Below are 230,686 nucleotides of genomic sequence, written 5' to 3' on the forward strand. Positions count from 1 at the left end.
GCAGACAGATCCGCGAACTAAACACCCTATACGATGGAATAGTCTGTGGTTTTTGCCTGCCCTTTCTTTCACCGGCAGATTGTACTCAATTAATTGCCGATTCCCAAAGATTGTTATCGAACAATGGATTACTCTATTTAAGTTTTGTAGAGGGTGACCCCAATAAATCGGACTTTAAAGTGGGTAGCAATGGAGACAGGGTCTATTTCCATTTCCACAAATTGGACACATTAAAAAAAAATCTTACTCTATATTCATTTGAAGAACCTGAGGTTTACTACATAAATTACGAGGGAACGGCCTCCCCAATAGAGAAACATACGGTCCTCATAAGTAGAAAAAATCCACACCAAAGGGACTAATTAAAAGAAAAAAGTAAAAATCATTGGTTAGAATAAATATTCATCGTAATATTGCGATATACAAATTAAAGAATTATGGGGTTAGCTAAAACAGAAATATTTTCAGATCAACAAAACCAAATTGCCATTTTTGCCAAAGCTTTTGGGCATCCGGCCCGAGTGGCTATTCTACAGCATCTTTTTAAAATAGATACCTGTGTATGTGGTGATCTTGTGAATGAAATTGGATTGGCCCAACCTACCATTTCACAACATTTAAAAGAATTGAAACTCTTGGGACTCATCAAGGGTAGTGTTGAGGGAACCAGCGTCTGCTATTGTATAAACACTGAAAAATGGCTGGAAATGAAAGAGATTATAAAACAATTTCTAAATCTGGACATAACCAAACTCGGAGATTGCTGCTAAAAAATTTGAATTCATTAATCGCATAATCGCAATAAACATATAACAAAATGAAACTATCACAAGTAAAAACAATTTTAGGAACTTTGGATACCATTGCATTCCAATTGCCAAATGGTAAACTAGTGCCCAATCATTTTCACGTTACTGAAGTAGGTAAAATCACCAAGAACTTTATAGACTGTGGCGGAACGGTTCGTAAAGAGGAAGTTGTAAATTTTCAGTTATGGGATTCCATTGACTATGACCACCGACTACATCCAGAGAAATTGGTCCATATCATAGAACTATCGGAAAAGGTATTGGAAATTGGAGATTTGGAAATTGAAGTAGAATACCAAGGAGAAACCATTCAAAAATTTGGATTGGACTTTGACGGCACCAACTTTCTTTTGGCCACCAGGCATACAGATTGTTTGGCCAAGGACAACTGTGGGATTCCGACAGAAAAACCAAGAATAAAATTATCCCAATTACAAGAGACTTCGGCAGATAGTTGCACTCCCAACTCCGGATGCTGTTAAACCATATAACCGCACTATAAATCTTATACAATGACACCCGTAAAAACTAAGATCTTTGACCAAATAGATCAGGCTATCGCTAAACTAAGTATTGATAATATAAGCGAGGAACGTAAAGAAATTTTGCAGCCCCTTGCCGAATATATACAGGCCAAAACAGATACCCAAGAACTCATAAGAATTAATTTTATTTGCACCCATAACTCCAGAAGGAGTCACTTATCCCAAGTTTGGGGGCAAACAATGGCGTTCTATTTTAACGTAAAGAATGTACAGTGCTACTCGGGCGGAACAGAATCCACTGCCTTATTTCCAATGGTGGCAGAAACCCTAAAAAATACTGGATTCCAAATAGAAACAATTTCGGAAGGGAAAAATCCTATTTACAGCATAAAATATGCCGAGAATGAACCCGCCGTAATCGGTTTTTCAAAGAAGTTGGATGCTGACTTTAACCCTAAATCGGAATTTGCAGCGGTTATGACCTGTTCACAGGCCGATGGGGGTTGTCCGTTCATAGCTGGTGCCGAAAAGCGTATCCCAATAACTTTTGAGGATCCTAAGGTGTATGACAATACCCCGCAGCAGACTGAAAAATATCGGGAAAGAAGCCTTCAAATTGCAACAGAATTACGATACGTATTTGCCCAAATAAAATCATAATTTATGGCCCAAATCAAAAAATTAAGCTTCCTGGACAGTTATCTTACCTTATGGATTTTTTTGGCAATGGCTTTGGGCGTTGGTATAGGCTATTTTGTACCTGCCTTTCCCAAAATCATCGATGGTTTTAGTAGTGGAGCAACCAACATACCCATTGCCATTGGACTCATCCTAATGATGTATCCCCCTTTGGCAAAGGTAGACTACTCACTTTTGCCCAAGGTTTTTAAAAACACCAAGATTTTATCCATTTCCCTAATACTGAATTGGATTGTTGGACCAATTTTAATGTTTGCCCTGGCCATTACTTTTCTAAGGGACTATCCGGAATATATGGTTGGATTAATCCTAATTGGTTTGGCACGATGCATTGCCATGGTACTTGTTTGGAACGACCTAGCGGAAGGAAACAGCGAGTACGGTGCCGGTCTGGTAGCCCTGAACAGCATTTTTCAGGTATTTGCCTACAGTTTTTATGCCTGGATCTTTATAACTATACTTCCACCTTATTTCGGATTTGACGGTGCCATCGTAGATATTTCTATTGCCACCATTGCGGAAAGTGTAGCCATTTATTTGGGAATACCGTTTGCATTGGGATTTTTAAGTAGATTGATTTTGGTGCAGCTAAAAGGGGAAGAATGGTACTCCAACACATTTATCCCGTACATATCGCCCATAACTTTGATTGCGCTTTTGTTTACGATAGTAGTCATGTTTTCCTTAAAAGGCGAATTGATAGTGGAGATACCAATGGACGTATTAATTATAGCAGTTCCCTTGTTGATCTATTTTACACTGATGTTTATCATAGGTTTTTTCCTTACCAGAGCCATGGGAGCGGAATACGACAAAACGGCTTCCGTTGCATTTACGGCTGCAGGAAACAATTTTGAATTGGCCATAGCGGTAGCCATTGCTGTTTTTGGTTTGGATTCTGGTCAGGCATTTGCCGGAGTCATTGGGCCCTTAGTGGAAGTACCTGCCTTAATTCTATTGGTACGCGTAGCCTTTGGGTTACGTAAAAAATATTATCCAATGGCCAAAGTTCAATAGAGGCACCAAAGGTTTGGGAAATTCTGTATTTAATTGCTAATGATGCTTAGGCTGAAGATTAAGCCAATTTCGCTTTATTCAATTTGGTAGTGAAAGACAATTCTTTGGTTACCTTAGAATTTTTGAACATGTACAAACGGGCAACAGCGTTGTTACCTTTAAAAGCAACTTCTTGTTTTGCCGTAGCAGTTACAATACTCATGGTAACAGTTTCAACCTTAACTTCGGCAGCATCGTTTTGAGCTTGTGCAGCTACTCCGATAAAAAGAACAAAGATTAAAGTTAAAATGGTTTTCATGACTTGCGTTTTGTTATATATATAACTGGGACAAGTGTATTTTTCTAGGTTCTGTTTCGACGAAAAGCACTGTTTCTCGTTAAGCGGAGAAAATCCGGATAAAGTGCAAAAAAATCTCGACGAACGTAACGGGCTCCAAAATCACTTTGACGATAAAAAATTGCATTTCATCGATTGACGTAAGTATATACTTACAGTTCCAAGTGCTCCCATTTTTAATTATAGGCCTTTAAAATAAGAAATTGATCTTATTCGGTAATCCAAAATTGGAGTATATCACCCTTCCTTTTGTCCAATATTCGGAATTTTATAATTATTTGGGTTTAACATTGCCGCCCAATTTCTAGGACTATGAAAAGTGAATTAGGCCGATCCGCAGTTGGATATATTTTAAAAGTATTTTTTCATTCTTACTTTTGTAATATGAAAAAAGCCATGGACCGTTTTTCCATTCAATCAAAAACTTATAAAGACTTTAGGCCAAGCTACCCAGAGGCTTTGTATAAGTATATATATTCCTTCTGTGATGCCATGCATAGTTGTTGGGACTGTGGCACAGGTAACGGCCAGGTGGCGGCGGTGCTATCCAAATCCTTCGATCAGGTTTTTGCCACCGACATAAGCCAGCAACAAATAAAAAATGCCATTCTTAAACCAAACATACAGTATAGTGTTCAAAGAGCCGAACGGACTACATTTCCAGAACAGTATTTTGATTTGATCACAGTGGCCCAAGCTGCACATTGGTTTGATCTTCCCAGCTTCAATATGGAAGTTAACCGAGTCTTAAGGCCCAATGGTATTATCGCTATTTGGGGCTATGGACTTCTAAAAATAAATCCAGAAATAGATGCCCTTGTGAATCATTTTTATCAACACATCATAGGGACATATTGGGACAAGGAAAGGGGTCACATAGATAACAACTACAGTACCATACTATTTAATTTTAATGAAGTGGACATCAAGGAAAACTTTAAAATAGAAGCCAAATGGACAATTGACCAGTTAAAGGGTTATTTTAATTCCTGGTCAAGTGTACAAAATTATAAAGACAAGAATAAAGGCGACAATCCTGTAGAACAACTTATCATGGATTTAGCTCCTATATGGAATACAACAAGGCAACAAATAACTTTCCCCATCTTTATACGCATGGGCACCCTAAAAAGTAATCAAATTTGAATATTGCTTTTTTATAATTGCCTGTAATAAGTAAACCGTCCACCATTATTCAGTTTATCCAACCATAGATACTAAACGGAAGCCATAACCATCCTTCTTCTCATCAACATCAAAATACCAAGTGAAATACATCCACAAACCGAAAACCCCACAAAAAGTGGAAGTGTTGTTCCATGAATAAAACTACCCACATATGTTGCTATGGGTATGGCAATCATTGTAGATATAAATCCGGTAATGGCAGCCCCTATTCCGGCTATGTGGCCGATAGGCTCCATTGCAATGGCCCTAAGGTTTCCAAATATAAAACCTATTGTAAAAAATTGCAGGGCCAGGAAGGTAATCAACACAGACAAACTCGGATTTTGGGCGTTCCAGAACAAGGCTACATAGACAATTGAATTTGTACAAAACAATGTTAAAGCAATCCAAGCCAATCTTCTCATTCCCAATTTAACCACCAAGGTACCATTTAGCAAGGTGGACAATCCTACAGAAATAGCCAATCCGGCAAAAATATAGGGGAAATTGTCAGCCAATCCATACTGAACTTCAAATATTTCCTGTGCCGCGCTCAAATACACCATAAAAGCTCCTGTAATTAATCCAGACACTATTGTAAAAGCCATGGTTTCGCGGTGAAGAATCAATTCTCTAAATCCATTTGCGAAAACCTGACTGGAAAATTTAATCTTATATTCCGGTTTTAAGGTTTCGGGTTGCCTTCTCCAAAACCAGACTCCCACCATTATAGTTGCAATCAATTGCATGTAAAAAATGGCCTCCCAACCGTAATGATCCAGGAAAAACTTTCCCAAAGCGGGGGCTACAATGGGCACCAAAATAAAAAATGCCGTAACGAAGGACATGATCTTTGCCATATAATCTCCCTTATAGGAATCCCTTATCATGGATATACTAATGGTCCTAGGAGCTGAAAGTCCTATCCCTTGTAGTATTCTGCCAAATATCATCCATTCCAAAGAAGGAGCAAGAACGCATATAACGCTGGCCACACTAAATACTATAAAGCCAATATAGACAATTGGTTTCCTGCCAAAACTATCCGACAAAGGCCCAAAAACCAATTGACCCAAGCCCAAGCCCAAAAAAATCATAGTGATAAACTTCTGATTTTCGGTAGGATCCAAGCTATGGATATCTACCCCAATTGTGGACATTGCCGGCAAAAGGGCATCAATGGCCAAGGCTACAATGGACATTAAGGACGCCATTATGGCAACAAATTCGAACTGTGGTCGCTGCTGATTTTTTTGCATTCGGCAAAATTAAACATATGGAATAAGATTAGCCCACTTATTACAGGAAATATCCAAACCATAACATTTTATAAAATTATACAATGCATTGACCCTTCGCCAATTATAAAATCATTTAACCATATTATCAGAACCCAATTCGTGATTATACTTACTATTAACGAAAAATTAATTTCAAGGCAGCCTTCCTAAAGTATAATTCTTATACTTTTGAAGGTATAACCACTAATTATTTATTTATGAAAATTTATTTAATCATTGCTCTAGTATTTTTGTCAACCTTATTCTGTTTTGGCCAAAAGCTAAAAGTAAAACAAGGAGATTTTAATTTTATCAAGGGTCAGAAGGAAATAAACGTAGAATTTGTCTATGACAATATGAAACTGTTGAAGAAGAATCTTTCAAATGACGAATACGTAAAAGAGCATTCTGCAGAATTGGAAGACAAAACACGTGGAAAAGGTACATCTTGGGAAAAAAGCTGGTATGCGAGTAGGGAATTGATCTATGCCCCAAAATTTTTGGAATTAATGAATAGATACCTCTATGAGGACCACAATGTTTTCTTTAACGAGAATTTATCAGAGGCCCAATATACCCTTATTGTGGAAACGGTATGGGTTTATCCAGGTTGGGATGCCGGTGTCATGAAGCAACCGGCAAAGGTTAGCACCTTATTAAAGTTCGTTGAAACCAATAATAAAGCTAATATATTGTTGGAGGTTTCCAGTGAAAATGCACCTGGAGACCAATGGGGAAGTTCATTTAGTAATGAAGATCGATTGGGCGAAGGTTATGCCAAAACCGGAAAATCATTTGCTAAATTAATTCTGAAAAAAGGATTCTAGGCCAACCTTTAAGGAGTGCTACAAAAAAGTGAATGACAATATCATTCACTTTTTTGTTTTTCAAGTTCAATAATATGTGCTACCGTTCTTATAAGTCTATTGTGCTTTGTTACAAAGGGATTGGTCTTATCCCAAACATAACCCGCCAAAACAGAACAAATTTGACTTTTTACTTCAGGATTTTCTGGTTGGTGGAAAAATAAGGTCTGTAGATTACCGCTATACCACTCCTTAACATAGGAAGAAAATACGTTTACCCCTTCCTTAATATAATCGGAATATTCTGTCTCCCAATCTACTGGTTCTTCATTAAGCTTCTTGGCAATCAGTTTTGCTCCCAACAAGGCCGATTCCGTAGCAAAAGTTACTCCAGAAGAAAAAACAGGGTCCAAAAATTCGGCACTATTGCCTGTTAGGACATACCCTTTTCCATAAAGTTGTTTTACCGATTTGGAATAGTTCTTTATCAAAACAGGTTCAAACAAATATTTCACTCCTTTAAAACGTTCATAATAATAGGTGGACAATTCCAACAATTGAGTCAATTTTTCGGCATTACTTCCTTCAAAGGATTCTAAAAATTCAGTAGGACCTACATAACCAATACTTGTTTTTCCATTTGAAAATGGAATGACCCATAACCAAACCTCGGTCTCCACCACATCAAAAGTAATTAGGGTTCCTTCCCTACCCTCTGGGCGATTTACATCCACTACATGGGTAAAAATAGAAGAATGATTGGGCAGTACAGAGGGCTTGTCGAGATCCAACAATCTTGGCAATACCCTCCCATATCCACTGGAATCTATAATATATTTGGCTTTAACCTGGTATGGTACACCGTTTTCATCCTTTATGGTGGTCACCGATTCCCCATTTTCTTCTATTGAAACATCCACAACCTCATGTCCAAAGGAGACATCCGCTCCCTTCTTGGTCAACTCATCTACCAATACCTTGTCAAAATCCGCTCGCGGCACTTGCCATGTCCAATCCCAACCTTCAGTATGTTTCTTACTAAAATCAAATTCACAAATTTTATCCCCTTTTATAAATCGGGCTCCAAACTTTTTTTCAAAACCAAAGGCATTCAATCCTTCCAATAGTCCCACTTCTTCAAAATGATCCATACATCGCGGCAAAAGACTTTCTCCAATTACAAACCTCGGGAAAACACTTTTTTCAACCACCTGGACCTTAATTCCCTGATTGTGTAAATAAGCCGCTGCAACGCAACCAGACGGCCCTGCACCTATTACTAAGACTTCGACAAAACGCTGATTCATTATTTTTAAAATATTGATTGGTTAAATATCATACATTTGCAATCCAAAATAACTATTTTTATTAATTGTTATTCAATTTACTTTTTAAATATTGAATTTATATACATGTTGACTCTTAAAGGAAAGTTGGGAATAGAAGATTTCTATCAAATAATTTTTAAGGAAGAATCTATTCTAATTAATAAAGACGTTTTAGCAACCGTTGAAAACAGTTTTAATTTTTTAAGCCAATTCTCCCAAAACAAAATTATTTACGGTGTAAATACAGGTTTTGGACCAATGGCACAGTACAAGATAAAAGATTCCGACCGTATTCAATTACAGTACAATCTAATAAGGAGTCACGCTTCAGGGACAGGCAATTTAATCCCTACCAAATACGTGAAGGCCGCCATGTTGGCGAGATTAAACACCTTGAGCCTAGGCCATTCAGGGGTGCATATTTCAGTAATCGAGTTAATGACTTCCCTCATCAATAAGAATATTACCCCTATAATTTTTGAGCATGGTGGTGTTGGGGCCAGTGGGGATTTAGTCCAATTGGCTCATATTGCCCTAGTTCTTATTGGGGAAGGTGAAGTTTTTTACGAAGGAGAAAGAAGACCTACAGAGGAAGTTTTTAAAATTGAAAACCTAAAGCCCATTACCGTTTCCTTAAGAGAGGGCTTGGCGCTTATCAATGGCACATCTGTAATGACCGGAATCGGCCTGATCAATACCATTAATACCAGAAAATTACTGGATTGGATGATATGCTGTTCTTCTGCCATCAATGAAATTGTAGAGGCCTATGATGATCATTTATCATTGGAGCTTAATCAATCCAAGAAACATAAAGGTCAACAGCAGATTGCCAAATCCATGAGAAATCATTTAAAGGATAGTACGCTTACCCGAAAAAGGGAGCACCATTTGTACAACGGCAATAATGAAGTGTCAATTTTTGAAGAAAAGGTTCAGGAATACTATTCCTTGAGATGCGTACCACAGATTTTAGGGCCAGTCCTTGACACTTTGAACAACGTGGAAAAAATCCTTATCGAAGAGGTCAATTCCGCCAACGATAATCCCATTGTGGATGTTGAAAAAGGACATGTCTACCACGGAGGAAATTTTCATGGAGATTACGTTTCCCTTGAAATGGACAAGCTAAAATTAATTGTCACCAAAATGAGCATGCTCGCTGAAAGACAATTAAACTACCTATTAAACCCCAATCTTAATAATATTCTTCCCCCATTTGTAAATCTTGGTCAACTTGGTTTAAATTTTGGAATGCAGGGTGTACAGTTTACCGCTACCTCTACCACTGCGGAAAACCAAATGTTGTCCAATTCCATGTACGTGCATAGTATCCCGAACAACAACGACAATCAGGATATTGTTAGTATGGGTACCAATGCTGCCAACATTACCAAAAAAGTCATTGAAAATACTTTTGAAGTCATTGCCATTGAGACTATAACCATAGTACAGGCGATTGAGTATCTTAAGGTGCAGGATAAAGTATCATCGAGAACAAGAAAATTGTACGACGATATTAGAAATTTGGTTCCTGTAATTTCCGACAAAGACGTTCCCATGTATCCTTATGTAAATAGTGTTAAAAGCTTTATTCAGAACGTTGAAGTAGAAACTTACGCTTGTAAGCAACTTAATTAAAATTTTGAGTTAGAGAAGTTATATATGTAAAATAATCGCTAAATTAATAGTGGTCTAGGATTATTTTAAACTTACCAAGTCCTAGCTTGGCAATTAATGATATTGAACGTTTTAATTTAAAAAAAATCTCAGATGAAAACAAAAATTACATTTTCAGTTGCACTTTTTTTAATGTTCGGCAATTTTTATGCCCAGGAATATGCACTAGTTAGGGAAAATGGCATGTTTGGGTATATTAACACCTCTGGCGAGTATGCGATTAAGCCACAATTTAAGAAAGCGGACAACTTTACCAATGAGCGCGCGGCTGCATCAACGGGCGACAAATGGGGTTATATAAATACTGCAGGGGAATGGGCAATTCAACCTGAATACGAACATGTAAAGGAATTTAATTCCGGGCTGGCCTTGGTAAACAAAGGCGATCAATGGAACTATATCAATGTTTCGGGTGAAGTGGTGGAAACGCCGGTTTCTGATAAATATTACGATTTTGACAACGGGGTAGCTTTTTTTAAAAGTGGTGAAAAGATAGGTCTTCTGGGCACAGATGGAAAACTGATAGCGGAACCGGATTTTGATGAAATAAAACCCTTTATAGATGGATATGCCAAGGCTCGAAAAGGTGAACTTTGGGGTATGATCAACCAAAAGGGCGAGATTTATATCCCCATTGAAAACCAGGAAATTGGTGATTATAATAGTAAAGGGGTCTGGGTAAAAAAACAGGAATCTTTTGGTATAGTTTCCAATGGCAGCTTTAAACAGGTAAAAAATGCCGATAAGATTTGGGAATTCACGGACAAATCCGATCTAACATACGCCAGGAGCAATAAATTAATGGGCTTCATCAACAACCAGGGAGAGTGGATCATTGCTCCTACTTATGAAAAAGCAAGGGATTTTAGCCAAGGGTTGGCACCGGTCTTTATGAACAAAAACTGGGGATACATCAACGAGAAAGGAGAAAAGGTCATAGAATTCAGCTTTAAGGATGCAGAAGTTTTTTCGGCCAACGGATTAGCTCCTGCAAAAGATAAGAAATGGGGTTTTATAGATAAGAGTGGAAAGTGGGTAATTCAACCTGAATATGATATCACGGCAGGCTTATCATTTTCCATCTTTAAAAAGAATTTGGAAAAGGGGTTCATTAACGGACTCGCCAGAGTAAAATACAACAAAGAATGGGGATTTTTAAATGCTAAAGGAGAAGTTCTAGGCAATAAATGGTACGAGAATGCCGAGATATTCGATGACGTAAAGAATTAAATCACACTAATTAGATAAATGAGCGAAAAAAAGAAATTTGCACTGGTAACCGGAGGATCAAGAGGAATTGGAAAAGCCATATGCCTACAGCTAGCACTAGATACCGAGTATAAGATTCTTATTAATTACCAGTCCAATGAATCCGCAGCACAGGAAACCTTAAATGAAATAGAAAAAACCGGAGGGAGTGCGGAACTTATACAATTTAATGTTGGCGATTCGGAAGATGTAAAAGGTAAATTGGATAAATGGCATGAGGACAACAAGGAGGCTATTATAGAAGTAATTGTAAACAATGCCGGTATTACCAAAGACGGCCTGTTCATGTGGATGAAACCAGAAGAATGGAACAATGTCATCAACACAAGTCTAAATGGTTTTTTCAATGTCACCAATTATTTGATCCAAAAATTATTGGTGCATAAATACGGGAGGATCATTAATATGGTTTCCGTATCAGGCCTTAAAGGGACTCCTGGGCAAACCAATTATTCCGCTGCAAAAGGGGGGATAATAGCGGCTACCAAAGCCTTGGCTCAGGAAATAGCAAAAAGAAACATTACGGTCAATGCCGTGGCACCAGGTTTTATAAGTACAGATATGACGGGCGAATTGGATGAGAAAGAGCTTAAAAAAATGATCCCTCTGAACCGCTTTGGCAAAGCAGAGGAAGTGGCCCATTTAGTTTCATTTTTGGCATCTAAAAAAGCATCTTATATTACGGGGGAGGTCATTAATATTAACGGAGGAATTTATTCTTAAAATAGAACGAGGAAAGATGAGCAGGGTGGTAATTACAGGTATGGGAATATATTCTTGTTTGGGCAAAAACCTGGATGAAGTCAAAGAGTCTCTGTACAATGGAAAGTCAGGAATTGTTTTTGATGAAAAGAGAAAGGAATTTGGATATCGTTCCTGTTTAACTGGAATGGTGGAAGAACCAGACCTTAAGGATCTATTGTCCAGAAGACAACGCTTAAGTATGGGGGAGGAAGGTGCATACGCATACGTGGCTACATTGGAGGCTCTAAAAAATGCAGGATTAACCCAAGAATATATTGACCAAAATGAAGTAGGTGTACTATATGGAAACGATAGTACGGCTAAATCCGTGGTAGAATCCATAGATAAATTAAGGGAGAAAAAAGATACAACTTTGGTTGGTTCAGGTGCCATATTTAAGGCCATGAATTCGTCTGTTACAATGAACCTTTCCACCATTTTCAAATTAAGAGGCATCAATTTCACAGTTAGTGCAGCTTGCGCAAGCGGATCACATGCCATTGGCATAGCCTATCAATTGATCAAGAGTGGACTTCAAGATTGTATTATATGTGGCGGCACCCAAGAAATCAATGAATTGGCAATGGGCAGTTTTGATGGCCTTGGCGTATTTTCGGTCAACGATGTTAAGCCAGAGACCGCCTCACGCCCCTTTGACCAAAGTAGGGACGGACTTGTCCCAAGTGGTGGTGCAGCATCACTTATAGTTGAAAGCTATGAATCCGCTAAAAAAAGGAATGCTCCTATTTTAGGCGAAATTATAGGGTACGGATTTTCCTCCAACGGAGACCATATCTCTACACCAAATGTAGATGGCCCAACAATAGCTATGAAAAAAGCCATTGACCAAGCCAATATTAAACCCAGTGAAATAGATTATGTAAATGCCCATGCCACATCTACTCCGGTAGGTGATTCCAATGAAGCTAAGGCCATATTTGCTGTATTTGGAAAAGAAGGCCCCTGTGTTAGTTCTACAAAATCCATGACAGGACACGAATGTTGGATGGCAGGTGCCAGTGAAATTGTCTATTCCATGTTAATGATGGAGCATTCCTTTATTGCTCCCAATATAAATCTTGAAAACCCTGACGCGGATGCCGCCAAATTAAATCTGGTAAGAAAAACACTGGATAAAAAAATTGATGTATTTTTGTCGAATTCTTTTGGATTTGGAGGTACAAATTCAGCATTGCTAATAAAAAAAGTGAAAGATTAAAAATGAATAAAGAAGTAATTATTGATAAAATAAACAACTTTCTTATAGATGAATTTGAAGTTGATGCAGATGATATTACCCCATTGGCCAATTTAAAGAAAACACTTGAATTGGACAGCTTGGATTTTGTTGATTTAGTAGTGGCCATCGAATCAAACTTTAGTGTGAAATTGATGGGAGAAGATTTCATAAATGTAATTACATTACAAGATTTTTACGACCTTATTGAGCAAAAATTAAACTAAAATATAGTCGCAAAACTGGTATATTCCTTTAAAACCTTGCGTATTGGATAAGCAAATATCAAATCAATGGAAAGGAAAGTCCAGGGGTTCTGTTTTAGGATATAAGATTTTTGTATTTTGTATAAAAAGGCTAGGGTTGAGATCCGCCTATTTTATACTTTATTTTGTGGCGTTCTATTTTTGTTTTTTTGCGGCCTCAAGTACTAGGGCAAGCTATTATTACTTCAACAAAAGACTTAAATACAGTACCTTAAAAAGTATTTTTGCCATTTACAAAAGCTACTATGTATTTGGGCAGACCATTTTGGACAAAGTGGCCATTTCTTCGGGACTTAGAAATAAGTTTACCTATCATTTTGATGGAATAGAAAATTTGAACCAAACCTTGGCAAATAAAAAAGGGGGGATATTGATCAGTGCCCATTTGGGAAACTTCGAAATAGCCGAATTTTTCCTGGACGAATTGGAAGGAAATGCTACAATTAATCTATTGACAACAGATGTGGAGCACAAGGCCATAAAGGAATACCTTGATCAGTATATTAAAAAATCCAAAACCAAATTTATTATCCTTAAGGAAGATCTTTCCCACATCTTCGAAATGAATGCCGCTTTGGCCAAAAATGAAATTATTTGCATGACCGGGGATAGATATGCTACATCGGCCAAGTTAATGTCCGCAACTATTTTAGGTGAAAAGGCACAATTTCCATCAGGTCCTTTTTTATTGGGATCTAGATTAAACGTGCCGGTCCTTTTTGTATATGTAATGAAGGAGACCAACAAGCACTATCATCTTTACGCTAGAAAAGCAAACTTTAAGAAGCGCGATGCCCAAGGATTATTGGCCAATTATATTGAAAGTATGGAATGGATCATAAAACAATATCCATTCCAGTGGTTTAACTATTTTGATTTTTGGAATTCAAAAAACTAAGGTAGTTAAGACCTAAATTTTAGATCCAATATTTAGATTTAAATTAAACCCGGGCCTAAACAAATAAAAGCAAAATATAGATTATATTCAAAGTCCAGGAAATAGTCCTTTGGCTTTTGGTCAAGTGGCAATCCTGACGGCATTAATAAAAAGAGTAATAGATTACCCATGAAAGAAGTTCTTATAATTTATTATTCCCAATCCGGGCAATTATTGGATATTGTACAAAATTTAGCATCTTCCCTAGACAGCGAAAAGGTCAACATCACCTATTACAGGATACATCCCGAAAACGATTATAAATTTCCTTGGAAACAGGATGAGTTCTATGATGCGTTTCCTGAATCCTTTTTGCAGATACCCTGTAAACTTCATCCTCCAAAGTCAGATATACTTGAAAAGAAATATGACCTCGTAATTCTAGGATACCAGGTCTGGTACTTAACTCCTTCCATACCAATAAACTCCTTTCTAAAATCCGATTATGCAAAAAAAATCCTTGACAAAACACCTGTAGTTACGTTAATAGCATGCAGGAATATGTGGTTAATGGCACAGGAAAAAATGAAACGTTTGCTAGTTGCATGCAATGCACAACTGGTGGGTAATATAGCCTTAGTGGACCGCCATATAAATCATATCAGCGTAATAACCATAGTACATTGGATGTTAGGAGGGAAAAAAACCAAATATTTGGGGATTTTCCCAAAACCAGGGGTGTCCGACGAGGATATTAAATCCTCTAAAAAATTTGGTAATCCTATCAACAAATCATTAATAAGCAATGATTATACCAACTTACAGAACGATTTATTAAAGTTGGATGCAGTTAAGGTAAAACCCTTGTTGATCCAGACCGATATAAGGGGGAATGTTTTATTTACCAAATGGGCCAACCTCATAATTAAGAAAGGACCTACAGGTAATCCGAAACGGAAAAAATTACTGGTATTGTTCAAATATTATTTGTTATTTGCAATCTGGGCGATAGCTCCAATAGTTTTTATTGTATTTTTGGCGACTTACATTCCCAGGTACAGTAAAATTAAAAGGGATAAAGCATACTATTCATCCGTTAGTTTAAAGAACAATTAATGAAAGACGTTTATATTACCAGAATAGCCAAGTTCTTACCAAATAATCCTATTGACAATGAACAAATGGAGGAGAAATTGGGTGTCATTAATGGTAAGAACTCTAAAGCTAGACGAATCGTCTTACGCAACAATCAAATTAAGACCAGATATTACGCTATAGACGATCATGGCAACATTACCCATAATAATGCCCAACTGACCAAAGAGGCCATTGAGCTTTTATGTGACGACACTTTTACAACCAAGGATATTGAACTTCTTTCTTGTGGCACTAGTAGTCCCGACCAAATTTTGCCATCACATGCTTCAATGGTTCACGGCTTTTTGAAAAATGTAAATTTAGAGGTAAATTCCCCTTCAGGAGCCTGCTGCTCTGGAATGAATGCCTTAAAATATGGCTTCTTGGCCATTAAGGCTGGGCAAGTATCCAATGCAGTATGCACCGGATCTGAAAGAACCTCGACTTGGATGAAATCGGATATTTTTGAAAATGAGGTGGAACACTTAAAAGAGCTGGAAGACAACCCTATATTGGCCTTTAATAAGGAATTTTTGCGTTGGATGCTATCCGATGGATCTGGAGCTGTATTGCTGGAAAGTGAGCCAAAGGGCGCAGCACTAAAAATTGAGTGGATGGAAGGATATTCCTATGCACATGAAATGGAAACATGTATGTATGCCGGTGCCGATAAATTGGAAAATGGCCATTTAAAACCTTGGAGCGAATACCCCGCTTCGGAATGGGCAAAGAAATCCCTTTTTGCCATGAAACAGGACGTTAAATTATTGGGTGAAAACATATTGGGAAAAGGTGTCGATAGTCTCAAATTGGCCATGGAAAAACACCAAATCACAACGGCCGATTTTGACTATTATTTGCCCCATATCTCCTCATATTACTTTAAGGAAAATTTATACGAGGAATTAAAACGACAAGGAGTAGAAGTGCCTTGGGAGAAATGGTTCATGAATTTGACCAAGGTAGGCAATGTTGGTGCAGCTTCAATTTTTGTAATGTTAGAGGAATTGGTAAGCTCCGGAAAACTAAAAAAAGGCGATAAAATATTGTTACACGTACCGGAAAGCGCTAGGTTTTCCTACGCATATGCATACCTAACGGTCTCTTAAATGAACCTATTAAAACAAACGATAATCGATAGAGGGTTAATTGAAAATCTTATTCCCCAAAAGGCACCCTTTATTATGGTAGATAAGCTCTTTCACTATTCCTGCGAAAAAGTAATTACTGGTTTTACCCCACCCAGGACAAATTTGTTTGTGGACAATAATAGATTTATGGCTGCCGGACTTATTGAACACATGGCACAGTCCGTTGCCCTTCATACTGGATACCAATATTTTCTAAGAAATGAGCAGGCCCCAACAGGCTATATCGGAGCCATTAAATTGGCCGAAATACTGGAATTGCCAAACCCAGATCAGGAACTTGTTACAACGGTCACAATTCTACATGAAATTATGGGTGTTACATTAGTACAGATCCAAGTTACCTGCAATGACAAAATTATAGCAAACAGTGAAATGAAAACCGTATTGGCAAACTAATTGAATACAACACCTTCACATATAGATATACATAAGTTTTTGCCCCACAGAGCACCTATGCTCATGGTCACAAAAATAATTAACCTAGATAAGGAAAGGGTGACTACCGAATTTAAAGTTACCGAAGATTGTATCTTTGTAAAAAACAATAGGTTTACAGAATCGGGGATTATTGAAAATGCGGCCCAATCATGTTCCGCAATAGTTGGCCAGGATTTTTTTGCCGCGGATGACCTTGAAGGGGAAGGCAATAGCGTTATTGGTTATATAAGCGGTATTAAAAAGGCCAACATTCTTTTATTACCCAAGCTGGGGGACACCCTAATAACCAAAGCCAAACTAGTATCCAATTACAGTTCGGGAAATTTTAGCATTTGCACTATGGATTGCAAAATTTATACAGACGAAGTATTAGTGGCAGATTGTATTTTAAATTTTCTTATTCAGGAAGTTTAAGTTGATGTATCGATCAAATAGAAAATTGTAAAAATTACTTTGTAAGCCAATAATTTTAGGCCTATAAATTATAAAGACCTAGGGGATGAAAAAAAATGAGGTACCACAGGACAAAAGCAATCTAGAGTCGGCCAATTTCAAGGAACTGTGTTATGCCGTTGATGAAAATGGGGAATACACCACTGAATTAAGTACCGGGTGGGACCCAAAGACCATTGCGTTGAACAATGCAATCGAAGCTATAAATGAGCGCATTTCCGATTCAAAACAACGGGTAAAAGATCAAAAAGTGAGCCCCTTGGAATACTATATGGAACTCCATAAAATGGACCTCCCAATCCTAGCTAGTTATGTTGGGATCTGGAAGTGGAGGGTTAAAAGACATTTTCGACCTGCCATATTTAAAAAACTAAATAAAAAAACATTGCAAAAATATGCTGAAGTCTTCGATATCACGATCGATGAGCTACAACGCACCGACCTCTAAACAATGGAAATAGATTTTAAACACAAGCAAGCCGCACATTGCGAAAATGGTGTAGTAGCCAACCTAATGACACATAATGGATTTACGGTAAGTGAACCTATGGTCTTTGGAATAGGATCTGGGCTTTTGTTCAGCTATATCCCTTTTTTAAAAGTAAATCATGCACCTGTAGTTTCATACAGGGCAATGCCCGGAATTATCTTTACAAGATTTGCCAAACGTGTAGGAATTAAAATTAAGCGCGAAAAATTTAGTAATGCTCAAACAGCTAAGACCAGATTGGATGAAAACTTGGAAAGAAACAATCCGGTAGGACTGCAGGTTGGCGTTTTTAACCTACCCTACTTTCCCGATGAATATCGCTTTCATTTTAACGCCCACAACATGGTCGTCTACGGCAAAAGGGATGGTATTTATTTAATAAGTGACCCCGTAATGGAAACCGTTACCTCACTTACCGAAAAAGAACTGGAAAAAGTAAGATTTGCAAAAGGAACCTTTGCCCCCAAGGGACACATATACTACCCTACCGCCTTCCCTAAAAAGCTAAAGCTTGAAGAAGCAATCATCAAAGGTATAAAGCACACCTGTAGGGATATGCTGGCGCCGGTCCCAATTGTTGGGGTAAAAGGAATACGGAAAATTGCCAAACTAATTCGTAAATGGCCAAAGTCCAAAGGAATTAAAACCGCCAATCATTATTTGGGACAAATAGTACGTATGCAGGAAGAAATAGGCACCGGAGGTGGCGGGTTTCGATATATTTACGCTGCATTTTTGCAAGAAGCCGGGAAATTACTTGAAAATAATAAACTTTTGGAGCTTTCCAAAGAAATGACCTTGATCGGAGACCAATGGCGCGATTTTGCTGTGGAGGCATCGCGTATATACAAAAATAGAAGCAATTCAGGAGCTGTAGACCATTACGACCATGTGGCTACACTTCTGGAAAACCTTGCCAACAAAGAGGAAGTATTTTTCAAAAAACTAAAAAAGGCTATATAAGGTAACAATGATCCTAATATCCCAACTCTCCAAAAAATATAAAAATGCCGAAGAATATTCGGTATTGGACCTTAACCTAAAGATAAACGAGGGTGAGATTTATGGGCTTTTAGGACCAAACGGGGCAGGGAAAACAACACTAATTTCCATGTTAAGTTCCTTGATAAAACCCACAGCGGGCCATTTTTCCATTAATGGATTTACCTATCAAAAGAATGGAAACCAACTTAGACAACTAATTGGCATCGTACCCCAGGAATATGCGCTCTACCCTACCCTAACCGCTTATGAAAATTTGTATTACCTAGGTAGTATGTATGGTCTAAAGGGGGAGCAATTAAAAGAAAAGATCAATTTTCATTTGGAGGTTTTGGGTCTTGAGAAATTTTCACGCAAAAAATTGGACACCTTTTCTGGCGGAATGAAACGCCGTATTAACTTAATTGCCAGTATCCTACATGATCCCAAGGTTTTATTCTTGGACGAACCCACAGTTGGTGTGGACGTACAATCCAAAAATGTAATAATAGATCATCTAAAAAAATTGAACACCCTTGGCACCACAATTGTTTACACATCCCATCATTTGAACGAAGCAGAACAATTTTGTACCAAGGTGGCTATAATAGACCACGGAAAGATTATTGTGGAAGGGGCTCCTAAAGATCTCATTTCCCGGTACCCGGAATCACATAATCTTGAAGATGTTTTTTTGACCCTAACCGGAAAAGCCCTAAGAGACCATGCATAAACTATGGGCCTCCACATATAAGGAATTACTGCTCCTATCCAGAGATCTTGGGGGGTTGGCCATCTTATTTGTGATGCCATTGATATTGGTCGTCACCATCACCTTAATCCAGGACAGTACCTTTAGGTCCATCAATGACAACAAAATACCCATCCTTTGGGTAGATTATGATAAAGGGGAGGTTTCCAAAAATATTTACGATGGTCTGGCCGAGTCCAATTCCTTTAATATTATTGGGAAAGAAACAGACAATGAAGCCAAAGAACTTGTGTTCAAGGGAAAGTACCAATTGGCTATTGTAATTCCACCCAACCTTAGTTCGGAACTGGAAAAAAAAGTAAATTTAAATGTGGAAGGGTTGCTGTCCAAATTTGGTTTGGACGAAGATATGCCGGAGTCAGAAAAGATGGATTTGAAAAAAAAGGAGGTGATACTTTACTTTGACCCAGCAACCCAGATGGCCTTTAAAAATTCCATAAAGAATGGGATAGACAAGATGATCTTTAAAATAGAGACCCAGACTATTTACAAGGCCTTTCAATCCCAAATTACAGATGATGAAACCGAAGCAATATTTGATACCGAAAGTTTTATCACCTTTAAAGAAATAACTCCTAGAATTGGGGAAAATGAAATAATTCCCAATTCTGTGCAACACAATGTACCGGCCTGGACATTATTCGCCATATTTTTTATCATTGTCCCCTTGTCCATCAATATGGTCAAGGAAAAAAGCCAAGGCACCTTTGTTCGCTTAAGGACCAATCCTGTTTCTTATTTAACCGTATTGGGAGGAAAAACCTTGGTTTACCTGTCCGTATGTCTTATTCAATTTGGACTTATGTTGGGGATAGGGGTTTATCTTTTCCCAATCCTAGGTCTTCCAAGCCTCGATGTTTCAGGGAAAATACCACAATTGTTCCTAGTCGCTATTTTTGCAGGACTTGCGGCCATTGGACTTGGTTTGCTTTTGGGAACGGTAGCAAAGACCCAAGAGCAATCCGCTCCCTTCGGAGCCACTTTTGTAGTTATATTGGCTGCTTTGGGAGGTGTTTGGGTTCCTGTCTTTATTATGCCTAAGTTTATGCAGACATTATCAAATTTATCTCCCATGAATTGGGGATTAAATGCCTTTTATGATGTTTTTTTAAGAGATGTGGGCATAATTGATCTTGTACCTGAACTAAGCTTATTATTTTTATTCTTTGTCGTAACCACCGCAATTTCTATTTTTTATAATGAAAGAAAAAATGCTGTCTAATAACAAATCGGAAATTAGCTTTACCAGTGAAATTAGGGTTCGCTTTGCGGAAACAGACCCTTTGGGCATTGTATGGCATGGAAATTATATCCAATATTTTGAGGACGGCAGGGAGGCCTTTGGTCGCCATCATGGAATTTCTTATCTCGATCAAAAAGCAGCGGGCTATTCCACCCCCATTGTTAAATCCCGCTGTGAGCACAAACTTCCTTTGCGCTATGGTGATGTTGCCACTATTAAAACCATTTTTGTAGATTCCCCAGCCGCAAAAATGATATTTAAATACGAAATCTACGATCCTCAAAATAAATTGGTATGCACTGGGGAAACGGTACAGGTTTTTGTGGAAGACGAAGGCGGATTATACCTGACAATGCCTGCATTTTTTCTGGAATGGAAACTTAAAGTTGGATTATTGAATGAATAAGATCTATCTCTCATATAACAATATTGTTTCATCCTTGGGGTTCAATAGTCCAACCGTAGTCGAAAATATCCGTAAGGGGGTTTCGGGGATCACATTAATTGAGGATGAAAACTTATTCCCTACCCCTTTTTACGCTTCAGTTATCAATTCCAATTTAATAAAAGAGGCCTTTGAATCATTGGGGTCCAATGATGATTATACGCGCTTGGAGCAAATAATGATTATTTCCTTGGACAAAACACTTAAAGAATCCGGGGTAAAATTAACAGATAGGGTTGGCTTAATATTATCCACTACCAAAGGAAATATAGATACCTTGGACCCAAAGCACCCTATGCCCCCGGAAAGAGCCTATTTGGGAACTTTAGGACATATTGTCAAAAACTATTTTGGATTTACCACTGAACCTATTGTGCTTTCCAATGCCTGTGTTTCAGGAGTATTGGCCGTTTCAATTGCTAAGAGGTTTATTGCCCAGGGGACATTTGATCAAGTTTTTATTATTGCTAGTGATGTGGTTTCCAATTTTATTCTTTCCGGTTTTAATTCCTTCCAAGCCATGAGTTCCTTACCCTGCAAACCCTATTGCAAGCAAAGGTCCGGAATTAATATTGGGGAAGTGGCCGTCAGTGTACTGGTTAGCAAAGATCATGACAATTTAGTGCCTGAGGCCGTAGAGGTATTGGGCGAAGCCTCCTGTAATGACGCCAATCATATTTCCGGCCCCTCTAGAACCGGGGAAGGGCTATATCGCAGCATTCAATCAGCCTTTAAAGAAGCAAAGGTAGGCCCTCAGGACATGGATTATATATCTGCCCATGGCACCGCAACCACTTTCAATGATGAAATGGAGGCAATAGCCTTGAACAGATTAGGTCTGGATACCGTTCCATTAAATAGTCTTAAAGGTTATTTTGGACATACACTGGGAGGGTCCGGTCTTTTGGAAACCATTATTGGCATGCATTCCCTTTATCACAGTACCCTGTATTCCTCTTTGGGGTTTACTGAGTTGGGAGTATCCCAGCCCATCAACGTTATTACAGAAACTACCACCAAGAATTTAGATTACTTTTTAAAGACTGCCTCCGGTTTTGGGGGCTGCAATACTGCTGCCGTATTTAAAAAAGTACAATCATGAAAGTCGAACAACTTAAAATAAAGGAATATTGCAGTATTTTCAACAACAAGGTAATGTTGAACGAGCAGTTGATCTTTGAAAACCAGGAGACCGATTTTAGCTCGTTTATAAAACTGGCCTATAAAAAGTTGGATACCAACTATCCAAAGTTTTTTAAAATGGACGACCTGAGTAAACTTGGTTTTTTGGCTGCTGATATTTTACTCAAACCAATATCCTCAGATTCAGAAAGACCAAAGAATATTGCCTTGGCATTTTCCAATAGTGCGTCTAGTCTGGAAACAGATAGGAAGCACCAAAATTCTATAGTTGACAAAGAGAACTATTTCCCGAGTCCCGCCATTTTCGTCTATACCTTGCCCAATATATGCCTTGGAGAGATTAGTATTAGACACAAGCTATATTCTGAAAATAGTTTTTTTATCTTTAACCACTTTAATGCGGGATATCTGTATGACTATGCAACATGTTTGATTAAAACTGGAAAAGCGGATGAAGTATTGTGCGGATGGATAAACCGTGACGCAGATGACTACGAAGCATTTTTATATTTAGTTTCTACTGAAGGAAGCATTGCACATAATAAAGAAGAAATAATAAAATTGTACACAAGAAAATGAGCGATTTAAAACAAGAACTAAAGGAAAAAATTATAACCCAATTAAACTTGGAGGATATTGCAATTGATGAAATTGCAGATAACGATTCTTTGTTTGGTGACGGCCTGGGTCTGGATTCCATTGATGCATTGGAACTCATAGTAATGTTGGATAAGGATTATGGAATTAAACTTACCGACCCCAAAGAGGGTAAAAAAATATTTGAGTCCATTGAAGTTATGGCAAATTATATTACCAAGCATCGTACTAAATGATTAAGTTGTTTTAACCATATGAAACCTAGGTGTTCATTCACTTATTAAAGAAAATGGTTACATCCAAAGAAATCTAGACCCTAAAATATAATAATTACATGTCCAAAGGAGTAGCTATAACGGGAATGGGAATAATATCTGCCATTGGAAACAATGTGGCCGAAAATTACCGTTCACTTATAGATGGCAGAACTGGAATTTCCCAAATTTCCAAAATAAACACTCTTCACAAGAACAGTATTATGGTAGGTGAAATTGAATTCACCAACGGTGAATTAGAAGCAAAATTGGGATTAAGCGCTCCAAACAATTACTCCAGAACCGCCTTATTGGGGGCTATAGCAGCCAAGGAAGCTATTGCCAATGCCAAAATAACCGACATAAAAGCCCACAGAACAGGTCTTATTTCCTCCACCAGTGTAGGAGGCATGGATATGACGGAAAAATATTATTACGATTACTTGGAAAGTGAGGACAATAGGCGATATATAGAAGGACACCACGCTGGGGATTCTACGGAAAAGATAGCGGAACAATTGGGCATAGATCAGAGTTTGGTCACTACCATAAGTACAGCTTGTTCCTCAGCTGCGAATGCGATAATGTTTGGGGCCAGGTTAATAAAAACAGGACAATTGGATAGGGTAATTGTTGGAGGGACCGATTGTTTGTCCAAATTCACCATTAACGGTTTTAAAACCTTAATGATCTTGTCCGATACTCATAATACACCTTTTGACGAAAATAGAAAAGGCCTTAATTTAGGGGAAGCGGCCGCTTATTTAGTACTGGAATCGGAAATGCTGGTGAAAAAAGAAAAGAAAAAAGTATTGGGATATGTGGCAGGATATGGCAATGCCAATGATGCGTTTCACCAAACTGCATCTTCCGAAAATGGTGATGGCGCAACCCTATCTATGGAGAAAGCGCTTACCGTTGCAGGACTGGAACCTAAGGACATTGATTATATAAATGCCCATGGGACCGCCACTGGAAACAACGACTTGTCCGAAGGTCGTGCCATTATCCGTGTTTTTGGGGAAGAAGTTCCCGAATTCAGTTCAACAAAAGCCTATACCGGACATACCTTGGCCGCGGCAGGGGCAATAGAAGCTGTATATGCGATACTATCGCTCCAAAACAACATTATTTATCCCAATTTGAATTTTAAAACTCCAATGAAAGAGTTTGCCCTAATCCCTCAAACTAAGTTAAAAGAAAAAGTATTGAACGTCGTTCTTTCCAATTCCCTAGGGTTTGGTGGAAATTGTTCCACACTTATTTTTTCAAAACGGCCCTAAAAGGGAATTGTTATATTTACATTTAGACCACTCGATCTTTTTAGATATTATAATATAAATCGGCATTTTCAACCAAGAATGGAAAAAGTTTTTATTAACAGTATCGGTTCCATATCTACCCAAAGAACATTTGATAACAATGATTTTTTGGAGGAAATTACCACCTATGAAGACAATATTATTCCTGCAATAGAACCCAACTATAAGGATTTTATCCCGCCAGCGGCTGCAAGGAGAATGGCTAAGGGAATAAAAATGGGCGTAGTTGCTGCCAAAATAGCTATGGAGGAAGCCAAACTATTGAATGTAGATGCCATTATTACCGGAACAGGAATGGGATGTGTTCGGGATTCTGAAAAATTTGTCACAGCCATTTTGGACAACAATGAGCAGTTTCTTACCCCTACCTCCTTTATACAGTCTACCCACAATACGGTTGCGGGTCAAATAGCCCTGGGTATCGGGTGTAAAGGATATAATTTTACCTATGTCCATAGCAGCATATCTTTTGAATCCGCCCTTATAGATGCCTTAATGCAATTGAAGTTAAAGGAAGCGAAGAACATACTTGTAGGTGGTGTTGATGAATCGGGTGAACACACCAATGCCATTCACGAACTAATACGGCATATAAAACCTGAAAAAATTAACACTAACAAGCTGTTGCAGTCCAACACCGAAGGAGCTGTTTTTGGGGAGGGAGCCAATTTTTTTGTATTGTCCAACAACAAACAAAATTCCAGCTATGCCCAGTTATTGGATGTAAAAACCTTTAATACCCTACCTAAATCAGAGCTGACGACCAATCTAGTGGAATTTTTAAATAACAATAATCTTTCCGCAGACGATATAGATGTCTTGATTAGTGGAAATAATGGAGACGTAAACTTCGACAATTATTATTTGGAACTCACTGAAGGGCCTTTTAAAAACACCCAACAGGTTTATTACAAACATCTTAGTGGAGAATTCAACACGGCATCCTCTTTCGGATTTTGGTTGGGTGCCAAAATTCTTAAAACTCAGTACCTACCAAGTGAGATTAGCCTGAACACTATTAAATCCAAAGGGTTTGGAATTGTTTTACTGTACAATCAATACAGGGGTAAAAACCATAGTTTCACCCTTCTGCGCCAATGTTGAAGTTTCCAGTTATAAATGGCCTTTTTACCTTCGCTTTTGCCGCCCTGCTTATATTGGATTTTTTTTGGGCCATTAGGTGGTGGGCATATGGACCAATAGTCATAATTTGGGCGACTCTTACAATTATTGGCTCCTTCCATATCCGTTGGAATTATCATCTACCAGCCCTTCATTTCAATAAGGAAATCCAAATGAATTGGGTTGCCATTACCTTTGATGACGGTCCCCATCCCGATTTTACACCAAAAATATTGGAGCTGTTACAAAAATATAATGCAAAGGCATCCTTTTTTTGTGTGGGTCAGCTTGTAGGACAGTATGGTAGCGTTGCAAAGGATATCATTGAAAGAGGTCATACCATAGGGAACCACACTTATACACATTCCAATGGCTTTGGATTCTTAAGCACGAATAAAGTATTGTTGGAACTTCAGAAAACCAATGAAACTATACATGAACTAACGGGGCTCAATACAAAATTATATAGACCCGCCTTTGGGGTAACAAACCCTAATATAAATAGAGCAGTAAAAAAAATGAACCTTGAAACAATTGGCTGGAGCATTCGATCTTTGGACACCACCAAAAGATCAAAAAAGGCCATTCTGGAACGTGTTACCAGCAAATTAAAGAAAGGCGACATCATCCTACTTCATGACACAAGTGAAAAAACAGTTGAAGTATTGGAACAGTTATTGCTATTTTTACATCAGAACAATATGCAATCGGTTTCTGTAGACCAATTGCTAGATATTGAAGCCTATGCGTAACGTACTATTTCTAATTGTCCTATTTGGCCATGTTTCCACTTTAATAGCCCAGGAAAGCAACATGGATAATACAGAAATTGCTAGGTTTAAGACCATGATCAATGGAACTTCAAAGGCAACGAACACTATCCAAAGTAATTTTACACAATATAAGCACCTGGATTTTTTATCCAGTGATATCATATCACAGGGAAAAATGGCGTTTAAAGCTCCAAACATGGTAAAATGGGAGTATATAAAACCATTCGAATACAGTGTTATTTTCAAGGACGATAAATTATCAATAAACGATTCCGGAACCAAAAGCAATGTGGACCTGGGAAATAGTGCTCTTTTCAAAAAACTTAATGAACTTATCATCAATAGTGTAAAAGGCAACCTGTTCCAAGATTCGGATTTTAGCATGGATTACTTTAAAAGCCCAGATTATTATAAGGTCATCTTCATCCCTAGGGACGAGAAAATAAAAAGCTATATCGCCTCTTTTATTTTATTTTTCGAGAAGGAAAATGCCAATGTCCTAGAGGTTAAAATGGTAGAACCATCAAAGGATTTCACTAGAATAGTCTTTACTGACCGACTGATCAACAAACCATTGGACAATGAAGTATTTACTAACTAGCTTAACAGCATTGTTATTGGCTTGTGCTTCCTATCCAAAAAAGAATAATTTAGAAAGGAAAATTGGGGTAACCCCCACCATATCCAATCCTTATTTTTCCGATATGGCCAAGGATTATGTCTATAAGGCTAAAATAAATTTTGTTACGAAATCCTTTGGCGGAATTTTTGTAGTAAAAAAACTTGGCGAAGAGCACCATAGGGTAGTCTTTACAACAGAAATGGGTAATAAGATATTTGATTTTTCGTTTAACAAAAACGAATTCAAAATTAATTTTATTCTAGATGAAATGAATAAAAAGATTCTCATTGATCTTCTTAAACGGGACTTTCATGTTTTGACCAATGAAAATCCCAAAATTTTGAACCAATACGAAAAACCTGGGGATACCATTTTCCTGGAGACCCAGATAAAGAATAACACTTACTTTTACCTTACAGCAGACCAGCAATTGCATCAAATACTGGAATCTCGAGGGAGAAAAGAAAAATCGGACTATATTTTTACAGAAGTAGAAAACAATCATGCCAGGAAAATTAATATTAGGCATAAAAACATTAAGTTAACTATTGATTTAAAAGCGATTTAAAGATGAATAAACTACTCTTATTAAGCCTTTTCTTCATTATTTCCTCCAGCGTATTTGCCCAAAGTAAATCCCAATTAGGCATAAGAATGGGAGCAAACAGTGCTAGGGTACTAAATTCGGAACTGGACACCAAAACGGGAATATATGCGGGATTATTTTTAGCTGTCCGTTTTTCGGATAGTTATACGATGCAACCAGAAATTGCCTATTCCAATCAGGGAGGTAATGCCAGCTTCAGAAATGGGGAAGACTTAAATATAAATTATGTATCCATTGGTCTGGCCAATAAATTTTTTGTAAGTAAGAATCAGGGGTTCCACCTTAATTTAGGTCCGAGTCTAGACATTAATTTTGATGATAATTTCATCAATCTAATAAATGACAATGGCGATAATCTAGAAATTACTCCTATAGACATAGCCGTGTTCGGAGGAATTGGATATGAGTTTGATTTTGGTTTGGCATTGGAATTGAGGTTTAAGCAAGGATTGATCGATCTGGATTTCAATGACTCTGGGGAGTATGGAGGCAATTCTGAGGAAAATCAATTAAACAGGGTCATCCAAATTGGGCTGGCCTATAAATTTAATATGTAACCTAAATGTTAATACAAGGACTATATACAACCGAAGCTTTTAATAAAAGCGAAGAAGGCTTATCCGCCCAAATCAAATTAAATCCCAAGCACGAAATATTTAAAGGCCATTTTCCAGGAAAGCCTATTATGCCGGGGGTTTGTATGATACAAATCATAAAGGAACTAACAGAAAGGAGTCTTGGAAAGGATTTGTTTCTATCCGTAGCCTCCAATGTGAAGTTTATGGCGATTATTAATCCGGAAACCGACCCATTACTTATTATAGACATCCACATTTCCGAATTGGACGGTTTACTAAAAATAAAAAGTACTACCACCTTTGGGGAAACAGTTGCCCTTAAACTTAGTGCAACCTTTAAAAGTATGGCCTAAATGAAATACCTTTGTTTTCTCTCATTACTGATGTCCTCGTCGTTTTTCACTCCCGATCTTGCCCAGATACGAAAGGATTTTAAATTGGCCACCAATAACCGTGAATCAGCCCTTGCCTTAAGGGATAAATTAGAGCCTATAACCAAGGAGGACAACAAACTTCTGGTAGCCTACAAAGGTGCGGTTATGGCATTATCGGCAAAATACACCAAGGAAAATGTAGAAAGAAAAAACCTCTTTAAAAACGGCGTAACATTATTGGAGTACGCGGTATCGCAAAAACCCGACAATATAGAAATAAGGTGTCTTAGATTAAGTATTCAGGAAAATTCTCCCAAGTTTCTGAAATATAAATCCAACATTCAAGAGGACAGGACATTCATTTTAAACCACTACGAAAAGACCAATTCACAAGCGGTCAAGGATTTTGTTAGTTCGTTTATATTACAATCAACAGAATTTAATACTGAAGAAAAGCAACGGTTTTAACTATAGTAATTCCTATTTTTGCGAACCATATCTTGTTTTTTCCTTTAAGGAAGAACAACCAAATTGCAAAAAACCGTGTCGCAACAAACCACATCCACAACTGAAGCTATGGATCAGCTAAAATGCTGTGTGGTCATACCTACATTCAACAATCACAAAACCCTAAAAAAAGTTATTGAAGGGGTGTTGCAATACACCAATGATATTATAGTCGTAAATGATGGGTCAACGGATAACACTTCCGATATTTTAACTCATTTCTCCCAAATTCACACTATTCCTCTAGCTCAAAACAAAGGCAAGGGATTCGCCTTGAGAAAAGGTTTTGAGTTGGCCTTGGAACTAGGTTTTCAATTTGCAATCACAATAGATTCCGATGGTCAGCACTTTCCGGATGACATCCCCATACTTATTGACAGCTTAGACAAAGAAACGTCTAAAAACGTTCTTTATATTGGGGCTAGAAATATGGGGCAAAAAGACGTGCCTAAAAAAAGTAGTTTTGGCAACAAATTTTCCAATTTTTGGTTTTGGGTAGAAACTGGGATAAGACTACAGGATACCCAATCCGGTTATAGACTTTATCCCATAAAGGCCCTAAAGGATATCAAGTTCTTTACTAGAAAATTTGAGTTTGAAATTGAGGCCATTGTCAAGGCGGCATGGAACGGAATACAAGTGAAGAATATTCCGGTAAAAGTAACCTATGATGTTACGGAAAGGGTATCCCATTTTAGGCCATTTATAGATTTTTCTCGAATTAGCCTGTTAAATACCTATTTGGTAATACTCACATTTCTTTATATTTTTCCACGTGATATAATCGAAAAAATAAAAAAAAAAGGAATTAAAAGGTTCTTCTATGAAGACTTTCTAGGCAGTAATGATTCCCATGAAAAAAAAGCAATTTCAATAGCATTGGGAGTCTTTATTGGATTATCCCCTCTTTGGGGATTCCAAACCCTGATAGTTATTTTCTTGGCAGTACTATTTAAACTGAACAAGACCATTGCCTTTGCCTTTTCCAACGTAAGCTTCCCTCCTTTTATACCTTTTGTACTATTTATTAGCCTTAAAATAGGGCATTGGGTCTTGGGCACCGAATTTGATTTCACTTTTGAGGAAGCTGGAGCAAATTTCGAAGTAATAAAACATTTAAAATCCTATATAATCGGAAGCATAACCCTTTCCTTTGTTGGAGCTTTAACCACAGGAATCTGTGGATATATTATATTGAACATTTTTGACAGAAAAAAAATTGCACTTAAAAATGGGTAGTTTTTTGTATACGTTTTATGAATATGTTGCCAAAAGAAAGCTGACTAGCGTCATTGGCCTAGTAGTCCTTTTTTTAATCCTTATATTTTTTGCTTTCAAAATTGAATTCGAAGAGGACATTACCAAGCTCATACCCAATAATAGCAAGACTGAAGAAGTTCAAAAAGTATTAAAATCAGTAAATTTTTCGGATAAGATCATCGTCAATATTGTTAGACAACCAGGGTCAACCATTGAAGAATTAACTGGGTATGCAACTGTATTCCTTGATAGTATATCCAAAAAATCTTCTTCACATATAAAGAAAATCCAAGGCAAGATAGATGATAGTGACCTCGGCAACACCATGAGTTTTGTCTATGAAAATGCTCCCTTGTTCTTGGATAAGGAAGACTATAATGTTATTTCAAAAAAACTAGAAAAGGACAGTATTTCCGAAATCACAAAAAAGAACTACAGAACATTAATTTCCCCATCAGGAATTGTTGCCAAGGAAATGATCCTAAAAGACCCCCTCGGAATTTCCTTTATAGCCCTAAAAAAATTAAGGCAACTGGGAATCGGAGAGCAATTTACCCTTAAAGACGGCTTTCTCCTGAGTAAGGACCTACAGAATATATTACTTTTTATTACTCCGGTCCACCCTTCCAGTGAGACCGTGGAAAATACCAAATTCGTAGCCGATCTATATGAAACCCAGGAAGAGCTTGACCATTTGTTTAAGGACAAAGTAAAAAGTGAATACTTTGGTGCCACTTTAATAGCGGTCGCCAATGCAAAACAGATAAAAAAAGATATTCAATTAACGGTCAGTATAGCACTATCCATCTTAATTGGCATCCTGATTCTATTTTATAGAAAAATAACCATTCCCATTATACTCTTTGCCCCTACCCTTTTCGGTGCCGTATTATCCGTAGCAGTACTTTATTGGACCAGAGGGAAGATTTCTGCCATTTCCCTAGGTATAGGCTCGGTGCTTCTTGGCGTTACTTTGGACTATTCATTACATATCCTAACCCAAATAAGAAATAATCCGTCCATTAAAACACTTTATTCGGATGTGTCCAAGCCCGTTATTATGAGCAGTATTACCACTGCCTTAGCCTTTTTATGTCTACTTTTCCTGGACTCTCAAGCGCTACAGGACCTTGGCATTTTTGCTGCCGTAAGCGTAATTGGCTCCTGTATTTTCGCCCTACTATTTATACCCCACGTTTATCGGAATAATGATAAAATTAAAATTAGGAACACCCTTTTAGATAAAATAGCTTCCTACAATTTTCATAAAAACAAATGGGGCATTGTGGTTCTTGTAGGCTTGTTGACCGCCAGTATCTTTTTTCACGATAAAGTAATATTCAATAAGGATATTTCCAAACTCAACTATGAACCTACCGCCCTATTGCAAGCTAGGGAAAGACTGGATGCACTTACCAATATGTCCTCCAAATCTATTTATTTGGCCATATATGGGGAAGATAGCGAAGTGGCGTTTCAAACCAACGATACCATTTACCAAGAATTGATCCGCTTAAAGAACAACGGAGAAATTCTTAGTTTTGGATCTATTGGCACCTTAGTTCTTTCACAGCAAAAACAGCAAGAAAAAATTGCCCTTTGGAAGGATTTTTGGGATGCTGAAACTATTGCAAATACAAAAGAAAATCTTGTAGAAAGCAGCGCACAATTGGGATTTAAGCCAAACTCTTTTGATAAATTCTATTCCTTTCTCAACAAGGATTTCAACTTGCTGAACGTTTTGGATTACAGTAGTGCCGCAGCTTTACCTATTGACGACTACATTGTTACCAATAATGGTTTTACAACTATTACATCACTGATGAAATTAAAGGAGGGAAACGGAGAAAGGATAAAGCAAATTTTTAAAGGCTACCCCAAAACCCTGGTAATAGATAGACAAGAAATGAATGAGATGTTTTTAGGCAATCTCAAAAATGATTTCAATAAGCTAATTGGTTACTCATTGGGAATAGTAGTCTTGATCCTGTTCCTGTTTTTTAGGAGTTTTTCCCTCGTCTTGGTAACCAGTATTCCTATTTTATTGACCTGGTGGTTGACCATTGGCATTATGGGTATGTTTAATATAGAATTCAACATCTTTAATATCATCATCTCCACCTTTATCTTTGGGTTGGGAATAGATTACAGTATATTCATAACCACAGGGCTGCTTAAGGAATACGGAAAAGGAGAAAAAGTTCTTACTACACATAGAACCTCGATTCTACTATCCGCCATAACCACCATTTTGGGTATTGGCGTGCTTATTTTTGCAAAACACCCAGCTTTACATTCCATTAGCCTGGTATCTCTCATTGGAATCCTATCGGCTGTTTTTGTTGCCTTTACCCTTCAGCCATTATTGTTTTTACTCTTTATTGGGAGTAAGGAAAAACGCCCTATTAGCCTGCGATTACTAATTCATTCCGTCCTTTCATTTGGTTATTATGGTTCCGGCGGACTATTGTTGTCTATATGGAGTGTTACCTTTATGAAAATACTGCCCTTTAACAAAAAGTTTAAAATGAAATGGTTTCATAGAACGATTTCAAAATTCATGAAATCGGTCCTGTACACCAATCCCTTTGTACGCAAAAAAATCATCAACTTATCGGGAGAAGATTTTAGCAAACCAGCTATTATTATAGCAAACCACACCTCATTTTTAGATATATTGGCTGTTGGCATGTTACATCCAAAGATTATTTATTTGGTGAACGACTGGGTGTACAAATCTCCAATTTTTGGAAAAGCCGTACAATTGGCCGGATTTTATCCCGTGTCCGAAGGAATTGAAAACGGCTTGGAACATTTAAAAAACAAGGTAGCTCAAGGATACTCTTTAATGGCATTCCCAGAGGGCACAAGGTCCAAAACCAATAAAATAAGACGATTCCATAAAGGGGCCTTTTATTTGGCGGAACAGTTTAACATGGATATTGTTCCGGTTTTAATACATGGAAATTCTGAAGTGCTCCCTAAAGGAAGTTTTGTGATAAAAAACGGCAGTATCACTGTAAAGATTTTAGATAGAATTGCGCCGGAAGACGATGACTACGGTAAAACATACCGTGAGCGCAATAAAAATATTGCTGCACATTTTAGGTCCGAATTTCAGAAACTCAGAAATGAAATGGAAGGGGATTCCTATTTTTTAAGGACAATTCTTGAGGATTACAGGTACAAGGGGGATTCCATTTACAATACGGTAAGCAAAGATTTAAAAAATAACTCCAAAATATATTCTGAAATCTCAAGATATATTGCATCTTCAGATACCATAGTTCATCTTTCAAAAGGATACGGACAGCTAGATTTTCTATTATCTTTAAATGCCGTTGATCGCAAAATTTTTACTTACTTAATGGATGAGGAGGTCAGACCTATTGTAAGAAACAGTTTTATTGCCCAGCAAATAGCAAAATTAACCGTGGTAGAATCAATTAATGAGGCGGTGGAACATCCTGCGGATATAATGATTATCGATTTAGAAATAAAAGATCTTGAAATGCTAGATCATATAATAAAAAACAATATTAGATTACTGATTTTAATAAAAGACGGTATAAAATTGCCTTCGAAAATTATGAAGGCAAGTGGTTTTAAAACTGTTTTGGAATATGAAAACCTTATTATCTTTGAAAGGATAAAGGATCAAGATAACCTTTAGGTATAAGGATCCAAAAATATCCTTGCCATTCAACATGGAAGGATAATAATTATAGTACAGTTAGGCAATACATACCTAAACACTTTATTGAGTATTGGTTTTGGTAATTGCAAAGAATTCAGCATATGAAAGAACATTACGATATTGTAATTGTCGGAAGCGGATTAGGGGGATTGGTTTCTGCCTTAATTATGGCCAAGGAAGGTTATAGTGTCTGTGTTTTGGAAAAAAACAATCAATTTGGGGGCAACCTACAAACCTTTGTCCGGGATAAAACCATTTTTGATACAGGTGTACATTATATTGGCGGACTTTCAGAGGGCCAAAACCTAAACCAGTATTTTACATATTTGGGTATAATGGATCAATTAAAACTCAAAAAACTGGATGATGATGGCTTTGACATCGTAACGTTTGACGGGGATCCAAAAGAGTACAAACACGCTCAAGGGTATGAGCGTTTTGAAAACAGTTTGATAGCACAGTTTCCAGAAGAGGAAAAAGCCATAAAAATTTATAGTGATAAGCTAAGGGATACCTGTTCCAAGTTTCCTTTGTACAATTTAAACAAAGGCAAGCCTTCCTATGAGAGTGATGAAGTATTTAAATTAAATGCCAAAATTTATATCAATTCCCTTACAGATAATAAAAAGCTACAGGCAGTTTTTGCAGGAACCAATTTTCTTTATGCCGGTGATGGGGAACGCTCACCATTCTATGTTCACGCGCTTTCCGTTAATTCCTATATAGAAAGTGCTTACCGATGTGTAAACGGGGGAAGTCAGATCACCAAGGTACTTATTAGACAAATAAAAAAATATGGAGGCGACACCTACAAACATCATGAAGTATCCAAATTCCATGTAAAGAATGGGGAAGTTACTTCGGTTGAAACTAAAAATGGAAAGCAAATAAATGGCGATATCTTTATATCCAATGTTGAACCTAAGCTTACCCTAAAAATGGTAGGTGAGGAAAACTTTAGAAAATCCTATACCAATAGGATCAATAAGATAGAAAGTATTATTTCCGCCTTTAGTCTATACATTGTCTTAAAACCTAATTCATTTAAATACCACAATAAGAATTTTTATCATTTCAAATATGAAGATCGTGTTTGGGATGCCCAAGATTACACCCAAGAAAGTTGGCCTGAAGGATATATGGTCTCTATGGGTATTAATAAAAAAGATGATGGTTGGGGAGATAGTTTAATAGCTATGACCTATATGAATTTTAATGAGGTTAAACACTGGCAAAATACATTTAACACAGTTGCCTCTAAAAATGATAGAGGACAGACTTATGAGGAGTTCAAGAATTACAAGACAGAAATTTTTATTGCGGAATTGGAGAAAAAGTTCCCAAACCTACGTGATTGCATTCAAACCGTTTATGCCTCCACGCCACTATCCTATAGGGATTATATTGGATCACATAATGGATCCATGTATGGCTATGTCAAGGACGTAAACAATCCTCTTCATTCATTTGTCTCTCCCAGAACAAAAATAAAAAACCTTTTATTTACCGGTCAAAGTTTAAATATGCACGGAATATTAGGAGTAACGATAGGAGCAATTATTACCTGTTCCGAATTGCTTGGAAAAGACTATTTACTGGAAAAAATTTTGGAGGTCAATAAAACTCAAGAGGTGTAAAAATTTTAATATGGGACAAATTAAAACGATTCCGATTACCAGGGTAAGCAATATTAGTAAAGAGGATTTTATTAATAAATTTTATAAAACCCAACGTCCCGTTTTAATTGAAAACCTCACTAATGATTGGCCGGCCCGTAAATATTGGAATATAGAGTATATTCAGGAACGGGCGGGAGACCAGATTGTTCCACTGTACAATAATGAACCTACCAAAGGGAAACAAAACTCTGCCGCCCCAGCAATGGAAATGAAACTGTACGACTACCTTGAAATCCTTAAAAAACAACCTACGGACCTTCGTATATTTTTTTATAACATTCTGGATAAAATGCCGGAATTAATTAAGGATATAAGGTACCCCGATATAGGTTTAAAATTTTTCAAACGCCTTCCGGTCATGTTTTTCGGTGGCAAAGGTTCGGTAGTGCTGCCCCACTATGACATGGATTTATCAGACCTACTTCACTTTCATTTTCACGGTCACAAAAGTGTACTTTTGTTTCCCCCGAACCAGACCAAGTACCTGTACAAGGTACCCTTTTCAGTACACAATTTGGAATCCATAAACATGGACGAACCAGATTTTGAAACCTATCCCGCCTTAAAAAAGGCAGAAGGACTATATATTGAAATGAAGCACGGAGATGCCTTGTATATGCCAAGCGGATACTGGCACTATATTAAATATTTGGATGGTGGCTTCTCCATTACCTTAAGGGCATTGCCCAAACGCCCCATATTGTTGTCCAAAATGTTTGGGAATCTATTTTTTATGAGACCATTTGAAAATACTATGCGAAAACTATGGGGGCAAAAATGGGTAGATCTTAAAGAGAAAAGGATGTTATTAAAAACCAATAAAAAGTTGAAAAAACAATAATTAGGTATTTAGGATGCACCGGATAAAATGGATTTTATGTCTTTCTGCCCTACTTGGCCTTTTGGGCTCTTGTGGAATTACGAAATCCCTTAAGGACAGGCCCAATATAAGTACCTACAGTCCCAAAATTCCAGAAATAACAAAAACATCCGATACTTCCTTCATTTATTCCAATAACCACTTGACCAAAAACAAACAAGGCCTATGGGAACTCTATGTATCTGGAGACCCCTTGCAAAGGGGGTTAATTACAGGAGCACTTACAGAAGAGCTATTTCAGCACCAGGAGGCAATATTTTTATCCAAGGTAAAACAATTGGTGCCTTCTAAGACAAAAAGGTACTTTCTGAAAAAATTCCTGGCCTGGTACAATAGGAAAATGCATAAGAACATTCCTGAGGAAATTAAGGTAGAAATTTTGGGACTATCCAAATACGCCTCTGACGACTTTGACTACATAGCGGAACCCTATTCGAGGGTACTTTACCTTCATGGTGCCCATGATATTGGCCATGCCTTACAAGATTTGGCCCTTGTAGGATGTTCGTCCTTTGCAGCCTGGGGCGATAAATCTGAAGATGGGAGTTTGATCATTGGTAGGAATTTTGACTTTTATGCGGGGGATGATTTTGCCAAAAACAAAATAATTTCATTTGTAGACCCTACCGAAGGCCATAAATTTATGTCCGTGACATGGGGCGGGATGATGGGAGTGGTCTCCGGAATGAACGAGCATGGATTAACAGTTACGATCAACGCTGGAAAGTCTAAAATTCCAATGGTGGCCAAAACACCCATCAGTATCGTTACCAGAGAAATTTTACAATATGCAGCTACCCTGGAGGAGGCCGTGGCCATTGCCAAAAAACGCCAAGTTTTTGTTTCGGAATCTATTCTAGTGGGCAGTGCCAGAGACAAAAAAGCCTTAGTAATCGAAGTCTCACCACATAATTTTGGAGTATATGAGGTTCCCAATTCCAATCAATTGATCTGCTCCAACCACTTTCAAAGTGAGGCCTATGCAGAAGATAAAAACAACAAAAAACATATTTTCGAAAGTCATTCCAACTACAGATATGAGCGTTTGGAAGAACTCTTGGGAAACCACGAAAAAATAACTCCCAAAATTGCAGTGGACATACTTAGAAACAAAGAAGGTCTTAGGGATTTGGATATTGGTTATGGCAATGAAAAGGCATTGAACCAGTTATTGGCGCATCACGGAATTGTATTTAAACCAGAACAAGGTTTGGTTTGGATTTCTTCAAATCCCTACCAATTGGGAGAATTTGTAGCCTATGACTTAAACAAAATTTTCAAGGACAGTTTAAATCACAGGACCAAAACTACCCTTTCCATCGCTGATCAAAACATTGAAAAAGATAGTTTCCTGTATACCGAAGCGTATCAAAACTATGAGGAGTACAGGTCAATGCACGACCAAATTAAGGAAGCAGTGGAAGACGAAAAACACTTAACTCCTGAATTCCTAGAAGAATTTAAAACATTGAATCCTGAATATTGGGAAACCCACTATTGGGCAGGACGCTATTATTACAATAGAAAATATTACTTAGCTGCCTTGAATGCTTTTAAGGAGGCAAGTACAAAAGAAATCACTACAGTTCCCAAGGAAGCTATGGTACATTCGTATATTCGAAGATTAAAACGTAAATTAAAATAATGATTCCTGATATAGAAAAAGCAACCGAGGAAGAAATACAACTGTTACAAGAACAGCGTTTACGGGAATTAATTTACTATACTACCCAAAATTCGGCCTATTATAAAAGAATTTTTAAAGAAAATAATCTAGAGGCCAGCGATATACATACCTTGGCAGACTTGACCAAACTACCCACGACTTCCAAAGAAGACCTTCAAAAATATAATGATGATTTTTTGTGCGTAGATAGAAACAAGATTATTGACTACGTAACTACTTCTGGCACATTGGGCGAACCTGTCACATTTGCGCTAACAGACAATGACCTGAACCGATTGGCCTATAACGAGGCCATTTCCTTTGACTGTGCCGGTGTTACGGCAGACGATATTCTGCAATTAACAACCACTATAGACAGACGATTTATGGCGGGATTGGCTTATTTTCTGGGAGCTAGGGAGCTGGGGGCGGGAATTATTCGAGTAGGCGCCGGTATTCCCGAGCTTCAATGGGATTCTATCATTAAATTTAAACCAACCTACCTCATTGTTGTCCCGTCATTTTTATTGAAATTAATAGAATATGCGCATCAGCATGGAATAGATCCGAACAAAGCTGGGGTAAAAGGCGCCATTTGTATTGGGGAATCTCTGAGAAATGAAGACTTTTCATTGAACACCCTCGCTGCCAAAATAAAGAAAGATTGGAACATCCCCCTTTATTCCACCTATGCCTCCACAGAAATGAGCACTGCCTTTACCGAATGCAAGGCCCAACAAGGTGGCCACCATCATCCGGAATTGATCATCATTGAAATTTTGGACGATGAAGAAAAACCTGTTCCAGATGGCATGCCGGGAGAACTGACCATTACAACCTTAGGTGTTGAAGGCATGCCTTTACTGAGATTTAAAACTGGAGATATTGTTAAAGCACATACCTCCAAATGCTCCTGTGAAAGAAATACCCAACGCCTAGGCCCCGTCATTGGCAGAAAAAAACAAATGATAAAGTACAAGGGTACCACACTGTATCCCCCAGCAATGTACAACGTACTCAATTATTTTAATGAAATAGAAGCCTTTGTAATCGAAATTGCCCATAACGATATAGGAACAGATGAAATTTGTATTAAAATAGCCACTCCGAATCCTACAGATGCATTATTACAAACAATCAAAGATCACTTTCGGGCAAAGTTAAGGGTACTCCCTAAAATTGAATTCCATGATTTTACAACCCTTCAGGAATTGAGATTTCCCAAAATGAGTAGAAAACCAGTTATGGTAATAGACCATCGACTTTAATTTTGAAGCCTAGACTTGGCTCATCCGAAACATTAAATTTGTAACTCTTACGCTAATTTCTTACATTATAAAGCCATACAGCCAATATTCCGATCCTTTAACCATTTTCAACCTTTGTACCTAGTTTATTTTGGGTTTGGCCAACGAAACTAATAGTCAAATTTATTATTGCATTAAAATTGGTATTACATTTGATTAATCATTGGCAATTCCAGTGTATCACTATGAAAAAACAAATATTTATCTGCATTCTACTATTTTGTATTCCCTTTATGGGAATAGGCCAAAAATTGGGCAATCAGGAAATAAAAGATTTAATCGACTCCTATAAGAAGGACATCCGAGGGCCCTATAAGGAAATTCGCTGGTTCTGCACGGATGGCAGTATACGCCAGCCCAAAGACCCATGTCCGGATAATATTGGCCCAGGGGTTCAGCACGCCACCTATAAAAACTCGATAACCGATCTTGGAAAGAGCAACCACCTCTTCTTTGGGCAAATTTTAGCCTATACGAGCAAAGAGGAATTTTGGGATTTAGATCATAATAACTCCAGACTTAAGCAGTATCAAGTGGACAAGTATTTAAGAGCTGTTGATAACGGCTGGATTCTACAAAAGGGTCAGTTTTATCGCGGTGCCCTACAAGCGGAGGACGAAGAGGCCTGGGGCGTGGATTTTTATAAATGGCTATTATCAAACACCGAAAATTTAACCAAAAACTTTTTTCTCATTCGACAGTCCTTAAAGGATATTCCACATAATGGTGATGATAATCTGTCCCAAATTATCAGGAGCGATTCCAAGGTAATATCAGATTTAATCCCAGAATTTATGGACTTAAGGGTTAAGATCCATAGTCAACCCGATGCTGGGGATATTAATAGCGTTATGGACTTTAAAGTTAAAAATAGCAACAAGCTATCTAACGAAAATAAAGCCAAAATTGATGCTTTGGTGTCCACCATGGCCAATTTCTACAAACCAATAGATATTGCGCAGATACAAAAAAACACACCTCTTGTCAAGGATAGTCCCATCGGGGTTTCAATAAAAACCTTTGCGACAAGCTACAGCGGTGAACAAAATGCCGCAGTGCTTATTCCGGCTACGGCCGAGTTGCTTTTAGATATAAGAAAGGCCGTTTTAATGGAAGAAAATGCTGTAGCCCGTCTTCAGTTATTGGAAGCCTCTTTAAAATTGGAAGAAATAATATTCAAAAATTCTCCCCAATGGCAGCCAGTTGACCTAAACGGGTTGTTGGATAAAGTATGCTATTTGGGTATGGCCAATGCAGGGGCAGGTTATATAGAACTTGCGGAATGGGAACAACTTAATTTATCCGTTAAAGGGTCCAACACAAGCTCCATGTCCCTTGGGCAACTTACCACAGTATTGGAAAATGCACGTAGGGAAGTGGAATGGAGTTCTTCCATGGTAAAGGCAAATTATCAGGAAATCGTAGATATATTTACTGCTTTTGAACCAAAGGCCTACGGTTTTATAGACGATAAAATAAGAGGATCCATTGCGCTGCATTTAGGCCAGACCGTAGGGGAATTGGGCGATATCATTGCACAGGAATCCGCTTTGACCAATAAGGCCTTTGATATAGACAACCAAAGTGGCCTGCGCGGTCTCAATCCAGGATATGCCATGGGCGAATTGGTAGTGGTCAGCGGTTCTCCCGATGAGATCGAGGTGTCCTCGGACAAAATTTATGTTTTTCAACGTCCGCCGTCCGATCTTAAACCAATTGCAGGTATTGCCACGGTTTCAGAGGGCAATATGGTTTCCCATGTACAGCTATTGGCGCGGAATATGGGCATCCCCAATACCGCCCTTGGAGATGATAATCTAAAAAGCCTTCAAAAATTTAGCGGAGAAATAATATTTTATGCGGTATCCAATAAGGGCAATGTTATTATGAAGTTGGAAAAGGATATGTCCGAAGAGGAACGCAATTTGTTTGTCAAGTTGGAACGTAAGGAAGAAAGAATTGAAGTACCCATAGAGAATATAAGGTTGGACGAAACCGCAATACTAAACCTGAGATCGGTGGATGCAGAGGATTCGGGTAAACTTTGCGGACCAAAGGCAGCCAATTTGGGACAGTTAAAAAAAATGTTCCCGGAAAAGGTGGTGGAAGGCTTGGTTATTCCCTTCGGAATATTTCGGGACCATATGAACCAACCTATGCCCAATCAATCAGGCAGCTATTGGGAGTATCTCAGCTCCACCTTTAAGCAGGCTGAAAACATGCGTTCCGACGGCATTCCGGAAGGGGAGGTAGAAAACTATCAATTACGGCAATTGGAAAGCCTAAGGGAGGCCATAAAGGTAATGCCAATGAAAGCCGAATTCATTTCCCAATTGGAACGCGACTTTAAAGAGGTGCTTGGCAAGGCTATTGGTGAAATCCCAGTTTTTCTGAGAAGCGACACCAACATGGAGGATTTGAAGAATTTTACCGGAGCGGGATTAAACCTCACCATTTTCAATGTTGCAGCAAAAGAAAAAATAATTTCGGGAATTAAGGACGTTTGGGCTTCCCCTTATTCTGAACGCAGTTTTAAATGGAGACAAAAATACCTCCTAAACCCTGAAAATGTATTCCCTTCCATTTTGGTCATCCCAAGTGTGGACGTGGATTATTCCGGTGTACTGATTACTAAAGGGATAAGTTCTGGCAATCCTGAGGATTTGACCATTGCTTTTAGCAGGGGGGCCGGTGGTGCAGTCGATGGCCAATCGGCAGAAACTTACTTAATAAAGGATATTGGCGGCACCCAATTACTGGCACCAGCTAGGGAAATGTACCATAACAGACTTCCTGCAACAGGAGGAACTGAAAAACGAATGTCCACTTTTGAAAATTTCATCCTTAGCCACGAAAATATTAAGGAAATAAGGGATTTTGCCAAGACTATTCGTATCACTATGCCCAGGGAAACACAATCGGATTATGAAGGGGCCTATGATGTGGAGTTGGGATTCCAAAACAATAAACTTTGGTTGTTCCAAATTCGCCCTTTTGTAGAAAATAAAAAGGCATTAAGTTCCAATTATTTGGAATCTATCACCCCAAATATTGATTTGAATAAAAGCATACCACTTTCTAAAAAGATATAAGATGCGCAAGTATATTAATTATATTGTTTTACTACTGATCTGTTCTGCATTTACTACTGCGAGCTATTACCCTATTGACGGTTATTTGCACACAGGAATCAAGCGATTGAAGTATTTGGAACTCGTAAAAAGTGGGGAACTCAAGTCTACCACGGTAATTCCTCCCGGGGCTCAAAAGTCCTATATGGATATTGAACTGAACCTGCTTTCCAAAAAGGAGGATAGTGTGGGAGCCTTTCTAATGGTGGATGAGCAATTCCAAAAAGACATCAATTCCCTATTTAGGGGATTGGACAAAAGTTATTCCATTGCCGTTTTGGATATTTCCGATATAGACAGTGTTCGATTTGCCAAGCGAAATGAAACTGCAGGCTATCAACCTGGAAGTGTTGGTAAATTGGCCGTAATGGTTGCATTGTTTAACCAATTGGAGAAAATATATCCGGATTCTTTTGAAAAACGACTGGAACTTTTACGTTCCAAATCCGTAAAATCGGGCGTTTGGGGATTGACCGATGAGCATACCGTACCCATTTTTAATATGGAAACGAATAAACTTCTAAAAAGACAGGTGATCGCCAGTGATGTATTTACATTGTTCGAATGGGCAGACCATATGCTTTCAGTTAGCAACAACGGAGCTGCCAGTATTGTATGGCGGGAAGCTTTGTTAATGGCCGCCTTCTGTGAATCCTATCCCGCCCTGACCCAGGAGGAAGCGGATACCTACTTTACGACTACGCCAAAAAAGGAATTGACAGATTTGGCCAATGACGTGGTAAACCTACCTTTAAGGGAACTGGGAATTACCACGGATGAATGGAGGTTAGGAAGCTTTTTTACGTCAGGGCCCAATCGCTACGTAGGTGACAAAGGGGGCAGTATTGGTTCTCCTGTGGGTTTGATGAAATTTTTGATTCAGTTGGAGCAGGGAAAGGTGGTGGACGAAGCATCCAGCTTGGAGATGAAGCGTCTAATGTACATGACGGACCGAAGAATTAGATATGCCCAATCCCCGGCCTTAAAGCCTGCCGCCGTTTATTTTAAATCGGGCAGTTTATATAAATGCGACAGAAGTAAAGGCGAAGCCTGTGGAAAATACATGGGCAATGTAACCAATTATATGAATTCAGTGGCCATTATAGAACATCCGGACAATTGCAAATATATGGTGGTACTGATGACCAACGTATTGCGAAAGAATTCTGCTACGGACCATATGACCTTGGCCAGTAGTGTCGACAAAATTATTAAACGCTAATTTTTTTAAAGATAGTCAGAATCTTGGCGGCCTTTTTTCTTGCCTTTTCATTGGAATCCTCCAAAACCATTTCCAATATGGGATTAAATTTGGGATCTCGGGTTTTTTCAATTAGAAAAAGCACCGCTAGTTTTAGCTTTATGTCCTTTCGCTTTAAAAGGGACAAATAACTTTCGGATTCGCTAAGGACCTTTATATTGAGATTCTTTAAATTTTCTTCGGAAATTTCACCTGCCTGTATGATGGATTCCGCCACAGGTATTAATTCCTTTTTAAGCTGTATATCCAGGATATTGTCCAAAAACTCAATAGCATGTATCCGCTGTTCCTCCTTCCCTTTTAATATGGCATTAAGAATTGGATCCACGTCCTGTGGAGGATATTTTATACCCAAAAATTGAAAGATCCGCTGTAATTGCCGGTCCAACCGTAGTTCCAGCAAATGTATAAGGCCGTTCCTAGCTTCATTTTCCTCTTTTGACTCCAGTTTTTCCGGGTTCTTTTTATACTGTAATACTATTTGGGTATGAATTACGGACAGTGTACTTTGGTACAGATGGCACTCGTCCAAAATCTTATCTACAATAAAACGATCCTTTATTTTAAGATGCGGATACTTCCATTTTAGGTGTTTTAAAGCTTCAATAGCCTCAATTTTCACGGTATGCTCCGTATCTTCTGTAAGTTTTATTAAGGTATTGATGGCCTTTTGGGAAGCGAACTTCCCAATAACTCTAACTACGTAGGCGGTATCATCCGGATCAATGATTTCTTTTCTTAATCCCTCAAACAAGATATCAATGATAGGCTCCCCGTAAAAGAAGAGGGCTTCCATAGCCGATTTTCTAGTTTCCTTACTCGATAATTTGGATATAATAACATCAATAAACTGCTTGTCCAAGGTTTTTGATGCCGAAAGGATTGCAGTGTTGATAGTCTGATCGTCCTCCAAATTAAGCTGGCTATGTAATACCTCGTAAAACTTTTCAACTTTGGCATTACCAATGGTTTCCAAAATGGCAATAATTTTATTGGTCCTCTCCAGTTCGGAAGTGTTTTGCGATAGCTGGGATAAGGCATTTTCAATTCTTTGTTCCAAACTAAATCGGTCCTGCATTACCCTATTATTACGCAGCTCCATGGATAAACCAATTAGTGCCGCATTGGCTATGGTATTGTCTTCTACTGAAAGGTACCTATCCAAAAGATCCACAGGGTTTAGTTGATAATGCTTTAACAGGTATCTAAAGGCAGAGGTGGTCACTTGTTGATCCTTATCCAAGACCATAGCCTCTAATGCCGGACATAAATTTTCAGTATTTAAAAAATAAAGATTTTCAATGGCCAAAGCCCTTACCTTGGCAGACGGATTGTTTAATAGGCCTTTAATAGCCATAAAAAAACGTTCATCCTTAACTTCCAACGTCTTATTCAACATGTGCAATATCTGATTCTCGGTCCCTGTTTCAAATACCCTGATTACCGTTTCTATAATGGAAGTAACTTTTATTTCCGATTTGTTCGCCTTCTCTTTTTTAAGGGGACTATATTCCAAGAGACTCTTAAAGGAAATTATATATTCATTCCTTAAATGATAAATAAAATACAACCAGATTAATATTAGCCCAATAATAATTATACTGATGTAGGTAGAAGATATTTCCAGACCGTTTATAAAGAAAATTAGAATAAAGCCCGCCATCCCAGTAGCTATACTATCTACAACAACGTCTGTAAATGTTTTGGTCTTCTTTTTAATTTCTATGGGAATGGGTATCGAAAGCAATTCAGTTGCTGCCTTATTAACAGATTGTTTTAAGCTTCCGTCCACAATTTTAATAAACACCACTACCCAGAGTTGAGGCACAACAAGCAGCAGAAAAGAGCCCAACAATATTCCCGAAGGCAACCACAATAAAGATTTACCAACGCCAAAAGTCCCCACTATACGCTTGGTAAGGAATAACTGTATCAAAAGGGAAATAACGCTCAAGGTAGAAAACCAAAATCCAAAAAAGGAGGTTAATTCATCTTGGTCCTGAATAAACCTGGAGGCATAATCACTATACTGATAATCTACCAACTTGGCAACCAAAACACTAATTCCAATGACCACAGCGATTAAACTCAGCAGCTTGGATTGCTTGATCAACTGAAAAGGGGATTCGGCCTTGGGATTGGAACGACTGGACACCTGAAAAGGATTCAGTTTCAATACCTCATTTTTCCAAATATAACGGGTTATGGGCAAGCAACACATTAGGAGGACGGCGGCGACAAACAATAAATCCTCGGTGTATAGAATATTGGTCAAAAGAGAGGTTAAATAACCTCCAAATATACCCCCGGCAATAGCACCTGCACCAATAAAGCCAAAAACCCGTTTGGCCTCCCTAACATTATATACCAAATTGGCCATGACCCAAAACTGTGAAGCGGTCAACAATCCAAAAATAGCCACCCAAACATAAGGGATATATAGGATCAATCCATCACCTAGATTAAAATTTAGGGCAAGGCCGAATATCACCAAGGATATAACTGAGCCAATCAATGTGCGATCTACAATAACGTTCAAAGAGTACTTTTCCAAAGCCCTATCATAAAAAAAGGACCCCACAACAGCCATTATAGCTGTTAAAACATAGCCCAATGGCAGGGCCTCGGAAGTAAGTTCGGATAGAAAAAGGGAATTTATTGTAGGTTTTACGATCAATAAAACCGTAATGATGAGGAATATATTTAATTGAAGGAGAAATGTTTTGGTCAGTTCCTCCTCTTTTAAATCAAATGCCTTTAGAATGTAAGTTTTAAACGTTTTAATAAATGAAATTAGGTAGTTCAATTTTTATGCGTTTTAAAAAAAAATTCAACAGCACTCCTATCTAAAATAGATCTATAGAAGATTAAAGCCAAAATTACTTTATTGGCCAACATTATGCGAATTAATTAAGGGAATTATAATAAGAGACTTAGTTAACGGCCAAATGCACGCGCTCTGCCTTCAATACTTTTTCAACAGGCCTAACCAGATCCCTAATGATTTGCTCACCTCCGGCATCGTCTATTAAGGCTACCAAAATATAACGGCGATTGGGATTATTTCCCCAAACCAGAATGGAATCGGAATGAAAGGTTCTCCAAGAGCCCGATTTTCTATATAGTCTGGCGTCAGGAGCAATATTGTCCAGTGTATTTACAAATTTATGATGCAGTTCTGGGTCGCCCATAATATCCAACATTTGTTTGGAGCGGCCCTTGCTAACCAGTTTGCCATTGGCCAATAGATAATAATACCTGCAAACTTGGTTTACTGTTGCCGCATGCGACAAATTCTTTAGGGGTTCCCTATTGGTATCACCACCGCTTCCGTACCTTTTACCTACCCATAGTCCACCACCTTGGCTCTCATCATAGAACATATATTTTGGATCGGTCATTACGGACTCTATTTTATCATATCCCAATCGATCGATCATTCTAGTGGTTGCTTCGTTATTGGATTTGCTGATCATTGATCGCATATCCTTCCTTATTTCCTGAGTTTCCTTTAATTCCCCCTTTTCCAGGGCATCCATAGAGGACAGCAATACCGCTATTTTTGGCAAGCTGGCAGCATACATCATGTAATTGCCATTAATGCTCGCATATTTTGCATTTTCCGGATTGGATAAGTCTACTATGCCAACTGCCATCTTATTGTTGTTCATTAATGATTTCCAGGTAGGATTGGACATTAGTTCCTTTTCCAAACTTGCTTGCAAGGCACTATTAGTTAAACTGGGCAAGGGCTTAACCTTGGCATCGCCTATATTAATGGGCAGGTCTTTTTGCGCCAAAGCCAAACCTGAACATACAAATACGCACAAAATTCCAATTACGCGCATTTTCAAATGAAAATAAGATTTACCCATAATATAAACAGTATAATACTGATTGTTAAGAATTAAATATGAACCTCAATTTTATAGAAACACTGCAAAACCGATCAAAGATATTCTATAATCGTGTTCGACATCTGTTAAATTTTATACTTCAACAAAAAACAAAGAACCTAATTAATATAACGCTTAATTAGTCATATTCTGATTTTACCCTGTTAAAATTTATTACCACTGCACCTAAAAAGGTTCCACTACCTTATTGAAACAATAAGGTCCATGTAGGCCGTCTTTATATATACGAAGTAATTGGATAAAAAGTTTAGGTGTTTATAGGATAGGCATCCATTTTAATCATGACAGTTTGATTGCAAATTGTTATTTTTGGAACAAATTAGGGATACATGTTGGTAATTGGTATTGCGGGTGGTACGGGTTGTGGAAAAACTACGGTTGTAAATCAAATTATAAATGAATTACCTTATGAGGAAGTTGGGGTTATTTCACAAGATTCTTACTATTGCGACCTGTCGCACCTATCATATGACGAACGCTCACAAGTAAATTTTGACCATCCACGTGCCATAGATTTTGAATTATTGGGCAAGCATTTAGAGGATTTAAAAAAAGGAATTCCAATTCAGCAACCCGTATATTCTTTTGTAAAACACAACCGCACCAGTGATACTATTCTTACACACCCGAGAAAGGTGATGATCGTAGAAGGTATCCTAATAATGACAAATCCTACTATAAGGGAGATGTTCGACATTAAAATATTTGTTCATGCCGATTCGGATGAGCGATTGATAAGGCGTTTAAAAAGGGATATCACTGAACGCGGCAGGGATTTGGATGAAGTTTTAACACGGTATCAAAATACCCTTAAGCCCATGCACAATCAATTTATAGAGCCTACAAAGGAATATGCGGATATAATTATTCCGAACAATAAATACAATACCGTAGCTGTAGATATCGTAAGGACCATAATCAACGAAAAATTAAGTTAAACACCTATGGGAATCAAAGGGATAAGAAAGAAAAAATGGTTTGGCCTGGTCACCAATATGTATGTTTTGGTCCTAACGGTTTTTGTTGTTTGGATGGTTTTTTTCGATACCAACTCCCTTCTAATACATTGGGAACTAAAAAAGCAAATAAACAATCTGGAAAAACAGAAAGATTTTCTTCATGAAGAGATAGCAAGGGACAAAAAAATAATAGAAAAATTATCCGATCCCGAGGAGCTGGAAAAATTTGCCAGGGAACACTACTATTTGAAAAGAAAGAATGAAGAGATATATCTAATTGAATACGAGGATAGTCTAAAAACAAAGGATGATGAATAAGCCTGAACTCTTTAACGATTTTCCGGAGATTTCTTCCAAGGCTTGGAAGCAAAAAATCCAGTTCGAGTTGCGAGGTGAGGATTACAATGAAAAGTTAGTATGGGAATCCTCTGAGGGCATTAAAGTAAAACCCTTTTATAACACAGAGGACCTAAAGGGGCTCAATATAACGGGAGCCAAAAAAAATTCTGGCTGGAACATTGGACAGGGAATATTCTCGGGAAATGCCAAATTAGCCAACAAAAAGGCCTTGGACGCCATTGCAAGGGGAGCTGAGAGTATCCTATTTACCATTCCATCCGAAAAAATCAAGATTCAGGAGCTTCTTAAAGAAGTTGACCCAGGGCAAACAACTATTTATTTTAACCTTCAATTCCTATCATCCTCCTATATCATATCTATATTGGAGGCCACCAAGAACCAAATCAACAAGGTTTATCTCAATGTAGATATTATTGGTCATTTGGCCAGAAATGGCAACTGGCAATACAACCTCAATCAAGATCATAAAATATTAGGGGATATTCTAAATCTACATCACACCCATACCTTGAGTGTAGATGTTGCCCTCTATGGAAATGCCGGGGCCAATCCAATGCAGCAACTGGCCTACGCCATAGCCCATGCCAATGAATACTTAAACCATTTAAACGAGCACCATAAGGATGCACTTAAAACAACTGTAATTACCTTTAAGGTTTCAGTTGGCAGTAATTATTTCTTTGAAATTGCAAAACTTAGGGCCCTAAGGATATTGTTTGGGACACTTGCACAAGAATTCGGGGCTTTGGAGCAGTGCCATATAATAGCCACTCCTACCTTTAGAAATAAAACACTGTACCATTACAACAGTAATATGTTACGAACCACCACCGAATGTATGTCAGCTATTTTAGGGGAGGCAGATACGGTAATAAATACACCATATGATGCCCACTATCACAAGGATAATGAATTTGGTGAACGAATGGCAAGAAATCAATTGCTGATTTTGAAAAACGAGAGCTATCTTGACAAAGTGGACAATGCGGCGGATGGATCATATTATATAGAATCCATCACGCATCAACTTGCATCCAAAGCACTCGAATTATTTAAACAAATCGAAACTGGGGGAGGGTTTTTGGCACAATTGAAAGAGCACATCATTCAAAAAAAATTAAAGGAAAGCGCAGCCAAAGAACAAGAAAATTTCAATAAGCTAGACAAAATCCTCGTAGGCACCAATAAGTATGCTTCCAAGTTGGATAAAATGAAAGATAATTTAGAAATATATCCCTTTGTAAAAACGCATGCCCGGAAAACCTTGATCGAGCCGATAATTGAAAAACGCTTGTCCGAGGATTGGGAACAAAAGCGATTAAAAACTGAATAACAGCTTGGTCCGAACTGTTTAAAAAAGTTGTGAAATTTCTAAAAGGTCCAATTGATACATTAGGATAAGACGATTCAAAATAATGGCAAGAAAAAATCTTCAACAAATTCAACTGAGGGCGGTTCCCGAAACGAACTCAAAAGAGCATGCCCAACAATTGCCATTTGAGACAGCGGAAGGAATTCTCCTAAAAAAAACATATTCCCTAGCGGATATTGAAGATTTGGAACATTTGAATTTTGCTGCGGGCACACCTCCCTTTCTCCGAGGACCTTATAGCACCATGTATGTCAGTAGACCTTGGACTATAAGGCAGTACGCCGGATTCTCCACGGCTGAAGAGAGCAATGAATTTTACAAAAAAAATCTAAGCGCCGGACAAAAGGGTCTTTCCGTTGCCTTTGACCTTCCTACGCATAGAGGATATGACAGTGATCATCCACGTGTGGTCGGTGATGTTGGAAAAGCTGGGGTAGCCATTGATTCCGTAGAGGATATGAAGATTTTGTTCCAGGATATTCCATTGGATAAAATGTCGGTCTCCATGACCATGAACGGTGCAGTGTTGCCCATACTGGCATTTTATATTGTAGCGGCAGAGGAACAGGGTGTTTTACCCAAAGAACTCTCAGGTACCATTCAAAATGACATCCTTAAGGAATTCATGGTCAGAAACACCTATATCTACCCTCCTGGACCATCTATGCAGATCGTTGCAGATATTTTTGAATTTACCAGCAAGTTTATGCCCCAGTTTAATAGTATAAGCATTTCTGGCTATCATATGCACGAGGCAGGAGCAACTGCCGATATTGAATTGGCCTATACCTTGGCAGACGGACTGGAATATATTAGGACTGGATTAAAAGCTGGATTGAATATAGACGATTTTGCCCCCAGATTGTCCTTCTTTTGGGGAATTGGGATGAATCATTTCATGGAAATTGCAAAAATGCGGGCCGGCAGAATGCTATGGGCCAAATTGGTAAAACAATTTAATCCTAAAAATGAAAAATCGCTTACTTTAAGGACGCATTGCCAAACCAGTGGATGGAGCCTTACGGAGCAGGACCCATTCAATAATATTACCAGAACAACCATAGAAGCTGCTGCGGCAGTTTTTGGCGGCACCCAGAGTTTACACACCAATGCCTTGGATGAGGCAATAGCACTACCAACGGATTTTTCTGCACGAATTGCCCGTAACACCCAATTATATTTACAGCATGAGACCGAAATCACAAAAACGGTAGACCCCTGGGCCGGCAGTTATTATCTAGAAAAACTAACGGACGAAATAGTACATAAAGCTTGGGCCCTAATGGAAGAAGTGGAAGCATTGGGCGGCATGACCAAGGCCATTGACGCTGGCATCCCAAAATTAAGGATTGAGGAAGCGTCTGCAAAAAAACAAGCAAGAATAGACAGTGGAAGGGATATCATTGTGGGCATCAATAAATATAGGACCAAGGAAGAGGATACCCTTCATATATTGGAAGTGGATAATGCCGAGGTAAGAAGGCAACAACTGGCACGCCTACATCTAGTAAAGGAAAATAGAAATGAGGTTGTTGTTAGGCAATCACTACAGAAACTTACCGAGGTTGCAAAACATAGAATTACCTCTCAAGCGCCTAAAACAGCCAACAAATCTGATGTAGATGGGGAAAATTTATTAGCTTTAGCTATCAAGGCCGCCAGGGCACGAGCTACATTGGGCGAGATCAGCGCCGCATTGGAAAATGCTTTTGGCCGGCACAAGGCAACTATAAATTCATTTACCGGAGTGTATTCAAAAGAAATTAAAGGAGATGACAGCTTTGGCAAGGCTAGGGAAATGGCAGACAAGTTTGCCGAAATGGAAGGCCGTAGACCTAGGATTATGATTGCCAAAATGGGTCAGGATGGTCACGACCGCGGTTCCAAAGTGGTGGCAACAGCATATGCCGATCTAGGTTTTGATGTTGATATTGGACCACTGTTCCAAACTCCGGCCGAAGTAGCCAAACAAGCCGTGGAAAACGATGTGCATGTATTGGGTATTTCTTCCTTGGCGGGCGGACATAAGACCTTGGTACCACAAGTTCTACAGGAATTAAAATCCTATGGGCGGGAAGATATTATGGTAATCGTAGGCGGAGTAATCCCTAAACAGGATTATGACTTTTTGTACGATGCCGGAACAGTAGCTATTTTTGGTCCCGGTACAAAAATAAGCGATACGGCCATCCAACTTCTAGAAATCCTGAGCGCATAATATACGTAGTTCGTGAACAGGAAGTTATGATATGGGTTATATTGATTTTAAATTGTTAACAACTGTTTAGGACAATATTACCCGGCAGACCCTGTCTGGTCGCAGACGGACACATCCCGATGATTTACCGGGAAGAACCTTACTTTAAAAATATAATTGCCAAAATCTCTCAACTACACTTTAGGAGACAGAAACATATACATTAATTGATAATCAGGTATTTGAGTCTATTTATAAAATGAAACTCATATTAATCGGGTTTAAACTTCAAAGTAAGCCTTGAACCACAATTGGGAAATAAGTCCATGTACAAGTACATTTAATCAATGACCCCTCTTTTTTTGGATTCGTTCTACTTTTTTCCTACAATCTGGTTGAGGCTTTTAATAATTGGGTCCCATTAATAAGTTGTGTATAAGTGATTCACTAAAAAACAATAAACCTATAATAGCCTGACAACAAATCCCATACAACTTTAACTCACTTTAACGTTAAAGACTACAGTTATTCACCCAGTGTTAACAAAATACATTTTATAACAACTTAAATAATCGTATTTTTACCCCCTAACTTACTATGATAATGGGCAAAATAATTGCTATTGCTAATCAAAAAGGTGGCGTAGGAAAAACTACTACTTCGGTAAATTTGGCCGCCTCTTTGGGTGTATTGGAAAAAAAGGTATTACTAATAGACGCTGACCCCCAGGCTAATGCAACTTCAGGATTAGGTTTGGATGTGGATAGTATCGAATTTGGAACCTACCAAGTATTGGAGCATTCCAAAACAGCCGAAGAAACCATCATTAAGACCTCCTCCCCAAATGTAGATCTTATCCCGGCACATATTGATCTTGTAGCCATCGAAATCGAATTGGTGGATAAGGACGACAGGGAGTATATGATGAAAAAAGCCATTCGAGGCCTAAAGGACAAATACGACTATATTCTTATAGATTGTGCACCTTCACTTGGCCTTTTAACTTTGAACGCCCTAACTGCGGCCGATTCTGTTATGATCCCCATACAATGCGAATATTTTGCATTGGAAGGACTGGGCAAATTACTGAATACCATTAAGAGTGTTCAAAAAATACATAATCCGGATTTGGATATTGAAGGTATGGTACTTACCATGTACGATTCCAGGTTAAGGCTATCCAACCAAGTTGTGGAAGAGGTAAAGAAGCACTTTTCCGAAATGGTGTTCGATACGATCATCCAAAGAAATGTTAGGCTAAGTGAAGCCCCAAGTTATGGTGAAAGTATTATTAAATATGATGCCAGTAGTAAAGGAGCCGCCAATTATTTAAATTTGGCACATGAAGTAGTAGTGAAAAACAAGGAGACAGTATAATGGCGAAAGCAATAAAAAAACAAGCGTTGGGCCGTGGTTTATCAGCCCTATTAAAAGATCCGGAAAACGATATTCAGTCGGCTACGGACAAGAATGCCGATAAAGTAGTGGGCAACATTGTAGAATTGGATTTGGACGCAATAGACGTAAATCCGTTTCAACCGCGTTCCAATTTTAATGATGAAGCCTTACAGGAACTGGCCTCTTCCATAAAGGAATTGGGAGTTATACAGCCAATAACCGTAAGAAAACTAGATTTTAACAAATATCAATTAGTTTCTGGTGAACGCAGGTACAGGGCATCAAAATTAATTGGACTGGAGACCATTCCGGCCTATATCCGCATTGCCAATGACCAGGAATCCCTTGAAATGGCCTTGGTCGAAAATATACAGCGACAGGATCTGGACCCCATAGAAATTGCACTTTCCTACCAAAGATTGATTGATGAAATTCAGTTGACCCAGGAAAAAATGAGTGAGAGGGTGGGAAAAAAACGCTCTACGATAACCAACTACTTACGATTACTGCGCTTAGATCCCATTATTCAGACGGGAATAAGGGATGGTTTTGTAACTATGGGCCACGGAAGGGCCTTGGTAAATGTGGATAAAAAGCAAGATCAAATTGCCCTTTACGAAAAAATAGTAGGTGAAAATCTTTCGGTCAGGGACACGGAAAAAGCAGTTAAGGATTATCAAGATGGCAATTCCGACGCCGACCCAATTAATTCCATTGTGGCAAAAGGGCAAAAGAAATTGGCCATAAACCCAGATTTCATTGACAAAAACCTTGGTCACCTTTCAGATTTTTTATCTGTAAAAGTAGATATTAAAGCCTCTGAAAAAGGGAAAGGAAAAATCACCATACCCTTTCATTCCAAGGAGGAATTCAATAGGTTAAAAAAATTGATTACGGGTGAGTAAATATCTTGTTTCTCTGGCTGTATTTTTTCTTTTTATAACTTTCGGACTTGCCCAAGAGGAAGAGAAGACTACCCAGGCATCAGATTCTATTAAAACCACTCTTAAAAAACAGGGGATTTCAGTAGTAGACACCCTAAAAGTCAAAAGGAAAGCCATAAATCCTTTGGCACCAAGTAAGGCAGCCTTCTATTCCGCCGTATTTCCCGGACTTGGTCAAATATACAATAGACGTTATTGGAAAGCTCCCATTGTTTATGCCATAATGGGTGGTGGAATATATGGCTACATATACAATGACGACCTCTATGACCGCTTTAGAACGGCATTTAAACGCAGACAAGCAGGATTTACAGATGATGAATTTTATGACCTGGGAACGCCCAATGCCCCTGGGGCAGATCCGGACTTTTCCGAAGCGGCCTTGGAAAGTGCACAGGAACGATATCAAGAAGATAGAGATTTATGGCTCCTGGTCACAATTGCCATGTACGCCCTAAATATTGTAGATGCAAATGTTGATGCACATTTAAAACAATTCAATGTGGACGATGACCTAAGTATGGATTTAAAACCGTATTTGGACATGGACGCCATTACCGCCAAACCAGTTTATGGCTTGGCCTTAACCATTAAGTTTTAATTTATGAATATTGCCTTGTTTGGATATGGTAAAATGGGTAAAATGATCGAACAGATCGCCCTTAAAAGAAACCATAATATAGTAGCAAAAATTGACTTGGATGCAACAGATATAGATTTTTCGGAAATCGATGTTGCCATTGATTTTAGTATGCCAAACGCTGCTTTTGGAAACATAAAAAACTGTCTAGAACACAACGTTCCCATCATTTCAGGAACTACCGGCTGGTTGGAAGATTACCAAAAGGCGGTGGACCTTTGCAATGTGAACCAAGGTGCATTTATCTACGCCTCCAACTTTAGTTTGGGCGTCAACCTTTTTTTTGAGCTAAATTCCTATTTGGCAAAAATGATAGGCTCCCAAAAACAATACCGAGTTTCCATGGAAGAAATCCACCATACCCAAAAATTGGATGCACCCAGCGGAACAGCAATTACTTTGGCCGAAGGCGTTATTAACGAAACCGATTACACCAAATGGAAATTGGACAATGCAGGGGACAGTGAAATTCCTATTACAGCAAAGCGAATCGCCGATACCCCAGGTACCCATACAGTTTCCTATGAAAGCGAAGTAGACAGCATTGAAATTAAACATACTGCCCATAACAGGGAAGGCTTTGCACTAGGGGCTGTAATAGCAGCAGAATGGATTGTGGGAAAAACAGGTGTCTTCACCATGAAAGACGTGTTAAACCTTAGTTAAAGAACGTAACAAAGATCAACATAAAATGACTTAAAGATTGAAGAGTTACTAAAAGCCCATCAATCATTAAATAATAATTACCAATATGAACGGCACACAGTGGATTATTTTTATTTTAATTATTCAGGTGATACATTTTTTAGGCACCTGGAAATTATATGTAAAAGCAGGTAGAAAACCTTGGGAAGCAGCAATCCCTGTTTATAATGCCATAGTGCTGATGCAAATTATCAACAGGCCTAAATGGTGGGTAATTTTGCTTTTTATTCCAATAATTAATTTATTGATGTTTCCGGTTGTCTGGGTTGAAACCCTTAGAAGTTTTGGAAAAAACAGCTTATTGGATACCTGGTTGGCCATATTGACCTTAGGGCTTTATATTTACTATGTCAACTATTTTGAAGACGTAAAATATATTGAAAACAGGGATATACACCCTAAAAGTGCCTTGGGCGAGTGGGTTAGTTCCATTGTATTTGCCATAGTCGCCGCTACTTTGGTCCATACCTATCTGATCCAACCCTTTGTTATTCCTACAAGTTCTTTGGAAAAAACCTTGCTGGTTGGGGATTTCCTTTTCGTAAGCAAATTTCACTATGGAGCGAGGATACCAATGACTACAGTGGCCGCACCTATGGTTCACGATACGCTGCCCGTATTGAAAACAAGATCCTACGTTGCCGATGTTGATCCCGCAACCTATAGGACTTCAATTTGGAACAAATTACAGTTACCCTATCTTAGATTTCCTGGATTTAAAAAAGTGAAAAGAAACGACATTGTTGTTTTTAGCTGGCCGGCCGATACGGTTTACCAGTTCTTTAAAAAACAGAAGGGAGTACGCAAGCCTATAGACAAAAAATCGAACTATGTAAAACGCTGTGTTGGGGTACCGGGCGATTCCCTGACCATTAAAGATGGATATGTTTACATTAATGGTGAAAAAACCGTTTTACCATATAGGGCAAAGCCGGAATTCTTGCACACCGTTGCTGTAGACGGACAGTTTTCCAATGCCGCCATTGAACTATTGGGTCGGGAGAACCTATCCGGTAACGTAATTAGGGTACCCAACAGCTCGCTACAGCAGGAACGGGCTTCGGAGGTAATAACTGCTATGAATTTGGAACAGATAAAATCAGATTCATCTTATACTTATTACGCCGGCAATGTGGGCAACCAAAAGGTTAAGGAATATCTAAAGTCTGAGGACATGAAGAACATGGCGCTCTTTAACCTAACCGAAGAGGAAGCCAGGAATTATACTGGGAAAGACGGTATTACCTCCATTAATAAATTTGCCTATAAAAATGCAGACACCTCTATATTCCCACAAAATGCCGCACATTCCGGTACCGTGGACAATATGGCCTCCATCTACATTCCGGAAAAAGGAAAAACGGTACCACTTAACCTCGAAGTCCTCCCCATTTATGAAAAAATAATTAAGGAATATGAAGGAAATGAACTTGACGTAAATGGAAATCAGATCATCATTAATGGCGAAGTGACCAACTCCTACACCTTTAATCAAAATTACTATTGGATGATGGGTGATAACAGACATCGATCGGAAGATAGCCGTTTCTGGGGATATGTCCCTGAGGACCATATTGTAGGAACTCCAATTTTTATATGGATGAGTATAGATGGCATCAATGATGGCATGAGCAATTGGAAAGTAAGGTGGGACAGGGTTTTTACAACGGTAAACGGCGAAGGTGAACCTACCTCCTATTTTAAGTATTTTCTAATCTTATTGGCCGCCTGGTTTATTTTTGATTTCTTCAGGAAAAAGAAAACAGTAGCCAAGAAATAATTATTGCTACAACAATTTTCGAAACCATGAAACTTTTGCTTCATCCGGGCTATTTCCCCAATATTGCCAATTTTGCTGCGATAGCTCAGAATGATGTATGCTGGGAGGTGATGGACAATTATCAAAAACAGACCTTTCGCAACAGGTGCTATATCTGTACGGACCTTGGAATGCACATGCTTAATATCCCCATAAAACATGTTGGAAACAAAAAGGGGAAACAACGGTATGGTGACGTAAAAGTTGACAATGATTATCCTTGGCAGAGACAGCACTGGCGCACCTTGGAAACGGCGTACAGAACCTCTCCCTTCTTCGAGTTTTACGAAGATGATATTGCCCCATTATACCATACAACATTTAATTCTTTAATGGATTTTAACCTCAAAAGTATTGAGACTATCTGTGAATGTTTTCAAATAGAAATGCCTATAGGGACAACTGAGAGCTATGAAGTTGATGTTACGGACAAAATAGACGGAAGGTTCTTAATAAATTCCAAATCAAAGTTTGCATTTGAACAGCCACAATACGTTCAGGTTTTCGATGACAGAAATGACTTTATTCCCAACTTAAGTGTTTTGGATCTTTTATTTAATGAAGGCACCAATGCACTTACCTATCTTAAAGACATCAAAATAAACCTTCGCAATGCTTAGGTTTTGTGTACACTACGGCATTCATTTTTTACTTCCAATTATTATTGGACTGTATTTTTACAAAGAACACCGACTAAAAATAATTTTAATCCTATTGGCCGGAATATTTATTGATTTGGACCATTTATGGGCAAATCCAATTTTTGACCCCAACCGATGTAGCATCAACTTTCATTTTCTACACACCTATTGGGCCATTGCCGGCTATTTCCTATTGTTATTTATCCAAAAAACAAGAGTTTTTGGAATAGCCTTTTTAATACATATTTTGGCGGACTCCGCAGATTGTTATTTAATGTAATTCCAGCCCTGGCCCAACTTGGCCATCTACCTAAATTTGCCTGTCTGTGATTGCCATTATTCCAAGAACCTCAGCACCTACTTTAAGTGGGCATTGGACCATTTTGAATATCTAATTCCCTCCTCCAACTTTATCTTTAAACCAGAACTACAAGAATGACACAAACACTATTTAAGCATCCTATGTACTATAAAAATTTATCACTATTTTGTATGTCCCTTTGCTTAAGGATAAATCTAATTCATAACTAAAAAAAATGAAAAACCATACATCTAATAACTCACCTACCCCTGGACGTAGGGAATTTATAAAGAAATCAGGAATAGCCCTTATAGGGAGTTCATTGGCATACCCATCTGTTTCATTTGGTGCTGCCAATCTTTATAAGGATTCCCCACTTAAGATAGGCCTGATTGGTTGCGGCGGGCGCGGAACTGGCGCTGCAGCTCAGGCATTGGAGGCCGACCCCAACGTGGTTCTATACGCCATGGGGGATGTTTTTGAAGATCGATTGGAAGAAGCTCATGCGGCACTGGTCAAGATTGCGGGCGACAAAATAAAAGTGGAAAAGCATAACAAGTTTATTGGTTTCGATGCCTATCTAAAAGTAATTGAATCTGGCGTAGATGTGGTATTGTTAACTACACCACCTGCATTTAGACCAGACCATTTAACTGCAGCGGTAAATGCCGGAAAACATGTTTTTTGCGAAAAACCCGTAGCGGTGGACGCTCCTGGAGTCCACAAAGTTCTGGCTGCAGCAAAAAAGGCCAAAGAGAAAAACCTCTCCTTGGTTTCCGGTTTCTGTTTCAGGTATGATTATCCCAATAGGGCCATTTACGGCCGTGTTCTGGATGGGGAAATAGGGGACATTAGGACGGTAACCACATTTCGCCACGGAGGTGAGGCCTGGTACAAGGACCGCCAACCGAATTGGACCGATATGACCTATAACATGCGTAACTGGTATTATTACAACTGGCTGTCGGGAGACTTTATTGTAGAACAGGCTGTTCATAGTTTGGACATGATGTCTTGGGTGATGGGAGATAAAATGCCGGTAAGTGCAACTGGAACTGGAGGGCGACAGGTAAGGGTAGACAAAAAATACGGCAATATCTTTGATCACTTTGCCGTAGAATTTGAATACGCCGATGGAGCAAAAGGCTATCATTTTACAAGGCAACAAAGCGATACCTCCCATAAAAATAGCGTTGAAGTATTTGGTAGCGTTGGCAGCGCCATTGTACATATTGGGCGAAAGTATGAAATTACGGGTAAAAACAAATGGACATACGAGGGCGAAAGAAACAATATGTTCCAGACCGAACACGATGAACTTTTCGCATCTATCAGAAATGGAAACCCGATTAACAATGGTGAATGGATGGCAACCAGTACCATGTTGGCCATTTGGGCCAGAATGGTGGGTTATACCGGACAGACCATTAGCTGGGAACAGGCCTTCAACTCCCAGGAGTCCCTGGGACCAAAAGTGGATGAATATCATTGGGATTTAAAATGGCCCACACCCCCCATAGCCGTGCCCGGTAAAACTAAATTTCTATAGCATTCCAAATCATGATCAAATACTATTTAAGTGCCAAGCGTATAATGTCCTCAGAACAAATACAAACAATCAAATGAAACTATTCCTAAAACTAAGTCTACCAATTTTCCTGTTGGTCAGTGCATCCGTATTGGCCCAGATCAAACCAATAAGCTTCGGCACAGAGACCACTTTGGAGCAATTGTTCTCCATGGGAAAGGAAAAACCTATTAATTGGATCAATGTGAATACAGATCCGGATACATGGCGCAAGGAAAAAGATATTCTTGTCTGTTCTGGTCTTCCCATTGGTGTTATGCGTTCTGAAAAACAATATGAGAACTTTATACTAATGGTTGAATGGCGACATATGGAAGCCAGAGGCAATTCTGGGGTCTTTGTATGGAGCGATGCCAAACCTGGGGAAAAAGATCGTTTGCCGGGTGGTGTCGAAGTCCAAATGCTGGAGCTAGACTGGGTAAATCAGAATATACGTGACGGGGTAAAGCCCCCAATAGCCTAAGTACACGGTGAGCTTTTTGGCGTCGGTGGAGTTAAAACCATACCTGATAACCCTAGGGGCACCAGAAGCAAATCTATCGAAAATAGGGCGCTGGGCAAAGAACAATGGAACAGTTACAAAATGGTTTGTGTTGATGGAACCATAAAACTTTCGGTAAACGGTAAATTTGTCAATGGTATTAGTCAATCATCCATAAAAAAAGGTTACTTATGTTTGGAGTCCGAAGGTGCTGAAATCCAATTCAAAAATTTTAGTATAATAGAATTGCCCCCAGGAGTAACCTCTGAGGAACAGACCGCCAAGAAAGTAATTTAGGCCTTGGCTGACAATTACAGGGAGTCTGCGACAGTGGAATTAACAGGTACCTTAATGGTCCACAAATTTGGCATTGTTCCTTTAATGGAGACCACTATTTGGAGTCAATTTTAATGGATGCCATTACGGGAAAGTGATCGGACAATTTGAGGTCGTAATTTTTATGGGCCATAACCTCTAAAGCTGGGTCCGCCAAAATAAAATCTATTCTTACAGGATAATATCTAAAATTAAAGGTACGCCCATATCCGGTGCCCTGCTTAGTGAAGGAATCGTTCATATCCCCTCTGATCACTTTATAGACATTGGAAAATTGGGTGTTGTTAAAATCTCCACAGACAATTTTCTTATAAGGCGTAGCATTCCTATGTTTATCAAATAGTTCAGCCTGCTCTCCCTGTTTGGCAAATGACCTGCTAACGCGCTTAAACAACCTTCCCTTGGGTTCGTTGGAGATACGGCTAACGCTGGGTGTTACCCTATGAGATTCCAGATGGAGATTATAGACCCTTACCGTATCCCTATTTACCACGATATCTGCAAAAAGGGCATTATTTCCACTTAAAGGAAAGTCCAAGGAACCCTTATTGATAATTGGGAATTTTGAATATATAGCTTGAATGGATTTTTTTTCGCTCAATTTATAATCCGTAATATATTTAAAGGGATAGATTTTCTTTAGTTGCCTATCCTTGATCCGACTGAACTCCTGAATACATAATACATCAGGGTCTTCCGAGACAATAAAATCCATTATACGCACCTCTACCGATGCATCATGAATCCATTCAAACTTATTAAACCCCCTAACATTGTAGCTCATGATGCTTAAGTCCTCTTTCTTTATTTCCTCTTCGGACAGTTTAAACCTAAAAAAATTCCCCAAACATATATAACCAAGCAACAGCACAAAAGCTGATAGCCATAATTGTCTTTTCCTCTTAAAGAGCCAATACGCCAAAAAAAGTAAATTAAAAAGAACCAAAAGGGGTACCGCTAGACTAAGAATGGAGAAATAGGCGAAATGGACCACTGAAATCAGCGGCACAAAACAGGAAACAAATAACAACAAGGCCAAAACCCCATTAATGAAGAATATAATTTTATCAATGAAATAGAGGTTTTTCACTTTTTATTCTTTTCCTGCCTTAAATAAAAAATCCTTTTCAGCTTTGGAAAGACTTTCGTATCCAGACTTGCTAATCTTATCCAAGATAGCATCTATTTTACGCTGGCGACTTTCCTTATCATAATTATCTGTAGTTACTTTACCTCTATTTTCTTTTCTATATACCGTTTTTAGAGGCGCCTTTTTCTCACCCCTCTTAAATAAATTGCCAATGGCATCCAAAAACTTGGCAAAACCGCTTCCAATATCGTGACCTTTAAGGAGTTGTCGTGCATAAAAATAACCTAAGGCAGCACCGCCTATATGTGCCAAACGTCCGCCTACATTGCCCCCAATTGAGATTTGAATAAGATCCAACAAAACCACAAAGACTCCAATTTGCCATAGTTTTACATTAAAAAATACAATGCGGACTTCTTGATTTGGCAAATAGGCACAAACAAAAATTAGCACAGCAGTAACTCCGGCCGAAGCCCCGATCAGAGCAGTATTTATACCCAATAAGGCTGGGAATATATTATAGCTCAATAAAAATATCAATCCTCCAAGGATAACCCCTAAAAAATAAACATTGAGAAACCTCTTATTATCGAAAAGGTTTAGAAATATTCTACCTGCGAAATACAGCATCAACATATTCCAAAAGATATGCCCCAAGCCCGAATGAAAAAAAGAATAGGTAACTATTGACCACGGCTGGGTAAGGAAATTAAAAAAATCCTTTGGAAGTTCGAACCAACGAATTATACTATCCCCAGAAAATCCAAATAGTATCTTCAGCAATCCACTCAGAATAAATACAGCCACATTAATGACTATTAGCCTTTCGGCAATATTTAACCTGTTGTAATAATATCTAATATTTTGATTGCCCATTACCTATCCCAGCGATTGTTGTTAAACTGATTATTTTTCCAATACCACATCATAATAAACCCAAATAACGCACCGCCTACATGAGCAAAATGAGCTATTCCATTGCCAAATATAGAATACCCCGTTACCCCTGAAAATAAATCCAATCCAATTAGGACCGGAATAAAATATTTGGCCTTAACAGGTACAGGAATAAACATTAAAAAGAGTTCACTATTGGGATACGACATTCCAAAAGCCACCAAAACACCATAGATGGCACCAGAGGCCCCGACTGCTGGAGTATTAAAAGCTCCCAAAAAATTATCGATTGTACTCTTGGAAGCCACATCGTACCAACTAGGACTATATTTACCTCCTGAAATAATTTCCATGATCTGTTCCTTAGGAATTCCTGAATTCACTAAGGCATCCAGCCCCTGATTAAAATAGTAGTAATTGACCCCGGTATGGATCAAGGCCGCCCCAATTCCTGCCGAAAAATAAAAGAAGAAAAATTTATTCCTTCCCCACATTTGCTCCAATGGCGACCCAAAGGCCCACAACGCGTACATATTGAATAAAATATGCATAAACCCGCCATGCATAAACATATGGGATATCATTTGCCAGACTTCGAAATTTTCATTTTTGGGAAACCAAAGTGAAAACCACTGGTACATTTGATCCCCGTATAATTGTGTTGCCACAAAAAACAGCACATTAATAATTATCAAATGCTTTACTGCGTCCGTAATTCTACCCATTTATATAAATTTTTTATCAATTTCATCCTCACTAATAGTGACAAATATTGGCTTATTAAAAGGACTTACCCCAGATTCCTTACAGGCAAATAAATCGTTGACCAAACCCAACTGGGAATCACTATCCAATACCTCCCCTGTTTTTACAGAAAGGGATTTGGCCAAGGTTTTGGCCAGAATATCGGTCTGTGAAAAACCATCCCCAACAAAGTCCTGTTGATAGTCCGATATCAACTGGTCCAAAATAATTCCTACCTCACTCTCGGGAACGGAGAATGGGACCCCGGTGACCTTCACCTTTTCCACATCAATGCTATCAAAAATAAATCCCACTGTGGTTAAACTATCTTGAATTTCTTCAATAATTGCGCAATCGGATTTTGAAAATGTCAAAGATAAAGGAAATAACAGTTGTTGACTTACCGCCTCCTTTATGGTGATGTTCTTTAAAAATTTTTCATAAAGCACCCGTTGATGCGCCCTACTTTGATCAATGACCACCATTCCGGATTTTATGGTAGTCACAATATACTTGCGCCTTAATTGAAAAGTGGTTGCACCTGTATCAATGGTTTCTTTTCTGTTCTCAAAAATAGAACCAGTAATTGTATCGGATTCGAAGCTTACACTACTAAAACCGGCATTCTTGCCTATATTGGACTCCATGCCAACATATAAACTTTCCCAGTCTTTTGTACTCGGTTTCTGGAAACCCGACTTTTGTGCAGATCCTGCCAAAGAGTCCTCCTTAAAAGGATTAAAGCCGGCATCGACAATAACTTTGGGCAGCTCCGCCGATCTATTTTTATAGTTATACGGAGTTTCCAAATTTTGATCCTGCTCAAAATCCAGGGATGGCATTACATTGAATTGTCCTAAACTATGCTTCACGGTTGACCTTAAAATGGCATACAGGGTATGCTCATCATCAAACTTAATTTCCGTTTTGGTGGGATGAATATTAATATCGATAGAACCTGGATCAACGGTTAAATACAGGAAATAGCCAGGATGATTTTCCTTTTTTATAAGTCCGTCAAATGCTCCTAAAATGGCATGATGGAGATATGGGCTCTTTATAAACCTATTGTTTACAAAGAAGAACTGTTCACCCCTACTCTTTTTGGCAAATTCCGGCTTACTGATGTAGCCACTTATTTTAACTACCTGGGTATCTTCCTTTACCGGTACTAATTTTTCATTGGTTTTGGCACCAAATATATTTACAATACGCTGTCTACTGTTCGAGCTAGGCAAATTAAACAGTTCACTTCCATTATTATAAAAATGAAAACTAATCGAGGAATGTGCCAAGGCCACTCTATGAAATTCGTCCATTATATGCCGTAGCTCTACATGGTTCGATTTAAGAAAATTTCGTCTTGCAGGAATATTAAAGAATAAATTCTTTACCATCATGGATGTCCCTTTGGGTGCCACAGCCACTTCTTGGGCGATAATCTTGCTACCCTCAATTTTTATATGCGTTGCCACTTCATCTTCCTCTGTCCTCGTCTGCATTTCCACATGGGCAATAGCAGCGATGGAGGCCAAAGCCTCTCCTCTAAAACCTTTGGTACTCAATTGAAAAAGGTCCTCCGCTTTTTGAATCTTTGATGTGGCGTGACGTTCAAAACTTAGTCGCGCATCGGTAACACTCATCCCTAAACCATCATCAATTACTTGAATTAGTGTTTTTCCTCCCTCCTTTACAACCAATTTTATAGTGGACGCCCCTGCATCGATAGCGTTTTCCATGAGCTCCTTCACAACCGAAGCAGGCCGTTGAACTACTTCCCCCGCGGCAATTTGATTGGCAACATGGTCTGGCAAAAGCTTAATAATATCTGCCATTATTGCTGTATAAAGATAGATAGATCGAAATCTATGATGTATAGAAAAATAAGAATAAGGATGGCAATAATGATTAGGGTCCTAATTTTTTGATTTCGGCTTCCAGATTGTTTTAAATCGTCCATAGCCCTACTGAACTTCCCTTTAAATCCCGAACGACCGTCCATGGTGGGTCTAAATTTGTCCAATTTGTGTTCTATTTTAAACGGACTTCCTTCACCTTTATCATCGAAGTAACGAGGTGTATAACCAAACTTTTTGTTTTTGCGTAATTTTGAAAACTTTCCCATAATCCTTATTGTTTCAAAGTTACTTAAAATCAAAAAATATGCCTTATATCCCTTGCCAAAAAATGTTAACAATTACGGCAGTATCACCTATTGGGCATGCAAAGCCGGAAGAATAGGAAAAGTAAATTATAAAGGCTACTTTCCTAGGCTGGCCATTTTTATGGCAGCTATTGCGGCCTCAGCTCCCTTATTGCCATGTTTGCCGCCACTTCGGTCAATGGCCTGTTGCATATTGTTGTCCGTTAAAACGCAAAAAATAACCGGCACTTCCGTTCTTACGTTTAGGTCCATTATTCCTTGGGCCGTAGCGCTACAAACAAAATCGAAATGTTTGGTTTCCCCCTGGATTACGCTACCGATCGCGATAACTGCATCCACTTTCAGGGTTTCTATCATTTTTTTGGCACCAAAAGTAAGCTCAAAACTCCCAGGAACATTCCAGCGAATAATATTCCCCTCCTTGGCACCACAATCCAAAAGGGCGCTCAAAGCTCCGTTGTAAAGTCCTTCGGTAATGTCCTCATTCCACTCTGAAACAACAATCCCAAACCGAAAATCATTCGCGCTTGGGATTGCAGTTTTATCGTAAGCCGATAAATTTTTATTAGCCGTAGCCATACTATTAGTTTTTTGCCTTGCCTATAAATGCATCAATAGTCCTAGCCTCATCAGAGCTTGGGTATTCATCCTTTATACTTTGAAAATATTTTAATGCCTTACCATTTTCCTTCAATTCCAAAGCGGTAACACCAGCTTTATACAAAAATTTTGGAGTAGTAAAGTCATTGGCACTATGGGCAAAAGCCTGCTCATAATATCCCAAGGCATCACTAGGCTGGTTCAATTGAAGAAAAGCATCACCCAAACCACCTTTTGCCAAGGCACCCAAAATTAAATCATCGGATGAAAATCCTTCCAAGTACTTAATGGCTTCATCGTATTTCTGCATATTCAAAAAAGCCATCCCAGCCGAATATTTGGCTAAATTGGCAGCGGGAGTACCATTGTACTCTTCAATAATATCCAAAAAACCATATTTACCTTCTGCCCCGTTCAAGGCTAGGGTAAACAAGGAATCCTTTTCAGTAGTCGCGGTTAAGGCTTGATCAAAATATTGCTGAGGATATAGCATCTCGTTGGCAGCACTTTCTTCCTTTGGCTTTTCTACAAATTGAAAGTAGGCCATATATCCTAAAACGGTTACGGCAATTACCCCAATTACTCCAAGAATATAATTTTGATTCCGGGAGACCCATTCTTCCGATCTGGACGCTCCTTCATCCAACGAACTAAATACCTCTGCAGTTGTACTTTCCTGCTCATCCAACAAATTCTCCTCCTCTTTATTTTTTGGTTTAAAACCTCTTTTCTTGTAAGTTGCCATTTTTGAATTTTATTAATCGCGCAAAAATAAAGTTTTTATCCAAAACCGAACGGGTATTTATTCGTTATTTTTGGATATTTTATAGATTCCGAGAGGAATAGAAAATAAATATTTTAAGACCCAGAATGTTTCTAAAGAAATTATCACTTATAAATTATAAAAACTTTGCCTCCGAAAATTTCGAATTCGATGCCAAAATCAATTGTTTTGTGGGCGATAATGGCGTGGGAAAAACGAACGTTCTAGATGCCATTTACCACCTTTCCTTTGGAAAAAGCTATTTCAATCCAGTTGCGACCCAAAATATAAAACACGATGAGGATTTTTTCGTAATCGATGGGGAATTCCATAAAAACGACAGGGAGGAAAAGATTCTGTGCAGCCTTAAAAAGGGGTTGAAAAAAATCATAAAACGCAACGGCAAGGCCTACGAAAAATTCTCTGACCATATTGGCTTCCTACCCTTGGTTATTATTTCCCCAGCTGATCGCGATTTAATAATAGAAGGTAGTGAAACCCGTAGAAAATTTATGGATGGGGTCATTTCCCAATCCGACAAGGAATACCTGCAAAATCTGATCAAGTACAACAAAACCCTTAGCCAGAGAAATTCCCTACTAAAGTATTTTGCCGTCAACCAAACTTTTGACAGGACAAGCTTGGAGGTTTACAATGAGCAACTGCAGGAATACGGCAGCAGAATTTTCACCAAAAGGGCTGAATTTCTGGAAGCGTTCATACCCATATTCAAGGAACAATACCTCGCAATATCCGGGGGTAAGGAACCTGTAGATTTAACATATGATAGTAAGCTATTGGACAATGATCTATTAACTTTATTGGAAAGGAATCTAGAAAAGGATAAAGCGCTCCAATATACCAGTGTGGGCACGCATAAAGACGACCTTAACTTTGAAATAGACGGGCATCCCATAAAAAAATTTGGAAGTCAGGGGCAACAAAAATCTTTTTTGATCGCCTTGAAATTGGCTCAGTTCTACTTTATAAAAAAACAGGCCGGGACAACCCCCTTATTACTACTGGATGATATTTTTGACAAATTGGATGAAAGCCGGGTGGCCCATATCATTCATTTGGTAGACGAAGATAATTTTGGACAGATATTCCTTAGCGATACCCATGCGGATAGAACCGAAGAGATTATAAAGAAGATACACCAATCCTATAAGATATTTAAGCTGTAGTATGCGATATATTTATTTTTTTATAGCACTAAATAGCCTAATTGGCTGTCAAGACAAAATAAACCAAATAGACCTGCCTTATTTGAACGGCTATTGGGAGATTGAAAAAGTTTCTTTTCCAGATGGCACCGATAAGGAATATACCGTCAACACAAGTGTGGACTACATTGAAATTAACGCCCTTAAAGGATATCGAAAAAAGGTACAACCAAAATTTAATGGAACCTACGATACCTCCAATGATGCAGAAATGTTTACTATTCATGAAAAAGATGGTGTTTTCACCATAAACTATACCACTGGACTGAGCGAATGGCATGAAAAAATCATTAGTCTATCTGAAAATAGCTTTACGGTGCTAAGTGAGGATAATTTAAAATACCACTACAAAAGATTTGAACCCATTAATATCAAATAAGAATGGCCAAGAGAAAAAATGACAACCTTCGCCTAGGTGAAGCCTTACAGGAATTTATTTCTGAAAATAAATTACAAAAGGGAATGGACCGGGTAAATGCACGTGAAGCATGGATAAATCTAATGGGCAATGGCGTAAATAATTATACTACGGCCATAGAATTACGGAACGACACCCTTTTTGTATCACTTTCCTCCTCGGTGCTAAGAGAGGAGCTAAGCCATGGCAAATCCAAAATCATAAAGTTATTGAACGAGGAATTGGGGAAAAATCTAATCACAAAAATTGTTCTGAGATAAACTTCCGGCATGGACAAACAAAAAAACCACGCTTAAAGGCGTGGTTTTTTTGTCAGGAATATGGATTATTAAAAAATTTCCCTTCCTGCAAAATGAAATGCACCTTCGATAGCTGCATTTTCGTCACTATCAGAACCGTGAACCGCATTTTCCGCTATTGAAGTTGCAAACAATTTACGAATAGTACCTTCAGCTGCATCAGCAGGATTTGTTGCACCGATCAAGGCACGAAAATCTTCAACGGCGTTATCCTTTTCCAATATAGCGGATACAATTGGTCCTCTGGTCATAAAGTCTACCAATTCTCCGAAAAAAGGACGCTCTTTATGTATTGCATAAAACGCTTGGGCATCCCTTTTGCTCAATTGCGTATATTTCATTGCCACAATCTTAAATCCGGCCGATGTTATTTTGTCCAAAATTCCACCAATATGCCCATTCTCAACGGCATCTGGCTTTAACATGGTAAATGTTCTATTTGTACTCATTACTTTAAAATTTTGCGCAAAAATACGTTTTATTCTACAAATCGCAATATTTAGGGAATATCTTGTGGTAATTACCACATTTCATCGTCAACTATTTCCTTTCCCCGGCAAACCGAGCGATAAGTCAATATTTTGAAATCCTTTTTCCACATAGAAACTGTTTATAATATGTTTTTAGAATCTACTTTGAAGTTTTTTTACAAAATCTAGGCCTTTTGAGGCGTATCACAAAGGCTAAGTGACGAGAAAATAACAAGCAGCTGGCAAAAAAAGGCAAAAATAGAACTGAAGGATAAAATTTAAATAGTTTCTTAGTCCCTATATTTGCACCTATTACAAATTGGACAGGCAACTAATTTTGGTACTTACCCATTAAAATATCAATAAAGGATGAAAAAGGCTTTCTTTAAATTTTTGGCAAAAATGAATAAGTTGTTATTGCCATCCTATTCGAAACAACAGTTGGACCTTTCCAAGGCCACAAAAATTCAAATGGTAATTATTGGATGGCGGTACTTAGTAACCACTAATGCCCTGGATTAATACTGTATAAGGGAAGCTACAGGGTATCCGGACAATTTTTCCCTACCCTTTAAAAAATAAAGTTCCATTAAAAAATTGCACTGAACCACTTCTCCACCCAACTTTTCTACTAGTTTACAAACAGCTTTTGCCGTTCCTCCTGTGGCTAGGACATCATCATGAATAAGTACCCTCTCCCCTTTTAAAATACTATCTACGTGAATTTCAAGCACATCTGAACCATATTCCAACTCATATGATTCACTAATTATTTGATGGGGTAATTTTCCGCGTTTTCTTACAGGAACAAATCCGGCATTGAGGCGTGTAGCCAACATAGGGGCAAAGATAAACCCCCGACTTTCCATGCCCACCACCTTATCTATCTCCATATTTTCAATCAAATGAAATAAGGCGTCCCCCGCTCCAGCCAAGGCCTCTGCATTCTGCAATAGGGGGGTTATATCTTTAAAAGTAATTCCATCCCCAGGGAAATTCGGGATATCGCGTACAAATTTTTTAAAATCCATTTATTTTGGCTGTTGTAATTTTGTGGTAAATTTAAAAAGAAATATATTTGCAGCCCGTTAAACGGGAAGAATGAATTTTTATATTGGCCTCGTGGCGCAACTGAATAGCGCATCTGATTACGGCTCAGAAGGTTACTGGTTTGAATCCAGTCGAGGTCACCACAAGCAAGAAACCACGTCCTTTTAGACGTGGTTCTTTTTTTTTATGAAAAAATGGAGCTTGCTCAAAATTTTGGAATGAAAAAAATTGTATAAAACCCTGGGAGAAGTTTTAATCACTTTTAAGGAACCAACCCAAGTGTCGAGATATTAAACCGGAGACCCCGCCAAAAAGGCGGACTTCGTTCGACTATCGCATTTCAATGAGCCTACGGCTATTAAAATACGTGTCTCACAAATAAGTCAACAAAAAGTTGAAAACAGAGCAAGCTAAATAACATAGCTTGCTTTTGTTTTTTTTGATTGAAAATTTTTCTTTAGTTGGTACTTTACGCATTGACCAACGTTCGCTTGTTAGACCATGTTATTACATTCACTTCGTCACACCAACAACCTTACATAGGATCAAGGTTATTCTTAATTCTGAGTTTTAATAAAAGAATATTTTTATTTTTTATTATGATATTTATCATTTTATACAGGAGGTGGAACTCCTAACTTTTCCGGTTCAAAATTACTTTTGAACTAATGGATTTAAAAGAAAGAATTAACACGTTAAGGCAAGAAAAGAACGCCGTAATTCTTGCGCATTACTACCAGCGGGACGAAATACAAGAAATTGCCGATTATGTTGGCGATAGTTTGGGGTTATCACAAATGGCTGCTGAGACCGATGCATCAATAATCGTATTTGCCGGGGTACACTTTATGGCAGAGACCGCAAAAATCCTAAATCCAACGAAAAAAGTGCTGTTGCCCGACTTAAGTGCAGGTTGTTCGTTGGCAGATTCTTGTCCGCCAGAGGCATTTTCAAAATTCATAAAAGCACACCCCGAGCATCTGGTAATTACATATGTTAATTGTTCAGCAGAAATTAAAGCAATGAGCGACATTGTATGTACCTCCTCCAATGCCTTAAAAATAGTGGAGTCAGTGCCTAAGGAAAGACCGATTATTTTTGCGCCCGACAAAAATTTGGGTCGCTACATAAGCAAAAAAACGGAAAGAGACCTATTGCTATGGGATGGTTCCTGTATAGTTCACGAAGCCTTTTCCCTGGATAAATTGTTGGCACTCTACAAGATATATCCCGAATCCAAAATAATAGCCCATCCCGAATCAGAGGAGCACATCTTAGATCTAGCTACCTATATTGGTTCCACTGCCGGTATGATCAATTATGTAAAAACCCATCCCAAAGAACAGTTTATTGTTGCTACGGAAGCCGGTATATTACACAAAATGCAGCTAGAGGTCCCGACTACCGTTCTTATTCCGGCCCCAGCAGAGGAAGATAACACCTGCGCCTGTAGCGAATGTGCCTTTATGAAAGTCAATACCCTTCAAAAAATTTATGATTGTCTTTTAAATGAAACACCACAAATAGAAGTCGAAGAGGACATAAGGTTACGGGCACTACAACCTATTCAAAGAATGTTGGAATTATCGAAATAAAATGGTGCATGCAAATTTTCTTGTAATAGGCTCGGGAGTGGCAGGATTGACTTACGCCGTAAAGATTGCCCAGAGATTCCCCGATAAGACCGTAATTATAGTCACTAAGGCAGATGAGCATGAATCCAATACAAAATACGCCCAAGGTGGTGTTGCCGTTGTATTGGATTTAGAGGAAGATTCTTTTCAAAAACACATACAAGACACCTTGGTTGCGGGAGACGGTTTGTGTGATGAGGCCGTGGTTGAAATGGTCATAAAGGAAGGTCCCCAACGGCTCAGGGAATTAATGCTCTGGGGTGCCAGTTTTGATATTAATGATTCCGGTAAGTTGGATTTAGGAATTGAAGGTGGACACTCGGAATACCGGGTTGTTCACCATAAGGATATTACCGGGTTCGAGATTGAGCGTGCATTACTGCAACAAGTTCATAAATTCCCCAATGTCACTGTTTTATCCTATCATTTTGCATTGGACCTGATTACTGAACATCATCTTAATATTCCGGAATCCAAAAATATATCATGCTATGGCGCCTACGTATTAGATCAAAAGACAGGGGATATAATTACCATTAGGGCAGATAGTACCTTATTGGCATCGGGCGGCATTGGTCGTGTATATGGTCATACCACCAATCCAATAATTGCAACAGGGGACGGCATTGCAATGGCGTATAGGGCAAAAGCCGAAATTAAGGATATGGAGTTTGTGCAGTTTCATCCCACGGCCCTGTATAACAATAAAGATGGGCGATCATTTCTGATTTCTGAAGCGGTCAGGGGCTTTGGCGCCACTTTACGAGATAAAAAAGGACATAGATTTATGCCCATTTATGATAAACGTGCAGAATTGGCTTCGAGGGATATCGTATCCCAAAGTATTGATGCCGAGTTAAAAAAATCAGGCGATTCCCACGTCTTTTTAGATTGTACCCACATAGATATAAAGGCCTTTAAAAAACATTTTCCAAATATTTATCAAGAATGCTTATTCAACCATATAGATATTGAAAAGGATTGGATTCCCGTTGTTCCTGCTTCACATTATCTTTGTGGCGGCATTGTTGTGGACAAGTACGGACAGACTTCGGTGGCCAACTTATTCGCCTGTGGTGAGTGCTCAAGAACAGGACTACACGGAGCCAACAGACTGGCTTCGAACTCCCTATTGGAAGCTTTGGTTTACGCCCATAATATATTTGAATATCACACTGCACATCCGCCAGATCCCAACTACGCCTCCATTCCTGAATGGAATGATGACGGCACAAGCATTCCCAAAGAATATATCCTGATACAACACAACCTTACCCAATTACAGGCCCTAATGCGGGATTATGTGGGAATTGTAAGAAGCAACAGGCGATTAACAAAAGCTGTTCGTCATCTAGATCTTATTTACAATGAGGTCGAGGAACTTTATAAAGGCGCAAAAATTAATACTGCGCTCTGTGAATTAAGAAATCTGGTGAATGTCGCGCATTTAATCATTAGCCAATCATTGGAACGAAAGCTTAATAAAGGGAGTTATTACAATATAGACAATGTACAAACCGATATGGAAAGTCTGACAAAGGATCTGCTGTAAGTCTTTACACAAAATCTAAAATTGTTATAATGGAAAAACATGAGCACAGTACGGTACCTTTAATATATTCCTGTTCAGGCTGCAGTAATGTGGCACAATTGGCGAACGATATTGCCCTAAAAATAAATTCCGATGGTATTGCGGAGATGTCATGTATTGCTGGGGTAGGCGGCAAAGTCAAATCACTTGTTAAAAAGGCCAGGTCCAATAGGCCAATAATAGTTGTTGACGGATGCCCCCTTCAATGTGCCAAAGAGTGCCTGAAGAACATTGACATCGAACCCAATAAACATATCATTTTAACGGAATATGATTTAAAGAAAAAATACAATACCGACTTAAAATTGGAAGATGAACTAGATATTTTTGAGCAAATTGTAAAAATAATTAAAAAGATGTAGGTGGGAGTACCGTCTGCATTTATAGATTATTGGTTACCTAGGTTTAAACTTTTCCTGAAATGGACCACTTAACCCTGACCTCCTTCAGGTATTGGGATAGCGGTTAAATTGTATCTACACGTTGCTCAGAATGGCAAGGTCCAATTTTTAAAGTAGCAAATACTTTACCTTAGCAGGTCTATTCCCGAAACACATATTATTATACTATATTACCCCGTATGCCGAAACATATTATTATTTTTAATAATATTTGCAAAACATAAGTCTTGAAAGTACTACCCTTTAAAATTCCGAAGCCAAAAAACGTAGCGCTCATCTACCAAGAAGATCGGGAAAGAATATTTTATGGCCAACTTCACCAACATCAAGAATTACAAATAAGCCTTATCGTAAAAGGGGCGGGATCTTTTGTGGTAGCCGACACCATAAACGAATATAGGGAGAATGATATTATGGTAATTGGAGGGTACGTTCCCCATGTTTTTAAAAGTGATTCAAACAAAAGTGATGAATCTATTATGTGTTCCTTATTTTTTAACAAAAGCTCCTTTGGAAATCATTTTTTTGAATTGACGGATATGGCAGGAACCAAGGTTTTTTTTAAAGCTTCGGAATACGGAATGAAGGTACTTTCCAAAAAAAAGAAAATCGCTAAACAATTCAAGAAACTAAACAATCAAAATAAGATTGAAAGGATAGCTACGCTTTTAAAAATAATAAGTTTAATCAGTGCGGCCCAAACCACACCTCTTTCTTCCTTTGTTTACAAAAAGAAATATACCGAGGATGAAGGAAAACGGATGAATGATGTTTTTAAATATGCCATGGAAAGGTTTTACGAACCTATTACATTGGAAGAGATTGCAGATAAGGCCCATATGAACAAGAATTCATTTTGCCGTTATTTCAAGAAGCGAACCAACAAAACCTTTTTCCAGTTTTTAATAGAAATTCGTATCGAAAATGCCTGCAAACTTATTCACAACGATCGGGACCTTCCCATTTCCCATATTTCTGAACAATGCGGATTTGGAACAATTGCCAACTTCAATAGAAAATTTAAAGAAATAAAAGGGATTACACCAACGGAATATCGCTTCCAACGATTTAATTAGTTGCTTTTTACCATCTATTATAATAAGATCGAATGATGCTTCAGTTAACTCTTTAATAACCGTCCCTTTGGCAGTTGAGAATATTGGGCAATACATCGGAATTACCTAGACTTCGCAGAAATATACAACAAACATTACGGATCAATTCCAAAAGTTGTGGCCGAATGGAACTGATAACCCGAAGGCAACAAGGGAATTTATTCAACTATTTGTTGTTGATCCTACCGAATCCCTTTCCCGAAAAATGCGGTGGATTTTAGAAACAAAAAAACGCCCATTCTTACGAAGGGCGTTCCTTTATATAAATTATAAAACTTATAGTGCAGAGACTTGTTTGGTCAACTTGCTCTTTAAGTTTGCAGCTTTATTGGAATGGATAATATTGCGCTTAGCCAATCTATCGATCATACTTACCACACTTGGCAACAAAGTTTCAGCAGCCTTCTTATCTTCCTCTGTACGCAGTCTTCTGATAGCGTTACGGGTTGTTTTGTGCTGATACCTGTTACGTAACCTTACCGCTTCGTTTCTTCTAATCCTCTTTAATGCTGACTTATGATTTGCCATTTTCTATTTAATTAATTTTTTAGTGGGATAAACCCCGAAATCTACTGTGTAGTCCGTAGGGGAATCGAACCCCTGTTACCAGGATGAAAACCTGGCGTCCTAACCCCTAGACGAACGGACCATTTTTTGGTTTCAAGTATTGACACAATTTTTAGGTCGAAATCAACACCCCAAAATTTCAAAATAACTTTAGTAGTCCGTAGGGGAATCGAACCCCTGTTACCAGGATGAAAACCTGGCGTCCTAACCCCTAGACGAACGGACCATTAAATCGCATAATTGCGGATGCAAAAATACAATTATTTTTTACTATCGCAAGACCTAAATAAAATTTTTTAAAATCTTTTAATACGCCTTAGCGAAAAGCACCCTATTTGAAGATGGTTTTCCTGTTATCATACAGACTCCCCCTTCCTTTTTTACATCTATTGGAATGCAGCGAATGGTAGCCTTTGTTTGGTCTTTGATCAATTCTTCGGTTTCCGTAGTTCCATCCCAATGTGCCGACAAGAATCCACCTTTGTTTTCCAACACTTCCTTAAATTCCTCATAAGAATTCACCTCCGTGATATGGGTTCTTCTATGTTCCAAGGCCTTATTATGAATATTCGTCTGAATATCCTCCATCAAAAATTCAATTTTCGCTACTACCTCATCGGCCTTAACGGTTTCTTTTTCAAAAGTATCCCGTCTTGCTACCTCAAAAGTACCATTATCCATATCCCTTTGTCCTATGGCCAAACGAACGGGCACTCCTTTCAACTCGTACTCATTGAACTTAAATCCTGGTTTATGGGTATCCCTGTTGTCATATTTTACGGAGATTCCTTTAGAACGCAATTCCTTTACCAAAGGAGCAACTCTTTCTGAAATGGCATCCAATTGATCTCCCCCCTTATAAATTGGAACGATCACCACTTGTATGGGAGCCAATTTTGGAGGTAATACCAATCCGTTGTCATCACTATGCGTCATGATCAATGCCCCCATTAACCTTGTGGAAACTCCCCAAGAGGTTGCCCAAACGTATTCCTGCACACCTTCTTTAGTGGCAAATTTTACATCAAAAGCCTTGGCGAAATTTTGACCCAGGAAATGTGAGGTACCTGCTTGCAAGGCTTTACCATCTTGCATCAAAGCTTCAATACAATAGGTCTCCAATGCACCAGCAAAACGCTCACTGGCTGTTTTAGTCCCTTTTATAACGGGCACCGCCATATAATCCTCCACAAATTCAGCGTACACGTTCATCATTTGTTCAGCTTCGGCAATGGCCTCCTTTTCCGTGGCATGTGCAGTATGGCCTTCTTGCCACAAAAATTCTGCGGTTCGCAAGAAAAGACGCGTACGCATTTCCCAACGCACCACATTGGCCCATTGATTGATCAAGAGGGGTAAATCACGATAAGATTGAATCCACCTTCTATAGGTGTCCCATATTATGGTTTCCGATGTTGGCCTTACAATAAGCTCTTCCTCCAACTTGGCATCTGGATCTACAATAATTCCACTACCATCCTCGGCATTCTTTAATCTATAATGGGTAACCACGGCGCATTCCTTTGCAAAACCCTCCACATGACTCGCCTCTTTGCTCAAATAGGACTTGGGTATAAACAATGGAAAATAGGCATTCTCATGACCTGTTTCCTTGAACATTTTATCCAATTGGGCCTGTATCTTTTCCCAAATGGCATAACCATAAGGTTTAATGACCATACAACCCCTAACTCCCGAATTTTCAGCTAAATCCGCTTTTACTACAAGTTCATTATACCATTTGGAATAATCCTCTGCTCTTTTCGTTAAATTTTTACCCATACTAGTAAGTTTGGCACAAAACTTGCGACCCTATATTTAAATGAAATAGTTCGGCAAAACTAACTATTTTTACAATGTTCAACAATTAAATTTACAGCGATGATACATTCTCTACCCCACCGAAGAATACATATAGCAGCAACTGTTGTACTCCTTAGTATAGTATTGACATCTTGCGGATCGTACCAACAGGCCTCTTATTACGATAATGATGGCATCTACACCAATAGCTCTGAGAGAACAGAGCAGGTCCGTGTTACCAATCAGCCAAGAAATCAGCAAGTAACCGCAAAACAGGATACCTACGGAGATTATTTTGGCCAAAAAGCAAATGAGTACGAGGAAATTCTGGATAGCGAGGTATTCACCGATGTTGATGGCTATTATAGCGATGTTGAAAACGACAGCCTTAACAATAATCAGGACTTGGGTTACAATGGTAACTATAATGATTACAACGGATATGGCTCTTGGGGAGATAACGCAACAACTGTAAATATAAACATTCATGACAACTGGGGTTGGGGCGGCTCACCTTATGGATGGGGATACAGCGGTTTTTACGGAGGCTTCTACGGTGGTTATTACGGATACCATAACCCATGGAGATGGGGAGGTTATGGATATGGATGGAACAATTGGGGCTGGGGAGGATACGGCTATTCATATGGCTGGGGAGGTTTTTATAGCCCTTATTACTATTCTCCTTATTACTATAACCCTTATCGCAACTATCCTTATTATTATTCCCGCAATAGGTATGGCAATAATTACCACAATAGAAGTTATGCCTATAGCGCCAGTAGGAGAGGTGTTTATAACTCCAATTCCACTTTAAGCAGTAATGCCTTAAGAGGCAGGTCCAATGTCAACTCTACCAGTCGTACAAACACTAGTAGGTATCGAAGCACTGCTTCCCGAAGCAATGTCAATAGAAGTGGAACCTCATCTAGAAGCAATGTTGGGGTCGATGCCCTGGAAAGAAATAGATCCTACCGTACCAGTAGAAGTACTAGGGCAGTACCAAATTATAGCAGTTCCAGAAGCAATCAGACCTATAGGAGCAGTTCACCTAACAATAGTACATATAAAGGCACCGCGCCAAGGACTTCTACCTATAGAAGTTCGGGCAGCACTCCTTCTAGATCGTCAAGTGGAACCTACAGAAGTTCTAGCCCAACACGATCATCAAGTGGAACATATAGAAGTAATTCTAGCAGTACTCCTTCAAGGTCATCCAGTGGCAACGTAAGAAGTTCCAGTAGCTCCAGTAGCTCCAGCGGAAACGTAAGAAGTTCTAGCAGTTCTTCTTCAAGATCGTCATCCTCAAGTAGTAGCAGCAGAAGTAGCGGTAGACGCAACTAGACAATATGGCCCCTAATTTCAATAAAAACTTTCTAAACTAAATAAAATGAAAAGGAATTATACTTTCATTCTAATATTGGTATGTGCTTTCGCCAGCGCCCAGAACATTAATGATGTTTTAAGGTTGAGCGGGGAGGGTTCTTATGGATCCGCACGATTTCAAGGATTAAATGGTGCCTTTGGCGCATTGGGAGGTGATTTATCCGCCCTAAATGTAAATCCGGCAGGTTCAGCTGTTTTCAATAATAGTTTGCTATCCCTAACTGGATCAAATTACAATGTTAAAAATGACGCCACCTATTTCAATGGCAGTTCCAGCGCCTCTCTAAATTCTTTTGACCTTAACCAAATAGGAGGTGTTTTTGTATTTAAAAGCACCAACGACAGTTCTCCATGGAGGAAAGTTGCATTGGCTTTTAATTATGATCTAATTAAAAATTTTGACGACGATCTCTTTGTTAGCGGCAATAGTAACCAGGGTATTGACAATTACTTTTTGGATTTGGCCAATGGAGTACCATTTGGACCTCTTTTAGTACAGGATGATGAGTTTATAGAGGAGGCTTATCTGGATATTGGCTCTAATTTGGGATTTGTGGACCAACAGGCCTTTTTAGGTTATTATGGTGGCATAATAGACCCTGTTGATTTCTCTGACGACAACAATACCGATTACATCTCCAACGCCCAATACAGTAATGTTAATCAAAATTACTCGCAAAGTAGTTCGGGATATAATAGTAAGTTTACCGCCAACTTGGCCTCGCAGTATGGCGATAATCTATATTTGGGAGCCTCCATGAACATACACAGTGTATTTCTGGACAAACTTACCCAATTAACCGAAAGAGGTTTCGATGCCGATTCGGAAATTCAAACCATAACCTTCGACAACTTTTTAAGAACTCAGGGGAGCGGTTTTTCCTTTAGTGCGGGAGCCATCGGGAAATTGAATGAGACTTTTAGGATCGGTGGTAGTTATCAATCCCCTACCTGGTACAAATTATCGGATGAAACCTCACAAAGAATAAATTCTGATTTGGCAGATAGTGATATTTCATTTATCAATTTTAATATCATTAACTTATATGAGGATTACACTATAAAAATACCCGCTAAATTAACTGGTAGTTTAGCTATTATTTTTGGACAGGATGGACTAATAAGCTTTGATTATGGATATCAAGATATGTCAAAAGCCGAGTTAAGACCTGCTTCGGATCCAAGTTTTGCTGCGGAAAATAACCTCATTTCCGATAAACTAAGTACTGTATCCACTTTTAGATTGGGTGGGGAGTACCGAATTGCGGCACTTAGCTTAAGGGCTGGATACAGATTTGAACAAAGTCCTTATACCAATGGAGGAACCATAGGCGATTTAAATGGTTATTCTGGTGGAATTGGTTATAATTTTGGAGGAAGTAGGCTAGACCTATCCTACAATTACGCCACTCAGGACATAAACAAACAACTTTATGATGTTGGACTTCCCACCCCGGCAAGTATTACAAATAAGAACTCTGTGGTAAGTTTGGGATATACCCTTAATTTTTAAAGTAAACGGGATTTTAGGAACATAAAAGACGGGATTTACCCGTCTTTTATTATTTTGGAATCCATAGATTATCTATCGCTTTAATGTAAAATGGGTCCTAATAGCTCGAGCCACTATAATACCATCTTCGTCTCGGGAATAATCCATCCTAAACCAATAGTCCGATGATGGCATAGGCCTTCCATTAAAGGTACCATCCCACCCTATTGTGGTTTCATCAATCTGTTTAAGAAGTTTGCCGTAACGATCAAATATAAATACCACCGGATCTATCAAGGTGGAAATTCCATATACATTCCAACGGTCATGGATACCATCGGCATTGGGCGTAAAGAACTTGGGATAACCCACCACTAAAAACTCTAAGGGCTCGGTAATTCCGCAGCCATTTTTATCATTTATAATCACCGTATTTACCCCTGGTGGCACATTATTAAAAACAGGGTCATCCTGAAATTCCCCTCCATTTATAGCGTATTCATAACTCCCCTCTGGCCTCAACATTACAAATTCCACAATATTATTATCGGAAAGATCGTCCCTAACGATTACTTCCTGTAAAACCGGGGTTCCAAAAAAGGTGATTAGTATATTATCACCTACATCATTTCCAAAACTGTTGGTCAGTTCAACAAAATAGCGTCCAGAATTGGGGCTGCTCACCACCAATTCGGCATTGGAAGGTCCGGATCCCGGCAAGGTGGCATCAATAACGCCATCGTCCTCATAATCTACAGTCCAAACAACAGTTACAATATCAGGTCCAAAAGGAGAATTTTGTGCAGATAAGGTGATGTCCGGATCACCCTCACAAGCAATTATATCCAATCCTAAAAATTCGTCACGTAAGGTACAATCCAACGCATTATCTTGATCGGCATCAACCGAACTACCCGTAAAAGTCAATGAAAATTGCTCGGCATCATCATCGAAATTGGTGTTGAAATTATTAATGAAAATATAGTAGATTTCTCCTGGGAGTACATCTAACCATTCGTCATATGTGTTTTGGCTTTGCTTTAAAAAAGGAGCACCCACATCCCCATTCTCCGGATTAATCCCTATTCCTGTGAAACGCGTATTATTGGCTTCATAATTACAACGGATAGGTTCTGATCCACTTCCTATAATCGAACAGAAATTTTGCCCACTGGTCTGATCATAAGGACCATAAACCGCAAAGTCCCACTCCGCTGTTATTGTAGTACCCGTTACCGGCAAAGCCTCAATGTCAAAACCTACCTGACCGCCTGTACCTGCTCTAAAAACGAACCAAGAGGTGTTGTTTTCGATATTTGCAGAACTTACACTTCCTTTCTCCAAACAACCACTTTGCCTAATTACATCAGGATCAAAATCGTCTATATCACCACTGCCATCAACAATTGGCATAATTGGCTGGCCATCTGCACAAACAGGAATCGCAGTCCTACAATCAGGTGAATTTTGTGCATATATATTACTGATAAACAGAAATATAAGACAAATAGAACAGGTAAATGTTCGCATAGGTATTGGGGCTAAATATATACTTAAGTCAAGTATAATAACTCTTATGAAAAAGATTTAGTATAAATGGGGTATAATTTATCACAAAATCTGAGGTATCCCTTGTTCCATCTGAAAGCAACAATTCTTCAAAGAAAGAGAATCTTCAGATAATGTGTCTTACCGAAATAGGTAAAATTAGTTTAACAAACACCCAAAAGTATTATCGGACCAATACCCATTATCGCTTTAAAGAGAAATGATTATTTACATACTTTGCAATGGTGCGTTGGCCGTTCTTATCCAGAAAGCTTAACTTGAACCAATAATCGTCCGAAGGCAAAGCCACTCCATTATAGGTTCCGTCCCAACCCACACTATTTTGGGACAGCTGCTTAAGCAACTTTCCATATCGGTCATAAACATAAAGCATAGGTTCTTCCAAACTTGAAATACCTACAATATTCCATACGTCGTTAGCCCCATCCCCATTAGGAGTGAAAAATTTAGGAAACCCCACCACCACGATGCTTTCCGTGGAGGTACCACAGCCATTCAAATCGTTTAAAGTTATATTATGTGCACCGGGCAGAACGTCGTAAAATATATTTTCGGCCTGATAAGCCCCATCATCCAAGCGATATTCAAAATCACCTTCCCTATCAGGTACTGCGGTAATAGTATTGCTATCCTGTAAATCGTCAACGATAATTTCCTTAATATGCGGTGTCTTGGATGCAAAGACGGTAATCACAAAAGTATTGTCACAAGTAGACACCCCAAGTTTATCACTTATTGTCAAGGAATATTCGCCGCCCTGAGTAACTGTTATACTGGAAGTTATTTCACCCGTACTCCATTGATAATCGTAGTCCGGATCTGCGGAGGACACTCCTATTATAGCACTAATCTCCCCTTCACACAGAAAGACTTCCAAAGGAAAATCGGGCTCCAAAGGTTCATGCACCGTTAATTTAAAGTCTTGGGAAGCATCGTAACATCTAGGATTCTGCACAGAGGTGGCCCTAATGTAAATCTGTTGTTCCCCTGACACCAATTTATATTCCAAAGGAAGTGCATTTATTCCTGCATCCGCATCTGCGCTAGTAAGGTGATATGATATAATTACTTCTTCTTGGGATTGCCCACCCAAGGCCAATTGGTCCTTTTCACTTAAATTAAAGTATTCGGCATCCGAGCAGGTATTTTCGTCATTTACTGGAGATGTTGTAGGCGCAGTAGAAAAACCTACCTGAACATCGCTAATAATATTATTTTGGGATTGGGTAATAACCTCCACCCTGTAAAAGGCAGCATCCAAAACAGAAAGGGTAGCAGAAATCGCTCCTGGTATTGAGGCATAACCATTTCCAATATCCTTGTACCAAGTGTAACTCACCACATCAGCTGTAGTAGCATCCAAAACAATGTTTTCGTTGTTACATGCCGCAATTGGCGGTCCCAAAAGATTACTGACTATTGAGCAATCCAATGCATCATAGGGGTTGGTAACAAAAATTTGACCTGTGAATTGTATAGAAAACCCTGAATTGATATTACTGAAATTATTGACCAATAGGTAATAATCCTCTCCTGGTAAAACTTCCAACCATTCCTCATATTGAACATTGTTGGCAGCTCCTTTGGGGTCCTCCCCTACGCCGATAAAACTATTGGCCTCCCTATTATCAAAAAAATTACATCTAATAGGATCGCCCAGGGAATTGCAATCACTGGCTTTATAAAGCGCAAAGTCCCAATCCTCTTTGGAATCAAAACCAATATTAAACCCCAATTGCCCAGAAGCACTTGTTCTAAACCTATACCAAGCAGCATTGGATTCAATTGCCCCGGAAAGTGTTTTTTCCAAACAACCGGATTTGGCAGCTCCTTTAAAGTCGTCGATTCCAAAACCATTGGTACCTCCGTTGACAGGTGTATTATTACAGATTGGCACAGCATTGGAACAATCGGAAGCCACTTGGGCCATGGCCAAAGCAGTACCTAGATACCAAATAACACCAAAAATGACAACCAACCTGTTCATGAATACCTACAAAATTTGGGAATTTCAAAAGTAACCCCCTAAACTACTTAACACTAATTTATGTTGTGTAACAAGGCAAACATGGTATAAAGTGGCATATAATGTATATCTTTGCTGCCTTAAAAAGCAATATTTTAATGAAAATCGATAACGCATTGGAAAAGCATTTTGAAGAGCTGGGAGACGATCATGTTTCCGCTGCTGAAGACACACCTTTACGTAAGGATGCATTTGTGCTAAGTGATGAAGAAAAAATAGCTCGTATAAGGGGAAGCGTAAATGAAATAATGCTGACCTTGGGCCTCGACCTTGAAGACGACAGTCTAAAGGGAACTCCGAATAGGGTAGCCAAAATGTTCGTTCAAGAAATTTTTGGGGGACTTAATCCAAAACGACGTCCAAAATCATCCACTTTCGATAATAAATACAAGTACGGTGAAATGTTGGTTGAAAAAAACATTACACTATATTCCACCTGTGAGCATCATTTACTCCCTATAGTTGGTAAAGCCCACGTGGCCTATATTTCCAAAGGCACAGTGGTAGGTTTGTCCAAAATGAACAGAATCGTAGATTATTACGCCAAAAGACCGCAGGTACAAGAGCGACTTAATATTCAGATTGTTCGGGAACTTCAAAAGGTTTTAGGTACGGAAGATGTTGCCTGCGTTATAGATGCCAAACATCTATGTGTAAATTCACGAGGCATACGCGATATTGAAAGCAGTACGGTAACAGCCGAATACGGCGGAAAATTTAAAGACGAGGCCGTTAGACGAGAATTTCTGGACTATATAAACATTGATACTAAATTCTAATTGTCCCGCATAAAAATGCCTTTGTACCAAACTCAAAAATTAAAAGTTTATAATTCCCTTTCTGGAAAAAAAGAAGATTTTGAACCAATAAGCGAGAGTCATGTTGGTATGTATGTCTGTGGACCTACAGTTTACAGTAATGTGCATTTGGGCAACTGCCGGACTTTCATGTCTTTCGACATGATTTTTAGGTATTTAAAGCATTTGGGCTACAAGGTACGCTACGTCCGGAATATTACCGACGCCGGGCATTTGGAAAATGATGCGGAAGACGGTGAGGACAAGATTGCAAAAAAAGCGAGGTTGGAACAATTGGAACCCATGGAAGTGGTGCAACAATACACCTTGGACTTTCACAACATTCTACAAAAATTCAATTTTTTACCGCCTAGTATCGAACCCACTGCCACGGGACATATTATTGAGCAAATCGAAATCATAAAGACCATATTGGAAAAGGGATATGCTTATGAAATTAATGGTTCTGTTTATTTCGATGTTGAAAAATTCAATAAAACCAATGAGTATGGCAAACTGAGTGGTCGGAAATTGGAGGATATGATTGCCAATACCCGTGAATTGGCCGCACAGGACGAAAAAAAGAATCCACAGGATTTTGCTTTATGGAAAAAGGCGGAAGTTCAGCATATTATGCGATGGCCTTCACCTTGGGGAGATGGTTTTCCCGGTTGGCATTTGGAGTGCACAGCCATGAGCACCAAATACCTGGGAGAAACTTTTGACATACATGGTGGCGGTATGGATCTTAAATTTCCGCATCATGAATGTGAAATTGCCCAGGCAGAAGCCTGTAATGGGCATGCTCCTGTAAAATACTGGTTGCATGCAAACATGTTGACCTTGAACGGCAAAAAAATGGCCAAGTCTACCGGTAACAACATCTTGCCCAATGAAATGTTTTCTGGAGAGAATAACATCCTCAGCAAACCATACACACCATCTGCAGTACGATTTTTTATGATGCAGGCACACTATACCAGTATTTTGGACCTAAGCGATGAAGCCCTTTTGGCATCTGAAAAAGGGTATCAAAAGCTGATGGATGCAATTGGCAACTTGGAAAAATTGCCTACAGCTTCATCATCCAGCTTTAATGTGGAGGAGTGGAAACAGAAGGGGTACGATGCCATGAACGATGATTTTAACAGCCCGATGCTAACGGCCAATTTATTTGAAGCCGTAAAACACATCAACTTAATAAAGGAAGGGAAGGAAACCATAACCGAAAAGGACAAGGAACTGCTAACAGAGACCATGCACAATTTTGTTTTTGACATTTTGGGGTTGGAAAATCAGAATAATACAGCACTAAATTCCGATAAATTGGGCAGTGTGGTTGGCCTTTTGATACAGTTGCGTAATGAAGCGCGTGCCAACAAGGATTTTACCACATCGGACAAAATAAGGGACCAGTTGGCAGAGATGGGCATTCAACTGAATGACGGTAAAGACGGTACCACTTTCAGCCTCTCTTAAATTTAGCTGTATCTTTTGAGAAAATGATATTTATGAAATGGGCATAAATAAAAATTGCTTTTTTGTCCCAAGTCAAATCATTGAATTTTTTATACCACAGGGAGGTGTTTGATCTGTGCTGAAAATTTTTATTAACCTCATTTTCAGATGAATACCAAATTTTTAAATAGATGAAAAAAATATTAATTGCCCCCTTTATTCTATTGGTGAAATTTTACCAGAATTTCATTTCCCCTCTTACCCCTGCCTCTTGTCGCTACTCCCCCACTTGTTCACAATACACTTTGGAAGCATTGCAAAAACACGGTTTGTTCAAAGGTGGATGGCTGTCCCTAAAAAGAATTTTTAGCTGTCACCCATGGGGAGGAAATGGTTACGACCCAGTTCCCTAAATCCTTTATTTATCGATTTCTGGATTGTGGATTCTTGGTACTTGGTCCATAGCCCTTTTTTAATTTTAAAATTTAATTCACGGCCTCCTCGAAGGCATAATTTTACAAATGTACATTACCAGATTTCTATTTAACATATTTAAACATTTCCGTCCACTTTTCTTTCCAGTATTTACTTATCTTAGTCCCTTAAAAAATTGTTGATGTACTTTTTAGGCTTTACTTGGAATCCCGCCGATACTCTTTTTAAAATTGGGGTAATACAAATCAAATATTACAATCTTCTATGGATAATTGCATTTGCTCTAGGCTGGTATCTTATGAAGAAGATCTTTTTAAAAGAAAAAAAATCGCTTGAACAGTTAGATTCCCTTTTCATATATACCGTTTTGTCCACCATGTTGGGTGCACGATTGGGTCATGTAATCTTTTACGATTGGCCTTATTACCAGAACCATTTGTTGGAAATTTTACTACCTATAAGGGAGAGTGCAGAGAGCACACTTTTTGGATTTATAAAGGGTTACGAGTTTACAGGATTTACTGGGCTGGCTAGTCACGGAGCGGCCATCGGAATAATAATAGGCATGTATCTCTATACTAGAAAATACCCCGAGTTTAAGATTCTCTGGATTTTGGACCGGATAGTTATACCTGTTTCCATAGGTGCTTTCTGTGTTCGATTGGGGAATTTTTTCAATTCCGAAATCAATGGGAAACCAGTAGAAAAATCCTTTGCCCTTGCCACAAGATTCATCCGTGATTCCGACGATATGCCAGCTTACAAGGCTTTGACCATTACCAAGGAAAAAACCGTGAATGCCGCCTACAACCTTATTGAAAAAGATCCTAGATTCTCAGAGTTTTTAGAGACCATACCCTATAGGCATCCAGCCCAATTATACGAAGGTTTTTGTTATATTTTCGTCTTTGCTATTTTATACTTTCTATATTGGAAAACAGATAAAAAGGAAAAGCTTGGATACCTTTTTGGCGTATTCTTGGTACTGTTATGGACGGTGCGCTTCTTTGTAGAGTACGTGAAAAAGAGTCAAGGCGGATTTGAGGAGTCCCTTGGGTTATTATCTACTGGACAATGGTTGAGCATACCTTTTATCCTAGTAGGATTCTATTATATTCTTAGACCAAAATCAGGAACCTCAAGGAAGTAGACAGCTAGAATTAAAGATCCCAAATAACACAGCGTCTTTGCAAAATGAGAAATAATAAAATCTATCTAATTTTAATTGTTATTATAATTATCCAGGTGTCCTGCAAGGAAGAAACTAAAAAAGTTATAGAAACAACCCCTGTTACTTTTAAAAAAGAAGGTAAGCTGCGCATCCTGAAAAAGGAAACCGATTCCCTTATTATCAATTTGGACATTGAGATAGCGGATACGGACTACGAAAGGGAAACAGGGCTTATGTACAGAAGTTCTATGGAACCCAATCAAGGGATGTTATTTGTTTTTGATGATGTATCCATGCATTTTTTTTATATGAAAAACACGGAGTTCCCCTTAGACCTGATCTTTGTGGATGATCAAATGAAGATTGCCAGTATTCAAAAAAATGCACAACCCCTTAACGAAAACAGTCTATCGTCCAAAGTTCCTGTAAAGTACGTTCTAGAAGTAAATGCCGGAATGTCCGATAAGTGGTCCTTGGAACTTGGGGATTCCATATCCTACGGAAAAGATTAGAATTTGGCTTAAAAGTAGTTCATGCCTTATGGATTCGATTCTCATAAAATGCCTAATTTAGTGAGTTCAACCAACAAAAGGACCATTCCATTGCCAGCTACCACAAGAATATACCTAACTTTCCTAATCTTTGCCTTAGCCCTACCCACTGCAGCTCAGAAAAAAAACGAAGCCTTTAGACTAAATATTCGCAAGACTACCTCACCGATTGCAATAGACGGAATTGGGAACGATATGGCCTGGCAAGATACCGATGTGGCAACTGACTTTTATATGGTATTGCCCATGGATACAGGAAAGGCCAATGAACCCTCTGAAATTCGAATGGCCTATGACGAAAACAACCTTTACCTATTAGCTACTTTTTATAACGTCACCAAAGGCTCTTACTATGTAGAATCGTTACGTAGGGATTTCAGTTTTGGAAAAAATGACAACTTTTTGTTGTTTATGGACCCTTTTAACAATCAGACTACTGGCTACTCCTTTGGATCTAACGCTGCAGGAGCCCAATGGGACGGAACCATGTACGGTGGAGGAAGTGTAGATTTAAATTGGGACAGCAAATGGATTTCGGCAGTAACCAGCGATGAGGAAAAATGGGTCTTTGAAATGGCAATCCCATTCAAATCCATTCGGTATGAAGATGGCGTAACGGAATGGGGTATCAATTTTAGTAGATTGGATTTAAAATCGGGAGAAAAATCGAGCTGGACACCCATACCGCGACAATTCCCTACAGCCTCCCTAGCCTATACCGGGACCTTGGTCTGGGACTCCCCTCCGCCCTCCCCGAAAACAAATTTTTCCATTATCCCATACGTATTGGGCGGCATAGGCGAGGACATGGAAAATAACACCGAGACCCAGTATGATAAAAAAATTGGAGGTGATGTTAAATTTAGCCTAAGTACTTCCCTGAATTTGGACCTTACCGTTAATCCAGATTTCTCACAGGTGGAAGTGGATCGGCAGGTTACCAATCTAGACCGATTTGAACTTTTTTTTCCCGAAAAAAGACAATTTTTTTTAGAGAACGGGGATCTCTTTGCCAACTTTGGATATGCTACCATCCGCCCTTTCTTCTCGAGGAGAATAGGATTGGGGGTGCCCATTAGAGCTGGTGCCAGGGTAAGCGGAAACCTTAATAAAAAATGGCGTTTGGGCCTCATGGATATGCAAACCGCCAGCATAGATGAAACTGGTTTACCCAGTCAGAATTTTGGCGTACTCTCACTACAAAGAAAAATATTTGCAAGGTCCAGCATAGGTCTCATGTTTGTAAACAAGGAATCTATTAATTACCCAAGGGATACGGATTCCCTAAGGACCGTTTTCCCAAAGTTTAATAGAAATGTGGGCTTGGAATATAATTTGGCTTCCGCCAATAACCAATGGACAGGGAAAGCATTTTTCCTTAAGTCGTTCGCTCCTAACAAGAACGGCAACGGTATTACCCAAGCAGCCCATTTGGAGTATAAAAGTCGTAAATGGAATTGGCGAATACAGGAAGAATCGGTAGAAGACGATTATACCGCCGAGGTTGGTTTTGTTCCACGAAATGGGTATATAAATATAACCTCTTTCGCGGGGCATTTATTCTTTCCAAAGAAAAGCGCCATTCTAAGTCATGGTCCCAAATTTAGCACCAGCTACTTCTTCAATGAAAAATTGGAGCGAACGGACAATATAAACCTTTTTGAGTATTTGCTCGACTTTCGGGACCGTTCCAAATTAAACCTAGGTGTAACCGACGAATACGTGGAACTACTATCCCCTTTTGACCCCACAAGATCAGGCAAGCAATCCTTGGAAATCGGTACCCAACATCATTGGAATGCCTATACCATGGATTTTGTTTCAAAACCCCAAAGTATGTTTACCTATTCCCTGGGCGGCCGTTTTGGAGGATATTATTCAGGAGGTAACAGAACCAGTCTTATCAGTGAATTGGGTTACCGCTTTCAACCCTTTGTAAGCCTAAGCACTAATTTAAGTTACAACAACATCAACTTACCAGCGCCCTGGAACAATACAGAATTTTGGCTTATTGGGTCAGAGGTGGATGTTACCTTTACCAACAAATTATTCTTTGCCACCTTGTTCCAATACAATGAACAATCCAAGAACTTTAATCTTAACTCACGCTTTCAATGGCGATATAAACCTGCCTCGGATTTGTTTTTAGTGTACAGCAACAACTATCTTATAGAACCATTTGAAGGGAGAAATTGGGCCTTGACCCTTAAATTTACTTATTGGTTCAACAAATAAAGTGGGTGAACCCAAAAGACCATAACCATTAATTATATTCTTTTGAATTCTATAAAAAGACATTATACATGAATCACAAAATACATTGGGCCGTATTTATAAATAACAATTCCCACAAAGATAAGTTTATAAAAAATTTATTGGAGGGGCCACTTCCTGGAGGATTTGAAGGTCTTCAGGATTTAGAGGGCGCCCTATTTTCCAAAATAACCTTGAATCAGTTTATAGACGAAGAGGAAAGGCATGACATCAGGATAATTAATGAGAATGCACGGCAAAGCTTAAAAACCATGTCCAGCGGAGAACAGAAAAAGGCGCTATTGAAATATATACTTCATTTAAAGCCAGATTTTATTGTTTTGGACAATCCCTTCGACAATTTGGACAAAGACTCCCAGAAGGACTTAAAAACCTCCCTTGATCTTATTTCCAAGAGCACCTTTATTGTCCAGCTAATAAGCAGAAGAGTTGATCTTCTACCCTTTATAACCCATAGGATGATATTGGACAAATCCACCATAAAATCACTTTCCAACGGTTTAATGGAAGATAAAAAAGCCGCTACATCACTAAATTCTTCTTTTTCGGGTAGAATACCAATTCCCATTACACCTACAGATTATAAGGAATCCATTTTAATAGATTGTAAAAACATTAAAGTAGCCTATGGGGATAAAAAAATATTGAACAATATTAATTGGACCATAAAGAAAGGGGAGTTCTGGCAACTTATAGGTCAAAATGGAAGTGGAAAATCAACACTATTATCCATGATTACCGGTGACAATCATAAAGGTTACGGACAGGAACTATACCTTTTTGGCCAACAGAAAGGAACTGGGGAGAGTGTTTGGGAGATAAAGAAAAGAATAGGGTATTATACCCCTTCCATGACCGATAAGTTTTCAGGTTTACATTCTGCCTTAAACATGGTCATTTCCGGACTGAACGATTCCGTTGGACTTTATTTAATGGCTACCGAAAATCAGAGAGCGCTTGCCAAAGAATGGTTGATTATTTTGGATATGTGGCACCTAAAGGATGTTTATTTTGCCGACCTATCAACGGGCCAACAACGTATGATAATGACGGCAAGGGCCATGATAAAACATCCACCATTATTAATTTTGGATGAACCCACGGCAGGTCTGGATGATAACAGTGCAATGCTTTTTATATCCCTCGTAAATAAAATTGCCAAGGAGAGCAAAACTGCCATTGTTTTTGTATCCCATAGAAAGGAACCAGGATTGGAACCACAATATATCTACGAGTTAAAAATGTCTCCCAAAGGATCCATTGGATATATGATATAAAAAAGGCCGCTGAACAGCGGCCTTTTTTATTATAGTCGATCAGAGACTTATTTCTCTTCTTCGCCAATTTGGGTTTTCTTTTTCAAAGTATCGTACATTATCGGCGTAGCAATGAACAAAGATGAATACGTACCTACAATAATACCAATGATCATCGCGAACATAAATCCTCTTAAGGATTCACCTCCAAAAATGAATATCGCCAATAATACTACCAAAGTAGTCATGGAGGTATTTAAGGTTCTACTCAAGGTACTGTTCAAGGCCAAATTGGTATTCACACCAGCTTTCCATCCTTTCTCAGCAATAATTTCCCTAATACGGTCGAACACTACCACAGTATCATTCAATGAATATCCAATTACCGTTAATATCGCAGCGATAAAGGCTTGATCTATCTCCATATTAAAAGGCATTAATTTACCAAAGATGGAGAATACACCCAATACAATCAATATATCATGGAATACGGCCATAACAGCACCTAAAGAGAACTGCCATCTACGGAACCTTAAAAGAATATAAAGGAACACCACAGCCAAAGAACCAATAATGGCCAGAAATGCATTCTTCTTAATGTCATCCGCTATGGTTGGACCCACTTTTACAGATTGAAGGATCCCAATGGAATTTTCACCACTACCGATAATAAAATCTTCAAAACTGGTACCATCCGGCATATATTTCTGTAGGGAAGTATAAAGCTTATTCTGTATTTCATTATCTACTTCTATCCCTTCAACATCTACTTTATAAGCTGTGGTAATTTTTATTTGATTGGCCTCACCATAGGTTTTAACATTAGTACCCACACCGAAAACTGTGTTCAATTCCGTGGCTATTTCAGCCGGATTAACCATTTTTTCAAATCTTACCGTGTAAGAACGACCTCCAAGAAAATCCACTCCTTGTGGTATGCCTTGGGTAAATAATGAAAATAGACCTATACCTACCAAAATTGAAGAAGCTAAATAAGCAATCTTTCTCTTGGCCAAGAAATCGATACTGATATTCTTGAACAGGTTCTTGGTCATTGCCGTGGAGAAATCCAATTTTCTTCCTTTTCCGCTAACATACCAATCAACCAAAAGTCTGGTTATAAATATGGCAGTAAACAATGAGGTAACAATACCTATTAATAAAGTGGTGGCAAAACCTTTAATTGGTCCAGAACCAAAAACAAATAATATAAGCGCCGTTAAACCAGTTGTAATGTTGGCATCCAATATGGAAGAAAGTGCATTTCCAAAACCATCTGCAATAGCTTGGCTCTGCCCTTTACCTTTTGCCAGTTCCTCCTTAATTCGTTCGAAAATAAGTACGTTGGCATCCACCGACATACCTATGGTCAACACAATACCCGCAATTCCAGGTAGGGTTAATACTGCATTTAAACTAACCAATACTCCAAAAATCAACAAGATATTTAGAAGTAATGCCATATCTGCAAAAATTCCCGCTTTACCATAGTAAAAAACCATCCATACCAATACAATGGCCATGGCGATCATAAAGGAAAAGAATCCACTGCTGATGGCTTCCTGTCCTAAGGAAGGTCCAACAATTTCCGATTGAATGATTTCAGCAGAAGCAGGTAATTTACCAGCCCTTAATACGTTGGCAATATCCTTGGTCTCGTTAATGGTAAAAGTTCCAGTAATCTCTGAGCGACCGCCAGAAATTGGTCCTGAAGAAACTCCAGGAGCGGTATATACCTTATTATCCAGAACAATGGCGATACCAGTCTGATTGTTAAAAGCATCACCGGTTAATTTCTCCCATTCCTTTGCCCCTTTGGTATTCATGGTCATTGAAACCGCAGGTTTGTTATATTGATCAAAAGTATCCGAAGCATCGGAAACAACGTCACCACTGATTCTTGGAGTATTATCCCTGTTGGATTTTAAGGCAAATAATTCCACAACTTCTGAACCTTCGGTTGGACGTTCCCATACAAATTTAACGAACTGTATATCTGCCGGAATTAAACGGCGAATTTCTTTCATTCTAAGGTATTCCCCTATTTTAGCCGTGTCCTGAATAGCAGCACTAACCAATGCGTTTCCGTTGGGATTTGCTGGTATCAACAAACTGAACAATGGATTAACGTCTTGGGAAAAGTCCAATGAATCTTGAGCAACATCTGACAACAAAGAATCCAATTCTGACTCTGGCTTTACAGCTACTTCAGGTTTTTCCACATCGACCAAAGTCTTTAACCTTTCATTGGCCGCCTGTATAAAAGCGCTTAAGCTTGGATTACTCTGCTTATAAGTTTCCCAAAACTCCAATTGAGCCGTACTGGACAATAGATCCTGTGCACGTCCAATATCCCTTGCACCCGGCAATTCCACCAAAATACGGCCAGAATTACCTTCACGCTGAATGTTGGGCTGGGTAACACCAAAACCATCAATACGCTCACGAAGTACTTCGAAAGCAGAAACAATGGACTCATCGATCTTAGTTCTTATAATTGGTTTTACCTGGTCATCGGTCATTTGAAAATTAATGACATCGCTCAAACCTTTATTTGCAAAAATATCGGGGGAAGCCAATTTGGTATCACCCTTTATCTTGTCAAATGATTCGAAAAACAGATCTATATAGGTTGCATCACTACTTTTAGAAGCGTTATCTGCATCTGCCAGGGCTTTGTTGAAAACAGGATTCTTAGTATTGTTTGCAAGACCTTTTAAAATGTCCTTAATGGATATTTGAAGGGTAACATTTATACCTCCCTTTAAATCCAGACCTTTATTAAGCTCCTTTTTCTTGGCTTCCTCATAACTGGTATACCCTAAAATGGAATTGCCTCCAATCGAGTCTAAATATTTTGCTTCCAGCGCTTCCCTTTTTTCAAGGTAATCCTCTTCGGAATCTGAAACTTTGTTCGTAGCAAAGACAGTTGCTTCCTTTTCTACTTTATTGGTAATAAAAGTGTAGGATAGCTGATAAATACTAACTAGCCCAAACAAAAAAGCGAAAAGCTTTATAAGTCCTTTATTTTGCATTGGTTATATTATTTTAAAATGGTATTCTTAAATAGCGTGCAAATATATTATTTCCCATAGGAACTAACAATATATTTATCAGTTTTATAAAACGAGGGCATCCGCCCCGTTCCGATGGTACTCGGAAACCTATGGGACGGATGCCCTAAATATTTGTCAACCCCAATGAATTATAGGGCCAATAAGCTATTTGTTTTTCTCACACCCTCGGCACTTTCTTTCATTTTTGCTTTTTCAGCATCGGCTAAATCTATTTTTACAATTTTTTCGATACCATTTTTACCTAAAAGTACAGGAACACCTATGCAAATATCATTTAAACCGTACTCACCTTCCAAGAAGGCAGAACAAGGAAACATCTTCTTCTGATCGCAAGCAATTGCCTGTACCATGGAAGAAACAGCTGCACCTGGAGCATACCAGGCACTCGTACCCAACAATTTGGTTAGGGTAGCACCACCCACTTTGGTATCCTCAGAAACTTGGGCCAAACGGTCTTCCGACAAAAATTCGGATACCTTAATACTATTTCTTGTGGCATGGGCCGTAAGGGGCACCATCCCAGTATCACTATGACCGCCAATTACCATGCCGTCAACATCTGAAATAGGAGCTTCCAACGCCTCGGCCAATCTGTATTTAAACCTTGCGCTGTCCAAAGCTCCACCCATACCTATAATTCTATTTTTAGGCAAATCGGTAGTTTTATGAACCAAATAGGTCATGGTATCCATAGGATTACTGACTACAATAAGAATTACATTAGGAGAATGTTCAATTAAATTTGAAGATACCGTTTTTACAATACCAGCGTTTATACCTATCAACTCTTCACGGGTCATTCCGGGTTTACGAGGAATACCTGACGTAATAATAGCCACGTCGCTTCCGGCGGTTTTACTATAATCATTTGTGACTCCAGTTATTTTGGTATCAAAACCATTCAATGAAGCTGTTTGCATTAAATCCATGGCCTTACCTTCAGCAAAACCTTCCTTAATATCCAACACAACTACTTCTGATGCAAAATTCTTTATAGCAATGTACTCTGCACAACTTGCGCCTACAGCACCTGCCCCAACAACGGTAACTTTCATTATAAGGTTATTTTAAGTTAAATTTTATCCCCAAAAGTACTGATTTTTAACAGAACATTACTACCATATCCTTAGAAACCACCTAATTTTTATCACTACCAAGTTTTAGTCTTTTTAACTGCACCCGGGAAAATGGATTATGTAATTCGACGGGGTAAAATTTAAACTGAACGTAATAAATTGACCATTCATCGAAAAAAATCAAAATATAGTTCCATACATCGAATATATATAATAGAAAGATAAAACGCCGCGTTGAAGAAGAAGTACCCAAATCAATGATTAAACCTACAAAATGAAAAAGCTATTTTCATTCTTAGCAATAATTGGTATCCTACTCGCCAGTAATTGCACTAGAATTACAGAGAACAATGACCCGGTCATTGGAATATGGTCCCATCTCTCGGCAGATGGTAGCACCACCCAAAAACAGACCCTTAGACAGGAGTGGATTTTTAACGATGCCTATTTAGGCAGATATCACACCTATCAGAACAAAAAGTTAACCATAATCTCTGATTTTAAATGGGTTCGGAAAGACAGCCTATACGTTATTTCCTATCCCGGTTTGGAAAAAGAAGAGGATATTGTACTTATGACCGAGTCTGAGGACGGGATAATACTAGCCGACAACGAAGGCAACGTATTGGCCATTAGGGAATAAAAAAAAAAGGGTAAATTTTGGATTTATCTAAATCCAAAATTTACCCCTACAGTAAGGTTGTTAAACTCGGCCAAGGAATAATCGGCATGCAACCTAAAGAATCCAAGTTTCAACTTGGCCCCCAAAGTACCAGAGACTCCACTTGCCTTTCTGCTCAAAGAAAAGGGATCTTCATAGGTTTCCTGAAAAGGACCCGATTGCACCCTATAGGTTCCAAGAACATCTGTCGTAGATTTTCCAGAAACATACCCAATACCTCCATAAAAATTAATTATAGGGAGTTTGGTGGATGCGATTGCCTGAAATGTTAAAACATTCATATCAACATCTATCTTTTGGTCACTACCGTCTACAATATTACTATTGGTAAAATCGTAGGTAGCGTTCAATTGGGTAAAACCAACCACCGCGGAAAGCGCAACTGGCAATATTTTATCCGCCGGCAATAATTTAGAAAAGTCATATTGAAGGCCTACCCCATATAAACCGATGGCAACATCTTCCGTATCTATTTTTGGTAAAAATCTCGCCTTCACTTCCAACCCTTTTACCAAGCCCACACTTAGCTGTAAAAAGGCCGTAGGAATAAAATTGATATTTTCAGAAGCAAGTCCGGTCGGCAGTTCAAATTCCTCCCTCGTTGTCACCCCCGGCGCCAACTCACCTTCCACAAATACGCGAATTCCTTCCAAATCCCCCAAGGCGGTTGAAACTGGCTGGGAGCTGCTACCATCTACGAACTGAAGATTTTCATAATCCGCTGTATTTAAAACAAAGGACTTCTTTTCTTCCTTATTCTTAAAAGATGTCATATTACCTATTATCGAAATCTCAAAACCACCCAAAGGTTTTGAATCTGCAGAATTATACCATCCATTGGACAAACTGTAAATTGCCCCCTCTGACACAGGACCAAAATAATTATCTGTAAATTTCTCAGCATCATTGATCCCTGCGGCAAATAATTCATTGACATTGGATTGTGAATATCCGAACGCACTTAAAATCAAAATACCTGTTAATAATATATACTTCATAACTATTAGATTTTGGTTAAAACTAAAAAACTCGCACCAGTGGTGCGAGTTTTTGTTGTGTAAACACTATTTTTTATGCATCAATGTTCGCATAGACGGCATTTTTCTCAATAAACTCCCTTCTAGGTGGCACTTCGTCACCCATCAACATAGAGAATACCCGATCAGTCTCGGTAGCATTATCAATGGTTATTTGCCTTAAGGTCCTAAATTCCGGATTCATAGTGGTATCCCACAATTGTTCCGCATTCATCTCCCCAAGACCTTTATAACGTTGTATACCTACGCTTCCATTAAAACTCTCGGCAATTTCATCCCGTTCCTTATCGTTCCAAGCGTATCTTTTCTTAGTTCCTTTCTTTACCAAATAAAGGGGCGGTGTTGCTATATAAACATGCCCTCCCTCAATCAATTCGCGCATATATCTAAAGAAAAAGGTCAGAATCAAGGTTTCAATATGGCTACCATCCACATCCGCATCACACATGATCACTACTTTGTGATAGCGCAATTTATCCAAGTTCAATGCCTTACTGTCGTCTTCTGTACCTATGGTTACACCAAGAGCCGTATAAATGTTCTTGATCTCCTCATTTTCAAATACCCGGTGCGGCATGGCCTTTTCAACATTCAGAATCTTACCTCTAAGAGGTAAAATGGCCTGAAAAGCCCTATCCCTTCCTTGTTTGGCAGTACCACCCGCGGAATCTCCCTCGACCAGAAACACTTCGCACAAGGTTGGATCTTGTTCTGAACAATCCGATAGTTTACCAGGTAATCCGCCAATGCTCATCACCGTTTTTCGCTGAACCATTTCACGTGCCTTGGTAGCCGCATGACGGGCCTGGGCCGCCAAAATTACCTTCTGTACAATGATTTTAGCGTCATCCGGATTTTCTTCCAAATAATTGGTCAGCATCTCGGAAACCGCCTGACTTACAGCCGCAGACACCTCCCTGTTACCCAATTTAGTCTTAGTTTGGCCCTCAAATTGAGGTTCGGCAACCTTGACAGAAACTATTGCGGTAAGACCTTCCCTAAAATCATCACCTTGAATCTCGAATTTTAATTTGTCGAGCATTCCGGATGCATCAGCATATTTTTTCAAGGTAGTAGTCAGACCCCTACGGAAACCGGACAAATGCGTACCGCCTTCATGGGTATTGATATTGTTTACATAGGAATGCAAATTTTCCGTATAGCTGGTGTTGTAGGTCATGGCTACTTCCACAGGGATATCGTTCTTTTCCCCTTCCATGGAAATAACATTGCGGATCAATTGCTCACGATTGCCATCCAAAAAGCGGACAAATTCCTTTAGTCCCTCATCGGAATAGAAGGTTTCTGAAAGAAAGTTCCCTTTCTCATCCTTTTCACGTCTATCAGTCAAGGAAATGGTCACCCCTTTGTTCAAAAACGAAAGTTCCCGCATTCTGTTCGCCAAGGTCTCATAGCTAAATTCTATGGTTTGGGTGAAGATGGTTTCGTCCGGATGAAAGGTAACCTCGGTTCCACGATCATCGGAAACACCTATGCTTTTTACAGGGTATAATGATTTCCCCCTTTCATACTCTTGTTCCCAAATTTTTCCATCCCTATAGACTGTGGCCCTTAAATGATTGGAAAGCGCATTCACTACAGAAACACCAACACCGTGAAGTCCGCCAGACACCTTATAGGAATCCTTATCAAATTTACCCCCTGCACCAATTTTGGTCATTACCACCTCCAAAGCGGAAATGCCTTCTTTTTTATGTAAATCTACTGGAATACCCCTACCGTTGTCTTTGGTTGTGACCGAATTATCTTCATTAATGGTAATATGGATGGCGTCACAATGACCCCCCATTGCCTCATCAATGGAATTATCGACTACTTCGTAAACCAAGTGATGTAACCCGCGCACACCAATATCCCCAATATACATGGATGGACGCATGCGTACATGTTCCATTCCTTCCAATGCCTGGATACTATCTGCGGAATAATTATTCTTTTTTTGCTCGTCTTTATTTGCTTCTTCGCTCATAAATAAATACTTATTTCATTATAATTTTAGCAATCCTACAAATATACGCAATACCCTATGAAATATAGGGTTGATGGGCAATATAAGTCACTAAGTTATCAACAAAAATTGTGGAAAAATACCTGCCAAAATAAAAGGTGTCGAGGAGGGTTCTTCCCGCCTTTACCGACCCGACCTGGACAAAGTTAAATACCCCAATAAACCATGAAGCTTTTGGAGTAAAAGCAAAATAAAACACCTGAAATGAAGTATCCGAATTGGAAAACAATTCGGGATATTCGCAATTCACAAACCTAGCCCAAATTTCCAAACTCCTTTAATACCTCCCAAACAAAAGAGGCACCCCTTAAAGGATACCTCTTGCGTACTAAATAAACTAAAAATTATATAATTCCTATTCTTGCAGCCTTAACCCGTTGGATTATTTTACGTAGGCATCCGAATGAACTTTTGAAACTGCCCTCCCGGACGGATCGTTCATGTTTTTAAAGGCCTCGTCCCATTCCAATGCTATTCTGGTACTACAGGCAACTGAAGGTTCCTGTGGCACGCACAGAGCTGCTGCATCGGATGGAAAATGCTCCTCAAAAATTGAACGGTAATAAAATTCCTCTTTGGAAGTAGGTGTCTGCAAAGGAAATCTGTATTTGGCGTTTGCCAATTGATCATCCGTAACTTCTTTCTTAACAACCTCTTTTAAAGTATCTATCCAACTATAACCGACTCCATCTGAAAATTGTTCCTTTTGTCTCCAGGCAACACTTTCCGGCAACATATCCTCAAATGCCTTCCGTACTACCCATTTCTCCATACGCTCACCGTTGATCATCTTATCCTGTGGATTGATCCTCATGGCTACGTCCATAAACTCCTTATCCAAAAATGGAACCCTTCCTTCTATTCCCCAAGCTGCCAAAGATTTGTTGGCCCTTAGGCAATCGTACATATGTAGCTTATCCAATTTACGGACCGTTTCCTCATGGAATTCCCTAGCATTTGGCGCCTTATGAAAGTATAGATATCCCCCAAATAATTCGTCCGCTCCTTCACCCGACAAAACCATTTTAATACCCATAGATTTTATAACTCTGGCCATAAGATACATAGGTGTAGATGCTCTAATAGTGGTAATATCATAGGTTTCAAGGTTATAAACTACGTCCTTGATGGCGTCCAATCCCTCTTGAATTGTAAATTTTATCTCGTGGTGTACTGTACCGATATGTTTCGCCACCTTTTGTGCTGCAGCCAAATCAGGAGATCCTTCCAAACCTACCGAAAAGGAATGTAATTGTGGCCACCAAGCATCAGTAGTATCGTCTGATTCAATTCTTTTCTGAGCGTATTTTTTTGCAATGGCAGAAGTTACCGAAGAATCCAATCCCCCTGAAAGTAGAACACCATAGGGAACATCGGACATTAATTGTCTGTGCACAGCAGCTTCCAAGGCCACTTTTATGGCATTAATACTTGTCTCGTTATCCTTAACTGCATCATATTCCATCCAATCACGGGAATACCATCTCTTAAATTCCCCATCCTTACTATGTAGGTAATGCCCCGGAGGAAACAACTGTATTTTGGTACAAATACCTTCCAACGCCTTTAATTCGGAAGCAACGTAAAAAGTACCATTAACATCCCAACCTATATATAAGGGAATGATCCCCATATGATCTCTTGCAATAAAATATTCGTCTTTTTCTGCATCATAGATGGCAAAACCAAAGATACCGTTCATTTCATCCAAGAAATCAACTCCTTTCTTCCTGTACAAGGCCAAAATTACCTCACAATCCGACTCTGTCTGAAAATTATAAGTTCCTGCAAATTGCTTCCGTAATTCCCTATGGTTATAAATTTCACCATTGGCGGCCAATACCAATTTTTTATCCTCAGTAAACAATGGTTGTTTTCCTGAAGCTGGGTCCACAATAGACAAACGTTCATGTGCCATTACAGCCTTATCGTTAGAATATATCCCACTCCAGTCTGGTCCCCTATGTCTAATTTTCTTAGACATCTCCAATAATTGAGGCCTCAAAGTCTCAGTACTCTCCTTTACATCAAATGCACATACAATTCCACACATATTATAATATTTATGTCAATTTTAAAGCAAATATTGGCCAAATATAAACATAATAAAAGACAAAATTGATAATTAGTTATAAATCGAAACCTTAAAGTATATTATAATAATAATATGTTAGTTTTTAAGGGATTTCACTTACAACAACCCACTATTTTGTAAGTTGTCCAAAAATTACCGACTTTTAATTCAAAATAATAGGAATACTACTTAAATTTGACAATCTCTAAAAATGAAAAAAATGAAAAACTTATTTACGATTACACTTATGGTTATTGCTTTGGCCTTCGGCTTTGAGGCAACAGCGCAAAAATTCAGTGGATTGGACAAGAGTCCGGCAGACATCGCTTCTTATCCAACAGATTATAAAGTTTCACAAAAATTGGTTCGAATTACTTATAGTCGCCCACAATTAAAAGGAAGGTCAATATCCGAACTTGCTCCCGCCGGAAAAGTTTGGAGAACTGGAGCCAATGAAGCCCCTGAAATTATATTTTATAAGGATGCTACTGTAGGAGGTAAATCTGTTGCCGCCGGTACTTATTCGCTATTCACAATCCCAGGCGATAAGGAATGGACCGTAATCTTGAACAAAAACTTAAATCAATGGGGCGCATATTCCTATCAGGAAGGCGATGACGTAGTCCGGGTTCCTGCCAGTGTTGGCAATGCTTCCGAATCATTGGACGCTTTTTCGATTGCATACAAGGATGTAGACAATGGCACCCACATGGTACTTGGATGGGGAAACACCAGGGTTTCTTTGCCTATAAGCTTTTAAAAGATACCAAGTCTCAAAATAAAAAAAACCGAAGTTTAGAACTTCGGTTTTTTTTATGACCAAGCCCAACGACCTAGACTATCATTTATATGATTTATTACTAAATCCTATTCCGGGTCCAATCGCCTTTCCCCACTCAAATTAAAAATACCGTCCTCAGAACTGGCTTTTCCCCTTAATTTATCACCTTCTACCGTAATACTCACGGAAACCAAACGCCCCTCAAGATTAAGTGAAAATGTCAATGTATTTTCTATAACCTTAACGTCATCCGCCTTGCGCTCACCACCTGGCAAAGCAACCAAAACACTTAATGACCCTTCTTTTTTAGAAATAAACAAAATTCCCCTTGCATACTCATAAGGCACATTTTCTGACGAATATTTCCAATTGCCAATAAATTTTTCCTCATCAAATGGAGTTGAATCATTGATAACCCCAACATCCAATTGATTTACCTCCTCATAAGCCATGGCAGCAATACCCATTAGCATGGTACACGCTAAAAATCCAAACTTGATAATTCCTTTAAATTTTCCCATCTATTATTTTTATTTAAACAACAATCACTTTACTGACAGCTAACTTTACATATAATTCACTTTCAATAAGAATTCAATATTACCCTTTGTCTACATTTAATAATGAACTTATATCAACATAAGAACTCCCTTTGGCTAATTTTTATTGTTTAATTTGCCATGAAAATAAGAATCCAATTACAAGTGGAAATCATGAGTGATAATTATTTCCCTAGTGAACTCCCTTCACAAGTTCAATTTTTAAAGATTAGGATAGATGCCCTCAGACTTGAAATTAATGACATAATACAGAAAACCTCCGACTTTGAAAACCTACTTCGGGCCAGAATAGAGGATGAATTAATTGAGGAACAGGAACTATCCTTGCTCTACAAGCAACAGAAAAAAGCAAAGAAGGAAAAAAGACAGGTCCAAAAAAAGCTTGGTAAAAACTATCAGGAACCTACCTCCCTCCAATCTACCAAAAGAACACCTTTGGCCGAAAAAAACACAAAGGAACATCTACTGAAAAAAAGATTATACCGTGAGGCCATGTTGCATGTGCATCCCGACAAGTTTTCAATGCAAAAGGACAAATTGGACCTTGCTACCGAAATAACGGCCCAACTCATAGAAATTTACCAATCTGGGGACCTGAAGACCCTAAAGGCTTATCATTCCCATATTTTTAACGGGAATACTACATTACAACCATTGGGCAAACCCATACAAACTAATAGCTCAGGACTTGAATTTTTACAAATGGAGCTCAATAAACTACTGGAAGAATTGGCGTTGGCCCAAAATAGGCACACTTATAAAGTTTTGATCGAATACGAAAATCCAATGGCATTTGTGGATGAATTAAAATCGTACTACAGTGACCGCATATCCAAACTCAGGAAACGGACAAGAACTAAATAATTATAAGGCGGAAATGTTTGCAGCTTTTAATTGTAGTCAGGAACAATATTTCTAAATGTTGCACCTTAGCCTTGTTGTTCATTTATTGGTATAAGATTGAAGAATCCTTCTACAACACAAGTTTAAATGTATCCAACCGCTAAACCTCAAAATAACATAGTTACCAAGTCCCTAATTAAATGTCCTTGGTATCATGCTTTTTTATAGTTTTGCAAACTTAAAATTGAAATATGATTTCTGTAGATGCAATAGCAGTTGAGTTTAGTGGAGACACCTTGTTTAGTGATGTTTCCTTCGTTATAAACGAAAATGATAAAATTGCCTTGATGGGGAAGAACGGGGCCGGAAAATCTACCATGATGAAGATTATTGCGGGGGAACAAAAGGCTAGCCGTGGACATATTCGTTTTCCAAAGGACGCCGTAATAGCATATCTGCCCCAACATTTACTGACCGATGACAACTGCACTGTTTTTGAGGAAGCTTCCAAGGCTTTTAAGGAAATCTTCAGCATGCGCGATGAAATTGAAAGTTTGAACAAGGAATTGGAAACCCGGACCGATTATGAATCGGATGCCTACATGTCCATCATTGAAAAAGTATCGGACCTAGGTGAAAAATTCTATGCCCTCGAGGAAATAAACTATGAGGCAGAGGTGGAAAAGGCACTTAGAGGGCTAGGATTTAAAAGAGAGGATTTTCATCGTCTTACCAGTGAATTTAGTGGCGGATGGCGTATGAGGATAGAGCTTGCAAAAATATTATTGCAAAAGCCCGACTTGATTCTCTTGGATGAGCCCACCAACCACGTGGATATTGAATCTGTAATATGGTTGGAAGATTTCTTATTGAATAAAGCCAAGGCAGTTGTGGTTATCTCGCATGACAAGACTTTTATAGATAATATCACCAATAGAACCATTGAGGTAACCATGGGTCGTATCTATGATTATAAGGCCAATTACAGCCATTACCTGCAATTGCGGGAAGACCGTCGAAGCCATCAAATAAAGGCCTATCAGGAACAGCAAAAATTTATTGCGGACAACCAGGCGTTCATTGATCGATTTAAAGGCACTTATTCCAAGACCAATCAGGTTACCTCAAGGGAAAGAATGTTGGAGAAATTACAGATCATAGAAATTGATGAAATAGATACATCAGCCCTAAAATTGAGGTTCCCGCCTTCCGTACGCTCCGGTGACTACCCGGTTACTGCCGAAGGTCTTTCCAAAAGTTATGGCGACCATGTAGTTTTTAAAGATGCCAACCTCTCCATTTCACGTGGAGAGAAAGTTTCTTTTGTTGGAAGAAATGGTGAAGGAAAATCAACCATGATCAAAGCCATTTTGGGTGAAATTGAAGTAGAGGGCAAATGTAGTTTGGGACACAATGTGAAAGTTGGTTATTTTGCCCAAAACCAAGCCTCCTTGTTAGACCCTGAACTGACTATCTTCCAGACCGTAGATGAAGTGGCAGAAGGAGACGTACGCACACAGATCAAAAATATTTTAGGCAGATTTATGTTTGGTGGAGATGACCTGGAAAAAAAGGTGAGTGTACTTTCTGGAGGAGAAAAAACAAGATTGGCAATGGTAAAATTACTTTTGGAACCCGTTAATCTTTTGATCTTGGATGAGCCTACCAATCATTTGGATTTGAAATCCAAAGACGTCCTAAAAGAAGCACTTCTTGCCTTTGATGGTACATTGATTTTGGTCTCCCACGATCGGGATTTTCTACAAGGACTTTCACAAAAAGTCTTTGAATTTAAGGACAAACGTGTTATAGAACATTTTGAGACCATTGATGCCTTTTTGGTGCGCAACCGAATCGAGAACCTCAAGGAAATAGATTTAAAGGGCTAATTCTTTATATCTGCACCCCAACAACCTAGTTAGACAGTGGTAATAAAAAACTAATGCGACCATTAGGATTTAAAGAAGGCGTCAAAATACATTAATTGGTATTGAATGGCATTGGCCCAATAATCCCAATTATGGCTTCCTGGTCGCTCTATATAGTCATGGGGAATATTTCTTTCCATCAATTTTTGGTGCATTCTGTTATTGGCAACATAAAAGAAATCATTAATTCCACAATCAAAAATGAGCTTTAGGTTATCTTTTTTCAACAAATGCACCATATTAATCACCGTATTATCCTCCCATTGGTCCGGATTTACAGCATAATCGCCCAAGCGTTGGGAGAGGTCCCAATTTTCAGGAAAAGGGCGTATATCCAGCCCCCCGCTCATACTTCCGGCAGCCCCCCAAACATCCTGATGCCTAAAGGCTAAATAAAATGCGCCATGACCGCCCATACTTAAGCCCGTAATCGCCCTAGATTTTCTATTGGCCAGAGTATTGTATTTCTTATCCACCGACTGAACAAGTTCTTCGGAAACATAGGTCTCATATCGCATGGATGGATCTACGGGACTATCAAAGTACCAACTGGTCCTACTTCCATCAGGACAGACTATAATCATGTTATATGCGTCGGCATACTGCTTTATGGCCGAAACCTTGGTTACCCAATCAGTATGGTCGCCTCCTGCCCCGTGTAACAGATAAAGCACTGAATAACCTTGCTTTTGCTCAGTATAGCTATCCGGCAAAATTACCAGATTGGCAATTGATTTATTCATGGATCCACTCTGGACATATAGGGTATCCACCTGCGATGCAAATGCACCAATTACAATAAATAAGGTTAAAAGTAAAGTCAATATGTTTCCCTTTTTCATACAATATCCATTAAATCCTTCATATAAATTATGGTGACTTCAACCAGTTTTATAGTAAAACGCATTTTGTCCCCCCTAAAAATGTTCCTTTAGGCACCATTTTCAAAACTAGGAAAAAAAGACAAAACACAGTTTGTAAAATCTATAAAATGAATTCAGAGTGAAGTAATGGATTTTTTGGTCACAAAAGACTCTGTGAGCCTTTAATTATGTATTAGGTAATGAGGTTAATTTTTAAGAAAGGATTCCCTAGAGTTTATGCGATAACTTTGTACCCCTCTGGAAAGGGACGGTAGGCATAATACTGAAGTACTTCTTCAATAGCAGCCTTCATGGCCTTATTGATCGGAAGAATACTATTGCCCATTCTAAAATCTATTTGATTGAGATTCATATAGTAGTCGGTAAAAATGGGCACATATAGTCCATTCTTCATAGCTACCTTGGAATTTTCATAAAGTTCGGACTGGTTTTCCTTTATAATCTTACAGGTGGCCAAGCGAAGTTCTCCCAGCTTATCCCTATTTGCGCCATAACCAAACAGGCGACATATTAGTCCTCGGTACTTATAATCGCCACATCGGCCACTATTACTATCCAAAACGGATAAAGGACGATATAAATGGCAAATAGAACTTTCACCGACCTTTAATTCTTCTAAAGTAGTTTCTGCATTCCCACTTAAAAAAAGGTTGAAAGCCCAAGGCAAGAATTCCAACGGGGAAGCATCAATATCTGGATGGGTACAACACCTGCCACAACCAGCCTTACAGCCCAGGCCCGTCTGAGATTGAAAAGTAGCGATTTCCTGATCTAAACCATCGAATAACTCCTCAACTGCTTTTACCTTACGTTCTATGGACATTAATTTTTTTGTGCGAAGGTACACCAATAAAGGTATCGCACAACAAATTTTCCTGCAGTTGTAACAAGATAATTTCAGTCCTAAAGTTAATGGACACAGCAACTTAAAAAGCTCCTGAAATTAAAAACAAAAATGGCTAATCCACTTTTTCCATTTCCATCCAAAAAGGAAATATATTTTTATTATCCACAGCATAAAAAGGTATAAGATTACCCACCATTTTAGGAAAATAGACCTTTTTCATCTGAATAATATCGGTATTGGCATTTTTATTCTCCATCTGTCTAACCAAGGTATTGGCTTCCAAAACCATTTTTCCATTGCCCGTTACAGGTTTTACAAACTTATAGGTAATATCATAATAACCCTCCTCAATATCCACATCCCAGTTACCATAAACTTCTTCCTGATTCCATATACCCCTTTCGCCCCCTGCATCGTTCCTGTTAAGTATTACCGGATTTTCATTTGGCGTACCCACAATAATTCTTGGCGGATTTATAAGATTTTCCGAATTGATCAATTCATTGTAGATTTTATCCAATTCCTTTTTAAGGTTGATCGCCAATTCCTTGTTTTCCATTCCCACATTACGCTGTTCATATGGATCTTTAATAAGGTGGAACAACTCAAAATCTTCAATTTCGGCATTGTAATCAGTTTTCCCCACCAATTTATACCCACCTTTCTGCAAGGCCATATTATTGTACAACTCCGGGTAGCGACGGGACCAATAAAAAAACAATGACCGATCGGCCCAATCTACCTGCTGACCCTTTATTAATGGAAGTAAACTTTTACCGTCGATTATCCTGTCTTTGGGCATTTCTACACCACAAAGTTCAGATAAGGTAGGCAGTACATCTAAATGGGCTGTCATGATTTCCACATCCTTATTACTCTTTGAAAGTGCCGGATATTTCAAATAAAATGGCACCCGCACTCCCCCGTTGTATACATCGCCCTTAAGGCCACGCATACCACTTACATACCTCGTCTGCTGGGGGCCATTATCGGTCATAAAGATTACTATGGTGTTTTCCGTGAGCTTTAAGTCCTTCAATTTCTTGAAGAGTTTACCTAGATTGTCATCAATGTTGTTGACCATGGCGTATACCTTTCTAGCATCTTCCTTATCCTTCCCGTTCATTTCTGAAAAAGGCTTTCCATCCTTATCGAAACCAGAAGAGGGGTCTATGTCCTTATATTTTTGATAATAAGAATCCGGCACCTGCAAAGGAGTATGTGGAGCATTAAATGCCAAATAACAGAAAAAAGGGGAATCCTTATTTTTATCAATAAAACTAATGGCTTGATCGGTGAAAATATCGGAGCAATATCCGTCGTAGGCCTCTTGCTGGTTATTATGCCAAAGGACAGGGTCGAAATAACTTCTATCCCCCTTAAAGTAAGTAGTAATATCTCCTACCTGCCCCATACCTCCTGAAAGATGGATAACAGATTCATCAAATCCCTGATCACTTGGCCTACTTGGGAAATTATCGCCTAAATGCCATTTACCAAAAGCCCCGGTACTATAATCTGCCTGCTTCAACATTTCGGCAATAGTTACTTCATTGGAAGCCATAATGGCACCTCCGTTATAGGTATCCCTCATACCTGTACGTAAAGAATATCGCCCGGTCATTAAACTGGATCTAGTCGGGGCGCATACGGGGGAAACATAAAAATTATTGAACCTTACACTTTCTCGTGCAAAGGCATCAATTACTGGGGTTTTTACATGGGGATTTCCCGTAATCCCCAAATCCCCGTACCCTTGGTCGTCTGTAATTATTAGGATTACGTTGGGCCGTTGTTTTAGTTGGGCCTTTACACCAAAGGTTAGACTTAAAATTAGGAAAAGAATAATGCGATTTGTATACTTCAAAATCATAGGAAATAGTTTCAAGTTTTGTTGATTCTTTTTTAAGCAAACTGAAAAGGAGTACAAATTACTTAATTTCGCATTACCGCTAAAAGTCTTTACAAGAATCTTAATAAACATTATTCCATTATTTAAGGGCATATAATCCATCCTTTTTCAGGGCAGTTAAATTAGTTATAAGCAACCATGGTTTTTTTTTCCGGTTGCCAGCGCAATGCCCTAAAATCAAGTTGTGTGGATCTAAGAAGTATATTGCCATAGGAACAGGGGGATCCCGGCATTAAGGAATCTTCAGATTACACCTCCAGAATACAAGCAAAATCCAATAGAAATGGGACAGTTCTATTGCTTAGTTACCACTTTTTAATAATCCTTAATTTTTATTTGCCTTCCAACCCTCAAATTCTTCCGTAATTTTTTTATCCACCAATGGATAAAGTCCAATAATGGATCGACCATTTTTTACCTTTTCCATTACAAATTCCTCAAACAAGGTCATTTGAAGGCATTCATTGGCCACCTCATCGGCAATGCTGGCAGGGATTACCATGACTCCATCATCATCGCCTACCAAAATATCACCTGGAAAAACAGCTACATCACCACAGCCAATGGGTTCGTTAATGGCGATGGCCTGGTGCAAGGTCAGATTGGTGGGTGCAGACGGTCTATTGTGATATGAGGGAATATTCAACTCGGCTATTTCAGCTGAATCGCGAAAACCTCCATCGGTTACAATTCCCGAGACCCCTCTTACCATTAATCGGGTAACCAATATGGAACCCGCGGAAGCAGCCCTGGCATCTTTTCTACTATCTATAACCAAAATAGCGCCTTCGGGACATCCTTCAACTGCTACACGTTGCAAATGTTTAGGGTCTTTGAACACTTCAATAGTATTTAAATCCTCACGGGCCGGTATATAACGCAGGGTGTAGGCTTCCCCTACCATGGTGGGCTTACCCAGTTTTAAGGGTTTAATGTCTTGAATAAATTGCTTTTTCAATCCCTTTTTAAAAAGACAGGTAGCAATAGTGGCTGTACTGACTTTTCTTAATTTTTCCTTTGTAGAATTAGTGGTGTTGTCCATGATATTATGCTCTAGGTATCCTATGTATTATGCTCTTTGCCAAGCTTCCTGAAGGAAGGTTAAATCTTTTTTCATTTGTGCAAAGACTTCTTTTTTGTCTATTGTAATCTTGGTGGCTCCGTGTTCTGAACCACCTAATTCGTACTCTAGGTGTAGGGACACGGGCACGTTTATGCCATATTTTTTAAGCAAGGTAAAGTAGCGGTCAAAATCTACCATCCCCTCCCCTAGCGGAGTGTTAATTGGTTTCCATTGTCCATTTACGTTTCCCCATTTAAAATCCTTAATTACTATGGATTTTATAAAAGGTCTAATAATCCGCAGCCCAAGTTCCCAACAGCTGCCCCCTTCCACCACGGCGTGTCTTATATCATATTGGCAACCTATATTTTCGTTTTTTGTTACCTTAAGAATAGGTGGCAAATCCCAAATGGGTGCCCCTACATGATTGCCTGCATGATTTTGATAACAGCCAATAAGACCCAGTTGATTATTTAGAACTTCCAAATTTTTCAACTGTTGTCCATAGATTGCCTGACTTTCAGAGATTTCACTATTCTCCGGATAGCTTAGCCAAGCTGTGCGATAATGGGAAAGCCCAAACTTACTGGCTGTTTCCAGGACGGATCTGTGTTCCTTATTTTCAACGTCAATAACATTGGTGGTCATCATCTTAGGATTTAGACCAAATCTTTTCATGGCTTCGACCGCCTTGGGCAAATCTTCAGATACGCGACCGGGCAACACATGCCCCTCTGGCCTTACCGTCAAATCCAATCCATCGAAACCTATTTCTGCGGTAGCTTCCGACATCCCATTATAATCTAAAAATTGCAGATGTTTTGAAAACAAATGCACTTCCAATGTATTCTTAAATGTAGAAATAGAGTTGAACATTGCTTGATCAAATGCCATCAAAGGTATGGCAGCTCCCGCCATTCCTGTAAGTTTAACAAAATTCCTTCTGTCGGGATTTGTGATATTCTTCTTTTTCATTTTAAAAGCTGATTATTAGATATTTAGACAGTTTTTGTGTTAAAAATTTGTTAGTCTTACAAATATACGTATTTTTGGTAAACCAATCTGGTTAACCAATTTTTAATTGGAAGTTGTTTCTGAAAAATATATTAATTATGAGGAGAATAGCAACCTTACTGTACTTTTTAATTATTCTAAGCTCCTGTGAAGACAAGATCAATCCGAATAATAGCATAGTAAGTACCCCAGAAGAATTGGAAGAAGCCTTAAAAAATGTACAGGCCGGTGACAACATTGTGTTGGCCAATGGTATATGGAAAGATCTTCAAATCAAATTTATTGGTGAGGGAACGGAAGACCAGCCAATAACCATTAAAGCCGAAACACCTGGAAAGGTTTTTATTGAAGGTGTTTCCGATCTTAAATTTGGAGGGAAGTACTTAGTGGTCGATGGCCTGCACTTTAGAAATGGTCATTCGCCAAGTGAAGCAGTATTGGAATTTAGGGTGGACGAAAATATGATAGCCAATCACTGCACCGTTACCAATTGCGTTATTGAGGATTTTAATAAAATGCATCGCGATGATACGGATCTCTGGGTTCAATTCTGGGGAAGACACAATACCTTAAGCAACTGTTACATTGCCGGAAAAACAAATCGTGGACCAACTATTAGGGTGGACTTTGAAGGCAATGAGAGCATAAATAATTATCATCAAATCGTTAATAACCATTTTGGACCCAGACCCCCAAAAGGTGGCGCCAGTGCGGAGACCATTCAAATTGGCAACAGCTATTCCTCTATGTCCCCAAGTTATACAAGTGTTGCCAATAATTTATTTGAAGAGTGCAACGGTGAAGTCGAAATTATTTCCAGTAAAACCAACTTCAATGAGTTCAGAAATAATGTCTTCTATAAAAGCGAAGGTTCTTTGGTAACAAGGCACGGAAATTATTGCACCATTGATGGCAATTACTTTATTGGCGACGGTAAAAATGAAAACATAGGAGGTATCAGAATTATCAATACGGGGCATTGGGTGACCAACAATTACTTTTACAATATAAAAGGAAATAATTTTAGAAGTGCCCTGGCCGTGATGAACGGAATTCCAAAATCCCCTTTAAACAGATATAATCAGGTTACTGATGTAGTGGTCGCATACAATACCTACATAAATTGCGATTCCCCCTGGCAATTCGGAGTAGGTCAAAATTTAAGTCAGGAAGACGTTCTGCCTCCCTCGGAAATTCGTTCGGCAAGACCCATAAGGACAATTGTGGCAAACAACGTAATTTATAATGAAAAGGGTGATACTTCACCGATAGTTGAACACGACAAGGCTGATGGTGTTACCTTTAAAAGCAACGCCATCAATAATCAAGGCGTGGATTTTAAAGCTTATGACGGATTGGAGGATGTAAATATTGATGTTAAAGAAATTGGTGAAAATATTCCAATCCCTTCTTCCAAAATAGATATTGAACCTTACCAAGGTTTTGAATTTGAAAAAATTTCGAAAGATTTAGTTGGAAATTCCAGGGCCAAAAACAATTCTATTGGAGCTTTCACATATACGGATTTTAAAGACCCCAATATTTTGGATAGGACCAAATATGGTCCAAGTTGGTATTCAGCCGAGGCAAAAGTAAAAGAACCTAAGACCTTCGTTGTCTCAAAAGCAGAAATTCTTCAATCAAAAATAAACGAAGCTGAAAATGGAGATATCATTTCACTGGAAACTGGAAATTATGAAATCCCGAAATCCTTGATAATCAATAAAAAGCTGACCATTCAATCCGCCGACAAATCAAAAGTTGTGCTTAATTATTCTGGAGCAAAAAATTCACCCTTATTCCAACTCCAACCTAAAGGATTTTTAAATCTGAAAAATGTAACCATAAAAGGAAATAACACCCAATATGCATTCGCCAGTTTAAAAGAAAATATGTACACACATTTTGGGTTGACGGTTGCCGATTGTGATATCAGTGAATTTAGTTATGTATTGAAGGTCCATAAAGAGGCCTTTGCGGAACGTATCACCTTTGATAATACTTCAATATCAAATTGTGAAAATGGTTTGGAACTATCTGAAGAAACCGATGATAAAGGAGATTATAACACTGAATATCTAACAATAGACAATTGCAGGTTCCATAACGTAAAAAGCAATGTGATCGATTACTATCGCGGGGGTTATGACGAATCAACCGTTGGTGGCAATATGTTGGTCACCAATAGCACTTTTACCAATTGTGGAGTACAGGAAAAAAGTGGAGTTCTGATCAATTCCCACGGCATTGTAAATGTGGATATTTCCCAAAACACCTTTAAAAACAATCCGGTAAAACTGGTGGCGCTACTTTGGGGAGCGCAAAACAATTCACATTCGGACAACCAGATCAACAATTCTGGAGAAATAAGGGTTGAAGAGAATTTAGAAATGAAATTAATGTATTAAACCAATCTCCCTATCAATAGACCACTTAGCAAACATTATAACCAATGTTTCAAATTGAAAAGAAGTAAACAATAATAAAAACCTAATAAAATGGATTCCATAATTGTTAAATCATTTGTACGACCACTTTTATCACTAGTTCTAATAGTAGTGCTAAATAGTTGTCTTAATACTGCTAAGAAATCCAATAATGAAGATTCAAAAGCCACAATTAATGAAGATTCAAAAGACGCAATTTATCCAAGCGATGTAATTCCCTTTATGGATGAATGGAAAATTCTTTTGGGAGACGGTACGCATAGGGACACATTGATAAATTATGCGAAAGAAGATTTTTTTTATGTCGCGAATGATGGTGTAACAAATTGGGTAGTTTACAAAACCCCCAATTCCGGTATTACCTCAAGAACATCGAGCAATACAAGGACAGAATTAGGGCAAAAAAAACATTGGACACCCGAAATAGGAGGTAAATTAAACGGAACATTGAAAGTAATGCATGTTTCAACTTCCGGTGATGCAAGAGTTGCTGCCTCATTTTCGGTAGTAGTTGGGCAGATTCATAGTGATGAGGGGCATGAAAACGAACCTATAAAAATCTTTTACAAGAAATTTCCCGGACACACAAAAGGGTCTGTCTTTTGGAACTATGAAATCAATACCGAAGGCGATAATTCAAAAAGATGGGATTTTTCAACTGCAGTTTGGGGTCATGACATGTCTGTTGTAGGACCGGATTCAACTTCCTACCCAGAGGAGCCAAAAGATGGCATTGAACTAGGGGAGGAATTTAGTTATGAAATAAATGTTTATGAAGGCACCATGTATCTCACTTTTAAGAGCGAAGGTCATGGGACTAAAACATTCACCAAGAATTTATTGAAATCGGATTTTTCCAATAAATCAGATATTCCTCAACAAATATTGACATTATATGCAGCTATAGGTCGTGACGGGGTTGAACGTGAAAATGCCTATTCCGGTGAAATTCAGTATTTCAAACAAGGTGCCTACAATCAAACAAATGGAAAATCGCCAGAAGAAAATATAGTTTGGAGTACCGGAGCAGAAATCTATGATGGAGATATCGCCAAACAATATGCAAATGGAAGCTATACAGAAGTTTGGTTTAAAGAAGCGACCGTAGGAGAAGGAACAGTCCCAATCTATAATACTTTTTAAGTATCAAAGCACATAAAAAATTGTGCTTTGAATGTAAAATAAAATTGAAACAAAACATAAAAATGAATAAAAAAAATATCACATCAGTAGCAATGTTCTTAGTCCTTAGTTTTTTCCCAATACTAAATAGCTGTAAAAATGGAACTAAAGAACAAAAAGCATCGACTAAGATCGGCACAAGTAACAAAGAAGTAGTAAAAACCGTTTACGCAAGTGACGTAATTCCATTTTTTGATGATTGGAAATTGATTTTGGGTGATGGTTCAAATGTGGGTCATGCAAATAATTTTGAGAACAAAGATTTCTTTTATACTGCAAATGATGGCACTGGAGATTGGATCGTTTTTAAAGCACCCAACGGAGGAGACACGCATGGAACTTCAAACAATACAAGAACTGAATTGGCGCAAGTAAAAAAATGGTATCCAAAAACCGCTAATGATAAATTGACTGCTACCCTAAAAGTAATGAATGTATCCGCTACTGGTGATGCCCGAGTTGCGGCTACTCACGCTGTAGTGGTAGGTCAGATTCATAGTGCCGATGCACATGAGAACGAACCGCTTAAAATATTTTACAAGAAATTTCCGGGTCACACCAAAGGTTCTGTTTTTTGGCATTATGAAATTAATACAGCAGGAGATGACAATTCTAAAAGATGGGATTATTCAACAGCTGTTTGGGGTAATGACTTTTCTGTTGTTGGTACTGATGTAAATACCTACCCAGAAGAACCTAGGGATGGTATTGCTTTGGGTGAAGAATTTAGTTATGAAATAGAAGTTACTGATGGTATTATGAACTTAACATTTACCAGTAAGGGACATGAAACCAAAACATTCACAAAAAACTTAATCGAATCCGAATACACAACTACTGCTGACATACCCGAGCAAACACAAAAATTGTTTGTGCCAATTGGCCAGGATGGAGTAGAACGTAAAAATGCATATTCTGCTGAAGGTTGTTTCTTTAAGCTTGGCGCTTACAATCAAACAAATGGAAAGTCTCCCGATGTAAATAAAAACTGGTGTTCTGGTGCTGAAACGCATGAAGGTGATATTAAAAAACAATATTCAGACGGAAACTACGCCGAAGTGTGGTTTAAAACAGCTAGTATAACTGTAAGTGACGACTCTGTGTCGAATGAAGGCTATTTCACTAAAAATGATTAAATCAATTAATTTAGAAAAAAATGAAAAACAATAATAAATTAACGGGCAAAAATGTTCTCATTACCGCTGGTGCCCAAGGGATTGGAGAGTCAATCACCAGACATTTTATCAACAGTGGAGCTAATGTAGCCATCCACTATTTTTCCAGTGCAGATACAGCCAACCAATTAGTCGAATACGCAACCAGCAAAGGGCAAAAGGCAGTTGCGATATCTGGTGACTTAACAGATGAGGCCGATGCAAATGCAATGGTAGAAAAAACAACAAAAGAATTTGGTGGACTGGACATACTGATCAATAACGCAGGTTCACTTGTTGCACGTAAAATGCTTAGTGAAATGGACGCTGGGTTCTGGCACAAGGTAATGGACATTAACCTTACATCCATGATGTTTGTAACGCGTGCCGCAGCTCCCTACCTTGCAAAAAATGACAACAGTAGTATTGTTAATTTGGCATCACTAGCTGGGCGTAAAGGTGGTCACCCCGGGTCATTGGCTTACTCCACCAGCAAAGGTGCTATTTTAACGTTCACGCGCGCGCTGTCCGCAGAATTGGGTCCTCAAGGCACTCGAGTTAACGCGGTCGCGCCAGGGCTTATTCTTGGAACTTCATTTCACAACACCCATACATCCAAAGAATCAGCAGCTACAACAACAGCAGGCATTCCAATCCAACGTGCTGGTAATGCAGCTGACGTAGCACGAGCAGTTTTGTTTCTGGCGTCCGAATACGATGGCTTTATTACCGGTGCAACTCTAGACATTAATGGTGGTGTTTACAATATGTAGTTCCCTGTTGGATCAAATATAATTGATTGTTATAAAAAAAACACTAGGTGTTATTTAGCTCCTTGTGATTTTTACTCACCTATTTTAAGGATAATTTTATGCTAAAAACTCCAGTAATACACCCAACAATTATGGAGGCGCTTGCGCGTTCAGGTCATTTTGCACAAGTTGTCATTGCAGATGGAAATTTGCCTGTCGGTGCTATGAAAGGCCCTAACTCGACAACCGTACACCTCAACTTTCGTCCAGGACTATTGGATGCTCTCACAGTACTTGAAGGCATACTGGAAGTCTGCCCGGTTCAGGGTGCAATCGTCATGGAAAAGCCTGCTGAAGCAAATGCAGAAATACATGATGCTTATAAAAAATTACTGGGTGAAGTATCGTGGATCGAGATGGAACGATGGGCTTTCTACGACAAAATCAGAGAACCTGCCACCACTTTAATTATTCAAACAGGTGAACAGCGCCGATTCGCTAATTTGATACTAACTGTCGGTGTCGTAAAAATGACAGAAGAAAGCGGATTTTAAGAAAAAATACTAAAATTCTAATTTGAATCACAAGAGAGATATCGATGAAGATAAAGGATATAAGAGTTTTTGTTTGCTGTCCAGGACGCAATTTCGTTACTGTTAAGATTATAACGGAAGATGGCACCTATGGGCTGGGAGATGCCACGCTGAACGGAAGGGAAATGGCGGTAGTAGCCTATTTGAAGGAACATATAGTTCCCTGTCTCATTGGAAAGGATGCACATCAAATAGAGGATATTTGGCAGTATCTATACAAAGGAGCCTATTGGCAAAATGGCGCTGTGAGTATTGCTGCTATTGGGGCTATAGACATGGCGCTTTGGGACATAAAGGGAAAGCTTGCCCATATGCCGGTCTATCAACTACTCGGCGGAAAAAGTAGAAAAGGGGTTACGGTTTACGGTCATGCGAATGGGGAAACCATAGAAGAAGTACTTAAGAACCTTGGCACCTTGATAAAAGAGGGATACAAAGCCGTGCGCTTGCAGTGTACCATTCCGAATGCCAAGGGTACCTACGGCACCATGGAAGGTAAAAAAAACTATTATGAATTACAGGGCAATAGACCCTTGCCGCCAGAACAAAAATGGTCGACCACCAAATACATGAATTTTATACCCGAACTCTTTAAGCAGGCAAGGGAAAAATTTGGCTACGATATAGCACTTTGCCACGATGTGCATAGTAGATTGACCCCTATAGAGGCATCACGACTGTGCAAACTATTGGAACCTTATAAGCTCCTTTTTATAGAAGATGCCGTGACTACGGAAAATGCTGAAGGATATAAGATTATTAGGGAGCATACCGATACGCCATTGGCTACGGGAGAAAAATTCAATACGCTGTGGGATGCCAAAGTGATGATACAAAACCAATGGATAGATTATGTCCGAACTGCTATAACTCATGGTGGTGGATTAACCCCCCTAAAAAAACTGGCCGACTTTGCAGCATTATATCATGTGCGTATGGCACCACACGGAGCACCCGACCTTTCTCCCATCTGTTTAATGGCGCATATGCATTTTAATCTTTGGGCACCTAATTTCGGTATTCAAGAATTTATCGGTTTCGGCACCCCAGAACTGAACGAAGTGTTCCAATACAAAGTTGAATTAAAGGAAGGATTGCTATTTATGGATGACCAACCAGGGTGGGGCGTTGATTTCGACGAGGAAGCAGCAAAGAAATACCCTTATAAACGATCTTACCTTCCAGTAAATAGATTGGAAGATGGCACCCTATGGAACTGGTGAAAATGTACCAACAGAAGAAAAAAAATGTCGACATATTTTAAAATACTCTTCTAAAACCTTATCAAATGGATAAAAAATTAAAAGTACTTATATCGGGAACTGGATTTGCCGGCCAGGGCCATGCGGTTGCGTTTCGAGCTGCCGGTTGTGAGGTGGTGGGTATTGTTGGTAGAACACCAAGTGTCGTAAGCAAGGTGGCCAAGAAAATGGCTATTCCTTACTCCAGCTCTGATTGGCAACGGGCATTGAAGGATTGTCAGCCCGATATTGTTTCTATCGCAACTCCTGGTGGTGCACATTATGAACCTATAAAACAGGCAATTGAATTTGGGTGTCATGTATTTAGCGATAAGCCCCTTACAGATACAGGGGAGTCGTCATTGGAATTGTACAAACTTGCACAGAAGAAAAATGTAAAAACGGCGTATGCTTCCTCCTTCAGATATATGCCTCACATTCAACACGCTAAACAGCTTGTCGCAGATGGTGCAATTGGTGAACCTGTGGAAGTGGAATGCATTTCGCATTTTAATCTTGAGCGGGATATTCCCTTCGGCTGGTCGCACCGAAAAGAAGACGGTGGGGGTCGCCTTAACAACAATTTTACCCATATGATATCCATCGTAACCTCCGTGATCGGCGAAAAAATACTCTCTATAATGGGAGAAGTGCGCGACGATTTGGGAAAAGCACCTATAGTTGAAGGTGTGCATAATTTTAAAACCAGAAGAGACTTCATCCCCAAAGATCTCAACGACCCTTCACTTAAATGGGGAGAAAGTAATGTTGAGTGGTCGTATACCGTGTTGGCAAAGTTGGAAAGTGAATTAGCCAACAAGCCGGTTTCAGTACTGTTCAAACATGGCGGACTGAACCCCAAATTCCAAGAGAACCATATTGTGTTTTATGGCACCAAGGGTGCAATTTTTATTGAAGGCCATTATGGCATGGGCCCGCTGCATTTGTATGGTGAAAACAAAACCTGGGATGAGCTGCCAGTACCTCAAGAGATAGCGGACAATCAACCAAAAATTGATGGCGATACAGAGCGAAATTGGCATTACCTGGTTCGGGAGTTTGTAAAAGATATCAAAGGAGAAACAGTTGCTCCCTACCAAACCTTTAAGGAAGGTAGTTTGTACCAGCAACTCATTGACATTATTAGAAAGAATGACAACTGGACAGATGTTCTTCATCTTCAATAGGAACTCATTTTGAGTGCCAAAAAAAGAAAATATGTTTTATGACTATATCGTAATTGGAGTCTATTTTATATTAATCCTGGCCATTGGTGTTGTGTTTTCACGAATGGCAAGTAAATCTACGAGCGATTATTTTCGTGGCGGTGGAAGAATGCTGTGGTGGATGGTAGGGTCTACCGCTTTTATGGCACAATTTTCAGCCGTGACATTCACTGGTGCGGCAGGTAAGGCCTTCGCTGACGGATTTGCAATAGTCGCTGTGTATATTGGAAATACCTTTGCCTTCTTTTGCGGATATGCCTTCTTTGCACATCGATTTAGACAAATGCGGGTAGATACGCCAACAGAAGCAATAAGAGGGCGATTTGGCACTCAAAATGAGACGTTTTTTGCTTGGGCATTGATTGTGTTTTCCTTCCTGAATGCTGGTGTTTGGTTAAACGCCCTAGGTGTTTTTACCAGTGCCGTTTTCGATGCTGATATGTCTTTAACCATTATCTCTATTGGGCTTACCGTACTTTTTGTATCGGTACTTTCGGGTGCATGGGGGGTTGTGGCTTCTGACTTTGTTCAAACCTTGGTAGTGGCAGTTGTTTCCATTGCCTGTGCGGTAGTGGCATTGGTAATGGTAGACGGCCCTGTTAATTTGGTTAATAATTTCCCAGGCGGCTTTCTCATAGGCCCGAATATGAACTATCCCTTAATATTGTTTGGAACCTTCATTTTCTTTTTGCCGAAACAGATCATAACGATGATGAATCTGCATGATTCATTTCGATGGCTCAATGCAAAAGATTCCATAAACGCCCGTAAGGCGGCCTTATTGGCCATGACGCTGATGGGAGTAGGTAGTATTATATGGTTCATCCCTCCCTGGGCGGCGGCCACCTTATACCCGGATGCCGCAGCAGACTATTCCCAATTAGGCAACAAGGCGGCAGATGCGGTTTACCTAGTGTTTGCTCGTAACGCCATGCCTATTGGGACTGTTGGGCTATTAATGGCAGGGCTTTTTGCAGCTTCCATGTCTTCCATGGATTCGGCACTGAATAAAAACGCTGGAATCTTTATTAGAAGTATTTACCAACCTTTTCTGGCTAAAAGGAAGAAACATACCGAGGACAAAAAGTTGTTGCGTCTCAGCCAACTGGTTAGTTTTATTAGTGGGTTAGGAGTTATAATTGCAGCGCTCTATTTTGCATCACTTGAAAAGCTAAGTCTTTTTGAGCTTATGATGTCTGTTTCCACAATGGTACAGGTGCCAATGATGGTGCCGTTAGTTATTGGCATTATTGTAAAAAAGACGCCGAAATGGGCACCCTGGGCCACCATTGCAGTAGGTTTTTTTGTTTCTTGGTTGGTCATGAACGTTTTCACCGCCGAGGTTTGTGCAGGCTTGTTTGGAATTGGATCACTTACCGAACGGGAAATTATTGACATGAATATAATTCTAACGGTAGCCGGCCATGTGTTCATTACTTCTGGTTTTTTCTGGGCAACTTCATTATTCTACAACGAAGCAAAGGACGATCACAAGCTCCAAACAGATCGCTTTTTCGAGGATTTGGAAACGCCTTTTATTTCGGATAATCAACAAGGAGATTTCGACCGCCAGCAAAGACGTAAATTGGGCAATATGGTAATGACTATGAGCATAGGTATTCTGTTAATGGCACTTATTCCCAACCCGCTTTGGGGCAGGTTGCTTTTTGTGGCCTGTGCCCTGATCATTTCATGTATTGGCTTTTTGTTGAAACGCAGTGCCACAAACAAAATGTCTTCTACTTAAACTAAGCGTATATTAAATGTTTCAAAACTGCGATATCAATGCTTCCAATTCAATTTGAAGGTATCACAGCTTACTTGTTCCAAAAGGATTGTGCAAAGAATAACCCCATTCCTAATTTATTCTTTTAAGTATCCTAAAGTCACATTCACCTGCAGCAAAATTTACATTTGCCGAATTGCTAATTTTACCCAAGATATATTATTAATTAGGGATAAAATAAGTCGGTATTATGTTAAATTTTTGGTAGTTCCACAAATTTACGTATTTTTGGTAAACCAATCTGGTTAACCAATTTAAAGACGATGTCAAAATTCAACTTTTACCTGATTATAATTAGTTTTCTACTTGTTGCCTGTAACTCAGAGCCCAAGAAGGACTACCTAGTTAGAACGGTGGAAGAATTCAACGATATGGTATCTTCCGCCCAACCTGGGGACAGTATTGTACTTGCCAATGGCGTTTGGGAAAATGCAGAATTACTTTTTGAAGCAAATGGAACAGCTGAAAAGCCGATCACTCTTACCGTTGAGGAAAAAGGAAAAGTAACTTTGGAAGGTGCCTCCAATCTCCAAATTGCCGGGAACTATCTAATAGTGAAAGGTCTCGTTTTTATAAACGGATATACTCCAACCAATGCGGTAATTTCATTTAGAAAAAGCCGGGAGCTAATGGCCAATAATTCTCGACTAACAGAATGTGTTATAGATAATTATAACAACCCTGAACGTCAAGTTCAGGATTATTGGGTAACCATATATGGAAAAAACAACCGCATAGATCACAACCATATTTCAGGAAAAAAGAATTTAGGTGTAACCATGATTGTTGGCCTGGACACAAAGGAGAGTAGGGAGAACAATCATATAATAGATCACAACTATTTTGGTCCCCGTCCAACCTATGGTAATAATGGAGGAGAAACGCTAAGAATAGGTACTAGTCATAACGCATTGGAAAATTCCAATACCCTGGTGGAATCCAATTATTTTGATCGTTGTAATGGCGAACACGAAATTATTTCAAACAAATCCTGTCTAAACACATTTAAATACAACACCTTTTTTGAGTGCACGGGAACGTTAACCATGCGTCATGGAAATGAAACCATGGTTGATGGCAATATGTTCATTGGCAATGGGAAACCCAGTACTGGAGGTGTACGTGTCATTAACGAGAAGCAAACGGTTATTAATAATTACCACATTGGTTTAACAGGTTATCGTTTTAGGGGAGCATTTGTCATGATGAATGGCGTACCAAATTCCCCACCAAATCGCTACGTTCCCGTAATAGATTCCAAAGTAAACAACAACACCTTTATTAATTGCGACAATATCCTTTTCTGTGCCGGAAGTGATGCAGAAAGAAGTCAATCACCCAGAACTTCTGAGTTTTCAGAAAACATTATTTATCATCAAAGCAAGCAAGATCTTTTCACGGCATATGATGATATTAGCGGTATTACCTTTAAAGCAAATATCCTAGGTAAAAACTTAACTACCAGTATTTCAAATGGTTTCGAAAATGCGGACATTGAATTAGTGAAAAATGAACAAGGATTTTTAATCCCTACCTCAGATATAATAAAAACTAAGGTTACCATAAGTCCAAATATTGCAACAAAGGATAATACTGGTACTACTTGGTATTCCAAAGCCGATAAAAGTGTGGCCTTAAATACCGGTAAAACTCTTAAGGTGGAAGCTGGTATTAACACTTTATATGAAATTATCAAAAATTCCGAAGCCGGAGATATCATAGAATTGGAAGAAGGCGGAACATACCTATTGACCAAAGCCGTACAAATAACCCATCCCCTTACCGTTAAGACGGCAGGGAAAGAAAAGGCAACCATTTTTTTTGAAAGAATGATGGCTTTCGAAATTCAAAATGGCGGAAGCCTGTCTTTGGAAAGCATAGTATTTAACGGAGAAAAATCCCCCGATTACGCGGGTAATTCGGTTATAAGTACCAGTAAAAATTCAATGACCGAAAATTATAAATTATTTATTGATAAATGCGAGTTTAAGGATTTAATAGTAAACCATTCCTTTGATGTGCTAAGAGTTGCCAAAGGCACATTTGCCGATACTATAAGTATCCAAAATTCAAACTTCAAAAATATCACAGGAAGCATTGCGGCACTGGATACGGAAACTGACGATATCGGAGCTTATAATGTTGAATATTTCTTAATGAAAAACAATACCATTTCCGAACTACAAGGCGCAGCATTACGATTATATAGAGGGGGAAAGGACGAAAGCACCTTTGGGCCATTTTTAGAAATAGAGCATAACGTATTTGATAAGGTTGGTTTTGGGCAGAAAAACAAATACAACGCAGCCATATCCTTATATGGCGTACAAGAAACAGATATCAAAAACAATATCTTTAAGGACAGCAAGGCCATTAATATGCACCTAGTCGTCGGAGAACCTATTGTAAAAATCCGCAATAACGCCTTAAATAATTCGGAAAAACTAGTGGTTACTGGCGATGAAAAATACTTAGTTGAAAATCAATGGAACCTAAATCCAAAATTTACCAATGATACTTCGTATTCATTAAGCTCAGACTCCCCTTTAAAGGGGAAAGGAACAGATGGCCGGGATATAGGCATAATTCAGAAATAAAAAAATGCAAAATATCAAAACAAAATTAAAGGGACTATGCATAATGTTAATTATGTTGACCATTGGCATTTTGGCAAATGCATTGTTGGCTCAAGAACACCCCAATCTGATTCTGACCAAGGCCGGAGTTGAAAAAATAAAAGCTGAATTGGGCAAGGTTCCCTTATTTGACGCTACAGTATCAGCTACAAAAGCAGAAGTGGACGCAGAAATCGCTCTGGGTATCCACACTCCCATTCCCAAGGATTATTCCGGTGGATATACCCATGAACGCCATAAGCGGAATTTTTTGATCCTTCAAAAAGCAGGGGTGTTGTTTCAGATTTTGGATGATGAAAAATATGCCATTTACGTCCGCGATATGTTGTTCCAATATGAGGCCATGTACAAGGATTTGCCCATTCATCCACAGCAGAGGAGCTATGCCAGGGGTAAATTGTTTTGGCAATGTCTAAACGATAGCAATTGGCTGGTTTACGTAAGTCAGGCCTATGATTGCATCTATGACTGGCTTCCCCCAAAGGAACGTAAGAAATTGGAGAAAAATCTTTTCCGTCCCTTTGCTGATTTCATTTCGATAAAGAATCCACAATTCTTCAATAGGGTACACAATCACAGTACTTGGGGAAATGCTGCCGTTGGCATGATCGGATTGGTCATGAACGACGAGGAACTTATCCAAAGGGCCTTGTACGGAATAAAAAATGACGGCCTTGAAATTGACGCCAAGGACAATGATGGTGGTTTTATTAAACTACCGGGACAAAAACCTGGATTTTTATCCAATATTGATGAGCCTTTTTCACCGGATGGTTATTTTACCGAAGGGCCTTACTACCAAAGGTATGCCATGTATCCCTTTTTAATTTTTGCCGAGGGACTGCACAATGTAAAACCGGAATATAAAATTTTTGAACACAAGGACAGCGTACTTTTAAAATCGGTAAACACCCTATTGAATTTATCAGATCCCGATGGAGAATTCTTTAGCTTAAACGACGCCCAAAAGGGAATGTCCTATTACTCCAGGGAATTGGTGACTGCCGTTGATATTGCCTATTATTTTGGAGGTAATAATCCACAACTATTGAGTATTGCCGAAAAACAGGGGAGTGTGCTTTTGGACGATTCCGGACTTGCCGTAGCCTTGGGAGTTCGTGATGGCAAAGCACAACCTTTCATAAAAAAATCCATCAACCTTTCCGATGGGGCCGATGGTAAACAAGGCGGTGTTGGCATTTTGCGCTATGGCACTGAGGATTTGACCCTGGTTTTTAAATATGCAGCCCAGGGATTAAGCCACGGTCATTATGATAAACTCTCATTTTCCCTTTTTGAAAAAGGCGATGAAGTCATCCAGGATTATGGCCTGGCACGATTCGTAAACATAGAGCAAAAAGGAGGGGGCAATTATCTAAAGGAAAACACAACTTGGGCAAAACAAACTATTGCGCATAACACCATTGTCCAAAACGAAACCTCCCATTTCAATGGTGAATACGAAATAGGAAGCAAGTATCATTCCGAGCTATATTTTTATGATGCTTCCAATATCGAGGTACAGGTAGTCAGTGCCAAGGAAAAAAACGCCTATCCAGGAACCGAAATGCATAGAACCATGGCGATAATCAAAGACGAAAACTTTGAAAAGCCATTTGTACTGGATATTCTAAAAGTGAATTCAAGTAACCCTAACCAGTACGATTTGCCCCTGTATTTCATAGGACAAGTCCTTCAGGTAAATTTTGATTATGAATCCCCACTTACGCTAGACACCTTGGGTAAGGAAAATGGGTACCAACATTTGTACCTGGAGGGTAAGGGAAGCCCAACCCGAGACAACACCCAATTCTCCTGGTTGGACAATGGCCGTTTTTACACCTATACCTCAGCAACGAAGAAATCGGATGAATTGCTATTTACCCGTATTGGGGCCAATGATCCCGAATTCAACCTGAGAAGGGAAGCTGCATTGATGATACGCCGGAAAAATACAGGGAATACGGTTTTTGCCTCTGTCATTGAACCGCATGGAAGCTACAGCACCGTATCGGAGTTTGCGGTTAATTCCAATAGCAGTATTTTAAACTTGAAAGTCGTTCATGATGATGCGGAATATACAGCGGTAGCTGTAAAAGATGTCAATGGAGGTGAATGCCTGATGATAATTAGCAATATAGATTCAAGTAAGACAAGTACACATAAATTAAAAATAGGCGATCGTGATTATCAATGGTCAGGTCCTTATTATTTTAAATAAAACAAATTAAAATTATGAACCTTCCATAACGAAAACTTGATACTCAAGGGAATGATTATATGGAAGCAACATATGACCTTTATTAAACAATAAATATACACATATGAAACGATTTAGTGAAAAGTACATCATCTCAAAAGAAATGAAATGGGAAGAACTTGGAGGAGGAGTATCAAGAAAGTTTTTAGGTTACGATAACCAAATCATGATGGTAAAAGTGAAATTTGAGAAAGGAGCATTGGGTTCCCCTCATCAACATTTTCACACACAAGCTACCTATTGTGTTTCAGGTAAATTTGAATTTGAAATTAATGGAGAAAAGAAAATTGTAGAAGCAGGAGATGGAGTTTATATTGAACCAAATCTATTGCACAGTGCAGTTTGCTTGGAAGAAGGGATGCTAATTGACACATTTAGTCCTGTAAGAGAAGATTTCTTAAGCGGTGGAGAAGTATCTTATTTTGGAGATAAGCAGTCATAATAAAAAAACCCACCTTTCCTGGAAGACATAAAATACGAAATGGATAGCCTCACATAGGAAGCGATATTAACGGGGGCTTGTCTTTTCATAGCCGAAAATTGTCCTAGGCCAAAAAAGAAAGATTTAACCATTTCATTTTCAGCCTCTAACCCTTACAAATGTTAAATTTTAATTTGTTCTTTTTTTTAACGAATAAATAACATATATTTGGTAAACCAAACTGGTTGACCACTTTGGTTTACCAAAAAAACAAAAACAGCACCAGCCATGTTAAAAGAAAAATACTTGAAAATAGACCAAAAGATTTGACAAAAAAAAGGACGGGTGCACACCCATCCTTTTAAAAAAGTTTACTTCATTCTGAAGGGAAGTAATAACCTAGACATGTAATAATTTATTATAACACGCTTACTGCAAATATAAAAAAATACATTGACTTGTATACAGATTGCGTGATTTGGTAAATAGTGGAAAAAATGTGAATGCACAAACACATTTAAAAACTGATTTTGATAATCAAAATCGAAATCGAAAATTGACAATTCTAACTCAATACAAACACCAATGAATTTAAAAAAGAAACTCATTTTAGGAGCAGTATTGCTCATTAATGTTGCACTGTTCGCCCAAGATGGCTTTATGCTTTCCGGAACGGTCACGGACGCTGCTAGCGTACCTGTGCCTGGAGTGAACGTAATTATTGCCAATACTACTACAGGAACGGCAACAGATTTTGATGGAAATTACCAAATTGAGGTAAAAAACGGAGACGTACTACAGTTTTCGTCTTTAGGCTTTGTAACCCAATCGATTCCAATTACAAATCAAGAACAATTAAACATCACCATGCAAGAAGATGCAAGCCAACTTGATGAGGTTGTTGTAGTTGGATATGGTACAATAAAAAAATCACATCTTACCGGAGCGGTTGCAAAAGTAGGAGGAGATGAAGTGGCTGCTGTTCAAGTGGCCCGTGTGGATGATGCCTTGGCAGGTAAGTTGTCTGGAGTAAGAATTCAAAATCAAAGTGGAGAACCTGGTGCGGATCCAAAAATCCAAATTAGGGCAGCTTCATCTGTTTCAGGTGACTCAGGGCCCCTCATCGTTGTTGATGGTTATCCGATTTCAGGCAATTTGGCAACCGTTAACCCAAACGATATAGAAAGTTTAGAAGTATTAAAAGATGCTGCCTCAGCTGCTATTTATGGTTCTTTGGGTGCAAATGGAGTTATTTTGGTAACCACCAAAAAAGGAAAATCAGGAAAAGTTAATTTCAGTTACAATTCATATACAAGCACCTCAAGCAAGTATGTGAAGGACATTGAAATGCTTAAGACTGCACCGGAATGGGCCAGTGAGTTACAAACAGATGCCTATGATCTTTCCGAAACCGACCCAGGTTTATTGGCTTACAGACTAAATGCATACGCCAATGCGCCTGATGTAGTAAGTATAGAGGATTGGCTTTTCAAAAATGGTAGTTCAACTAGCCATGATTTCAGCGTGAGCGGAGGGTCTGAAAATTTAAAAGCTTTTGCCTCCCTTGGTTATTTGAACACTGAAGGTATAGTAAAAGGGCAAGGTTATGAAAGATATAACGGGCGCATGAACCTTGATGCCAACTTGGGTTCCAAATTAAAGGCCGGACTGAGTATGAATGGTTATTATGGCAAGCAGGATATTGTTCCTTGGGAAATGAGAGATCTTTTAAGATCATATAGCATTAGTCCTATATACCATACGCAAGCCTCGATTGATTTCGTTCAACAATTGGACCGTAACAGACAAGCATTATTCGATACTGGATTTACTGGAAATAACATAGGTAGATCATTTGACCAAGATTATAGAGGTATTGGTCTGGATCCTACAAGTATCTATGATTTGCAACCAGGTGATGTAGTTCACGATTGGCAATATGGTCGAAATCAAAACGGTATTGGAGGAACGGGAGATGCAGGTGTAGCCGCGAAGTTTGATAATTCAAAAAGGTGGAAAAAGACATATTTTGGGAACGTAAGTTCTTATTTGCAATATGAAATCATTGAGGGTTTAAATATAAAAACCGTTTTTGGAGCAGATCTTGAAGATACCCAGACTTACGTGTATCATGGAATATTGTCGGATGGCCAACAACGTTCCAATCAAACAGAGTTGGATATATCCAATATAAAAAAATCTACCGTTTTAAGTACAACTACTTTAAATTATGCAAAAGTATTTGCCGATAAACACGACATATCTGTGGTGGCTGGAATGGAATTTGTAAATACCTATTATAAGGGTATAGTAAACAATGGATCCAACGTGCCATTTGGTCTGCCTTTAAATTATGATTTTTTTGACCCCGCAGATGTGATTACCAACGAGATAGATGACACCCAGTCAAGAAATGGTTTTTTTGGAAGAATTACCTATGCGTTTGATGACCGTTATCTACTATCGGCATCCATTAGAAGGGATGGTGATTCACGATTTGGAGCCAATGAAAAATACGCAGTATTCCCAGCACTATCCTTAGGCTGGAATATTCATAATGAATCTTTTTTCGGAGATGCTGATGCTTTTAGCCTATTTAAACTTAGGTTTAGTACTGGGTCTTTAGGAACTGCTTCTTTCTTGGGATCATACAACTCATTAAGCATTTTGGGTACCTCACCTACCGCTTTCGGGACAGGATTTCTAATTCCTGAGGATATAGCAAACCCCGATTTAACTTGGCAAACCAATAAAGAGACAAACTATGGTGTTGATACAGGGTTTATAAATAACCGTTTCAGATTAAGTGTAGATTATTATACGTCTGATGTCCAAGATATGTTGATCAATCAAAGTGTATCTGAAGTTCTTGGAACACCTGCTATAAAACTTAATCGTGGTGATGTGACCAGTTCCGGTTTGGAGTTTGAACTTAATGCTAAAATAATTACCGATCAAGACTTCTCTTGGAATATCAACGCCAATTTATCAACTGCTGAATCAGAAATTACCAATCTAGGTGAATTGACCGAACTGCCCAGGCAAATTTATGGTGGACCAAGTGGTAGAGGTCCTGAGTTTAGAAACTATGTAGGAGGAGAAATTGGTGAAATGTGGGGGTATGAAGTCACTGGTGAGGTTGAAACAATACATATGTCAGATCCCTCCAGAGGCGTTGGATTTGGCAGCGGAGAATATTATGTTGTTGACCAAAACGGTGACGGTGAAATTACCTATGAAGGTGATTATGTAAAGTTGGGATCCGCAACACCGGATTTCTATTGGGGACTTTCAAGTTCCATGAGCATAAAGAATTTTGATTTTTCATTCCAATTCCAGGGATCTCAAGGCGCAGAACTTTACAATATAGACCCCATTTACTGGAAATCACAATTTGGCGGTAGATTAAAGTCCAGTTTTGATGCCAATAATGACGGTATTGCCGACGCCAGTGGCAAGTTTTATCAGGAGACCAGAAATGCACATGGTTCGGGAATTCAAGATGCTTCCTTTACCGCCTTAAGAAACATAACTTTAGGGTATACCCTTAATTCTGAATTAACGGATAAAATTGGTATAGGTTCTATGAGGGTATATGTTGCAGCTACCAATTTATTGTATTTAATGGCAGATAATTATACCTCCTTTAACCCTGAAGGTGTAGAGATCGAAAATACAGGTTATGCTGGTCCAACCACTTACGGATACCAAGAAGGTGCGAGCCCTCTTGTAAGAAGTTTTACTTTGGGTGTAAATGTTAATTTTTAATTAAGAAAAAATGAAAAAAATGAAAACTATATATCTAGTATTAGTGTCCGTGTTGTTGATAACAGCATGTGATAACGATTTGGATCAAACGCCACCTTTATTACTTGAATCCAGTGGCTTGGAGGAATTTGGACCCGTATTGAATGCAGCGTATTACTATCAGACCGGTGGTTCCACACCACTTGGAGTGATGGGTGACTTTAGGGCCGACAATATGTTGATGCTGGAAAGCCCATATACTTCATTTGACACCTACAATGCAGATTTGGGAGGTTTGGATTTGGTAGAGCAATTCTTTCGCCCATTCTATAGCAATTTGTACAAGGCAATCTTGAGTGCCAATAATGTCATTGATAATTCAACGAAGCCCACTGAGATAGCGGAGGCCAGATTTTTAAGAGCTTTATCCTACTTTAAATTGGTGATGGTTTTTGGTGATGTCACCGTGAATTTATCTCCCTCACCAAGCCCATCGGATTTGTCTATTTTAACAAGACAACCGGCTGCCGACGTGTACAACAATGTGATTATCCCAGACTTTCAGGCCGCTATAGCTGGTTTAAACAATTCTGGATTGGCAAGTGGACGCGCGTCCAAAATTGCGGCTCAGGGTTTTCTCGGAAAAGTATATATGTACAGAGGTAATTTTCCTGAAGCTGCAACAACGCTTGGAGCTGTTGTAAGCGGTGCCGCCGCCGCAGGGATAAGTTTGGAAAGTGACTTTGCCAAGGTTGTAGTAGACGGTAATTCAGAAATCCTTTTTGCAACCCAATTATCAACTTCAGTTCCAAACGCATATGGATCAGCCACCACGTTTGTAGGTTGGTTTACCGGGGCTGACACAAAAGCCCTTACGCCTCTAGATCCACGCTTAATTGCAGCTTTTGACGCCAGTGGTGCTGCTGGTGGAGGTACGGATTTAAGAAAGGCGCTTACTATTGATACGGATAATATGAATGGCAGTAAGAAATATACTGGAGCTTTGGATCAGGACTATATAGAACTTAGGTTATCCGATGTAATTCTATTATACGCAGAGGCACTGAATGAAAATAGCGCTCCTGCAACAACAGTACTTCCATTATTGGATCCCATAAGAACGAGAGCAGGTTTAAATAGCTTAACTGGAACAGTAAGTTCACAGGCCGATGTTAGACAGGCAATTGCTGACGAAAGAAGAGTGGAATTGGCGCTTGAAGGGCATAGATGGTTCGATTTGGTGAGAACGGGTACCGTTGATGTGGAGATGGGAGAAACGATTAGCAGTAATTATAATGTGTTTCCAATACCAAACTCAGAAATTCTTGCAAGCGATGGAGTTATTACTCAAAATGATGGTTACTAAAAATCAGTAAGATTATAAATACAAGTAGTTAGTTATAGTTAGTTTTTTTAATTGGAATTTACCGGCTAAAGGTCTGGCCGGTAAATTTCTTAAAACTTAAATAAGAATACTTATATTTTGGAATCGTAAACTATTAAAATTTCATTCAGTTATTGATTTTATGTAGATTTGACCAACCAATTTGGTTAACCAATTTAAGCCATACAAAATTAGCATGAAAATAGAAATTCTTCCTAAAACCGAAAACGACGAAATACAGAATGAGATTATTTCCAAAATCAGGGATTATATTAATTATAAGAACTTGGAGCCTGGAGACAAATTACCTTCAGAAAGAAAGCTTTCGGAAAAATTTGAAGTGAGTAGAGGAAATGTAAGGGAAGCCATTCAAACATTGGAATTTTACGGACTATTAATATCAAAGCCACAGAGCGGAACGTTTGTTGCCGATATTGGTCCTGTTGCAATGAACGGTATGATTACCGACATTCTGAGATTGGAAAATCCAGATTTCAAATCTTTGGTTGAGACAAGGATACTTTTGGAACTTAAAACCTCAAGGTTGGCAGCGATGAGAAGATCGGAGGAAGATTTGAAACAAATGGAGGAGGCTTTGGAGGCCTATACCGGAAAGGTTATGAAAGGGGAAGATGCCGTACAGGAGGATTTGTTGTTCCACCTAGCCATAGCAAAAGCTAGTGGCAATAGTACCATCAACACATTTATGTTGATCATCACCCCGGAGATTCTAACCAACTTTACCAAATATCATGTTTGCGACAAGAATATCGCTTTTATTGGCATACAAGAACATAGGGATATTTATGAGGCTATAAAGAAACAGGACCCCCAATTGGCCAAGGAAAAAATGAAAATACATTTTAAAATGTTATACGAATATTGTTACAACATTAAAGATTGATAAAAAATAAGCAGGGGATAAAATTGCACAGTTTTATCACTTTCGACACATAACTGAAGGGAAATAATACTTAGAATACTATTTTAAATTTACGTCGTATTTAAAAGACCCCATTAAATACTCCCCCGAAATTTTAGATATAATTCAAGTATTTGATAAGCACAGGCATTTCGCCTGCTTACTTTCTATTGCCATTTCACAACATAGCAACAACAATAACATACCAAAGCAAAATACTATGAAAATTAAAGGATTACGTTGGTTCATTATCGGTCTTATCTTTTTAGCAACTGTTATTAATTATATAGACAGAAGTGCTCTATCCATTATGTGGGGTAATGAAAATGTAGAAGGCTCTATTTCGCATTCATTGGGTTTGACCAAAGATCACTACAGCTATATTTTAAACATTTTTATGGTAGCTTATGCCTTGGGACAATTATTCTCGGGTAAATTATTCGACAAAGTTGGCACTAGAATTGGATACGTAATAAGCATAGGCATTTGGAGTTTATCAACCATATTGCACTCAACAGTTAGAGGTTTTTTGTCATTGGCCTTTTTCAGAACGACTTTAGGTTTATCAGAAGCTGGTAACTGGCCAGGTGCCGTAAAAAGTAATGCGGAATGGTTTCCAATAAAAGAACGTGCCATAGCCCAAGGCTTGTTCAACGCCGGTGCTTCCATTGGGTCGGTTATAGCGCCACCATTAATAGCCCTCCTTTTTGTTGCTTATGGGTGGGAAGTTACTTTTATCGTGGTGGGGGCCTTAGGGCTTTTGTGGATTATTCCTTGGCTTTTAATTAATAAGGCAGGACCTAAAAAGCATCCTTGGATAACAGAAGAAGAGCAAAAATTTATTTCTGAAGGACAAAGTATCGCCGATCAAAATGCCACTGAGGACCAAAAAGGACTTAGCCTTAAAGAAATTCTTTCCCATAAGGAGTCCTGGGCCATTGTTGCAAGTAGATTCTTCTTAGAGCCTATCTGGTGGCTATTTGTAGGCTGGATGCCCATATATTTATTTGATGTGTATGGCTTTAATGTAAAAGAGGTGGGCATGTTTGCCTGGGTTCCCTACGTAGGCGCAGCCATAGGAAGTATTGCGGGCGGCTATGTTTCTGGAGTTATTATTTCAAAAACCAATTCAATAAATAAAGGTAGGAAAACCACAATTTTCATTGGCGGAATCATAATGGTGTTAGGTCTTATTGCGACTATTCAGTTTGCTGACACACCGGAGAAATTTGTTGCGATTGTATTCATAGTTTTATTTGGATTTCAATTTGCAATTGGAAATATCCAAACATTGCCAAGCGACTTTTTCAGTGGTAAATCTGTAGGTTCACTGGCAGGTCTAGGTGGGATGGTAGGAGTATTTTCTGTAATTATCATGAACTTTTTGGTTCCCGTAATTGCAAAAGTGTCGTACACACCTATTTTCATAACCATTGCCATTTTTGTTCCCCTAGGAATAGGATCTATCTATTATTTCGCAAAAAATATAAAGTCAGTAGAATAATTTAAAAAAATAAAATAACAATTAGAGATATGAGTAATTCAAACGGAAAAGTAGCAGTAATCACCGGAGCCACTGGTGGAATTGGTTTCGAAGTAGCAAAGAGATTGGGTAAAGACGGATATACCGTGGTTTTAAACGGTATCGATGATGAAGCAGGAGTTCAAAGAATAAAAGAGCTTACCGCGGAGGGCATCACTGCTGAATATTATGGATTTGACGTTACAAAAGAAGAAGAAGTAACTGCAAACATCTCCAAAATTGGTAAAAAGTATGGAAAAATTGATGTTCTTGTAAATAATGCAGGTGGACTGGGAGGAAGGTCCAGGTTTGAAGAAATGACAACTGATTTTTACAGATTTGTAATGGCATTAAACCTTGATTCAGTGTTTTTTGCTTCAAGAGCTGCCATACCCTTTCTTAAAAAAGGAGATCTACCTACTATAATAAACTATACATCCATTGCTGGCTGGAATGCTGGAGGACCAGGAGCTGGTATTTATGGTACATCAAAAGCGGGCGTTCATGCTATAACAAGGGCATTGGCAAAAGACCTTGCTGAATATGGGATTAGAGTAAATGCAGTATCTCCAGGTACCATTGACACGCCTTTCCATACTGAAATTAAATCTACCAAGCCTGAAGTTTTTGCTTCTTGGAAAAACAATATATTGTTGGGAAGATTGGGGCAACCCGAAGAAGTAGCCTCCGTAATTTCGTTTTTGGCTGGCAAAGATGCTGCTTTCCTTACCGCCGAAACCATCCAAATTGGTGGAGGACAAGGTTTGGGAATTTAAGGAGAGAAAAATCAGCTGGTAATAATGTTGATAATAATAGCGGGCTAGCATTTAGCTTCTACCTAATGTTAAACACATTAAAAAGGGTAGTTTCAATTTTAATAAATTGGGGAGTGGTAATGTCTCTGCGGTTCAAGTGATTTTTTAAAAAGATAAAAATGGCCAAAAAAAAATCCATATTAATTATTTGCGGAGGTGGTCCTGCGCCAGGCATCAATGCTGTAATAGGCACTGTGGCGAAGATTTTTTTAAAGGACGGCTATAGAGTACTTGGATTACATGAAGGCTTTAAAGGAATCTTTTCAGAACATCCCAAAATAAAGGAATTCGATTTCCCCCATGCCGATCGAATTTTTAGCAGAGGTGGTTCCACCTTGATCATGAGCCGGTTCAAACCCGGCAATGAAAAATTGAATACTACCCTTTTTTCTGAAAACAATGTAAAACTATTGGTGAGTATTGGTGGTGATGACACGGCCTCTACTGCCAATAGAATTACAGGTTATTTGAAGAAAGAAAACATTGTCATATCCAACATTCATGTTCCCAAGACCATAGACAACGATCTTCCGTTACCAGATCGGAATCCCACCTTTGGTTTTCATTCCGCAAAAGATGAGGGCGTAAGAATTGGCACCACTACCTATGAAGATGCACGTACCAGCGAAAACTGGTTCGTTATGTCCACCATGGGAAGGTCTGCAGGGCATTTGGCTCTTGGAATTGCAGCTAGCTGTCATTTTCCAATGATGGTCATTCCTGAAATGTTCAACAAGACCAACATTACCTTCGATAAGGTAGTCCGATTGATTATCTCCTCGATGGTCAAAAGAAAAATAGAAAATGTAAATTATGGCGTTGCCCTTGTCAGTGAAGGCATATTCCATATAATGCCAGATTCAGAAATTAAAGATTGTGGTATAAATTTCACATACGACGATCACGGACATCCCGAATTGGGCAATGTTAGTAAATCCCACATTTTTAACATGTTGGTTCAGCGGAGATTGAAAGAACTGGATATACAGATAAAAAGTAGGCCTGTTGAACTGGGCTATGAACTCCGATGTTGTAGACCAATTGGATTTGACCTAACATTATGTACCCTATTGGGCCTGGGAGTCAAGAAATTATTCGATGAAGGCCTTAGCGGATGCATTGTTACTGCCAATTCGAGAGGAGAAGTATCCCCACTTTTTTTGACGGACCTTCAGGATAAGGATGGAAAAATAGCACCGCGATTGGTTGATATCGATTCCGAATTTATCCGACTTTGTTTCCAGAATCTACACTATTTGGAGGAAAAGGATTATGTGCGTGCAAAGGTTTATTTGGATAATCCCTCGGATTATGATTTCAACAAAATATTAAACAAAGTATAAAAGCGAATGGCACAATATTCAAGATTGGAAGTAGCAACGGCAATGAAGGAATCGGGTATGGTTCCCTTATTCTATGATCCGGATATAGAACTAGGTAAGAAAGTATTGCAGGCCTGTTACGACGGTGGTGCCAGATTAATGGAATTTACAGCGCGTGGCGACTTCGCGTACGAAGTCTTTTCCGAAATGAACAAATTTGCCATTAAAGAACTGCCGGGCATGATTATGGGAGTTGGTTCCATAACAGATGCTGCCGCGGCATCGCTATATATGCAGATGGGTGCCAATTTTATTGTAACCCCTTCCCTAAGAGAGGATATTGCCATTGTCTGCAACCGAAGAAAAGTGCTCTGGTCACCAGGCTGCGGTTCATTGACCGAAATTAATAGGGCCGAGGAAATGGGTTGCGAAATCGTAAAACTATTTCCAGGGTCTACCTATGGCCCCTCTTTTGTAAAGGCCATTAAAGGTCCACAACCTTGGACAAGTATTATGCCCACTGGAGGAGTAACTACTGAAACTTCCAACTTAAAGGGCTGGTTTGATGCCGGCGTAACCTGTGTAGGACTGGGTTCCCAACTTATAAGCAAAGAAATATTGATCAACAAGGATTTTATAGGGTTGGAGAGTATGGTTCGCGATACTTTGGGATCCATCATAAAACTTAGAAACTAAAAGTATGGAAGCCCCGACCGCTAAAAAATCGTTTTTAAAAAAGATATTGGCCCTAGTTTTGGCCTTTGGTCCTGGAATATTTGCCATTGGTTATACGATTGGTACGGGGAGTGTAACCTCTATGATCGTTGCAGGAAGCACTTACGGTATGCAACTGTTATGGGTTTTGCTATTAAGCTGTGTGTTCTCAGGAATCTTGATGTTTGCTTATGGCAATTTTGCACTGGTTACCGGTGAAACAGCCTTGTTTGCTTTTAAGAAACACCTGAAATGGGGCAAGCTCATTGCTATAATGATTATTATAGGAATTTCATTTGGACAATGGAATTCATTAATGGGTATTTTAGGAATTTCTGCGAGCATTATCTTCGAGATTTTCCTAATCTATTTTCCTAGTTTGGGCGGCTATCAATATGAAGCAGTTTTGACAATTGCCATAGTGGTCATTATAATTATGTACGGTTTTCTTATGGTAGGCAAGTATGCCTTCTTCGAAAAGATTCTTGTCATTTTCGTGACCATCATGGGGCTTTCGTTTATAATATCCCTTTTTATGGTCTACCCCCTACCCATTGAGGTGGCCAAAGGATTAATACCATCCATACCCCAGGTGGAGGGAGGTAAAATGATGGTGGCTGCATTTGTGGGTACCACAATGGCTGCTGCCACCTTTCTATCCCGTCCCCTTTTCGTTAAGGGCAAAGGTTGGAATATCAGCAATCTCAATCAACAAAAAAAAGATGCTATTATAGCCGCAGGTTTGGTCTTTGTTATTAGTGCATCTGTTATGGCGGTAGCCAGTGGAGCCTTGTTCCACCAAGGTCAACCCGTTACCAAAGTTTTGGACATGGTCAATACCCTAGAACCGGTCGCAGGGAAATTCGCATTGACACTTTTCTTTTTTGGAACTTTAAGTGCAGGGCTATCTTCTATATTCCCCTGTTTACTCATAGCCCCCATTCTCTTGGCCGATTACCAATCAGGTGAATTGGACACCAGCTCCAAGCAGTTTAAGATAATTACGGCCATTGCTTGCTTGTTTGCACTAATAGTACCTGTATTTGGTGCCAATCCTATTCAGATGCAGATTATGTCCCAGGTTTTTAATGTATTCGTCTTACCTCTAGTAATTCTAGGAATTATTTTATTGATCAATAACAAAAAACTCATGGGCCAATACAAAGGAAGTTTATGGCTTAATTTGGGCCTATATGCCGCCCTTTTGTTTTCAATCGTCATCTCCTATAATGGGGTTGTGGCGCTAATTGACTTTTTTTAATTTACTAGCTGTTTTATTAAAGATGTTTTACCCTAGATTCATATTTAAGATATAGTTCTTCATTGTCCGCCTCATCTATGTTCTGACTTTGAAAAACAGAAGGCCTAACGCCTCTTTCCAAATTAATTTTTATGGCTTCTGTGGAAATTATGTTGACAATGATCATTCCTAACACCGATGAAGCTGGACCGATCAGTGTGTCCTTAAGGGAGATAACCCCATCCCCTGCTGGAACACAATTATCAATTACCAAATCCGCGATCTGATACAGTTTCTTTCCACTTTCATGTCTGGAGGCATACTTTCCTGATTGTTCCAAAGAAGTGATCGCTATAGTCCTTAAACCCTCCTTCCTGGCCTTCATGGCCATCTCCAAAGGCAAGGCATTTCTTCCGGAATTTGATACCACGATCAATACATCCCCCTTATTAAATTGATATTTGTTCCAAAGTATTTCGGCAAGACCACTTATTTGCTCCATGGCTGCCGATCTCCTTGCCCCGCTGGCCATAAGTACCATATCATCCATTATGGCATTGACATTGGCCAGGTTGGAAGCCCTACCAAACATCTCCATCCCAATCATTTGGGAATGGCCAGTACCTAAGGTGTGGATTATACCATCGTTCTTAATAACATCCGCAACTATTTTTGAGGCAGTGATCAATTGATCTTTTTGATCAGTGGACATTTTGTCTATGAGCAATTTTATTTTATCTAAATATTCAAACATAGGAACAATTACATTTAGTTAGTAAAGGAAACCAAACGTATTATTATCGGGATGTGCTAGTACGTCTACCAATAATGCCAACCAATGTTTCCAAAATCCAATATAAAGAATAAAAACATAGCCACGCGAAGGTATAAAGGATATAGTCGCATTAGCACATCGTGGAGCAATAATTTCCAACTTTATAACTTAAGAAACGGCATAAAAACCTAAACCAAATACTGGACTCCTATAAGGGATGTAACCGAAACACGGGGCATTAAACCGTCCCCAGCTCTGGGTATTAAACCGAAAACCCCGCCAAAAGGCGGGGTTCGTTCGACTATCCTATTCCAATGCGCCTGCGGCTTTTGAAATACGGGTCTCACGAACAAAAAAAAGCCTATCGTTAGATAGGCTTTGGGTCTTAAGAAATTAAAAAGTATTTATTAAATAACTTTAACGTTTACTGCGTTTAATCCTTTTTTTCCTTCTTTTAGTTCAAACTCAACTTCGTCGCCTTCGCGAACTTCGTCGATTAAACCAGAGATGTGTACAAAATGTTCTTTGTTAGAACCTTCTTCGGTGATGAACCCAAATCCTTTGGCATCGTTGAAAAATTTTACTGTTCCTCTACTCATTACTAAAATTTAAATTAATTACTTATTATAAATCAAATATAGTTCCAAAAGTTTGAACCACAATCATTTAAAGCCAAGAATTTTAACAAGCTGCTAAAATAATTTCGACTCCCCTATAAAATGCTCACTTTTCAAGGGATTTGGAGATAATAAATTCCACCCTCCTGTTTAGCGCCCTACCCTCTTCATCACCATTATTTCCAAGGGGCCTGGAGGCCCCTAATCCATTCCAAGTAATTCTTTTCCTGGCCAGGCCCAATTGGATCAACCTATTTGCCACTGCTGTTGCCCGTTTACCAGAAAGTTCCATGTTGTAGTTGTTAGTGCCAAAACTATCCGTATATCCGTTGATAACAATCTGCAAAGTACTATCAGATTGCAAATAATTAAATACCCGCTTTATCTCCTGCGCACCATAATCCTCCAGTTCAAACTCATCAAAATTGAAAAATACGTTCTCAAAAATATGGGCTTCGTCCAAGGCATAGGACTGAATTCCTTCACCAACATATACCATATCCAAGTAATAATAAGCGCCCTTTACATTTTTTTCCTTTACCAATTTCTGTCGCCTAGTAGCAGCATTGTCCTTAAAATTACCAACCGTTATAAACTGCTCATAGCCATTGGCAACAAAGGTTGTGGACACCTTTGTCCATGAACTCTCATCAATGATGAATTGGTCGCCCAAAATCTCGATGAAGGTAAAATCGTTCCCTATAATCTTAGAAAGCTGCCATTTCGATAGCCCTTTTTTTATTTTAATTTCCAATGGCTTGGATGACAATAAAATATCAAAATCACGAATGGCATAGTCAGAATTCTCTGCCAAATTAATATAAAAGGAAAGTGTATAGGTAAGATCTTTCTGCAACGGTTGCCGTAGCTCTCCTTGTATATACTCCCTATAATCCTCAGGGGCGTACATATAAAATCCCATATAACCCTCCCCGAATTTTGCCAGCTGTTTTCCCATAAAATTGTTGGGCACGCCCATACTCAGACTACAGGCATTAAAATAATCGGTGCTGCCGAGAGTGGGTACGGACCAATATTTAAGGTCTTGCCCAAAATTTCCTAAATGATCTGGGCAGTCCAAAAAAGATTCAAAACTGGGATTTTCCACTAAATTTTGGGACACAACACTTCCGAGGCATAATACGGACAATACTCCTATCCAATTTCTACAACCTACAGTGAACTGACTCATACTGAACAAATTGTATGTAAAACTTGTTGACAAAAGGAATTCCTAACTTACAAAAAGTTTAAGTACATTTTATCAAAAATAAAAAAACATCCCCATATTCAAGGATGTTTGTAATACTTATGGACAAATACAGGCTTAAAATCTATACAACTTTTAGGATTTATTTCTTTTGCCATTCAATGAAAATGTACCTTCTGTAGAATTGGCGTTACCATTTATAGCATCATCTGTCACTTGCAAGGAAACTTGTACTTTCGAACCCTCAATAAAAACCGAAAAGTTTAAAGTGTTATCCTTGACCTTCACATCAGTGGCCGTCAGAGTATTGTAGTTGACCTTGATCACTGCCTTATATCCCTCTTTTTCCTTGGTAATAATCAACGTTCCTGCACTGTATTCATAAGGAACATCCTCAACTGTATATTCCCATATGCCAACAGGAGAATTATACACTTTACCAAGTACCTCGGTTGGATTATTGGTACAAAAAGTACTATGACCTGGGTTTACAGCCAAAAGAGACATACTGCAGGAAACAAAAAAAATACAAGCGCAAAACAATTTTCCAAAATTTTTCATTCTCTTGAAGTTTTATAATTAATATTGTAACAAAGGAAAGATATCCCACAACAAAAAGTAATCTTTTTTCCTATTCTGTGACTAAATGTCCCGTAAGCGTGACGAATGGGACAATTTTAAAAGTTACAATTTCCCAAACGCAACCTTGATCAAGATTAATCAGCACTTTTTTGATAAAAATTTTTAAAACCTTGACGGCTATAAAAGGTATATTCAAATTAAAATGGGAGAAGAAGTCACAATGCTATCCAACACTCAAATATTGGACAAGTCCTTCTAGAAATAAAAATACCTTACTGCCTTATTGCCTCCCAAGATAGAAGGCTAAAGGCAGAAGGTACATTTACGGCGATCATAAAATACCACGGGGTTTTTGGCAGATCATAACCAACCGCTAATTCTAAACTCTTTTTTCTGATCTACAGATCAAATTTGTATGTGGCTCCAGCCAAAACTTGGAAACCCTGTACTTGATAATTGTTCCAACGCATATAATTCTGGTTGGCAATATTATTGGCCCTTGCAAACACAGATAATTGTTTATTTACCCGATATCCAATATGCGCATTGGCATCAAAATAGCTCTCCAGAGTCTTAGCCTCCATTGTAAAATTTTCTGGCAACGTTCCGGGAGATGCCACTGTATATAAATCATCGCGTTCCCCAACGTAAAATAGATTGGCACCCAGAAACCACTTCTCCCCTATTTGATAATCCATAAAAGTGGAAGCCGTAAGACCGGGTAGGTTCCATGCTGGATTGTCCGTTTCGGTATCATAATCGTACACTTGTACATTAACACCCAAGCTAAAATTACGATTTACATCTACATTTAATTCACCAAAAACACCCAATGTTTTAACATCATCGTAAAACACCTGAAAACTATTTCCATAGAAATAGCCTTTTTCGTCGGACCTGGAGGTGTTTTCAGGATTTAGTATAAAGAGTGGTTTTCTATTTTCGGCCGTATAGGACCCTTTTAAGTTGTAGCTAAGGTTGGGCAATAATTGTCCCTTTAAACCTATGTAAGCATCGTATTGTTGGTCCGTGGGCTGAATATCCAAGGTAGGCGAAACATATGGGTTCTCCTCTACAAAACCATAGAACGAGTTTTGCTTCAACTCCCCTTCTACCCCTCCATAGGCAATGGCCACCTCATCCAATAAGCGATAGGACGCCGTTATTGTAGGATAAATATAGAAATTACCCTCACTATTTTCCAAATCCATACCATACACCAAATTTACGCCCAGATTAAGTGAAAGATCATCCCCTAAAATATTGATGTTGGGATTTAATCCAGCCTGCAAATGGGAATAATCTATACCGGGAATATTGGAATCATTTGCAACCTGCCCATTCTTAAACTTGCCACCCAAATAATCTACCTTGGCCTTAAGGGTCAATAATTCATCCCCCAAAGGAAATTCGAAGGCAGGTTTTAGAACAGCCCTGTTTTCACCTGATTTGGTTGCATCCCAAAACCGTCTCACCACTACATTTAAACTCTTAAAAAAAGAATCTTCCACTTCTACAAAACCACCTGCAAACACATTAAAATAATTCTGCTTTTCATCTATACCGTTCACCACTTCCTCTGTGTAATATCCGTTAGGGATTCCATACCAATTATATAATTGATGCTGTGCCCCTATATTGGCTCCCCAACTTAGGTCCCTGTCTTTTTTGGTGTAGTTGGCATCCAACTCGGTATTGTAAAATACATTGTCCAGAGCGGTACCATCAATTTCTCCCCTAGAGGAGTGATGATTAAGGCTTAGATCCAATCGCTCGTCCCTGTTCAAAGCACTACTACTATAAAAATCTACCAAGGCATTGTTAAAATTGCCCAGGCCTACGGATGCATAGGAGTTATATATTTTTTCCGCAGGAGTCTTTTTTACACCTGAAGCCTTACCCTTGGCAGGCGTAAAGGTAGATACTACTGGAACCGAAAATATACTATAATTAATAGGTTTCTTTTGTAAAACGATGGAATCGTTCAAGGTAGGCATGGACTTCACCTTAAAAGCATCTGAAATTGTTGGTGCATAGGCCTTAACCACAGTCACCGTTTCCGTACCTATATCTTTTTTGTCGTCCTGTGCCAATCCGATTTGAAATAAACCAAGAATAGCGAATAAGGATATTTTTATGTGCTTGTGCATATATTGTTCTTTTTGCAAGGAATTTTTAATTTCCATCTGTACTAATGGAGGAATTGCTTTGGGCTTCTTTGGCCTTAATTATGGATGACTCTTGTTTGGCTTGGGCCACAATAGTTGGAAAATCACCAAAATTGGCAATAACGCTGTCCAAAATATAGGTAGCTTGGAAAGCATCTCCCAAGGCGTAGAAATTTTTGGCCATAACGATCAACCCTTTGGCGCTCCATTCCTTATACCCTGCGTAATCCTTAGCCAATTTTTGAACCGAAGCATTGGATGCCTCGTAATTTTGGGCCTTATTCTTAAAATAGGCGTCATAATAAAGTGCCTCTGCCGCCAAATCTCCAGTTGCAATTTTCAACACTTCCGCATACGCCTTTTCTGCCCTGCTTTCATCCTTGGTCTTAATGGCCGATCTCGCAATCATTATTTGGGCATCGCTTTTTATGCGGTTGTCTATTTTGGTATTGGACAACACTTTTCCAGCATATGTTATGGTCTTGCCATAGTCTGACTGCTCGTAATAACCTTTCATTAAATTGGATTGGGCAAAGGTGATGTTCTGCTGAATTTCAGCCTTGGACTCCAATTGTACCAAGTATGGAATGGCGGTAACATAATCATTCTTGCTTACATAGATCTCACATACCCTAGTAAGGGCCTGTTCGGCGTATTCATTGGTGCCTTTACTGGCTACATTTTCGAAATAGGGCAAAGCTTTATCCTTTTGGCCCTTTCCAAAATACAATTGTGCCAAATTGAAATTGGCTTTTAAGGTATTTAAACCGTTTGGAAATTGTTTAACATAGCCTTCATAGCCCTTTATGGCAGCATCCTGATTGCCTTCTATATATTGTTTGTCCGCAGATTCAAAAGTGGCATTGTCCAATTCGGTATCCGTTACCTCCACAAAGTCAAGTCCTTTTACCCACTGGGCATATTCATTCACCCTGCCCAAGTCCACATAAATTAGTTTTGCCGTGGTTACGGCCTGAAGTGCTTCCTGGGTGTTGGGATGATCCCTGACCACCGTTTTAAATTTGGCCAAGGCCTGTTCGTTTCTATTGGCATTATAATGCACCAATCCCTGACGCAACATAGCTTGCGGTACCAATGCACTTCCTCTATAGTCTCCGATCAATTGATCGTAAAGTTGTAACCCTCTTTCAGTATTGTTGGCTCTCACATAGGAATTGGCCAATTCAAACATAGCATCATCCTTAAGGGTCGAGTTGGGATATTTGGAAACGAAATTGGAAAGCTCCTCAATCTTCGTGGCACTCCTGTCCACAAAACCATAACTCAATGCTTTTTGGTAAGCAGCGTAGTCGCTCTCCGGAATATTTCTAGCTATAGCCTTGTTATAAGTTTCAATGGCAGGCCAATACTTACTACTCACAAAATAACTATCGCCCAATCGCAGGTAGGTATCGTTTAATTTTTCACCATCGTTGCTGGTCTCCGCATAAGTGGAATAGGCGGCTATAGCATTGGTATAATCTCTTAACTTGAAGTAGGTATATGCCAAATTATAATTTAAGTCCTTGAATTCAGGGGTGGATTTAGCACTGGGAATGGATTTAAATTGAAGGAATCCCGCCAAAGCATCATCAAAGTGATTCATATTGTACTCCGATTCCGCCTTCCAAAAACTTGCCCTAGCCTTAAAGTATTGGTCTTCCGCATTGTCCAATGATTTTTTAAATACGTCAGACGCCTGCTCATAGTTCAGCTCCAAAAATAATTCCACCCCTCTGTAAAAGGATACTTTTTGATAAGTTGCCTTGCTGGCGAAATTTTTATTTTTTTCCAGAAGGTCCATCGCCCCGGCAAAATTCTTTGAAGTAATATAAGAATCTACCAATAGTTCCTGTATCTCCTCTTTATGGGTGTCATTGGGGTATTTTTCCAAATAAGTTGTCAAAACTTTGGGTACCGGTTCGTATGCATTCCCTATTTCATAACTCAATCGGGCATAATTTAGATACGCATCCTTTTGAATTTCTGCGCTAAAATCCATTTGGGAGGCATTTCTAAAGGCATTTAAAGCCTCTTGTTTTTTATCCAATTTTAAATAACATTCCGCCAAATGATAATAGGCATTTTGAGAAACATCATTACTCCCATCAATTATCTTATTGAACTGTTGTATCCCATTGGCATAATCGCCTTGCATATAGTAAGAATAGCCCAGGAAATAATAATCTGTATTGCTCCACTTACCCCTTTTACCCTTGTATTCAGTTAAATAAGGTATGGCATTGGCGTATTGCTTTAGATTGAAATAACTTTCGCCAATAATTTTGTTTAGCTCTGATACCTCAGTTCGATCCGATTTTGGCAATTGTTTTTTCGCCAAGGCGATGGCCTCTTCAAACTTGCCCAATTTAAAGTTCATATCTGCCTGATAATAAGACAGTTTTTCCTCCAGCAAATCTTGATCGGCTATCTGATCAAAACGCTGATTGGCCTGTGCATAATCATCTTGCTGATACGCTATATACCCCAAGTAGTATTTGGCCTGTGAACCATAAGTGGGCGAGGTTGTGACCTGATTTAGATAACGCTCCGCATCCTTAGGCTTGTTGGATGAAAATAAGGCGTATCCATTGTTAAAATTGAAGCGTTCCTTGTCTTTTCTGGACATGGAACTCTGATCTACTTTACCGTACCATTTTAAGGCATAGGGATATTTTCCAGTTTCAAAATAATAATCGGCCACATCAATATAGGCAGAATTGCGCTTGGTGGAAGTAGGGAACTTTTCTACAAAGTCCTCCATTAACCTGTCGGCCCCCAACTGATTTAGGCGAATAGCGGCCGTCGCGGCATAATACGCACTGTTAGCCTGGGTTTCTTCATCCCTGGTATTGTTTTTTACTTTGTCAAAGATAGTCTGAGCTGCTTGATACTGTTTATTGTTATACAAGGCCAAAGCTTCCTGGTAGTCCTTTTGGTCAAAAGTATAAATTTTAGATTCTTGGGCTTTCGCATAAAACAAAGACCCAAAAAAACACAGTATTACAGCGGTTTTTTTTCTTAGCATAATGTTCTCTAGAAGTTAAGAATTACCGTAATTAAATTATATAACGGTAAATATTGTCCTCAAGTATATGATAAAGAAAAAGATTTTTTAAGAAGATTTGATTTATTTCCAAAGGAACTTATTACATTTATATCAACATTAAAAATTATGAGCGAAAGCATATTGCAGCTGAAGGATGTAGCCGTATTTCAGGGAGAAAATTTAGTATTGAACGATATCACCCTGGAAATAAAAAAAGGGGAGTTCGTGTATCTTATCGGGAAGACGGGCAGTGGAAAAAGTAGCTTTATGAAAACTTTATATGGTGACCTCCCGTTAAAACAAGGGAGCGGTCACATTGTAGATTTTGATCTTACCACTTTAAAGGAAAAAGAAATTCCTTATTTGAGAAGAAAACTGGGAGTTGTTTTCCAGGATTTTAAATTATTGCCTGATCGCAACGTCAACAACAATCTACTTTTTGTGCTTAAGGCAACCGGCTGGAAGGACCGGAGCGAAATGAATGCAAAGATTGAAGATGTCTTGGACAAAGTAGGCATGAAAACAAAAGGTTTTAAATTTCCTCATGAACTTTCGGGCGGGGAACAACAGCGTATCGCCATTGCACGAGCCCTACTGAATGATCCAGATCTAATTCTGGCGGATGAACCTACAGGGAATCTAGACCCCCAGACCAGCGTTGAGGTAATGAAGGTACTTCAGGATATCAACAAAACGGGAAGGACCATTCTTATGGCCACCCACGACTATGCCCTTATTCTTAAATATCCATCAAAGACATTGAAGTGCGATGGCAATAAGGTGTTTGAAGTCATACAAAGGGCAGTTTAAATTTTAATAAGAGATTATACCCTAGTCCATACCCACCATTTTTTTACAAAACTCACCCTAAACAGCTAGTCTTATTAATGGCTTATCTGCTTGTACATACGGCGTACGACACCAGTTTATGGCCTTTTTTCCCAAATCTGGTTCACTTCAGTTAAATCCAAAGTCGCTTCACCCTTCATTTTGTACACTTCACTTATTTACCACCCTTAAGTCATCAATGCTCCCTTTATATTTGTACTAGGAATAAAACATATATCAAAATATTCATAAAATCAAATAATATGAAAAACGCAACTCTATTAATAAGTACCATACTAATATCCCTTTCACTGTTTTCTTTTTCAGGGAAGGACAAATGTTTAAAATCTGATGACATCAACTGTTATATCGAAACCCATAACCCCTTTGCGGAAGGCTTACTTATGGATGAAGAAGTAAGAAATTTAAGCTTGGATCAAATCACCCTTATTGATGAGGAGGAGGAAATTAACCTAGGATTCGATACGGCCAACTACCTTCCCTTTGGATTCGATGCTTATGCTGGGATGGAATTAGACCTAAATAGTATTATTGTTGAGGAATTGGATGAAGAAATTGTATTGGATTTTGATCCGGCAAAATATCTACCACTTGGTTTCAATGCCTATGACGGTATGGAACTAAATCTTAACGATATTGTTTTGGAAGAATTGGAGGAGGAAATTAATCTTGGGTTTGAAGTGAGGAATTATCTTCCAAAAGGATTTGACCCTTATGCCAAATAAAGAATAAATTAGTAATACTAAATATAGGCCCTTGACACTTCTCAAGGGCTTTTTTTTTACGCAGTGCCAATAGAGCTATTAAAATCTATGCTGCGAACTATGATAGGGATGATTAATGAAGTATATTTAAAAATAACAATGTTAAAATGGAAGCTCCAAAACAGGTTAAACAGCTCGAAATAATAAAGATTGCATTACTCATCGCTGTTTTGGTGACCCTTCCTCTGACCATATCCCTTTTCAGGTCAACCGGGTTTAATAAAGAGATTTTCTCCAGTGAGCTGTTTGTTGATCTTGATCTAAAATTCTGGTTTTTCTTCCTTTTTTCCTGGACTGCACTTCAGTTCAACACCAATTTTATTTATCGCATCCCTAAAAAGAACCGCTTGGTGGATTGGGGATTGAGGCTTGTGGGCAATATTGTAATTCTAGTGGCCACAATTTCTATTCTAAATATGGTTTACCCTATTTTTATTGACAAGGACATTTCTAACAGGGAAGAGGATTTTCAAGATTTTATATTCATCGTTGTCCACATCATCATACTTTTTATTTCCAGAATTTTAAGGCTTAAAATTATTCAGGGTGAAAGTATTCTGGAAAATGAACATTTAAAACAACAAAACCTTCAAAATGAACTTTCTGCCCTAAAGAATCAAATCAACCCGCATTTTCTTTTCAATTCCCTAAACACACTTAATTCCCTTATACGAGACAATAAGGAGGCTACCATGTTTGTTAAAAAGCTTTCCTTTATGTACCGCTATATATTGCAAAGCGGGGATAGAGACCTGGTCCCTTTAAAAGACGAACTTAAATTTCTAGAAAGCTATACCTATTTAATAAAAACAAGATACAGGAACCGTTTTCAAATAGATATCGCCATTGATGAAAGTTATCTAGACAGAAAAATTCCACCCTTGGCATTACAATTATTGGTAGAAAATGCGGTAAAACATAACGAGATTTCCGAAACACATCCATTAAAAGTCCTCATCTACTCACAGGGCCAATGCATTTATGTGGAGAACAAAGTACGGGCGCGGACCACATTGGCGGAAGGTACCGGTACCGGACTTCTAAATCTTTACAAACGTTATTATATGATAAGAAAGCAACAAATTATTGTGGATAAACAAAATGATATTTTCCGCGTAAAGTTACCTTTGAATAAAATGACATGAAAGTAGTAATTGTAGAAGATGAAATGGCGGCAAGTGAAAACCTTGTCTATATGCTCAAAAACTTGGAGGATAACATTGAGATATTGGCCGTGCTCGACTCTGTAAAAACCTCCGTTGATTATTTTTCCCAAAATCAGGGGGCCGACCTGGTTTTTATGGATATACATCTGGCCGATGGGCTGTCATTTGAAATTTTTGATGCCATAAAAATTGATGCTCCCATAATCTTTACTACTGCATATGACCAATATGCCTTAAAAGCCTTCAAACTAAATAGCATCGATTATTTATTAAAACCCATAGATGAGGATGAGTTGGAAGAAAGCCTACTTCAATTTAAGGAGCAAAAAGAAGGTAAAGGTCTTATTTCCAATCAAGTCGAAGGATTACTGCATTTATTAAAAGATCAGAAAAAAGGCTACAAATCAATGTATTTGGTCCATCACAGAGACGAATTGATACCAATAAAGACTGAAAAAATTGCCTACCTATATATAGATAACGGAATTGTTAAAGCGGTAACCAAGGAAAAACAAACTCATTTCATAGAACAAAAATTGGAAGACATTGAAAATGAACTGGACCCGTCCAATTTTTACCGTCTAAACCGCCAATTTATTGTTCAAAGAGATGCTATTTCTGGGATCAAACAATATTTTAACGGAAAACTTATCGTTAATGTTATCCCGACCTATGAAGAGCGGGTAATTGTGAGCAAAGCCAAAGCTGCCGAATTTAAAAATTGGATGAATCATTAAACTGCTGGGCATTAAACAACTTTCAACACAAGGCCATAAAACAAGTTCAAGCTCTTTTAATTCCATCTACCGGACCAAAAAAACTCAATCCGTCAAATGTCCATAACTTAACCTTTACGCCCAACTCCATAAAGTAATGGACCAAAAAATGCCCCTTACTTGCCTTCGACATTGTTTGTATTAGAGTCTCCTTGCAATACAACGGATTTAGATCCCGTCAACGGCTTAACATTGTTTTCCCCATTATCCGTATAACTGGCCGTAATCACCATTACAGTTGCTCCCTTTGTAGGATTTGGAACTATGCTTCCCTCTGCCGGTAATGATTTCTTCTTAACGGCCGTACTTGCAAGGGATTGGATATACATTCCTATCTGTCTGGATTCATCCTTGGTCATATTGGGATGTGCAGGCATGGTTACTTCTCCCCAAACACCACTACCCCCGGAAATTATCTTTCCCTGCAGATAGCTTAGTCCCTTTTTATCGTCCTTGTACTTTTCAGCTATGTCAGTATACATCGGCCCAATAGATTTTTCCTTTTCTTTATGACAGGTTTTACAGTCCAATGCCAATGTCAAAGCCTTTCCTGTAACGGCAGCCGAAACTTCTTGATGTCCCAAAGAAAGTGAAGCTTCATCCAAACCATCCATATAATCTACGGAAACAAAAATATTGTCCACATCGATCGCGGATCCACCTGGATCAATAACGGAAACTTTATAATTCAAAGCCACCCCTGGCATAAAAAAAGAGGTGTTACCTCCACTGATATCTATAGACACTTCCGGTCTGGTATTTCCGGCAACAATGTTTAGAACTTCACTTTTGGCCGATGCCTCCTGATTATCCACCACAGTGGCAGAAACATTATAATCCCCTGCATTTTCATAGGTATATACTATATCCGGTGTAGCGGTTTCCTTGGTTTCACCATTCCCCAAATCCCACACATAGGTCATGCTATCCTGCTCCCTATCCCTTGCCTCTACTTTTGCATTAATAGTCAAAGGAAGTTTTCCGGATGTTTTATCAACAATAATATTTTCGATTATGGGAGGTCTATTGCCCCCATTGAATTCTATATAGCTCAATGCAGAATCATCATTTTTAGAAAACCAGCCACTGCCATACTCCAAGAGATATACTCTACCATCAGGACCAACCTCCATATCTATGAGGTTATTTACCTTAATATGATCCGCAAAAGGTTCCATCTTATTAAATTCCCCATTGGGAAATAAGCTAACCGCCATCATCCAGCCTCGTATCCAATCATAAACCAATACTTTACCATCGTAATACTCCGGCAGGGCATTGGGACCATTGTAGAGATCAGAATAGTACACAGGTCCCGCCATAGCGTTCCTTCCTCCAGTACCGGTTTGCGGAAATTCCTGGGATTCCACATAGGGATAAAAACCATAGGCCGGCATTGCTTCAGGAAGTTCCCTAAGCCCCGTATTATTTTTTGAATCGTTAATAGGTTTTTTTGGATCAAAGGCCTCTCCGCTCTCGCCCGTAGCATAATCATAGCTACGGTATGGCTTGTTATCCGCTACGAACAATGGCCAACCAAAATTTCCAGCTTCCCTAGCCTGATTCATTTCATCATAACCTCTGGGTCCTCTAGTATCTAAGCTATCAACCCTAGCATCAGGCCCCACATCTCCCCAATATAAATATCCCCTTTTGGGGTCAACAGAAATCCTATACGGATTACGATGGCCCATAGTAAATATTTCAGGTCTGGTCTTGGCAGTTCCTTCAGGGAATAAATTTCCTTCCGGAATACTATAACTTCCATCCTCATTTACCTTAATTCTCAATATTTTACCTCTAAGATCATTGGTATTTCCGGAAGATCGACGCGCATCGTACTGTTCTTTTCCCGGAATGTCGTTTAAGGGAGCAAAGCCACTATTCACATATTTTACCCCTTTTTCACTAAAAGGTGTGGAATTGTCCCCTGTAGATAAATACAACATATTATCCGGTCCAAAAGCTATTGATCCACCGGTATGGCAACATATCTCGCGCTGGCTATCCACTTCAAGAATTATCTGTTCCGTAGTGGTTTCCAAAACATCGTTCTCAAATTTAAACCTGGACAAACGGTTTACCCACTTATCGCCTGTTGGGCTGTAGAACAAATAAATCCAATGGTTGGTTTCAAAATTGGGGTCTTTCTGCAAACCCATTAATCCTTCCTCCGCATTGGCATTTGCAGTCAAAGTCTTGTTATAAACATCCAAATAACCAACTTGCGACAACTCTTTGGTTGCTGCCTTGTACAACATTATTTCACCCCTTCTTTGGGAAATTAAGACATCATTATTAGGTAAAATTGCCATTTCAGTAGGCTCAAAAAATTCACCATATTTTAAAGGAACTTTGGTAAAGCGATCGGTATCGGGAGGAATCTGGGTAGAAACCTTTGTATAATCCAAGACTTCATTCTTTCCTATGGCATATTGAATACCTCCCAACAGATGTTTTAAATACAACGATTCGGAAAAGCTTTCCTCGGTGTGGCCCAAGGCCGTATAAAAAGCACGACCGCCATCGTATTCGTGATACCAGCTCATGGGGTGATGATCACCGTTGATACCTCCCTCATAACTCTTTTCGTCAACGGTCATCAAAACGTGTACGTCCGGATTTATTTTCTTAAAATTATAGAGCTCATCGGTGCGATGCCAGATAGTATCGGCAAACATGTTGGTAGCACTAAAAGAGTTGTCCTTAATAACAAAATCAGCTTCTGGTGTCCCTGCTGGATGACTTGCAAAATAAGCTCCGACCAATCTACCATACCAATTCCAATCATATTCGGTATCTGTAGCGGCATGCACACCAACGAAACCTCCACCTGCCTGAATATACCTTTCAAAGGCGGCCTCTTGTTTAGCATCCAATATATTGCCCGTGGTACTCAAAAATACTATAGCAGAATACTTTTTTAGGTCTTCATCATTAAAGATATCGGCATTTTTTGTAGTATCCACACTAATATTGTTTTCCTGCCCTAATTTTTGAACTGCTTCCAATCCTTTGGGTATGGAAGAATGTTTAAATCCCATAGTTTTGGAAAAAACCAAAATTCGGGGTTCGCCCTCCCTTTTCTTGCTATCACAAGAAGTAAATAATAACATAAAAACACCAAGGATAATGGCAAAGTAATTTTTCATCGATACGATATTAAAAAGATTGTTTGGATCTAACTGAGAAGCTTAATTTATACATAATGGAATTGGAAGTCGAAAAATCAAAAGGACATAGCTCATTTTTAAAATAATAAACAATATGCCATACCCGAAATTTTGAATTTTTCAAATATAGCATTTATTTAATATTATTGCAGCTACACTTTTAATTATTGAAAGGCTTGCATTTTTTCCATTCCCAAGATCACATTCAAAAGGCTTCACTTCTGCGAAAATTATTTTATACCTTTAAGCAACCAACCAAGGCCAATGATTTTAAAAAAACAAATCTATAAGGTAGACAAAAAGGTGAATCCGTTAATTGGGATCCTCCTGTTCTTCATCTCTATATTTTTACTCCTATTTACCTTCCCTTTAGGTTTTATATATGGTCTTTTTCATGGTTTATTCAAAAAGGGTATTGTAGGATTGTCCGAGTATCTTCTAAAAATTGCCATATCCATAGATCAACTGGGAAATGTTGGGATGCAGCATTTTTTAAACCTGGTATGGATCAAAAAGGGAGGTTATAAATTTGGCAATAGGGACGAGACTATTTCCAGTGCCCTTGGCCGTAACCATAAGTTGGGGACACTCACCAAATTTGGAACAGCCATAGATCAAATTTTGGATTTTATTGACAAAAACCACTCCCTAAATTCCATTGATTACTATATTGAACCTTCGTCCGAAATCATAGATCACTTGGCATGGGTGCATATCGTGGACCAAAAACTATTGGCCATAATACCTAAAGGAAGGAACAACTGTATTCTTCCAGGGGGAAAAAAAGAACCAAAAGAGTCGGATGCAATGGCCCTTTCAAGAGAAATTAAGGTTGAACTAGGCATAATTTTAGAAATCTCCTCCTTTGAACATTTAGGGATTTTTGAAGCGCGGGCCGATAATAACCAACCAGGTATTTTGGTCAGATCAACCTGTTATTCCTCCGAATATACTGGAGAACTTGCCATAATACCTCAGGCGGGTGAAATACTATGGTTGAATTATAAAGACAGGGAAAAAGTATCCGAAGTTGATAAATTGATTTTTGATTACCTCAAAGACTCAGGCCGGTTGATTTGATATTATTCCAGTCCCTATATTTACAATCATTTTAACCCAATTAATTTAATTTGCCATGCCAATCTCTTTCAAAAAACCATTTTGCCTACTGGCAATTCTAGTATTCCTGGGAAGTAATCTGCAATGCAAGCAAGCACCAAATCCGCCCAATGTTTTATTTATTGCAGTGGATGATCTACGAACAGAATTGGGCGCTTATGGCCATACGATAGTTCAATCGCCCAATATGGATGCCTTGGCGTCCGAAGGATCAGTTTTTACCAATCACTTTGTACAGGTCCCAACCTGTGGTGCATCAAGATATGCCCTATTAACCGGCATGCGCCCCAGCAAGCCATTACATTTGAGAAACGATGCCATTGAAAAAGAAATATCCAATGCAGCGGAAAACAAAGTTCCAGAAACCTTTATCCACCATCTTAAAAGGAATGGTTACTACACTGTTGGCATTGGTAAGATAAGTCACTCTGCCGATGGTTTGGTATATGATTATGAAGCACCGGTATCCAACAAAAAAGAATTGCCCCATAGTTGGGACGAGCTATTATTTGATGCCGGGAAATGGGGTACAGGTTGGAACGCATTTTTTGGTTATGCTAACGGAGAAAATAGGCAAAGCCTAAAAAAACAGGTGAAACCATATGAGGCTGGGGAAGTGGATGACGAGGGTTACCCTGATGGACTGACCACTAAATTGGCCATTTCAAAACTTAGGGAACTTAAAGATAAGAAACAGCCTTTCTTTATGGGCGTTGGTTTTTTTAAACCCCATCTGCCATTTAATGCTCCAAAAAAATATTGGGCCCTATACGATCGGGAACAAATACCTCTTTCACCCAACCCGAATATCCCAGAGAACATTAGTTTAAAGAGTCTACATGAGAGTGGGGAATTTAATGGATATGCGCTTGGTGAGGAAAAGTCAAGTCTATCCAATGCCGTATCCGATGAATACGCCAAAAAATTAAGACATGCCTATTTGGCTTCCATAAGCTACATAGACGCGCAAATAGGGATGATTTGGGATGAATTAAAAGTGCTGGATCTCGATAAAAATACCATTATTGTGATTTGGGGCGACCATGGCTGGCATTTGGGAGACCAGAGCGTTTGGGGAAAACATACATTGTTTGAAAATGCCTTAAAAAGTGCCTTGATCATTAAATCACCTTTTGAGGGAAATCAGACCAAAAAAGTGGAATCCATTGTTGAAACCGTGGATATTTACCCAACGATAATGGAACTTTGCAACATTGGTATGGAACACAAAATAGATGGTGAAAGCTTTAGCGATAGTTTCACAGGCGCTACACAAAAAGAGGATCAGGTGGCATACAGCTATTTTAGAAATGGAATTTCGTTGCGGACCAAAAAATATAGATTAACCAAATATTTCAGACAGGAAGAACCTACCATTGAACTTTACAATCACAACACAGACCCTAATGAAACCGAAAACATAGCCCAAATGAATCCGGACATAATTGAATCACTTATGCCGTTGCTGGAAAAAGGGAATACGGGATTGTATGGAAAAACTAAAAAATAAGCTAATCTCGCGGAACAATTGGACTAAAAAGAAGGCTCAACAAGTTTACAAAACTGGGCGCATGAAACATTGATACTTTAACTCACAAAAGTTTTTTGTTACTTTGTTCGTAAATATTTTAATTTAATACATGGAAATCCTCGGAATAGATATCGGTGGCTCAGGCATAAAAGGAGCCTTAGTAAACATGGAAACAGGTGAAATGATTACGGAGCGGTTTAGAATACCCACTCCAAAATCACGTAAACCAAAACCAATGGCCGAAGTAGTAGCCAAAATTGTACAACATTTTGACTACAAAGGACCCATTGGCTGCGGATTTCCAACAGTTATAAAAAATGGTATTTGCAAGACTCCGGGGAATCTTCATAAGAAATGGGCAGGAGTAAATGTGAACGAACTGTTTAGTGAAGCTACCGGTTTACCTGTAAAAGTGGTCAACGACGCCGACGCGGCAGGATATGCGTCTATGAACTTTGGTGTAGGAAGGGGCAAGGAAGGTCTTGTAGTGATGATTACCATAGGAACAGGGCTGGGCAGTGGTGTTTTTTTTAACGGAGAATTGATTCCAAATTTTGAGTTGGGACAGATTCCATATAAAAAATATGATAAAATTGAACTTTGGGCAGCAGCTTCCGCTAAAGAAAAGGAAGAACTTAGTTATAAAAAATGGAGCAAACGCTTTAATGTCTTCTTGGAGTTGGTTGAATTGATCGTTTCTCCCGATCTAATTATTCTAGGTGGGGGAACCTCCAAAGACTGGGACGAATTTAAGGATTACATAAGTATTGAAACTCCCGTAATTCCCGCAGAATTACAAAATCATGCCGGGATTATCGGTGCCGCTGCCGCGGCCTATAATAAAAAAGAACTAGTACAGTAAAGACATTTCATTGGAAATAGACAACACCATTATACCCAATGTTTATAATCTTACTGGTTTAATTGCTGCGTTTACAGAAAAAAGGTGATTACCAAACTATGGAAATCACCTTTTTTTAATATCCAATTTACAAACCTTCTATCAACGTAGCGCCTTCTGGGCGTTTAAAAAAATCTTCCGCTACCTGATCTTGGAATTCAATATCGCTCAATTTGATAGTTGTAATAGGCTCTCCTTTTGGTTGTCCATCTTTGGTTGACCAATAGGTATCAAATTTTAATGGCAAATTAATCCCATTAATGGTTTTACGGTCGACCAAATCCATAATTTTTTCCGGATTATTTCCTCCATTGGGAAAATATCCTGGGTAAGAAACTATATATCTAAGAGCAGTTAGCAAATGTGTTTTGGCATCCAGATACAAAATATAATAATCATCGGGAGCATCACCAGTACCGGAAGCGAAGGTTACCTTAACCACATCCTGTGGTGCATCCTTATAATTAATTCCCGGCAACAATTCCAAATTAACACCTTCTCCATCCAAAACAAGAGGTTGTGCTGCTAGGTATAGTGGAGTTAATGCCCAGAAACGCATATTATATTTAAAAGCAGTGCTGTCTTTTGCTTTTACCCAAGCATTTTCACCATCCCATCCAAAAATTGCCGTACTGTCGGCTGCACTAATATGCCTTGCTTTGTTACTCCATGTATCTATAGTTTGGTAGGTATCACGAGAAACTGAACCATCCAATGGCTGATAATTAAATCGAAAGGACAAATAGCCATTACTATACCATTTAGACAAGCCTCCATGTGCTTCCATAGCGTTCCAAACAACTTTTCCAGCTCCGGTAGCATTTAGTCTCTTATTGGCTTTATCCACTCTCTTTTGTATCCAAGATTCCGGTATTTTATATTTGGAAACGGATTCAACCATAACTTCCTCAGTTTTCTTTTGCTGCTCTTTACAGGCGCCAAAAGTCAACAACAAAACAGAAACAACAAAAAACAAACTCCTATTCATAATCCTCATTTTTAATTTAAGACCCACTTGGTCGATAATTACAATAACACCTTTCAAATAGTTCTAAAAAAAAATCCCAAGATTATTACCTTGGGATCTTCAATTTATTTTACCTAATGGATTAGGCTATTTTATTTCGCTTACGTTCATTTTCCGTCAAATATATTTTCCTTAAACGGATATGTTTTGGTGTTACCTCAACATATTCATCCTTTTGAATATATTCCAACGCCTCCTCCAATGAAAATTTAATGGCAGGAACAATTTTAGCTTTATCATCCGCACCGGAAGAACGAACATTCGATAATTTTTTGGTCTTGGTAATGTTGATGGTCATGTCATCCCCTCTAGAGTTTTCACCTATTACCTGTCCTTCGTAAATATCCTCACCCGGATCAACAAAAAACTTACCTCTATCCTGTAATTTATCAATAGAATAAGGAATAGACTTACCTCTTTCCATGGAAACCAACGACCCATTTTGTCTTTGAGGAATATCCCCTTTCATTGGTTGGTATTCCAAAAAGCGGTGTGACATAATCGCCTCACCGGCAGTAGCTGTCAATAATTGGTTTCTAAGACCTATAATACCTCTGGACGGAATTAAAAATTCACAAATCATACGATTCCCTTTGGCCTCCATACTGGTCATCTCACCTTTACGAATGGAAACCATTTCTACTGCCCTACCGGAAACTTCTTCAGGTAGATCTATGGTCAATTGCTCTATAGGTTCACATTTCACTCCATCAATCTCCTTAATGATTACCTGGGGCTGCCCAATTTGTAATTCATACCCTTCCCTTCTCATGGTTTCGATCAAAACTGAAAGGTGTAATACCCCGCGGCCAAAAACTAAAAATTTATCGGCACTATCAGTGTCATTTACCCTCAATGCCAAGTTCTTTTCCAATTCCCTTTTAAGACGGTCATTGATATGTCTTGAAGTAACAAATTTACCATCTTGACCAAAAAACGGACTATCATTGATGGTAAATAGCATACTCATGGTAGGCTCATCAATGGCAATTGTTTTTAAACCTTCAGGGTTTTCAAGATCCGCAACGGTGTCACCAATTTCAAAGCCTTCGATACCTACCAAAGCACAAATGTCTCCTGTGGCTACTTCTTGAACCTTTAATCGGCCCATTCCTTCAAAGGTGTATAGTTCTTTAATTTTAGTCTTTACAATATTTCCATTCCTTTTTACCAAAGAGACTTGTTGACCTTCTTTCAAAGTACCTCTCTGCAATCTACCAATAGCGATCCTACCTGTAAAAGATGAGAAATCCAAAGAAGTAATCAACATTTGAGTATTTCCTTCCTTTGTTTCAAAAGTTGGGATATGTTCTATAACCATATCCAACAATGGCTCTATGTTATCTGTCTGGTTCTTCCAATCATCACTCATCCAATTGTTCTTTGCAGAACCGTATACCGTTGGAAAATCCAATTGCCATTCTTCGGCTCCAAGCTCGAACATTAAATCAAAAACTTTTTCATGTACTTCCTCTGGAGTACAATTTTCCTTGTCCACTTTATTGATAACCACGCAAGGCTTAAGACCTAAATCTATAGCTTTTTGGAGCACAAAACGAGTTTGTGGCATAGGACCTTCAAAGGCATCCACCAACAAAAGCACACCATCAGCCATGTTAAGAACGCGCTCTACTTCACCACCAAAATCGGCGTGACCAGGGGTATCAATAATGTTTATCTTGGTATCCTTGTAAACCACGGAAACGTTCTTTGAGGTAATAGTAATACCCCTTTCACGCTCCAAGTCATTGTTGTCCAAAATTAAGTCACCAGTATTCTGATTATCCCTAAACAATTGACAGTGATACATTATTTTATCTACCAAGGTAGTTTTACCGTGGTCAACGTGGGCTATAATAGCTATATTTTTTGTTGCTCCCATAATATGATTTTAAACGCATCTAAGCACCCTAAATGCGGGCGCAAAGATACTCATTTTTTTTACGCTAACTACAAAAGCCTAATTTTTCTTATCTTATTGATATTGAAGTAGTTTTACAAAATACCTATAACACTCAAATTCCACTATCTTTGTACCAAAATTAGGTCCAATGAATTTAGAGCTCGTACCTCAACTTAAACATACCAAAAGCAACAACTTTTTTTTACTTTGTGGGCCATGTGCCATTGAAGGAGAAGAAATGGCGATGCGAATTGCAGAAAAGGTGGTATCCATAACCGACAAATTAAATATTCCGTACGTTTTTAAGGGAAGTTTTAAAAAGGCCAATCGTAGCCGAGTAGACTCCTTTACCGGTATTGGGGATGAAAAGGCCCTGAAAATTCTAAGAAAAGTGTCCGAAACTTTCAAGGTTCCTACCATTACGGATATTCACGAAATTTCCGATGCCCATATGGCAGCAGAATACGTTGATATCCTGCAGATCCCTGCTTTTCTAGTGCGTCAGACCGATTTGGTAGTTGCGGCAGCAGAAACCGGAAAGGTGATCAATCTAAAAAAGGGCCAGTTTATGAGTCCGGAAAGCATGAAGCATGCGGTTCAAAAAGTCCTTGATTCCAATAACCAACAAGTTATGATAACCGATAGAGGCACTATGTTTGGCTATCAGGATATGATAGTAGATTTCCGTGGCATACCAACTATGAAACAGTATGCACCAGTAGTCTTGGATGTTACCCATTCCTTACAACAACCCAATCAGTCATCCGGAGTTACCGGAGGTAGACCGGATATGATCGAAACCATAGCGCGAGCCGGTATTGTTACGGGTGCTGACGGAATTTTCATGGAGACACATTTTGATCCCGCCAATGCCAAAAGTGATGGTGCCAATATGTTGCATTTAGATCATCTGGAAAAATTATTGACCAATTTGGTAGCTATACGAAAAACGGTAAATTCCCTTTAGCCACATGTATGCCCAAAGGTATTTACCATATTAAAATTTAAATGCCGCAGTCTAATATGTGGCATTTTTTATTGGCATAACCTTAAATGTAATTAATGATACGTATACTATTTTATACCATTTTAGGAGGAACACTTTTAAACTTGATGTCCTGCAAAACCAGTGGCAAGGAAATTACCAAAAAAAAGCCCAATATTATTCTCATCATGGCAGATGACCTGGGGTATGAAGCTTTAGGGGCATATGGCGGCAATAGCTACCAAACGCCAAACCTGGACCAACTTACCAAGGAAGGTATGCTATTTAATCATTGTTATTCCACCCCACTTTGTACGCCCTCCCGAGTACAGATAATGACCGGGAAGTACAACAACAACAATTATTTAGGATTTGGTCTGTTAGATCCAAAGGAAAAAACTTTTGGACATTATATGCAGGAAGCGGGATACAAAACTTATGTAGCCGGAAAATGGCAGCTCCTGGGCAATTCCCATCAACAAAAATTGGCCGGAAACCGAGTTGGAACCACTCCGGAAAAAGCTGGATTTGACGACTATTGCTTATGGCAAATTGATCAATTGGGATCGCGGTACAAAGATCCTACATTAAGTACAAAGAAGGATGGTACAAAAACGTACTACGGCAAATTTGGTCCTGATATTTTTCTTGAGAACATTACTTCCTTTATGGAAGAAAACAAAAAATCTCCGTTTTTTGTGTACTATCCCATGGCATTGACCCATGACCCCTTTGTGCCAACGCCCAACAATAAGCTGTTCAACAATTTTGACGCCAAATCAAAGATAAACGACCCTGTCTATTTTGGGGAAATGGTACAATATATGGATATGATCATAGGTAAAATTGTCGATGCTACAGATAGGTTGGGTATTCGTGAAAATACGCTGATACTTTTCGTTGGTGACAATGGAACCGACCACGATGTTGTTTCCAAATTCAATGGCCATTCAATTCGGGGCGATAAGGGCCATACCACAGACGCAGGGACCCACGTACCCTTAATTGCCAATTGGAAGGGAAAAATTGCGCCCAACAGCATAAATGATAATTTAATAGATTTTACAGATTTTTTACCCACACTGCTAGATCTTCAGGGATCAAAGCGGTCCAATTCCGAGCAATTGGATGGACTTAGCTTTTATCCACAGCTTTTAGGGAATAATTCCAATAAAAGGGATTGGGTATTCTGCCATTATGCCCCCAATTGGGGTAAATTTAAAAATAAAAGATACGTTCAAAATAAAAATTGGAAGTTGTATGACAATGGGGAACTATATGATTTGGCAGAGGATATTTTGGAGGAAAATCCATTTTTGGATGGTAGCTATCCCGAGGGTCAAACCACTACCATAAGAGAATTCAGGAAAGTGTTGGACAGTTACAAATAAATTTCCCATTCCCATATTAGTTTTTAAATTACCTATTTTTGATTTTTAAGATTTTCAATAGACCCATATGAAACCAACGCCAATCAGCATCATCCTAGGAGGACTACTTTTGTGTTTATTATCCTGTAAAACAGAGAAAAAGGAAAATTCGACAAAAAAGCCGAATATAGTTTTTATCATGTCAGATGACCACGCCTACCAAGCTATTAGCGCTTATGACGACCGTCTGATCAAAACGCCCAATATTGATCGCATCGCAAAGGAAGGATTGTTGTTCACAAATGCAACTGTTACCAATTCTATCTGCGCCCCTTCCAGAGCAGTAATTTTAACGGGAAAGCATAGTCATATTAATGGTAAAATTGACAACCTCTCCCCTTTCGACACCACCAATGTTACCTTTCCACAATTATTGCAAAAAGCAGGCTATCAAACTGCCATGTTCGGAAAGTTGCATTTTGGAAATAACCCCAAGGGCTTCGACGAATTTAAGATATTGCCGGGACAAGGGGACTATTACAACCCGAGGTTTATAACCCAGAAAGGCGACACCACCATCACTGGATATGTTACTGACATTACCACGGATTTAACCTTGGATTGGCTTAAAAACCGCAGAAAGGCCGATAAACCTTTTATGTTGATGTACCTGCACAAAGCACCACATAGATCATGGATGCCTGCTCCAAGACATTACAAAGAATTTACAAATAACACTTATCCTTTACCAGCTACCTTGTTCGACGATTATGCTACACGTGAAACTACGGCAGGACCAGCGGAGATGAACATCCTTAAACATATGCTGTTGCGATACGATCTTAAAATAACGGATGATGTACTGGCCGAATTGAACATAGAGGAGCGCTTGGGAGCAGGAGGTATCAATAAGTTGAATCCCGAACAGAAAGCGGAATGGGACAAGGTGTACGGCCCCATTAACGAAGCCTTCAAGAATGAGTACGGGAAGATGAACGATTCTACTCTTATGGTTTGGAAATATCAGCGTTATATGCAGGATTATTTGGGAACCATTGCAGCAGTTGATGAAAATGTAGGTAGGGTATTGGATTATCTGGATCAGGAAAAACTTACAGAGAACACTTTGATCGTCTATACCTCCGATCAAGGCTTTTATCTGGGGGAACACGGCTGGTTCGATAAGCGATTTATGTACGATGAATCTTTTAAGACCCCACTACTTATTAAATGGCCAAATGTTATAACGCCTGGCACCACAGAAGATGAAATGGTGCAAAACCTTGATTTTGCCCAAACTTTTTTGGAGGTTGCCGGGGTAACAGCTCCTGAAGATATGCAGGGCAAAAGTCTAGTACCACTACTAAAAGGCGAGAAAGAAAAATGGGATAGGGAGGCCGTGTATTACCACTATTACGAATATCCTGCAGAACACGCAGTAAAACGTCAGTATGGCATTGCAACAAAGAAGTATAAGCTAATTCACTTTTATTATGACGTGGACGTGTGGGAACTCTATGACCGTGCAAAAGACCCACAGGAACTGAACAATGTTTTTAACGATTCCGATTATGCGGAAATTGCCGCGGAAATGAAACAAAAACTGTCGGAAATAAGGGAAAAATACAAGGATTCAGACGCTTTGAGCAATCAGTACATTCAGCTTTATAAGGACAAGGGGCTGATTGAGGAGTAGGCAGTGGTCAGTGGTCAGTGGTCAGTGGTCAGTGGTCAGTGGTCAGTGGTCAGTATCAAAAAAATAAGCAATTCGTCATAATTTCCAACTTATCTATTATCAATACTAACTTTATAGCTAGAGCTTTATTTCCAAAACTTCCTGTCCTTTACACTATAGGCATCCTGCAAGACTTCCAATAAAACAGTACTTTCAATTTCTTCCAGGGATTTATAGCGCAAAGATTTCATCATTTTCCGACCTGTGGTCGTCATTTGCTCTATATGGACAGTTAAATGGGATGCATTCCAGAACCCAACATCCACATAATCCTTGCTTTGATTGAGGTAACAAAAGGGCCTACCCTCCAAGTAATAAAAGGGAATTTTGTATTTATATTTCAATTCCAATCCTGGAATGGCACCTTGGATCATAGATTGTAGATACAACAAAATGCTTCTATAGGGTTCTGATTGATCAAGTATATATTCTTCAGCAGGATTCATAATTTTTCAAATTTACTTTTTCCCCATCAAATGCACATTTTTTTCTTTAAAACAATAAATTTAATCTCCCAATTTATTAAAAATTTACATTGAACAAAATTCCTTTATAGCCTATTGAGGCAACTACCCAAGTTACAAGTTGCTGTTGGACGGAAAATATTTTAGAAACCAAAATTCACGATTATAAAACTTAATTCCCATTGTAGATTCAAAATTTATATTAACTTTGAATTTCAAAGTACTTTCGTATGAAATCAAATAAATATTTGGACGACATATCAGAAATCAAAAATATGATGAGCCGTTCGTCACGTTTTATCTCCCTCAGTGGCCTGTCCGGAATACTGGCGGGCATCTATTCCCTTATAGGTTTTGTTATTGCCCAGTCCAGGATCAAGATCTATTTAGAGCCAAAAGAGGTACTGGAATCCACCCAACCCATTGCTATCAATACCGCACAATTGTCCATTGAACTCTTTACTATTGCAATTGTTGTCATAATAATGGCAACAATTACAGGAATCCTGTTATCTATTCGAAAAGCCAAACAAAGCGATGAAAAAATATGGGATGTTTCCAGTAAACGGTTGGCTGTAAATTTTTTGATTCCTTTGGTAACTGGCGGCATTTTTTGCATAGCCCTGCTTCAAGAAAACCATGTAGGCCTAGTGGCCCCGGTCACACTTATCTTTTATGGATTGGCATGTGTCAATGCCAGTAAATACACTTTGGGGGACGTACGGTATTTAGGTTATGCCAATATCCTAATAGGTTTAATTGCCACCCAATTCACGGGATACGGATTGTATTTTTGGGCTTTGGGCTTTGGAGTGTTCCACATATTTTATGGCACACGGATGTATTTAAAATTCGACATAAAAAAGATTTGAGCATTATAAACAACATTAACAAAGCATTTGATCACCGAATAAAATTGGGTATCATGTCCATTCTTATGGTGAACGACTATGCCGATTTTAATACGCTAAAAGAGCTTTTGGGCATTACTGACGGTAATTTGGCCAGTCATACCAAGTCTCTTGAAAAGGATAAATACATAAAAGTAGAAAAGCAATTTATTGGACGAAAACCCAATACAAGGTATTCCGTTACGGCATTTGGGAAATCAGCTTTTAATAAACATATTGATGCGCTAGAAAAGCTTATTGGGAGATAACAAATATTTTTTTATCATTTCACTTTGAAAAACAAAGTACTTTTAAATAACAATTGAAAAATGGAAACAAAAAAACAAAAAATTGGAAATTGGTTCAAAACCTCAATTACTGCAAAAATGCTGGTCGTAGGGTTTATATTCCTAGTACTCCTAATTCCCTTGAACTTTGTTCACGAACTAATTAAGGAACGCGAAGTAAGACAGGCCGAAGTAATTCAGGAAATTAATGAAAAGTGGGGTAAGGAGGTCATACTTTATGGACCGATCATAAAAATTCCCTATAAGATATATATAGAGGAAAAAACTTTTGACGAAAAAACAAAATCATTCCTCAAAACTTATGAAGAAATCATACGTTATGGTTATTTTTTTCCTAAAGCACTGAACATAAATACTGATGTCGATACCAAACAATTGGAAAGAGGTATATATGAATCTGTTGTCTTCACCTCTAATCTCAACTTTGAAGGAAGCTTTGGTAATTTTGATTTTTCTTCACAGGAAATTCCCGATAATGATATCCTTTGGCAAAAGGCAACGATATTATTTAAAACATCCAATCTCAAAGGTATTAGAAATGAAGTCAAGGTTAAATTAAACCAAAAGGATTACACCTTAAAACCAATATTCGATGAAGCCTATATGAGCACCTTGGAATCTGACTTTTTAACGGCATTTGTCGATCAAAAAAGGCACGACCCGGCATTTTCAATGCGTATAAAAATAAACGGGAGTCAAGGGCTACGATTTATACCTATTGGCCAAGAAACATCCGTAAAAATGAAATCAGATTGGCATTCTCCAAGCTTTAGCGGAAACTTCCTACCAAATGACGATACCAAAACCATTTCCAAGAATGGTTTTGAAGCCCAATGGCAAATTTTGGAAACCAACAGACAGTTTGGTCAGCAATTTTTTAATCAACTACCCGATTTGAATAGTTATTCTTTTGGAGCCGATTTAATAATCCCCGCAGACGATTATCAAAAAACAGACAGAACAAGCAAATATGGTTTCATGATTATAGGGCTTACACTTTTGGTATTTCTATTAATACAAATAATCAGTAAAATTGACATACATCCCTTTCAATATATGATGATCGGTTTGGCATTAGTCATGTTCTATACCTTGCTCATCTCCATTTCTGAGCATCAAAATTTTCTAAGGGCATACCTTATTGCGGGTACAGCCGTTGTTGGCCTTATCACCATTTATTCCAAAACCATTTTGAAACAATCAAAATTCCCGTTACTCATATTTGGTTCTTTGACCATACTATATTCGTTCATATTTGTGATTATACAACTGGAAAATTATGCACTATTGGTGGGAAGTATTGGATTGTTCATAATCCTGGCCATAGTAATGTTTACCTCCAAAAAAATAGATTGGGCCAACACAGATTAAAAAAGTCCTAATTAAAAACACCGTTATTAAGGTTCCAATTAACGGTGTTTTTTACATTTCCGTTAGAGCTCCAATTATACTTTACCGTCTACATAATCCTGTAAATACGCATACCTCTTAGTGAGTTTTCCGTTTTTTGTCATTCTTGCCCTTTCCAAAACCCCATCTTTATCGCCGTTAAAAAAGGCGGGGATTACATTTTTAACAAAGGCATCCCCAAAGCCCAAGCTGGCATCACGTGGCAATTCGCAAGGTAAATTATCCACGGCCATCACCGCAATGGCTTTCGGGTCCTTATAATCTATTTCCGACTCTGTAATGGGGTCGTATCCATATATTGGTTCCGCTATTGTACTGGCTCTAAGGGTTGTGGCTACAGGGCCATTGATATCGCAACTAACATCGGCTACGACCTTTATTCCAAAATTAGGGTGCTTCGTATCTTCTCGGGTAAAAAGATAAGGGGCACCGTCGCCGTAAAAATGCCCGGCGATATAAAAATCCGTTACTTCTGCAAAACGAAAAAAATTGGATTTATAATCTCCAGGGTGTGCAAAAAAATCGGCCTTATTTCCCCTTACTCCATCCTTGCGCCTATTATATTCAGAGGCGTCAATTTGGCAATAGACCGGTTCCTGAAAAATTTCGGTTAGGTAATCAGAAACCTTAACTTTCTTTATACCCATTGCATCCAACATCTCCTTGGCACCATTGCCAACCCTTCCCCTACCCGTCAGGAGAATTTTTATGTTGGGGAGTATCAGCTTACGTAGCTCCGATATCAAAGCTTGCTGGTCTACCAATGTTTCCGCCTTTGGCAGCTGATATAAACCAAATTTAAGTCCATAAGCCCTAAAGCCGTTGTAGGCCCCAACTATTCCGGCATATCTGCCAAATGCCACCAAACGCTGACGTGAGGAATTGGTGATTACCTCGTGATCGTACAATTCAATATTCCTATCCAAGACTGCTTTTAGCAAATTTCTATTGTAGGGCTGCTTTTTAATGGTATGGGAAAAAAAGAAGTATTGTTTGTTTGGGATCAATTGATCGATCGGCACTTCTTTGACACCGATAAGCACATCGCAATTTTCCATTTCCGACGCCACTTGAAATCCCTTTGACTCATACTCCTTATCGGTAAAGACTCTTATGGGAGATGGCTCCACTATTATTTTAGCGTCTTTGAATTTAGCCACAATCTGTGTACAGGCCTCCGGTGTTAGGACCACACGACGATCGGGTGGGTTTTTACGTTCCCTAATAATTCCAAATTTCATAAATAAATATTTATAACTTTTTGAAGTGATATAGTTGTAAATGTAACAAATGACAAGTTGACAAGCAAAACTTTTTTTGGAATAGTTTTTGGAGTACCTTTGCCGACCGCGTTAGGGATAGAGGCGAGTACCCCGCCCGAACGTGCCGTTAGGTACGGTGAGGCGTGTACGGCCGAAAGCCCGACCTTTTTTTGATACCTACAAGGTTTTGAAAACCTTGCAGGAAGAAAAAAGGGAACGCCCAAGTAACGATAATAAAGTTCATTGAAAAAAAAGATGAGAGAATATTTCTGCCGATGGCGGGATTCAACCTGCCGGCAGGCAGGTTCGATTACGGTACGCCTAGCGTACCTATCTCATTGAAGGGGCCGACTGGTTTTGACAGCGAGACCAATTGGAATGTAAGCATGTCGAGCGCTGGGCTACAGCTCGTTAATCTCATTTTCCACACTTTTTAATTGGCGAAAATAATTACGCTCTTGCCGCTTAATCCGAATCACAGTAGGATTTAGCCTCGTCCCTACAAGGTAGGGAAGCGAGATGTTTCTGGGAAGCCTTTGTTGACGGCGTCCCAATCAGAAGCACCATCAAAGTCAATATAAGGGTAGTGAAGCTTCGGCACTATCACCAAAACTTAAGAAGATAAGTGTGTATTAGGCTGTTTCTGGTCAGGTGCACATCGAAAATTAATTAGGAACTAAGCATGTAGAAGGCATTGTAATTGCTTGTTTGGACGAGGGTTCGAATCCCTCCGGCTCCACTTAAAAAAGGCTACCCAAAAGGTAGCCTTTTTGCGTTCGGTCAGGTGAATCGAAGGCCAGCGCGTCAGCTCGCGCCTTACTAAAAAAGTCCACGGGACATTTTCTAAACGCTCGGCCGTCTCCGGCTCCACGATCACCCACAACAGCGTTGTGGATCAAAACATATAAAACCCAACAAGTTTACTTGATTGGGTTTTGTGGTTTTTAGATACCCATTTTAAAAAGATAGGCAGTAGTAATTGCAGAAAGGAATCTTTTGGAAGTAACGCATATAATGTTCGGGCTTCACTTCAAAAAACTACCTGCACCGGCTTTGTTCGTCCCCTTTTTATAAGGGTTGTAGTACGGTTTCTTCAACGGCAAAAAGCTTAATGGGTTTGTCCTTCCCTAATACAGGGATTCCACCAACTTGCTTCTTTTTATATATTACGGGCAAATTGATCCGTTTCAGCAAGGGCTCCGACACCAAAATATCCAAGCCCAGTTTTTGACATTCCTTTTCTATAAAAGCCGTTTCATAGAGGGCTTCCCCGTGAAATACGATCTGGCTTTTCACATTTCCTACTTCTCCCCGAATTACCTTTCCCATATGTAAACTTGCCCTAAATTTTGGCACTCTACGGTATTTGTGAAGATATTTTTCCCGTTGCTTTTCAGTTTCATTTTTTACATTATAATAACAGCGTATGCAATTGGCATTTTTCAACCCATTTTTAACGGACCAGCTGATCACTACCTGATCCCCCACATATCTATATATTTCACCATAGTTCGCTACTATACATTTGGTTACATCAAAATAAAACTCCTTCAAAAACTTGTAATACCCCAATGACCCCATTTTTTCGGCCAAGGGAGTAGAGGATTTCTGATCTAAAAACATAAATATCCGTTCTTCTTCACAGGGGGAATGGTATTTTCCGGTCAGAAAATTTACAAACACACCCTGCCCCATTTTTCGACTCATTTCCCTGGTAAAAATGATGATTATAACCGAAAATAAGGAATACAATACAATGACCTTAAAATCTCCCTCGTACAAAAATGTCTGAAATCTTTGGGAATAGAAATTCTCGATCATATTTGTATTATAATACCAACTTTCATTAAAATTAATCAGCAGGACAATAAGAAAAATAAAAAGCAAGGAGTACACCGTTGATTTTGTGATTACAGTTATAAGAAAGGAAAACTTTCTATTCTTGGGTTTAAAGGCATAAAATTCAATCACACCAACCAGAAATCCGCCGATCAAACCAATAGAGACACCGTGCACATATGCAATGGGTCTAGCAAATCCATTTGCCACCAGAGGATAGAACAAACCCAATACCAAACCAGCCATGGTCACATAAATAATGGCGTATCGCCCCCTTTCATTTTCCAATGTAAATTTCATACCACTTCCAAATTGATGATGGATTCTTCATTTATGTAGTACAATTCCAAGTCCTTTTGCTTCCCTTTTAAACCGATTTCCCCACAACTGGTGGAATAATAAATTTTAGGCAAGGTGAGTCGATCGTTAAGATCGGCAGAAATTAAGAGGTCCTTTTCCAAATCTTCACATTTTTCCTTTATCCGTGAAGTGGTGTTCATCACATCCCCAAAAAAGACAATGGTTCCCTTAATTTCGCCCAACTCACCACGAACCACTTTTCCAATATGATAGCCTGCAATTAACTTCGGTACAAACCCATAAGTGGTGTAGTAATGTTCACTATTTTCCTTTATCTTATTTTTGGAATTATAAAATGTGCGGATACAGTTGGCGTTCTGTATGCCTTCATTAGGTTTCCACGAGACCACAACCAAGTCATCTACATATTCATAGATAGTTCCCTTATGTTCTAAAATTGGTTTGGTGATGTCGTAAAAGAAATCCTCTAGGAATCTATGAAAGTGCAGGCGCCCAATCTTTTTCACTATTTGATCGGAATAGCGAACACTTAAGAACATGAAAATTCGCTCCACCTCGGAAGGCTGGTAGTACTTTCCCGTAACGATGCCCCACATAACGTCTTTCCCCATTTTACGAATCATAAGTATGCTAAAATTGATTATAAATGCCAAAGCCACAGTGTAGGCAATTGCCACCTTAAAATCTTCCTTAAAAATGTAGCGTTTAAAATCTTCACTGGCCAATACATTCAAAAAACCCATATCCAGTCTAATCATTCGTGAAATCAACAATACAAAAAAAACGATGGACGAAATGGAACCTATATATAGAAAAGTGCGAATTAGTACTAGGGACATAAATTTTAATCTTCGACCTTTCTTGGGAAATACATAAAACTCGAGATAGGAGATAAGTGCTCCAACCAAAATGCCTATTATAAAGGTATTTACGTGCGGATATAAAACCCCAAAGCCGTCTGAGAACGCGGAATAAGTAATGCCAAGCAGGGCTCCCATAAGAACAATAATAGTTATGTCCCTATTAATTTTTTCCTGAAGTATGTTCCGTTCCACCGCAATTTCGTTTAGTCCTTTTTTTGATTTATTTCACTGTCTATCCGATTAAAATATGCCAATTGGTTCGCTGTGTTTGATAGGCCATGTCACTGCCAATTGAGCATCCAAATTCTCAATTACATTTGGGGGTGAATATCGGATGGCCTTACGCGGCACTAGATCTATAGCGTTTGAAAACATTAATTCCTTAAAAATGCACCGTGGTCAAATCCACCCACATTTTTGCCTAAGTCACTTAAAAGGTTATGACACCGGTCATTATTCATATATAAATTTAGTCTTTATTCATCAAAAGTTGCCAATAGTGTCCTAAAAAGAAATAGGGCCAAAATCGGCTTAAAACAAATAAACTCAACGAAATGCCTAAACCACATATATCTCCACTTACACAACATTTAATGCACCGTTCACATCATTTTTGGCCGCCTAGAAGGCCATTTAAGTACCTTGAACTTAAATTAAACGAGGATTACACATTATGAAATTGAGAAGTATAATCGTAGACGATTCGTCTATGCAGCGGATTGCAATAGCCAAATTAGTGAACAATCACCCAAACTTGGCAATGGTGGCCCAGTACAGCAATGCCATTGAGGCAAAAAAAGGCATCAAAGATAACGACATCGACCTTATTTTCCTTGACGTGGAAATGCCCATTATCAATGGTTTTGATCTTCTGGAATCCTTGGACAACCCACCGCAAGTAATTCTGATTACTGGTAATCCTGACTATGCCCTTAAGGCTTTTGATTACGACGTAACCGATTACCTTCACAAACCCATTACTTTGGCCCGTTTTGATGCTTCCGTAAAAAGAGCTGTGACCAAATACGAGCAGATGCATAGGGTGACAGAAGAAGAGGAATATATCTTCGTAAAAAGCAACCTTAGGCAGCGCAAAGTGGTTCTTAACGACATAAAATGGATCGAAGCTCTTGGCGATTATATTAAATTGGTGACGAACGAAGGCAATGTAGTTATTCTTTCCACAATGAAATCTTTTGAGCAAAAGTTGCCGAAGGACAAATTCCTAAGGATACACAAATCCTATATCGTGAATTTGGAAAAAGTTGAAAAGTTCAATAGTAAAAATGTTGAACTTGAAGGAAGACAGGTTCCATTGAGCAGAAACAAAAAAACCGAACTGGCGGAGGCGCTTTATAACTTTTAAAATTATTACTATCATCCAATTCGCGTTCGGCACATAATCTCTAATGGCAGTGCCCTTTTGATTGGTATGAAAATGATAACTTAGCGATAAAAATCAATTAAATAGGTCAAGCACCAATCAAAATTAATGCTTGACCTATTTTTTTTGGACCGGGCAGGTGTCGTTGGCAACGAAGATAATTCCAGTATTTTTTCTAATTCTTAATTCAATTCTTCCCTCGTAGTGGGCAGACATAATCGGGGCTACTATTTTCTAGTGGATATCGCCCCATATAATTCTTTATTGCCTTTTCCCAAAAGGATATATACGCTAACAATGCTTCATGAATTTTGTTGTTTTTGATTATTGACTGGAAAGGACGGTCAGTTTTAATTGCGGATCAGAAGCATTTGGGGACACCTCAATTAATCTCCACGACTACAAAATTAGACTTATATATAAAAGGTCTCCTATTTGGTGAACACGAAAATTAGGGCATTTAGCAATCAAATTTTAAATTATTAAGAATTTGGGCACAGTCTCTTCCTCTTCACCACATGTATATATTCAGCTTGTAATATAGTTTTATGATATGAGTAGCCCAAGATTGTTATTGGGCCATCCAATTAAGATGAAATCACTTCACTTTGGAATTGGAAATGGGCGGTAATTAAAGCTCATGATGGTGCTAGGGAATATTCTATGATAAACTAAAACCCTAATTAACTCCACCAGAGCAGGATAAAATTGGTTAACTACCCAGAAGCATTTACTACCATTCATACAATACTAACAACCAATAATACAATTCCTACAAAATACTCAAATATGAAGATATATCTTAATAGTATCTGTAGGAAAAATAATAAAAACAGAAGGCTTATGAAACTTTATAAAATAGTTTTTCCGACGCTCGTACTTTTTTTAAGTATAACCCAATCCTCCTGTGTTAGTACGCGTATAGAAGCGAGCCCCTATCAAGACAGTGTTGAAAATCTCGAATGCAGGAAAGAATCAAGTTGGAGCTATTATTGGGGATTAAAACAAAAACGCATTGATGCCAATCCAGAAGTAGCCGGAAACGCATGTCCATGTAGGGAAGGTGCTTTGTCCTGGGTGGTTGTAAATACCTCCTTCACCGATTTCCTGCTTAGTTTGGTTACCCTGGGTATTGTAAATCACAGAACGGCAACCTATGGATGTGCCAGACCTCAAAATGGCGAAGGTGATCTGGATAATTAAAAAAAACACTAATGACACCAAAAGGCATAGACCCACTTCCCATTCAAAAATGGACCAATAAACACGAGAATTTCACTCATGACCTGGTTCCGAATGCTTCTTTTAAGCTCTGGAACCCACCGGGCCAAAAACATCGCGAGCGTTATTTGGCCACAACCAAGAATTTTCAATGGCTGATCAACCATGCCCTGAACAACAATCTTAAATTGCGTGCCATGGGGAGCGGATGGTCCTTTACAAAAATCGGTGTAACAGATGGTGGATTAATCGATACGGCTTCATTGAATTTTTCATTTCCTATTAGCGAAAATTATACTAATACCAATTATGTAAAGCAATCGGAAGATCTTTACTTTTTACAATGTGGCGCCATCATACACGAAGTGAATACACGATTAGCAGCGAAAAACCCACAAAGGTCAATAAAGGCATCAGGGGCGAGTAATGGACAAACTATTGCTGGTGCCCTATCCACGGGCACTCACGGGGCGGCAATTAAGGTGGGTGCAATTCCCGATTTTGTGGTGGGGCTACATATAATCACGGGCAGCAACAAACACATTTGGCTGGAACGGGCCTCCTACCCCGTTGCCTCCACAGAATTTGTGACTTGGCTGGATGCGGATCTGGTTAAGGATGATGCATTGTTCAATGCGGCCCTTGTCAGTTTTGGAAGTTTTGGTTTCATCCATGGTGTTATGATAGAGACGGAACCCCAATTTTTGCTTACCGAACACAGAGAAGGTCCTATAGCCTATAATGATATTTTGAAAAATGCCATGAAAACTTTGGATTTCACTGGTCTAAATCTACCGGGAACAGGAATTAATGGAGCTATTTACCATTTTGAGGTACTATTCAATATCCATGATTTTGAACCCAATAATCCTGCTAAAGGAGCCTTCGTGAAATACATGTTCAAAAAGCCATTTCAATTACCCCACATACCCTTACAGCGCAATAATGATTTCACCTATGGTGATGATCTTTTAGGAATCATTTCTACGGTTTTGGACAAGTTACCGGGGTCCGGTTTATTGATTCCGGCAATGGTAAACTTGATGTTCGGCCTTGCTTTTAAACCGGAACCACCTCGCGTTGGAACAATTCGTGAAATGTTCAATTACACCAAATTTAGAGGTAAAGTAGCCAGTGCAGCTATGGCAATCGACATACAGGATTCTCCCAGAGCCGTAGAACTCATTGTAGAAGTGAACAAGCAGAAACCATTTCCAGGTGGACTTTCACTGCGTTATGTAAAAGGAACCCAGGCCACCTTAGGGTTCACCAAGTTTCCAAATACTTGTGTATTGGAAATGGATGGTGTGGATGGCCAACCAGCAAGGGATTTTTTTGATATGGTCTGGAATAAATTTGAGCAGGAAGGAATTGCTTACACCCTTCATTGGGGCAAGATCAATTTTAATTTGAACGAAACACGCCTGAATCAAATGTACGGGAACACTAAGGTCCAAGCATGGGTAGATGCGCGAAACGAATTGCTTGACACCCCTGTAATGCACATATTTACCAATCCATTTATAGCGCAATGTGGGTTGGCTAAAATTAACGGGGCTATTGTGTGAAAAATGTAGGGTATATAGGTTTACTTACCTATGAATTAATAGGAAGTTGTAGAGTTCGAAATGGCCAATGATGTAAAAATTTAACAATAGCGCAAAGTCGGTGCAGGCTTTAGGGCCATTATCCACTCCCTGCCTTAAGTATTATTTTGAGAATCGTATGAACCTATGTTCTGGATTCCAATAGGCGCCATTTAAATACCAAACAATGGTATGAAGTAATTAGATTTTTAAAATATTAGCATTTAAACCTCAATCGCCATGGCAAAAAACATCAAATCCGACGAAAGGCTATACACTTACCGAAATGGTAAAAAAGTATACCTAAAAAAAGAAAGCGACCAATTTGTTGTAAGGGCTCTGCCAGCAGAATTGGAGAAAATGGGAATTACCAAAGATGTAGAAAAAGTTTCCTCTGCCTCTTCTAGGGTCAAAGTAAAGAGCAATAAACTCGATTCCGAAATTGCAGATATGCGGAAGGAAGCGGTTACACACCATGCCTATAAACAAGAAGCCAATAATGAGGAGTTTCTTATAACCGATCGTATCATTGTCACCTTTAAAAAGTCGGTCAGCAATGAACAGCTCAGCAAGTTTATAGCAAAATATGCATTGATACTTATGACCAAATATTCTGACAGGGAATATTTGTTACAGCTAACCGATCAAACCGGCATGAATCCGGTAAAATTGGTGGTACTTATTAATGAATCTGAAAGCAGGCTTGTTGAATTTTGCGAACATGATCTTAACAAACGGATGACGATGTCCAATGTAAATGTACCTGTAGATCCAAAATACGTACAGCAATGGCATTTACATTCACGTATGACCAACACCTCATTTGACCCCCGATCCTCAGCTAACTGCGAAGCCGCCTGGAACCTTTTAAGCAATTATGGCAGTCAGGATGTGGTTATTGCCGTGACCGATGACGGATGCAAATTGGACCATCTGGATTTTGACTCCATCAATAAATTTGCTCAATGGGGATACATGTCCGGAAGTAGTTTGATCACGAGGGATACTATCGGTGGTAACCCGCAGAATATGTACCAGTACGGGTCTAATCATGGTACTAGCTGTAATGGTGTAGTCGCTGCTGAAATTGATGGTGTGTTGACCGTTGGGGCTGCTCCCGGTTGCAGGCTTTTACCCATTAAATGGGAATCAAGCGGCCCTGGCCTGTTCATTAGTGACAGCAAAATGATGACGGTGCTTACTTTTATTGGTGACAAAGCCGACGTGCTATCCAACTCCTGGGGCTCGTCACCATCGTTTGTCTTTGCATTGAATGTTATCAATAAGATTACCCAATTGGCCCAAAACGGTGGAAGACGTGGAAAGGGAATTATTTTTTTGTGGGCGGCCGGAAATGAAAACTGCCCCATCAAATATTCGGGAAACAAAGATATTCCTTTCGATAATGGATTTAACGCATCCGGAAATTGGGCAGGAGTGCAAACGTCAAGGATTTTTGAACATAATTTAGTCGGTGTTCCCGGTGTTATGCATATTGCGGCCTTGGCCAGCAATGCCCAGCGCAGTCATTATTCCAATTACGGAGAAGGCATTTCACTATGCGCACCTTCAAGCAATTCTCATGAATATTGGCGCATGGCCGTTACCGGGCTTGGAATTACGACAACAACGGGACGTTCACCTTTCTTCGATTCAGAATTTGGAGGCACTTCCAGTGCAACTCCGCTGGTGGCAGGAATAGCCGGGTTGGTTATTTCAGCAAACCCAGACCTCACTGCCATAGAGGTTGTTTCTATTCTACAAAGAACAGCTGCCAAAGACCTGAATATGACCTCATATCCCAAGACGCCACCAGCACCTTATGACCCTGATACATCTTGGGATATTTCACCGATAAGCCCATGGAATAATGGCAATTTCAACAACTCAGGCAATCCGGATGGCAGCTGGAGCGGTTGGTTCGGATTCGGTAAAGTGGATGCCTCCGCAGCAGTAGATGAAGCGTTGCGACTAAAAGGAGGTAGTGCCAGCAATGAAGAAATAGTCACTCAAACTTCGGCGCCGGCAAAAGTAATTCCAGACAATAATCTTGCCGGCATAACAGATGTTATCCATATAACGGGAGCGGGAACGGTCGCCTCCATTAAAGTTGGCCTGAATATTACCCATACTTATGTTGGTGACCTAGTAATAAAGATTACTTCCCCTAAAGGAACCTCGGTTATATTACACAACCGTAATGGAGGAGGTGCGGACAATATCAATACAATCTACGATAGGCAAAATATTGCCCCGCTATCCAATTTCAACGGAGAAAACGCTAATGGAAACTGGACACTTGCCGTTGCAGATCTTGGCAATTTGGATACCGGAAAATTAAATAGCTGGACATTGCACGTTGGTTCCGTTCAATCACAGACTATCATTCTAGAGGAAGCTCCTGGCATTCAGATCCCGGATAATAACCCCATTGGTATAGAACGTACTTTAATATCAACTGCCGAAGGCACTATCAACAACACTGAAGTAGGAATGGATATTACTCATACATACATCAACGACCTGATTATAAACCTGGTTTCGCCAAAAGGCACTGAAATCAACCTACACAACAAGATAGGAGGCTCTGCCGATAACATTATAAAAGTGTATGACTTTAATAACAATTTGAAATTAAGGTCATTGAAAGGTGAACAAATTCAAGGAAACTGGAAACTGAAAATATCGGACGTGGCCGGGCAGGATGTTGGAAAATTGAATAAGTGGTCTATAAAAATTAATAAGCAATGATTTAATTGAAAGGATTTTGGAAATAGCCTGCCCTAAAGTTAAATTCTCATTTCCACAATTAATAACTGGCAATTTGTTCAATTTTTTTTCCAATAAGTAGCTAATCCATAGTCTGGGCATAATGGCGTTCAAACTACCGGAAGTGGTCTATGTAAAAAAAGTATCTGCAATTGTTAAAAAAAGAAATAACCATTAATTCAAACGGAAACTATCTCATGCAGTGTTTAAAGGGAGTTATGGCAAAACATTCTTAAGGTCGCCCATTTTTTACTAATGGATTCTTTTCTAGTACCACAAAATAAGGGAGACCTTGCAAAGCTAGATTTACCTAAACTATTCAGGTTAGGTTCTGGACTTATTGCCCGCATATTTGGATAAAATAAAACACGTGGAATAATAGTAACATGACAAATTAGGCGGCGCCCTCTGTCTCTATGGTCTTGAACAGATCTGCAAGTATGGAATCGGACAATGGCTTTACTATAAAGTCTTTTACTATATCATAGGTATGGGCCTTTTCAATATCCTGATTGTCTATTGAAGAACTCACTATATATACTCTGGGCTTATTTTTAAGAGACAATTTTACAAATTCGTCCAAGAATTCCCATCCGTCCATAATTGGCATATTTAAGTCCAAGAAAATGACATCTGGTAATTGTTGGCCATTTTTAACCATTGAGGTGAGATTTTCCAAAGCCTCTTTTCCGTCCTCGTGCACAATGACGGACGAACCAAAACAGCTGTTGTAGTTTAATAAAACCTTTGTCCCATAAACAAAAATGGGATCATCATCTATAATGCATACTGTCTCAATCTTCATAACCTTAAAAAGTGTAAAAAGACACATACAAATCGCCGACCAACTATTTTCAGAATATGATTTAGGTAGATAACATACAACCTACTATACCTTTGGAAATATTGCTAAAGATTTGGTAGTCCTTATTGGGGTAAGTCTATATTTTTAAAAAGTAATATTTTTCCTATAATTTTTATTTTTTCAAATGTAAGGAAAAATTATTAACCAAAATTATATTTTACTGTTCCAACCATCTATTCTCCAATGGATCAACCATCTAAAAGAAAGTGGCGCACTACTATAGTTACTTGATTATTTAGGAATGGTCAAAGGTGTCCGTTCACATACACCCCCATCGTTTACAATAATTTTTTAAATTATCCAATCGCTGGTTAAAATTCCCAAAGCAACCCTATTTATAGATTCATTTTATTGGTCGCCATCAGTTGTGGAATAATTCAATTCTATAGAAAGGCTATCCTTAACTATAGAATCAAATGCTATTTCCCCAGGTACAATCCCTAGAAGCGAATCGATTGCTATAGGCGTATCCACCAATACAGCAAGGGTATCCCTTACCCGTAATTCCTGCAAATAAATAGAATCTGTTTGTGCAAATTCAAAAGCCTCTTGGGCATTCAATTCAACAAACGGCCTACAGGGAAAGTAATCAAAACCATACTCAAAATTGCTAAGAAGTGGTCTCTTCCAATAACTTAAGTTTTTAAATATGGATGCCACTATGGGTAGAGCCGTATTGGAACCAGATCCCATGCTCGTGGAGGCAAACTGAACCCGTTTATCAAAGGTTCCTACCCATGAACCAACTACAAGTTCAGGTGAGCAGGCTATAAACCAACCATCCCCATTATTTTGGGTAGTTCCCGTCTTACCAATAAGATTATAAGGAATCTCATAACCCAATAAACGAGACCCCGTACCTTCCGTAATAACCCCTTCCATCATTTTTTGAATGGCCTTAACGTTTTCAGAGCTCGCAACCCTTCCTTCATATATAGGCTTTGCCTCATATAATATATTACCCTGTTCATCTTCTATACGATCAATAGCATAAGGCTTTATTTTATTACCCCCATTGGAAATACTGGCATATGCAGTTACCATTTCCAACAAGCTGATATCGGCAGTTCCCAGCACAATGGAAGGTACATTTGGGAGCTCCGATACTATACCCATTTTTTTTGCCTGTTCCAGCACCCTCTCCGTCCCCGTTTTTAGCTGAAGTGTCACTGAGACGGTGTTTACAGAATTCGCCAAAGCCCCATACATACTATAACTTCCTCCATACTTGTTATTGGAATTTCGCGGTCTCCAATCCTCGTACTTCGAATAGGTAACAAGATTATTCTCATAATAATTACAAGGATCCTCCCCCACTTGCAGGGCGGCAAGGTAAGTAATGGGCTTAAAGGTAGACCCTACCTGCCTAGGCGTGATAACATTGTCTATTTGACTAAATCCATAATCGATTCCGCCAACATATCCCATTATCCTCCCCGAGGTACTGCTAACAGCTATAACTCCGGCATGTAACCTATTTATACTTTTAGCAATGGAATCCTCTAGAGACTGCATTGAATCCTCATACCCCTTACCGATCACCCAATATTTTCTTTTTTGTTTCTCAGAGACAAACGCCTCAATTTCAGCCTCCGTTTTTCCACTTTGGCGCATTTGCCGAACTTCATTATTTTGCTCCACCAATTTTTTCAACAACACCTCTTTACCCCCTTCGGTAGTCGCTGAAGCCCAATAGGTATCCATTAGTTTCTGCAGATTGTCCGCCTGACGATGTAGAGCAGATTCTGCATACTTCTGAATGTTCGTGTTTAAGGTAGTATATAGGTTTAGCCCGTCTGCTTCCAAATCGTAAATATGACCATCGGGTGCAGGATTGTCCGCTGCCCACTGTGCAAATTCAGTAGCCACAAAATCCTTGAAATAAGAAGAAAAAGAGGATACTTTTTTTGGAATCTGATAATCCACCTTCATTGGAATTTGGGCGCCTAACAAAATATCTTCGGTAATATAATCGTATTTAAACATTTGCGAAAGCACCACATTTCGTCTTTGCTCGGCCCTTTCGGGGAACCTCCTTGGATTATAATAGGAAGGTGCCTTCAACAAACCAACCAAGGTTGCACTTTCTGGCAAAGTAAGTTCCTCGGGAGCCTTGTTAAAAAAGCGGGAAGCTGCCTTTTCAATCCCATAAATATTTTCGCCAAAAGATACCGTATTGAAATACAGCAAAATAATATCCTCCTTGTCATAAATACTTTCCAGTCTTCTGGCGATAAATATTTCCCTAATTTTATTTATTGGGGTAGAAAGAAAAAACTGTTCTTCCCTTCCAAATAAATTTTTTGCCACCTGTTGGGTAATAGTACTACCACCTCCTGCATTTTGCTGTAATATGATTGACTTTATCAATACCCTCGCATAACTACGGTAGTCCACACCCCCATGCTCATAAAAACGTGCGTCTTCAGTAGCTACGAGTGCCTGTCTAAGGGAGCTTCCTATTTGTGAACTATCGGCATTTGATCTGTTCTGAAGATAATAATACCCAATAGGTTCTTTATTTGAGGCATAAAGGGTAGAAGTAACAGGATTTTTTAAACTTTTTAAATAAGCCTTGGTCGGTAGTTTTCCAAAGGCCCCCAAATAAATCACCAAAAAAAGTAAAACCAGACTAAAAAATCCAGCAAGCCCAGCAAATAATAATGATTTCAAAGGATGTTCTCTGACATAGGTCCAAACTTTTGTCAACTTTCTCCGGCTTTTTGCCAAAACATTCTTTATTCCTTCCAATACCATATTATCTTTTCTCAAATTTCAACAAATATAATTCGATTGCAAATAAAAATAAGTCAATAATCAATTACCCATGACCTTTTGATTATAAATAAATTTAGCAGATAGGTTATTCATAAAATCGGTCTTGATCAATCCAATTACTTTTACAAAATTATGGGGCATGTCAGGAAGAGTTCCTAAAGGGTATATTGGCCATCTTGTTTATTCAATAAAGGACTTCGCAACAGTGGCCAACGAATGAATGTCTTGATTTACATCAGAAAAAAATATAATTACACCGATCATATCAATATTAGCTTTTAATATTGGATCTTCTTATTTATCTTGCTGATTAATTGCTTTTTAGAGAAACCGCATTGATTATTAAAAGAATTGCAATTTTAAGATAATTTGCAAAAATTGCTCTTTATCTTTGCAATACAATTCGGAATTCCTCTCGGGCAAGGTAGATTGATAATCCTAGTTGAATACTTATTTGAGAATATTGTATTTCATTTTTGGACCATTACTATAAGTAGTATAGTTTGCGATAGGTAGTTTATTTACATTTTAGAATCCAATCTTATGATTACACAGGTAACTAAAGGCATTAAAATATCGGTGAATACTAGTTTTGAAGGAACTTTCTTCAAGAACTACAAGATGCATTTTGCTTTCGGCTATACTATTACTATAGAAAACCAAAGCAAGGATTCAGTTCAATTGACATCCCGTCATTGGCAAATTTACGATTCGTTAAATGAATTGGAAGTATTGGATGGCGAAGGAGTAATTGGCAAAAAGCCTGTAATTAAACCTGGTGAGTCGCACACCTACAGCTCTGGTTGCTTATTGGCTTCCACTATTGGGGCCATGAAAGGTCACTACAACATGGTAAGCATAAATAATTCCGAGAAGTTTAGGGTATATATTCCCACTTTTAAATTTAGTGCTCCTTTCGCCCTTAATTAGAATTCAGAAATCACTTGGTCTTTTTCTCTATTTTCCTTGATATTTTTTCATGGAAGGAACTGGGTATTGCGATAATTTCAAAATATCAATGATTCTGTTGATTTGGTTTTTTCTATACCATACATGAAAACAAAATTCACTCAACACTTCCTTTTATTTTCGCAGATGCATTTAGTACCTTTGCCGTGAATTTGAACTTAAAAATAAATTATCATGGGCAAAGGATTTTTTCAAGTCCCCACGGCATATAACGAACCTATTAAAAGTTATGCCCCTGGCTCTCCGGAGCGGGAAGAAGTACTAAAGCAATACAGTGCCTATTTCAATGGCCACACCGATGTTGCAATGTATATTGGAGGGAAGGATATAAAAACGGGAAACACCAAACTCATTTCCCCACCACATGACCACAAGCACATAGTGGGCCAATATCATACTGCCAAGAAAGAAGATATAACCCACGCCATTGCCAATGCATTGGAAGCAAGGGAACATTGGGCTAATTTGGAATGGGAACAGCGCGCAGCAATTTTCCTAAAGGCAGCAGAGTTGATTGCCGGACCCTATAGGGCGAAAATTAATGCTGCTACAATGATTGCGCAATCAAAAAACATACATCAGGCCGAGATCGATGCGGCATGTGAGCTTATAGATTTCCTTCGATTCAATGTAGAATACATGTCCCAAATTTATGAGGAACAACCAGATTCTGCCGAAGGTATTTGGAATAGGGTGGAATACCGTCCACTGGAAGGCTTTATCTATGCCATAACCCCATTTAATTTTACTGCAATTGCAGGGAACCTCCCTGCCAGTGCGGCAATGATGGGAAATGTGGTGTTATGGAAACCAAGCGATAGTCAGGTCTTTTCTGCAAAAGTAATTGTAGATATATTTAAGGAAGCAGGAGTACCCGATGGTGTTATTAACGTAGTATACGGTGATCCAGTGATGATTACTAAAGAGGCTTTGAGCAGCCCGGATTTTGCTGGAATCCATTATACAGGGTCCACCCACGTCTTTAAGGAATTGTGGAAACAGATCGGAAACAATATCCATATCTACAAAACCTATCCTAGGATTGTTGGCGAAACAGGAGGAAAGGATTTTATTTTAGCCCATCCTACCGCGAATCCAAAGCAGGTAGCTACGGCTATTGTGAGGGGTGCTTTTGAATTCCAAGGTCAGAAATGTAGTGCTGCCTCACGGGTCTACCTTCCAAAATCCATTTCAAAAGAAATATTGGATTTTGTTAAAACGGATGTGGCTTCGTTCAATAAACCTGGCTCTCCAGAAGATATGAGCAATTTTATAACGGCAGTCATACATGAAGGATCTTTTGACAAACTGGCCAAATATATTGACCAGGCAAAAAAGGACAAGAATGCTGAAATTTATGCGGGTGGAAATTATGACAAATCCAAAGGTTATTTTATAGAACCTACTGTTATTGTAACCACCGACCCTAAATACACTACAATGGAAACCGAGCTTTTTGGACCGGTGGTTACTATTTATGTTTATGAGGACAAGGATTGGTCCAAAACGCTTAAATTAATAGATGTCACTTCTGAATATGCCCTTACAGGAGCTGTTCTTTCAGGTGATCGTTATGCTATTGCAGAAGCCACAAAAGCACTACAGAACTGTGCCGGTAACTTTTATATCAACGATAAACCAACTGGTGCTGTCGTAGGGCAACAACCCTTTGGTGGAGCTAGAGCCTCCGGGACCAACGATAAGGCGGGATCTGCCCAAAACCTATTGCGCTGGGTATCACCAAGGTTAATCAAAGAAACCTTTGTGACGCCCGTAGATTACAGGTACCCATTTTTGGGTTAGTACAATTTTAAGATAATTTAAAAACCCGTATTTACAATGTGTAAATACGGGTTTTGTATTTTTCCGATTATTCCAAACAGCCGATATTCCATAGACCCTCAACCTACTAATTTATAGTGTGACATAATAACAATCGCATTTATTAATTTATAAAAAATATGGCAACAAGCTCCCAAACCACTAGCAAACAAAGGGAGTATTACCACTTAAGAACAATTTTAAGCAATATTAATGTAAACTTAACGTTAATTTATTGTAAATTTATAGTCAAAACAAGTTTAACCCTAAATCGCATCGTCATGAAAGATAGTCTTGAAAAAAATACTCCTAAAGAGGCAAAAGCCTTTTCATTCAAAAATTTAACGAAATACATAAGGACCTATGCCAAAACATGTAGGGAGTCTTATTACCACATGTTAAGCCTCTAGACTTAACCTTTAAATTTTACCGGCAGGTAAACCAACTTTTTGGTTTCAAAAAAGTCCTCTTGAAACATATCCGAAAGACTATATATCTGAACGGTACGGTATTCCTTTAATTCCTCCTCTAAATCACCTCCTTTTAAATACAGGATTCCGTTTTTGAGTTCGTGTAGCGATTTCTTTTTAATTTTTCTTTTCACCCAATGGGTAAAAGTGGGCATAGCTGCCACCGCCCTACTGACAATAAAATCGAACTGACCATCTATTTCTTCCACTCTGGAGTGAATGGCTGTGACATTGGTAATTTCCAGGCCCTCCACAACTTCCTGCACCACTTTTATTTTTTTCCCAATGGCATCGACCAATGTAAAATGGGTCCCTGGAAAAAAAATAGACAAGGGAATACCCGGAAAGCCTCCTCCAGTACCTACATCCAACACTTTTGCCCCAGGATTAAATTTATGAAATTTGGCTATGGCCAGTGAATGTAACACATGACGCACATACAATTCATCTATATCTTTTCTGGAAACTACATTTATCTTTAAATTCCAATCCCGGTACAGATCTTGCAACTTTTCAAATTGCTGTTTCTGCAAGTCCGTTAAATCAGGAAAATATTTATAAATAATTGTAGAGTCCATTATCTTTAGTTAAATTTTTCGCAAAAATAGCATTTTAAAGGGCATGGCCTAAGTTTTAACGAAGCAGTTATACGTAATTTGGGCTCGAATTGCCGTATATTTACAAAAAAATAAATCATGGACAACAAACCCATAAGATTTTCAAGAAAAGACTCTACTCAATTTTTCAAAACCCTTAATAAACGTGTTAATGATTATTTTAAGGAGAACGACCTTAAAAAAACAGGGAATTGGAAATTGCATTTAAAGACAGCAGTAATGTTTGCCCTGTTTTTGGCACCCTATTTTCTAATATTGACACTAGGTCTGCCCAATTGGGCCAATTTATTGTTAACCCTTACCATGGGTGTTGGTATGGCGGGAGTGGGCATGAATGTAATGCACGATGGAAACCATGGTTCCTATTCCAATAAGAAATGGGTAAACAAACTCATGGGAGGCAGTATTTATATCCTAGCTGGCAACGTTTACAATTGGCAAGTTCAGCACAATGTGCTGCACCATACTTACACAAATATTCACGAGCATGATGAAGATTTGGAAGCTGGAAGGATCCTGAGGTTTTCGAAACATGCCAAATGGCATAAATTTCATAAATTCCAGCATTTTTATTCACTATTACTTTATGGCCTTCTGACCTTTAATTGGGCCATAACCACCGATTTTCAACAAATGTACCGCTATACCAAAAGAAAATTGGCCTACGGCAAGTTCCCAAATCCATTTATGAACTGGAGTATGTTGGTTGTAACCAAACTCATTTATATTACTATTTGGATAGTAATCCCTATGCTTTTTTTGGAAATAGCTTGGTGGAAAATACTTATAGGATTTTTTATAATGCACTATGTTGCCGGAGTTATTTTGAGCGTGGTATTTCAGTTAGCGCACGTTGTGGATGAAGCGGAAACACCACTACCTGAAAAGGACGGTACCATGAAAAATACTTGGGCAATACACCAATTATTCACTACAGTGAACTTTGGCACTAAAAACCGTATAGTAAACTGGTTCACAGGTGGTTTAAACCATCAAGTGGAACATCATATCTTTCCGAACATTAGTCATGTACATTACACAAAAATTGCCAAAATTGTTAAAGAGACTGCAAAAGAGTTCAATTTACCGTACAACGAATATAAAACTACAAGAAAAGCTATAATTTCGCACTTCAAACATCTAAAAGAGCTGGGCAAAAAACCCACAATACAATATCAGTAAATTATAACAGAAAAATGAAGAACCATTTATCCGATAGGATCAACTCCATGTCCACCTCGGCCACACTGGCTATGGCTGCGAAAGCCAGGGAATTAAAAAACGAAGGCAAAGATATCATTGGTTTAAGTCTTGGGGAACCTGACTTTAACATACCGGATTTCATAAAAGAAGCTGCCAAACAAGCAATAGACCAAAATTATAGCAGCTACTCCCCAGTGGATGGTTATGCCGATTTAAAGCAGGCTATTGCCAATAAATTTAAAAGGGACAATGGTCTAACTTATGGCCTTAATCAGATTGTAGTATCTACAGGTGCAAAACAATCCTTGGCAAATATTGCCATGGTAATGTTAAACGATGGCGATGAGGTGATTCTACCTGCCCCATATTGGGTAAGCTACAGCGATATTGTAAAATTGGCAGAAGGTGTACCCGTGGAAGTTCCTACGAGTATCGATACCGATTTCAAGATGACCCCTGAACAATTGGAAAAGGCAATTACGCCGAAAACCAAAATGATCTGGTTCAGCTCTCCCTGTAATCCCAGTGGATCTGTTTACAATCAGAAGGAACTGGAAGGCTTGGCCACAGTATTGAAAAAGCATCCAAACATTTTTATAGTTTCCGATGAAATATATGAGCATATTAATTTTATTGGAGGCCATGTAAGTATTGCCAATATTGATGGAATGTACGACCGTACCATTACGGTAAACGGAGTTTCCAAGGCATTTGCAATGACTGGATGGCGTATTGGCTACATTGGAGGTCCAGAATGGGTTGCCAAGGCATGTAACAAGTTCCAAGGACAGATTACCAGTGGCGCCAATTCTATTGCCCAACGCGCTACCATAGCTGCTCTTGACGCACCTATTTCCTCTATTAAGTTCATGATCGATGAATTCCACAAAAGACGTGATATAGTTTTGGAATTATTGGGTGAAATAAAAGGATTTAACCTTAATGTACCCGAGGGAGCGTTTTACGTATTCCCAGATATTTCCAGCTTCTTTGGAAAAACGCTTAACGGTACCTTAATCAATAATGCTTCTGATTTTGCCCTATACCTGTTGGAAAAGGCAAATGTGGCCACCGTTACAGGTGAGGCCTTTGGAAATGATAATTGTATTCGTATATCCTATGCTGCCTCTGAGAAAGAACTGAGAGAAGCCATTGCCAGAATAAAGGCAGTAGTATAAGTAACACTTGGCATTTAAAAAAATGGACGTCCTTACCGACGTCCATTTTTTTTGTTTTGAGTTTAAATTCGCTTCCAGAAATAGGGTGAAAATAAAATCAATACCGTAAATAGTTCCAGCCTGCCCAGGAGCATTAGAAAGCCGCACCACCATTTCCCCAATGCCGGAAGACTATTAAAGTTGGCCAAGGGATTTAATGTACCTAAAGCCGGGCCCACATTTCCTAAGGAAGAAGCCGCCCCACCTACGGCGCTTTCAAAGTCCAACCCGAGTGCACCAAGCACTAAGGAACCAATAATAAACAGCAACATATAGAGTACAAAAAATGCAATGATATTATATACAATGTTTTCCTGTACCGTCTTATTGTTATACCTAACAGGAATAATGGCATTGATATGCAGGGTACGTTTAAATTCCAACAGGCCATTCTTAATAATAAGCAAATGCCTCATGACCTTGATACCACCAGCGGTAGAACCGGCCGAGCCACCGAGGAAAAACAGCCCAAAAAAGAAAATGGTTAAAAAAGGTGTCCACGAAGTAAAATCTGCAGTAACAAAGCCTGTGGTAGTAATTACGGAAACTACTTGAAACAAGGTGTGCCTAAAAGCACTTTCAACCTTCCCCAATACCATGGGATGAAAATCGGAAACCGGCACATTAGCCTGAAAATAAACCACTAAACTTGCAACTATGGTAAAACAAACTATAAAAATGGAGTAAAACTTAAATTCCTCATCCATAATCACTTTTTGCACCCTGCCCTTAAAGGCATAATAACTAAGTACAAAGTTGCTTCCCGCCAAAAACATGAACAGAATTACAATGTATTGTATCAAAGGTTGATCGTTCCAATAGGCCATACTGGCATTCTTGGTCGAAAATCCTCCAGTGGACAAGGTTGCCAAGGAATGATTTATTGCATCAAAAAAAGACATTCCTGCAAGTTTCAACAATATGGTCTCGGCCACCGTATAACTAAAATAAATCAACCATAGCCTTTTGGCCGTATCCGTAATCCTAGGGTGAAGTTTGTCTCCGCTAGGTCCGGGTGCTTCCGCAGCAAACAACTGCATTCCGCCTATGCCCAAAAGGGGCAAAATGGCAATAGCAAGAACTATAATCCCCATTCCCCCAATCCAATGGGTAAGACTTCTCCACAAAAGAATACCTTCCGGCAAAGCCTCTATATCATCTACAATTGAAGCCCCGGTGGTAGTATAACCGGACATGGTCTCAAAAAATGCATTGGTAACATCAGGAATAGCTCCAGAAAAAAGATAGGGCAACATTCCTGAAGCGGACATTACCAACCACCCAAAAGTAACGATGATATACCCTTCCTTTCGTTTTACCTCCTTTTTATGTTGGCGCGTATAGAACATGGACAAAACGCCTACCAGCATCGTAACTATGGCAGCAAGGGTAATATCCAATGTAGCGCCATCCTCATAAATTCCACTGACCACTGCGGCCAAAATCATAAAAAAACCATTGCAAAGCAATAGCAATCCCATGAGGTGAATGATAATTTTAGAATTTAAACCCATATTACAGGAATAGCTTTTCAATTTTTGGAATGGCACTTGGCAAACAACACACCACTACCCTATCTCCTTCGGTAATCTTAAATCCCCCAAGGGCTATAATCCCTTCATTATCTCGGATTACACCTCCAATAGTAGCCTCCCTGGGAAACTCGAGCTCCCTAATAATTTTCCCGTTCACTTGGGATGTGGGCTTAACAATGAATTCCAAAATCTCCGCATTTAAATTATTCAACCTGGTCATTGCAACTATTTCACCTTTTCTGATATGTCTGAAGATATTATTCGCGGCCAATAGTTTTTTATTGAGCAAAGTATCTATACCTATAGAATGTGACAATTGAAAATAATCCATGTTTTCCACTAAGGCGATTGTTTTTTTGACATTCTTGGACTTAGCCACCAAGCAAGACATAATGTTCGTTTCCGAGTTTCCGGTAACAGCAACAAAAGCATCCATTGCCTCCAAATTCTCCTCTTCCAACAGTTCTACATTTCGTCCATCACCATTAATGATAAGGGCATTGGGCAGTTCATCTGCCAAATCGAAAGCCTTCTCCTTATTTTTCTCTATTAGTTTAACATTAAATTTATTTCTGCAAAGATCCCGTGCCGTTTTAAAGCCTACCTTACTTCCTCCCAGTATCATTACGTTTTTGATTTCCTTTTTCTCTTTACCGGTAAGTTTATAAAGTTCATCCAAGCCCTCTTTGGCGGTTATAAAATACACCTGGTCATTTTCCTTAAAAACGGTATCTCCCCTTGGCACAATGGTATATTGCGTGCCCATCCTTTGAATGGCAATGGGCATAAAGTGTAGTTCAGGAAATATTTTAGCCGCATCTTTTACCATCTTTCCCACAAAAGGTGCAGTTTTGGGCAAGGAAACGCCTACCATTATCAACAGACCTTCTTCAAATTCGTAGGTATTGTTAAATGCGGATTGATTTAATAATAGCTGAATTTCTGTGGCCGCCAAAGCCTCTGGTGAAATAAGCTCATCGATACCCAAATCCGAAAATTTAATGGCTTCTTTATTATGAATAAACTCGGCGTTGGATATACGGGCTATGGTTCGCTTACAACCCAATTGTTTGGCCAACATACACAAGGTAATATTGGTGGTCTCTGAAGACGTTACACCAATTACCAGGTCCGATTTCTCTACCTGGGCATCCTTTAAAATGGAAATTGAGGTGGCATCGCCCCTAAGCACTCTAATATCTAAATGGCTATCCGCATAAGATAAACTGTCCTTATTACAGTCTATCAGCGTAATATCCTGAGATTCGTATGACAATAATTTAGCCAAATGAAATCCTACTTCACCTGCTCCTGCAATAATAATTTTCATCTGTTATATAAATTGTTTTTCATCAACCTAAGTGCATAATAATTAAGGGTTGGTCCGGCGTTGTTATAATTTCGCACCTTCCGTTACCTAAATTCAATTAAAATGGAAACTACATCTATTTAATTTGTATACCTAAATTTATGACATGGTATTAAATCCATTTTGCTTAAAAAGTACAGAAGCTTGTTAAGGCCAATTTCAAATATAATCTGAATATAAGCGGCACAAAATTACACAATTAAATTGGGTTGGTTTCCAAAACATGGAAGTTAAAACAAATAAGAGGCCGCCACTTATTGTAAAAAAATAGAAGTAAAACTTTATGTCTATATAGTATCTTTACCAAAAATAAAATGATTATGAATAAAAAGGTAACCCCTTATAAAGATTCAACGCTAGGCAAAAAGGAACAGGTAACAAAAATGTTCGATACCATTTCCGGAAATTACGATGGATTGAACAGGGTAATATCTTTTGGAATAGACATAAAATGGAGAAAGCGCGTTGTGTCCATAGTTTCCGAAAAACATCCGGCAAAGATTTTGGACATCGCTACCGGCACTGGCGATTTAGCCATTAATATGACCAAAACAGGTGCGAAGGAAATTATTGGTTTGGACATCTCCCCAGGAATGTTGGAAGTAGGAAAAAGAAAAATAGCTGAAAAAAAATTGGAGGACATAATTCAATTGATAGTAGGAGACAGCGAAAAACTGCCATTCGAGGCCAATTCCTTTGATGCAATAACCGTTGCCTTTGGCGTTCGGAATTTTGAAAATCTAGAAAAAGGTTTATCCGAAATATATAGGGTCTTAAAACCTGGTGGATCCTTTGTCGTTTTGGAAACATCCATCCCCACTAAAACTCCCTTTAAACAAGGGTATAAATTTTACACCAAACTTATACTTCCTGCCATTGGGAAATTATTCTCCAAGGACCGTAGCGCTTATGCATATCTATCGGAATCCGCAGCCGCCTTCCCACATGGAGAAGCCTTCAACAATATTTTGAATAAAATTGGGTTTATAGGTATAGACAATAGACCACAAACATTTGGGGTTGCCTCCATATATGTAGCTACAAAGTAAAATATGAAAAACATTCTTATTCTTCTATTGGGTTTTATACTACTTGGCACCAATTCCAATGCCCAGTTTAACGAAAAACCCGTAATGAACCTTGAAAATGAGGACCAGCCACTATTAAATTGGGGATATTTTTTAGGCTTCAATCAGTACGACTTTAAATTTGAATACAAAGATGATCTACCCGATATTCTGGTGGACAAATCCTTCGGATTTAATGTAGGTCTCATTGGTGAACTACGACTCAATAAATTTTTGGACCTGCGGTTTGAACCGGGACTACATTACAATCAAAGAAATCTGGGATTTCCAGGTTTTGACAATGAAAGGGACGCTATCCGAGAGGTGAAATCCACCTATATAAACTTTCCGATACTCCTAAAAGTAAGTACAAAAAGGCTGGGCAATTGGAAACCATTCCTAGTTGGTGGCGCTTCTACCTCCCTAAATCTGGGTAGCAACGAACAAAGTTTAGACGATAACAGCAATGCGACTTTCCGAATGAAAAAGAACACCTATTATTATGAAATGGGTTTTGGGATAGATTTCTACCTGGAATATTTCAAGTTCACTCCTTCCATCCGTGGCGTTTTCGCCATTAATGATGAATTGATCCGAGACAACGACCCCAATAGCCCTTGGACAGGCAATGTTGAGGCCATGATGACAAGAGGGCTTTTTATTAACTTTACGTTTGAATAAAGGACTATCCCCTTCTAATCTCGTTTAACAATATAGCTGTTGCCGTTGCCACATTTAAACTTTCTGTAGTTTTATTGCCGAACTGTGGTATACTTATTTTTTTGACAATTAAATTCTCAATGGCCCCGGACACCCCGTTGGCCTCATTTCCCATCACCAATACCCCTCTTTTAGGGAATTGTTCATCATATACCGCCTTGCCATCCATAAATGCCCCGTATACAGGAACGTCTGTTTGGCCAAAAACCAGTTGCAAATCCTCATATACGATATTAACCCTGCTTATGGAACCCATTGTAGCCTGCAAAACCTTAGGATTATAACAATCTACCGAATTGGGCGAACAAATAAGGTTTGCAATTCCAAACCAATCGCACAGACGGATAATAGTACCCATATTTCCAGGATCCCGAACATCATCCAAGGCAATGACCCAGTCAGAAAAATCTATAGGCTTTGGCAACGGAAAATGAAAAACACCCAATACCTTATTGGGCGTGGACAATCCACTCATTTTTTTTAAATCCCCCTCACTTATCAATTCAACAAAATCATTGTTCAAACCCAATACGGATCCATCAGTGACATATATTTTGTTGACCTTGAGAGTGGATTCCAATAACTCTTTTACAGTCTTAATTCCCTCTACAACAAACAACTTATTTTGCGTTCGGTACTTTTTTTGCTGTAAATTTTTTATAAATTTTATTTGGCTTTTAACAACCATACAAATAATGTATTTTTGACTTCTATGAGGACACGGTCGTGTATGAAATTCAACATTACGAAAATAGGATTATTATTGCTAGTAATTGCAATTACCTCATGCAATGCAATAAAAAGAGTTGGTGATGATGAACTCCTACTAACCAAAAACCTAATTTACGCCGATAGTGTTAAAATTACCGGCGAGGATATCCACAGCCTTATTTTTCAAAAACCAAACAGCACCTTATTGGGATACCCCCTTAGATTAAACCTGTACAATCTTGCCAAGAAAAATCCTGATTCCTCCTATCAGGTATGGTTGCACAAAAAAGAAAAAAGGGAACAGCGCCTCATCAATATTTTATCCAAAAAACAGGTGGAAAGATTGGGAGAATCCTTTTTAGTTAAAGGAGCTAGCGTATGGCTCAAGAATATTGGAGAACCACCGGCAATAATAGACACTACAAAAGCAAGAAGATCATTGCAAAGGTTGAATGCCTATTACAAAAGCAAAGGTTACTTTAATAACAACACCACCTATATCATAGATAGCAGCTCTAGAAAACAAAGGGCCATTATTAACTATAAGTTAGATTTGGGCAGTCCCTACCTAATAGATTCCTTAACCACTAAAATTACCTCCTCGGCTTTAGACTCCATCAATAAAGCGAACAAGAAGAATTCATTTATAAAATCGGGTCAGCAAATAGATTTGGACAATTTCAACAATGAAAGGGAGCGATTGACCAATCTTTTTAGAAACACTGGAATCCACAACTTTCAGGAAAGCTCTATTTCCTATGATCTAATTGGCGATACTACCAAACTGGGAAACAATCAAAAATTGGATATTCTTTTGAACATCGAAGATTTAAAAACAAGAACGGACAATGCCCTTTCCACTTCGGAATATAAGGTTCATTCCTTTAAGAAAATCAACATTTACACCAACTACACCTTTAACAATGGATTGGACAGTGTTAACAAGTTGGATTATAAAGACTTTACTATCTACTATCAAGGCAAATTGCGTTACAAGCCAAAAACGCTCACAGATGCCGTTTTTCTTAAAAAGGATAGTATCTACAGAGAAATTGATCGTATAAGGACCTATAGACAGATTACCAACCTAAACACTTTTAAATATCCCAATATTGAGTTTGTTGAAGATAGTGTGGCTTCCCAATTAACCGCCAACATCTACCTCTCCCCTCGTCCAAAATATTCCTTGGGCACCGATTTTGATGTAACCCACTCCAATATTCAATTTTTGGGCATTGCGTTCAGTCCGTCCCTCCAAGCTAGAAATTTGTTTAAAGGTGCGGAAAACCTAAGTATTTCAGGAAGGATAAGCATAGGGGGCTCAAAAGACCCCAATATAGTCGACGACCGTTTTTTTAACATCTTGGAAGTAGGGGGGGATATCAACCTGAATCTACCCCGAATATGGTTTCCATTCGTAAAAACATCTAGAATTATTCCTAATTACATGCTTCCCAAAACCAAATTATCCATGGGAACCAGTTTTCAACAAAATATTGGCCTGGACAAACAGACCTTTAATTCTGTTTTTGGTTATAATTGGTCACCATCAGATTTTGTAAAGAATACTGCCGAACTTTTAAATGTACAATTCGTTCGCAATGTAAACCCCAATAGATTTTTTACGGTCTATCAGAACACCTATGAAAATCTGGATGATATTGCCAACAATTATGAGACCGAACCGGCACTTGCCGCTTTTTATGCGACTGAAGATGGAAGTACAGATCCAAAATTAATTATACCTGAGGGCACCATGGGTTTTACCAACGCAATCCTAAATGGGGATGTAGCCTCGAGCACAGAAGACTACGACGATATTAGTAGTATTGAAGAAAGAAGAAAAAGACTTACGGAAAATAATTTGATTTTTGCGAGCAACTACACCTACAACAAGAACAATAAAAATGGCATAACCGATAATGATTTTTATCAGTTTAGGTTCAAATTGGAAAGTGCTGGAAATCTATTGTCGGGAATCTCCTATTTAATTCCCTTCGATAAAAGTGATGACAACAAACTCTTGGTTTTCGGTGTCCCTTATTCCCAATATGTTAAAACGGAGTTCGACTTTATAAAACATTGGAGTTCCTCAGGAAGCAATGTACTGGCCTTTAGAAGTTTTTTCGGCATTGCAATACCTTATGGCAATTCGGACAACATCCCTTTTGTAAGAAGTTATTTTGCAGGCGGATCCAACGACAACCGCGCCTGGTTACCATATTCACTGGGCCCTGGTAGAACAGAGGATGTAAACGACTTTAACGAAGCGAATTTAAAAATTGCTTTAAATTTGGAATATCGGTTTCCGGTAGTAGGCAATATTAAAGGAGCTATTTTTGCGGATGCCGGTAATATTTGGAATGCCTTAGACAACGTTACCGATGAGAAGGCCAACTTTGAAAACTTTGGCTCCCTGGCAGACATAGCATTGGGCACCGGCCTCGGAATTCGTTACGATTTTACGTATTTCGTATTCAGGTTGGATTTGGGCTTTAAAACCTATAATCCGGCAGAAGAATCTTCAAAAAGATGGTTTCGAGACTATAATCTGTCAAAGGCCGTATTCAATATAGGTATAAATTATCCTTTTTAGAGCTGAATATTTTATTACTTTTGTCCCATCTTTTTAATTAACTACACTAAAATAAAATTATGGCACACAATATTAAACCAGGAGTTGCAACCGGAGATGAGGTACAGGAAATTTTCAATTATGCTAAGGAAAAAGGATTTGCTTTACCTGCAGTTAATGTTATAGGATCAAACACAATAAATGGAGTTTTGGAAACTGCCGCCAGTTTAAATGCTCCTGTTATTATACAGTTCTCTAACGGAGGTGCACAATTTAATGCTGGAAAAGGATTGTCCAATGAAGGTCAACAAGCAGCCATTCTGGGTGCGGTTGCCGGAGCAAAACATGTTCACGAATTGGCCGAAGCCTATGGAGCTACCGTAATACTGCACACAGACCATTGTGCCAAAAAATTATTACCTTGGATAGACGGTTTATTGGATGCCAGTGAAAAGCATTTTAAAGAAACTGGAAAACCTCTATATAGCTCACACATGATAGACCTATCAGAGGAACCTATAGAGGAGAATATTGAGATTTGCAAAAAGTATCTTGCCAGAATGAGCAAGATGGGAATGACCTTGGAAATAGAATTGGGAATCACCGGTGGCGAAGAAGATGGTGTGGACAACTCCGATGTGGACGATTCCAAATTATATACCCAGCCAGAGGAAGTGGCATATGCTTATGAGGAGTTATCCAAAGTGAGCCCTAAATTTACCATTGCGGCCGCTTTTGGAAATGTACACGGTGTATATAAGCCAGGGAACGTAAAATTGACTCCCAAGATTTTAAAAAATTCCCAGGAATTCATCACTAAGAAATACGGCGTGGAACACAACCATATCGATTTTGTTTTCCACGGTGGTTCAGGTTCAACCGTTGAAGAAATACGTGAGGGAATAAGTTATGGTGTCATTAAAATGAATATAGATACAGATTTGCAATATGCCTTCCTGGAAGGAATCAGGGACTATGTTCAAGGCAAAAAAGATTATTTACAATCACAGATAGGTAATCCAAATGGTGCCGACGAGCCCAACAAAAAGCATTATGACCCACGTGTATGGCTAAGAGAAGGTGAAAAAACCTTTGTTGCACGTCTAAAAAAGGCTTTTGAAGACCTTAATAACGTGAATACCCTATAATCCCCCAACCCTAAAAAAAAACTTATGTCGTCTTGGTTCAAAAGAAAGGAAAAAGGAATACAAACCGCAACCGATCAGAAAAAGGATACTCCAAGAGGCCTTTGGTACAAATCGCCTACCGGGAAAATTGTTGAGTCCGATGAGTTGGCCAAAAATTATTATGTTAGCCCAGAGGATGATTATCATGTTAGAATAGGTAGTAAGGAGTATTTTGAAATTCTATTCGACAAAAACAAATTTACCGAGTTGGATGCCAAATTGTCTTCAAAGGATCCCTTAAAGTTCGAGGATACCAAAAAGTACGTTGAACGCTTAAAGGCGGCAGAGGCAAAAACCGGACTTAAGGATGCAGTAAGGACTGCAGTAGGCAAATCGCTGGGTAAGGATGTTGTTATTGCCTGCATGGATTTTAGCTTTATTGGTGGCTCTATGGGCAGTGTGGTAGGAGAGAAAATTGCGAGGGGCATAGACTATTCCATTAAAAAGAAAATTCCTTTTGTAATGATTTCCAAATCTGGAGGTGCACGTATGATGGAAGCTGCATTATCACTTATGCAATTGGCCAAAACATCGGCTAAATTGGCGCAACTTGCAGATGCAGGTATTCCCTATATTTCTTTATGTACAGATCCAACCACCGGAGGAACTACTGCTTCTTATGCCATGCTCGGGGATATAAATATTTCCGAACCTGGGGCATTGATCGGTTTTGCCGGCCCCCGTGTTGTTAAAGAAGCTACCGGTAAAGAATTGCCGGAAGGGTTTCAGACCGCTGAATTTCTACAAGAGCATGGGTTTTTGGATTTCATCGTTCATCGCAGGGATCTTAAAAAGAAAATTAATCTTTATATAGATTTAATAGAAAACAATCCTGTTAGAGGATAGGAATAAAAGGCCCTGATATTTACATCGGGGCCTTTTTTTTTGAACTTGTTTTACTTTTTGAACCTTCTTAAAAGTATTTCCTTGGTTTCTCCATTGGGATATGTCAGCATTCCTTTGGCATCACAAGTGCCATCACCAAAATCAAGACTAACCGCGGTATCATTTTTAGTAACCTCCAATACCCCGCTTACCAAAAACCTGCAAGACAATTCCCTGCGCAATGGGCTTATGGTTTCCCTGGAATAAACATCAACCGTTTTACCAGTGTAAGTGCCTTGTCCGGAAATAAGGAACACGTTATCTGCCCAAAATCCGGAACCGTAACCCTCTATCCACTCCCGTGTCCTATTGGCTGTAAAACTAGCTGTACTTCCATCTGGCCATAGGCCACTATAACTGGCAATAGCATGGGATTCTGGATTGCCATTGTCATTGGAGCGCATTCTTTCCAAGGTAGCACCACCCTCGACCGCCACTTCATTAAAGGTAAAATTCTCCAAAGAAAGACTTATGGTTTTGGTTGCCATATCTACGTCCTTTGCATAACTTAAATGGATAATTCCACTTAATAGATTGCCATTGGGCAGCTCACAACCCTCTCCAAAATCTATGTCAGTTTCCTTTTTGCCGTTGGCAACCACCGTAGTTATGGTTACACATTCCGGTAAAAAGTTAGAGAGGAAGAACGATTTTGAGGTTGCCCTTATCTCTTCAGTAGCATATACATCTTCCCCTATGCCTGCAATTTCTTCTGAAATTAAATCTGCTTCATCACTGGCGATAAGCGCTACCACTTCTACAGAGGAACCCTCATCAATTGTCGTGGAACCTTCTTTGTTACAGGAACCCATCACCAATAAAGCCATTAGTGCCATTCCTTTTAAGTTTGTTTTCATAAGAACTTTTTTCATCTGTTTAAATTTTATTGTTTTTCAAAATGTCATACACAATTCGCAATTATATAGCTAGCTTTTCAATACGATCGTTTACCGCTCATTTCATAATAACATTTTATTAACATTTATAATTTGACCGCGTTCAAGTCAAAAAGTTTAATCCAACTATCAAAAAATAATATGATTGCTAAAGGTTTCTAAAAAAAAGTCTATCTTTGCGCCCTGATTGAAAATCAATCATGTACATAAAAATCATTAAAATAATATTGGAATGTATTTAACAAAAGAAGTAAAAGCCGAGATTTTTAAGAAACACGGCGGGGAAGAGAAAAACACGGGTTCGGCTGAAGGGCAAATTGCTTTGTTTACCCACAGAATTAATCACTTGACGGGGCATTTAAAAAACAACCGTAAAGATTTTAACACCGAGCGTTCATTGGTGATGTTGGTTGGTAAGAGAAGATCTCTTCTGGATTATTTAATTAAGAAAGATATTGTAAGATATCGTGCCATAATTAAGGAATTAGGAATTAGAAAATAATTTACAAAAAGGGGAAAAAGTTAACTTTTCCCCTTTTTTACAATATCAATTTTACTGTTTACGGTATTATTGTAAAGTCCCAAAGGGTTTCCGATGGGCAAAACAAAAAGCTTACACATAGTTTTTCATTGGTCAACAACACACAACTACAACACAACAACGTCGTCTTTAACAGACGAAAGACCATTGTTTAATAAACCTGTAATGACACAGGTTTTAATTCGTATTTATGATACCAAAAGTATTTAAAGAGGTCATTGACCTTGGAGACGGTAGGGAAATTTCTATCGAAACCGGAAAATTGGCAAAACAGGCCCATGGTTCTGTTGTTGTACAATCAGGAAAATGTATGTTATTATGTACAGTAGTTTCCAATTACAAACAAAGTGATGTGGATTTCCTTCCACTAACGGTAGATTACCGTGAAAAATTCGCTGCATCTGGGCGTTACCCAGGTGGTTTCTTCAAAAGAGAGGCAAGGCCTAGTGACGGTGAGGTATTGACTATGAGATTGGTAGACAGAGTTTTGCGTCCACTTTTCCCAAAGGACTACCATGCAGAAACTCAGGTGATGATCCAATTAATGTCACATGATGACGATGTAATGCCGGATGCAATGGCAGGATTGGCCGCTTCTGCAGCTATCCAACTTTCAGATTTCCCATTTGAATGTGCTATTTCAGAGGTACGCGTTGGCCGTATTGATGGTGAATTCATTATCAACCCAACTAGAGCCCAATTATTGGTTTCAGATATCGATATGGTAATTGGAGCTTCTGCCGATTCAGTAATGATGGTTGAGGGTGAGATGAAAGAAATCTCTGAAGAGGAAATGGTGGAAGCCATTAAATTTGCCCATGATGCCATTAAAGTACAATGCGCTGCGCAGCTTAAGTTGGCAGAAGCATTTGGCAGAAAAGAGGTTCGTGAATACGATTCCGAAAGAGAGGATGAGGATTTGGCCAAGAAAATTCATAAAATGGCTTATGATAAAGTATACGCCATTGCAAAGGCCGGCTCGGCAAAACACGAAAGAAGTACTGCCTTCGATGCCATTAAAGAAGAAATTAAGGCTAGCTTTTCTGAAGAAGAATTGGCAGATTTCGGGAATTTGGTTTCCAAATATTACTACAAGGCAGAAAAAGCTGCTGTAAGGGACCTTACTTTAAATGATGGACTTCGTTTGGATGGTAGAAAAACAGATGAAATTAGACCAATTTGGTGTGAAGTTGATTATTTACCTTCAACACACGGTTCAGCTATTTTCACACGTGGGGAAACACAGGCCTTGGCAACGGTTACTTTGGGAACTTCCAGGGAAGCCAACCAAATAGATATGCCATCCTTTGAAGGCGAAGAAACTTTCTATTTACATTATAACTTTCCTCCTTTCTCGACAGGAGAAGCCAGACCTATAAGAGGAACTTCCCGTAGGGAAGTAGGACACGGTAATTTGGCCCAACGTGCCTTAAAAGGTATGGTTCCTGATGAATGTCCTTACACCGTACGTGTAGTATCTGAAGTATTGGAATCCAACGGTTCTTCTTCTATGGCCACTGTATGTGCCGGAACAATGGCCCTAATGGATGCTGGGGTTCAATTAAAAAAACCCGTTTCTGGTATCGCAATGGGATTAATTTCCGATAGCGAAACAGGAAAATATGCGGTATTATCCGATATTCTGGGAGATGAAGATCACCTTGGGGATATGGACTTTAAAGTTACCGGAACTGCAGATGGTATTACAGCTTGCCAAATGGACATTAAGGTAAAAGGATTGTCTTATGAAATTTTGGTCAATGCCTTAAAACAAGCTAGCTCTGGTCGTTTACACATACTAAGCAAACTAGTTGAAACCATTGCTACTCCAAATGCAGATGTTAAATCACATGCACCTAAAATGGTTACCAGAGTTATTCCTGGCGAATTCATTGGGGCATTGATCGGACCTGGAGGTAAAGTAATCCAAGAATTGCAAAAAACTTCCAAAACAACGATCGTTATCAACGAGGATCCAGTTACAGAAGAAGGTATTGTGGAAATTCTAGGTACTTCACAAGAAGGTATTGATATGGTACTTACCAAGATCGATTCTTTATTGTTTAAACCAGTAGTGGGCAGTGCTTACGAAGTTAAGGTAATAAAAATGCTTGATTTTGGTGCTGTAGTTGAATATTTGGACGCTCCAGGTAACGAAGTTTTGCTTCACGTATCTGAGTTGGCATGGGAACGGACTGAAAATGTTTCAGATGTTGTAAATATGGGAGATGTTTTTGATGTTAAGTACTTTGGTCTTGACCCAAGAACAAGAAAGGAAAAAGTATCCCGTAAAGCTTTACTACCAAAACCTGAAGGTTTTAAGGAAAGACCACCACGAGAAGATCGCGGTAGAAATGACAGAGGCAACGACCGAAATAGAGATAGAGATCGTAAGCCAAGAAGGGACTAGTTCTTAAACAATAGTCACAGACTCACAGCCACGTTTATTCCTTTTTTAAGGGAGAGCGTGGCTTTTTTCATGCATTTCAACTAAAAAAGTAAAATAAAAGGGACCATTTGTAACATTTCTAACTTTTGAACGTATAACCTTATGCAGCTTATGCTTAATGCACATAATTTAGAAAGAAAAAATTTCGATGAGACAGCTTAAAATTACAAAACAGGTTACCAATAGAGAAACTGCTTCTTTGGACAAATACCTACAAGAAATTGGTAAGGTCGATTTAATTACGGCAGATGAAGAAGTAGAATTGGCACAACGAATCAAGGCTGGTGATCAACTTGCACTTGAGAAATTGACCAAGGCCAATTTACGATTTGTGGTTTCCGTTGCCAAGCAATACCAAAACCAAGGTTTAACACTTCCCGATTTGATCAACGAAGGTAACCTAGGATTGATTAAAGCTGCACAACGTTTTGATGAAACTCGTGGATTTAAATTCATATCCTACGCGGTATGGTGGATTCGCCAGTCCATATTACAGGCTTTGGCAGAACAATCGCGTATTGTAAGATTGCCTTTGAACAAAATTGGGTCCATCAATAAAATAAATAAGACGTTCGCCTTCTTGGAGCAAGCCCATGAAAGACAACCTTCGGCGGAAGAAATTGCCAAGGAATTGGACATGACCGTTGAGGATGTAAAACAGTCACTTAAAAACTCAGGGCGCCATGTATCCATGGATGCGCCTTTGATAGATGGTGAGGATTCCAACCTATACGATGTATTGCGTAGTGGGGAGTCTCCCAATCCAGACAGGGAATTGTTGCACGAATCCCTGAGAACAGAGATAGAAAGAGCTTTAGAAACTTTAACCCCAAGGGAAGCGGATGTTATCCGTTTATACTTTGGATTGGCAGGACAACATTCCATGACATTGGAAGAAATTGGGGAAACTTTTGACCTTACCAGGGAAAGGGTTCGTCAAATTAAGGAGAAAGCCATTAGAAGGTTAAAACACACCTCAAGGAGCAAAATCCTTAAAACATATCTTGGTTAACCCAAACAATTTTATTTTTTATACAAACGCCAGCCCTCATTGGAAAGCTAATGTAAAAATCGTAAATTGTGGACAATAACAACAGTTATCATGACTGTTCGTTTTTTGATTGATGAATAAACTCCGGCTGATTACCGGAGTTTTTTCGTTTATAACCAAGTAAAAACGCTGTTAGATCCCGTATTTATTTACTTTTTAAGAATAAATAAAAATATAGGTACACTATTTAGTACACTTTCTCATGGTAAAAACTGGATCCTTTTCAATTGCATTCCCTACCCATTTCCCAAGCCTATTACTGGAAACACCCTTATCTTTGTACCATAACCCATAAATTACAATGGCCAGAGACCTGCTTCTAATAACCCCTCCATTTACTCAATTGAACACCCCTTATCCGGCAACGGCATATTTAAAGGGTTTTTTAAACACCAAAGGCATTAGTGCCCTTCAAATGGATTTGGGCATTGAAGTTATATTGCAACTCTTTTCCAAAGACGGATTGCAGGAGGTCTTTGAACTTGCCACTGAAAAAAAATCTATAATCTCCGACAATAGCCATCGAATATATGCCTTAAAGGAGACCTATTTAAAGACCATAGATTCCGTTATTTCCTTTTTGCAGGGACACAATACCACCTTTGCCAGGCAAATATGCACTCCTAATTTTTTACCACAAGCAGCCAGATTTGATCAATTGGACGATCTGGAATGGGCCTTTGGCACCATGGGCAATCAGGATAGGGCCAAACATTTGGCAACCTTATACCTTGAGGACCTATCCGATTTTATTGTGGAATGTATCGATGAAAATTTTGGTTTTAGTAGGTATGCGGAACGATTGGGAAGAAGTGCCAATTCCTTTGATGAATTATACAGTCATCTTCAAAATAGTATTACATATATTGACCGCATCACTTTAAGCCTTCTAAAGGAAAGACTCATTAAGGGAAATCCCAAACTGGTTTGTTTTTCTGTACCTTTCCCTGGCAATTTGTATAGCGCTTTTAGATGTGCCCAATTTATTAAACAAAACTTTCCGAAGATAAAGGTCGCTATGGGAGGGGGATTTCCAAACACGGAATTACGGTCGGTTACCGATACGCGCGTTTTTGATTTCTTTGATTATATTACTTTGGACGATGGTGAGCTGCCTTTGGAACTTTTAACTGCCCATTGTAAAGAGCACAATTCCAATGATAGTACTGCCGAATTAAAACGAACCTTTTTAATCAAGGACGGATCTGTATTTTACAATAATCTCTCAGCGAGGACAGATTACAAACAAAGCGAGGTGGGCACCCCCGATTATTCCGATCTTTTATTGGACAAGTACATCTCGGTCATAGAGATTGCCAACCCTATGCACAGCCTGTGGAGTGATGGTCGTTGGAACAAACTTACCATGGCACACGGTTGTTATTGGGGCAAATGTACCTTTTGCGACATCTCCTTGGACTACATAAAGATCTATGAACCCATAGCTGCCAAACTTTTAGTGGACCGCATGGAGGAACTCATAGAGCAGACAGGGGAAAGAGGTTTCCATTATGTGGATGAAGCCGCACCACCGGCCTTAATGAGGGCTTTGGCACTTGAAATTATAAATCGTCGATTAATCGTTACTTGGTGGACCAATATAAGGTTTGAGAAAAGCTTTAGCAGAGATCTATGCCTACTATTAAAGGCATCGGGATGTATTGCCGTTTCCGGGGGTTTGGAAGTGGCTTCGGACCGATTATTGGCTTTGATACAAAAAGGGGTTACCGTTGAACAAGTGGCCAAGGTGACCCGTAATTTTACCGAAGCGGGCATTATGGTTCACTGTTATCTAATGTACGCCTACCCTACCCAAACAATACAAGAGACGGTGGACAGTTTGGAAATGGTACGCCAAATGTTTCAAGCTGGTATTCTTCAATCTGGTTTTTGGCATCAATTTGCCTTAACCGCCCACAGTCCGGTGGGACTTAATCCGGATGATTACCACATTATACCGGACTATCAACCCATATCTTTTGCCAATAATGATATCCAATTCACAGACACTACCGGTATTGATCACGAGCGCTTTAGTTTCGGGTTAAAAAAATCGCTCTTTAACTTTATGCACGGAATTTGTTTTGATCATCCGTTACAGGATTGGTTCGATTACAAAATTCCAAAAACCACTATTTCCCCCAATTTCATAGAAAATGCCCTGCTTGAAGAACCAGTTTTAACGACAAAACCGAATGCCAAAATTGTTTGGCTTGGGGGTACGCCCATTGCACATACCATTACGAAATCCAAAAAAGGATCTACCTGGGAACTACTAAAATTGACCTTCCATAACAAGATTGGCGCTATATCGATTACGGTAGATAACCAACAAGGGGAATGGCTAAGGGATACTTTGGCACATTTATCGGACCCTAAAGAAAAACCCCTAACCTTCGCCCAGCTTAAAACCGATTTTGAATCCCGATTTGAAGATTTTGAATTGTTCTGGTATTCCAAACCTTTACAGACCTTAAGAAGTCATGGCCTATTAACATTGTAACCCTAAAGACAATGTTTCAAGACACGTTAAGAATATCACAATTAACAACAGGTCTATCACAATTAACAAACTGCCAATAGAACAATTCAGTAACTTTAAATGTTGTTTTTAGTTTAACTCATTAATAATAAGTTTACTAAAATCACATAGACCAACCTACCAAACTCTTTTTTAGAACTTCCAATTGTCCCCCTCCAATTAAGCTTTCTGCATATATCATTATTGATAAATTATAGAAAAAAGAGGAGTCCAGATACCCCTATAAAAAACGGGGCGTAACCGAAAAGCCATACGAGTAGGAGAAAATATAGGTACTATGAAAAAAGTTGTAGTTCAATTTGACTTTCGTGGAATGACCACGAAGCAGTACGACCAATGTTGGGTAGAAATCAGAAAAGCTGGTCATGCCCACCCAAAAGGATTATTGCATCACTATGGTGCCCCTGTTTCCAATGGAATGTTGGTTGTTGATATCTGGGAATCGGCAGAGCGTTTTGAAGCATTCGGAAAAACACTGATGCCCATTTTTGAAAAATTACAAATCCCCAAAACAAAGCCTAACATTCTACCCTTGCATTATGAATACAATGGCAATTTAGTTGCGCATTAAGAACATTTCATCTTACTACAAACCGAATAGACCAATAATAAAATCAAGAGAAGCATTGAATTATCAATGCTTCTTCTTTTTAATAATCATTACAATACGCTACCAAATTCCCGATCAGGCCATGGCAGCCTCTCCCTTGATACCAGATTCCAAAAGACCTTTATTTTTGATCAACCAGGTTTTAAAGGGCATTAAAGTGGGATTTAATTCCCTGGTGAAATTTACATCACGGGCCTTGCAGAAATCATCTTCAAATTCATTTTTAAACTGAAACATATTTCCCAAATCATCTGCTCCGGGAAATCCCAATTTCCTGTAATCATCGGCAGCAATATCATTAAAACCAATTTCAACACCGAATACCTTTGTAAAAGCTTCAGCCATTTCATTCCCTGTTAGATGCTCACCGGATATGCCTACTGTTTTATTTTGATACTTTTTACCAGCCTTAAAAATTCCCAAAGCAGATTTACCTATATCTTCAGCGGCAATCCCTGGTAGCTTTAAACTGCCGATAGGCATGGTAATCCGTAATTTACCGTCCATTCCTCTGGCTGGCCCTAAGCCAAAATATATGAAATTGTCCCAATAAAACGAAGTTAGCAGTAGCGTGTATGGAACGCCACTTTGTTCAAAGAAAGTGTTCGATGCTCCCTTGGCATCAAAATGTGGAACCTTGTAGTTCCCCATTAAAGTTGGCATTCGATTATCACTTAATGGAACCCACTTACGTGTATCTTCAAGAGTGGACCAAATTACATGATTTACTCCTGCTTCTTTGGCAGCTTGGGCCATATTCTTTGCTTGTTCCATCTCCTTCTCGGGAGAAAAATGATCCCAAAAAAATGTTACACAATAGGCCCCATAAGCACCTTTAAAAGCCTTAACAATGCTGGCCATATCATCCAGATCGGCCTGAACCACCTCAGCTCCCAATTCTTTTAATGCCTGGGCTTTTTTTGACTTAACATCCCTGGTTATTGCCCTTACAGCAAATTCCTTTTTACCATCTTTTAAGATTGCCCGGACCAATCCGCCACCTTGGGCCCCAGTAGCCCCTACTACAGCAATAATTTTCCTTTTTTCCATAATAAATAACGTTTTAGATTAACCAATTCCATCGAAGTGCAACTTAAAGTGAACCAAAGTCGCAACTTCACAATTATCAGGAAAGGGGATTCCATGGCATTTTCCATTTCAATTATACTTTGGAATTACTTCGCCCTTCCACATAGGTGTTTTGCCATTATTATTTGCGATCCAATTAGGATCTATTAAAAAGGGGGATTGCGAACATATTACACCCAACTATTTTTATAATTAGGATTTTGGAAGACTGTTTTTGTCTAAATTTCATTGGGTGGGTTCACCATTGACTAAGAAACAAAACAACAATAAATTTAATAAATTACCTTTTATAGTTTATATTTCCTTAGTTAAGATTAAGCCAATTTTGTAATATTTAATTATAATATTATTCGTTAGCGAAGACTTTAGTATACTGATATACTGTCTTTTACAATCAATAGCTTAGAGATAAATTCATACAAAGGGTTAAGCCTTAATTTACCTTACCTTTGTAACCATCACTGCCAAAACTAGTACCCATATGAATTTTAAAGAATTAAAGCTAAATAAACACCTCTTGAGAGCGGTCGCAGAAATGAACTATAACGACCCAACCGCTATTCAGGAAATTGCCATTCCATTAGTTCTACAGAAAAATGACATTATTGCATCTGCCGAAACAGGAACGGGTAAAACAGCCGCTTTTGCCCTTCCCATATTACAACTGTTATTTGACAAGCAGGAAACTTCTGAAAGAGGCAAAAAAATAAAGGCCTTGATAATTAGTCCTACGCGGGAATTGGCATCACAAATTCATGAGAGTTTTATAGATTACGGCAAGCACACCCACTTAACATCGGGCGTTGTTTATGGTGGAACACGGATAGAACCGCAAATATCCACCTTAAGAAAGGGAGTGGATATCTTAGTGGCTACACCAGGTAGGTTATTGGACCTGCACAAGCAGGATGTGGTTAATTTGGATTATGTAGAGACCTTGGTATTGGACGAGGCGGACTTAATGCTGGATATGGGATTTATAGATGACGTTAAAAAAATAGAGCGATTATGCCCTAAGGAAAAGCAAACTTTATTGTTTTCTGCCACCATGCCTTTTAAAGTGGTTCAGTTGGCCGACACTATTTTAAAAGACCCCAAGAAAGTGGCCGTAACCCCTACTTCTTCGGCAGCAGCTACCGTACATCAGTTATTATATTATACTCCAAAACCCGATAAGATAGAATTGTGCCTTTATCTGCTGAGAAATACAATAAAAGGCAATATCCTTATTTTTAGACGTACAAAATTCGGAGTGGATAAATTGGAAAAAACACTCTTGAACAATAATTTCAAGGCTGGAAGTTTACATGGCGATAAGTCCCAGGACGAGCGGCAAGAAGCCTTAGGAAAGTTCAAGAAAGGAGAGACCAACATTTTAGTGGCCACTGATGTTGCGGCACGCGGATTGGACATAGACGACCTGGACGCCGTTATCAACTTTGACCTACCCAATATACCAGAAACTTATGTTCATCGTATAGGAAGAACGGGAAGGGCAGGAAACACCGGAACATCCTATGCTTTTTGTTCTGCGGATGAAAAGGGATATTTGTCAACTATTCAAAAACTAATGCAGAAGCACATTGAGGTTATTGAAGACCATCCTTATCCTCTAGACCCCAAGGCCAAACCGGAAGTACACAAAAAACAAGGTAGCAAACACAAAAAAGGAAGGAAATCCGTAGCATCCAAAAAGAAAAAGAAACGTTGGTATTGATTGTGCATTTACTTAAAACAGCGAGTTGAACATATTGCACATGCGCACTCCCCAATTCCCTCAAACCATATCATTTTATTACCTTTGTAGAATTAATTTCAGTTAAAGTAATGGACGAAAAGATTATTGCCCCTTCCCTATTGGCTGCCGATTTTGCCAACTTACAGCGAGATATTGAAATGGTAAACCAAAGTGATGCCGATTGGCACCACATAGATATTATGGATGGTGTTTTTGTACCCAACATATCCTTTGGCATGCCGGTCCTTAAAGCAATTGCAGCCCATGCTACAAAAACTTTGGACGTGCATCTAATGATCGTTGACCCGGACCGTTATATCAAGACCTTTGCCGAACTGGGAGCCAATAATTTAACCGTTCATTACGAAGCCTGTCCGCATTTGCACCGCACACTACAGGCCATAAAGGCGGAAGGAATGGCGGCAGGCGTAGCGCTAAACCCCCATACCAATATTAATTTGTTGGAGGACACTATAAATGACATTGATCTCGTTTGTGTAATGAGTGTAAACCCAGGATTTGGCGGACAATCGTTTATAGAAAACACCTATGACAAGGTAAAGGCCCTAAAAGAACTCATAATAAGAAAAAGTGCACATACCCTAATTGAGATCGATGGTGGTGTTACCTCGGAAAACGCCAAGCAACTTATAGATGCCGGTGCAGATGTTTTGGTGGCTGGAAGTTTTATTTTCAAAAGCGACAATCCATCCCAAACTATTAAGAAACTCAAAAAATTGGTAGGATAATGAAGATTTGGGATGTAGTAATTGTAGGAGGTGGGCCTATTGGTATTGCCTGTGGATTGGAAGCAAAAAAAAAGGGATTGTCCTACATTATCCTGGAAAAGGGATGTATCGTTAATTCACTTTACAATTATCCGCTAAACATGCAGTTCTTTTCATCCTCGGAAAAATTGGAGATTGATGATATTCCATTCATCAGCATAGAGGCGAAACCCAAGAGGAATGAGGCCCTGGAATATTATAGACGAATAGTTACCTCTAACCATTTAAAAATTTCCCTTTTTGAAAACGTAAAATCAATCAATAAAACCGACGGGAATTTTAACATTGTCTCCGAAAAAAACACTTATCAATCCAAGAATGTAATCATTTCAACGGGCTTCTATGATATACCCAACAAAGTGAATGTTCCTGGGGAAGATTTAAAAAAGGTAACACATTATTACAAAGACCCACATTTTTATTCTAGCCAGAAAGTAGCGGTCATTGGCGCCAGTAATTCTGCCATAGACGCTGCTCTCGAATGCTATAGAAAGGGAGCGGATGTATCGCTGATCATTCGTGGACCAGAGGTAGGCCAACGTGTAAAATATTGGGTAAGACCAGATATTATAAACAGAATTGAGGAAGGCAGTATAAAAGTATATTACAATAGTTTGGTACAAGAAATTACAGAGGACGAAATTATTCTGAAATCTCCCACCGGAATAATAAGCTTAAAAAATGATTATGTCCTAGCCCTTACGGGTTATATGCCCAATCTTGGATTTTTGAAAAAAATAGGCATCCATTTGTCAGAAGACGAGAAAAAAATTCCACATTATGATTCGGAAACTATGGAAACGAATGTTGAGAATTTGTATTTGGCTGGAGTAATCTGCGGAGGAATGGAAACCCATAAATGGTTTATAGAAAACTCCAGGATTCATGCCAAAATGATTATGCAGAATATTTTAAAAAATATAAAATTAGTTAGTAAGCAGCAAGTTAACCTAGGTTAACTTGCTGTTAAGTGATGGATTAATTGGATCTTTCCATTTTTTGCAATCTATCCAAAGCCTCTATATAATAATAATCAGCATATATCAAGGCCACATCAATTTCATGACCTAAGGATTTAGCACCTGTGGAATGTATCAAAAAAGAATCTGTTTTTCCTACTCCGGAATAATCCTCTGAACTCAACGATTCCAGCATGCGCATGGCAGCATTGTAATACCGCTCCTGTTCCTTTTTATCCTCCATAAAAGTACTTAGCTCCAACAGGCCGGAAGCAACAATTGCGGCAGCAGAGGCATCTCTTTCCTCATTTTCCAAATTGGGAACATCAAAATCCCAATGAGGTATATAATCCACAGGAAGTAGTTCCAAATATTTATCCGTTAAATTTACGGCAAAATCCAAGAATTTTTTATCCCCTGTCTCCCTATACATCATAGTATAGCCATAAATGCCCCATGCCTGCCCCCGGGACCAACGACTATCATCGGCATAGCCCTGTTTGGTATGTCTGTTCAATACTTTTCCTGATATGGAATCATATTCTATAACATGCCAAGAAGTATAATCTGGCCTAAAATGATTATCCATGGTAGTCTCCGCATGTTTAACTGCGATATCATAAAATTCTTGATTGCCACCATTTTTAGCCGCCCAGAACAGTAGTTCCAAATTAAGCATATTGTCGATTATGGTAATATGTTGCTGCCAACGTGGATGCATTTTATTGGACCAAGACCTTATTGTTCCTACTTTTGGGTTAAATCTACTGGCCAAGGACTCAGCTGAAGTTAGAAGAATGTCCTTATACTCTTTTTTATCTCCAAAAATATATCCATTTCCATAGGCCGGGAACATCATAAACCCAATATCGTGGTGCTCATTGATCGTTTTAAAATCCTCAAAAACTTCTGTCCTTTTTATAGCTTCCGCTTTCCATTTTTCATCCTTGGTAAGGTCGTACATATACCAAAGAATCCCAGGATAAAATCCGGAAGTCCATACCAATCTCCCATTAGGTATTTCCTTCCATTCGGTTTCATTGGTTTCGATCAGTCGCGGATGTTTGGACAGATCTGTTAGTTTAGGAACCGCTTGGTCCAATTGGGCCTCACAGTTTTTAATTTCCTTTTTAAGATCAAAAGAATTAAGCTTGGCAGAAACCTTACTATCTACTATACTATTTTTATTTTTGGACAAATTTTGACAACTGGCAAAACAGACAAGAAGGGATACGAAGAGTAGTTTCATGGGATATTAGTTTATTTGTATAATTTTAAAGATGTTACATATGGCTTTAAATATCATCTTCTAGAAGAATCACGTTCTATTAAAGAAGACTTCAGAATTGTTTTTTTGACTTTTTTTAAGTTCGATGATTTATTTATTTCTTCCAATAAAAGTTTTGTAGAGATTTGGCCTATTTGAAAACCAGGTTGATCAATTGTGGTCAAAGATGGATCAATCACCTCCGAAATAGGTTCATTACTAAATCCTACTATAGCGATATCATCAGGAATTCGAATTCCTTCATTTCTAAAATACTTCATTGCCCCAATGGCAGCTATATCATTGGCCGAAAATAGTCCATCTATTCTGTGGGGCAATGAAAGCAAGGTTTTCGCACCCTCAGCACCATCAATTTCCATTAAACTTGAATGGAGTACCAACTCAGATCTATATGGAATTTTGTATTTTTCCAAGGCCTTAATATATCCCGCCAGTCGATTTTTATAAATTGATAATTCTTGGGGGCCCGAGAAATGAACTATATTTTTACATCCATTTAAAATTAAATGCTCCGTAGCATCAAACCCTCCCTGAACATCATCTATAAGCACACTACTAATTCCTTCTATATCACAATGCCGATCAAAAAAAAGAAAAGGTGTGCCATTATTTTTCATATTCAATAAATGGTCGTACTCATTTGTTTCCATTGAAACGGACAACAACACTCCAGCAACCCTATTGGCCAATAAAGTACCTACAATATCCTGTTCCCGCTTCAACTGTTCCAGGGACTGACAAATAATTACATTATATCCCTCATCATAGGCAGTTTCCTCTATTCCTGAAATTACCGATGAAAAAAAATGTCGCGATATTCTTGGCACTATCACACCTATGGTATTGGTCTTATTTTTGCGGAGATTGGAAGCCAATAAATTACGTTGATACCCCAATTCATTCGCCTTTGACAATATCCTATCCTTGGTTTTTTGACTAACCCTTGGACTATTGTTCAATGCCCTGGAAACAGTTGAAGCATCAATATTCAAGGCCTTCGCAATATCATGAATAGTTGTTTTATTTTCCACGAACAAAGTGTATATTATCCCTCACAAATATACAAATCCAAAAATACAATCGATTGTATTTTTGGAAAATTTTTAATATATTTACAATCTAGAGATAACATTAGAAATAAAATTTCCACCACTAAGGGAACAAATTATTAGAAATATATAGTTATGAAAAACAATTACGAAGTTAGATATGCCTGCTCTCCAAAAGAGACAATGGAGCTAAACACCGAAGGCTTAAGAAAGAAGTTCTTAATTCAGAATTTGATGGAATCCGATACTATTAATTTAGTATATACCCATTTTGACAGATACATAGTAGGTGGTGCTGTACCCGTTAGTACATCATTAAAACTAACTGCCATAGATCCTTTAAAATCGGATTACTTTTTAGAACGAAGGGAGATTGGAATCATCAATGTAGGTGGAGCAGGTTCCGTAACTGTCAATGGCAAAAAATATGATTTAAAATATAAGGAAGCCCTGTACATTGGAAAGGAAAATAAGGATGTTGTATTTAGCAGCGATAGTGCCGAAACGCCTGCCAAATTTTATTTGAACTCCACCCCGGCCCATAAGGTCTATCCTACTAAAAAAATTAGCCAAGCGGATGCCGAAATTGTAGAGATGGGCTCCATGGAGACTGCCAATGCCAGAACTATAAGAAAATTGATCGTTAATAGTTTGGTCGAGACCTGTCAGGTTCAAATGGGAATGACAGAATTAAAACCTGGAAGTGTTTGGAATACAATGCCAGCTCATGTACATGATAGAAGAATGGAAGTTTATTTCTATTTAGAAGTTCCTGAAGATCAGGCAGTGTGTCATTTCATGGGACAACCTCAAGAAACAAGGCATATTTGGATGGCCAATAATGAAGCAGTAATTTCTCCACCATGGTCCATACACTCCGGTTCCGGGACCAGTAATTATACCTTTATCTGGGGAATGGCCGGTGAAAATTTGGACTACGGAGACATGGACCATTGCAAAATAAAAGACTTAAAATAACAGTTTCAAACATATAAAGATGTCAATAAACCTATTTGATTTAACTGGAAAAACAGCACTTATTACTGGTGCTACACACGGCTTGGGCAAGGCTATGGCCATTGGACTTGGTAAGGCAGGTGCCACACTCGTCATTAATGGAGCCTCCTCCCAAGAAAAGCTGAACAATGCCGTTGCCGAATACAAGGCTTTAGGGTTACAGGCCTATGGATATCTCTTTGATGTTACAAAAGAAGAGCAGGTCCAACTAAATATATCCAAAATTGAAAAGGAAGTTGGGCATATTGATATTTTGGTAAACAATGCCGGAATTATCAAAAGAATTCCCTTGGAGGATATGGAAGTCGCTGATTTTGAAGAAGTCATTAAAGTTGATCTAGTCAGTCCGTTTATCGTATCCAAACATGTTGTAAAGGGAATGATTGCCAGAAAAGAAGGGAAGATTATCAATATTTGCTCCATGATGAGCGAATTGGGCCGAAACACAGTTGGGGCCTACGCTGCTGCTAAAGGCGGATTAAAAATGTTGACTAGGAATATGGCTACGGAATGGGCCAAACACAATATTCAGGTCAATGGAATTGGACCGGGCTATTTTGCTACGGCACAAACAGCCCCGATACGCATAGAAGGACATCCTTTCAACGATTTTATAGTAGGAAGAACACCAGCCGGGAAATGGGGTGACCCGGATGACCTACAAGGCGCAGCCATTTTCTTGAGTTCAAAGGCAAGTAATTTTGTTAACGGACAAATAGTTTATGTAGATGGAGGTATATTGGCCACCATTGGAAAACCATCCAATGAAAAATAAAATGATGTTATGAAATCACTTTATAAAATAGTAATACTTTCCATTAGTGTATTGTTCTCAATAGCTTGTTCCGAAAAAGAGAAGCCCACGATCATTTCAGTGAAAAATGTTCTTAATATGGAACGGATTTCAGAAACTGTGGAGCTCGACCAGGCCATCCTAAAGATGGATGACCTATCTACTATAGGAATTAAAAATACAGAAACCAATCAGCTGGAAATCATTCAAAAGGTGGACAATGATGGGGACGGTATTTTGGATATGATCCTATTTCAACCAAAAATAACCGCGAATGGCGAAAGCAAATTTGAGATAGTTAAAGTTGGGGAAGGGGAAAATCCCACCGCCCCGCAATTGTGTTATTCCAGGTTTGTTCCTGAACGCACCGATGACTATACCTGGGAAAACAACAAGGTAGCATTTCGGGTTTACGGTCCCACCGCACAAAAGATGATAGAAGACAAGGTTCCGGGAGGCACGCTGTCCAGTGGGGTCGATGCTTGGTTAAAAAAAGTAGAATACCCAATAATTGATAAATGGTATAAAGAGGAACTGAGCGGAGTCAGTAGTTACCACAAGGATACCGGTGAAGGCCTGGATGATTTTCATGTTGGTCCAAGTCGAGGTGTTGGTGGAATTGCGGCAAAAATCGACACCACATACTATTATTCCAAAAATTACACCAAATGGCGTACCATCACCAACGGGCCAATAAGGACCAGCTTCTATCTGGAATATGAAGATTGGGGCGCCAATGGAAAAACCATTAAGGAATCGAGAATAATAAGCTTGGACCTAGGTCAAAATTTATCCAAATTCAACATCACCCTAAAAGGTGTTGACCAGATTTCCGCCGGACTTACTCTTCACGAAAAGGATGGTGAGGTTAGCGGTAAGAAGGACAAAGGATGGGTAAGCTACTGGCAGCCACACGGAGATTCGGAATTGGGAACCGCCATCATTGCCCCCAATGACACTTTTATTGATTTTGAAAAGTACGATGTACCAAAAAAAGATCTAAGTAACGCCTATGCACATCTAAAAGTTAAAAATAACACTGTAATCTATTACGCTGGATTTGGATGGAAAAAAAGCGGGCAATTTGACACTAAAGAGGATTGGGAGAATTATTTGGACTCGTTTTCCGAACAGATCAACCATCCTTTAATTGTTACTGTAACCCCCTAGTTCGCATTTTTAGTTTACACCAAATATAGCAATACCCTTATTCATAAAAATGTCTTGGGGTATTGCTTTTTTATGTCAAATTTTAACTTCTTTTTGTACTTCCCCCGAGAAGTATCCATGTTTTATATCGTATTTTTAATCAGCAAATCCTGCGCCATTATTTTTAAATAATCGATTTGACATGGAACTCGAAAAACTGGAAACGGACCTCCAAAAAATTTATGAAAACCTCATAAATAATGACTCTACCGCGAACAGGATTGCCTCTTCCATTCATCCGCAGTATAAATCCAGTGCTAAAAACCTATATCGCTATTTACTGCTTCGTAGTTTAGATATACGTGAGATTCAGAGTGGTCTATCCGAAATAGGAATATCTTCCTTGGGAAGCGGGGCCGGGTACGTCTATGAAAATATTTCCAATGCCCTAAAACTTGTCAAAGTACTGAATGGCAAAACTTGGGAAAAGAATTCCAGCTTGGAAGCCATTGGATATTCAGGGAGCAAAAAATTATTGGCAAAGCACGCCAATGACCTCTTTAAAACGGATAGCGGGGAACGGGATACTGAAATAATGGTCACTATGCCAGACGAGGTAACGACTAATAAGAAACTAATTAGAAAATTAAATTTGGCGGGTATGGGTATAGCCCGCTTAAACCTTAGCCATGGAAATAAAAAGCTTTGGGAAAAGGTTCTTTTGAACATAAAAGGCATTAAACAGGAACTGGATCGCCCTATAAATATCTATATGGACCTACCTGGTCCCAAAATACGGATTAGCAATATTTATACACGGATCGATAGTGAGAAACCCCTGAATTCCGTACCATTCCTAAAAATAGAGAAGGGGACTAAACTACTATTGATAAAGCCCAATTCGACATATATTTCAGAAGGAAATGATAAAATAAAGCTTCCACCGGATAGTGCCTTGATCGAAGTCTCAGTTCCGCAGATCATTGACGCCCTTGAAGTGGGGCAATCAGTATTTTTTGATGATGGCGCTATATGGGCCAAGGTCAAGTCGATCTCGGGCAATACTGCCTCTCTGATCGTTAAAAAATCACATAAGAAAAAACTTAGGCCTGGAAAAGGTATCAATTTACCGGATACCCATCTCAACCTTCCCTCTTTAACTCGGGAAGATTTACAACTACTGCCGTTTATCTCTGACAATGCAGATCTAATTGGCTACTCTTTTGTTCGCAATGCAGCCGATGTATCCCTCCTTTATGAGGAACTGGACAAACTAGGAAGTAACGATATCGGAGTTGTTTTTAAGATTGAAAACAGGACCGCTTTTGAGAATTTACCCTCCATTCTTTTTAGCGCGATGAAAAGACCAAAAATTGGTGTTATGATCGCTAGGGGGGATTTGGCCGTAGAGATTGGTTTTGAACGTATTTCCGAAGTACAGAATGAGATACTCTGGTTGTGCGAGGCAGCCCAGATACCCGTGATTTGGGCAACACAGGTGTTGGACACTTTGGCAAAAAAGGGCATGGCCACTAGGGCCGAGATTTCGGATGCCACCATTAGCGCCCAGGCAGAATGTGTTATGTTGAATAAAGGCCCCTATATTGTGGAAGCTACCAAAACACTAAAGAACGTACTTCTACGAATGGAAGCGCATTCACAAAAATCCAAAAACACTTTACGGGCCCTAAAAGTGGCAAAAAAAGGGTTGAAAGATATCCACAATGAATTTCAGCAGTAATAAATTAAATTTTAGGGAGCATAACACTATAAATATGGTGACCTCGGATAAAGGACAAGACTCCTAATAGTTACAGATAGGTGAGTATTTTAAAATGAAAACCAAATAAAAGATTTCCTATATTAGATTAATAATGGGTATATAATTACTCTTTGTTATATACGTCCCTTGTACATATTTTAATCCAAAATAACCACGAACAACAAAATGAATAGAAACCTTTTTTCTTTGCTTATTGCATTGATAGTATTCACATTATGCCAGGGTCAAGAAATTGAAATGAAAAAGGTTTTTGGTGGAAACAAATACACTTAAAATGGAAATAAGTTATCATCATTCTCCAAATTGTCCAGTGGGGTAAAAACGAATACCCAATCATTAGAATTATTAAAGAAGGCAAAAACAAAGGGAATTTTTAGTATAATTCTAAGTGGGATAGGTGGAGGATTGACAGGGACTCCTATTGGAACTTCCATTGCCGGGGGAGACCCTAATTGGACTCTGGCCGGGATTGGAATTGGGTGTTTTGCAATTGCATTACCCATTGCCATTAGCACCGATAAAAATATTAAACAAGCTGTAGAAAATTACAATTCTTCCTTAAATCCAACTACCCTTAACCATTCCAAGCCTGAATTAAACATAATTGCCAATGTGCAAGGTGCAGGATTTTCAATAAATTTCTAAAAACCTATTTACAATACTGGACTATATAAACAGCAGTTGTTGAACGTAAAAGTATCTGGATCAAAAACTGAAATATGGTTCTTTCTCAATTTAATTACATTAATATATTGTGTATTGGATGCTGAGTTTTAAGTATATTTATACGACGAGAATATTTGAAAATTACCCTCCATTTGAAGCTTCAAATTTTACTCATGAATCAAAGGCCTTAAACTTTTGTAATAAAAAGGGTATAAACTTAGTGATTTTCCCCATCGCACTACTTTAAACCCTGGTGTTCCCTGTATTTTTAGACATGCCAACGTAAATAAAAAATGAAAAAAATAACAACCTTATTAGGTCTGATTATTTGTATTACCAATGCACAGGCCCAATTCCAGAAGGCGACAGCTCCTATTGCAGAAAAAAAAGAACACTGGCGAGTAATTCATGCCGATAGTGTAGCTGACTACTATTACTGGATGTATGACTATTTTGGCAAAGGGCCGGACAGTACAAAGGCCATCAACTACCTGGAGGCCGAAAACGCATTTCTGGACAGCGTAATGAGTCCTTCCAAACCATTTCAGTCAGACTTATTTGTCGAAATGAAATCAAGAATAAAGGAAAAAGACGAAAGTGTGCCCGTATTTAAAAATGGATACTATTATTACAGCAGAACAGAGGAGGGAAAGCAGTACTATAAATACTGCCGAAAAAAAGCAAGTTTGGACGCCCCTGAAGAAGTTTTACTTGATGTTGATAAATCGGCCGAAGGACATGCTTATTATGCAGCTACCGGATTCGATATCAGCCCGGACAACAAATTAATGGCATATGGTGTTGACCTTGTGAGTCGCAGACAATATACCATTCACATCAAAAATCTAGAAACGGGCGAAATCCTTAAGGATAGTATTCTAAATACCGAAGGAGACCCTTGCTGGGCAAATGACAGCAAAACCTTTTTCTACACTTCAAAAAACCTGATGACACTATTGCCCGAAAAAATAAAACGGCACTCTTTAGGTACAAGTGCGGAAAAGGATGAAGTGGTTTATCACGAAAAAGATAATAGCAATTATTTATGGGTGAAAAAGAGCAAAAACAATCAGCACATTCTTATTTATTCCATGGCAACCCTGTCTTCAGAATTAAGGATGGTAAATGCCAACAAACCTCAAAGTGTCTTCAAGGTGTTTCAACCAAGGCTAAAAGATGTATTGTATGATGTAGTACCCTTGAATGATAAATTTTTAATCCTCACTAATAAGGACGGAGCCATGAACTTTAAATTGATGGAATGCCCCCTTGACAAGACCGAAGTATCCAATTGGAAGGAAATAATACCAAATCGTAATGATGTTTTAATTGAAGGCATGGAAGAGTTCCAAGACTTTATTGTGGTTAAGGAACGCAAAGACGGACTGGTAAAATTACGTCTTAGAAGTATAAATGATAATGCGGAACATTATCTCAATTTCGGTGAAGCCGCCTATACAGCTTCTGTTATTCCCAATCCTGAATACACAAGCAATGTGCTACGCTATAGCTATACCTCATTAACTACTCCCTTATCTACTTATGACTACAAAATAAGAAGCAAAGAGAAAATATTATTGAAACAAGAGGAAGTTGTTGGCGGTTACAATTCCAACGATTATGTTACCGAACGTATTTATGCTACTGCAAAAGACGGTGCTAAAATCCCAATATCCTTGGTCTATAAAAAAAACTTGAATAAAGATGCTGCAACACCTTTATTGCTCTTTGGTTACGGCAGTTATGGAAATAGTATGGATGCTAGTTTTGCAAGTAGTAGATTAAGCCTACTGGATAGGGGTTTTGTTTTTGCAATTGCCCATATAAGAGGTGGTCAGGAAATGGGCCGCAGTTGGTACGAAGAAGGTAAGTTGATGAAAAAGAAGAATACATTTACCGATTTTATCGATTGTGGTGAATTTTTAATCCAGGAGGGCTATACCGGTAAGGGCCATTTATATGCTATGGGTGGTAGTGCCGGTGGTTTATTAATGGGAGCGGTGGCAAATATGTCATCCAGTTTATGGAATGGGCTTGTAGCTGCAGTCCCTTTTGTGGATGTGGTCAATACCATGCTTGATGAAAGTATTCCATTAACGACCAACGAATTTGATGAATGGGGAAACCCAAAAAATGAAGAGGCCTACTTCTACATAAAGTCCTATAGTCCCTATGAAAATGTTGAAAAGAAGAACTACCCTAACATTTTGGTCACAACGGGCTTACATGATAGCCAAGTACAGTATTTTGAACCGGCAAAATGGGTTGCTAAGCTCAGATCCATGAAAACTGATAAAAATCAATTGCTCTTCCGTACCAATATGGATTTTGGTCATGGAGGTGCCAGTGGACGATTTGATTATTTAAAGGAGATGGCGGAGATATATGCGTTTTTGTTTAATCTTGAGGGGATATATAAATAGTAAGGATTATCTATTTCCGATGACAAGGATGACCAATTTAAAACTCAAACCAAATAAAAGATTTGTTATTTTGGACAGATATTAAGAATCTTAAACTTGTTGCCATATAGGTACGTTGGCCGCCATTGTTAGCCAGCCATGCGACACGGACAATCCCGAAGTATTCAGAACCGCGCTGTGCATTTCAACTTCCAATCAAAAGCCCATTCGTTGATTTTCAAAGGCAGCAAGTAAGAGAGTAATAAATATTATTTTTACCAAGTAGTTTAGAAATCATTATGAAAAGAATTTCAATAATATTTCTTCGGGCTGTTATCGTGCTAATCAGCATTGTGACACTTTACATTATGATTCGGTTTCCATTGTCCGAAGGAAGGGCCGAGAACCTGGACCTATTCAGCATTTACTTTGACCCATTCATCCTGTATGGATATGCATCATCAATCGCTTTTTTTGTTGCGTTGTACAAAGCATTCAAATTACTCGGGTATATTGGAAAAGATGAATTGTTTACACTGAACTCGATAAGAACCTTAAGAAGTATAAAATATTGCGCAATCATATTAAGCATTTTAGTTGCGATGGCCGGTATATTTATAAAGATATTTCATAATAAAGAAGACGACCCCGCTGGATTTCTTGCGATGTGTATCATAATTACGATTATGGCCATCACAGTTGCATTTGCTATGGCAGCGATTGCAAAAAAATTACAAAAGGCTGTAGATTTGAAATCTGAAAAGGACTTAACACTTTAAACTATGCCAATTATTGTGATTTTAGAGATGATAAAGGCAAAGCGAAAAATTTCTTTAAATGAACTTACTGAATGAATAGATTTTACATTATCCCACCTTACTATTTTAAGGACAGGATAGGCGAAAGCAATTCATGTAGCACCTTGGACGCAATTTGCAAACCTACTTTAACGTATCCAAATCAAACGAATAGACGTTACCCAAATCATCCGAGAAAAATATAAGTTTAGGCCCATTGGACGAAAAACTGGCCTTACTCGAAGTTGCATCCCCGTTTTTTCCATTTATTTTGGTTTTTAATTGGACTAGTTCGTTAAACTCCCAGCCATCTTTCTGCTTTTCTATTTCATTGACAGAAATGTAATATCGATTATTCACTTTGTTTTTTACAGAATGTATTTCAAATATCTTTCCTGATTCAACGTGATTAATAATAGGACGGCTAGGACTTAATCCAGGATGAAGGTTTTCATATGGAACGTTGGTCCATTTGCCCTTTAAGTCCCTTACTCGCAATACAAATTGGGGTTGATCAATTTCGTCCACACTGTTCTTGGTGACCAATGCCATTTCCCCATCTTCAAACACAGTAGCATTCAAGTGATCGTCTGCGTTATTGTCTCCCTGCTGAACAATTACAGGGGCTGACCAGTGATTGGGAGCATCTCCATCAATGTGAATTCGTTCATTGACGGATTGGGTATTTTGGTTGGACCAGATAACAGATACTTGATCTTTTAAGCTGACTATTAAGGAGATATCATCTTCATTGATGTCATCTGCCAGTGTAAATGAATCCGACCAATCTTTGCCATTGGAGGAATGCCAAACCATGATTTTTTCATTCATATCCGCACAAACCCAATATTCATTTTTTGAATCTTGTGTAATGGTAGCTGTTTCAATAGACTGACAGTTCTTAGGAATGGGAAGATAACCCATCGATCTATGTTCGTATTGCTTGCTATGGCGGGAATACCTTATTTGAACTACATTCAAAGCACATTCTCCAACTAAGACTATATGCACCTCATCGCCCTTGCTCCAGACGTCGGCTCTACTCGGTAAACCAAGCCAGGCTCTATTAACCGATTCTTGCCTTGTCCACCCAGAAACATCCTTTTTCAATAGTTTAGGACCGTCTTCATCGCCCACAACCAGCCATTGCCCATGATCGGTTGTCCATGATTTTGATTGGGGTTTATCGGCAGTAGCATCTCCGTAATTAACTTTGAAGATAGGATCTAAATAAATTTCAGCTGTATTGTTTTTTTGGGAAAATGCCCCATATCCGCTTAGTAAGAGACAAAAAAGTGCCGGAATTAGAGATGAAATTCTGTTTAGTTTCATTGTGTTCTAAAATTGGGAGTTAATCTAAAGAAACATTTATAATAAATAAACAATTTGTAATCAATACTTGCATAAACCAATGGAAAAATTTGGATCGTGCCCAATAGTGTCCCATCTGTCCTTATGATTTCATGTTTTAATTTGTTACGGTGGGAATCAATAAGTACGAATGCCCAATCCAATGAAAAGCACTGGTCATCTACCAAGACATAAACATCAATTCAATTTCTTAAACATCAATAGTCGCACATCCATAACTTCTTCTCCAGGAATTTTTAGAGCTTTTAGTGTTAAATGGCCCCTACCCTTTTTCAGGTGCATCCTACCTAAATCCATAGGAATAAAATCCTTGGTATAGGATTCAATTCTCGGATCAAGATCCCTGATTTCCCCTACCAATGGGGGATCATGCGCCTTATTAATTGTTCCTTTTAGGGAACTCTCCCCTAAGCTCAATTCAATTTCGGCCCCCAAATCCAGTTCTTTGGCCGTGTAATAAAGTTCAACTTCAAATTCCCCATCGGCCAGGACGTCCACATCCCAGCTGATGCTATCCTCTGTACTTTTCCAATTCGTAAAAAAGGTACAGTTGGGATGTCGATTGCTTCGTTCTATCTTGCCATGCGCCACACCATCCCGAGCAGGAATCTGGGTGTACACAAAATCTGGATGCCCCAGAGTAAAAGGGCGATCCACCGATTCTTTGGATTTAGGCAGAACCTCTTCAAGCCAATCATTTTTTAATCCTTTCAAAGAATCAGTCAACTTTGGTAATTTCATTGAAAGATCCGTTGTTTGTCCACTATCATGGTGCATATCATATAGTCGGTCTTCGTTATCCAATCTATATTTATCCGTTCTGATGCTTGTGCCGCTATTCCAATGGTTGTAGATTACTCTAGGTTGCCAAGATGAATTATCTTCCATTAGAAGAGGCTTTAGGCTTTTCCCATCCAATGGTTTAAGGGTTTTTAACTGAATTTGTGCCAATTCGGATAAAGTGGGCAATAAATCAATGGAACTTGCTATTTGCGAAATCCGTTTTCCTTGAGGCAAGTTGTTTTTCCATTGCATGATAAGGGGAGATCTCACCCCTCCTTCATCGGTTGATCCTTTCTTGCCCCGCAATCCACCGTTCCAGCGCCATCCGTTGGGACCATTGTCCGATAGATATACTACGATAGTATTTTCTTCCAGATTCAAATCCTTAAGCTTGTCATATACCCGACCCACATTGTAGTCTATATTTTCTACCATGGCCAGTGCTGCCCTTGTGAAATTTTCATTTTCCTCCTCTTCTCCGTGATATTTCATGGCAAGCTCTTTGTCTTTGAACCGATTCCAATATTCATCAGGTACCTGCATAGGGCTATGCGGCGTGTTATAGGGCAGATATAGGAAGAAAGGCTTGTCTTTATTCCTGTCCATAAAATCTATTCCCTTATTGGTAAGGTCATCAATTATGAATCCCTCTCCCTTTACAATTTCTCCATTATGCTCCAACATGGGACTAAAATAATTGCCCCAATGACCGGAGCAGAATCCATAATAATCATCAAAACCTCTGGCATTGGGATGATAAGGTGGTTGCATGCCGTTATGCCACTTTCCATAAGCAGCAGTGGCATACCCAGCCTCCTTGAAAACTTCTGCAATTGTGGTTTCATCCAAATTTAAACGTTCCCCACCCGCAGAAGTGGAATATACCCCCAGTCTTGGAAAGTAGCGACCGGTCAACAGTTCCGCGCGAGTGGGGGAACAAACAGGACTTACATAAAAATGATCGAACATAACTCCGCTTTTGGCTATCGCGTCTATGTTCGGGGTTTGAAGATTGGTGTTTCCAGTGATACCCAGATCTCCCCATCCTTGATCGTCCGCCAATATGAGAACAATGTTGGGTTTGTCGGCGCGTTGGGAATTGGAAACTAAATCGGGCCTGGCCTTGCCCTTGCAAGAAACAAATGTCACCAATATGGCCAGCACCATATACTTTGATTGGAAATACCTCATTTGGTTGTTTTTTTGAAAGTATAAGGTATGAAACTTAATGGATTACTATGCATATTGCATAAAATCCGCATTGGAAAATTATTCTTACTATTTCTTTATTGATCCAGACATAGGAACTTGAACTTAAAAGGGATTAGGCTGCGCCCCTCCCTACAAAGCTCCACTTTGAAAACCACTAAAAGTTATGCTTCACTTTGCTTCAAAAAAGAAGCGCGAATCGAACAGGTTTACGAAAACGGGATTGGCTGCGCCCTTCCCTACAAAGCTCCGCCTTGAAAACCACTAAAAGTTATGCTTCGATACACTTCAAAAAAGAAGTGCGAATCGAACAGGTTTACGAAAACGAGATTGGCTGCGCCCTTCCCTACAAAGCTCCGCTTTGTAAACCACTAAAAGTTATGCTTCGCTACACTTCAAAAAAGAAGTGCGAATCGAACAGGTTTACGAAAACGGGATTGGCTGCGCCCTTCCCTACAAAGCTCCGCTTTGAAAACCACTAAAAGTTATGCTTCGCTACACTTCAAAAAAGAAGCGAGCTTCTTTTTTGAAGCTCGCGTGCACAACCACTTTTTAGTGGTTTATTCGTGACCCCGGAGGGATCACAAATTACTGTTTATCTAAATTTTATAACGAACTTATACTCACCAACTAATACAACATAACTCACCAATATTAGGGACTTAACAAAATTAATGTCGTAAACTAAGTCAAACTTAGACCAACTTAGGCACACTATAAAGTGACACAAATAATTACACAATTAAATCATATGTGTCACTTTTTAGAGTATATTTGAACTCAAGACTAAATAGCATGGCAAAACTTACTTTCGTCCCTAGAAAAGGCTCTAACAAATCAGCATCAATTCAATTATACTTCAACTACGGAAGTAATAAACGTTTAAGATATTCAACTGGGCTAAAAATTATAGATATAAAAAACTGGGATGATTCTAAAATGAGGATCAGGAATGTCGTTTCCGAGATTCACAAGAACAACGTTAACAATAAGCTCACCGAAATTCACAATTTCGTTGAAAAAACATATTACCGATTGGCTATTACGGAAAACGTTGAGGTAACCAACGAAATACTTAAAGAAGAATTGAATGTATTTTTGAACCGAAATTCTATAAAGGACGACAAACCTCAACTGTTAGAATTATTGCCATTTTACAAATGGTACATTGAACATTACCAAAAAAACCCTCTGGTAAGCACAGGCAAGCCCATGGGAACCGGAACTGCAAAAACTTATAACAACGCCTTCACCATTCTAAAAAAATATAATGACACAGTATCACATTTAACTTATGACAAAATTAATATCGAATTCTATGATAGTTTTTTGAATTATATGTATGATCTAAACTATTCCTTGAACTACATAGGTACACAAATCAAAATTTTAAAGACTATAATGAATTCTAGTTACGAGAAAGGCTATCACAATAATTTAGATTTTCGAAAAAGATATTTCAAAAAGCCACAAGAGGATATTTACAATATTTATTTAAATACAGCTGAATTAGAGAGAATATTTGAACTAGATTTCTCAAATTACACTCCCAAGAGAATCAAAAATGATTTTGTAATAACCAAAAATAAACTGGAATTGGCTAGAGATTTATTTCTAATTTCAGCCAACACCGGGCTAAGGGTATCAGATTTCACCAAGCTTAGCTCAAGTAGTATCATAACAAACAATTCAGCGAGCTACATATCTATTACCACACAAAAAAACTCCAAACTTTTAACAATTCCCTTAAATTCCACGGTTAGGGCAATTTTAGAAAAAAGGAATGGCCATCCTCCCAAAGGAATGGCGGAACAACATATCAATTATTGCCTGAAAGAAATAGGCGAACTTGCCAAAATCAACGAAATCATTGAGAAAGGTGTTACCAAAGGAGGAAAGAAAGAGATGAAGTCCTTCAAGAAATATGATTTAATCACAAATCATACCGGCAGGAGAAGTTTCTGCACCAATGCCTATAAAAGTGGCATGCCTACCATCGACATTATGGCAATAAGTGGACACAGTAGTGAAAAAGTGTTCTATAACTACATTAAAGTTGATGATCTAGAACGTGCTGAAAAAATTTCAAAACATAAATTCTTCTCTTAAAACTTATCATATTGAAAACCAATATATATCTAGTTAATTTTATATTAGCACCTTAATCCTAACCAAACTATTCAATAAATGGAAATCGACGATTTTGAATTTTTAGATACGCCAGAAATCAAATTACAAACAGATTTTTTCGAAATGGAAATGTTGACCCAGGAACTGGATAGAGCCTATTCCCGTCACGATGAAATATCAGACCCTAATCTTTTCTATAAAAGCATTGAACATTTTCAAGAAGCAATCACATTAAAGAATGTAGTTGACTCAAAGGTTAAAGAATTAAACATTCTGTATGAACAATTTCTTAAAACTGCAGAGGAAAACAATTTATTTTGGAATTATTGCTCCGAACGAATTTACACTCTCAACTTTAAAAATTTTGAAAAATCTTTTTTTACAACAATCCCTAATGCCAAAAGAATAGAATTTCTATTCTACGAAATCAGCGCACTATCACGTGAAGAAAATATTAAAATTTTCACTCATTCGGAATTTGAACTAGACTTTACAGTTGGTTTTAATATTGACAAGCATTTAAGCGAGGAACATCTAGTACGAATTCAATTTGAGAATAAGAGAAAAATCGAATTTGTTGAAGAGGAGATAAAAAATGAAGGCTACCATGTTGTTTACCATGAAAACGGTATTGAGCTAAAAAAAATAACGAAGGAAGACTTGTCGGATGAAGAATTTCTCGAAGAACCATTAAAAATCAAAGACCTTCCTTTATTTGACACCTTAGATAGATTTACGCTGATTAAGGAATTAAAGATTGATGATATTATTCACAACTTAGAAACTTCTCAAAAAAGTAAGTATAAAGTACTAGCTCTAATAATGGGAATTCACCCAGATAACGCCAGGAAACTACTAACTAATAAATATCCTAAATTAAAAACGAAAGAAGAGTATAGCGTATTAAGAAAAGCTGCAAATAGCAATGTTCAAGCATTTCTCAACAACCCAAACAACGATATTAAAATTCCATAATTTAAAAAAAAGGGTCTGCAGTTATATAGACCCCAAAAGACCCTTTTCTCCTTTGTTTTATCAAAACGATAAAAAAGGAAATTATGATTCAACTTATTCAGATTACAGAAGAAAAGCTAACTGCTAATATCTTATTAGCGTTAAAGAAAGAGCTAGATCAGCTCAAAGAAGAATTCCAACCTCAGCTACCCCCTAAGTGGGTTTCACGCAAGGAAACCGCCAAAATGCTTGGCGTGAGTTTCACTACCCTTACCAATTGGCATAAAAAAGGTGTGCTAACAGCATATAGTATAGGAACTCGAGTTTACTACAAACTCGATGAGGTTCACAACGCTTTAACCCCAATTGCATGTTAGCCTAAACACGCAAGAAGGAGGGGTAAAGTCTTGGTCGGTATTTCACTGGCTTATCAAAATATTTTCAAAATTTTATGAACTAAGAATCAGATAGTTATCTGGTTTTTAAAAAAAAGAAGGGTATAACTATTCACTTTACCCAAGGTGCATAGTATTTATTAATACCAAGTCCGAGGTGTGTCTTGTTAAAAACGAAAATAAGTATGAAAAACAAAGTAGAAATTAAAAAAGAGTATAACAATCTAATAAAGGTTATAAATCAAAACAGATATGATAAATGGT

At 38.8% G+C, this 230,686-nt stretch carries 192 protein-coding genes, 3 tRNA genes, 1 other RNA gene and 1 pseudogene (2 of these 197 running past the window's edge); 141 read left to right on the forward strand and 56 right to left on the reverse strand.

Annotated elements, in window-relative coordinates:
* From CWD91_RS07075 to arsB, 5 genes are all read left to right on the forward strand, one after another.
* Positions 1-362 carry the 3' portion of a class I SAM-dependent methyltransferase gene (locus CWD91_RS07075; RefSeq protein ID WP_103440268.1) on the forward strand. Its footprint begins 286 nt before the window's first position, so the window shows 362 of its 648 coding nt (coding positions 287-648); its start codon lies off the left edge, out of view; its stop codon occupies positions 360-362.
* Positions 363-437: 75 nt separating this feature from the next.
* Complete coding sequence (locus tag CWD91_RS07080) at positions 438-770, forward strand: ArsR/SmtB family transcription factor (RefSeq protein WP_103440269.1); 333 nt, start codon at positions 438-440, stop codon at positions 768-770.
* A 47-nt stretch (positions 771-817) separates the two neighbouring features.
* The gene (locus CWD91_RS07085; protein ID WP_103440270.1) at positions 818-1,291 is read left to right on the forward strand and encodes a DUF6428 family protein; all 474 of its coding nucleotides are present in this window, start codon (positions 818-820) and stop codon (positions 1,289-1,291) included.
* 30 nt (positions 1,292-1,321) lie between these two features.
* Positions 1,322-1,954: an arsenate-mycothiol transferase ArsC gene (locus CWD91_RS07090; RefSeq protein ID WP_103440271.1), complete on the forward strand. Its 633-nt coding sequence runs from the start codon at positions 1,322-1,324 to the stop codon at positions 1,952-1,954.
* Between the two features lie 3 nt (positions 1,955-1,957).
* On the forward strand, positions 1,958-3,010 hold the full coding sequence (gene arsB, locus CWD91_RS07095; RefSeq protein ID WP_103440272.1) for an ACR3 family arsenite efflux transporter: 1,053 nt from the start codon (positions 1,958-1,960) through the stop codon (positions 3,008-3,010).
* Between the two features lie 58 nt (positions 3,011-3,068).
* On the opposite strand, the gene CWD91_RS07100 is transcribed toward arsB, so the two are convergent.
* Positions 3,069-3,308 (reverse strand): hypothetical protein, encoded by a 240-nt coding sequence (locus tag CWD91_RS07100; RefSeq protein WP_103440273.1) that lies wholly within the window; start codon positions 3,306-3,308, stop codon positions 3,069-3,071.
* 423 nt (positions 3,309-3,731) lie between these two features.
* Between CWD91_RS07100 and CWD91_RS07105 the strand changes: the two genes are divergently transcribed.
* The gene (locus tag CWD91_RS07105; RefSeq protein WP_157943743.1) at positions 3,732-4,493 is read left to right on the forward strand and encodes a class I SAM-dependent methyltransferase; all 762 of its coding nucleotides are present in this window, start codon (positions 3,732-3,734) and stop codon (positions 4,491-4,493) included.
* Between the two features lie 71 nt (positions 4,494-4,564).
* On the opposite strand, the gene CWD91_RS07110 is transcribed toward CWD91_RS07105, so the two are convergent.
* Complete coding sequence (locus tag CWD91_RS07110) at positions 4,565-5,773, reverse strand: multidrug effflux MFS transporter (protein WP_103440275.1); 1,209 nt, start codon at positions 5,771-5,773, stop codon at positions 4,565-4,567.
* Positions 5,774-6,012: 239 nt separating this feature from the next.
* On the opposite strand from CWD91_RS07110, the gene CWD91_RS07115 reads away from it, so the two are divergent.
* Positions 6,013-6,621, forward strand: a complete 609-nt coding sequence (locus tag CWD91_RS07115; RefSeq protein ID WP_103440276.1) for a hypothetical protein — start codon at positions 6,013-6,015, stop codon at positions 6,619-6,621.
* A 41-nt stretch (positions 6,622-6,662) separates the two neighbouring features.
* On the opposite strand, the gene CWD91_RS07120 is transcribed toward CWD91_RS07115, so the two are convergent.
* Entirely contained in the window at positions 6,663-7,907 is a 1,245-nt protein-coding gene (locus CWD91_RS07120) for an NAD(P)/FAD-dependent oxidoreductase (protein ID WP_103440277.1), read from the reverse strand.
* 105 nt (positions 7,908-8,012) lie between these two features.
* Between CWD91_RS07120 and CWD91_RS07125 the strand changes: the two genes are divergently transcribed.
* From CWD91_RS07125 to CWD91_RS07290, 34 genes are all read left to right on the forward strand, one after another.
* A complete protein-coding gene (locus CWD91_RS07125) occupies positions 8,013-9,569 on the forward strand; it encodes an HAL/PAL/TAL family ammonia-lyase (RefSeq protein WP_103440278.1) in 1,557 nt (518 codons plus the stop codon).
* A gap of 132 nt (positions 9,570-9,701) precedes the next feature.
* The gene (locus tag CWD91_RS07130) at positions 9,702-10,838 is read left to right on the forward strand and encodes a WG repeat-containing protein (protein ID WP_103440279.1); all 1,137 of its coding nucleotides are present in this window, start codon (positions 9,702-9,704) and stop codon (positions 10,836-10,838) included.
* Between the two features lie 18 nt (positions 10,839-10,856).
* Positions 10,857-11,600: a 3-oxoacyl-ACP reductase FabG gene (gene fabG / locus CWD91_RS07135; RefSeq protein WP_103440280.1), complete on the forward strand. Its 744-nt coding sequence runs from the start codon at positions 10,857-10,859 to the stop codon at positions 11,598-11,600.
* Positions 11,601-11,616: 16 nt separating this feature from the next.
* Positions 11,617-12,840 carry a beta-ketoacyl-[acyl-carrier-protein] synthase family protein gene (locus tag CWD91_RS07140; RefSeq protein ID WP_103440281.1) on the forward strand — a complete coding sequence of 408 codons (1,224 nt, stop codon included), beginning with the start codon at positions 11,617-11,619 and terminating at the stop codon, positions 12,838-12,840.
* Between the two features lie 2 nt (positions 12,841-12,842).
* Positions 12,843-13,085, forward strand: a complete 243-nt coding sequence (locus CWD91_RS07145; protein ID WP_103440282.1) for a phosphopantetheine-binding protein — start codon at positions 12,843-12,845, stop codon at positions 13,083-13,085.
* Between the two features lie 55 nt (positions 13,086-13,140).
* Positions 13,141-14,022: an LpxL/LpxP family acyltransferase gene (locus CWD91_RS07150; protein WP_103440521.1), complete on the forward strand. Its 882-nt coding sequence runs from the start codon at positions 13,141-13,143 to the stop codon at positions 14,020-14,022.
* Between the two features lie 168 nt (positions 14,023-14,190).
* Positions 14,191-15,117 carry an NADPH-dependent FMN reductase family protein gene (locus tag CWD91_RS07155; protein WP_103440283.1) on the forward strand — a complete coding sequence of 309 codons (927 nt, stop codon included), beginning with the start codon at positions 14,191-14,193 and terminating at the stop codon, positions 15,115-15,117.
* Positions 15,117-16,247, forward strand: coding sequence for a beta-ketoacyl-ACP synthase III (locus CWD91_RS07160; RefSeq protein WP_103440284.1), 1,131 nt, complete (start codon positions 15,117-15,119; stop codon positions 16,245-16,247). The genes CWD91_RS07155 and CWD91_RS07160 overlap by 1 nt, the downstream gene beginning before the upstream one ends.
* A complete protein-coding gene (locus CWD91_RS07165; protein WP_103440285.1) occupies positions 16,248-16,685 on the forward strand; it encodes a hypothetical protein in 438 nt (145 codons plus the stop codon).
* A 63-nt stretch (positions 16,686-16,748) separates the two neighbouring features.
* Positions 16,749-17,141 (forward strand): ABC transporter permease, encoded by a 393-nt coding sequence (locus CWD91_RS07170; RefSeq protein WP_239985681.1) that lies wholly within the window; start codon positions 16,749-16,751, stop codon positions 17,139-17,141.
* Positions 17,142-17,226: 85 nt separating this feature from the next.
* Positions 17,227-17,628 (forward strand): hypothetical protein, encoded by a 402-nt coding sequence (locus CWD91_RS07175; RefSeq protein ID WP_103440287.1) that lies wholly within the window; start codon positions 17,227-17,229, stop codon positions 17,626-17,628.
* A gap of 3 nt (positions 17,629-17,631) precedes the next feature.
* Entirely contained in the window at positions 17,632-18,633 is a 1,002-nt protein-coding gene (locus tag CWD91_RS07180) for a BtrH N-terminal domain-containing protein (protein WP_103440288.1), read from the forward strand.
* A 7-nt stretch (positions 18,634-18,640) separates the two neighbouring features.
* Positions 18,641-19,384 carry an ABC transporter ATP-binding protein gene (locus tag CWD91_RS07185; protein ID WP_103440289.1) on the forward strand — a complete coding sequence of 248 codons (744 nt, stop codon included), beginning with the start codon at positions 18,641-18,643 and terminating at the stop codon, positions 19,382-19,384.
* Positions 19,377-20,645 (forward strand): ABC transporter permease, encoded by a 1,269-nt coding sequence (locus tag CWD91_RS07190; protein ID WP_103440290.1) that lies wholly within the window; start codon positions 19,377-19,379, stop codon positions 20,643-20,645. Before CWD91_RS07185 ends, CWD91_RS07190 begins: the two co-directional genes overlap by 8 nt.
* A complete protein-coding gene (locus CWD91_RS07195) occupies positions 20,635-21,072 on the forward strand; it encodes an acyl-CoA thioesterase (protein ID WP_239985682.1) in 438 nt (145 codons plus the stop codon). The genes CWD91_RS07190 and CWD91_RS07195 overlap by 11 nt, the downstream gene beginning before the upstream one ends.
* The gene (locus tag CWD91_RS07200; RefSeq protein ID WP_103440292.1) at positions 21,065-22,213 is read left to right on the forward strand and encodes a beta-ketoacyl-[acyl-carrier-protein] synthase family protein; all 1,149 of its coding nucleotides are present in this window, start codon (positions 21,065-21,067) and stop codon (positions 22,211-22,213) included. Before CWD91_RS07195 ends, CWD91_RS07200 begins: the two co-directional genes overlap by 8 nt.
* The gene (locus CWD91_RS07205) at positions 22,210-22,833 is read left to right on the forward strand and encodes a 3-oxoacyl-ACP synthase (protein ID WP_103440293.1); all 624 of its coding nucleotides are present in this window, start codon (positions 22,210-22,212) and stop codon (positions 22,831-22,833) included. Before CWD91_RS07200 ends, CWD91_RS07205 begins: the two co-directional genes overlap by 4 nt.
* A complete protein-coding gene (locus CWD91_RS07210; RefSeq protein ID WP_103440294.1) occupies positions 22,830-23,087 on the forward strand; it encodes a phosphopantetheine-binding protein in 258 nt (85 codons plus the stop codon). Before CWD91_RS07205 ends, CWD91_RS07210 begins: the two co-directional genes overlap by 4 nt.
* 98 nt (positions 23,088-23,185) lie before the next feature.
* Positions 23,186-24,388, forward strand: a complete 1,203-nt coding sequence (locus tag CWD91_RS07215) for a beta-ketoacyl-[acyl-carrier-protein] synthase family protein (RefSeq protein ID WP_103440295.1) — start codon at positions 23,186-23,188, stop codon at positions 24,386-24,388.
* Positions 24,389-24,466: 78 nt separating this feature from the next.
* Positions 24,467-25,531 carry a beta-ketoacyl synthase N-terminal-like domain-containing protein gene (locus CWD91_RS07220; protein ID WP_103440296.1) on the forward strand — a complete coding sequence of 355 codons (1,065 nt, stop codon included), beginning with the start codon at positions 24,467-24,469 and terminating at the stop codon, positions 25,529-25,531.
* Positions 25,532-25,722: 191 nt separating this feature from the next.
* On the forward strand, positions 25,723-26,301 hold the full coding sequence (locus tag CWD91_RS07225; RefSeq protein ID WP_239985684.1) for a polysaccharide deacetylase family protein: 579 nt from the start codon (positions 25,723-25,725) through the stop codon (positions 26,299-26,301).
* Positions 26,294-26,923, forward strand: coding sequence for an outer membrane lipoprotein carrier protein LolA (locus tag CWD91_RS07230; protein WP_103440298.1), 630 nt, complete (start codon positions 26,294-26,296; stop codon positions 26,921-26,923). The genes CWD91_RS07225 and CWD91_RS07230 overlap by 8 nt, the downstream gene beginning before the upstream one ends.
* On the forward strand, positions 26,904-27,512 hold the full coding sequence (locus CWD91_RS07235) for a hypothetical protein (RefSeq protein WP_103440299.1): 609 nt from the start codon (positions 26,904-26,906) through the stop codon (positions 27,510-27,512). Before CWD91_RS07230 ends, CWD91_RS07235 begins: the two co-directional genes overlap by 20 nt.
* A gap of 2 nt (positions 27,513-27,514) precedes the next feature.
* A complete protein-coding gene (locus CWD91_RS07240; RefSeq protein WP_103440300.1) occupies positions 27,515-28,108 on the forward strand; it encodes a porin family protein in 594 nt (197 codons plus the stop codon).
* Between the two features lie 5 nt (positions 28,109-28,113).
* Positions 28,114-28,482, forward strand: a complete 369-nt coding sequence (locus tag CWD91_RS07245; RefSeq protein ID WP_103440301.1) for a hotdog family protein — start codon at positions 28,114-28,116, stop codon at positions 28,480-28,482.
* Positions 28,483-28,971: a hypothetical protein gene (locus tag CWD91_RS07250; RefSeq protein WP_157943744.1), complete on the forward strand. Its 489-nt coding sequence runs from the start codon at positions 28,483-28,485 to the stop codon at positions 28,969-28,971.
* Positions 28,972-29,079: 108 nt separating this feature from the next.
* A complete protein-coding gene (locus CWD91_RS07255) occupies positions 29,080-30,249 on the forward strand; it encodes a DUF2062 domain-containing protein (protein WP_103440522.1) in 1,170 nt (389 codons plus the stop codon).
* A complete protein-coding gene (locus CWD91_RS07260) occupies positions 30,242-33,943 on the forward strand; it encodes a 1-acyl-sn-glycerol-3-phosphate acyltransferase (RefSeq protein ID WP_103440303.1) in 3,702 nt (1,233 codons plus the stop codon). Before CWD91_RS07255 ends, CWD91_RS07260 begins: the two co-directional genes overlap by 8 nt.
* Positions 33,944-34,068: 125 nt before the next feature.
* Entirely contained in the window at positions 34,069-35,604 is a 1,536-nt protein-coding gene (locus tag CWD91_RS07265; protein WP_103440304.1) for a phytoene desaturase family protein, read from the forward strand.
* 10 nt (positions 35,605-35,614) lie between these two features.
* The gene (locus CWD91_RS07270) at positions 35,615-36,487 is read left to right on the forward strand and encodes a cupin-like domain-containing protein (RefSeq protein ID WP_103440305.1); all 873 of its coding nucleotides are present in this window, start codon (positions 35,615-35,617) and stop codon (positions 36,485-36,487) included.
* Positions 36,488-36,500: 13 nt separating this feature from the next.
* Positions 36,501-38,171, forward strand: a complete 1,671-nt coding sequence (locus tag CWD91_RS07275) for a C45 family autoproteolytic acyltransferase/hydolase (protein ID WP_103440306.1) — start codon at positions 36,501-36,503, stop codon at positions 38,169-38,171.
* Positions 38,171-39,460: a phenylacetate--CoA ligase family protein gene (locus CWD91_RS07280; RefSeq protein WP_103440307.1), complete on the forward strand. Its 1,290-nt coding sequence runs from the start codon at positions 38,171-38,173 to the stop codon at positions 39,458-39,460. Before CWD91_RS07275 ends, CWD91_RS07280 begins: the two co-directional genes overlap by 1 nt.
* Positions 39,461-39,684: 224 nt before the next feature.
* The gene (locus CWD91_RS07285) at positions 39,685-42,591 is read left to right on the forward strand and encodes a PEP/pyruvate-binding domain-containing protein (RefSeq protein ID WP_103440308.1); all 2,907 of its coding nucleotides are present in this window, start codon (positions 39,685-39,687) and stop codon (positions 42,589-42,591) included.
* A 1-nt stretch (position 42,592) separates the two neighbouring features.
* Positions 42,593-43,852 (forward strand): serine hydrolase, encoded by a 1,260-nt coding sequence (locus CWD91_RS07290; protein ID WP_103440309.1) that lies wholly within the window; start codon positions 42,593-42,595, stop codon positions 43,850-43,852.
* Here CWD91_RS07290 and CWD91_RS07295 read toward each other — a convergent pair.
* Positions 43,842-46,697, reverse strand: coding sequence for an Npt1/Npt2 family nucleotide transporter (locus CWD91_RS07295; RefSeq protein WP_239985686.1), 2,856 nt, complete (start codon positions 46,695-46,697; stop codon positions 43,842-43,844). The two genes, CWD91_RS07290 and CWD91_RS07295, sit on opposite strands and share 11 nt — an antisense overlap.
* A gap of 127 nt (positions 46,698-46,824) precedes the next feature.
* Positions 46,825-47,739, reverse strand: coding sequence for a serine hydrolase (locus CWD91_RS07300; RefSeq protein WP_103440524.1), 915 nt, complete (start codon positions 47,737-47,739; stop codon positions 46,825-46,827).
* A 398-nt stretch (positions 47,740-48,137) separates the two neighbouring features.
* On the opposite strand from CWD91_RS07300, the gene udk reads away from it, so the two are divergent.
* The 13 genes and pseudogenes from udk (at position 48,138) to CWD91_RS22965 (ending at position 61,510) form a co-directional block, all read left to right on the forward strand.
* Positions 48,138-48,746: a uridine kinase gene (gene udk, locus CWD91_RS07305; RefSeq protein WP_103440310.1), complete on the forward strand. Its 609-nt coding sequence runs from the start codon at positions 48,138-48,140 to the stop codon at positions 48,744-48,746.
* A gap of 6 nt (positions 48,747-48,752) precedes the next feature.
* The gene (locus CWD91_RS07310; RefSeq protein ID WP_103440311.1) at positions 48,753-49,085 is read left to right on the forward strand and encodes an FtsB family cell division protein; all 333 of its coding nucleotides are present in this window, start codon (positions 48,753-48,755) and stop codon (positions 49,083-49,085) included.
* Positions 49,075-50,460 carry a methylmalonyl-CoA mutase subunit beta gene (locus tag CWD91_RS07315; protein WP_317045603.1) on the forward strand — a complete coding sequence of 462 codons (1,386 nt, stop codon included), beginning with the start codon at positions 49,075-49,077 and terminating at the stop codon, positions 50,458-50,460. The genes CWD91_RS07310 and CWD91_RS07315 overlap by 11 nt, the downstream gene beginning before the upstream one ends.
* A gap of 82 nt (positions 50,461-50,542) precedes the next feature.
* On the forward strand, positions 50,543-52,717 hold the full coding sequence (gene scpA / locus CWD91_RS07320; RefSeq protein WP_103440313.1) for a methylmalonyl-CoA mutase: 2,175 nt from the start codon (positions 50,543-50,545) through the stop codon (positions 52,715-52,717).
* A gap of 582 nt (positions 52,718-53,299) precedes the next feature.
* Positions 53,300-54,073 carry a ParA family protein gene (locus tag CWD91_RS07325; protein ID WP_103440525.1) on the forward strand — a complete coding sequence of 258 codons (774 nt, stop codon included), beginning with the start codon at positions 53,300-53,302 and terminating at the stop codon, positions 54,071-54,073.
* Positions 54,073-54,999: a ParB/RepB/Spo0J family partition protein gene (locus tag CWD91_RS07330; protein WP_103440314.1), complete on the forward strand. Its 927-nt coding sequence runs from the start codon at positions 54,073-54,075 to the stop codon at positions 54,997-54,999. The genes CWD91_RS07325 and CWD91_RS07330 overlap by 1 nt, the downstream gene beginning before the upstream one ends.
* The gene (locus CWD91_RS07335; RefSeq protein WP_103440315.1) at positions 54,992-55,639 is read left to right on the forward strand and encodes a DUF5683 domain-containing protein; all 648 of its coding nucleotides are present in this window, start codon (positions 54,992-54,994) and stop codon (positions 55,637-55,639) included. The genes CWD91_RS07330 and CWD91_RS07335 overlap by 8 nt, the downstream gene beginning before the upstream one ends.
* A 3-nt stretch (positions 55,640-55,642) precedes the next feature.
* Positions 55,643-56,344, forward strand: a complete 702-nt coding sequence (gene dapB, locus CWD91_RS07340; protein WP_103440316.1) for a 4-hydroxy-tetrahydrodipicolinate reductase — start codon at positions 55,643-55,645, stop codon at positions 56,342-56,344.
* A gap of 85 nt (positions 56,345-56,429) precedes the next feature.
* Positions 56,430-58,163, forward strand: a complete 1,734-nt coding sequence (gene lepB, locus CWD91_RS07345) for a signal peptidase I (protein WP_103440317.1) — start codon at positions 56,430-56,432, stop codon at positions 58,161-58,163.
* A 26-nt stretch (positions 58,164-58,189) separates the two neighbouring features.
* Complete coding sequence (locus tag CWD91_RS07350; RefSeq protein WP_103440318.1) at positions 58,190-58,822, forward strand: WbqC family protein; 633 nt, start codon at positions 58,190-58,192, stop codon at positions 58,820-58,822.
* Entirely contained in the window at positions 58,815-59,123 is a 309-nt protein-coding gene (locus CWD91_RS07355; RefSeq protein ID WP_103440319.1) for a DUF6122 family protein, read from the forward strand. The genes CWD91_RS07350 and CWD91_RS07355 overlap by 8 nt, the downstream gene beginning before the upstream one ends.
* A 256-nt stretch (positions 59,124-59,379) precedes the next feature.
* Positions 59,380-60,693: a Gfo/Idh/MocA family protein gene (locus tag CWD91_RS07360; RefSeq protein ID WP_103440320.1), complete on the forward strand. Its 1,314-nt coding sequence runs from the start codon at positions 59,380-59,382 to the stop codon at positions 60,691-60,693.
* Between the two features lie 190 nt (positions 60,694-60,883).
* Positions 60,884-61,510, forward strand: a pseudogene (locus CWD91_RS22965) (3-keto-disaccharide hydrolase).
* A gap of 94 nt (positions 61,511-61,604) precedes the next feature.
* Here CWD91_RS22965 and CWD91_RS07370 read toward each other — a convergent pair.
* The 7 genes from CWD91_RS07370 to CWD91_RS07400 form a co-directional block, all read right to left on the reverse strand.
* A complete protein-coding gene (locus CWD91_RS07370; RefSeq protein WP_103440321.1) occupies positions 61,605-62,639 on the reverse strand; it encodes an endonuclease/exonuclease/phosphatase family protein in 1,035 nt (344 codons plus the stop codon).
* 3 nt (positions 62,640-62,642) lie between these two features.
* Positions 62,643-63,515: a rhomboid family intramembrane serine protease gene (locus CWD91_RS07375; RefSeq protein WP_103440322.1), complete on the reverse strand. Its 873-nt coding sequence runs from the start codon at positions 63,513-63,515 to the stop codon at positions 62,643-62,645.
* Positions 63,515-64,261, reverse strand: a complete 747-nt coding sequence (locus tag CWD91_RS07380; protein ID WP_103440323.1) for a rhomboid family intramembrane serine protease — start codon at positions 64,259-64,261, stop codon at positions 63,515-63,517. The genes CWD91_RS07375 and CWD91_RS07380 overlap by 1 nt, the downstream gene beginning before the upstream one ends.
* Positions 64,262-66,115, reverse strand: a complete 1,854-nt coding sequence (gene mutL, locus CWD91_RS07385; protein ID WP_103440324.1) for a DNA mismatch repair endonuclease MutL — start codon at positions 66,113-66,115, stop codon at positions 64,262-64,264. It abuts the gene before it with no gap.
* Positions 66,115-66,405: a riboflavin synthase subunit beta gene (locus CWD91_RS07390; RefSeq protein WP_103440526.1), complete on the reverse strand. Its 291-nt coding sequence runs from the start codon at positions 66,403-66,405 to the stop codon at positions 66,115-66,117. Before CWD91_RS07390 ends, mutL begins: the two co-directional genes overlap by 1 nt.
* Before the next feature lie 135 nt (positions 66,406-66,540).
* Positions 66,541-67,023, reverse strand: coding sequence for a 6,7-dimethyl-8-ribityllumazine synthase (gene ribH / locus CWD91_RS07395; protein WP_103440325.1), 483 nt, complete (start codon positions 67,021-67,023; stop codon positions 66,541-66,543).
* 4 nt (positions 67,024-67,027) lie between these two features.
* The gene (locus tag CWD91_RS07400; RefSeq protein WP_103440326.1) at positions 67,028-67,789 is read right to left on the reverse strand and encodes a tetratricopeptide repeat protein; all 762 of its coding nucleotides are present in this window, start codon (positions 67,787-67,789) and stop codon (positions 67,028-67,030) included.
* Positions 67,790-67,914: 125 nt separating this feature from the next.
* Here CWD91_RS07400 and recF point away from each other — a divergent pair, with 125 nt between their 5' ends.
* Genes recF through CWD91_RS07415 form a run of 3 tightly spaced genes read left to right on the forward strand, consistent with a single transcriptional unit; the run spans position 67,915 to position 69,711 of the window.
* Positions 67,915-68,994, forward strand: coding sequence for a DNA replication/repair protein RecF (recF, locus tag CWD91_RS07405; RefSeq protein ID WP_103440327.1), 1,080 nt, complete (start codon positions 67,915-67,917; stop codon positions 68,992-68,994).
* Between the two features lies 1 nt (position 68,995).
* Positions 68,996-69,412: a lipocalin family protein gene (locus CWD91_RS07410; protein ID WP_103440328.1), complete on the forward strand. Its 417-nt coding sequence runs from the start codon at positions 68,996-68,998 to the stop codon at positions 69,410-69,412.
* Positions 69,413-69,414: 2 nt separating this feature from the next.
* Positions 69,415-69,711, forward strand: coding sequence for a DUF721 domain-containing protein (locus CWD91_RS07415; protein WP_103440329.1), 297 nt, complete (start codon positions 69,415-69,417; stop codon positions 69,709-69,711).
* Between the two features lie 68 nt (positions 69,712-69,779).
* Here CWD91_RS07415 and CWD91_RS07420 read toward each other — a convergent pair whose 3' ends face one another.
* Complete coding sequence (locus CWD91_RS07420) at positions 69,780-70,199, reverse strand: nucleoside-diphosphate kinase (RefSeq protein WP_103440330.1); 420 nt, start codon at positions 70,197-70,199, stop codon at positions 69,780-69,782.
* Between the two features lie 390 nt (positions 70,200-70,589).
* Between CWD91_RS07420 and CWD91_RS07425 the strand changes: the two genes are divergently transcribed.
* Positions 70,590-70,742: an SsrA-binding protein gene (locus tag CWD91_RS07425; protein WP_103440331.1), complete on the forward strand. Its 153-nt coding sequence runs from the start codon at positions 70,590-70,592 to the stop codon at positions 70,740-70,742.
* Here CWD91_RS07425 and CWD91_RS07430 read toward each other — a convergent pair.
* The gene (locus CWD91_RS07430) at positions 70,739-71,251 is read right to left on the reverse strand and encodes an adenine phosphoribosyltransferase (RefSeq protein ID WP_103440332.1); all 513 of its coding nucleotides are present in this window, start codon (positions 71,249-71,251) and stop codon (positions 70,739-70,741) included. The two genes, CWD91_RS07425 and CWD91_RS07430, sit on opposite strands and share 4 nt — an antisense overlap.
* A gap of 85 nt (positions 71,252-71,336) precedes the next feature.
* Between CWD91_RS07430 and CWD91_RS07435 the strand changes: the two genes are divergently transcribed.
* From CWD91_RS07435 to CWD91_RS07455, 5 genes are all read left to right on the forward strand, one after another.
* Positions 71,337-71,413 (forward strand) — tRNA-Arg (locus CWD91_RS07435).
* Positions 71,414-71,938: 525 nt separating this feature from the next.
* Complete coding sequence (gene nadA / locus CWD91_RS07440; protein ID WP_103440333.1) at positions 71,939-72,865, forward strand: quinolinate synthase NadA; 927 nt, start codon at positions 71,939-71,941, stop codon at positions 72,863-72,865.
* Position 72,866: 1 nt separating this feature from the next.
* Positions 72,867-74,456, forward strand: coding sequence for an L-aspartate oxidase (gene nadB / locus CWD91_RS07445; protein ID WP_103440334.1), 1,590 nt, complete (start codon positions 72,867-72,869; stop codon positions 74,454-74,456).
* Between the two features lie 29 nt (positions 74,457-74,485).
* Positions 74,486-74,857 (forward strand): putative zinc-binding protein, encoded by a 372-nt coding sequence (locus CWD91_RS07450; RefSeq protein WP_103440335.1) that lies wholly within the window; start codon positions 74,486-74,488, stop codon positions 74,855-74,857.
* A gap of 266 nt (positions 74,858-75,123) precedes the next feature.
* Complete coding sequence (locus CWD91_RS07455; RefSeq protein WP_103440336.1) at positions 75,124-75,972, forward strand: AraC family transcriptional regulator; 849 nt, start codon at positions 75,124-75,126, stop codon at positions 75,970-75,972.
* Positions 75,973-76,287: 315 nt separating this feature from the next.
* On the opposite strand, the gene rpsT is transcribed toward CWD91_RS07455, so the two are convergent.
* The 4 genes from rpsT to proS all read right to left on the reverse strand — a co-directional run bounded on the left by rpsT (position 76,288) and on the right by proS (position 78,360).
* Positions 76,288-76,539, reverse strand: a complete 252-nt coding sequence (rpsT, locus tag CWD91_RS07460) for a 30S ribosomal protein S20 (RefSeq protein WP_103440337.1) — start codon at positions 76,537-76,539, stop codon at positions 76,288-76,290.
* Positions 76,540-76,588: 49 nt separating this feature from the next.
* Positions 76,589-76,660: transfer RNA gene (locus CWD91_RS07465), tRNA-Glu, on the reverse strand.
* 72 nt (positions 76,661-76,732) lie between these two features.
* Positions 76,733-76,804: transfer RNA gene (locus tag CWD91_RS07470), tRNA-Glu, on the reverse strand.
* Between the two features lie 80 nt (positions 76,805-76,884).
* Positions 76,885-78,360: a proline--tRNA ligase gene (proS, locus tag CWD91_RS07475; protein ID WP_103440338.1), complete on the reverse strand. Its 1,476-nt coding sequence runs from the start codon at positions 78,358-78,360 to the stop codon at positions 76,885-76,887.
* A 99-nt stretch (positions 78,361-78,459) separates the two neighbouring features.
* Here proS and CWD91_RS22650 point away from each other — a divergent pair, with 99 nt between their 5' ends.
* A complete protein-coding gene (locus tag CWD91_RS22650; protein WP_157943745.1) occupies positions 78,460-79,725 on the forward strand; it encodes a hypothetical protein in 1,266 nt (421 codons plus the stop codon).
* Positions 79,726-79,771: 46 nt separating this feature from the next.
* Entirely contained in the window at positions 79,772-81,280 is a 1,509-nt protein-coding gene (locus CWD91_RS07490) for an OmpP1/FadL family transporter (RefSeq protein WP_103440341.1), read from the forward strand.
* A 72-nt stretch (positions 81,281-81,352) separates the two neighbouring features.
* Here CWD91_RS07490 and CWD91_RS07495 read toward each other — a convergent pair whose 3' ends face one another.
* Together CWD91_RS07495 and CWD91_RS07500 are read right to left on the reverse strand one after the other, a co-directional pair.
* On the reverse strand, positions 81,353-82,789 hold the full coding sequence (locus CWD91_RS07495) for a T9SS type B sorting domain-containing protein (RefSeq protein ID WP_103440342.1): 1,437 nt from the start codon (positions 82,787-82,789) through the stop codon (positions 81,353-81,355).
* 220 nt (positions 82,790-83,009) lie between these two features.
* Entirely contained in the window at positions 83,010-84,815 is a 1,806-nt protein-coding gene (locus tag CWD91_RS07500; RefSeq protein WP_103440343.1) for a T9SS type B sorting domain-containing protein, read from the reverse strand.
* A gap of 137 nt (positions 84,816-84,952) precedes the next feature.
* Here CWD91_RS07500 and folE point away from each other — a divergent pair, with 137 nt between their 5' ends.
* From folE to CWD91_RS07535, 7 genes are all read left to right on the forward strand, one after another.
* Entirely contained in the window at positions 84,953-85,633 is a 681-nt protein-coding gene (gene folE / locus CWD91_RS07505) for a GTP cyclohydrolase I FolE (protein WP_103440527.1), read from the forward strand.
* Positions 85,634-85,648: 15 nt separating this feature from the next.
* On the forward strand, positions 85,649-87,130 hold the full coding sequence (gene cysS, locus CWD91_RS07510) for a cysteine--tRNA ligase (RefSeq protein WP_103440344.1): 1,482 nt from the start codon (positions 85,649-85,651) through the stop codon (positions 87,128-87,130).
* A 170-nt stretch (positions 87,131-87,300) separates the two neighbouring features.
* A complete protein-coding gene (yidD, locus tag CWD91_RS07515) occupies positions 87,301-87,522 on the forward strand; it encodes a membrane protein insertion efficiency factor YidD (RefSeq protein WP_103440345.1) in 222 nt (73 codons plus the stop codon).
* Positions 87,523-87,725: 203 nt separating this feature from the next.
* Complete coding sequence (gene lgt, locus CWD91_RS07520; RefSeq protein WP_103440346.1) at positions 87,726-88,694, forward strand: prolipoprotein diacylglyceryl transferase; 969 nt, start codon at positions 87,726-87,728, stop codon at positions 88,692-88,694.
* A 44-nt stretch (positions 88,695-88,738) separates the two neighbouring features.
* On the forward strand, positions 88,739-89,227 hold the full coding sequence (locus CWD91_RS07525) for a DUF192 domain-containing protein (protein WP_103440347.1): 489 nt from the start codon (positions 88,739-88,741) through the stop codon (positions 89,225-89,227).
* 60 nt (positions 89,228-89,287) lie between these two features.
* Positions 89,288-91,501, forward strand: coding sequence for a DUF5916 domain-containing protein (locus CWD91_RS07530; protein ID WP_239985689.1), 2,214 nt, complete (start codon positions 89,288-89,290; stop codon positions 91,499-91,501).
* A 68-nt stretch (positions 91,502-91,569) separates the two neighbouring features.
* On the forward strand, positions 91,570-92,817 hold the full coding sequence (locus CWD91_RS07535; RefSeq protein ID WP_103440348.1) for an ATP-binding cassette domain-containing protein: 1,248 nt from the start codon (positions 91,570-91,572) through the stop codon (positions 92,815-92,817).
* Positions 92,818-92,864: 47 nt separating this feature from the next.
* Here the strand turns inward: CWD91_RS07535 and secDF are convergent, their stop codons facing one another.
* Positions 92,865-95,831 carry a protein translocase subunit SecDF gene (secDF, locus tag CWD91_RS07540; protein ID WP_103440349.1) on the reverse strand — a complete coding sequence of 989 codons (2,967 nt, stop codon included), beginning with the start codon at positions 95,829-95,831 and terminating at the stop codon, positions 92,865-92,867.
* A 170-nt stretch (positions 95,832-96,001) separates the two neighbouring features.
* On the reverse strand, positions 96,002-96,928 hold the full coding sequence (mdh, locus tag CWD91_RS07545; protein ID WP_103440350.1) for a malate dehydrogenase: 927 nt from the start codon (positions 96,926-96,928) through the stop codon (positions 96,002-96,004).
* A gap of 295 nt (positions 96,929-97,223) precedes the next feature.
* On the opposite strand from mdh, the gene CWD91_RS07550 reads away from it, so the two are divergent.
* The gene (locus CWD91_RS07550; RefSeq protein WP_103440351.1) at positions 97,224-97,592 is read left to right on the forward strand and encodes a hypothetical protein; all 369 of its coding nucleotides are present in this window, start codon (positions 97,224-97,226) and stop codon (positions 97,590-97,592) included.
* A 23-nt stretch (positions 97,593-97,615) separates the two neighbouring features.
* On the opposite strand, the gene CWD91_RS07555 is transcribed toward CWD91_RS07550, so the two are convergent.
* From CWD91_RS07555 to asnB, 3 genes are all read right to left on the reverse strand, one after another.
* On the reverse strand, positions 97,616-98,629 hold the full coding sequence (locus CWD91_RS07555; protein WP_103440352.1) for a DUF6588 family protein: 1,014 nt from the start codon (positions 98,627-98,629) through the stop codon (positions 97,616-97,618).
* 73 nt (positions 98,630-98,702) lie between these two features.
* Positions 98,703-100,658, reverse strand: a complete 1,956-nt coding sequence (gyrB, locus tag CWD91_RS07560; protein WP_103440353.1) for a DNA topoisomerase (ATP-hydrolyzing) subunit B — start codon at positions 100,656-100,658, stop codon at positions 98,703-98,705.
* A 421-nt stretch (positions 100,659-101,079) separates the two neighbouring features.
* Positions 101,080-102,750, reverse strand: a complete 1,671-nt coding sequence (gene asnB / locus CWD91_RS07570; protein WP_103440355.1) for an asparagine synthase B — start codon at positions 102,748-102,750, stop codon at positions 101,080-101,082.
* 241 nt (positions 102,751-102,991) lie between these two features.
* Between asnB and CWD91_RS07575 the strand changes: the two genes are divergently transcribed.
* Positions 102,992-103,531, forward strand: coding sequence for a DUF2911 domain-containing protein (locus CWD91_RS07575; RefSeq protein WP_103440529.1), 540 nt, complete (start codon positions 102,992-102,994; stop codon positions 103,529-103,531).
* 107 nt (positions 103,532-103,638) lie between these two features.
* On the opposite strand, the gene CWD91_RS07580 is transcribed toward CWD91_RS07575, so the two are convergent.
* Complete coding sequence (locus CWD91_RS07580) at positions 103,639-104,073, reverse strand: hypothetical protein (RefSeq protein ID WP_103440356.1); 435 nt, start codon at positions 104,071-104,073, stop codon at positions 103,639-103,641.
* 159 nt (positions 104,074-104,232) lie between these two features.
* Between CWD91_RS07580 and CWD91_RS07585 the strand changes: the two genes are divergently transcribed.
* A complete protein-coding gene (locus CWD91_RS07585) occupies positions 104,233-104,976 on the forward strand; it encodes a hypothetical protein (RefSeq protein WP_103440357.1) in 744 nt (247 codons plus the stop codon).
* Positions 104,977-105,206: 230 nt separating this feature from the next.
* Positions 105,207-106,844: an ABC-F family ATP-binding cassette domain-containing protein gene (locus CWD91_RS07590; protein ID WP_103440358.1), complete on the forward strand. Its 1,638-nt coding sequence runs from the start codon at positions 105,207-105,209 to the stop codon at positions 106,842-106,844.
* Between the two features lie 62 nt (positions 106,845-106,906).
* Here CWD91_RS07590 and CWD91_RS07595 read toward each other — a convergent pair whose 3' ends face one another.
* The 5 genes from CWD91_RS07595 to CWD91_RS07615 all read right to left on the reverse strand — a co-directional run bounded on the left by CWD91_RS07595 (position 106,907) and on the right by CWD91_RS07615 (position 112,564).
* Positions 106,907-107,725, reverse strand: a complete 819-nt coding sequence (locus CWD91_RS07595; protein ID WP_103440359.1) for an alpha/beta hydrolase — start codon at positions 107,723-107,725, stop codon at positions 106,907-106,909.
* Between the two features lie 256 nt (positions 107,726-107,981).
* Entirely contained in the window at positions 107,982-108,590 is a 609-nt protein-coding gene (locus tag CWD91_RS07600; protein ID WP_103440360.1) for a YkgJ family cysteine cluster protein, read from the reverse strand.
* Positions 108,591-108,726: 136 nt separating this feature from the next.
* A complete protein-coding gene (locus CWD91_RS07605) occupies positions 108,727-110,487 on the reverse strand; it encodes an arylsulfatase (RefSeq protein WP_103440530.1) in 1,761 nt (586 codons plus the stop codon).
* Positions 110,488-110,851: 364 nt separating this feature from the next.
* Positions 110,852-111,568: a ribonuclease activity regulator RraA gene (locus CWD91_RS07610; RefSeq protein WP_103440361.1), complete on the reverse strand. Its 717-nt coding sequence runs from the start codon at positions 111,566-111,568 to the stop codon at positions 110,852-110,854.
* Between the two features lie 27 nt (positions 111,569-111,595).
* Positions 111,596-112,564 carry a sugar phosphate isomerase/epimerase family protein gene (locus CWD91_RS07615; RefSeq protein ID WP_103440362.1) on the reverse strand — a complete coding sequence of 323 codons (969 nt, stop codon included), beginning with the start codon at positions 112,562-112,564 and terminating at the stop codon, positions 111,596-111,598.
* A 137-nt stretch (positions 112,565-112,701) separates the two neighbouring features.
* Here CWD91_RS07615 and CWD91_RS07620 point away from each other — a divergent pair, with 137 nt between their 5' ends.
* The 19 genes from CWD91_RS07620 to CWD91_RS07710 all read left to right on the forward strand — a co-directional run bounded on the left by CWD91_RS07620 (position 112,702) and on the right by CWD91_RS07710 (position 139,988).
* On the forward strand, positions 112,702-115,011 hold the full coding sequence (locus CWD91_RS07620; protein ID WP_103440363.1) for a chondroitinase-B domain-containing protein: 2,310 nt from the start codon (positions 112,702-112,704) through the stop codon (positions 115,009-115,011).
* 90 nt (positions 115,012-115,101) lie between these two features.
* Positions 115,102-116,193, forward strand: coding sequence for a polysaccharide lyase family 7 protein (locus CWD91_RS07625; protein WP_103440364.1), 1,092 nt, complete (start codon positions 115,102-115,104; stop codon positions 116,191-116,193).
* A gap of 62 nt (positions 116,194-116,255) precedes the next feature.
* Positions 116,256-117,368, forward strand: coding sequence for a polysaccharide lyase family 7 protein (locus CWD91_RS07630; protein ID WP_103440365.1), 1,113 nt, complete (start codon positions 116,256-116,258; stop codon positions 117,366-117,368).
* A gap of 20 nt (positions 117,369-117,388) precedes the next feature.
* Complete coding sequence (locus tag CWD91_RS07635) at positions 117,389-118,159, forward strand: SDR family NAD(P)-dependent oxidoreductase (protein ID WP_103440366.1); 771 nt, start codon at positions 117,389-117,391, stop codon at positions 118,157-118,159.
* Between the two features lie 98 nt (positions 118,160-118,257).
* Positions 118,258-118,692: an RbsD/FucU domain-containing protein gene (locus CWD91_RS07640; RefSeq protein WP_103440367.1), complete on the forward strand. Its 435-nt coding sequence runs from the start codon at positions 118,258-118,260 to the stop codon at positions 118,690-118,692.
* 44 nt (positions 118,693-118,736) lie between these two features.
* Positions 118,737-119,954, forward strand: a complete 1,218-nt coding sequence (gene manD / locus CWD91_RS07645; RefSeq protein ID WP_103440368.1) for a D-mannonate dehydratase ManD — start codon at positions 118,737-118,739, stop codon at positions 119,952-119,954.
* A 65-nt stretch (positions 119,955-120,019) separates the two neighbouring features.
* On the forward strand, positions 120,020-121,159 hold the full coding sequence (locus tag CWD91_RS07650) for a Gfo/Idh/MocA family protein (RefSeq protein WP_103440369.1): 1,140 nt from the start codon (positions 120,020-120,022) through the stop codon (positions 121,157-121,159).
* A 31-nt stretch (positions 121,160-121,190) separates the two neighbouring features.
* On the forward strand, positions 121,191-122,945 hold the full coding sequence (locus tag CWD91_RS07655) for a sodium:solute symporter family transporter (RefSeq protein ID WP_103440370.1): 1,755 nt from the start codon (positions 121,191-121,193) through the stop codon (positions 122,943-122,945).
* A gap of 302 nt (positions 122,946-123,247) precedes the next feature.
* Positions 123,248-125,581, forward strand: coding sequence for a polysaccharide lyase 6 family protein (locus tag CWD91_RS07660; protein ID WP_103440371.1), 2,334 nt, complete (start codon positions 123,248-123,250; stop codon positions 125,579-125,581).
* 4 nt (positions 125,582-125,585) lie between these two features.
* Positions 125,586-127,841 (forward strand): alginate lyase family protein, encoded by a 2,256-nt coding sequence (locus CWD91_RS07665; protein WP_205164608.1) that lies wholly within the window; start codon positions 125,586-125,588, stop codon positions 127,839-127,841.
* A gap of 103 nt (positions 127,842-127,944) precedes the next feature.
* Positions 127,945-128,322 carry a cupin domain-containing protein gene (locus CWD91_RS07670; protein WP_103440373.1) on the forward strand — a complete coding sequence of 126 codons (378 nt, stop codon included), beginning with the start codon at positions 127,945-127,947 and terminating at the stop codon, positions 128,320-128,322.
* A 564-nt stretch (positions 128,323-128,886) separates the two neighbouring features.
* The gene (locus tag CWD91_RS07675) at positions 128,887-132,069 is read left to right on the forward strand and encodes a SusC/RagA family TonB-linked outer membrane protein (RefSeq protein ID WP_103440374.1); all 3,183 of its coding nucleotides are present in this window, start codon (positions 128,887-128,889) and stop codon (positions 132,067-132,069) included.
* A gap of 19 nt (positions 132,070-132,088) precedes the next feature.
* Positions 132,089-133,414: a RagB/SusD family nutrient uptake outer membrane protein gene (locus CWD91_RS07680; protein ID WP_103440531.1), complete on the forward strand. Its 1,326-nt coding sequence runs from the start codon at positions 132,089-132,091 to the stop codon at positions 133,412-133,414.
* Positions 133,415-133,628: 214 nt separating this feature from the next.
* Positions 133,629-134,336 (forward strand): FadR/GntR family transcriptional regulator, encoded by a 708-nt coding sequence (locus tag CWD91_RS07685; RefSeq protein WP_103440375.1) that lies wholly within the window; start codon positions 133,629-133,631, stop codon positions 134,334-134,336.
* Between the two features lie 238 nt (positions 134,337-134,574).
* Positions 134,575-135,858, forward strand: a complete 1,284-nt coding sequence (locus tag CWD91_RS07690) for an MFS transporter (protein WP_103440376.1) — start codon at positions 134,575-134,577, stop codon at positions 135,856-135,858.
* 29 nt (positions 135,859-135,887) lie between these two features.
* Positions 135,888-136,652 (forward strand): SDR family NAD(P)-dependent oxidoreductase, encoded by a 765-nt coding sequence (locus tag CWD91_RS07695; protein ID WP_103440377.1) that lies wholly within the window; start codon positions 135,888-135,890, stop codon positions 136,650-136,652.
* Positions 136,653-136,810: 158 nt separating this feature from the next.
* On the forward strand, positions 136,811-138,034 hold the full coding sequence (locus CWD91_RS07700; RefSeq protein WP_103440378.1) for a 6-phosphofructokinase: 1,224 nt from the start codon (positions 136,811-136,813) through the stop codon (positions 138,032-138,034).
* A 6-nt stretch (positions 138,035-138,040) separates the two neighbouring features.
* Positions 138,041-138,709: a bifunctional 4-hydroxy-2-oxoglutarate aldolase/2-dehydro-3-deoxy-phosphogluconate aldolase gene (locus tag CWD91_RS07705; protein WP_103440379.1), complete on the forward strand. Its 669-nt coding sequence runs from the start codon at positions 138,041-138,043 to the stop codon at positions 138,707-138,709.
* A gap of 4 nt (positions 138,710-138,713) precedes the next feature.
* Entirely contained in the window at positions 138,714-139,988 is a 1,275-nt protein-coding gene (locus CWD91_RS07710; RefSeq protein ID WP_103440380.1) for an Nramp family divalent metal transporter, read from the forward strand.
* 16 nt (positions 139,989-140,004) lie between these two features.
* Here CWD91_RS07710 and CWD91_RS07715 read toward each other — a convergent pair whose 3' ends face one another.
* From CWD91_RS07715 to CWD91_RS07740, 6 genes are all read right to left on the reverse strand, one after another.
* Positions 140,005-140,721, reverse strand: coding sequence for a sugar isomerase domain-containing protein (locus CWD91_RS07715; protein ID WP_103440381.1), 717 nt, complete (start codon positions 140,719-140,721; stop codon positions 140,005-140,007).
* Between the two features lie 428 nt (positions 140,722-141,149).
* Positions 141,150-141,341 (reverse strand): cold-shock protein, encoded by a 192-nt coding sequence (locus CWD91_RS07720; RefSeq protein WP_103440382.1) that lies wholly within the window; start codon positions 141,339-141,341, stop codon positions 141,150-141,152.
* 124 nt (positions 141,342-141,465) lie between these two features.
* Positions 141,466-142,551 (reverse strand): OmpA family protein, encoded by a 1,086-nt coding sequence (locus CWD91_RS07725; RefSeq protein ID WP_103440383.1) that lies wholly within the window; start codon positions 142,549-142,551, stop codon positions 141,466-141,468.
* 153 nt (positions 142,552-142,704) lie between these two features.
* Complete coding sequence (locus CWD91_RS07730; protein ID WP_103440384.1) at positions 142,705-143,130, reverse strand: hypothetical protein; 426 nt, start codon at positions 143,128-143,130, stop codon at positions 142,705-142,707.
* Positions 143,131-143,549: 419 nt separating this feature from the next.
* Entirely contained in the window at positions 143,550-145,301 is a 1,752-nt protein-coding gene (locus CWD91_RS07735; protein ID WP_103440532.1) for a TonB-dependent receptor, read from the reverse strand.
* Positions 145,302-145,326: 25 nt separating this feature from the next.
* Positions 145,327-148,347, reverse strand: a complete 3,021-nt coding sequence (locus CWD91_RS07740) for a tetratricopeptide repeat protein (RefSeq protein WP_103440385.1) — start codon at positions 148,345-148,347, stop codon at positions 145,327-145,329.
* 147 nt (positions 148,348-148,494) lie between these two features.
* On the opposite strand from CWD91_RS07740, the gene CWD91_RS07745 reads away from it, so the two are divergent.
* From CWD91_RS07745 to CWD91_RS07760, 4 genes are all read left to right on the forward strand, one after another.
* Positions 148,495-149,178 (forward strand): cell division ATP-binding protein FtsE, encoded by a 684-nt coding sequence (locus CWD91_RS07745; RefSeq protein ID WP_103440386.1) that lies wholly within the window; start codon positions 148,495-148,497, stop codon positions 149,176-149,178.
* Between the two features lie 281 nt (positions 149,179-149,459).
* On the forward strand, positions 149,460-149,942 hold the full coding sequence (locus tag CWD91_RS07750; RefSeq protein WP_103440387.1) for a hypothetical protein: 483 nt from the start codon (positions 149,460-149,462) through the stop codon (positions 149,940-149,942).
* Between the two features lie 146 nt (positions 149,943-150,088).
* A complete protein-coding gene (locus tag CWD91_RS07755; RefSeq protein ID WP_103440388.1) occupies positions 150,089-151,126 on the forward strand; it encodes a sensor histidine kinase in 1,038 nt (345 codons plus the stop codon).
* Positions 151,123-151,884 carry a LytR/AlgR family response regulator transcription factor gene (locus tag CWD91_RS07760; RefSeq protein WP_103440389.1) on the forward strand — a complete coding sequence of 254 codons (762 nt, stop codon included), beginning with the start codon at positions 151,123-151,125 and terminating at the stop codon, positions 151,882-151,884. Before CWD91_RS07755 ends, CWD91_RS07760 begins: the two co-directional genes overlap by 4 nt.
* Positions 151,885-152,039: 155 nt before the next feature.
* Here the strand turns inward: CWD91_RS07760 and CWD91_RS07765 are convergent, their stop codons facing one another.
* Positions 152,040-155,075: a ThuA domain-containing protein gene (locus CWD91_RS07765; RefSeq protein ID WP_103440390.1), complete on the reverse strand. Its 3,036-nt coding sequence runs from the start codon at positions 155,073-155,075 to the stop codon at positions 152,040-152,042.
* A gap of 285 nt (positions 155,076-155,360) precedes the next feature.
* On the opposite strand from CWD91_RS07765, the gene CWD91_RS07770 reads away from it, so the two are divergent.
* From CWD91_RS07770 to ppgK, 3 genes are all read left to right on the forward strand, one after another.
* On the forward strand, positions 155,361-156,176 hold the full coding sequence (locus CWD91_RS07770) for an NUDIX hydrolase (protein WP_103440391.1): 816 nt from the start codon (positions 155,361-155,363) through the stop codon (positions 156,174-156,176).
* Positions 156,177-156,231: 55 nt separating this feature from the next.
* Complete coding sequence (locus tag CWD91_RS07775; protein WP_103440392.1) at positions 156,232-157,725, forward strand: sulfatase; 1,494 nt, start codon at positions 156,232-156,234, stop codon at positions 157,723-157,725.
* Positions 157,726-157,855: 130 nt separating this feature from the next.
* The gene (gene ppgK, locus CWD91_RS07780) at positions 157,856-158,608 is read left to right on the forward strand and encodes a polyphosphate--glucose phosphotransferase (RefSeq protein WP_103440393.1); all 753 of its coding nucleotides are present in this window, start codon (positions 157,856-157,858) and stop codon (positions 158,606-158,608) included.
* A 127-nt stretch (positions 158,609-158,735) separates the two neighbouring features.
* Here the strand turns inward: ppgK and CWD91_RS07785 are convergent, their stop codons facing one another.
* Together CWD91_RS07785 and typA are read right to left on the reverse strand one after the other, a co-directional pair.
* Complete coding sequence (locus CWD91_RS07785; RefSeq protein WP_239985691.1) at positions 158,736-159,635, reverse strand: hypothetical protein; 900 nt, start codon at positions 159,633-159,635, stop codon at positions 158,736-158,738.
* Positions 159,636-159,756: 121 nt separating this feature from the next.
* Entirely contained in the window at positions 159,757-161,556 is a 1,800-nt protein-coding gene (gene typA, locus CWD91_RS07790; protein ID WP_103440394.1) for a translational GTPase TypA, read from the reverse strand.
* A 169-nt stretch (positions 161,557-161,725) separates the two neighbouring features.
* On the opposite strand from typA, the gene kdsA reads away from it, so the two are divergent.
* The 3 genes from kdsA (at position 161,726) to CWD91_RS07805 (ending at position 165,628) form a co-directional block, all read left to right on the forward strand.
* Positions 161,726-162,544, forward strand: a complete 819-nt coding sequence (gene kdsA, locus CWD91_RS07795) for a 3-deoxy-8-phosphooctulonate synthase (RefSeq protein WP_103440395.1) — start codon at positions 161,726-161,728, stop codon at positions 162,542-162,544.
* Positions 162,545-162,639: 95 nt separating this feature from the next.
* The gene (locus tag CWD91_RS07800; protein ID WP_239985693.1) at positions 162,640-163,953 is read left to right on the forward strand and encodes a sulfatase-like hydrolase/transferase; all 1,314 of its coding nucleotides are present in this window, start codon (positions 162,640-162,642) and stop codon (positions 163,951-163,953) included.
* A 67-nt stretch (positions 163,954-164,020) separates the two neighbouring features.
* The gene (locus tag CWD91_RS07805; RefSeq protein ID WP_103440396.1) at positions 164,021-165,628 is read left to right on the forward strand and encodes a sulfatase family protein; all 1,608 of its coding nucleotides are present in this window, start codon (positions 164,021-164,023) and stop codon (positions 165,626-165,628) included.
* 125 nt (positions 165,629-165,753) lie between these two features.
* Here CWD91_RS07805 and CWD91_RS07810 read toward each other — a convergent pair whose 3' ends face one another.
* On the reverse strand, positions 165,754-166,113 hold the full coding sequence (locus CWD91_RS07810; RefSeq protein ID WP_103440397.1) for a DUF1801 domain-containing protein: 360 nt from the start codon (positions 166,111-166,113) through the stop codon (positions 165,754-165,756).
* 248 nt (positions 166,114-166,361) lie between these two features.
* Between CWD91_RS07810 and CWD91_RS07815 the strand changes: the two genes are divergently transcribed.
* From CWD91_RS07815 to creD, 3 genes are read left to right on the forward strand one after another with little or no spacing between them, the layout of a single operon-like run.
* On the forward strand, positions 166,362-167,003 hold the full coding sequence (locus CWD91_RS07815; RefSeq protein WP_103440398.1) for a hypothetical protein: 642 nt from the start codon (positions 166,362-166,364) through the stop codon (positions 167,001-167,003).
* Complete coding sequence (locus CWD91_RS07820; RefSeq protein WP_103440399.1) at positions 167,000-167,290, forward strand: winged helix-turn-helix domain-containing protein; 291 nt, start codon at positions 167,000-167,002, stop codon at positions 167,288-167,290. Before CWD91_RS07815 ends, CWD91_RS07820 begins: the two co-directional genes overlap by 4 nt.
* 60 nt (positions 167,291-167,350) lie before the next feature.
* Positions 167,351-168,700 (forward strand): cell envelope integrity protein CreD, encoded by a 1,350-nt coding sequence (gene creD / locus CWD91_RS07825; RefSeq protein ID WP_103440400.1) that lies wholly within the window; start codon positions 167,351-167,353, stop codon positions 168,698-168,700.
* Positions 168,701-168,774: 74 nt separating this feature from the next.
* Here creD and CWD91_RS07830 read toward each other — a convergent pair whose 3' ends face one another.
* The gene (locus tag CWD91_RS07830; protein WP_103440401.1) at positions 168,775-169,980 is read right to left on the reverse strand and encodes an NAD(P)-dependent oxidoreductase; all 1,206 of its coding nucleotides are present in this window, start codon (positions 169,978-169,980) and stop codon (positions 168,775-168,777) included.
* A 364-nt stretch (positions 169,981-170,344) separates the two neighbouring features.
* Between CWD91_RS07830 and ssrA the strand changes: the two genes are divergently transcribed.
* Positions 170,345-170,743: a transfer-messenger RNA gene (gene ssrA, locus CWD91_RS07835) on the forward strand.
* A gap of 326 nt (positions 170,744-171,069) precedes the next feature.
* Here ssrA and CWD91_RS07840 read toward each other — a convergent pair.
* Both CWD91_RS07840 and CWD91_RS07845 read right to left on the reverse strand, forming a co-directional pair.
* Positions 171,070-172,140 carry an adenylate/guanylate cyclase domain-containing protein gene (locus CWD91_RS07840; RefSeq protein WP_103440402.1) on the reverse strand — a complete coding sequence of 357 codons (1,071 nt, stop codon included), beginning with the start codon at positions 172,138-172,140 and terminating at the stop codon, positions 171,070-171,072.
* Positions 172,137-173,216, reverse strand: a complete 1,080-nt coding sequence (locus tag CWD91_RS07845) for an adenylate/guanylate cyclase domain-containing protein (RefSeq protein WP_157943746.1) — start codon at positions 173,214-173,216, stop codon at positions 172,137-172,139. Before CWD91_RS07845 ends, CWD91_RS07840 begins: the two co-directional genes overlap by 4 nt.
* Before the next feature lie 481 nt (positions 173,217-173,697).
* Here CWD91_RS07845 and CWD91_RS07850 point away from each other — a divergent pair, with 481 nt between their 5' ends.
* The 4 genes from CWD91_RS07850 to CWD91_RS07865 all read left to right on the forward strand — a co-directional run bounded on the left by CWD91_RS07850 (position 173,698) and on the right by CWD91_RS07865 (position 179,966).
* Positions 173,698-174,390 carry a LytR/AlgR family response regulator transcription factor gene (locus CWD91_RS07850; RefSeq protein WP_103440404.1) on the forward strand — a complete coding sequence of 231 codons (693 nt, stop codon included), beginning with the start codon at positions 173,698-173,700 and terminating at the stop codon, positions 174,388-174,390.
* 861 nt (positions 174,391-175,251) lie between these two features.
* Positions 175,252-175,611: a hypothetical protein gene (locus CWD91_RS07855; protein WP_157943747.1), complete on the forward strand. Its 360-nt coding sequence runs from the start codon at positions 175,252-175,254 to the stop codon at positions 175,609-175,611.
* An 11-nt stretch (positions 175,612-175,622) separates the two neighbouring features.
* Complete coding sequence (locus tag CWD91_RS07860) at positions 175,623-177,197, forward strand: FAD-binding protein (RefSeq protein WP_103440406.1); 1,575 nt, start codon at positions 175,623-175,625, stop codon at positions 177,195-177,197.
* A gap of 258 nt (positions 177,198-177,455) precedes the next feature.
* Positions 177,456-179,966: a proprotein convertase P-domain-containing protein gene (locus tag CWD91_RS07865; protein ID WP_103440407.1), complete on the forward strand. Its 2,511-nt coding sequence runs from the start codon at positions 177,456-177,458 to the stop codon at positions 179,964-179,966.
* A 412-nt stretch (positions 179,967-180,378) separates the two neighbouring features.
* Here the strand turns inward: CWD91_RS07865 and CWD91_RS07870 are convergent, their stop codons facing one another.
* Together CWD91_RS07870 and CWD91_RS07875 are read right to left on the reverse strand one after the other, a co-directional pair.
* On the reverse strand, positions 180,379-180,789 hold the full coding sequence (locus tag CWD91_RS07870; protein ID WP_239985694.1) for a response regulator: 411 nt from the start codon (positions 180,787-180,789) through the stop codon (positions 180,379-180,381).
* Between the two features lie 408 nt (positions 180,790-181,197).
* Complete coding sequence (locus tag CWD91_RS07875) at positions 181,198-183,621, reverse strand: transglycosylase domain-containing protein (protein WP_239985697.1); 2,424 nt, start codon at positions 183,619-183,621, stop codon at positions 181,198-181,200.
* Between the two features lie 549 nt (positions 183,622-184,170).
* Here CWD91_RS07875 and apaG point away from each other — a divergent pair.
* Together apaG and pruA are read left to right on the forward strand one after the other, a co-directional pair.
* Positions 184,171-184,557 carry a Co2+/Mg2+ efflux protein ApaG gene (gene apaG, locus CWD91_RS07880; protein ID WP_085495565.1) on the forward strand — a complete coding sequence of 129 codons (387 nt, stop codon included), beginning with the start codon at positions 184,171-184,173 and terminating at the stop codon, positions 184,555-184,557.
* 213 nt (positions 184,558-184,770) lie between these two features.
* Positions 184,771-186,399, forward strand: coding sequence for an L-glutamate gamma-semialdehyde dehydrogenase (gene pruA / locus CWD91_RS07885; protein WP_103440410.1), 1,629 nt, complete (start codon positions 184,771-184,773; stop codon positions 186,397-186,399).
* 430 nt (positions 186,400-186,829) lie between these two features.
* Here pruA and rsmG read toward each other — a convergent pair whose 3' ends face one another.
* Positions 186,830-187,465 (reverse strand): 16S rRNA (guanine(527)-N(7))-methyltransferase RsmG, encoded by a 636-nt coding sequence (rsmG, locus tag CWD91_RS07890; protein ID WP_103440411.1) that lies wholly within the window; start codon positions 187,463-187,465, stop codon positions 186,830-186,832.
* 117 nt (positions 187,466-187,582) lie between these two features.
* Here rsmG and CWD91_RS07895 point away from each other — a divergent pair, with 117 nt between their 5' ends.
* Positions 187,583-188,686: a fatty acid desaturase family protein gene (locus CWD91_RS07895; protein WP_103440412.1), complete on the forward strand. Its 1,104-nt coding sequence runs from the start codon at positions 187,583-187,585 to the stop codon at positions 188,684-188,686.
* A 14-nt stretch (positions 188,687-188,700) separates the two neighbouring features.
* Positions 188,701-189,885 (forward strand): pyridoxal phosphate-dependent aminotransferase, encoded by a 1,185-nt coding sequence (locus tag CWD91_RS07900; RefSeq protein WP_103440413.1) that lies wholly within the window; start codon positions 188,701-188,703, stop codon positions 189,883-189,885.
* Between the two features lie 62 nt (positions 189,886-189,947).
* Here CWD91_RS07900 and CWD91_RS07905 read toward each other — a convergent pair whose 3' ends face one another.
* Both CWD91_RS07905 and trkA read right to left on the reverse strand, forming a co-directional pair.
* Positions 189,948-191,438, reverse strand: coding sequence for a TrkH family potassium uptake protein (locus CWD91_RS07905; RefSeq protein WP_103440414.1), 1,491 nt, complete (start codon positions 191,436-191,438; stop codon positions 189,948-189,950).
* A gap of 1 nt (position 191,439) precedes the next feature.
* Positions 191,440-192,789: a Trk system potassium transporter TrkA gene (gene trkA, locus CWD91_RS07910; protein ID WP_103440415.1), complete on the reverse strand. Its 1,350-nt coding sequence runs from the start codon at positions 192,787-192,789 to the stop codon at positions 191,440-191,442.
* 359 nt (positions 192,790-193,148) lie between these two features.
* Between trkA and ubiE the strand changes: the two genes are divergently transcribed.
* Positions 193,149-193,877, forward strand: coding sequence for a bifunctional demethylmenaquinone methyltransferase/2-methoxy-6-polyprenyl-1,4-benzoquinol methylase UbiE (gene ubiE, locus CWD91_RS07915; protein ID WP_103440535.1), 729 nt, complete (start codon positions 193,149-193,151; stop codon positions 193,875-193,877).
* 3 nt (positions 193,878-193,880) lie between these two features.
* On the forward strand, positions 193,881-194,576 hold the full coding sequence (gene porT, locus CWD91_RS07920; protein WP_103440416.1) for a type IX secretion/gliding motility protein PorT/SprT: 696 nt from the start codon (positions 193,881-193,883) through the stop codon (positions 194,574-194,576).
* A 4-nt stretch (positions 194,577-194,580) separates the two neighbouring features.
* Here porT and CWD91_RS07925 read toward each other — a convergent pair whose 3' ends face one another.
* Complete coding sequence (locus CWD91_RS07925; protein WP_103440417.1) at positions 194,581-195,303, reverse strand: TrmH family RNA methyltransferase; 723 nt, start codon at positions 195,301-195,303, stop codon at positions 194,581-194,583.
* Between the two features lie 75 nt (positions 195,304-195,378).
* Here CWD91_RS07925 and tamL point away from each other — a divergent pair, with 75 nt between their 5' ends.
* From tamL to accD, 3 genes are read left to right on the forward strand one after another with little or no spacing between them, the layout of a single operon-like run.
* Entirely contained in the window at positions 195,379-197,922 is a 2,544-nt protein-coding gene (gene tamL / locus CWD91_RS07930) for a translocation and assembly module lipoprotein TamL (protein ID WP_317045604.1), read from the forward strand.
* Between the two features lie 59 nt (positions 197,923-197,981).
* Positions 197,982-199,049: a class II fructose-bisphosphate aldolase gene (gene fbaA / locus CWD91_RS07935; protein ID WP_103440419.1), complete on the forward strand. Its 1,068-nt coding sequence runs from the start codon at positions 197,982-197,984 to the stop codon at positions 199,047-199,049.
* A 24-nt stretch (positions 199,050-199,073) separates the two neighbouring features.
* The gene (gene accD / locus CWD91_RS07940) at positions 199,074-199,934 is read left to right on the forward strand and encodes an acetyl-CoA carboxylase, carboxyltransferase subunit beta (protein WP_103440420.1); all 861 of its coding nucleotides are present in this window, start codon (positions 199,074-199,076) and stop codon (positions 199,932-199,934) included.
* A 50-nt stretch (positions 199,935-199,984) separates the two neighbouring features.
* On the opposite strand, the gene CWD91_RS07945 is transcribed toward accD, so the two are convergent.
* The gene (locus CWD91_RS07945) at positions 199,985-200,845 is read right to left on the reverse strand and encodes a hypothetical protein (RefSeq protein ID WP_103440421.1); all 861 of its coding nucleotides are present in this window, start codon (positions 200,843-200,845) and stop codon (positions 199,985-199,987) included.
* A 256-nt stretch (positions 200,846-201,101) separates the two neighbouring features.
* On the opposite strand from CWD91_RS07945, the gene rpsO reads away from it, so the two are divergent.
* From rpsO to CWD91_RS07970, 5 genes are all read left to right on the forward strand, one after another.
* Positions 201,102-201,371 (forward strand): 30S ribosomal protein S15, encoded by a 270-nt coding sequence (rpsO, locus tag CWD91_RS07950; RefSeq protein WP_103440422.1) that lies wholly within the window; start codon positions 201,102-201,104, stop codon positions 201,369-201,371.
* Between the two features lie 229 nt (positions 201,372-201,600).
* On the forward strand, positions 201,601-203,820 hold the full coding sequence (locus CWD91_RS07955) for a polyribonucleotide nucleotidyltransferase (protein WP_103440423.1): 2,220 nt from the start codon (positions 201,601-201,603) through the stop codon (positions 203,818-203,820).
* A 187-nt stretch (positions 203,821-204,007) separates the two neighbouring features.
* A complete protein-coding gene (locus CWD91_RS07960; protein WP_103440424.1) occupies positions 204,008-204,871 on the forward strand; it encodes a sigma-70 family RNA polymerase sigma factor in 864 nt (287 codons plus the stop codon).
* A 340-nt stretch (positions 204,872-205,211) separates the two neighbouring features.
* Entirely contained in the window at positions 205,212-207,413 is a 2,202-nt protein-coding gene (locus tag CWD91_RS07965) for a B12-binding domain-containing radical SAM protein (RefSeq protein ID WP_103440425.1), read from the forward strand.
* Between the two features lie 316 nt (positions 207,414-207,729).
* Positions 207,730-208,023, forward strand: a complete 294-nt coding sequence (locus CWD91_RS07970) for a hypothetical protein (RefSeq protein ID WP_157943748.1) — start codon at positions 207,730-207,732, stop codon at positions 208,021-208,023.
* Between the two features lie 114 nt (positions 208,024-208,137).
* Here CWD91_RS07970 and CWD91_RS07975 read toward each other — a convergent pair whose 3' ends face one another.
* Complete coding sequence (locus CWD91_RS07975) at positions 208,138-209,112, reverse strand: NmrA/HSCARG family protein (RefSeq protein ID WP_103440427.1); 975 nt, start codon at positions 209,110-209,112, stop codon at positions 208,138-208,140.
* Positions 209,113-209,632: 520 nt separating this feature from the next.
* Between CWD91_RS07975 and CWD91_RS07980 the strand changes: the two genes are divergently transcribed.
* From CWD91_RS07980 to CWD91_RS07990, 3 genes are all read left to right on the forward strand, one after another.
* The gene (locus CWD91_RS07980; RefSeq protein WP_103440428.1) at positions 209,633-210,868 is read left to right on the forward strand and encodes a DEAD/DEAH box helicase; all 1,236 of its coding nucleotides are present in this window, start codon (positions 209,633-209,635) and stop codon (positions 210,866-210,868) included.
* Between the two features lie 110 nt (positions 210,869-210,978).
* Positions 210,979-211,638 carry a ribulose-phosphate 3-epimerase gene (gene rpe, locus CWD91_RS07985; RefSeq protein ID WP_103440429.1) on the forward strand — a complete coding sequence of 220 codons (660 nt, stop codon included), beginning with the start codon at positions 210,979-210,981 and terminating at the stop codon, positions 211,636-211,638.
* Entirely contained in the window at positions 211,638-212,636 is a 999-nt protein-coding gene (locus CWD91_RS07990; protein ID WP_103440430.1) for a YpdA family putative bacillithiol disulfide reductase, read from the forward strand. Before rpe ends, CWD91_RS07990 begins: the two co-directional genes overlap by 1 nt.
* Before the next feature lie 19 nt (positions 212,637-212,655).
* Here the strand turns inward: CWD91_RS07990 and CWD91_RS07995 are convergent, their stop codons facing one another.
* Both CWD91_RS07995 and CWD91_RS08000 read right to left on the reverse strand, forming a co-directional pair.
* Positions 212,656-213,885: a glycoside hydrolase family protein gene (locus CWD91_RS07995; protein WP_103440431.1), complete on the reverse strand. Its 1,230-nt coding sequence runs from the start codon at positions 213,883-213,885 to the stop codon at positions 212,656-212,658.
* A gap of 53 nt (positions 213,886-213,938) precedes the next feature.
* Positions 213,939-214,955 (reverse strand): LacI family DNA-binding transcriptional regulator, encoded by a 1,017-nt coding sequence (locus tag CWD91_RS08000; RefSeq protein WP_103440432.1) that lies wholly within the window; start codon positions 214,953-214,955, stop codon positions 213,939-213,941.
* A gap of 153 nt (positions 214,956-215,108) precedes the next feature.
* On the opposite strand from CWD91_RS08000, the gene kduI reads away from it, so the two are divergent.
* The 7 genes from kduI (at position 215,109) to CWD91_RS08035 (ending at position 223,562) form a co-directional block, all read left to right on the forward strand.
* The gene (gene kduI / locus CWD91_RS08005; protein WP_103440433.1) at positions 215,109-215,951 is read left to right on the forward strand and encodes a 5-dehydro-4-deoxy-D-glucuronate isomerase; all 843 of its coding nucleotides are present in this window, start codon (positions 215,109-215,111) and stop codon (positions 215,949-215,951) included.
* 19 nt (positions 215,952-215,970) lie between these two features.
* A complete protein-coding gene (locus CWD91_RS08010) occupies positions 215,971-216,765 on the forward strand; it encodes a gluconate 5-dehydrogenase (protein ID WP_103440434.1) in 795 nt (264 codons plus the stop codon).
* Positions 216,766-216,774: 9 nt separating this feature from the next.
* A complete protein-coding gene (locus CWD91_RS08015; protein ID WP_103440435.1) occupies positions 216,775-217,953 on the forward strand; it encodes a DUF4861 family protein in 1,179 nt (392 codons plus the stop codon).
* Between the two features lie 181 nt (positions 217,954-218,134).
* Positions 218,135-219,673, forward strand: a complete 1,539-nt coding sequence (locus CWD91_RS08020) for a pyruvate kinase (RefSeq protein ID WP_103440436.1) — start codon at positions 218,135-218,137, stop codon at positions 219,671-219,673.
* 345 nt (positions 219,674-220,018) lie between these two features.
* Entirely contained in the window at positions 220,019-220,360 is a 342-nt protein-coding gene (locus CWD91_RS08025) for a hypothetical protein (RefSeq protein WP_103440437.1), read from the forward strand.
* Positions 220,361-220,674: 314 nt separating this feature from the next.
* Positions 220,675-222,804, forward strand: coding sequence for a S9 family peptidase (locus tag CWD91_RS08030; protein ID WP_103440438.1), 2,130 nt, complete (start codon positions 220,675-220,677; stop codon positions 222,802-222,804).
* Positions 222,805-223,082: 278 nt separating this feature from the next.
* Complete coding sequence (locus CWD91_RS08035) at positions 223,083-223,562, forward strand: DUF2975 domain-containing protein (RefSeq protein ID WP_103440439.1); 480 nt, start codon at positions 223,083-223,085, stop codon at positions 223,560-223,562.
* Positions 223,563-223,724: 162 nt separating this feature from the next.
* On the opposite strand, the gene CWD91_RS08040 is transcribed toward CWD91_RS08035, so the two are convergent.
* Positions 223,725-224,912 (reverse strand): hypothetical protein, encoded by a 1,188-nt coding sequence (locus CWD91_RS08040; RefSeq protein WP_103440440.1) that lies wholly within the window; start codon positions 224,910-224,912, stop codon positions 223,725-223,727.
* A gap of 216 nt (positions 224,913-225,128) precedes the next feature.
* Positions 225,129-226,925, reverse strand: coding sequence for an arylsulfatase (locus CWD91_RS08050; RefSeq protein WP_103440442.1), 1,797 nt, complete (start codon positions 226,923-226,925; stop codon positions 225,129-225,131).
* Positions 226,926-227,738: 813 nt separating this feature from the next.
* Here CWD91_RS08050 and CWD91_RS08055 point away from each other — a divergent pair.
* The 4 genes from CWD91_RS08055 to CWD91_RS08070 form a co-directional block, all read left to right on the forward strand.
* Positions 227,739-229,052 carry a tyrosine-type recombinase/integrase gene (locus CWD91_RS08055; RefSeq protein ID WP_103440443.1) on the forward strand — a complete coding sequence of 438 codons (1,314 nt, stop codon included), beginning with the start codon at positions 227,739-227,741 and terminating at the stop codon, positions 229,050-229,052.
* A gap of 78 nt (positions 229,053-229,130) precedes the next feature.
* On the forward strand, positions 229,131-230,048 hold the full coding sequence (locus CWD91_RS08060) for a hypothetical protein (protein WP_103440444.1): 918 nt from the start codon (positions 229,131-229,133) through the stop codon (positions 230,046-230,048).
* A gap of 83 nt (positions 230,049-230,131) precedes the next feature.
* Positions 230,132-230,404 (forward strand): helix-turn-helix domain-containing protein, encoded by a 273-nt coding sequence (locus CWD91_RS08065; protein ID WP_239985699.1) that lies wholly within the window; start codon positions 230,132-230,134, stop codon positions 230,402-230,404.
* Between the two features lie 203 nt (positions 230,405-230,607).
* Positions 230,608-230,686 carry the start of a hypothetical protein gene (locus tag CWD91_RS08070; protein ID WP_103440445.1) on the forward strand. It continues 503 nt past the right edge of the window, so 79 of the gene's 582 nt are visible here — the first part of the coding sequence; the start codon lies at positions 230,608-230,610; the stop codon falls past the right edge of the window.

It is taken from the genome of Arenibacter hampyeongensis (genome assembly GCF_002909255.1).
Lineage (GTDB): Bacteria > Bacteroidota > Bacteroidia > Flavobacteriales > Flavobacteriaceae > Arenibacter > Arenibacter hampyeongensis.

What these genes read in the sequence shown, in the direction of transcription:
- asnB (WP_103440355.1), bottom strand. Translation starts at nt 102,750, where the DNA reads ATGTGTGGAATTGTATGTGCATTTGATGTAAAGGAGAGTACTGAGACT.
- CWD91_RS07990 (WP_103440430.1), top strand. Translation starts at nt 211,638, where the DNA reads ATGAAGATTTGGGATGTAGTAATTGTAGGAGGTGGGCCTATTGGTATT.
- CWD91_RS07715 (WP_103440381.1), bottom strand. Translation starts at nt 140,721, where the DNA reads ATGTTTGAATATTTAGATAAAATAAAATTGCTCATAGACAAAATGTCC.
- pruA (WP_103440410.1), top strand. Translation starts at nt 184,771, where the DNA reads ATGGGCAAAGGATTTTTTCAAGTCCCCACGGCATATAACGAACCTATT.
- CWD91_RS07425 (WP_103440331.1), top strand. Translation starts at nt 70,590, where the DNA reads ATGAAAAAGGCTTTCTTTAAATTTTTGGCAAAAATGAATAAGTTGTTA.
- CWD91_RS07765 (WP_103440390.1), bottom strand. Translation starts at nt 155,075, where the DNA reads ATGAAAAATTACTTTGCCATTATCCTTGGTGTTTTTATGTTATTATTT.
- CWD91_RS07310 (WP_103440311.1), top strand. Translation starts at nt 48,753, where the DNA reads ATGGGAATCAAAGGGATAAGAAAGAAAAAATGGTTTGGCCTGGTCACC.
- fbaA (WP_103440419.1), top strand. Translation starts at nt 197,982, where the DNA reads ATGGCACACAATATTAAACCAGGAGTTGCAACCGGAGATGAGGTACAG.
- CWD91_RS07420 (WP_103440330.1), bottom strand. Translation starts at nt 70,199, where the DNA reads ATGAGTACAAATAGAACATTTACCATGTTAAAGCCAGATGCCGTTGAG.
- lepB (WP_103440317.1), top strand. Translation starts at nt 56,430, where the DNA reads ATGAACGGCACACAGTGGATTATTTTTATTTTAATTATTCAGGTGATA.
- CWD91_RS07895 (WP_103440412.1), top strand. Translation starts at nt 187,583, where the DNA reads ATGGACAACAAACCCATAAGATTTTCAAGAAAAGACTCTACTCAATTT.
- CWD91_RS07155 (WP_103440283.1), top strand. Translation starts at nt 14,191, where the DNA reads ATGAAAGAAGTTCTTATAATTTATTATTCCCAATCCGGGCAATTATTG.
- CWD91_RS07700 (WP_103440378.1), top strand. Translation starts at nt 136,811, where the DNA reads ATGGCCAAAAAAAAATCCATATTAATTATTTGCGGAGGTGGTCCTGCG.
- CWD91_RS07580 (WP_103440356.1), bottom strand. Translation starts at nt 104,073, where the DNA reads ATGGGAAAATTTAAAGGAATTATCAAGTTTGGATTTTTAGCGTGTACC.
- CWD91_RS07980 (WP_103440428.1), top strand. Translation starts at nt 209,633, where the DNA reads ATGAATTTTAAAGAATTAAAGCTAAATAAACACCTCTTGAGAGCGGTC.
- CWD91_RS07620 (WP_103440363.1), top strand. Translation starts at nt 112,702, where the DNA reads ATGAGGAGAATAGCAACCTTACTGTACTTTTTAATTATTCTAAGCTCC.
- dapB (WP_103440316.1), top strand. Translation starts at nt 55,643, where the DNA reads ATGAATATTGCCTTGTTTGGATATGGTAAAATGGGTAAAATGATCGAA.
- CWD91_RS07190 (WP_103440290.1), top strand. Translation starts at nt 19,377, where the DNA reads ATGCATAAACTATGGGCCTCCACATATAAGGAATTACTGCTCCTATCC.
- CWD91_RS07800 (WP_239985693.1), top strand. Translation starts at nt 162,640, where the DNA reads ATGATACGTATACTATTTTATACCATTTTAGGAGGAACACTTTTAAAC.
- yidD (WP_103440345.1), top strand. Translation starts at nt 87,301, where the DNA reads ATGAAAAAAATATTAATTGCCCCCTTTATTCTATTGGTGAAATTTTAC.
- CWD91_RS07680 (WP_103440531.1), top strand. Translation starts at nt 132,089, where the DNA reads ATGAAAACTATATATCTAGTATTAGTGTCCGTGTTGTTGATAACAGCA.
- ubiE (WP_103440535.1), top strand. Translation starts at nt 193,149, where the DNA reads ATGAATAAAAAGGTAACCCCTTATAAAGATTCAACGCTAGGCAAAAAG.
- CWD91_RS07995 (WP_103440431.1), bottom strand. Translation starts at nt 213,885, where the DNA reads ATGAAACTACTCTTCGTATCCCTTCTTGTCTGTTTTGCCAGTTGTCAA.
- CWD91_RS07905 (WP_103440414.1), bottom strand. Translation starts at nt 191,438, where the DNA reads ATGGGTTTAAATTCTAAAATTATCATTCACCTCATGGGATTGCTATTG.
- CWD91_RS07430 (WP_103440332.1), bottom strand. Translation starts at nt 71,251, where the DNA reads ATGGATTTTAAAAAATTTGTACGCGATATCCCGAATTTCCCTGGGGAT.
- CWD91_RS07535 (WP_103440348.1), top strand. Translation starts at nt 91,570, where the DNA reads ATGAATCACAAAATACATTGGGCCGTATTTATAAATAACAATTCCCAC.
- CWD91_RS07215 (WP_103440295.1), top strand. Translation starts at nt 23,186, where the DNA reads ATGTCCAAAGGAGTAGCTATAACGGGAATGGGAATAATATCTGCCATT.
- CWD91_RS07605 (WP_103440530.1), bottom strand. Translation starts at nt 110,487, where the DNA reads ATGATTTTGAAGTATACAAATCGCATTATTCTTTTCCTAATTTTAAGT.
- CWD91_RS07255 (WP_103440522.1), top strand. Translation starts at nt 29,080, where the DNA reads ATGGATCAGCTAAAATGCTGTGTGGTCATACCTACATTCAACAATCAC.
- recF (WP_103440327.1), top strand. Translation starts at nt 67,915, where the DNA reads ATGTTTCTAAAGAAATTATCACTTATAAATTATAAAAACTTTGCCTCC.
- CWD91_RS07185 (WP_103440289.1), top strand. Translation starts at nt 18,641, where the DNA reads ATGATCCTAATATCCCAACTCTCCAAAAAATATAAAAATGCCGAAGAA.
- CWD91_RS07840 (WP_103440402.1), bottom strand. Translation starts at nt 172,140, where the DNA reads ATGAAATTTACATTGGAAAATGAAAGGGGGCGATACGCCATTATTTAT.
- CWD91_RS07495 (WP_103440342.1), bottom strand. Translation starts at nt 82,789, where the DNA reads ATGCGAACATTTACCTGTTCTATTTGTCTTATATTTCTGTTTATCAGT.
- CWD91_RS07375 (WP_103440322.1), bottom strand. Translation starts at nt 63,515, where the DNA reads ATGGGCAATCAAAATATTAGATATTATTACAACAGGTTAAATATTGCC.
- CWD91_RS07670 (WP_103440373.1), top strand. Translation starts at nt 127,945, where the DNA reads ATGAAACGATTTAGTGAAAAGTACATCATCTCAAAAGAAATGAAATGG.
- rsmG (WP_103440411.1), bottom strand. Translation starts at nt 187,465, where the DNA reads ATGGACTCTACAATTATTTATAAATATTTTCCTGATTTAACGGACTTG.
- CWD91_RS07600 (WP_103440360.1), bottom strand. Translation starts at nt 108,590, where the DNA reads ATGTCCATAGAACGTAAGGTAAAAGCAGTTGAGGAGTTATTCGATGGT.
- apaG (WP_085495565.1), top strand. Translation starts at nt 184,171, where the DNA reads ATGATTACACAGGTAACTAAAGGCATTAAAATATCGGTGAATACTAGT.
- CWD91_RS07390 (WP_103440526.1), bottom strand. Translation starts at nt 66,405, where the DNA reads ATGGGAAAGTTTTCAAAATTACGCAAAAACAAAAAGTTTGGTTATACA.
- CWD91_RS07970 (WP_157943748.1), top strand. Translation starts at nt 207,730, where the DNA reads ATGAAAAAAGTTGTAGTTCAATTTGACTTTCGTGGAATGACCACGAAG.
- CWD91_RS07775 (WP_103440392.1), top strand. Translation starts at nt 156,232, where the DNA reads ATGCCAATCTCTTTCAAAAAACCATTTTGCCTACTGGCAATTCTAGTA.
- CWD91_RS07785 (WP_239985691.1), bottom strand. Translation starts at nt 159,635, where the DNA reads ATGAATAGGAGTTTGTTTTTTGTTGTTTCTGTTTTGTTGTTGACTTTT.
- CWD91_RS07965 (WP_103440425.1), top strand. Translation starts at nt 205,212, where the DNA reads ATGGCCAGAGACCTGCTTCTAATAACCCCTCCATTTACTCAATTGAAC.
- CWD91_RS08010 (WP_103440434.1), top strand. Translation starts at nt 215,971, where the DNA reads ATGTCAATAAACCTATTTGATTTAACTGGAAAAACAGCACTTATTACT.
- CWD91_RS07270 (WP_103440305.1), top strand. Translation starts at nt 35,615, where the DNA reads ATGGGACAAATTAAAACGATTCCGATTACCAGGGTAAGCAATATTAGT.
- CWD91_RS07655 (WP_103440370.1), top strand. Translation starts at nt 121,191, where the DNA reads ATGTTTTATGACTATATCGTAATTGGAGTCTATTTTATATTAATCCTG.
- CWD91_RS07635 (WP_103440366.1), top strand. Translation starts at nt 117,389, where the DNA reads ATGAAAAACAATAATAAATTAACGGGCAAAAATGTTCTCATTACCGCT.
- CWD91_RS07290 (WP_103440309.1), top strand. Translation starts at nt 42,593, where the DNA reads ATGCGCAAGTATATTAATTATATTGTTTTACTACTGATCTGTTCTGCA.
- CWD91_RS07575 (WP_103440529.1), top strand. Translation starts at nt 102,992, where the DNA reads ATGAAAAACTTATTTACGATTACACTTATGGTTATTGCTTTGGCCTTC.
- CWD91_RS07585 (WP_103440357.1), top strand. Translation starts at nt 104,233, where the DNA reads ATGAAAATAAGAATCCAATTACAAGTGGAAATCATGAGTGATAATTAT.
- CWD91_RS07145 (WP_103440282.1), top strand. Translation starts at nt 12,843, where the DNA reads ATGAATAAAGAAGTAATTATTGATAAAATAAACAACTTTCTTATAGAT.
- CWD91_RS07350 (WP_103440318.1), top strand. Translation starts at nt 58,190, where the DNA reads ATGAAACTTTTGCTTCATCCGGGCTATTTCCCCAATATTGCCAATTTT.
- scpA (WP_103440313.1), top strand. Translation starts at nt 50,543, where the DNA reads ATGGCAAGAAAAAATCTTCAACAAATTCAACTGAGGGCGGTTCCCGAA.
- CWD91_RS07865 (WP_103440407.1), top strand. Translation starts at nt 177,456, where the DNA reads ATGGCAAAAAACATCAAATCCGACGAAAGGCTATACACTTACCGAAAT.
- CWD91_RS07090 (WP_103440271.1), top strand. Translation starts at nt 1,322, where the DNA reads ATGACACCCGTAAAAACTAAGATCTTTGACCAAATAGATCAGGCTATC.
- CWD91_RS07125 (WP_103440278.1), top strand. Translation starts at nt 8,013, where the DNA reads ATGTTGACTCTTAAAGGAAAGTTGGGAATAGAAGATTTCTATCAAATA.
- CWD91_RS07205 (WP_103440293.1), top strand. Translation starts at nt 22,210, where the DNA reads ATGAAAGTCGAACAACTTAAAATAAAGGAATATTGCAGTATTTTCAAC.
- CWD91_RS08035 (WP_103440439.1), top strand. Translation starts at nt 223,083, where the DNA reads ATGAAAAGAATTTCAATAATATTTCTTCGGGCTGTTATCGTGCTAATC.
- CWD91_RS07250 (WP_157943744.1), top strand. Translation starts at nt 28,483, where the DNA reads ATGAAATACCTTTGTTTTCTCTCATTACTGATGTCCTCGTCGTTTTTC.
- CWD91_RS07380 (WP_103440323.1), bottom strand. Translation starts at nt 64,261, where the DNA reads ATGGGTAGAATTACGGACGCAGTAAAGCATTTGATAATTATTAATGTG.
- CWD91_RS07855 (WP_157943747.1), top strand. Translation starts at nt 175,252, where the DNA reads ATGAAACTTTATAAAATAGTTTTTCCGACGCTCGTACTTTTTTTAAGT.
- CWD91_RS07115 (WP_103440276.1), top strand. Translation starts at nt 6,013, where the DNA reads ATGAAAATTTATTTAATCATTGCTCTAGTATTTTTGTCAACCTTATTC.
- arsB (WP_103440272.1), top strand. Translation starts at nt 1,958, where the DNA reads ATGGCCCAAATCAAAAAATTAAGCTTCCTGGACAGTTATCTTACCTTA.
- CWD91_RS07870 (WP_239985694.1), bottom strand. Translation starts at nt 180,789, where the DNA reads ATGAAGATTGAGACAGTATGCATTATAGATGATGATCCCATTTTTGTT.
- CWD91_RS07220 (WP_103440296.1), top strand. Translation starts at nt 24,467, where the DNA reads ATGGAAAAAGTTTTTATTAACAGTATCGGTTCCATATCTACCCAAAGA.
- gyrB (WP_103440353.1), bottom strand. Translation starts at nt 100,658, where the DNA reads ATGAGCGAAGAAGCAAATAAAGACGAGCAAAAAAAGAATAATTATTCC.
- CWD91_RS07525 (WP_103440347.1), top strand. Translation starts at nt 88,739, where the DNA reads ATGAGAAATAATAAAATCTATCTAATTTTAATTGTTATTATAATTATC.
- CWD91_RS08040 (WP_103440440.1), bottom strand. Translation starts at nt 224,912, where the DNA reads ATGAAACTAAACAGAATTTCATCTCTAATTCCGGCACTTTTTTGTCTC.
- CWD91_RS07710 (WP_103440380.1), top strand. Translation starts at nt 138,714, where the DNA reads ATGGAAGCCCCGACCGCTAAAAAATCGTTTTTAAAAAAGATATTGGCC.
- CWD91_RS07230 (WP_103440298.1), top strand. Translation starts at nt 26,294, where the DNA reads ATGCGTAACGTACTATTTCTAATTGTCCTATTTGGCCATGTTTCCACT.
- CWD91_RS07260 (WP_103440303.1), top strand. Translation starts at nt 30,242, where the DNA reads ATGGGTAGTTTTTTGTATACGTTTTATGAATATGTTGCCAAAAGAAAG.
- CWD91_RS07860 (WP_103440406.1), top strand. Translation starts at nt 175,623, where the DNA reads ATGACACCAAAAGGCATAGACCCACTTCCCATTCAAAAATGGACCAAT.
- CWD91_RS07975 (WP_103440427.1), bottom strand. Translation starts at nt 209,112, where the DNA reads ATGGAAAAAAGGAAAATTATTGCTGTAGTAGGGGCTACTGGGGCCCAA.
- CWD91_RS07325 (WP_103440525.1), top strand. Translation starts at nt 53,300, where the DNA reads ATGGGCAAAATAATTGCTATTGCTAATCAAAAAGGTGGCGTAGGAAAA.
- CWD91_RS07615 (WP_103440362.1), bottom strand. Translation starts at nt 112,564, where the DNA reads ATGAAAAAGAAGAATATCACAAATCCCGACAGAAGGAATTTTGTTAAA.
- udk (WP_103440310.1), top strand. Translation starts at nt 48,138, where the DNA reads ATGTTGGTAATTGGTATTGCGGGTGGTACGGGTTGTGGAAAAACTACG.
- CWD91_RS07730 (WP_103440384.1), bottom strand. Translation starts at nt 143,130, where the DNA reads ATGAAAAATTTTGGAAAATTGTTTTGCGCTTGTATTTTTTTTGTTTCC.
- proS (WP_103440338.1), bottom strand. Translation starts at nt 78,360, where the DNA reads ATGGGTAAAAATTTAACGAAAAGAGCAGAGGATTATTCCAAATGGTAT.
- CWD91_RS22650 (WP_157943745.1), top strand. Translation starts at nt 78,460, where the DNA reads ATGATACATTCTCTACCCCACCGAAGAATACATATAGCAGCAACTGTT.
- trkA (WP_103440415.1), bottom strand. Translation starts at nt 192,789, where the DNA reads ATGAAAATTATTATTGCAGGAGCAGGTGAAGTAGGATTTCATTTGGCT.
- nadA (WP_103440333.1), top strand. Translation starts at nt 71,939, where the DNA reads ATGGATTTAAAAGAAAGAATTAACACGTTAAGGCAAGAAAAGAACGCC.
- CWD91_RS07810 (WP_103440397.1), bottom strand. Translation starts at nt 166,113, where the DNA reads ATGAATCCTGCTGAAGAATATATACTTGATCAATCAGAACCCTATAGA.
- CWD91_RS07900 (WP_103440413.1), top strand. Translation starts at nt 188,701, where the DNA reads ATGAAGAACCATTTATCCGATAGGATCAACTCCATGTCCACCTCGGCC.
- CWD91_RS07285 (WP_103440308.1), top strand. Translation starts at nt 39,685, where the DNA reads ATGAAAAAACAAATATTTATCTGCATTCTACTATTTTGTATTCCCTTT.
- CWD91_RS07720 (WP_103440382.1), bottom strand. Translation starts at nt 141,341, where the DNA reads ATGAGTAGAGGAACAGTAAAATTTTTCAACGATGCCAAAGGATTTGGG.
- CWD91_RS07690 (WP_103440376.1), top strand. Translation starts at nt 134,575, where the DNA reads ATGAAAATTAAAGGATTACGTTGGTTCATTATCGGTCTTATCTTTTTA.
- CWD91_RS07225 (WP_239985684.1), top strand. Translation starts at nt 25,723, where the DNA reads ATGAATTGGGTTGCCATTACCTTTGATGACGGTCCCCATCCCGATTTT.
- CWD91_RS07300 (WP_103440524.1), bottom strand. Translation starts at nt 47,739, where the DNA reads ATGCGCGTAATTGGAATTTTGTGCGTATTTGTATGTTCAGGTTTGGCT.
- CWD91_RS07595 (WP_103440359.1), bottom strand. Translation starts at nt 107,725, where the DNA reads ATGAAAAAGGGAAACATATTGACTTTACTTTTAACCTTATTTATTGTA.
- cysS (WP_103440344.1), top strand. Translation starts at nt 85,649, where the DNA reads ATGCCTTTGTACCAAACTCAAAAATTAAAAGTTTATAATTCCCTTTCT.
- CWD91_RS07830 (WP_103440401.1), bottom strand. Translation starts at nt 169,980, where the DNA reads ATGAAATTTGGAATTATTAGGGAACGTAAAAACCCACCCGATCGTCGT.
- CWD91_RS07355 (WP_103440319.1), top strand. Translation starts at nt 58,815, where the DNA reads ATGCTTAGGTTTTGTGTACACTACGGCATTCATTTTTTACTTCCAATT.
- CWD91_RS08015 (WP_103440435.1), top strand. Translation starts at nt 216,775, where the DNA reads ATGAAATCACTTTATAAAATAGTAATACTTTCCATTAGTGTATTGTTC.
- CWD91_RS07640 (WP_103440367.1), top strand. Translation starts at nt 118,258, where the DNA reads ATGCTAAAAACTCCAGTAATACACCCAACAATTATGGAGGCGCTTGCG.
- CWD91_RS07625 (WP_103440364.1), top strand. Translation starts at nt 115,102, where the DNA reads ATGGATTCCATAATTGTTAAATCATTTGTACGACCACTTTTATCACTA.
- CWD91_RS07415 (WP_103440329.1), top strand. Translation starts at nt 69,415, where the DNA reads ATGGCCAAGAGAAAAAATGACAACCTTCGCCTAGGTGAAGCCTTACAG.
- CWD91_RS07665 (WP_205164608.1), top strand. Translation starts at nt 125,586, where the DNA reads ATGCAAAATATCAAAACAAAATTAAAGGGACTATGCATAATGTTAATT.
- CWD91_RS07760 (WP_103440389.1), top strand. Translation starts at nt 151,123, where the DNA reads ATGAAAGTAGTAATTGTAGAAGATGAAATGGCGGCAAGTGAAAACCTT.
- CWD91_RS07235 (WP_103440299.1), top strand. Translation starts at nt 26,904, where the DNA reads ATGAAGTATTTACTAACTAGCTTAACAGCATTGTTATTGGCTTGTGCT.
- mutL (WP_103440324.1), bottom strand. Translation starts at nt 66,115, where the DNA reads ATGGCAGATATTATTAAGCTTTTGCCAGACCATGTTGCCAATCAAATT.
- CWD91_RS07175 (WP_103440287.1), top strand. Translation starts at nt 17,227, where the DNA reads ATGAAAAAAAATGAGGTACCACAGGACAAAAGCAATCTAGAGTCGGCC.
- accD (WP_103440420.1), top strand. Translation starts at nt 199,074, where the DNA reads ATGTCGTCTTGGTTCAAAAGAAAGGAAAAAGGAATACAAACCGCAACC.
- CWD91_RS07275 (WP_103440306.1), top strand. Translation starts at nt 36,501, where the DNA reads ATGCACCGGATAAAATGGATTTTATGTCTTTCTGCCCTACTTGGCCTT.
- CWD91_RS07240 (WP_103440300.1), top strand. Translation starts at nt 27,515, where the DNA reads ATGAATAAACTACTCTTATTAAGCCTTTTCTTCATTATTTCCTCCAGC.
- CWD91_RS07265 (WP_103440304.1), top strand. Translation starts at nt 34,069, where the DNA reads ATGAAAGAACATTACGATATTGTAATTGTCGGAAGCGGATTAGGGGGA.
- manD (WP_103440368.1), top strand. Translation starts at nt 118,737, where the DNA reads ATGAAGATAAAGGATATAAGAGTTTTTGTTTGCTGTCCAGGACGCAAT.
- CWD91_RS07685 (WP_103440375.1), top strand. Translation starts at nt 133,629, where the DNA reads ATGAAAATAGAAATTCTTCCTAAAACCGAAAACGACGAAATACAGAAT.
- CWD91_RS08050 (WP_103440442.1), bottom strand. Translation starts at nt 226,925, where the DNA reads ATGAGGTATTTCCAATCAAAGTATATGGTGCTGGCCATATTGGTGACA.
- CWD91_RS07085 (WP_103440270.1), top strand. Translation starts at nt 818, where the DNA reads ATGAAACTATCACAAGTAAAAACAATTTTAGGAACTTTGGATACCATT.
- CWD91_RS07210 (WP_103440294.1), top strand. Translation starts at nt 22,830, where the DNA reads ATGAGCGATTTAAAACAAGAACTAAAGGAAAAAATTATAACCCAATTA.
- CWD91_RS07200 (WP_103440292.1), top strand. Translation starts at nt 21,065, where the DNA reads ATGAATAAGATCTATCTCTCATATAACAATATTGTTTCATCCTTGGGG.
- CWD91_RS07360 (WP_103440320.1), top strand. Translation starts at nt 59,380, where the DNA reads ATGAAAAACCATACATCTAATAACTCACCTACCCCTGGACGTAGGGAA.
- CWD91_RS07590 (WP_103440358.1), top strand. Translation starts at nt 105,207, where the DNA reads ATGATTTCTGTAGATGCAATAGCAGTTGAGTTTAGTGGAGACACCTTG.
- CWD91_RS07555 (WP_103440352.1), bottom strand. Translation starts at nt 98,629, where the DNA reads ATGAAGTATATATTATTAACAGGTATTTTGATTTTAAGTGCGTTCGGA.
- CWD91_RS07735 (WP_103440532.1), bottom strand. Translation starts at nt 145,301, where the DNA reads ATGCACAAGCACATAAAAATATCCTTATTCGCTATTCTTGGTTTATTT.
- CWD91_RS07170 (WP_239985681.1), top strand. Translation starts at nt 16,749, where the DNA reads ATGGTCACAAAAATAATTAACCTAGATAAGGAAAGGGTGACTACCGAA.
- ribH (WP_103440325.1), bottom strand. Translation starts at nt 67,023, where the DNA reads ATGGCTACGGCTAATAAAAATTTATCGGCTTACGATAAAACTGCAATC.
- CWD91_RS07960 (WP_103440424.1), top strand. Translation starts at nt 204,008, where the DNA reads ATGAGACAGCTTAAAATTACAAAACAGGTTACCAATAGAGAAACTGCT.
- porT (WP_103440416.1), top strand. Translation starts at nt 193,881, where the DNA reads ATGAAAAACATTCTTATTCTTCTATTGGGTTTTATACTACTTGGCACC.
- lgt (WP_103440346.1), top strand. Translation starts at nt 87,726, where the DNA reads ATGTACTTTTTAGGCTTTACTTGGAATCCCGCCGATACTCTTTTTAAA.
- CWD91_RS07450 (WP_103440335.1), top strand. Translation starts at nt 74,486, where the DNA reads ATGGAAAAACATGAGCACAGTACGGTACCTTTAATATATTCCTGTTCA.
- CWD91_RS07770 (WP_103440391.1), top strand. Translation starts at nt 155,361, where the DNA reads ATGATTTTAAAAAAACAAATCTATAAGGTAGACAAAAAGGTGAATCCG.
- CWD91_RS07410 (WP_103440328.1), top strand. Translation starts at nt 68,996, where the DNA reads ATGCGATATATTTATTTTTTTATAGCACTAAATAGCCTAATTGGCTGT.
- rpe (WP_103440429.1), top strand. Translation starts at nt 210,979, where the DNA reads ATGGACGAAAAGATTATTGCCCCTTCCCTATTGGCTGCCGATTTTGCC.
- CWD91_RS07245 (WP_103440301.1), top strand. Translation starts at nt 28,114, where the DNA reads ATGTTAATACAAGGACTATATACAACCGAAGCTTTTAATAAAAGCGAA.
- CWD91_RS08060 (WP_103440444.1), top strand. Translation starts at nt 229,131, where the DNA reads ATGGAAATCGACGATTTTGAATTTTTAGATACGCCAGAAATCAAATTA.
- fabG (WP_103440280.1), top strand. Translation starts at nt 10,857, where the DNA reads ATGAGCGAAAAAAAGAAATTTGCACTGGTAACCGGAGGATCAAGAGGA.
- folE (WP_103440527.1), top strand. Translation starts at nt 84,953, where the DNA reads ATGAAAATCGATAACGCATTGGAAAAGCATTTTGAAGAGCTGGGAGAC.
- rpsO (WP_103440422.1), top strand. Translation starts at nt 201,102, where the DNA reads ATGTATTTAACAAAAGAAGTAAAAGCCGAGATTTTTAAGAAACACGGC.
- CWD91_RS07745 (WP_103440386.1), top strand. Translation starts at nt 148,495, where the DNA reads ATGAGCGAAAGCATATTGCAGCTGAAGGATGTAGCCGTATTTCAGGGA.
- CWD91_RS07925 (WP_103440417.1), bottom strand. Translation starts at nt 195,303, where the DNA reads ATGGTTGTTAAAAGCCAAATAAAATTTATAAAAAATTTACAGCAAAAA.
- CWD91_RS07080 (WP_103440269.1), top strand. Translation starts at nt 438, where the DNA reads ATGGGGTTAGCTAAAACAGAAATATTTTCAGATCAACAAAACCAAATT.
- kdsA (WP_103440395.1), top strand. Translation starts at nt 161,726, where the DNA reads ATGAATTTAGAGCTCGTACCTCAACTTAAACATACCAAAAGCAACAAC.
- secDF (WP_103440349.1), bottom strand. Translation starts at nt 95,831, where the DNA reads ATGCAAAATAAAGGACTTATAAAGCTTTTCGCTTTTTTGTTTGGGCTA.
- CWD91_RS07195 (WP_239985682.1), top strand. Translation starts at nt 20,635, where the DNA reads ATGCTGTCTAATAACAAATCGGAAATTAGCTTTACCAGTGAAATTAGG.
- CWD91_RS07180 (WP_103440288.1), top strand. Translation starts at nt 17,632, where the DNA reads ATGGAAATAGATTTTAAACACAAGCAAGCCGCACATTGCGAAAATGGT.
- CWD91_RS07675 (WP_103440374.1), top strand. Translation starts at nt 128,887, where the DNA reads ATGAATTTAAAAAAGAAACTCATTTTAGGAGCAGTATTGCTCATTAAT.
- CWD91_RS07725 (WP_103440383.1), bottom strand. Translation starts at nt 142,551, where the DNA reads ATGAGTCAGTTCACTGTAGGTTGTAGAAATTGGATAGGAGTATTGTCC.
- CWD91_RS08065 (WP_239985699.1), top strand. Translation starts at nt 230,132, where the DNA reads ATGATTCAACTTATTCAGATTACAGAAGAAAAGCTAACTGCTAATATC.
- kduI (WP_103440433.1), top strand. Translation starts at nt 215,109, where the DNA reads ATGAAAAACAATTACGAAGTTAGATATGCCTGCTCTCCAAAAGAGACA.
- CWD91_RS07610 (WP_103440361.1), bottom strand. Translation starts at nt 111,568, where the DNA reads ATGGACAACACCACTAATTCTACAAAGGAAAAATTAAGAAAAGTCAGT.
- mdh (WP_103440350.1), bottom strand. Translation starts at nt 96,928, where the DNA reads ATGAAAGTTACCGTTGTTGGGGCAGGTGCTGTAGGCGCAAGTTGTGCA.
- CWD91_RS07755 (WP_103440388.1), top strand. Translation starts at nt 150,089, where the DNA reads ATGGAAGCTCCAAAACAGGTTAAACAGCTCGAAATAATAAAGATTGCA.
- CWD91_RS07110 (WP_103440275.1), bottom strand. Translation starts at nt 5,773, where the DNA reads ATGCAAAAAAATCAGCAGCGACCACAGTTCGAATTTGTTGCCATAATG.
- CWD91_RS08020 (WP_103440436.1), top strand. Translation starts at nt 218,135, where the DNA reads ATGGAACTCGAAAAACTGGAAACGGACCTCCAAAAAATTTATGAAAAC.
- CWD91_RS08030 (WP_103440438.1), top strand. Translation starts at nt 220,675, where the DNA reads ATGAAAAAAATAACAACCTTATTAGGTCTGATTATTTGTATTACCAAT.
- nadB (WP_103440334.1), top strand. Translation starts at nt 72,867, where the DNA reads ATGGTGCATGCAAATTTTCTTGTAATAGGCTCGGGAGTGGCAGGATTG.
- CWD91_RS07550 (WP_103440351.1), top strand. Translation starts at nt 97,224, where the DNA reads ATGAAAAAGCTATTTTCATTCTTAGCAATAATTGGTATCCTACTCGCC.
- CWD91_RS07650 (WP_103440369.1), top strand. Translation starts at nt 120,020, where the DNA reads ATGGATAAAAAATTAAAAGTACTTATATCGGGAACTGGATTTGCCGGC.
- CWD91_RS07630 (WP_103440365.1), top strand. Translation starts at nt 116,256, where the DNA reads ATGAATAAAAAAAATATCACATCAGTAGCAATGTTCTTAGTCCTTAGT.
- CWD91_RS07400 (WP_103440326.1), bottom strand. Translation starts at nt 67,789, where the DNA reads ATGGCAACTTACAAGAAAAGAGGTTTTAAACCAAAAAATAAAGAGGAG.
- CWD91_RS07955 (WP_103440423.1), top strand. Translation starts at nt 201,601, where the DNA reads ATGATACCAAAAGTATTTAAAGAGGTCATTGACCTTGGAGACGGTAGG.
- creD (WP_103440400.1), top strand. Translation starts at nt 167,351, where the DNA reads ATGGAAACAAAAAAACAAAAAATTGGAAATTGGTTCAAAACCTCAATT.
- CWD91_RS07140 (WP_103440281.1), top strand. Translation starts at nt 11,617, where the DNA reads ATGAGCAGGGTGGTAATTACAGGTATGGGAATATATTCTTGTTTGGGC.
- CWD91_RS08055 (WP_103440443.1), top strand. Translation starts at nt 227,739, where the DNA reads ATGGCAAAACTTACTTTCGTCCCTAGAAAAGGCTCTAACAAATCAGCA.
- CWD91_RS07490 (WP_103440341.1), top strand. Translation starts at nt 79,772, where the DNA reads ATGAAAAGGAATTATACTTTCATTCTAATATTGGTATGTGCTTTCGCC.
- CWD91_RS07100 (WP_103440273.1), bottom strand. Translation starts at nt 3,308, where the DNA reads ATGAAAACCATTTTAACTTTAATCTTTGTTCTTTTTATCGGAGTAGCT.
- CWD91_RS07105 (WP_157943743.1), top strand. Translation starts at nt 3,732, where the DNA reads ATGAAAAAAGCCATGGACCGTTTTTCCATTCAATCAAAAACTTATAAA.
- typA (WP_103440394.1), bottom strand. Translation starts at nt 161,556, where the DNA reads ATGGGAGCAACAAAAAATATAGCTATTATAGCCCACGTTGACCACGGT.
- CWD91_RS07160 (WP_103440284.1), top strand. Translation starts at nt 15,117, where the DNA reads ATGAAAGACGTTTATATTACCAGAATAGCCAAGTTCTTACCAAATAAT.
- CWD91_RS07165 (WP_103440285.1), top strand. Translation starts at nt 16,248, where the DNA reads ATGAACCTATTAAAACAAACGATAATCGATAGAGGGTTAATTGAAAAT.
- CWD91_RS07500 (WP_103440343.1), bottom strand. Translation starts at nt 84,815, where the DNA reads ATGAACAGGTTGGTTGTCATTTTTGGTGTTATTTGGTATCTAGGTACT.
- rpsT (WP_103440337.1), bottom strand. Translation starts at nt 76,539, where the DNA reads ATGGCAAATCATAAGTCAGCATTAAAGAGGATTAGAAGAAACGAAGCG.
- CWD91_RS07750 (WP_103440387.1), top strand. Translation starts at nt 149,460, where the DNA reads ATGAAAAACGCAACTCTATTAATAAGTACCATACTAATATCCCTTTCA.
- CWD91_RS07705 (WP_103440379.1), top strand. Translation starts at nt 138,041, where the DNA reads ATGGCACAATATTCAAGATTGGAAGTAGCAACGGCAATGAAGGAATCG.
- CWD91_RS07120 (WP_103440277.1), bottom strand. Translation starts at nt 7,907, where the DNA reads ATGAATCAGCGTTTTGTCGAAGTCTTAGTAATAGGTGCAGGGCCGTCT.
- CWD91_RS07660 (WP_103440371.1), top strand. Translation starts at nt 123,248, where the DNA reads ATGTCAAAATTCAACTTTTACCTGATTATAATTAGTTTTCTACTTGTT.
- CWD91_RS07130 (WP_103440279.1), top strand. Translation starts at nt 9,702, where the DNA reads ATGAAAACAAAAATTACATTTTCAGTTGCACTTTTTTTAATGTTCGGC.
- CWD91_RS07850 (WP_103440404.1), top strand. Translation starts at nt 173,698, where the DNA reads ATGAAATTGAGAAGTATAATCGTAGACGATTCGTCTATGCAGCGGATT.
- ppgK (WP_103440393.1), top strand. Translation starts at nt 157,856, where the DNA reads ATGGAAATCCTCGGAATAGATATCGGTGGCTCAGGCATAAAAGGAGCC.
- CWD91_RS07280 (WP_103440307.1), top strand. Translation starts at nt 38,171, where the DNA reads ATGATTCCTGATATAGAAAAAGCAACCGAGGAAGAAATACAACTGTTA.
- CWD91_RS07695 (WP_103440377.1), top strand. Translation starts at nt 135,888, where the DNA reads ATGAGTAATTCAAACGGAAAAGTAGCAGTAATCACCGGAGCCACTGGT.
- CWD91_RS07315 (WP_317045603.1), top strand. Translation starts at nt 49,075, where the DNA reads ATGATGAATAAGCCTGAACTCTTTAACGATTTTCCGGAGATTTCTTCC.
- CWD91_RS07805 (WP_103440396.1), top strand. Translation starts at nt 164,021, where the DNA reads ATGAAACCAACGCCAATCAGCATCATCCTAGGAGGACTACTTTTGTGT.
- CWD91_RS07330 (WP_103440314.1), top strand. Translation starts at nt 54,073, where the DNA reads ATGGCGAAAGCAATAAAAAAACAAGCGTTGGGCCGTGGTTTATCAGCC.
- CWD91_RS07945 (WP_103440421.1), bottom strand. Translation starts at nt 200,845, where the DNA reads ATGAAAAAAGTTCTTATGAAAACAAACTTAAAAGGAATGGCACTAATG.
- CWD91_RS07815 (WP_103440398.1), top strand. Translation starts at nt 166,362, where the DNA reads ATGAAATCAAATAAATATTTGGACGACATATCAGAAATCAAAAATATG.
- CWD91_RS07740 (WP_103440385.1), bottom strand. Translation starts at nt 148,347, where the DNA reads ATGCTAAGAAAAAAAACCGCTGTAATACTGTGTTTTTTTGGGTCTTTG.